The 163,720-nt window shown below is 63.7% G+C and carries 148 protein-coding genes and 1 tRNA gene (1 of these 149 running past the window's edge); 83 read left to right on the forward strand and 66 right to left on the reverse strand.

All coding sequences use genetic code 11. The annotated features are described in order from the left end of the window. On the reverse strand, positions 1-134 hold the 5' end (the start) of the coding sequence (locus ACYVNQ_RS08365; protein WP_460902032.1) for a DUF1345 domain-containing protein. The gene continues 517 nt to the left of window position 1, outside the view; 134 of the gene's 651 nt are visible here — the first part of the coding sequence; its start codon is at positions 132-134; its stop codon lies beyond the left edge, outside the window. Positions 135-935: 801 nt separating this feature from the next. Here ACYVNQ_RS08365 and ACYVNQ_RS08370 point away from each other — a divergent pair. Further along, positions 936-2,093, forward strand: coding sequence for a c-type cytochrome (locus ACYVNQ_RS08370; RefSeq protein WP_460902033.1), 1,158 nt, complete (start codon positions 936-938; stop codon positions 2,091-2,093). A gap of 206 nt (positions 2,094-2,299) precedes the next feature. Then, positions 2,300-3,037 carry a metallophosphoesterase gene (locus ACYVNQ_RS08375; RefSeq protein ID WP_460902165.1) on the forward strand — a complete coding sequence of 246 codons (738 nt, stop codon included), beginning with the start codon at positions 2,300-2,302 and terminating at the stop codon, positions 3,035-3,037. A gap of 203 nt (positions 3,038-3,240) precedes the next feature. Here the strand turns inward: ACYVNQ_RS08375 and ACYVNQ_RS08380 are convergent, their stop codons facing one another. From ACYVNQ_RS08380 to ACYVNQ_RS08395, 4 genes are read right to left on the reverse strand one after another with little or no spacing between them, the layout of a single operon-like run. After that, positions 3,241-4,023: an RES family NAD+ phosphorylase gene (locus ACYVNQ_RS08380; protein ID WP_460902034.1), complete on the reverse strand. Its 783-nt coding sequence runs from the start codon at positions 4,021-4,023 to the stop codon at positions 3,241-3,243. Beyond that, entirely contained in the window at positions 4,020-4,457 is a 438-nt protein-coding gene (locus tag ACYVNQ_RS08385) for an MbcA/ParS/Xre antitoxin family protein (RefSeq protein ID WP_460902035.1), read from the reverse strand. The genes ACYVNQ_RS08380 and ACYVNQ_RS08385 overlap by 4 nt, the downstream gene beginning before the upstream one ends. A gap of 52 nt (positions 4,458-4,509) precedes the next feature. Then, positions 4,510-5,226 carry a hypothetical protein gene (locus ACYVNQ_RS08390; RefSeq protein WP_460902036.1) on the reverse strand — a complete coding sequence of 239 codons (717 nt, stop codon included), beginning with the start codon at positions 5,224-5,226 and terminating at the stop codon, positions 4,510-4,512. A gap of 26 nt (positions 5,227-5,252) precedes the next feature. Beyond that, complete coding sequence (locus tag ACYVNQ_RS08395) at positions 5,253-6,047, reverse strand: SDR family NAD(P)-dependent oxidoreductase (RefSeq protein ID WP_460902037.1); 795 nt, start codon at positions 6,045-6,047, stop codon at positions 5,253-5,255. 228 nt (positions 6,048-6,275) lie between these two features. Between ACYVNQ_RS08395 and ACYVNQ_RS08400 the strand changes: the two genes are divergently transcribed. Both ACYVNQ_RS08400 and ACYVNQ_RS08405 read left to right on the forward strand, forming a co-directional pair. Beyond that, positions 6,276-8,117, forward strand: a complete 1,842-nt coding sequence (locus ACYVNQ_RS08400) for a CHAD domain-containing protein (RefSeq protein WP_460902038.1) — start codon at positions 6,276-6,278, stop codon at positions 8,115-8,117. Positions 8,118-8,212: 95 nt separating this feature from the next. Further along, positions 8,213-9,046, forward strand: coding sequence for a TOBE domain-containing protein (locus ACYVNQ_RS08405; RefSeq protein WP_460902039.1), 834 nt, complete (start codon positions 8,213-8,215; stop codon positions 9,044-9,046). An 83-nt stretch (positions 9,047-9,129) separates the two neighbouring features. Here ACYVNQ_RS08405 and ACYVNQ_RS08410 read toward each other — a convergent pair whose 3' ends face one another. From ACYVNQ_RS08410 to ACYVNQ_RS08425, 4 genes are all read right to left on the reverse strand, one after another. Next, complete coding sequence (locus tag ACYVNQ_RS08410) at positions 9,130-9,834, reverse strand: ATP-binding cassette domain-containing protein (RefSeq protein ID WP_460902040.1); 705 nt, start codon at positions 9,832-9,834, stop codon at positions 9,130-9,132. Position 9,835: 1 nt separating this feature from the next. Next, the gene (gene modB, locus ACYVNQ_RS08415; protein ID WP_460902041.1) at positions 9,836-10,510 is read right to left on the reverse strand and encodes a molybdate ABC transporter permease subunit; all 675 of its coding nucleotides are present in this window, start codon (positions 10,508-10,510) and stop codon (positions 9,836-9,838) included. A gap of 48 nt (positions 10,511-10,558) precedes the next feature. Further along, positions 10,559-11,335, reverse strand: coding sequence for a molybdate ABC transporter substrate-binding protein (gene modA, locus ACYVNQ_RS08420; protein ID WP_460902042.1), 777 nt, complete (start codon positions 11,333-11,335; stop codon positions 10,559-10,561). A gap of 107 nt (positions 11,336-11,442) precedes the next feature. Beyond that, entirely contained in the window at positions 11,443-12,156 is a 714-nt protein-coding gene (locus tag ACYVNQ_RS08425) for a phosphatase PAP2 family protein (protein ID WP_460902043.1), read from the reverse strand. Between the two features lie 308 nt (positions 12,157-12,464). Here ACYVNQ_RS08425 and ACYVNQ_RS08430 point away from each other — a divergent pair, with 308 nt between their 5' ends. Together ACYVNQ_RS08430 and ACYVNQ_RS08435 are read left to right on the forward strand one after the other, a co-directional pair. Continuing rightward, positions 12,465-13,619, forward strand: a complete 1,155-nt coding sequence (locus ACYVNQ_RS08430; protein WP_460902044.1) for an extracellular catalytic domain type 1 short-chain-length polyhydroxyalkanoate depolymerase — start codon at positions 12,465-12,467, stop codon at positions 13,617-13,619. Positions 13,620-13,734: 115 nt separating this feature from the next. Further along, positions 13,735-13,911 (forward strand): DUF3563 family protein, encoded by a 177-nt coding sequence (locus tag ACYVNQ_RS08435; RefSeq protein WP_460902045.1) that lies wholly within the window; start codon positions 13,735-13,737, stop codon positions 13,909-13,911. A gap of 92 nt (positions 13,912-14,003) precedes the next feature. Here the strand turns inward: ACYVNQ_RS08435 and ACYVNQ_RS08440 are convergent, their stop codons facing one another. The 6 genes from ACYVNQ_RS08440 to ACYVNQ_RS08465 form a co-directional block, all read right to left on the reverse strand. After that, positions 14,004-15,521: a cryptochrome/photolyase family protein gene (locus ACYVNQ_RS08440; protein ID WP_460902046.1), complete on the reverse strand. Its 1,518-nt coding sequence runs from the start codon at positions 15,519-15,521 to the stop codon at positions 14,004-14,006. Between the two features lie 231 nt (positions 15,522-15,752). Continuing rightward, the gene (locus ACYVNQ_RS08445) at positions 15,753-16,172 is read right to left on the reverse strand and encodes an organic hydroperoxide resistance protein (protein WP_460902047.1); all 420 of its coding nucleotides are present in this window, start codon (positions 16,170-16,172) and stop codon (positions 15,753-15,755) included. A gap of 154 nt (positions 16,173-16,326) precedes the next feature. Beyond that, on the reverse strand, positions 16,327-16,782 hold the full coding sequence (locus ACYVNQ_RS08450) for a MarR family winged helix-turn-helix transcriptional regulator (RefSeq protein ID WP_460902048.1): 456 nt from the start codon (positions 16,780-16,782) through the stop codon (positions 16,327-16,329). 252 nt (positions 16,783-17,034) lie between these two features. Further along, positions 17,035-17,835, reverse strand: coding sequence for a BPSS1780 family membrane protein (locus tag ACYVNQ_RS08455; RefSeq protein ID WP_460902049.1), 801 nt, complete (start codon positions 17,833-17,835; stop codon positions 17,035-17,037). Next, positions 17,826-18,821, reverse strand: coding sequence for a homoserine kinase (locus ACYVNQ_RS08460; RefSeq protein WP_460902050.1), 996 nt, complete (start codon positions 18,819-18,821; stop codon positions 17,826-17,828). The genes ACYVNQ_RS08455 and ACYVNQ_RS08460 overlap by 10 nt, the downstream gene beginning before the upstream one ends. Positions 18,822-18,987: 166 nt before the next feature. Continuing rightward, positions 18,988-19,392: a hypothetical protein gene (locus ACYVNQ_RS08465; RefSeq protein WP_460902051.1), complete on the reverse strand. Its 405-nt coding sequence runs from the start codon at positions 19,390-19,392 to the stop codon at positions 18,988-18,990. Positions 19,393-19,580: 188 nt separating this feature from the next. On the opposite strand from ACYVNQ_RS08465, the gene ACYVNQ_RS08470 reads away from it, so the two are divergent. Further along, positions 19,581-21,107 (forward strand): AMP nucleosidase, encoded by a 1,527-nt coding sequence (locus ACYVNQ_RS08470; protein ID WP_460902052.1) that lies wholly within the window; start codon positions 19,581-19,583, stop codon positions 21,105-21,107. A gap of 53 nt (positions 21,108-21,160) precedes the next feature. Here ACYVNQ_RS08470 and ACYVNQ_RS08475 read toward each other — a convergent pair whose 3' ends face one another. After that, the gene (locus ACYVNQ_RS08475; RefSeq protein ID WP_460902053.1) at positions 21,161-21,691 is read right to left on the reverse strand and encodes a chromate transporter; all 531 of its coding nucleotides are present in this window, start codon (positions 21,689-21,691) and stop codon (positions 21,161-21,163) included. Next, positions 21,688-22,317, reverse strand: a complete 630-nt coding sequence (locus tag ACYVNQ_RS08480) for a chromate transporter (RefSeq protein WP_460902054.1) — start codon at positions 22,315-22,317, stop codon at positions 21,688-21,690. The genes ACYVNQ_RS08475 and ACYVNQ_RS08480 overlap by 4 nt, the downstream gene beginning before the upstream one ends. 98 nt (positions 22,318-22,415) lie before the next feature. Here ACYVNQ_RS08480 and ACYVNQ_RS08485 point away from each other — a divergent pair, with 98 nt between their 5' ends. After that, positions 22,416-23,342, forward strand: coding sequence for a transcriptional regulator GcvA (locus ACYVNQ_RS08485; RefSeq protein WP_460902055.1), 927 nt, complete (start codon positions 22,416-22,418; stop codon positions 23,340-23,342). 109 nt (positions 23,343-23,451) lie between these two features. Here the strand turns inward: ACYVNQ_RS08485 and ACYVNQ_RS08490 are convergent, their stop codons facing one another. Continuing rightward, the gene (locus tag ACYVNQ_RS08490) at positions 23,452-24,198 is read right to left on the reverse strand and encodes an LOG family protein (protein WP_460902056.1); all 747 of its coding nucleotides are present in this window, start codon (positions 24,196-24,198) and stop codon (positions 23,452-23,454) included. Between the two features lie 154 nt (positions 24,199-24,352). On the opposite strand from ACYVNQ_RS08490, the gene polA reads away from it, so the two are divergent. From polA to ACYVNQ_RS08505, 3 genes are all read left to right on the forward strand, one after another. Continuing rightward, the gene (polA, locus tag ACYVNQ_RS08495; protein WP_460902166.1) at positions 24,353-27,013 is read left to right on the forward strand and encodes a DNA polymerase I; all 2,661 of its coding nucleotides are present in this window, start codon (positions 24,353-24,355) and stop codon (positions 27,011-27,013) included. Positions 27,014-27,137: 124 nt separating this feature from the next. Continuing rightward, positions 27,138-28,505, forward strand: coding sequence for an NAD(P)/FAD-dependent oxidoreductase (locus ACYVNQ_RS08500; protein WP_460902057.1), 1,368 nt, complete (start codon positions 27,138-27,140; stop codon positions 28,503-28,505). A gap of 242 nt (positions 28,506-28,747) precedes the next feature. Then, entirely contained in the window at positions 28,748-29,620 is an 873-nt protein-coding gene (locus ACYVNQ_RS08505) for a dienelactone hydrolase family protein (protein WP_460902058.1), read from the forward strand. A gap of 52 nt (positions 29,621-29,672) precedes the next feature. Here ACYVNQ_RS08505 and ACYVNQ_RS08510 read toward each other — a convergent pair whose 3' ends face one another. Next, the gene (locus ACYVNQ_RS08510) at positions 29,673-30,542 is read right to left on the reverse strand and encodes a sulfurtransferase (RefSeq protein ID WP_460902059.1); all 870 of its coding nucleotides are present in this window, start codon (positions 30,540-30,542) and stop codon (positions 29,673-29,675) included. Between the two features lie 130 nt (positions 30,543-30,672). Continuing rightward, positions 30,673-31,779: an aromatic ring-hydroxylating oxygenase subunit alpha gene (locus ACYVNQ_RS08515; protein ID WP_460902060.1), complete on the reverse strand. Its 1,107-nt coding sequence runs from the start codon at positions 31,777-31,779 to the stop codon at positions 30,673-30,675. A 332-nt stretch (positions 31,780-32,111) separates the two neighbouring features. Between ACYVNQ_RS08515 and ACYVNQ_RS08520 the strand changes: the two genes are divergently transcribed. The 4 genes from ACYVNQ_RS08520 (at position 32,112) to folE2 (ending at position 36,288) form a co-directional block, all read left to right on the forward strand. After that, on the forward strand, positions 32,112-32,408 hold the full coding sequence (locus ACYVNQ_RS08520; protein ID WP_460902061.1) for an exodeoxyribonuclease VII small subunit: 297 nt from the start codon (positions 32,112-32,114) through the stop codon (positions 32,406-32,408). Next, a complete protein-coding gene (locus ACYVNQ_RS08525) occupies positions 32,405-33,292 on the forward strand; it encodes a polyprenyl synthetase family protein (RefSeq protein WP_460902062.1) in 888 nt (295 codons plus the stop codon). Before ACYVNQ_RS08520 ends, ACYVNQ_RS08525 begins: the two co-directional genes overlap by 4 nt. A gap of 100 nt (positions 33,293-33,392) precedes the next feature. Further along, complete coding sequence (gene dxs, locus ACYVNQ_RS08530; RefSeq protein WP_460902063.1) at positions 33,393-35,297, forward strand: 1-deoxy-D-xylulose-5-phosphate synthase; 1,905 nt, start codon at positions 33,393-33,395, stop codon at positions 35,295-35,297. Between the two features lie 178 nt (positions 35,298-35,475). Beyond that, positions 35,476-36,288, forward strand: a complete 813-nt coding sequence (folE2, locus tag ACYVNQ_RS08535) for a GTP cyclohydrolase FolE2 (protein ID WP_460902064.1) — start codon at positions 35,476-35,478, stop codon at positions 36,286-36,288. A gap of 141 nt (positions 36,289-36,429) precedes the next feature. On the opposite strand, the gene tsaD is transcribed toward folE2, so the two are convergent. Continuing rightward, complete coding sequence (gene tsaD, locus ACYVNQ_RS08540; protein WP_460902065.1) at positions 36,430-37,455, reverse strand: tRNA (adenosine(37)-N6)-threonylcarbamoyltransferase complex transferase subunit TsaD; 1,026 nt, start codon at positions 37,453-37,455, stop codon at positions 36,430-36,432. A gap of 168 nt (positions 37,456-37,623) precedes the next feature. On the opposite strand from tsaD, the gene ACYVNQ_RS08545 reads away from it, so the two are divergent. From ACYVNQ_RS08545 to ACYVNQ_RS08570, 6 genes are all read left to right on the forward strand, one after another. Further along, positions 37,624-38,850 (forward strand): BaiN/RdsA family NAD(P)/FAD-dependent oxidoreductase, encoded by a 1,227-nt coding sequence (locus ACYVNQ_RS08545; RefSeq protein WP_460902066.1) that lies wholly within the window; start codon positions 37,624-37,626, stop codon positions 38,848-38,850. A 69-nt stretch (positions 38,851-38,919) separates the two neighbouring features. Continuing rightward, positions 38,920-39,132, forward strand: a complete 213-nt coding sequence (gene rpsU / locus ACYVNQ_RS08550) for a 30S ribosomal protein S21 (protein WP_158952615.1) — start codon at positions 38,920-38,922, stop codon at positions 39,130-39,132. Between the two features lie 208 nt (positions 39,133-39,340). Continuing rightward, the gene (locus ACYVNQ_RS08555) at positions 39,341-39,787 is read left to right on the forward strand and encodes a GatB/YqeY domain-containing protein (RefSeq protein ID WP_460902067.1); all 447 of its coding nucleotides are present in this window, start codon (positions 39,341-39,343) and stop codon (positions 39,785-39,787) included. Positions 39,788-39,897: 110 nt separating this feature from the next. After that, the gene (dnaG, locus tag ACYVNQ_RS08560) at positions 39,898-41,772 is read left to right on the forward strand and encodes a DNA primase (protein ID WP_460902068.1); all 1,875 of its coding nucleotides are present in this window, start codon (positions 39,898-39,900) and stop codon (positions 41,770-41,772) included. 82 nt (positions 41,773-41,854) lie between these two features. Beyond that, a complete protein-coding gene (rpoD, locus tag ACYVNQ_RS08565; RefSeq protein ID WP_460902069.1) occupies positions 41,855-44,254 on the forward strand; it encodes an RNA polymerase sigma factor RpoD in 2,400 nt (799 codons plus the stop codon). A 176-nt stretch (positions 44,255-44,430) separates the two neighbouring features. Further along, positions 44,431-44,518: transfer RNA gene (locus ACYVNQ_RS08570), tRNA-Ile, on the forward strand. 71 nt (positions 44,519-44,589) lie between these two features. On the opposite strand, the gene ACYVNQ_RS08575 is transcribed toward ACYVNQ_RS08570, so the two are convergent. Both ACYVNQ_RS08575 and ACYVNQ_RS08580 read right to left on the reverse strand, forming a co-directional pair. Further along, complete coding sequence (locus tag ACYVNQ_RS08575) at positions 44,590-45,801, reverse strand: tryptophan 7-halogenase (protein ID WP_460902070.1); 1,212 nt, start codon at positions 45,799-45,801, stop codon at positions 44,590-44,592. 9 nt (positions 45,802-45,810) lie between these two features. Next, complete coding sequence (locus ACYVNQ_RS08580) at positions 45,811-48,915, reverse strand: LodA/GoxA family CTQ-dependent oxidase (RefSeq protein ID WP_460902071.1); 3,105 nt, start codon at positions 48,913-48,915, stop codon at positions 45,811-45,813. 503 nt (positions 48,916-49,418) lie between these two features. Between ACYVNQ_RS08580 and motA the strand changes: the two genes are divergently transcribed. The 12 genes from motA to ACYVNQ_RS08640 all read left to right on the forward strand — a co-directional run bounded on the left by motA (position 49,419) and on the right by ACYVNQ_RS08640 (position 61,838). Further along, the gene (gene motA, locus ACYVNQ_RS08585) at positions 49,419-50,288 is read left to right on the forward strand and encodes a flagellar motor stator protein MotA (protein WP_460902072.1); all 870 of its coding nucleotides are present in this window, start codon (positions 49,419-49,421) and stop codon (positions 50,286-50,288) included. Positions 50,289-50,303: 15 nt separating this feature from the next. After that, positions 50,304-51,257 (forward strand): flagellar motor protein MotB, encoded by a 954-nt coding sequence (gene motB / locus ACYVNQ_RS08590; protein ID WP_460902073.1) that lies wholly within the window; start codon positions 50,304-50,306, stop codon positions 51,255-51,257. 204 nt (positions 51,258-51,461) lie between these two features. Beyond that, on the forward strand, positions 51,462-52,247 hold the full coding sequence (locus tag ACYVNQ_RS08595) for an FRG domain-containing protein (RefSeq protein WP_460902074.1): 786 nt from the start codon (positions 51,462-51,464) through the stop codon (positions 52,245-52,247). Between the two features lie 474 nt (positions 52,248-52,721). After that, the gene (locus tag ACYVNQ_RS08600) at positions 52,722-53,075 is read left to right on the forward strand and encodes a hypothetical protein (RefSeq protein ID WP_460902075.1); all 354 of its coding nucleotides are present in this window, start codon (positions 52,722-52,724) and stop codon (positions 53,073-53,075) included. 12 nt (positions 53,076-53,087) lie between these two features. After that, on the forward strand, positions 53,088-53,858 hold the full coding sequence (locus ACYVNQ_RS08605) for an SDR family NAD(P)-dependent oxidoreductase (RefSeq protein ID WP_460902076.1): 771 nt from the start codon (positions 53,088-53,090) through the stop codon (positions 53,856-53,858). A 105-nt stretch (positions 53,859-53,963) separates the two neighbouring features. After that, positions 53,964-55,103 (forward strand): substrate-binding protein, encoded by a 1,140-nt coding sequence (locus ACYVNQ_RS08610; RefSeq protein WP_460902167.1) that lies wholly within the window; start codon positions 53,964-53,966, stop codon positions 55,101-55,103. Between the two features lie 25 nt (positions 55,104-55,128). Then, a complete protein-coding gene (locus tag ACYVNQ_RS08615) occupies positions 55,129-55,962 on the forward strand; it encodes a branched-chain amino acid ABC transporter permease (RefSeq protein ID WP_460902168.1) in 834 nt (277 codons plus the stop codon). After that, positions 55,955-57,790 carry a branched-chain amino acid ABC transporter ATP-binding protein/permease gene (locus tag ACYVNQ_RS08620; RefSeq protein ID WP_460902077.1) on the forward strand — a complete coding sequence of 612 codons (1,836 nt, stop codon included), beginning with the start codon at positions 55,955-55,957 and terminating at the stop codon, positions 57,788-57,790. The genes ACYVNQ_RS08615 and ACYVNQ_RS08620 overlap by 8 nt, the downstream gene beginning before the upstream one ends. Then, a complete protein-coding gene (locus ACYVNQ_RS08625) occupies positions 57,787-58,497 on the forward strand; it encodes a branched-chain amino acid ABC transporter ATP-binding protein (RefSeq protein ID WP_460902078.1) in 711 nt (236 codons plus the stop codon). Before ACYVNQ_RS08620 ends, ACYVNQ_RS08625 begins: the two co-directional genes overlap by 4 nt. Before the next feature lie 19 nt (positions 58,498-58,516). Next, positions 58,517-59,569: a DUF1028 domain-containing protein gene (locus tag ACYVNQ_RS08630; RefSeq protein ID WP_460902079.1), complete on the forward strand. Its 1,053-nt coding sequence runs from the start codon at positions 58,517-58,519 to the stop codon at positions 59,567-59,569. Then, positions 59,566-60,963, forward strand: a complete 1,398-nt coding sequence (locus tag ACYVNQ_RS08635; protein WP_460902080.1) for an amidase — start codon at positions 59,566-59,568, stop codon at positions 60,961-60,963. Before ACYVNQ_RS08630 ends, ACYVNQ_RS08635 begins: the two co-directional genes overlap by 4 nt. After that, a complete protein-coding gene (locus ACYVNQ_RS08640; protein ID WP_460902081.1) occupies positions 60,960-61,838 on the forward strand; it encodes a nitrilase family protein in 879 nt (292 codons plus the stop codon). Before ACYVNQ_RS08635 ends, ACYVNQ_RS08640 begins: the two co-directional genes overlap by 4 nt. Positions 61,839-61,953: 115 nt before the next feature. Here the strand turns inward: ACYVNQ_RS08640 and ACYVNQ_RS08645 are convergent, their stop codons facing one another. After that, positions 61,954-62,262, reverse strand: a complete 309-nt coding sequence (locus ACYVNQ_RS08645; protein WP_460902169.1) for a pentapeptide repeat-containing protein — start codon at positions 62,260-62,262, stop codon at positions 61,954-61,956. A 101-nt stretch (positions 62,263-62,363) separates the two neighbouring features. Between ACYVNQ_RS08645 and ACYVNQ_RS08650 the strand changes: the two genes are divergently transcribed. Next, positions 62,364-63,149, forward strand: coding sequence for a DUF72 domain-containing protein (locus ACYVNQ_RS08650; RefSeq protein WP_460902170.1), 786 nt, complete (start codon positions 62,364-62,366; stop codon positions 63,147-63,149). Positions 63,150-63,160: 11 nt separating this feature from the next. Here ACYVNQ_RS08650 and ACYVNQ_RS08655 read toward each other — a convergent pair whose 3' ends face one another. After that, positions 63,161-63,580: a YkgJ family cysteine cluster protein gene (locus ACYVNQ_RS08655; RefSeq protein WP_460902082.1), complete on the reverse strand. Its 420-nt coding sequence runs from the start codon at positions 63,578-63,580 to the stop codon at positions 63,161-63,163. Positions 63,581-63,948: 368 nt separating this feature from the next. Here ACYVNQ_RS08655 and ACYVNQ_RS08660 point away from each other — a divergent pair, with 368 nt between their 5' ends. The 5 genes from ACYVNQ_RS08660 to ACYVNQ_RS08680 all read left to right on the forward strand — a co-directional run bounded on the left by ACYVNQ_RS08660 (position 63,949) and on the right by ACYVNQ_RS08680 (position 69,037). Further along, a complete protein-coding gene (locus ACYVNQ_RS08660; protein WP_460902083.1) occupies positions 63,949-64,296 on the forward strand; it encodes a hypothetical protein in 348 nt (115 codons plus the stop codon). A gap of 87 nt (positions 64,297-64,383) precedes the next feature. Then, entirely contained in the window at positions 64,384-65,625 is a 1,242-nt protein-coding gene (hpnI, locus tag ACYVNQ_RS08665) for a bacteriohopanetetrol glucosamine biosynthesis glycosyltransferase HpnI (protein ID WP_460902084.1), read from the forward strand. A gap of 57 nt (positions 65,626-65,682) precedes the next feature. Then, on the forward strand, positions 65,683-67,104 hold the full coding sequence (gene hpnJ / locus ACYVNQ_RS08670; RefSeq protein ID WP_460902085.1) for a hopanoid biosynthesis associated radical SAM protein HpnJ: 1,422 nt from the start codon (positions 65,683-65,685) through the stop codon (positions 67,102-67,104). 26 nt (positions 67,105-67,130) lie between these two features. Then, positions 67,131-67,961: a hopanoid biosynthesis-associated protein HpnK gene (gene hpnK / locus ACYVNQ_RS08675; RefSeq protein WP_460902171.1), complete on the forward strand. Its 831-nt coding sequence runs from the start codon at positions 67,131-67,133 to the stop codon at positions 67,959-67,961. Beyond that, positions 67,958-69,037 carry a lysylphosphatidylglycerol synthase domain-containing protein gene (locus ACYVNQ_RS08680; RefSeq protein WP_460902086.1) on the forward strand — a complete coding sequence of 360 codons (1,080 nt, stop codon included), beginning with the start codon at positions 67,958-67,960 and terminating at the stop codon, positions 69,035-69,037. The genes hpnK and ACYVNQ_RS08680 overlap by 4 nt, the downstream gene beginning before the upstream one ends. A 20-nt stretch (positions 69,038-69,057) precedes the next feature. Here the strand turns inward: ACYVNQ_RS08680 and ACYVNQ_RS08685 are convergent, their stop codons facing one another. The 3 genes from ACYVNQ_RS08685 to ACYVNQ_RS08695 all read right to left on the reverse strand — a co-directional run bounded on the left by ACYVNQ_RS08685 (position 69,058) and on the right by ACYVNQ_RS08695 (position 73,590). Continuing rightward, positions 69,058-70,197: a lipocalin-like domain-containing protein gene (locus ACYVNQ_RS08685; protein ID WP_460902087.1), complete on the reverse strand. Its 1,140-nt coding sequence runs from the start codon at positions 70,195-70,197 to the stop codon at positions 69,058-69,060. An 8-nt stretch (positions 70,198-70,205) separates the two neighbouring features. Further along, a complete protein-coding gene (locus ACYVNQ_RS08690) occupies positions 70,206-72,776 on the reverse strand; it encodes an FtsX-like permease family protein (protein WP_460902088.1) in 2,571 nt (856 codons plus the stop codon). Between the two features lie 124 nt (positions 72,777-72,900). Continuing rightward, positions 72,901-73,590 (reverse strand): ABC transporter ATP-binding protein, encoded by a 690-nt coding sequence (locus ACYVNQ_RS08695; RefSeq protein ID WP_460902089.1) that lies wholly within the window; start codon positions 73,588-73,590, stop codon positions 72,901-72,903. A gap of 316 nt (positions 73,591-73,906) precedes the next feature. On the opposite strand from ACYVNQ_RS08695, the gene ACYVNQ_RS08700 reads away from it, so the two are divergent. The 3 genes from ACYVNQ_RS08700 to ACYVNQ_RS08710 all read left to right on the forward strand — a co-directional run bounded on the left by ACYVNQ_RS08700 (position 73,907) and on the right by ACYVNQ_RS08710 (position 77,721). Further along, the gene (locus ACYVNQ_RS08700; RefSeq protein ID WP_460902090.1) at positions 73,907-74,293 is read left to right on the forward strand and encodes a DUF2784 domain-containing protein; all 387 of its coding nucleotides are present in this window, start codon (positions 73,907-73,909) and stop codon (positions 74,291-74,293) included. 154 nt (positions 74,294-74,447) lie between these two features. Further along, a complete protein-coding gene (locus ACYVNQ_RS08705; protein WP_460902091.1) occupies positions 74,448-75,959 on the forward strand; it encodes an aldehyde dehydrogenase family protein in 1,512 nt (503 codons plus the stop codon). A 583-nt stretch (positions 75,960-76,542) separates the two neighbouring features. Further along, positions 76,543-77,721, forward strand: a complete 1,179-nt coding sequence (locus ACYVNQ_RS08710; protein WP_460902092.1) for a porin — start codon at positions 76,543-76,545, stop codon at positions 77,719-77,721. Between the two features lie 153 nt (positions 77,722-77,874). On the opposite strand, the gene ACYVNQ_RS08715 is transcribed toward ACYVNQ_RS08710, so the two are convergent. Together ACYVNQ_RS08715 and ACYVNQ_RS08720 are read right to left on the reverse strand one after the other, a co-directional pair. Then, complete coding sequence (locus ACYVNQ_RS08715) at positions 77,875-78,285, reverse strand: DoxX family protein (protein ID WP_460902093.1); 411 nt, start codon at positions 78,283-78,285, stop codon at positions 77,875-77,877. Positions 78,286-78,329: 44 nt separating this feature from the next. Continuing rightward, positions 78,330-79,055, reverse strand: a complete 726-nt coding sequence (locus ACYVNQ_RS08720) for a pirin family protein (RefSeq protein ID WP_460902094.1) — start codon at positions 79,053-79,055, stop codon at positions 78,330-78,332. Between the two features lie 148 nt (positions 79,056-79,203). On the opposite strand from ACYVNQ_RS08720, the gene ACYVNQ_RS08725 reads away from it, so the two are divergent. From ACYVNQ_RS08725 to ACYVNQ_RS08740, 4 genes are all read left to right on the forward strand, one after another. Next, positions 79,204-80,094, forward strand: a complete 891-nt coding sequence (locus ACYVNQ_RS08725) for a LysR family transcriptional regulator (RefSeq protein ID WP_460902095.1) — start codon at positions 79,204-79,206, stop codon at positions 80,092-80,094. A gap of 319 nt (positions 80,095-80,413) precedes the next feature. Next, complete coding sequence (locus ACYVNQ_RS08730; RefSeq protein ID WP_460902096.1) at positions 80,414-80,617, forward strand: DUF3311 domain-containing protein; 204 nt, start codon at positions 80,414-80,416, stop codon at positions 80,615-80,617. Next, complete coding sequence (mctP, locus tag ACYVNQ_RS08735; RefSeq protein WP_460902097.1) at positions 80,614-82,089, forward strand: monocarboxylate uptake permease MctP; 1,476 nt, start codon at positions 80,614-80,616, stop codon at positions 82,087-82,089. Before ACYVNQ_RS08730 ends, mctP begins: the two co-directional genes overlap by 4 nt. A 181-nt stretch (positions 82,090-82,270) precedes the next feature. Then, entirely contained in the window at positions 82,271-84,811 is a 2,541-nt protein-coding gene (locus tag ACYVNQ_RS08740; RefSeq protein WP_460902098.1) for a penicillin-binding protein 1A, read from the forward strand. Positions 84,812-84,862: 51 nt separating this feature from the next. On the opposite strand, the gene ACYVNQ_RS08745 is transcribed toward ACYVNQ_RS08740, so the two are convergent. Next, the gene (locus tag ACYVNQ_RS08745) at positions 84,863-85,768 is read right to left on the reverse strand and encodes a DUF72 domain-containing protein (protein WP_460902099.1); all 906 of its coding nucleotides are present in this window, start codon (positions 85,766-85,768) and stop codon (positions 84,863-84,865) included. 186 nt (positions 85,769-85,954) lie between these two features. Between ACYVNQ_RS08745 and ACYVNQ_RS08750 the strand changes: the two genes are divergently transcribed. Together ACYVNQ_RS08750 and ACYVNQ_RS08755 are read left to right on the forward strand one after the other, a co-directional pair. Then, a complete protein-coding gene (locus tag ACYVNQ_RS08750) occupies positions 85,955-87,364 on the forward strand; it encodes a DUF2252 domain-containing protein (protein ID WP_460902100.1) in 1,410 nt (469 codons plus the stop codon). 90 nt (positions 87,365-87,454) lie between these two features. Further along, complete coding sequence (locus ACYVNQ_RS08755; RefSeq protein ID WP_460902101.1) at positions 87,455-87,706, forward strand: GlsB/YeaQ/YmgE family stress response membrane protein; 252 nt, start codon at positions 87,455-87,457, stop codon at positions 87,704-87,706. Between the two features lie 117 nt (positions 87,707-87,823). Here the strand turns inward: ACYVNQ_RS08755 and ACYVNQ_RS08760 are convergent, their stop codons facing one another. Next, a complete protein-coding gene (locus ACYVNQ_RS08760) occupies positions 87,824-88,747 on the reverse strand; it encodes a polysaccharide deacetylase family protein (RefSeq protein WP_460902102.1) in 924 nt (307 codons plus the stop codon). A 186-nt stretch (positions 88,748-88,933) separates the two neighbouring features. On the opposite strand from ACYVNQ_RS08760, the gene ACYVNQ_RS08765 reads away from it, so the two are divergent. The 7 genes from ACYVNQ_RS08765 (at position 88,934) to ACYVNQ_RS08795 (ending at position 94,465) form a co-directional block, all read left to right on the forward strand. Next, complete coding sequence (locus tag ACYVNQ_RS08765) at positions 88,934-89,734, forward strand: SDR family oxidoreductase (RefSeq protein WP_460902172.1); 801 nt, start codon at positions 88,934-88,936, stop codon at positions 89,732-89,734. A gap of 165 nt (positions 89,735-89,899) precedes the next feature. Next, complete coding sequence (locus tag ACYVNQ_RS08770; protein WP_460902173.1) at positions 89,900-90,064, forward strand: oxidoreductase-like domain-containing protein; 165 nt, start codon at positions 89,900-89,902, stop codon at positions 90,062-90,064. Beyond that, positions 90,061-90,921: an NAD-dependent protein deacetylase gene (locus ACYVNQ_RS08775; protein ID WP_460902103.1), complete on the forward strand. Its 861-nt coding sequence runs from the start codon at positions 90,061-90,063 to the stop codon at positions 90,919-90,921. The genes ACYVNQ_RS08770 and ACYVNQ_RS08775 overlap by 4 nt, the downstream gene beginning before the upstream one ends. 85 nt (positions 90,922-91,006) lie before the next feature. Further along, complete coding sequence (locus tag ACYVNQ_RS08780) at positions 91,007-91,612, forward strand: pyridoxamine 5'-phosphate oxidase family protein (RefSeq protein ID WP_460902174.1); 606 nt, start codon at positions 91,007-91,009, stop codon at positions 91,610-91,612. A gap of 18 nt (positions 91,613-91,630) precedes the next feature. Continuing rightward, positions 91,631-92,248, forward strand: coding sequence for a DUF938 domain-containing protein (locus tag ACYVNQ_RS08785; protein ID WP_460902104.1), 618 nt, complete (start codon positions 91,631-91,633; stop codon positions 92,246-92,248). A 251-nt stretch (positions 92,249-92,499) separates the two neighbouring features. Then, positions 92,500-93,912: an NADP-dependent phosphogluconate dehydrogenase gene (gene gndA / locus ACYVNQ_RS08790; protein ID WP_460902105.1), complete on the forward strand. Its 1,413-nt coding sequence runs from the start codon at positions 92,500-92,502 to the stop codon at positions 93,910-93,912. A gap of 268 nt (positions 93,913-94,180) precedes the next feature. After that, positions 94,181-94,465 carry a DUF4148 domain-containing protein gene (locus ACYVNQ_RS08795; protein WP_460902106.1) on the forward strand — a complete coding sequence of 95 codons (285 nt, stop codon included), beginning with the start codon at positions 94,181-94,183 and terminating at the stop codon, positions 94,463-94,465. A gap of 542 nt (positions 94,466-95,007) precedes the next feature. Here the strand turns inward: ACYVNQ_RS08795 and ACYVNQ_RS08800 are convergent. Beyond that, positions 95,008-95,748 (reverse strand): DUF2968 domain-containing protein, encoded by a 741-nt coding sequence (locus ACYVNQ_RS08800; protein ID WP_460902107.1) that lies wholly within the window; start codon positions 95,746-95,748, stop codon positions 95,008-95,010. Between the two features lie 150 nt (positions 95,749-95,898). Continuing rightward, positions 95,899-96,219, reverse strand: coding sequence for a hypothetical protein (locus ACYVNQ_RS08805; RefSeq protein ID WP_460902108.1), 321 nt, complete (start codon positions 96,217-96,219; stop codon positions 95,899-95,901). Positions 96,220-96,433: 214 nt separating this feature from the next. On the opposite strand from ACYVNQ_RS08805, the gene ACYVNQ_RS08810 reads away from it, so the two are divergent. The 3 genes from ACYVNQ_RS08810 to ltaE all read left to right on the forward strand — a co-directional run bounded on the left by ACYVNQ_RS08810 (position 96,434) and on the right by ltaE (position 99,077). Next, positions 96,434-96,745: a cupin domain-containing protein gene (locus ACYVNQ_RS08810; RefSeq protein WP_460902109.1), complete on the forward strand. Its 312-nt coding sequence runs from the start codon at positions 96,434-96,436 to the stop codon at positions 96,743-96,745. Between the two features lie 262 nt (positions 96,746-97,007). Beyond that, a complete protein-coding gene (locus tag ACYVNQ_RS08815; RefSeq protein WP_460902110.1) occupies positions 97,008-97,754 on the forward strand; it encodes a peptidoglycan DD-metalloendopeptidase family protein in 747 nt (248 codons plus the stop codon). A 318-nt stretch (positions 97,755-98,072) separates the two neighbouring features. Beyond that, positions 98,073-99,077 (forward strand): low-specificity L-threonine aldolase, encoded by a 1,005-nt coding sequence (gene ltaE, locus ACYVNQ_RS08820; RefSeq protein WP_460902111.1) that lies wholly within the window; start codon positions 98,073-98,075, stop codon positions 99,075-99,077. On the opposite strand, the gene ACYVNQ_RS08825 is transcribed toward ltaE, so the two are convergent. Together ACYVNQ_RS08825 and ACYVNQ_RS08830 are read right to left on the reverse strand one after the other, a co-directional pair. After that, positions 99,062-100,492 carry an MFS transporter gene (locus tag ACYVNQ_RS08825; protein ID WP_460902175.1) on the reverse strand — a complete coding sequence of 477 codons (1,431 nt, stop codon included), beginning with the start codon at positions 100,490-100,492 and terminating at the stop codon, positions 99,062-99,064. The genes ltaE and ACYVNQ_RS08825 overlap by 16 nt on opposite strands. Positions 100,493-100,803: 311 nt before the next feature. After that, on the reverse strand, positions 100,804-101,031 hold the full coding sequence (locus ACYVNQ_RS08830) for a hypothetical protein (RefSeq protein WP_460902112.1): 228 nt from the start codon (positions 101,029-101,031) through the stop codon (positions 100,804-100,806). Positions 101,032-101,394: 363 nt separating this feature from the next. Between ACYVNQ_RS08830 and ACYVNQ_RS08835 the strand changes: the two genes are divergently transcribed. Beyond that, the gene (locus ACYVNQ_RS08835) at positions 101,395-103,848 is read left to right on the forward strand and encodes a glycogen/starch/alpha-glucan phosphorylase (protein WP_460902113.1); all 2,454 of its coding nucleotides are present in this window, start codon (positions 101,395-101,397) and stop codon (positions 103,846-103,848) included. A 104-nt stretch (positions 103,849-103,952) separates the two neighbouring features. On the opposite strand, the gene ACYVNQ_RS08840 is transcribed toward ACYVNQ_RS08835, so the two are convergent. The 4 genes from ACYVNQ_RS08840 to ACYVNQ_RS08855 all read right to left on the reverse strand — a co-directional run bounded on the left by ACYVNQ_RS08840 (position 103,953) and on the right by ACYVNQ_RS08855 (position 107,527). Next, positions 103,953-104,969 (reverse strand): hypothetical protein, encoded by a 1,017-nt coding sequence (locus tag ACYVNQ_RS08840; RefSeq protein WP_460902114.1) that lies wholly within the window; start codon positions 104,967-104,969, stop codon positions 103,953-103,955. Between the two features lie 210 nt (positions 104,970-105,179). Then, entirely contained in the window at positions 105,180-105,431 is a 252-nt protein-coding gene (locus ACYVNQ_RS08845; RefSeq protein ID WP_460902115.1) for a hypothetical protein, read from the reverse strand. Positions 105,432-105,673: 242 nt separating this feature from the next. Next, on the reverse strand, positions 105,674-106,057 hold the full coding sequence (locus ACYVNQ_RS08850) for a DUF6232 family protein (protein ID WP_460902116.1): 384 nt from the start codon (positions 106,055-106,057) through the stop codon (positions 105,674-105,676). A gap of 216 nt (positions 106,058-106,273) precedes the next feature. Next, on the reverse strand, positions 106,274-107,527 hold the full coding sequence (locus tag ACYVNQ_RS08855; RefSeq protein ID WP_460902117.1) for an MFS transporter: 1,254 nt from the start codon (positions 107,525-107,527) through the stop codon (positions 106,274-106,276). 314 nt (positions 107,528-107,841) lie between these two features. On the opposite strand from ACYVNQ_RS08855, the gene ACYVNQ_RS08860 reads away from it, so the two are divergent. Continuing rightward, positions 107,842-108,735, forward strand: coding sequence for an ABC transporter substrate-binding protein (locus tag ACYVNQ_RS08860; RefSeq protein ID WP_460902118.1), 894 nt, complete (start codon positions 107,842-107,844; stop codon positions 108,733-108,735). A 78-nt stretch (positions 108,736-108,813) separates the two neighbouring features. Here ACYVNQ_RS08860 and ACYVNQ_RS08865 read toward each other — a convergent pair whose 3' ends face one another. After that, positions 108,814-109,725, reverse strand: coding sequence for a LysR family transcriptional regulator (locus ACYVNQ_RS08865; protein ID WP_460902119.1), 912 nt, complete (start codon positions 109,723-109,725; stop codon positions 108,814-108,816). Between the two features lie 197 nt (positions 109,726-109,922). Here ACYVNQ_RS08865 and ACYVNQ_RS08870 point away from each other — a divergent pair, with 197 nt between their 5' ends. Beyond that, positions 109,923-111,245: a serine hydrolase domain-containing protein gene (locus tag ACYVNQ_RS08870; RefSeq protein WP_460902120.1), complete on the forward strand. Its 1,323-nt coding sequence runs from the start codon at positions 109,923-109,925 to the stop codon at positions 111,243-111,245. Between the two features lie 99 nt (positions 111,246-111,344). On the opposite strand, the gene ACYVNQ_RS08875 is transcribed toward ACYVNQ_RS08870, so the two are convergent. The 4 genes from ACYVNQ_RS08875 to ACYVNQ_RS08890 form a co-directional block, all read right to left on the reverse strand. Next, positions 111,345-112,496, reverse strand: coding sequence for an ABC transporter substrate-binding protein (locus tag ACYVNQ_RS08875; protein WP_460902121.1), 1,152 nt, complete (start codon positions 112,494-112,496; stop codon positions 111,345-111,347). A gap of 73 nt (positions 112,497-112,569) precedes the next feature. Beyond that, on the reverse strand, positions 112,570-113,301 hold the full coding sequence (locus ACYVNQ_RS08880) for an ABC transporter ATP-binding protein (RefSeq protein WP_460902176.1): 732 nt from the start codon (positions 113,299-113,301) through the stop codon (positions 112,570-112,572). Continuing rightward, complete coding sequence (locus ACYVNQ_RS08885; protein WP_460902122.1) at positions 113,294-115,087, reverse strand: branched-chain amino acid ABC transporter ATP-binding protein/permease; 1,794 nt, start codon at positions 115,085-115,087, stop codon at positions 113,294-113,296. Before ACYVNQ_RS08885 ends, ACYVNQ_RS08880 begins: the two co-directional genes overlap by 8 nt. Further along, the gene (locus tag ACYVNQ_RS08890) at positions 115,084-115,965 is read right to left on the reverse strand and encodes a branched-chain amino acid ABC transporter permease (RefSeq protein ID WP_460902123.1); all 882 of its coding nucleotides are present in this window, start codon (positions 115,963-115,965) and stop codon (positions 115,084-115,086) included. The genes ACYVNQ_RS08885 and ACYVNQ_RS08890 overlap by 4 nt, the downstream gene beginning before the upstream one ends. A 263-nt stretch (positions 115,966-116,228) precedes the next feature. Here ACYVNQ_RS08890 and ACYVNQ_RS08895 point away from each other — a divergent pair, with 263 nt between their 5' ends. From ACYVNQ_RS08895 to ACYVNQ_RS08905, 3 genes are all read left to right on the forward strand, one after another. Then, a complete protein-coding gene (locus tag ACYVNQ_RS08895) occupies positions 116,229-117,035 on the forward strand; it encodes a FadR/GntR family transcriptional regulator (RefSeq protein ID WP_460902124.1) in 807 nt (268 codons plus the stop codon). Between the two features lie 172 nt (positions 117,036-117,207). Next, positions 117,208-117,459 carry a toxin HicA gene (locus tag ACYVNQ_RS08900; RefSeq protein WP_460902125.1) on the forward strand — a complete coding sequence of 84 codons (252 nt, stop codon included), beginning with the start codon at positions 117,208-117,210 and terminating at the stop codon, positions 117,457-117,459. Then, positions 117,449-117,772 carry a type II toxin-antitoxin system HicB family antitoxin gene (locus ACYVNQ_RS08905; RefSeq protein ID WP_460902126.1) on the forward strand — a complete coding sequence of 108 codons (324 nt, stop codon included), beginning with the start codon at positions 117,449-117,451 and terminating at the stop codon, positions 117,770-117,772. Before ACYVNQ_RS08900 ends, ACYVNQ_RS08905 begins: the two co-directional genes overlap by 11 nt. A 95-nt stretch (positions 117,773-117,867) precedes the next feature. Here the strand turns inward: ACYVNQ_RS08905 and ACYVNQ_RS08910 are convergent, their stop codons facing one another. The 10 genes from ACYVNQ_RS08910 to phnG all read right to left on the reverse strand — a co-directional run bounded on the left by ACYVNQ_RS08910 (position 117,868) and on the right by phnG (position 128,355). After that, positions 117,868-119,034, reverse strand: a complete 1,167-nt coding sequence (locus ACYVNQ_RS08910; protein ID WP_460902127.1) for a porin — start codon at positions 119,032-119,034, stop codon at positions 117,868-117,870. A gap of 311 nt (positions 119,035-119,345) precedes the next feature. Further along, positions 119,346-120,461, reverse strand: coding sequence for a succinylglutamate desuccinylase/aspartoacylase family protein (locus ACYVNQ_RS08915; RefSeq protein ID WP_460902128.1), 1,116 nt, complete (start codon positions 120,459-120,461; stop codon positions 119,346-119,348). A gap of 455 nt (positions 120,462-120,916) precedes the next feature. Beyond that, positions 120,917-121,699 (reverse strand): ABC transporter substrate-binding protein, encoded by a 783-nt coding sequence (locus tag ACYVNQ_RS08920; RefSeq protein ID WP_460902129.1) that lies wholly within the window; start codon positions 121,697-121,699, stop codon positions 120,917-120,919. Positions 121,700-122,382: 683 nt separating this feature from the next. Beyond that, positions 122,383-123,516 carry an alpha-D-ribose 1-methylphosphonate 5-triphosphate diphosphatase gene (locus ACYVNQ_RS08925; protein WP_460902130.1) on the reverse strand — a complete coding sequence of 378 codons (1,134 nt, stop codon included), beginning with the start codon at positions 123,514-123,516 and terminating at the stop codon, positions 122,383-122,385. Between the two features lie 26 nt (positions 123,517-123,542). Next, positions 123,543-124,319, reverse strand: a complete 777-nt coding sequence (phnL, locus tag ACYVNQ_RS08930) for a phosphonate C-P lyase system protein PhnL (RefSeq protein ID WP_460902131.1) — start codon at positions 124,317-124,319, stop codon at positions 123,543-123,545. An 8-nt stretch (positions 124,320-124,327) separates the two neighbouring features. Further along, positions 124,328-125,107, reverse strand: coding sequence for a phosphonate C-P lyase system protein PhnK (gene phnK, locus ACYVNQ_RS08935; protein ID WP_460902132.1), 780 nt, complete (start codon positions 125,105-125,107; stop codon positions 124,328-124,330). Continuing rightward, entirely contained in the window at positions 125,104-126,012 is a 909-nt protein-coding gene (locus tag ACYVNQ_RS08940) for an alpha-D-ribose 1-methylphosphonate 5-phosphate C-P-lyase PhnJ (protein ID WP_460902133.1), read from the reverse strand. Before ACYVNQ_RS08940 ends, phnK begins: the two co-directional genes overlap by 4 nt. Continuing rightward, entirely contained in the window at positions 126,009-127,259 is a 1,251-nt protein-coding gene (locus ACYVNQ_RS08945) for a carbon-phosphorus lyase complex subunit (protein ID WP_460902134.1), read from the reverse strand. Before ACYVNQ_RS08945 ends, ACYVNQ_RS08940 begins: the two co-directional genes overlap by 4 nt. Further along, positions 127,259-127,921 (reverse strand): phosphonate C-P lyase system protein PhnH, encoded by a 663-nt coding sequence (phnH, locus tag ACYVNQ_RS08950; protein ID WP_460902135.1) that lies wholly within the window; start codon positions 127,919-127,921, stop codon positions 127,259-127,261. The genes ACYVNQ_RS08945 and phnH overlap by 1 nt, the downstream gene beginning before the upstream one ends. Next, positions 127,921-128,355: a phosphonate C-P lyase system protein PhnG gene (gene phnG / locus ACYVNQ_RS08955; RefSeq protein WP_460902177.1), complete on the reverse strand. Its 435-nt coding sequence runs from the start codon at positions 128,353-128,355 to the stop codon at positions 127,921-127,923. Before phnG ends, phnH begins: the two co-directional genes overlap by 1 nt. A gap of 13 nt (positions 128,356-128,368) precedes the next feature. Here phnG and ACYVNQ_RS08960 point away from each other — a divergent pair, with 13 nt between their 5' ends. The 6 genes from ACYVNQ_RS08960 (at position 128,369) to ACYVNQ_RS08985 (ending at position 133,664) form a co-directional block, all read left to right on the forward strand. Beyond that, positions 128,369-128,596, forward strand: coding sequence for a hypothetical protein (locus ACYVNQ_RS08960; protein WP_460902179.1), 228 nt, complete (start codon positions 128,369-128,371; stop codon positions 128,594-128,596). Positions 128,597-128,617: 21 nt separating this feature from the next. Then, positions 128,618-129,370: a phosphonate metabolism transcriptional regulator PhnF gene (phnF, locus tag ACYVNQ_RS08965; protein WP_460902136.1), complete on the forward strand. Its 753-nt coding sequence runs from the start codon at positions 128,618-128,620 to the stop codon at positions 129,368-129,370. After that, complete coding sequence (locus ACYVNQ_RS08970; RefSeq protein ID WP_460902137.1) at positions 129,367-130,317, forward strand: DUF1045 domain-containing protein; 951 nt, start codon at positions 129,367-129,369, stop codon at positions 130,315-130,317. The genes phnF and ACYVNQ_RS08970 overlap by 4 nt, the downstream gene beginning before the upstream one ends. A gap of 5 nt (positions 130,318-130,322) precedes the next feature. Next, positions 130,323-130,868 carry a phosphonate metabolism protein/1,5-bisphosphokinase (PRPP-forming) PhnN gene (gene phnN, locus ACYVNQ_RS08975; protein ID WP_460902138.1) on the forward strand — a complete coding sequence of 182 codons (546 nt, stop codon included), beginning with the start codon at positions 130,323-130,325 and terminating at the stop codon, positions 130,866-130,868. A gap of 171 nt (positions 130,869-131,039) precedes the next feature. Next, complete coding sequence (locus ACYVNQ_RS08980) at positions 131,040-132,227, forward strand: M20 aminoacylase family protein (protein ID WP_460902139.1); 1,188 nt, start codon at positions 131,040-131,042, stop codon at positions 132,225-132,227. 132 nt (positions 132,228-132,359) lie between these two features. Next, positions 132,360-133,664 carry an MFS transporter gene (locus ACYVNQ_RS08985; protein ID WP_460902140.1) on the forward strand — a complete coding sequence of 435 codons (1,305 nt, stop codon included), beginning with the start codon at positions 132,360-132,362 and terminating at the stop codon, positions 133,662-133,664. Between the two features lie 47 nt (positions 133,665-133,711). Here ACYVNQ_RS08985 and ACYVNQ_RS08990 read toward each other — a convergent pair whose 3' ends face one another. Then, positions 133,712-134,542, reverse strand: a complete 831-nt coding sequence (locus ACYVNQ_RS08990; protein WP_460902141.1) for an IclR family transcriptional regulator — start codon at positions 134,540-134,542, stop codon at positions 133,712-133,714. A gap of 334 nt (positions 134,543-134,876) precedes the next feature. Between ACYVNQ_RS08990 and pcaF the strand changes: the two genes are divergently transcribed. After that, complete coding sequence (gene pcaF, locus ACYVNQ_RS08995) at positions 134,877-136,079, forward strand: 3-oxoadipyl-CoA thiolase (RefSeq protein WP_460902142.1); 1,203 nt, start codon at positions 134,877-134,879, stop codon at positions 136,077-136,079. A gap of 327 nt (positions 136,080-136,406) precedes the next feature. Further along, positions 136,407-136,988 (forward strand): hypothetical protein, encoded by a 582-nt coding sequence (locus ACYVNQ_RS09000; RefSeq protein ID WP_460902143.1) that lies wholly within the window; start codon positions 136,407-136,409, stop codon positions 136,986-136,988. 148 nt (positions 136,989-137,136) lie between these two features. On the opposite strand, the gene ACYVNQ_RS09005 is transcribed toward ACYVNQ_RS09000, so the two are convergent. From ACYVNQ_RS09005 to ACYVNQ_RS09015, 3 genes are all read right to left on the reverse strand, one after another. Continuing rightward, a complete protein-coding gene (locus tag ACYVNQ_RS09005) occupies positions 137,137-137,523 on the reverse strand; it encodes a DUF2917 domain-containing protein (protein ID WP_460902144.1) in 387 nt (128 codons plus the stop codon). A gap of 262 nt (positions 137,524-137,785) precedes the next feature. Beyond that, positions 137,786-139,138 carry an APC family permease gene (locus tag ACYVNQ_RS09010; RefSeq protein WP_460902145.1) on the reverse strand — a complete coding sequence of 451 codons (1,353 nt, stop codon included), beginning with the start codon at positions 139,136-139,138 and terminating at the stop codon, positions 137,786-137,788. After that, on the reverse strand, positions 139,135-139,461 hold the full coding sequence (locus ACYVNQ_RS09015; RefSeq protein WP_460902146.1) for a putative quinol monooxygenase: 327 nt from the start codon (positions 139,459-139,461) through the stop codon (positions 139,135-139,137). The genes ACYVNQ_RS09010 and ACYVNQ_RS09015 overlap by 4 nt, the downstream gene beginning before the upstream one ends. 149 nt (positions 139,462-139,610) lie before the next feature. Between ACYVNQ_RS09015 and ACYVNQ_RS09020 the strand changes: the two genes are divergently transcribed. Then, the gene (locus ACYVNQ_RS09020) at positions 139,611-140,591 is read left to right on the forward strand and encodes a helix-turn-helix transcriptional regulator (protein WP_460902147.1); all 981 of its coding nucleotides are present in this window, start codon (positions 139,611-139,613) and stop codon (positions 140,589-140,591) included. A gap of 241 nt (positions 140,592-140,832) precedes the next feature. After that, on the forward strand, positions 140,833-141,048 hold the full coding sequence (locus ACYVNQ_RS09025; RefSeq protein WP_460902148.1) for a hypothetical protein: 216 nt from the start codon (positions 140,833-140,835) through the stop codon (positions 141,046-141,048). Positions 141,049-141,112: 64 nt separating this feature from the next. Here ACYVNQ_RS09025 and ACYVNQ_RS09030 read toward each other — a convergent pair whose 3' ends face one another. Next, complete coding sequence (locus ACYVNQ_RS09030; RefSeq protein WP_460902149.1) at positions 141,113-143,074, reverse strand: sigma-54-dependent Fis family transcriptional regulator; 1,962 nt, start codon at positions 143,072-143,074, stop codon at positions 141,113-141,115. Positions 143,075-143,572: 498 nt separating this feature from the next. Between ACYVNQ_RS09030 and ACYVNQ_RS09035 the strand changes: the two genes are divergently transcribed. The 5 genes from ACYVNQ_RS09035 to lipA all read left to right on the forward strand — a co-directional run bounded on the left by ACYVNQ_RS09035 (position 143,573) and on the right by lipA (position 148,935). Continuing rightward, complete coding sequence (locus ACYVNQ_RS09035) at positions 143,573-144,628, forward strand: ATP-NAD kinase family protein (RefSeq protein ID WP_460902150.1); 1,056 nt, start codon at positions 143,573-143,575, stop codon at positions 144,626-144,628. Between the two features lie 128 nt (positions 144,629-144,756). Continuing rightward, positions 144,757-145,740 (forward strand): thiamine pyrophosphate-dependent dehydrogenase E1 component subunit alpha, encoded by a 984-nt coding sequence (locus tag ACYVNQ_RS09040; protein ID WP_460902151.1) that lies wholly within the window; start codon positions 144,757-144,759, stop codon positions 145,738-145,740. A 100-nt stretch (positions 145,741-145,840) separates the two neighbouring features. Beyond that, positions 145,841-146,845: an alpha-ketoacid dehydrogenase subunit beta gene (locus ACYVNQ_RS09045; protein ID WP_460902152.1), complete on the forward strand. Its 1,005-nt coding sequence runs from the start codon at positions 145,841-145,843 to the stop codon at positions 146,843-146,845. A 3-nt stretch (positions 146,846-146,848) separates the two neighbouring features. Next, positions 146,849-147,958, forward strand: coding sequence for an acetoin dehydrogenase dihydrolipoyllysine-residue acetyltransferase subunit (locus tag ACYVNQ_RS09050; RefSeq protein ID WP_460902153.1), 1,110 nt, complete (start codon positions 146,849-146,851; stop codon positions 147,956-147,958). Between the two features lie 2 nt (positions 147,959-147,960). Continuing rightward, positions 147,961-148,935, forward strand: coding sequence for a lipoyl synthase (gene lipA, locus ACYVNQ_RS09055; RefSeq protein WP_460902154.1), 975 nt, complete (start codon positions 147,961-147,963; stop codon positions 148,933-148,935). A 67-nt stretch (positions 148,936-149,002) separates the two neighbouring features. Here the strand turns inward: lipA and ACYVNQ_RS09060 are convergent, their stop codons facing one another. Together ACYVNQ_RS09060 and ACYVNQ_RS09065 are read right to left on the reverse strand one after the other, a co-directional pair. Then, positions 149,003-150,628: an AAA family ATPase gene (locus ACYVNQ_RS09060; RefSeq protein ID WP_460902155.1), complete on the reverse strand. Its 1,626-nt coding sequence runs from the start codon at positions 150,626-150,628 to the stop codon at positions 149,003-149,005. Positions 150,629-150,692: 64 nt separating this feature from the next. Next, positions 150,693-151,370: an alpha/beta hydrolase gene (locus tag ACYVNQ_RS09065; RefSeq protein ID WP_460902156.1), complete on the reverse strand. Its 678-nt coding sequence runs from the start codon at positions 151,368-151,370 to the stop codon at positions 150,693-150,695. A gap of 364 nt (positions 151,371-151,734) precedes the next feature. Between ACYVNQ_RS09065 and ACYVNQ_RS09070 the strand changes: the two genes are divergently transcribed. Together ACYVNQ_RS09070 and ACYVNQ_RS09075 are read left to right on the forward strand one after the other, a co-directional pair. Further along, positions 151,735-153,138 (forward strand): PhoPQ-activated protein PqaA family protein, encoded by a 1,404-nt coding sequence (locus tag ACYVNQ_RS09070; protein WP_460902157.1) that lies wholly within the window; start codon positions 151,735-151,737, stop codon positions 153,136-153,138. Between the two features lie 236 nt (positions 153,139-153,374). Next, complete coding sequence (locus ACYVNQ_RS09075; RefSeq protein WP_460902158.1) at positions 153,375-154,517, forward strand: porin; 1,143 nt, start codon at positions 153,375-153,377, stop codon at positions 154,515-154,517. 77 nt (positions 154,518-154,594) lie between these two features. Here the strand turns inward: ACYVNQ_RS09075 and ACYVNQ_RS09080 are convergent, their stop codons facing one another. Next, positions 154,595-155,710: an NADH:flavin oxidoreductase gene (locus ACYVNQ_RS09080; protein ID WP_460902178.1), complete on the reverse strand. Its 1,116-nt coding sequence runs from the start codon at positions 155,708-155,710 to the stop codon at positions 154,595-154,597. A gap of 115 nt (positions 155,711-155,825) precedes the next feature. On the opposite strand from ACYVNQ_RS09080, the gene ACYVNQ_RS09085 reads away from it, so the two are divergent. After that, positions 155,826-156,722: a LysR family transcriptional regulator gene (locus ACYVNQ_RS09085; RefSeq protein ID WP_460902159.1), complete on the forward strand. Its 897-nt coding sequence runs from the start codon at positions 155,826-155,828 to the stop codon at positions 156,720-156,722. A gap of 89 nt (positions 156,723-156,811) precedes the next feature. Here the strand turns inward: ACYVNQ_RS09085 and ACYVNQ_RS09090 are convergent, their stop codons facing one another. Beyond that, positions 156,812-158,566: a ShlB/FhaC/HecB family hemolysin secretion/activation protein gene (locus ACYVNQ_RS09090; protein ID WP_460902160.1), complete on the reverse strand. Its 1,755-nt coding sequence runs from the start codon at positions 158,564-158,566 to the stop codon at positions 156,812-156,814. Positions 158,567-159,033: 467 nt separating this feature from the next. Here ACYVNQ_RS09090 and ACYVNQ_RS09095 point away from each other — a divergent pair, with 467 nt between their 5' ends. After that, entirely contained in the window at positions 159,034-159,525 is a 492-nt protein-coding gene (locus ACYVNQ_RS09095) for a hypothetical protein (protein WP_460902161.1), read from the forward strand. 60 nt (positions 159,526-159,585) lie between these two features. Here ACYVNQ_RS09095 and ACYVNQ_RS09100 read toward each other — a convergent pair whose 3' ends face one another. Both ACYVNQ_RS09100 and ACYVNQ_RS09105 read right to left on the reverse strand, forming a co-directional pair. After that, positions 159,586-159,975 (reverse strand): hypothetical protein, encoded by a 390-nt coding sequence (locus ACYVNQ_RS09100; protein ID WP_460902162.1) that lies wholly within the window; start codon positions 159,973-159,975, stop codon positions 159,586-159,588. Between the two features lie 58 nt (positions 159,976-160,033). After that, the coding region (locus ACYVNQ_RS09105; protein WP_460902163.1) for a hemagglutinin repeat-containing protein at positions 160,034-163,720 on the reverse strand (3,687 nt) is incomplete at its 5' end.

Here is a 163,720-nt window from a genome sequence, read left to right on the forward strand (position 1 = left end):
GCGTCCCAGCCGATCAGCGCGCGTATCATCGGGCGCACGGGGGACGGCAGAAGCAGCAGCGAGACCAGCACGCCGGCGATGGCACCGGCGACCATGCGCGGCCGGTTGCGGAGCACTTGCGGATAGAGCGTCATTGTTGTCGTGTGGTTGAATAGGCAAGTGGTTCGTCGCGGCGCGGCGCCGCTGGTTCCGCATCGATGCGCGGTGCGCGAGGGTATCTGCGCAGCGGCGATTCTACCGCGCTGTGTGAGGCTTTTTAACCGGCGAGATTGTCGAACGGCGGCAGTGACGTTATATTCTGCGGCACAGCAGTTCAACCGCCTTGCGACGGCCTTTCAAACAAGGCCTGCAAGCGTGGCAACGATCAGAGACCGCAAGCTTATGCGGCGCGAGACCCGTTTGAAACACAAAGTTTGGGGCACAGACGGACCGGACAGGCGTGCAATCCACGCAGCGCAAGCAGCAGCGCATGGCGCCGGCCGATTATGAACTTCATCGGAGCCCCTATGACAGAAGCCCAATGTCGGAATGTGCGTGTGCGAATGCCACAAGCGATGCACGCGGCGCGTTTCGCAAACCGCCTGGCAGGATGGCCGGGCGTGGCTGCCTTGGTTGCCGTTTATGCGCGGGGCGCTCAATGCGCTCAGTGCGCGTTGCCGTTCAAACCCGTGAAAAACCGACAGGCCGTGCCGTCGGATTGCCGCGGCGCGCGGCTCTACAAGTCGAAGCAAGTTGCCTATGCGTGACTCAATCGGTGGGTCGTGCGCGTGCGCACGCGCAGCGCCTGAGTGCGCAAATCCGTCTGTTGCCGGCAATCGCACGATGCCCGGCACGCGATACGCGAATGGCATGCAGAGGGGGGCGCTGGCAGCGCTCGCATTGAAGTCTGCCAGCCCGTTGCCGCGCGAACAGTGAGCGAGGCCGACGGAGACACCATGACGAATTCGACGTCCCGGGCGCGGTCTGCCGTGCCCGGTGAAGCAGTGCGCGCCGCGCGCCTCGGGCAGCGGCACCGCATGATCAGCATGGCCACGCTGGCCGCGGTCTTTTCCGTGTTCGCGCTGTATATCGCGTGGCTCGAAGTGCAACGCATCGATGCGCAGCGTAGCGACGACGCGCCGCTTGCCGAGGTGGCGGCGCGCGGCCCTGGGCTGTCCGGCAGTGCAAGCGGCGCGGACCTCGTCAAACGCGGCGAATACCTCGCGCGGGCCGGCGATTGCATGGGCTGTCACACGGCTGACAAGAGCCGGCCGTTCGCGGGTGGGGTGGCGCTGAATACGCCGTTAGGCACGATCTATACGCCGAACCTCACGCCGGATGCCGAGACCGGCATCGGTCTGTGGAGCGACGACGATTTTCTGCGCGCCATGCACGAAGGCATCGGCAAGGCGGGCGAACGGCTGTTCCCGGCGTTTCCGTATACGGCGTATACGAAGCTCGCCGAGCGTGATGTGCTGGCAATCCGCGCGTATCTGAAAACGCTCGCGCCGATTCGTTATCAGCCGCCGCGCAACGGCCTTGCATTTCCATTCAATCAGCGCTGGCTGATGCCGTTCTGGAATCTGTTCAATTTCGACGAGGGCCGCTTCGTGCCCGACCCGAAACAGAGTCCGGAATGGAATCGCGGTGCGTATCTGGTGGAAGGGCTTGCACACTGCGGTCAATGCCATACGCCGCGCAATGCGACGCAGGGCCTGCAGACGCACGCACGCTTTAGCGGCGCGCAACAGAACGGCTGGCGGGCGTTCAACATCACGCCCGACCAGACGAGCGGCATCGGCAGCTGGAGCGTCGACGACGTGGTTGCCTATCTGGCAACCGGCAGCGCGCCTGACCGCGCGCATGCAGCCGGGCCGATGGCGCAGGTGGTGGCACAGAGCACGCAGTTTCTGAACCGCGAAGACCTGCGCTCGATTGCCGTCTATCTGCGTTCGCTGCCGCCGGTGCATGGCGGACTGCGCGCGCCGCGCGAGCGAAGCGCGTTGCACCAGAACGAAGTGCGAATGCCGTCATTTGGCAAGCAATTCGCTGACGGCCAGACTACGGTTCCGGTCGCGATTCCGGTCAACGGTGCAGCAAAGCCAGCCAACTAAGCGCAAGCGGAGCCTTCCTCTGCACAGGTCGCGCAATTACGCAAGAAACAATAACCGTAATTAATTTGGCGATAAGGAAAGCCCAGCATTATTTGCCGGTAGCATAGGGAGATGGCGTGCAACTCGGCGTCGCGCTGCGCGTCAAAAACTCTCGAACGATCGACACCGCGCATACGCCTGTGTGTCGTCGCACCTATCATCGTGAGATGGAGCCCAATCTGGTCACTACCGTTCAACATCACCCGGCGAACCGGGTCGGCCGGGACTTTGTCATCGGCGATCTGCACGGCTGCGTCGATGCGCTGCGTTATCTGCTGCGCGAGGTCGTGTTCGATCCGGCTCGTGACAGGCTTTTTTCGGTCGGCGATCTGGTCGACCGCGGGATGCAATCGGAAGCGGCACTCGCGCTGCTCGACAAGCCGTGGTTTTATGCCGTGCTCGGCAATCATGAAGATACGTTGTGCGGTGTGGCCGAAGGGCGGCTGCGCCGCAAGTGGTGGTACGACATCGGCGGCTCGTGGGGCGAGAGCTTGTCCGACGAAAGGCTGCGCGACTACGCGCACCGGTTGCGGCTGTTGCCGCTCGTACGCGTGATCGGCAGCGGCAGCGAACGCTTCAATATTCTGCATGCCGAGTTTTTCGGCACCGACGCCGATCTCGATCGCGGCGAATTTTCGAGCAGTGTGCGCCAGCGCATGCTGTGGGGACGCGACCTCGCGCTCGGCAATCACAAGCCGTCGAAGCAGCGCGATTTATCGATGACTTACTGCGGTCATACGCCGGTGCGCAAGGTCATGCAGCTTGGCGCGCAAGTATTTGTCGATACCGGCGCGTTTGGACCGGGCGGCAAACTGACGATCATCGAAGCGTTGACGGAACGCCGCTGGTCGGTCAGCGTGGATATTGCGCGCGCCGAAGGCGCGGCGGCGTTTGCGCTGCCTTGAGGCTGCGTTGGGGTTGCCTTGAGGTTGCCTTGAGCGGCGATTTTTGAATATTTTTTTAAGGCGGTTTTTGTGCAATGCGTGCGGGCAATCCGCGTGCAATCGTGGACAAAAATCGCGTTCAACCCATGTGCAATCTGCGCGCAGTCCGTGGACCCAATCCACGGCAGTGCGGTCTTCGCTTTAGCCGCGCTTGAGCGCGGCTGTCATCCCACCTGATTCAGTTCAAACACCACGTCGATTTCGCGGCCGTTCCAGTTGTATTCGAGGTACGCCGCGTGGTGGCAATCGCGCAAGAGCAGGGTTCTGAACGCAGCGAGGCATTCGCCGCCCGCATCGCGTACCGACGGGTACACAATGCCCGGTGCGCCCGCTGCGCGCACCGCGCGGCCGAGCGCCTGGCCGGCGCTGTAGTCGCTCGGCGACAGCACCGCGGGGTTAAACGCTGTGTACTCGGGCTGTGTCGGCTCGCTTGTCGCACGCTCCGCTGCGTGACTATCATCGCTGCCGCTGCCGCTGCCGCTGCCGCTGCGCAGATCCACCACTTCACCTTCTGCAAACGCCGTGTACAGCCGCATCTGCTGGCGCAGCGGCGGTTCTTGCGTGGCCGCGAGAAACAGCGCCGAGTGATAGCGCGTTTCGGCAATCGCCGTGGCGCGCGATTGCGCGCAGTAGAACACGCCGTAGCTGCCGTCCGAAAAGCGGCTGCCGAGCGGATTCAGATGCGTGAAGGCGGCCATGATCGGCCCCCAGCCGGGACCGAAGCGCCGTTCGTCGCGCGGTACCAGATCGAGATCGCCGACTTCGGTGCGCAGGCGGTCGTTGGTCATCGCTTCGAGCATGTACAGCGCTTCGAAGTCTTCGGGCGACGCGACGCGGTCGAACAGGTTCACGGCAGGAAAGCGCGTCGGCACGACCCGGTACGCCGGTGACCAGACCAGCGACGCCGTAGGCCAGCGCTTGTGCCACTGCAATTGCGGTTCCGTCACGCCCAGCCGCCTCGCATTGCGTCGAGATATTGGCGCACCGCGACCAGATCGCTGATGTTGCCTGCCAGCATGCGGTCCAACGCTCGGCCGCCGCCGAACGGCGGGGCGCTGTTGGGACGCTTGATCCACGCGTCTGCGGCGGCGGGTTGCGGCAGCAGGATCTGCAGTGCCTTGTAGATGCCGAGTAATAGCGACAGCCGCTCGAGCGTGTCGCGCGCAAGGCGCGCGGTTTCTGGCTCGGCTTTCCATTTGAAGAGGGTTGAGCGGCCCGGCGAGCCCAGCAGGGTGATCTGTTCGTCGACGCTCAGGTCCCAGTCCTGGGCAATTCTGAAGAACGCGCGTAAGCCCGCCGCCGACATGCTGGCGAGCGATGGCTCTGATTGACCGCGCCGCGGTGAACGTGCAGCGCCCGCGATATGGGCAGATGGGGACATGATGTGGTAGTCCTCCGATGAACTATGTAGAGATAATAGTCTACTTTTGGATTTATGCAAGCGGGCTAGATGACGGGCTTGCCACCGGTGCGGAATATTCCGATCTTGCGAAAGCGTTTGGCGCGCCGCCGTGCCGTGCGAGAATCGCCGTTTTTGTCGTGTGCAAGGGGACGAAAGTGGCGTTTTTGCGAACCGTGTTGCTGGTGGTGGTCGGGGTGATGAGCGGGTCCGCAGCCGCTGTTGCTGAATATAAGGAAGTGTGGAATCCGCCCGAGGCGAACGCGCATGCGGCGCATGGCAAGTCCGCGTCCGCTGGTGCGCCGGCGAAAAAACCGGCTGCGACGCAGCGCGCGGGAAAGACGAGCGTGCCGGTTGCCGGGACGTCCTCGAAGGCTGGCGCGAAGCGGCCGGCGACAAGTGCGGCGGCGAGCAGGCCGGCTGCGAAACAGGCTACGGCGACGTCGCATGCGACCAACAAGGGCTCCGCGCCGCGGACGGCTTCGGCAGTAAAACCCGCGAAGGCGAAGGCTACGACCGCGAAGGCCACGACTGCAAAAACGCTGGCGAAGACTTCCGTGGCAAAAACGGCGGCAGCCAGGTCGGTCGCGGCACAACCGGCGACGGTGGCGGCCGGCAGCAAGCGCGCCGAAGCCGCTAACTCGCTCACGCCGCCGCCGTCCACTGCCGCGCCGTCCGCCACCACGCCCACCTCGATGACCGCGCCCACGCCCACCATCGCCCCGCCGCGCGCATTGCCGCCGATCCTCAAGTAAGCATCACGCCGCGCGCCGCACCTCAGGCAATCGTATCGACGATGCCGCCGTCCACGCGCACGGCCGCACCGGTCGTCGCCGAAGCCTGCGGCGAACACAGATACACGACCAGATTCGCCACTTCTTCCGGTTGCGCTGCGCGCCGGATGATCGAGGTCCCACGGGTTGCCATGACGAATTCGGCGGCGGTCTGCTCGATCGACTTGTTTTGCTTTTGCGCGGATTCGCGCAGCATCTCGCGCAAGCCGTCCGTCATCGTCGGGCCGGGCAGCACCGAGTTGACCGTCACGCCAGTGCCCGCCGCGAACTTCGCGATGCCGCGCGCAATGCTCAGCTGCGAGGTCTTCGAGAAGCCGTATGCGAGCATGTCCGGCGGAATGTTCAACCCCGATTCCGACGACACGAACACGACCCGCCCCCACTTGCGGTCTATCATTCGTTGCAGATACGCGCGCGTCATGCGCACGCCGGACATCACGTTGATCTGGAAGTAGCGCTCCCACTCGTCGTCCTGCGTGCTGAGGATGTCGCTTGGGCCATACACACCGAGATTGTTGACGAGGATGTCCGCTTCGGGCACGGCGGCGATCAGTGCATCGCAACCGGCGCGCGTGCCGGCGTCCGCAGCACAACTGCGCAGCTTCGCGTCGGGCACGGTCTGGCGGATCTGCGCGCTGGCTGCGTCGATGGCATCCTGCTTGCGGCCGTTCAGCACGACTTCGGCGCCAGCCTCTGCAAGGCCAGTGGCGATCGTGAGGCCAAGGCCACCTGTCGACGCGGTAACGACTGCACGCTTGCCGGAGAGATCGAGTTTCACGGTTGCAACTCCTTTGAAAAGACGATGCGTTGGGTGATGGGGCGATACCGTCCCGGTTGGGGGCGACGTTCATTCTATGACCGCAGGCGGTGAGCTGCCGTCAAAGCCGTGCAATGCGGCGTGACGGTGCCGACTGCGCGCGTGTACCATCGAAAACGAACTTCGCGACGTTCTGCACTGTCCGTCACGTGTGCGGTGTGGCTGCCGCGCACCACGCCTGGAGCCTTCATGGATCGTGTGCTGGAAATCGTGCTGAATCTCCCTGAGCCGACGCTGCTTGTGTGGCTGGACCAGAAAGGGCAGCCGCACGAGCGCGGCGATGCGACGCTGGCGGAAACGCTCGATGCGCTGCACGGCTTTGAGCGTGCCGGCGATGCGGATGCAACTGATGCATCCTGCGCGCTGACCTGTTTCGATGGTGCCCGCAAGCTTGTGCGGGGCGGCTGGCGCGTAACTGCGGAGGTGTCGCGGCACCCGCAGCAGCAGCGGCGCGTGATCGCGATGCGTCGTACGACGCATGCGCCGGGGGTGACCGTGTGTGAGACCGCCTGCGACGTCGCGCTCGAAGAGCACGCACCGGTCGATGCGGCATTCGAGCATGCGCCGGCCGCGTTGGCGCATGCGCTTGCGCAGGTACGTGAGCTCAAGGCAGTCGCAACGCTTGAACGCCGGCGCTTACGTTGGCAACGGTACGCGCCGGATTCAGCGCATGCGATGGCCACAGTCGATATCGAACTGAACATCGCGCGTTGCGGCACAGAGGATGCCGCTGCAACGGGGACGCTGCGCGAATTGCGCGTCACTGTGCAGGTGGCGGAGCCTGTGGAGCAGGACGAAGATGTGCAAGCCGAAACGGTGCAACGTGCGGAAGGCGAGGGCACACAAGGCGCACAGGCGGCACGAGGTGGCAACGCGCCAGTCGCGCCAAATGTACAACACGCACAACACGCACAACACGCACAACACGCACAACACGCACAACACGCACAACACGCACAACACGCACAACACGCACAACACGCACAACACGCACAACACGCGTCGCCCACCCCCTTCGACACCGCCCTCGCCACGCTCTTCACCGTGGCGCACGAACTGGTCGCCGCGCTGCCGGCCTTTCCCGTGCTCGCCGATGCGATCGACCGCGTTTGCCGCACCGACGTCGAGCGCGAGCGCAAGCCGGTGCGCGCGCGGCCGATCGAGCTCGACGGCGTGCACACGCCACATCAGGCGCTGCAGGTGATCGGCTGCAATGTCGCGCAGCAGTGGTTCGGCAACGAGGCGGTGTTGCGCGATGAGCCGGATGTCGAGTTCGTTCATCAATTGCGGGTCGCGCAGCGGCGCCTGAAAACCGCGACGCGGATTTTTCCCGCATGGATCGATCGCGCGTGGAGCGCGCAGGTCGAGCCGCGCCTGAAATGGCTGAGCGATCTGCTCGGGCAAGCGCGCGACTGGGATGTGTTCACCGACGAAACGCTGCCCGGCCTCGCTCAGGCAGACGTCGACGCGCAAGCATGGAATGCGACGCGCGCCGCTGCCGACCAGCGGCGTCTCGAAGCGCGTTCGCAGGTGCAGCAGGCGTTGCGCTCGCCTGCCTACGCGGGGCTCGCGCTCGCGTGGCTTGCCTGGATGAGCGAGCTGGCGGTGCGCGGCGCGCCCGACCAGGCGCGCGGCCGTTCGCTGCGCAGCTATGTGAGAAAGCGCGTCGCAAAACACTATCAACGGGTGACGCGCGAGCCGAAGCTGACCGCGCTCGACGCAGCAGCGCGGCACAAGGTGCGGATTCACGCGAAGCGGCTGCGCTACATGCTGGAGTTTTTCGAGCCGCTGGCCTCGCACCGCACGCGCCGCGACGTGGCGAAGGTGCTGTCACGCATGCAGGGCGTGCTCGGCGCGGGCAATGACGCGGCTGTCGCGCTGCGGTTTCTCGAACAGCTGCAGGTTGAACCCTATCAGCTTGGTTTCGTGCGCGGCTGGTGCGAGGCGCTGAAGCGCCACACCGCACAGGAAGGCGAGCGCCTGCTCGGCACACTGCGCACGCCGAAGATCGTCAGCGGCAACGGCGGTTGATGGTGTGTGGCGGTGTCGCACGTCGCTCGCCGTGGCGCGATAATGCGCTAGCCTTTTAACCCTTTGCCTCTAAACCTCTCGCTGTACCCATATCCATGACCTCTACCGCCGACGACACTCCCCGCGCACCGCTCGAACTGGCCGGTTCGGTGTGGTTCAAGTCCGGTGCGCAGACGCTCGGCGGCGCGGCGCGGATCGCGCTGCTGGCGGCGATTCACGAGACCGGCTCGATCACCAGCGGCGCCAAGGCGGTCGGACTCAGTTACAAGGCCGCGTGGGACGCGATCGACACGATGAACAATCTCGCCGGCGAGCCGCTGGTGCGGCGTTCGACCGGCGGCAAGGGCGGTGGCGGCACGACGCTCACGCCGCGCGCGCTGTCGCTGATCGACACGTTTCGCGCAGTCGAGCGGGAACACTCGAAGTTTCTCGAGCGCGCCGGCGCGGCGATCGAAGGCTTTGCGGGCGACTGGGAACTGATTGGCCGCATCGGCATGAAGACCAGTGCGCGCAACCAGCTTTACGGCAAGATCGCGGCGCTGACGCGCGGCGCGGTGAACGATGAAGTCGCGCTGGCGCTGCCGGGCGGTCAGACGATCGTCGCGGTGGTCACGCGTGAGAGTACTGAGACGCTGGAGCTGGCTGTCGGTGCACCGGCGGTTGCGCTGATCAAGGCGTCGTGGGTGATCCTGCTTGCCGACGACAGTGGCGCACCGGTACGGCTATCGGCGCGCAACCAGTTGCGCGGCACGGTTTGCGCGGTGAAGCGCGGGGCGGTCAACGCGGAGGTGTCGGTAGCGCTCGATGCGACCACGGTCGTGACTGCGGTCGTCACCAATGACAGTGTCGACACGCTTGCGCTCGAGGAAGGGCAGCCGGTGATCGCTGCGTTCAAGGCTTCGAGTGTGATTCTTGGTGTGCGCGATTGAGCTAGGCGGTTGGGGCGTGAGATTCGAGGCGATGCGTACGCGGTGCGCGTGGCTGGCGCGCATCACGCATGGCGCCGCACGCTTCACAAAGCGCCGCGCGCCGCGTAGCCCGTAAACAGCTGCTGCTCGCGCACCCCGCCATCGTTCACCTGCACGACCTGGTCGCCGAACGCGGCGACATCGTCGGCATCGTGCGTGATCAGCAGCATCGGAATGTCGAGGCGCTGCTGCAGTTCCGATAACTCGCGGCGCATCCGCTCGCGCAGCCGGCCGTCGAGTGCGGAAAACGGCTCGTCCAGCAGCAACAGCCGCGGCTTGGCCACCAGCGCGCGGGCCAGCGCGACGCGCTGTTTCTGTCCGCCCGACAACTGCGCCGGATGATTGCCCGCCAGGCTCACCAGATCCAGCGCATTCAGCCAGTAATCGACGTCCGGGTGCGTCACATGCCGCCGCGGATTGAGCCAGCCTTCATGCAGCCCGAACGCGATGTTCTGCCGCACGTTCAGATGCGGGAACAGCGCGTAATCCTGAAACAGATACGCAAGCTTGCGCGCCTGCGGTTTCTGGTCGATGCCGCGCGCGCTGTCGAACAGCGTTTCGCCGGCCAACGCGATGACGCCTTCGTCGGGACGCAGCAAACCGGCGATCGCCTGCAGCGTCAGGCTCTTGCCCGCGCCCGACGGGCCGAACAGCACGACGCGTTTGGCCGTCGTGGTGAACGACACGTCCAGCGTGAAGCGGCGCTCGGCGCTGTGCAGCGTTTTGCGGATATCAACGGTGAGCGGCATGTCAGCGGGAAGTCATCAGCGAATGTTGCGGCACGAGGCGCCCGGCGAGCAGCAGCACCACGACGCAGGTCACCGACGTGACCAGCACGAGGAAGTTCGCGGTGCTGTCGTCGCCCGCCTGCACCGCGGCGTAGACCGCCACCGAAAGCGTCTGCGTGCGGCCCGGCAGGTTGCCCGCGATCATCAGCGTCGCGCCGAATTCGCCGAGCGCGCGCGCAAACGACAGCAGCGTGCCGGCCAGAATGCCGCGCGTCGCGAGCGGCAAGGTTACGCGAAAGAAAATCGCGGTCTCGCTGATACCGAGCGTGCGGGCGGCGCGTTCGAGTTGCGGGTCGACCGACTCGAACGCCGCGCGCGCCGATTTCAGCACCAGCGGAAAGGCCACGATCATCGATGCGATCACCGCGCCTTGCCACGTGAACACCAGCTGGATGCCGAGCCGGTCGAGCCATCCGCCGACCACGCCGCGCCGGCCGAGCAGCACCAGCAGGTAGTAGCCGAGCACGGTGGGCGGCATCACCAGCGGCAGCGTCAGCAGCGAATCGACGACGTCGCGTGCGCCCGAGCGCCAGCGCGCGAGCCCGAGGCCCGCCGCGACGCCGAACACGAGGTTCAGCGCAGTCGCCCAACCCGCTACTTTCAGCGATAGCAGCAGCGGTACCCAGGCGTGTTCCATGGCGGCTTCGGGGAAAGTGAGTCGGAAAGCTTGCAGGCGAGACGCGCGTTACTGTGCGCGGGCCGGTTTGAAGCCGTACTTCGCCAGCACCGCCTGACCGGCCGGCGATAACACGTACGAGATGAACGATTGCGCGTCCGCGGCGTGCTTGCTGCCTTCCACCTGGGCGATCGGATAGGTGATCGGCGTCTGCGTCGGCACGGTCAGCGCGACCTTCACCTGCTCCGGCATGATCGCCGCGTCGGTGCCGAATACGAAGCCCGCATCGACTTCGCCGCGCGATACGTAGTCGAGGCTCTGGCGCACGTTGCTGGCCAGCACGCCCTTCGCGCTGACTGCATCCCAAACGCCCGCGCTTTGCAGCGCGCCTTGCGTGTAGCGGCCGACCGGCACCGAAGCCGGATCGCCGTAGGCGACGCGCTTGACGCTCGCCGCGGTCAGGTCGTTGAGCGTGGTGGGCGCGAAATGGCTGTCGTTCGGCACGATCAGCACCAGCGAGTTCGCGGCGAAATCCTTGCGCGTGGCCGGCACGATCACCTTTTCGGCGGCTGCCTTGTCCATCGCCTTCTGGTCTGCGGAAGCGAACACATCGGCCGGTGCGCCCTTGACGATCTGCTGCATCAGCACGTCGGAGGCGCCGAAGTTGAACAGCAGTTTGGTGCCCGGATGCGCCTTCTCGTACGCGTCGCCGACTGCCTTGAACGCGTTGGTCAGACTCGCGGCGGCCGAGACGATCAGCTCGTCGGCGCGCGCCTGCGCGCAAACGGCAAACGACACGAGGGTAGCGACGAGCGCGTGCTTCGACAGGCGGCGGGACAGTGACATGAGCGGGTTTCCGGAAAGGGGGATGAAACGTTATCGTAATATATCCGGGGTTATAACGGTGCGTGCAATTGGTCTGTCAACGCTTGCTCGAGATCAGGCTTACGGATTCAGGCGCCCGGTATCTGCGGGGCCGCGAAGACGTCGGGAGTGCGCGTCACGGGCGTATGGAGCACACTGCTGCGTCTTTCGTGCGACGCTTTCCAGCGCGCCCGGACGAACGGCCGCACATGGCCGGATACCTTCAGCGCGATGTTCTCGACCCACAGATGCGTCGGTACGTGCACGTTGTGGAAAGCCGCGACCAGCACCACCAGGCTCATCGACACCGGCAATGCCGACAGCGCGCTGCGGCGCGGCGTTGCCTGCCACGCGATGCACACGAACAGCAGCGCGACGACGGCGCCCATCAGGCAGCCGGCAATCGCCTCTGACGGCGAATGCGCTTCGACCACCACCCGCGAGAAGCTGATCGCGATGCCGATGCAAAACCCCACCGCCAGACCTGCGATGCGCGCCTTTGCCCGTGCCGGCAGCAATACGAGGAAGCAGGCGACCGGGTAGACGGCCGTCGACATCATCGCGTGGCCGCTGAGGCCGGTGAAGTCCAGCGCGCGCACGCCGATGCCCCAGCCGAGAAAGGCCAGCTTGGTCAGCGTGACGATCGACGCGGCCGCGGCCACCAGCGCCACCCAGCCGAACGCAAGCCGCGTCGAATAGCCGAGCGCCAGCCATAGCGCGATGGCGAGCGTGAGCGGAAGGGTCACGCTTGCGCCACCGATGCTGCTGGTCAGGTACCAATAATGAAGCGGAAAGTCGGGCATGGTTACAGGGCAAACCAAAATCGGCACAAAACGAACGGGATGGAACCGGTGCGCGGCCCGCAGGCAAATTGTCGGGCCGCTGCCGCATTCGGCGAGCGCGTATTTTATAAGTATAAAAGCGCGATCTTTCTACTTATGTACGGCGACCGGCCCGCGCGACGCGGCAGCCGGCGCGGTCGTGCGCGGTTTTTCATGATCCGGCATCAAAAGTGATGACCGGCTATCAACATCGCAGCGGGATTGATGTTATTGTGCAATGCACAATCGCCCTCAGCTAAGCAAGCATCGACCCTTTTTGCGAGGTGTTCATGGCAAAAAGCCTGACAAAAATATGGCTTGGCGGCCTGAAGCGTCTGATCGCCATCCAGAAAGAACATACGCACGCCACCTTGAAGCGCAGCGCAACCCGGCCGCTCAAGGCGAAGGCCAAGCCGGCGCCCACTAGCGGCGTGCGCAAGGCCAAGGTGCGCGACCCGCTGCGCCCGGCGGCGCGCGAATCGCGCGTGCGGCCGCGTGCGGCGGCGTGGGCCTCCGGCTCGTGGACCCGCTCGTTTCACTCGGCGCCGGCGGCGCCGGGCCGGCTCGTCAATCATCTGCAGTACGGTTTGTATCTGCCGGCCGGCAAAACGCTGCAAGGCGCGCCGCTGGTCGTGATGCTGCACGGCTGCAGCCAGTCGATCGACGAATTCGCGGAAGGTACGCGGATGAATCTGCTGGCCGATCGCTTCGGCTTCGCGGTGGTGTATCCGGAGCAGTCGAAGCATGCCCATTCGCATCGCTGCTGGCATTGGTATGACACGTCCGATAGCGCGGGCGGCGCGGAAGCGCGAGCGGTGGTGTCGCTGGTCGATGCGCTGGTCGCGGAGCATGGCTTCGATGCCGAACGTGTCTATGTAGCCGGGCTGTCGGCCGGGGCCGGATTGACTGCGCTGCTCGCGCTGCAGTATCCGGATCGTTTTGCCGCGGTTGCGCTGCATTCCGGACCCGCTTTCGGCGAGGCGCATTCGGGCATCACCGCAATGGACGTAATGCGGCGCGGGGCACGGCGAGATCCGGTGCAACTGGTCGACAGCGTTGCCGACGTGGCGGCCTATCCGGGCATGCCCGCGATCATCCTGCAAGGCGAAACGGACCACGTCGTCGCGCCGGTGAATGCCGACCAGCTGGCGACGCAATTCCTGCGGCTGAACGGTCTGATCGACGCGAACGGCGCGCGCAAGGCGGGTGACGTCAAGGAAGAGCGCAAGGCGGCCGTGCTCACGCGCGACTACGTGCGCGGCGGGCGCCGTGTGGTGCGTCTGTGCCGCGTGCAAGGCCTCGGCCACGCGTGGAGCGGCGGCGACGAGGCGGTGCCGTTCCACTCGGCGAAGGGGCCCGACGCCACCAGCATGCTGTGGGAATTCTTCCGCTATCAACGCCGCGCACAGGCGGCGGACCCCGTCAGCAGGGCCGCAGCGCGGTAAATGCTCAAATTTCGGGGGCATTAAAGAAAAGCTGGCTTCGATCTAGGGTTTTCCCTTATAATCCGGACATTCGCTAAGGGTTATCCCTTAGTTCTATATGCCGAGGGTTTAAACCATGTACCTGCTGAGCCGCCTCCTGCTGTTGCTGACCAAGTCCGCCGACGAACACGAAAAAGAGCGCAGCGACGCTTACCTGAACGAAGCCACCGATCTGTACGATCTCGAATTCCGCATGCGCAAGCTCGATCGCGAAGCGCAACGCCGTCAGCCGGCGTGGATGAGCCAGCACTAAGCTGGTAACCGAAATATGCTGAAGCGGGCGATCCATGTGGGTCGTCCGCTTTTTTTCGTGCTTTTTTTGCGGTGTTTAATGTGCGACGCGCGTCAGTCGCGCCGCGCCTTCAGCAGGCCGAAGCGCGCCAGCGTCAACTCTCGCGCCTGTGCGTGATCGACGATCGGCCGCGGATAGTTTTCCCCTAACTTGACGCCCCATTCGGCCAATTGCTCGTCGCCGGCAAGCCACGGCGCGTGAATCCATTTCGCCGGCACTTTTTCCAGTTGCGGCAGGTAACGCTTGATAAAGCGGCCTTGCGGGTCGAATTTCTCCGACTGCGTGACCGGATTGAAAATGCGAAACCACGGCTGCGCATCGCAACCCGTCGATGCCGCCCATTGCCAGTTACCGTTGTTCGCCGAAAAATCGAAGTCGTTCAGCTGCTCGGCGAAGTAGCGTTCACCGAGGCGCCAGTCGATGCCGAGGTCCTTCACGAGGAAGCTGGCGGCCACCATCCGCAGGCGATTGTGCATATAGCCGGACTGGTTGATCTGCAGCATCGCCGCATCCACCAGCGGGTAGCCGGTGCGGGCTTCGCACCATGCGGCATACGCTGCATCGGCGTCGCGGCCTTTCTCCCAGCGCAGCGCCGCGAATTCCTCGCGAAACGGCGCGCCGCTCTCGAGGCGCGGATGATGCGCGAGGATCATAAAGAAGAAGTCTCGCCAGATCAGTTCCGACAGCCACGTCGCTGCGCCGCCGCCATCCGGTTGCAGCGACAGGTCGTGCGCGAGCCGCGCCAGTGCGCGGATCGACACGGTGCCGAAACGCTGATGAACCGACAGATAGCTCGCCCCCAGCGCGGCGGGAAAATTGCGGCGCTCGACGTAGCTGTCGATGCGAGTCAGGAAGTCTTCGAGCAACTGTTGCGCGCCGCTCATGCCGGGCGGCAGTTTCAGGTCGGCCAGGTTGCTTGGTGCGAAGCCGAGTTGCTCACAGCCCGGTAGCGCGTGGTCCAGCGATTTCGGCGGTGCCGCGAGGTGCTCGCCGTAGCGCTCGACCGGATAGGGCTTCAGGTCGAATGGCGTCAGCTGCTTCAGCCATGCGTTCTTGTATGGCGTGAAGACGCTGAACGGCTTGCCTTGGCCGGTCAGAACTTCGTCGCGCTCGAAGATCGCCTGATCCTTGAAGGTCAGCAGTTCGCGGCCTGCATCGCGTAGTTGTTCGGCAACCGCAGCGTCGCGCCGGATGGCTGACGGCTCGTAGTCGTGGTTGGCAAATACGGCTTCTACGTGCAGCTTTTCGGCAAGCTGGGGGATCGCGTTGCGCGGGTCGTCGTGCACGACGATCAGACCGCCGCCGCCTTCCCGGAGCGATTGATCCAGCTCGGCCAGCGACGCCAGAATGAAGTCGATGCGCCGGTCGGCTGGGGCACCGCGCACACCGCGCGCGCGGGCGCTGTCGACCAGCGGTTGCAGGATCGTCGTATCGAGCACGAACACGCACCACACCTGTTCGCAGTGTTTCAGTGCGTAGTACAGCGCGGCGTTGTCGCCGCTGCGCAGATCGCGGCGGAACCACATCAGACCTTTGTCGTAGTGGGCGTCGAGCTTGCGCGCTTGGGTCATGTCGATATCGATTGGTTGGTGAAGGGGTTTATCCAGAGTGCGCCACGCGGGCCGTGCACGACCGGCGAAGACAGCATCAGCCGGCCGGTAGTTTCGGGCAACTGCCGGTGCCCGACTGACCGTGCACGCAAAAACAGCGCCCGCTCCTGGCAGGAGCGGGCGCTGTTCGTACGACGGCCCGTGGTGCTTGCAGCGCTTTGCAGTACCTGCCGCGCCACCCGGCCAGCGAACTTACACCAGCTTCACGCGCACGTCGACATTGCCGCGCGTCGCGTTCGAGTACGGGCAAACCTGGTGAGCCGCATCCACGAGTTCTTGCGCTGCAGCCGCATCGAGGCCCGGCAGCGACACGCGCAGTTCGACGTCCAGCGCAAAGCCGCCGTTGTCGTTCGGGCCGACGCCGACGTCTGCCGTCACCTTCGTGTCGGCCGGCACGGCCTGCTTGCGCTGGCCGGCCACGAACTTCATCGCGCTCAGGAAACAGGCCGAATAGCCTGCCGCGAACAGCTGCTCCGGATTGGTGCCTGCGGCGCCATTGCCACCCAGTTCGCGCGGCGTGGTCAGCTTGACGTCGAGCGCGTTGTCCGACGAGATGGCGCGGCCGTCGCGGCCACCGGTGCTTGCTGCCGTTGCTTTGTAAAGTACGCTCATTTCACTTCTCCTTGGGTCGAATCCAGGTTGGTAAATGGTGCCGCGCGGTGCGGCGCTCGCCGTTGCTCCGGCAGTGCAGTAAAGATAGCGTACAAATCATTAGCGTGCAAATGAAATTTCGATGTCGAGGTCAGACACGCTTACCGCGTTTCTTTCAGGAACGTTCGAGATGCTCGTTAAGCGTGCCGCGCAACTGCATCAGGTCGTTGCGCAGGCGTACCAGAAACTCGGGCGTCTGCTGGGTCGCACAAAAGATTTCCGCAGGCACCTCGCGGGCCGCGCGCTTCAGCGATACGCCCGCCTTGCTCAGGCGGATGTAGACCAGCCGCTCGTCGTCGGTGCCGCGCGTTCGCTCGATGTAGCCTTGCGCTTCGAGACGCTTGAGCAGCGGCGTGACCGTGGCCGAGTCCAGATTCAGACGGCCGGCGATGTCTTTCACCGTCAGGTCGTCGCTTTCCCACAGCACGAGCATCGTCAGGTATTGAGGATAGGTCAAACCCAGTTCGTCGAGCAGCGGTTTGTAGGCCTTCGTCATCGCGAGCGACGTCGAATACAGCGCGAAGCAAAGCTGTTCGTCAAGTGTGAACGGGTACACAGGGCGCTGGGTCATGGGGCGTCTCGACGGTGGGTGCAGGCGAATCGGGCAAATCAGCGCAAATCAGGGTGACCGCGCTTGCGGTGCATCAAGCGAGCGTGCAAATCGCTTGCGTGCAAAGTATTGTGCCGCAACTCGCCGGCGCTGGCGAGCGGGCCCGCGACGCCGGCTTCGCGCGGTGAGTGTCCGCGCAAGGCCGAACGGCTAGCCAATTCGGCAAGCAGGTTCGGCTCGCCGTTCGGCTGGTTCAGCCGGCTGGGAAGGGAATCAGGCCGCGGGCGGGGCAGCGGGCTGCTCGGGCGCCGGCACGCCGAAGCAGCCGCGATACGTCGCGTAGAACGAACAATAGAGCATGGTCGTCACGAGGATCGAGGCCGGCATTAGCACCACCAGCGCAAGCTCGCCGGCGCCGAGCGCCTGCAGCAGCGTCGACAGGCCGAGCGATACGGTCAGCGCGACCGCGAACCACAGTGCGCCATACACGACGAACGCGCCGCGGTTGCGCCAGCAACTGACGATGCTGAAGAACATCGCCTTGACCGGCGGCACGTCGTGCCATGCGGACAGCACCGGCGAGAACCAGAACAGCATGGCCACCGGCACATAGAACGCGAGCGCGGTCAGCACCGCGAACGGGATATTGCTGGTCGCGATCGCATCTTGCTGCATTCCTTCGCCGCTCAGCATCAGGCGCAGCAGCACACCGCCGTCGGCGAGCGCGGAGCCCGCCAGCACCAGCGCCATCGCGACGATGTACAGCGCGCCCAGCAGCAACAGCCGCTTGGCGACGATCGAGCCGTATGAGCGGAAGCCGTCGACCAGAATGGTCGGAAACACCGGTTTGCCGGCGATCGTGTCGCGGCACGCGGCCATAAAGCCGACCGCGACGCCCGGTATCAGCACCAGCGGCAGCACGCCGCCGACCACCGGTACCAGCGAGATCAGCGTCATCGCCAGCAGATAGGAGAAGAACAGCGTCAGGAATGCGAGCGGGTTCTTGCGAAACAGCCAGATGCCTTGCCGGAACCAGACATAGCCGGTCTTCGCGGGAACTTCGATTAGTTGCATGAGGTATGGAAGCCAGGGAGTGCGACGCCTTGCAGGCGTTCGCGCAGAATACGCTCGAAATGGCCGGGGTCGTGTGGCTTGAGCAACTCGGCCGCACGCGGCATATGGAAATCATACAGGCGCGATACCCAGAAACGGTACGCACCCGCACGCAGCATGTCGCCCCAGTGGCGGGTTTCCTCGGGTGTGAACGGGCGTACGGTCTGGTAGGCGCGCAGCAGCGCATCGACGCGCGCCTGATCGAGCCGGCCGCTCGCCAGATCGACGCACCAGTCGTTGACGGTGACCGCGACGTCGAACAGCCACTTGTCGCAGCCGGCGAAATAGAAATCGAAAAAGCCGCCGAGGCGCACCTCGTGGCCGGTGTCGGGCGCGGCGTGCGCGAACAGCGCGTTGTCGCGGAACAGGTCGCAGTGGCACGGGCCGCCGGGCAGCGCCGCATAGTCGCTCGAGGCGAAGAACTGCTGCTGGTGCGTGAGCTCATCGGTCAGCAGCGCACGCTGGGCGGCGTCGACGAACGGCAGCAGGGCGGGCACCGTCTCTTGCCACCATGGCAGGCTGCGCAGGTTCGGCTGACCATGCGGAAAGTCGCGGCCCGCCAGGTGCATGCGCGCGAGCATCTGCCCGACTTCGACGCAATGCTCGACTTGCGGCGCGAGTTCCGGCGCGCCTTCGAGCTTCGTGACGATCGCCGCCGGCTTGCCGTGCAGCATGCCGAACAGCGCGCCGTCGTCGCGCGGCACCGGGTCCGGTACCGGCACGCGGTGCGCGGCCAGATGCCGCATCAGGTCGAGATAGAACGGCAGCTGCGCGGCGCTCAGTTTCTCGAAGATGGTCAGCACGTACTCGCCGCGCGTCGTGGTCAGGAAGAAGTTGCTGTTCTCGATACCGGACGTGATACCGCGAAACTCGACGACGTCGCCGAGATCGTAGTGGCGCAGCCATTGCGCGAGATGGGCTTCGGTGACAGGGGTGAAAACGGCCATGCGGAATACGTCGGATCGGGTTGGTCGGCTGGCGCGGTGAGGCGGCCAGTGGCGCGAATCGGGAATGACAGGCTGATGGGGCTGGTGCGTGGTTGCGCTCGCGCGGGGGCGTTGATGACGCGCGGCTCGTCCAGCAAAGTGGCGCGCCGCGCGCGGTGCGATCAGATCAGTAATGCAGGTTCCACGAAGGCAGGCGGGTGGTCGGGTGCGAGCTGTCGTGCACCTGCGGCGAGGTATCCAGCGGCGCGCTCATCTGGTAGCGCGTGCCGAAGTTCGAGCGCACGTCGATCTCGACCGGCTTGCCGCGATCGCGGTATTCGGTGATCTCGGTGCCATTGCCGCTGCGTTCGTAGAAGCTCGGCGTGCGCGGCACGTTGATCTCGACTTTCGAGCTGACTTCGGCGGCCGGGCGGTTGATTGCGTCCAGATCGGGCAAGCCGGCCCGTTCGTTGGCGGATTGCGGGGGCGGGGCGGGCTGCGCGTCCGCGGCTGACTGCGCGGGACCGGCGGCCAGCGCGGTGCCGCACACGGCAAAACTCAGCGCAACGACGACGGATAGAAGCGGCTTCATGGTGTTTCTCCGATAAGGTGGCGCAATTCTAGCAAATCCGGTCTTACGAACGGGCGTGTGCGCCTTATTTTGCGCCGCTTCAGCCGACTCTGCCCGGTGCGTTCGCACGAGCGCACTGCCGCTCTAGCGGGTGATCGGACCACGCGGGTTCCGTGGTAATGTCCTTTCATCAACTGAGGCACGCCAAAATGAACGACCAGACCAACCAGCGCCTGGTGCAAACGCCCACCAGCGCGTACAAGACCGAAGCATTCGATGACGCCGCCGCGGCCGTCACACACCTGTCAGCCATTTACGAAGCCAATACATCGTTCCTGCGCGACGCTTTCGCGCGCTATCGGCGCAACGAACCGTTCGCGCAACGCGTGCGCGCGTGCTATCCGTTCGTGCGGGTGCGTACCGAGGTCAACACGCAAATCGATTCGCGCCGCTCGTATGGTTTTGTCGCGGGGCCGGGCGTGTTCGAAACCACCGTGACACGGCCCGACCTGTTCGGCAACTACTATCGCGAACAGTTGCGTCTGCTGGCGAAGAACCATCATGTGGCGATCGAAGTCGGCGTATCGGACCAGCCGGTGCCGATTCACTTCGCGTTCGCCGAGGGCATTCACCTCGAAGGCGATCTCGACCGCGACCGTCTGCTGATGATGCGCGACGTGTTCGATACGCCCGATCTCGCACTGCTCGACGACCGCATCGTCAACGGCACGTATGAGCCGCTGCCCGGCGAGCCGCATCCGCTTGCGCTGTTCACGGGTGCGCGTGTCGACTTTTCGCTGCACCGGCTGCGCCACTACACGGCGACCTCGCCAACGCACTTCCAGAACTACGTGTTGTACACGAACTACCAGTTCTACATCGACGAGTTCGTGAAGCTCGGCCGCACGATGATGTCTCACACCGACGACGCCGAGGTGCGCGCATATCGCAGCGAGTACACATCGTTCGTCGAACCAGGCGACGTGGTCACGTACAACGCCAATCTCGGCGAAGAGCAGAGCGAAGGCACGGCGCCGCCGCGGCTGCCGCAGATGCCCGCTTATCACCTGAAGCGCGCCGATGGCGGCGGCATCACGATGGTCAATATCGGCGTCGGACCGTCGAATGCGAAGACCATCACCGACCATATCGCAGTGCTGCGCCCGCATGCGTGGATCATGCTCGGCCATTGCGCGGGCCTGCGCAACACGCAGCGCCTCGGCGACTACGTGCTCGCACACGGCTATGTGCGCGAGGATCACGTGCTCGACGACGATCTGCCGCTGTGGGTGCCGATTCCGGCGCTCGCCGAAGTGCAGGTCGCGCTGGAGCGCGCAGTGGCGCAGGTCACGCGGCTCGAAGGCGTGGAGCTCAAGCGCGTGATGCGCACCGGCACGGTGGCGAGCGTCGATAACCGCAACTGGGAGCTGCGCGATCATCGCGAGCCGGTGCAGCGGTTGTCGCAAAGCCGCGCGGTCGCGCTCGATATGGAAAGCGCGACGATCGCGGCGAATGGCTTCCGGTTTCGCGTGCCTTACGGCACGTTGTTGTGCGTGTCCGATAAACCGCTGCATGGCGAGTTGAAGCTGCCGGGCATGGCTGACCAGTTTTATCGCGCGCAGGTCGATCAGCATTTGCAGATCGGTGTGGCGGCGATGGAGCTGTTGCGTGCCGATGGACTGCATCGGCTGCATAGCCGCAAGTTGCGCAGCTTTGCGGAAGTGGCGTTCCAGTAAGTGGGAAGAGGGCGCCGCTACGTGTCGGCGGCGCTGCTCGCGGTCAGCGTCGGCTAAAAGAACCCAAGCCCGACCAACCCGATCACACTACCCGCGCCCAGCAGCCATAGCGGATGAATCCGCGTCGTAAATGCCAGCGCCGCGCACACGCCGGTGATGTTCCACGCGAGCCACGTCGTATCGGACGCCTGCGCGATCAGCACCGCACTTGCTGCCACCAGCCCCGCGGTCACCGGCGCCAGCCCCTTCTGCGCGATGGCTCGCCATGGCCGATCCTTGAAGCGATCCCATGCGTGCAGCGCGGCCACCGTCACCAGCGACGACGGCCCGAACTTCGCCAGCGACGTGACGAGCATGCCGGACCAGCCGGCCACATGCCAGCCGATCAGCGTGACGATCATCATGTTCGGCCCGGGGGCGGCCTGCGCGAGCGCGAACAGCGCACTGAACTCGCTGGCCGGCATCCAGTGATGCACGTCGACCACTTGCCGCTGCATCTCCGGCAAGATCGTGTTGCCGCCACCGAACGCGAGCAGCGACAGCTGCCCGAAGATCAGCGCGAGTACGACCAGCGTTGCGATCATCGGCGCGCTCCGGCTCTTCGCGCATGCAGTGACGCGAGCGCGATACTTGCTGGCGTCAGCACCAGCATGGTTGGCAGCAGCGGCACGCGCAGCACCGCAATCGCGATAAAGCCGAGCGCCGCGATGCCGGCCGCGAGCGGATCGCGCCGCAGCGGCAGCAGCATTTTCGCGGCCATCGCGATCAACAGGCCGGCAGCGGCGGCGGCGAGCCCGGCGAACAGATGCTGCACGCGCGGGTCGTTCTGCGTATGTTCGTAGAGCACACCGAGTGCGATCACCACCAGCGAAGGCCCGGCGATCAGCCCAAGGATGCCGGCCAGCGCGCCGCGCCAGCCGCGAAAGCGCATGCCGATCGCCACCGACAAATTGATTACGTTGCCGCCCGGCAGAAACTGGCATAGCCCGAGCAGATCGGTGAATTCCGTGCCGCTCAGCCAGCGGTGGCGCTCGACGACGGTGCGCCGCACCAGTGGCAGCGCGCCGCCGAACGAAGTCAGGCCGAGGCCGAGGAAACCTTTGAAGATCTCGCCGCAACTCGGCGTGGGTGGGGTGTCCGGCTGTACGGACGGGGCCGCGGGCGCGCAAGCCCGGGGAGCGGAAGCCGGAGGAGGAGAGTGTCGATTCATCGCGATGGCCCTTCGGTACAGGCTTCGCAGAGTAGCGCTGTTCGCGGGCGGTGCAAAACGATTTTTATGGAGCTTGCTTGTGACTTACAATCACAAGCATGAACCGCAAGCTGCCTCCCTTTCCCGCGCTGCGCGCGTTCGAAGCCGCGGCACGGCATAACAGTTTCAGTGCCGCGGGCGACGAGCTGCATGTGACGCACGGTGCAATCAGCCGCCAGGTCGCCGCGCTCGAGGCATGGGTCGGCCTGCAGGTGTTCGACCGCGTCGGCAAGCGCGTGCGGCTCACCGATGCCGGGCGCCGTTATCTGGCCACCGTGCAGATCGCCTTCGACAATATCGCGGTGGCCACCGAGCAGTTGCGCGATTCGGGTGTCGTGCATGTGCTGCGCGTCAATGCGCTGCCTACCTTCGCGATGAAGTGGTTGCTGCCGCGGCTCAGCCAGTTCCAGCGGATGGCGCCGAACGTCGAGTTGCGGCTTTCCACGTCGAATGCGCCGGTCGAGTCGATCGACAGTTTCGATGTGGCGGTCAGGCGTGGCCCGGCGCATTGGCCGAATTGCGTGAGCGGCCATTTTCTCGGCGAGATCGAATTGCCGGTGTGCAGCCCAGCGTTGTTGCAGCGTGCACCGATCCGTGTTGCCGATGATCTCGCGCGTCATGTGCTGCTGCATTCGGACACGCGTCCGGATGCGTGGCGTCAATGGCTCGCGGCGGCGGGCGCGAAGGCGAAGTGCCGCAAGAAGCAGTCGTTCGATCACTTCTATCTGGCGCTGCAGGCGGCGGTCGACGGTTTGGGTGTCGCGCTTGGGCCGGTGCCGCTGCTCGATGAAGAGCTTGCTTCGGGTCGTCTCGTGATGCCGCTCGAAGGGCCGCGCATCGATATGCTCGGCTATTGGTGGGTCGCGCGGCGCGAAGTGGCGCAGGCGCCGCTCGTGGTGCAGTTCTGCCGCTGGCTGGAGGCACAATCGATGCAGCAGGCAACGGAGCAATCGATACAACGACCCGCACCGGGCGCTGTGGCGTAAGCGCAAAGGCAAAACGCGAAGGCAGCGCAAAGACAAACGCCATCACGAATGCCAACACAAACGCAAAGGCAGCAAGCGCTGCCTTCACGTCCGCGATACAAACCCCACGCTACAGATAGAACATCCGGTCTTCGTCCGACTTCGCCTGTGCCTGCGGTTCTGGTTCCTCGCGTTCTTCATAGAATGCCAGCACCGCTTCAAGCACCTGATCGGGTTCGTCGATCACCTGCATCAGATCCATATCTTCCGGGTTGATCAAACCCATCGGCACCAGCGATTCGCGGAACCAGCCCAGCAAGCCCTTCCAGAACTCCGCGCCGACCAGAATGATCGGCACATGGCGCGACTTCTTGGTTTGAATCAAGGTCAGCACTTCAGCGAGTTCGTCGAGCGTGCCGAAGCCGCCGGGCATTACGATCACCGCGTCCGAGTTCTTCACGAAGGTCACCTTGCGCGTGAAGAAATGCCGGAAGCGCAGCGAGATATCCTGCCACTGGTTGCCCGATTGCTCGTGCGGCAATTCGATGTTCAGGCCCACCGAAGGTGCCTTGCCCGCATGCGCACCTTTGTTGGCCGCTTCCATGATGCCGGGGCCGCCGCCGGAGATCACCGCGAAGCCGGCATCCGACAGTTTGCGGGCGATCTGCATGGCGAGCTTGTAGTACGGCGAGTTCGGTTTCAGGCGCGCCGAACCATAGATGCTGACGGCCGGCCGGATCTCCGACAGGTACTCGGTCGCCTCGATAAACTCTGCCATAATCGTGAACATCTGCCACGACGCGCGCGCCTTCTTGGCCGTTGCGCGCTCTTGATCTGCGAGTGAACGCAGACTCGGAATCACTTTTCTCTTAGTCATAATGCCTGAAGAACGAGATCTTGAAGCTGGGGTAAAAACCGGCCCGCAAGCGCAACCGGCTGCGCAATCGAAACATGCCACCGGTCACGCGCTGGAAGGTAAGACCCTGCTATTGGTCGACGGTTCGAGTTATCTGTACCGGGCCTATCACGCGATGCCTGATCTGCGCGGTCCCGACGGTGCGCCGACGGGCGCGCTGTACGGCATCATCAACATGCTGCGCCGCATGCGCAAGGAAGTCACCGCAGAGTATAGCGCGTGCGTGTTCGATGCCAAGGGCAAGACGTTCCGCGACGACTGGTACCCGGAGTACAAGGCCAACCGGCCTTCGATGCCGGACGATCTGTCGCGCCAGATCGAGCCGATTCACGTCGCGGTGCGCTCGCTCGGCTGGCCGCTGTTGATGATCGAAGGCGTCGAAGCGGACGATGTGATCGGCACGCTCGCGAAAGAGGCGGAACGGCGCGGCATGAAGGTGATTGTCTCCACCGGTGACAAAGACCTGGCGCAGCTCGTCACAGACCATGTCAGCCTCATCAATACGATGACGAACGAGGTGCTCGACCGCGACGGCGTGATCGCCAAGTTCGGCGTGCCGCCTGAGCTGATCGTCGATTATCTGTCGTTGATCGGCGATACCGTCGACAACGTGCCGGGCGTCGAGAAGTGCGGGCCGAAGACGGCGGTCAAGTGGCTCGCGCAATTCGGGACGCTTGATGGCATCGTCGCACATGCAAACGAGATCAAAGGTGCGGTAGGAGACAATCTGCGCCGCGCGCTCGATTTCCTGCCGATGGCGCGCAAGCTCGTTACGGTGGATACCGCTTGCGATCTGACGCAGCACATTACGTCGTTTGAAGAAACACTGGTCACGCGCGAAGAAGCGCGCGATGAGTTGCGCGACGTGTTCGCGCGTCATGGCTTCAAGACGTGGCTGCGCGAAGTGGAGATCGCCGAGGTAGTCGAAGGTCCGGGCGCCGGCGAGACGCCTGCGCCGATGATCGACCTCGAACGTCACTACGACACCGTGCAGAGCTGGGAAAAGCTCGACGAGTGGCTCGCAAAGATCGATGCGGCCGAACTCACCGCATTCGATACCGAAACCACGTCGCTCGATCCGATGACGGCGCGCCTCGTCGGCATTTCGGTGTCGGTCGAGCCGGGCCGTGCTGCCTATATTCCGCTTGCGCATCGCGGCCCCGACATGCCCGTGCAACTGCCGTTCGACGAAGTGCTCGCGAAGCTCAAGCCATGGCTGGAAGACGCGAGCAAGAAGAAGGTCGGCCAGCATCTGAAGTACGACGAGCAGGTGCTCGCGAATTACGGCATTGCGATGCAAGGCGTCGAGCACGACACGCTGCTCGAATCGTATGTGGTCGAATCGCACCGCACGCACGACATGGACAGCCTCGCGCTGCGCCATCTCGGCCTGAAGACGATCAAATACGAAGACGTCGCGGGCAAGGGCGCGCAGCAGATCGGCTTCGACGAAGTCGCGCTCGACCAGGCAGCCGAATATGCCGCGGAAGATGCGGACATCACGCTGCGTCTGCATCAGGCGTTGTATCCGCAGGTCGCGGCAGATGCGGGCCTTGAATTCGTGTACCGTCAGATCGAACTGCCGACTGCGCGCGTGCTGCGCAAGATGGAGCGCAATGGCGTGCTGATCGACGCCGCGAAGCTGCAGGCGCAGAGCAATGAAATCGCGGTGCGGCTCATCGAGCTTGAAAAGGGCGCCTACGAACTCGCGGGCGGCGAATTCAATCTCGGTTCGCCCAAGCAGATCGGCCAGATTTTCTTCGAAAAACTGCAGTTGCCGGTGATCAAGAAAACGCCGAGCGGCGCGCCGTCCACCGACGAAGAAGTGCTGCAGAAACTCGCCGAAGATTATCCGCTGCCCAAGCTGCTGCTCGAACATCGCGGCTTGTCGAAGCTGAAGTCCACCTATACGGACAAGCTGCCGCGCATGGTCAACACAGAAACCGGCCGCGTGCATACGAACTACGCGCAGGCGGTGGCGGTGACCGGCCGGCTCGCGTCGAACGATCCGAACCTGCAGAACATTCCGGTGCGCACCGGCGAAGGCCGGCGCATCCGCGAGGCCTTTATCGCGCCGCCCGGCCACAAGATCGTCTCGGCCGACTACTCGCAGATCGAGCTGCGCATCATGGCGCACATCTCCGGCGACGAATCGCTGGTGCGTGCATTCGCGCAGGGCGAGGACATCCACCGCGCGACCGCCGCCGAGGTGTTCAGCGTGACGCCGATCGAAGTGTCGTCGGACCAGCGGCGTATCGCGAAGGTGATCAACTTCGGGCTGATCTACGGTATGAGCGCGTTTGGTCTCGCGGGCAACCTCGGCATTACGCGCGACGCGGCGAAGCTGTATATCGACCGCTATTTCGCGCGCTATCCGGGCGTCGCGCGCTATATGGACGAGACCCGCGCGAGCGCGAAACAGAAAGGTTACGTGGAAACCGTGTTCGGGCGCCGCCTGTGGCTGCCCGAAATCAACGGCGGCAACGGGCCGCGCCGTCAGGCGGCCGAGCGCGCGGCGATCAACGCGCCGATGCAAGGCACCGCGGCCGATCTGATCAAGCTGTCGATGATCGCCGTGCAGAACTGGCTCGACGACGCGCGCATCGGCACGAAGATGATCATGCAGGTGCACGACGAACTGATTCTCGAAGTACCTGATGCAGAGCTGTCCGAAGTGCGCAAGCGCCTGCCCGAGCTGATGTGCAATGTCGCGGCGCTGAACGTGCCGCTGATTGCCGAATGCGGCGTCGGCGCGAACTGGGACGAAGCGCACTGATGCGGCCGCAGCGCGTGCGACTTGCCGCGCGCTGCCAGACTCGCGACAATCGATGAAAGGCAGCCGCAAGCGTGTCGCGCTTGCGGCTGCGACGCCGAATTCATGTTTGATACGGAGAGTCTCGATGCATCGTATTGTCGTCGTTGGTGGGGGCGCCGGCGGGCTGGAGCTAGCCACGCGTCTCGGTGACCGCTACGGGTCGCGCAAGAGCAATGGCGCGGCGTCAGTCAGCGTTACGCTAGTCGATCGTTACTCCACGCATATCTGGAAGCCGCTGCTGCATGAAGTGGCCGCCGGCAGCATGGATCCGTTCACGCAGGAGCTGGCCTATGCCGCGCAGGCGCGCTGGCATGGCTTCGAATTCCAGCAGGGCGAGCTCGCGCATCTCGATCGCGCGAGCAGGCGCATCACGCTCGCGCCGGTGCCCGACGAAGACGGCGCCGAGATGCTGCCGCAACGTGAACTCGAGTACGACACGCTGGTGATCGCGATCGGCAGCACCACGCACTTTTTCGGCGTGCCGGGCGCGCTCGAATATTCGCTAGCACTCGATACGGTCGGCCAGGCGGAGCGCTTCCGCAAACGGCTGATCGCCGCGTGCGTGCGCGCCGAGCATCAGCAGCCCGAAGCGGCCAGTGTGGGCAGCGCGGGCGATGTTGCGCAGGGCGCGGTGGCCACGCGTGAGCCGCGCATTCAGGTGGCGATCGTCGGCGGCGGCGCGACCGGCGTCGAATTGTCCGCGGAGCTGCGCAATACCGCGCAGGTGCTGTCCGCGTATGGCCTGCACAAGCTCGATCCGCGTCACGACGTCGGCATCGTGCTGATCGAGGCCGGGCCGCGCATTTTGCCTGCGCTGCAGGAGCGCGTGTCGACCGCGACCGCCGAGTTGCTGGCCAAGCTCGGGGTGCGGCTGATGGTCGGCGAAACGGTGGCGGAAGTCGCACCCGGCGTGGTGCGCACCGCGAGCGGCAAGTCGGTGCGCGCCGATCTGACGGTATGGGCGGCCGGCATCAAGGCGCCGCGCGTGCTGAGCGAACTTGATGGCCTCGCCGTGAACCGGCTGGGTCAACTGGTGGTGCGTCGCACGCTGCAAACCGAAACCGACGACAACATCTTCGCGCTCGGCGATTGCGCCGCGTGCCAGTGGCCCGGTAACGAACGCAACGTGCCGCCGCGCGCACAGGCGGCGCACCAGCAGGCGAGCTTTCTGCTGAAGGCGGTCGCGGACCGGCTTGCCGGCCGGCCGCTGCAGGAGTTCACGTATCGCGACTTCGGCTCGCTGGTGTCGCTCGGGCATTTCAGCGCGGTCGGCAACCTGATGGGCGGCGTGATCGGCGGCAATATGCTGATCGAAGGGCTGTTCGCGCGCTTCATGTACATGTCGCTATACCGCTTGCATATCGCCGCGTTGCACGGCTATCCGCGCATGGTGCTCGATACGTTCGCGCACTGGCTGCATCGCACGACGATGCCGCGCGTGAAGCTGCATTGAGCGTGCGCAGAGTCTGCACGGAAGTTGCCCTGCATCATCTGCATTGAGGCTGCATCGGGCCCGCACCGAGGCGGCTTTGCATCTGCGCTGAAGCACACGCCACGCGCCTTCGCACCACCTTGCCGACACCGCTGCAACAGGATACGCGACAGGCGTATCCTGTTGCCTTTTCCGCCTCCCGCTCAATCATCGCCGGTTACTCTGTGGCTGTTCAATCTTGCCGTCCATTCAAGGAGCGCAGCATGCTGAATCCTGACGTCGACAGTCTGATCCCGCACGTCCCGTTCGATCGCCGCACGTTTATCAAGGCCGCTCTCGGCACCGGTTTCGCCGCTTCGGTGCTGCCGGTGTCCGCGCAAACCATTCATACCGACAGCGATGGCCTCGAGGCTGGCGAGGTCGGGATTCATTCGGGCGATACGCTGGTGCCCGCGTATCGCGCGCAGCCTAAGGGCAAGACGCATCTGCCGGTGATCATCGTCGTGCATGAGATTTTCGGCGTGCACGAGCATATCTCCGACGTGTGCCGGCGCTTCGCGAAGGCCGGCTATCTGGCGATCGCGCCAGACCTTTACACGCGTCAGGGCGATGCGGGTGCCTACACCAGCATGCAGCAATTGAACGAACAACTGGTCAGCAAGGTACCCGACGAGCAGGTGCTGCTCGATCTCGATGCGACCTACGCATGGGCCGGCGAGCACGGCGGCGATCTGAAGCGCGTGGGTATCACCGGCTTTTGCTGGGGCGGGCGGATCGCGTGGCTGTATGCGGAGCACAACCCGCGGCTGAAGGCCGGCGTGGCCTTTTATGGCCGTGTGGTCGGCAACCCGTCGCCGCTGCAACCGTCGAACCCGATCGATCACGTCAGCGAACTGAAAGTACCGATGCTCGGGCTCTACGGGCGGCAGGACCAGAGCATCCCGCAGGACACGCTTGAAAAGATGAAAGCGTTGATCGCGCAAGGTCCGCAGCCGGCGCGCGGCTCGCAGTTCGTCGTCTACGACGATGCGGGCCACGCGTTCTTTGCCGACTATCGGCCGAGCTATAAGAAGGCCGATGCCGAAGACGGCTGGCGTCGCACGCTAGCGTGGTTCAAGCAGCACGGCGTCGCTTGATCGCAGCGCGGGCGGGCGGCGGACGGTAAGGCTCAGTGAATGGCCGGCGTGTTCAGGGCTTGGCGCCCGTCGCGACCGGCCGCTTCGGATCCGAGCTCCATTCGCTCCACGAACCCGGGTAAAGTGCCGCGCCGTGCAGGCCGGCGATCTCCATCGCCAGCGCGTTATGGCAGGCGGTTACGCCTGAGCCGCATTGCAGCACCACCTGCTCGGCGGCCACGCCGGGCATTACCGCGTTGAACTCGTCGCGCAGCGTATGCGCGGACTTGAAGCGGCCGTCCGGTGCCAGGTTGTCTTTGAAGAAGCGATTGAGCGCGCCCGGAATGTGTCCGCCGACGCGGTCGAGCGTTTCGTTCTCGCCACGATAGCGGTCCGCGGCGCGCGCATCGAGCAGCACATGAACGTGCGTGTTCAGATTGCGTTCGACGGCCGGTGCGTCCATCGTGACCGCGAGCGGCGCACCTGCCTTGAAGTCGCCGCGCGCGGTTTGCGGCACGTCTTGTGTCAGCGGCTGGCCGGCCGCCTCCCACGCCTGCAGGCCGCCGTCGAGCAGTGCGACCGAGTCATGCCCCAGCCAGCGCAGCAGCCACCATAGACGCGCCGCATACATGCCGCCTTGCGCGTCGTACACGACCACCTGCTGGCCGTGCTTCAGGCCGAGCGCCGCCAGCCGGTCGACCAGCTGCTGGCGTTGCGGCAACGGATGACGCCCATTGCTGCCGGTCTTCGCGCCGGACAGGTCGCGATCGAGATGAAAATAATGCGCATGCGGCAGGTGGCCCGCCGCATAAGCCTTTTCGCCGGCTTCGGTATCGATCAGGTCGAAGCGGCAATCGGCGATGAACACGCTATCGGGCGCCGCAGCCAGCCGTTCGGCGAGATTGGCGGCGGCGATCAGCGTGGTGTAGTGGGTGTGAGGCATGGCGGCTCCTGAGGCAGACGGTGTCGGCTGCGCCGAACGATGCATTGAGTCTAGACAGTCTAAACAAAAAAGACGGGCCTAAGCCCGTCTTCGTATCGTTGCAAGGCGCCTGTCTGCGCGCGGCGTGCCGTCAGATCGTGCCGAGCTCGCGGCGCAGGAACTCATGGAAGTGCTGCATGCCGTCTTCCATCGGGCTTTGATACGGGCCGACCTGCGATTCGCCGCGCTGCATCAGCGCACGGCGGCCGGCGTCCATCCGCTCGGCGATCTCGTCGTCTTCGCGGGCTGTTTCCATATAGGCGGCGCGCTCGGCTTCGACGAAATCCCGCTCGAACAGCGCGATTTCTTCGGGGTAATAGAACTCGACGACGTTGGTGGTTTTTTGCGGGCCACGCGGGATCAACCACGACACCACGAGCACATGCGGATACCACTCGATCATGATGCCCGGGTAGTACACCATCCAGATCGCGCCGAATTCAGGGGGCTTGCCGTCGCGAAAGCGCAGGACTTCGTCGTGCCACTTGCGGTACGTCGGGCTGCCCGCGCGCGCGAGGCCGTTGTGCACGCCCACTGTTTGCACGCTGTACCAGTCGCCGAACTCCCACTTCAGGTCGTCGCAGTTGACGAAACTGCCGAGGCCCGGGTGGAACGGCACGACGTGGTAGTCCTCCAGATAGACCTCGATGAAGGTCTTCCAGTTGTAGTTGCACTCGTGGACTTCGACGCGATCGAACATGTAGTCGGCGAAGTCGAAGTGTTGCCGCGGGCCGAGCCGGGCGAGGTCTTTCGCGACGTTGCGCCCCTGTGCTTCGAACAGCAGCCCATGCCAGTTCTGTAGCGGCGAGTTGCCGAGGTTCAGGCAGGGGTTGTCTGCGAAGTGCGGCGCGCCGAGCAACTGGCCGTTCAGATCGTACGTCCAGCGATGCAGCGGGCAGACGATGTTCTCGGTCTGGCCGCGCCCGTTGAGCATGATCGCCTGGCGATGGCGGCACACGTTCGACAGCAGTTCGACTTGCGATTGCTGGTTGCGAACGAGCACACGCCCTTCGCTTTCGCTCGGCAAAGCAAAATAATTCCCTGCTTCGGGCACCATCAGTTCGTGCCCGACGTAGCGAGGACCTTTGTTGAAAAGGGTGTCGATTTCGCGCGTAAGAAGCGCTTCGTCAAAGTAAGCCGTGACTGGCAGCTGGCTATGAATAGCTCGCAGCTGCAATGCATTGCTCAGATTGGACATTCCCACTCCCGATTAGACGTGAAAGCAGTGAACAACCCAACCATCGATAGATTCGATTTAGGGAGCCCGCGATTATACCCGTTTCCCCCTCCAAGGGGACAGTAAGTGACTGATTTGGGTCAAAAATGTGGCGGAAGTTCGCACGCGCTGCAGATTTTCGCGGCGCGAAGCTTACGGTGAAGCGCCGCTTTACGCCCGGCCCGCCGTGCTTGCGGGCGGCCTGCGCGGCGCGCGGTGTGCCGATTGCGCAACGGCCCTGAAAGGGGTGGGCGGATCGGAAATGTCGCTTTTGCCGTAGAATGTCCGACTTGTTTTAATTTTGCGACGGATTCATGGCGAAGACCGCACCGAACGAGAACGCTGAAGCGTTGGCCGAGGGCGCCGGCGGCGCGCCGCTGCCCGATACGTATGAGGCAGCGCTCGCCGAACTGGAAGGACTGGTCGGACGGATGGAAGGCGGCAGCCTGAGCCTCGAGGAGTCGCTCACCGCGTATCGGCGCGGCGCGTCGCTCGTGGCATTTTGCCAGCAGCAGTTAGAAAAAGTTGAACAGCAGGTACGCGTTCTCGATGGCGAGACGTTGAAACCGCTCCCCACTACAGCCGCTGATAGCGGAGACGACGATCTATGACTTTCGAACAATGGATGCGCGCGGTGCTCGAGCGCGTCGAACACGCTCTCGAGCAGTATTTGCCGCCCGTATCGACCGCTCCGGCGCGCTTGCACGAGGCGATGCGCTATGCAGTGCTGGGCGGCGGCAAACGGGTCCGTCCATTGCTGTGCCATGCCGCGGGTGAGCTGACCGGCGCGCGGGCCGAAGCAGTCGAGGCGGCTTCGGCGGCGCTCGAGATGGTCCATGTGTACTCGCTGGTGCACGACGACATGCCGTGCATGGACGACGACGCACTGCGCCGCGGCAAGCCCACGGTACACGTTCAATACGACGAAGCGACGGCGCTGCTGGTAGGCGACGCGCTGCAATCGCAGGCGTTCGTCGCGATCACCGAGGCTGCGGGCACGCTTGCGCCGCTCCAGCAGGCATCGCTCACGCGCGAGCTGGCCCTTGCGATCGGCTCGCTCGGCATGGCCGGCGGCCAGGCGATCGACCTCGCGAGCGTCGGCCAGAAGCTCACGCGGCCGCAGCTCGAAACGATGCACCGGATGAAGACCGGCGCGCTGCTGCGTGCCGCGGTGCGCATGGGCGCGCTGGCCGGCGAAACGCCCGATGCGGCCGCGCTGCAGGCGCTCGATGCGTATGCGGCGGCGGTCGGCCTCGCGTTCCAGGTGGTCGACGACATCCTCGACGTAACCACCGATTCCGCGACGCTCGGCAAGACCGCGGGCAAAGATGCAAAGGACGGCAAACCGACCTATGTTTCGATCATCGGGCTGGATGCATCGCGTGAGCTCGCTGCGCAATTGCGCAGCGACGCGCATGCCGCGCTCGCGCCGTTTGGCGCACGCGCGCAGCGTCTTGCCGAACTTGCGGACCTGGTGGTGAACCGGGTCAGCTGAACAAGAAGCCAAAAAACAACGCGAAAGCCCGCCCCACGCGAGAGACCAAGGGGTAGCGCAGGCAGTGCGGGCGCGTAAGTTTTCCTTTCATGGAACGACGATGTACGACTTGCTGAAAACCATTGACGACCCGGCCGTGCTGCGCCGCCTCGATCGCCGCCAGTTGCAACCGCTCGCCGATGAGCTGCGGGCGTTCGTGATCGACAGCGTGTCTCAGACAGGCGGACATCTTTCGTCCAACCTCGGTACCGTCGAACTGACGATCGCGCTGCACTATGTGTTCGATACGCCGCGCGACCGCATCGTGTGGGACGTCGGCCACCAGACCTATCCGCACAAGATCCTGACCGGACGCCGCGACCAGATGCATTCGCTGCGGCAACTGGGCGGCATCTCGGGCTTTCCGCGCCGCTCGGAGTCGGAGTACGACACGTTCGGCACCGCGCATTCGAGCACGTCGATCTCGGCCGCGCTGGGCATGGCGATCGGCAGCAAGCTGCAAGGCGACGACCGCTTCGCGATCGCGGTGATCGGCGACGGCGCGATGACCGCCGGTATGGCGTTCGAGGCGATGAACAACGCCGGTGTCGCCGACGACGTGCCGCTGCTCGTGATCCTGAACGACAACGACATGTCGATCTCGCCGCCGGTCGGCGCGTTGAACCGCCACCTCGCGCGCCTGATGTCGGGCCGCTTCTATGCGGCCGCGCGGGCCGGTGTCGAACGCGTACTGCGCGTCGCGCCGCCGATGCTTGATCTCGCCCGCAAGCTCGAAGAGCACGCGAAGGGCATGATCGTGCCGGCCACGTTGTTCGAGGAGTTCGGCTTCAACTACATCGGGCCGATCGACGGCCACGATCTCGATTCGCTGATCCCGACGCTGCAGAACATCAAGGAACTGCGCGGTCCGCAGTTCCTGCACGTCGTGACCAAGAAGGGCCAGGGCTACAAGCTTGCCGAAGCGGATCCGGTGCTGTACCACGGGCCGGGCAAGTTCAATCCGGCTGAAGGCATCAAGCCGTCGACCGCGCCCAGCAAGAAGACCTATACGCAGGTGTTCGGCGAGTGGCTGTGCGATGCGGCCGAGCTCGATGCACGCGTGGTCGGCATCACGCCGGCGATGCGCGAAGGCTCGGGCATGGTCGAGTTCGAGAAGCGCTTCCCGGACCGCTACTACGACGTCGGCATCGCCGAGCAGCACGCGGTGACCTTCGCGGGCGGCCTCGCAGCCGAAGGCATGAAGCCGGTCGTCGCGATCTATTCGACGTTCCTGCAGCGCGGCTACGACCAGCTGATTCACGACGTCGCGTTGCAGAACCTGCCGGTGGTGTTCGCGATCGACCGCGCGGGCCTCGTCGGCGCGGACGGCGCGACCCACGCTGGAGCATATGATCTGGCGTTCCTGCGCTGTATCCCGAACATGACGGTGATGGCCGCTTCGGACGAAAACGAATGCCGCCAGATGCTGTACACCGCGCTGCAGCAGCCGAACCCGACGGCGGTGCGCTATCCGCGCGGCGCGGGCACCGGCGTGGCGACCGTCAAGCAGATGGCTGCGCTGCCGGTCGGCAAGGGTGAGATCCGCCGCGAATCGTCGCAGCCGGCAGGCAAGCGCATCGCGATTCTCGCGTTCGGCACGATGGTCGCACCGTCGCTGGCTGCAGCCGAGCAACTCGATGCCACCGTCGCCAACATGCGCTTCGTGAAGCCGGTCGACGAGGAACTGATCCGTCAGCTGGCCGAAACGCACGATGCGCTCGTCACCGTCGAAGAAGGCTGCGTGATGGGCGGCGCCGGCTCTGCGTGCGTCGAAGCCCTGCTCAGCAACGGGGTTATTCGCCCGGTACTACAATTGGGCCTCCCTGATCGCTTCATCGATCACGGCGATCCGGCCAAGCTGCTCGCAGAGTGCGGGCTCGATGGCGCGGGTATCGCAAGGTCGATTCGCGAGCGGTTTATCGATCACGTCGGCGCGGCCGGCAAATCGGTGATGCGGGTTGCCTGAGCGGTGGTGGGGCGTAGGTGCTACAAGTTGTCGCAGTTGTCCTGGCGGCGTGCACCCGGTCCTGCCGCGACAGACTCCAGATTGACCGGACGGGCGCGAGCCCGTCGCGAACCGCCGGCTTAGGCCGGCGGTTTCCATTGCGCGTGCGGTGTCGTGCGTGTCTCGTGAGGACAAGAAGATGAACCAGATGAACCCTGCCTTCGTGATGCCCGACGTGCAAGCCACGCCGGATACGCGGCAGATTCCGATCCAGCGGGTGGGCGTCAAGGCGGTGCGTCATCCATTGACGGTTCGCACGCAGGACGGCTCGGCGCAGCCGACCATCGGCATGTGGAACCTCGACGTGCATCTGCCGGCGGACCAGAAGGGCACGCATATGTCGCGCTTCGTCGCGCTGCTCGAAGAGCATCGCCATGTCGCGCTCGAGCCCGCGACGTTCCGCGCCATGCTGGCCGCGATGCTCGAGAAGCTCGAGGCACCGGCTGGCCGCATCGAAGTGAGCTTCCCGTATTTCGTGAACAAGACCGCGCCGGTGTCGGGCGTGCAGAGCTTGCTGGATTATGAAGTCACGTTGACCGGCGATACGCGCAACGGCGCGACGCGTCTGTTCCTGAAAGTGCTGGTGCCGGTGACGAGCCTGTGCCCGTGCTCGAAGAAGATCTCGCAGTACGGCGCGCATAATCAGCGCTCGCACGTGACGATCGATGCGGAGCTGGCCGGTGACGTGGCGGTTGAAGAGCTGATCCGGATGGCCGAAGAGGAAGCGTCGTGCGAGCTGTGGGGCTTGCTGAAGCGGCCGGATGAGAAGGCGGTGACGGAGCGCGCTTACGAGAATCCGAAGTTCGTCGAAGACCTCGTGCGCGATGTCGCGCAGCGGTTGAATGCCGATGAACGGGTTGTCGCTTATGTGCTCGAGGCGGAAAACTTCGAGTCGATCCATAACCACAGCGCGTATGCGTTGATCGAGAACGACAAGCGCGTGGCGCGGTAGTGGGGTTGAGCGGGGAGCGCAGCACGCTGCGCTGCTGCTAGATGTGCAACCGGCCGCTGGATGCGGCCGTTTTGTTATGCGCCTATGCGCGGTGCAGCGCCTTGTCTTGCCTCGCCTCGCAGCCCTCGAAAGCCTTCAGCTTCAGCGCGCGAGCGAAGCCAGATCCCAGCGCGGCTTAACCGTGAACGCATAGTCGCTGCCAGCCTGTGCCGGCCAGCGTTGCAACCGCAATGCGCCGGCTAGCGCGATCATTGCGCCGTTGTCCGTGCACAGCGAAAGGTCCGGATAGTGCACCGCGAACCCCCGCTTTTGCGCCGCAGCCGACAGCGCTTCACGCAACTGCTGGTTCGCACCGACACCGCCCGCCACCACCAGACGCTTGAGCTTCGTGCGCTTTAACGCGGCCAGCGATTTCGCCGCCAGCACTTCGACGGCCGCATCGACGAAACCGCGCGCCAGATCCGCCTTGCTCTGCTCGCAGACGTTCGAGCCGAGCTTTTTGGTCTGCGTGAGCACGGCGGTCTTGAGGCCGCTGAAGCTGAAATCGAGGTCGCCGGAATGCAGCATCGGGCGCGGCAACGTTATGGCGCCAGGCGTGCCGAACGCCGCAAGCCGCGACACTTCAGGGCCGCCCGGATAGCCGAGGCCGAGCAGCTTGGCGGTTTTGTCGAAGGCTTCGCCGGCTGCGTCGTCGAGCGTTTCGCCTAGCGTTTCGTAGATGCCCACGTCCGACACACGCATCAGTTGCGTATGGCCGCCGGACACCAGCAGCGCGACGAACGGAAACGGCGGCGGCTCGTCCACCAGCAGCGGCGACAGCAAATGCCCTTCGAGATGGTGGATGCCGATGGTCGGCTTGCCCCACGCCATCGCGAGGCCGTTCGCGATGCTCGCGCCGACCAGCAGCGCACCGGCGAGGCCGGGACCTTGCGTATAGGCGATCGCGTCGATGTCGGAACGCGCCGAGCCGGCACGCTCCAGCACTTCCTCCAGAAGCGGCAGCGCGCGCCGGATATGGTCGCGCGAGGCCAGCTCCGGCACCACGCCGCCGTACTCGCGGTGCATCGCGATCTGCGAATGCAGCGCGTGCGCGAGCAGGCCGCGCTCGGTGTCGTAGAGCGCGAGGCCGGTTTCGTCGCAGGAGCTTTCTATGCCGAGAACGAGCATCGATTGAGAGTGGCGCGGTTGGCTTGCGATTGGCTCGCGGTTAGACAAACATGCGAGCAATTGCCGCGCGGCCGCGCCGGGATTCCATCAAAAATTGAACCTCAAAGTATAGCAGCGCAAGCATAGGGCCGCCCGCCGGCCGTGGCCACCGCGGTTACAATGCGCGCCATGGAATCCTTCGACATCGCCGTGATCGGCGCGGGCGCGGCCGGCATGATGTGCGCGTCGGTGGCCGGGCAACTCGGGCGGCGCGTCGCGCTCATCGACCATGCGCCGCGGCTTGCCGAGAAAATCCGCATCTCAGGCGGCGGCCGCTGCAACTTCACGAATCTGTACGCGGGGCCGGGCAATTACCTGTCCGCGAATCCGCATTTTTGCCGCTCGGCGCTCGCCCGCTACACGCCACGTGACTTCATGGCGCTGCTCAAGCGCCATCGCGTTACGTGGCACGAGAAGCACAAAGGGCAGCTGTTTTGCGATCAGTCGAGCGATGCGGTCATCGATGTGCTGAAGCGCGAGTGCGATGCGGGCGGCGTCGCGTGGCGGCGGCCGCTGGTGGTCGAGCAGGTGAATCGCGCAGCGGACGGCGGTTTTATCCTCGGCACCCAGGCAGGCGAGATCGCGGCCCGCGCGCTGGTGGTGGCGACCGGTGGACTGTCCATCCCGAAAATCGGTGCGACCGATTTCGCTTATCGGCTCGCCAAGCAGTTCGGCCACAAGCTGATCGACACACGCCCGGCGCTGGTGCCGCTAACCTTCTCCGCAACCGACTGGGCACCGTTCGCCGCGCTGTCGGGCGCGTCGCTCGAAGTACATCTCGCGACCGGCGGCAAAAAGGCGGGCGGCGAATTCATCGAAGATCTGCTGCTCACGCACCGTGGGCTGTCCGGGCCGGCGGTACTGCAAATATCGAGCTACTGGCAGCCGGGCGACCCGATCCGCATCAATCTGTTAGGCGAGCGCGATGCGTCGGAAGCGCTGCTCGACGCCAAGGCCAGCAGTAAACGGCAGATCGCGAATCTGCTCGCGGAGTGGGTGCCGGCGCGGCTCGCGCATGTGTGGCTCGAAACCCATGGCGTATCCGCCGAAGCTCGTCTTGCCGATCTACCGGACAAGACGCTGCGCAAGATCGGCGAGGCGCTGTCGAGCTGGACGCTGGTGCCGAACGGCACCGAGGGCTATCGCAAGGCCGAAGTGACGCGCGGCGGTGTCGACACGCGCGAGCTGTCGTCCGCGACGATGATGAGTGCGCGCATGCCTGGACTCTACTTCATCGGCGAAGCGGTCGACGTGACGGGTTGGCTGGGTGGCTACAACTTCCAGTGGGCGTGGGCTTCCGGCGTCGCGGCGGGGCAGGCCGCGGCCGACTATGTGAATGCGATGCCAGGGGCTTGACGGATTGGTGCTTTTGTGGAGAAGCTCTGCTATACTTCCAACCCTTTGCCAAAGATCCGTTATTGAAAGATGACGACTATCCGCGTAAAAGAAAACGAGCCCTTCGAAGTCGCCATGCGCCGCTTCAAGCGCACGATCGAGAAGAACGGGTTGTTGACCGAACTTCGTGCGCGCGAATTTTACGAAAAGCCTACGTCCGAGCGCAAGCGCAAGAAGGCGGCCGCGGTGAAGCGGCACTTCAAACGGCTGCGCGGCCAGATGCTCCCAAAGAAGCTCTACTGATTCCGCAACGATTCGAGTACTGTCGAGTACTACCCGCGGGGCTTACGCATTCAGGCAAGGGCGGTTAGCGGGCGGCGAGGCGGCAATTATCGTGAATTGGCATAAGCCCGCTTGAGAAACCCGCGTTAAGCGGGTTTTTGTGTTGTGCGCATTGCCTGGCCTTGTCTGTTGACCTGGTCTGTTTAAATCCAACGTATGCAGGTGAACGATGAGTCTCAAGGTACAGATCAGCGACGACATGAAAGCCGCGATGCGCGCGCGTGAAACAGAGAAGCTGGGCACGATCCGGCTGCTGCTCGCGGCGATCAAGCAACGCGAGGTCGACGATCGTACCGAACTCGACGACGCGAGCGTGACGGCCGTCATCGACAAGATGATCAAGCAGCGCAAAGACTCGATCAGCCAGTTCGAGGCCGCTGGGCGCACGGATCTGGTCGAGAAGGAAAGCGCTGAGTTGGCAGTGTTGTCTGCCTATATGCCGGCGCAGTTGTCCGACGCGGAAATCGCCGCCGAAGTGCAGGCCGCGGTGGCACAAGTGGGCGCGGCAGGACCGCAGGACATGGGCAAGGTGATGGGCGTGCTGAAGCCGAAGCTGGCTGGCCGCGCCGATATGACCGCCGTGTCGGCGCAGGTCAAGGCCGCGCTTTCGAAGTAACGCGCGAGCCGGCGTCCGCGAAATAACGCCCCATTTCCGCCCGCGCGTTCTGCTCTGTACTGAGCGCGCGGCTGCTAATACCCGATGATTCTCAAGGCAGCGCGTCTTACGTGATTCCGCATTCGTTCCTGCAGGATCTGCTGAACCGCGTCGATATCGTCGACGTGGTCGGCAAGTACGTGCAGTTGAAGAAGGGCGGTGCGAATTTCATGGGGCTCTGTCCGTTCCACAACGAGAAGAGCCCCTCGTTCACGGTTAGCCCGACTAAGCAGTTCTATCACTGCTTCGGATGTGGGGCGCATGGCACTGCGATCGGTTTTCTGATGGAGCACGCCGGGGTGACGTTCCCGGAAGCGGTCAACGAACTCGCGCAATCGGTAGGCCTGAGCGTTCCGCACGAGTCCACCGGCCTGCGCGGCGGGGTGGGCGGCAGCGGCGAAGGCTATGCGCCGCCGGTATCGAAGGCGGTGACCACGGCGCTGTCGGACGTGATGCAGGTGGCGTGCGATTTCTACCGCAAGCAGCTGCGCGGCGCGCCAAATGCGATCCAGTACCTAAAGAAGCGCGGGCTGACAGGCGAGATCGCGCAACGTTTCGGTCTGGGTTATGCGCCGGATGGCTGGCAGAACCTCGAGACCGCATTTCCCGATTATCGGGACGACGCGCTGGTGGAATCGGGGCTCGTGATCGTCAGCGAGAAGGCGGACGCGCAGGGTCAGAACCGCCGTTATGACCGCTTCCGCGAACGGGTGATGTTCCCGATCCGCAGCGTGAAGGGGCAGGTGATCGGCTTCGGCGGCCGCGTGTTGGACGGAGGCGAACCTAAATATTTGAATTCGCCGGAAACGCCTCTATTTAGCAAGGGCAGCGAGCTTTACGGGCTGTTCGAAGCGCGGCTCGCGATTCGCGAGATGCACTACGTGCTGGTGGTGGAAGGGTATATGGATGTCGTCGCGCTGGCCCAGTTGGGGTTCCAGAACGCGGTGGCGACGCTGGGCACGGCCTGCACGCCGATTCATGTGCAGAAACTGCTGCGTCAGACGGACACGGTTATTTTCAGTTTCGATGGCGATGGCGCGGGCCGCCGGGCGGCACGCCGGGCGTTGGATGCATGCCTGCCGCACGCCGCGGACAACCGCACGATCCGCTTCCTGTTCTTGCCCACCGAGCACGATCCGGACAGCTATGTACGCGAGTTCGGCACCGATGCGTTTGCGACCGAGGTCAAGCGGGCGATGCCGCTGTCGCAGTTCATGCTGAACGAGGTATTGGCGGGCAAGGAGCTGGACCAGCCGGAAGGCCGCGCGCGTGCGCTGTTCGATGCGAAACCGTTGTTGCAGGCGCTGCCGGCCAATGCGTTGCGCGCGCAGATCATGCATATGTTCGCGGACCGGCTGGACGTGCCGTTCGAAGAGGTCGCGGCGCTTTGCGAGGTCGACGCGCGGATCGCGGCGGCTGCGCGCAGCGCGCCGCCGCGCAAAGACCGGCGCAGCGTGACCGGCATCGAACAGCGGGCGCTACGCAATCTGGTGATGCATCCGCGCATCGTCGGGACGCTTGATGAAGAGGCTGAACACGCCCTGCTGGCGGTCACCCGGCACGGCGAACTGTTTGAAGAGGTGACGACGCATGCGCGTGCATTGGGCGATGCAGCCGAGTTTCAGTTGCTGTCCGATTTGTTGCGCAACGGGGCGAATGCCCCCACCTTCGAGGAAATTTTTCGCGAAATTCTGGACTATGATGAAAACGTTCGGGATTTGCTGCTCAAGAATTCCGAAGATGCAGCCGTCGCCGAGGAGCGCCGTGAGCATGAACGGCTCGCGGGCGAAGAATTGAAGGCGGCGGTTCTGCAGATGCGCTACGACGCGTCGCGCGAACGTCTCGACCAGTTGGCGCGTCAATCCAGACATACCCCGGAAGAACTGGCGGAATTCAACGATCTGAGCCAACGGTGTGCTGATATGAAGCGCCAGCTCAGGTCGTAAAAACGGAAGGGCTGAAACGCAGGTGCTATAATAAAAGGTTTTCAGCGGGTTTATTTCCAGGCAAAGGCGAAAGGCGATTGCAATGGTAAAGACTACAGGCGGAAAAAAGGCGGCAGGCAAGGGCTCAGAGCAGCCAACCACCAAGGTGGCACAGGCCAGGTCCGCAGGTTCCGCCGGAACAACGTCTACCGACAGCGCCACGCCCGCCAGGAAAAGAGCCACGACTGTTTCGGCCGCGCGAGCGGCGCCGGTAACGGCGGCGAAAGCCGTTGCGCCGGTTGGGAAACAGCCGGGTTCTGCAGGCGCGAATGATGAAAGCGCAAGGGAAGCGGCTGCCGCGCAGGACGATGCGGTAGTGCGCGAAGCTCCAGTATCCACGGTTCAACCGGCTGTTGTCCACCAGCCGCGAGTCGAGACTACAGCCGGTACGGCGAACTCCATGACGAAAAAGCTGAACGAAGTATCCGTCGATGACGACGCAACCCAGAGCGAAGAGGCAGCAGCTCCCGTTCCGGGCAAAGGCGAAAAGGCCAAGGCACGCGACCGCCGCGCGAAGGAAAAAGCGCTGCTGAAAGATGCTTTCGCATCCACGCAGCCGGGCACCGCGGAAGAACTCGAAGAGCGTCGCTCGAAACTGCGCGCGCTGATCAAGCTCGGCAAGGAGCGCGGCTTCCTGACGTACGCCGAAATCAACGACCATCTCCCGGATAATTTCGCGGAAACGGAAGCGATCGAAGGCATCATCAGCACGTTCAACGACATGGGCGTGGCTGTGTACGAGCAGGCGCCCGATGCCGAAACGCTGCTGCTGAACGACAATGCGCCGGCCGCGTCGTCGGACGACGAAGTGGAAGAAGAAGCGGAAGTCGCGCTGTCCACCGTCGATTCCGAATTCGGCCGTACGACCGACCCGGTGCGGATGTACATGCGCGAAATGGGCACGGTCGAACTGCTGACGCGCGAAGGCGAAATCGAGATCGCCAAGCGTATCGAAGACGGCCTGAAGCACATGGTGATGGCCATCTCGGCGTGCCCGACCACGATCGCGGACATCCTCGCGATGGCTGAGCGCGTGGCGAACGACGAGATCCGCATCGACGAACTGGTCGACGGTCTGATCGACGAGAACGCGCAAGACGCCGATGGCTTCTCCGAACAGGAAGCCGAAGCGATCGAGAACGAAACCGAAGAAGCGGAAGAAGCCGAAGAAGAAGAGGAAGAAGACGACGACGGCGCGGCGCAGGCTACGGCCAATGCAGCGCAGCTCGAAGCGTTGAAACGCATGTCGCTCGAAAAGTTCGCGATGATCAGCGAATGGTTCGACAAGATGCGTCGCGCGTTCGAGAAGGAAGGCTACAAGTCGAAGTCGTACCTGAAGGCGCAGGAAACCATCCAGAACGAACTGATGTCGATCCGCTTCACCGCGCGTACGGTCGAGCGTCTGTGCGACACGTTGCGTGCGCAGGTGGACGAAGTGCGTCAGGTCGAGCGTCAGATCCTGCATACGGTGGTCGACAAGTGCGGCATGCCGCGTGCCGAGTTCATCGCGCGTTTCCCGGGCAGCGAGACCGACCTCGAATGGGCCGAGAAGATCGTCGCCGAAGGGCACGCGTACAGCGCGATCCTGACGCGTAACATCCCGGCGATCCGCGAACAGCAGCAGCGTCTGTTGGACCTGCAGGCGCGCGTGGTACTGCCGCTGAAGGACCTGAAGGAAACCAACCGTCAGATGGCGGCCGGCGAACTGAAGGCGCGTCAGGCCAAGCGCGAGATGACGGAAGCGAACTTGCGTCTGGTGATCTCGATCGCGAAGAAGTACACGAACCGCGGCCTGCAGTTCCTCGACCTGATCCAGGAAGGCAACATCGGCCTGATGAAAGCGGTGGACAAGTTCGAATATCGCCGCGGCTACAAGTTCTCGACGTACGCAACATGGTGGATCCGTCAGGCCATCACGCGCTCGATCGCGGACCAGGCGCGCACGATCCGGATTCCGGTTCACATGATCGAAACGATCAACAAGATGAACCGTATTTCGCGTCAGATTCTGCAGGAAACCGGCCTCGAGCCGGATCCGGCAACGCTGGCCGAAAAGATGGAAATGCCCGAGGACAAGATCCGCAAGATCATGAAGATCGCCAAGGAACCGATTTCGATGGAAACACCGATCGGCGACGACGACGACTCCCATCTCGGCGATTTCATCGAAGATACGAACACGGTCGCTCCGGCCGATGCCGCGCTGCACGCCAGCATGCGCGACGTCGTGAAGGACGTGCTCGATTCGTTGACGCCGCGCGAAGCGAAGGTGCTGCGTATGCGCTTCGGTATCGAGATGAGCACGGATCACACGCTGGAAGAAGTCGGCAAGCAGTTCGACGTGACGCGTGAGCGGATCCGTCAGATCGAGGCAAAGGCGCTGCGCAAGCTGCGTCACCCGAGCCGCTCGGACAAGCTGAAATCGTTCCTCGAAGGGAACTGATCAACTGATCGAGCGGGCGGGTTGCAACACTAACGTCGCTGGCTGACGTAGCGGATACGGGGCTTCAGACGTGTTTCGTGTAGTACGCGGAGCATGTCCGGAAGCCCCGATTTTCGTGTAGTATGTCGGCCATTCAGCGATCAGGCCCGGCCTTACGACCGGGTCTTTTCTTTCCTGGGCCGGACGCCGTGTTGGTTGCAGGCAGCGGACTCATAATCCGCCTCCGAAAGGACATCGTCGGTTCGAATCCGACCCGGCCCACCAAGGGTTTTGAGCCCATTCAAGATATCGATTCTGTGACGTCCGCACAGATCTTCTCATCGTTTTAGCGTCGCTCAGACGTCGACCGTGCGGTCGTGCAACGCGTTCGAAGATGCGACACGCGCGGCCCAGAACGCAGCGTCCGGCCAGCGCTGTTCCATCGCATAGAAGGCGCGAAGCTGCTCGCGATACACACGGTGAACATCAATCAGGTGCGCCACGTAGCGCGCTACCGCTGTGCTGTCGCCGTGGTCCGCTGCGATCACGGTACGCGCGGCCTGCAGGCCTGTATAAAGCGCGTTGGAAATTCCCTTCGACGATAGCGGATCGAACGCGAGCGCGGCGTCGCCGACGGCCATCCATCGGCTACCGCCGGCCTTATCCAATGCACGACTGCTCGCATCAGCGGCACGCGGCCTCGCGGCGCCGGGCTGGTAGCAATACTGGTTGCACAACGCATGCAGATTCGGTGCTCCGCGCAGCGCTTCCCATAGCGCGCTGCCATCGAGCAATGCATCGCGCCGTGCCGTCGCGCGATCGCACAGGAACGCAACGAGGCGCTCATTCGACGGCAGCAAAACGCTATACCACCAGCCATCCTCGACAGCCTCGACCCAACTGCGGCCATCCTGATCGCCAGGCGTTTGCGCTTGCAGGCGCAGATAAAACGCCAGCAGCCGATCGTAGCGCACCGATGCCGCGCCCAGCGAGCGCGCCAGACTGGCGGCGCGGCCGCTAGCGTCGATCAGCCAACGCGATTCGATCGGCTTGGGAGCGCCATCGGCAGGACACAAGGTCAACTGATGCGACGCGCGCGCCGCAGTCGCCACCTCAGTCACGACCGACGTATCCGTGGCTACCACGCGCACGCGGGCCGACTCGACCAGTTCCGCCCCCGCCGCGACGGCAGCCTCGCGCAATGAAGCATCGAAGCGTGCCCGGTCGAGCTGCAGACCCGAGCCGTGCAGCTGCGTAATGAAATCGTTGAAGTGCGGCGTTGCGGCGCCCCAGAACGCCACAGTTCCTGCGCTGGCACGATGTCCATCGCTGAGCAACCGCTCCAGCACACCGAGCTCGCGTAGCAATGCACGCGCCGAAGGCGGCAAACCCTCGCCGACGCGAAACCGCGCGCCTTCATGCGCATGCGCCGCGTCTCCGCCACCATTACCGCCCGCATCGACCAGCAACACCCGCCGCCCTTCACGCGCGAGCGCAATCGCGGTGGCGGCCCCTGCCGGGCCGCCACCTGCGATCACCACGTCATAGCTGCCTGCTGCCAACGCCACACCTGCTCCCTAGCCACGCGGCTTGCCACGCCGCACCGGCAGCGGCGCCGCGTGCGCCTCATCATGCGAAGCGAAGTTGCTTCCTTGAGGCAGCGCCCGCGCCTTCGGATGCCCCGCCGGCACCGTACCGACCGCCGCAGCAACAGCCACCGCCGCACGCAGCTCAACCTTCGGCTGCACGCCCGCACTGCTCGTGCTCGACTGATCCGCCGGCGCCACATCAGGCCCATACGAAGCCACCAGCATCACCGGCGGAAACTCCGGCTCGAGCCCCTTCGCCTCGCGCTGCTCCAATAGCCCCATCGAGCCGAAGATCCGCACCATCTCTTCCATCTGCCCCGCGGTCGTGCCATGCAGCGGCTTGTTCCAGCTGGTGCGATTCGCGAACGCATCGATACGACGCTCCATCGGCTGTTTCGGATCGACGACGATCGCATAGTCATCCGCGCTCAGCACATGGTTCGGCACACGCGCCGGCCAGAAAGTCGGCGCATACGGATCGTACGCAGTGTCGTAGCCCGCGCGGCAGAAAGCCGTATCGGCCTGCCACGGCAGTCCCATCCAGCGGTTGATGTCGCCCGGCGCCTGCGCATACAGCGGCCCCGCGAGCGACAACGTGACCGCCTGATCGAGCGTCGCGCCATAGTCCGGCACCGGCGTGCCGGCCGGCCGCACGCGAATCCGGAACGGTTTGTCGTACAGCGTCAGATGGCGCATCGGCCAGGTCATCTCGCAGCCCGGATGGAACGCATCGGCCAGACAGAAATCGAGCGCCGCGCGATCGAGCATTGCCGGCTGTTCGGCCAGCGGCACTTCGTCGATGCTGCGCGGCACCTTGCGCTGCGGGTCCCAGTCGGCGACGAACTCGCCGCTCGCCCAGCGCTGCAGGATTGCATACTGCGTCGCGCTGACCGACGCATTTTGCCGCGGGCTCTGGCCGGCCGGCACTTCCATCGCATCGCCATACAGCCACGGCCACGGCAACTGGTTGCCATCGGCGGGCTCGGGCGGACGGAAGCTGTTCACAATCTGGCGGCGCAGTTCGGCGTTCGGGTCGAAGCCGCCGTTTGCGGGCAGCTTCGCGAGCCGCGCGATCAATTCCGCATCGTCGAAATCGAAGCGTCCGCGATGTCCGAATGCCGCCGCGAAACCCTGATTGACCCACTGCAGGCCGGTCAGCCGATGCAGGATCGGATACACGTCGTGCGCAAACGAGATCGTCGCGAGCGGCTGCATCCAGCCTGCCTGGATATACAGGTCGTGCAGCAGGTCGTACAGCGTTCGCACGGCCTTCACGTTATTGCCGTAGTTCGGCGGCGCGGTCACGACCCACGCCGATTCGACCGGAATCGCGCGGCCTTCGATGTTGACCGTGGCGTTGACAGTGCCGTCGCAGGTGTCGTCGTACCAGTCGTCGGCGTTGATAAACGAGTTACCGTTGGCGGGATCGAAGATCGGCGCGTTGTTCGGCGAAGCCGACACACCATGGCCGCCGAGCACCAGCAGACGGCCGGCGGCGTCGGTGTGCAGCTCGCCGATCTTGACCGGCACGCCGGTAAAGTAGCCGGAACAGTTGACCGGCGCCGCATTACGGCCGGCGATGTGCTGCGGTCCCGCGTCGATCACCAGCGTCTCGCGCGCGGCCACTTTCGGATTGCGTTGCGGCAGCACGGTATCGGCGGCCTCGGGAATATCCATCGCGATCTGCCACTGGTACCAGGCGGCCTTGCTGTTAGCCAGATGCACGCTCCACGCGATCTCGGCCCAGTCCGAGGTCAGCTCGCGCACGACTTCGCCCGCCGAGTTGTAACCGTAGATGCGGAACTGCGCGGCCTCGCGCTTTAGCGCGCCTTGCGCGTCGCGATAAAAGCCCAACGGCGTTGCGGCCGGCTCGATCACTTGCGGCCCGATGTAGTACTCATGTTCGCTGTTGCCGACCCGCGCGAGGCCGATGGCCGGATGAATCGCGGCACGCACGATGCGGCTGTCCACGCCAGCCGGATAATCGATGCCGGGCGTATCGACGCCCGGCGCATACTGCGGCGGCCGAGGCTCGACCGGCTCACCGAGCGGCACGCCATTGACGTTGCGGCGATTCGCCGCGGACGCGCGATAAACCATCTTGCGTGCATCAGCGAGGCTGCCGACGGGTTGATGCGCGTGCAACGAATGCCACGTGTTGTAAGCGAGATTTTCTCCATACGCGGACTGGCCGCGCGCATCGAGATCCTGCTGCGGCAACTCGAGAATACCGACTTCGATCGGCGCACTGAGCTGTTCACTCCAGCGCACCGTGGCGGCATCGAGCGGCATTTGCTGATCGTCGGTGCGCAATTGCACCATGAAGCGAAAGCGCGCTGGCCCTTTACGCAGCCGCGCGTGAAGATCGGCGCGCAGATAAAACGGATCGTCGAAATCCGGCGCCGCGTCCGTGCCTGCCGCTTCGAGCGGCTCGAGTTTGTACTTCACGTAGTGCGACGGCCCGAACTTCGATGGCAGCACGCTCCAGTAATTCGTGGTCAGCACCGAATCAACCACCTTCTCCATGTCCTTCAGGATCTGCGCGGTGACCGGATGCGCGTGCAGATACTCGTCGCCTTTGCCATGCAGCGACTGGCAGGTGAATTCGCACATGTCCTTCGCGGTGTCGGTGAAGAACACGTCGTGGTTCTGCAGGATAAAGTCCTGCGTGCGCGCATGCTGATCGGGCTCGAGCAGCTTGGGCCCGTCGACGCCGAACAGCTTGATGCCGATCCCGGTGGTGCCTTTCAGATCGGCGGCGCCAGGTTGCACATCGGCGGAGAAGCGCACCCAGGCGGCATATTCGCTGGCTTGTCCGAATACGCCGACCTTCAGGTCGTGGCGCAGATCCGGCGCGACCACAAAGCGGCCATGCGCCACACCATGCAGGCGCAGGAACACGGGGCGCGTGGCGGGATCACGCCCGGCCGCCATGCCGCGCCCCTGAAAGTAATCGACAAACAACTGCTTGAGTCCGGCGATCGGATCGCTATCGCAGCAGCAGGGGGAAGGGGGGAGCGTCGGCGGCAACGTGATCGGCGTTTCTGCGCAGCCGGATGAAGCGGACGGGGACGACCCGGTGGGACTCGACATTGTGCGGCTCCTTATTCTGGTCATGCTTTTTGACGCAACGAATGGGGACTAACCGAACTACGCCTGCTGTTTCCGGGAGCGATTATTCAGCGATCCATCGGCGGCGTGCAAGGGAATTTCCGATGACAGTGCAGTAAAACGCTTCCTGCATATTTCGCATCCTTACGCATCAGTTACGGCACGCGGTAGTGTATGAATCAATCGGCATAACGATTTGCGAGATTTATTCCGTGATCCTGACTGGTTTGATTGTCGATGCGCGACAGAAGCCACACCGTTCAGGAAGACGTAATCGGCGGTGTTTACACATCAGTATCAATTACCGGCTAATCGCGCGCGCGGATCGCCTGCCTCCGTATAAACACCGGCATTTAGCGCTTAAGAACGCTGTGCCGTCGCCGTAAACCGGGATATCGCCCATATGGTTTAGCACGCGAATCCATCGGTAAAACCTGCATCAATACCGATGCAAGGCTTTCGCATTGCCGTTTCACGGAGGAAGTATGTTTGTTGCAATAGGCTGGGTCGTGGTCATCGGATCCGTGATTGGCAGTTTCGTCGGCGTGGGCGGGCATCTTCCCGCGCTGGTTCAGCCATTCGAATTGCTGTGCATTTTCGGTGCGGCGCTTGGCGCGTTTGTGGTTGGCAATCCAGTCGCGACGCTGAAGAAAACCTTAAAGAGCTTGCCCACCTGTTTTAAAGGCGGCCGCTATACGAAACAGCAATATCTCGAACTGATCGCATTGCTTTACGAGCTGCTGCAAAAGGCCCGCAAGGACGGCATGATGTCGCTCGAGGCCGACGTTGCCGCGCCGGAACAAAGCCCGCTGTTCCAGAAGTATTCGCACGTGCTCGAAGATCACCATCTGCTTGATTTCATCGTCGACTATCTGCGCATGATGTCCAGTGGCAACGTGAACGTGCTGGAAATGCAGGAGCTGATGGACGAAGAGCTCGCGACCCATCACGCCGAATCGTCGCTGGCTGCAAACGCGATCCAGAAGATGGCCGACGGCCTGCCGGCATTCGGTATCGTCGCGGCGGTGATGGGCGTCGTGCATACGATGGGCTCGGTCGGTGCGCCGCCCGCGGTGCTCGGCGAAATGATCGCCGGTGCGCTGGTCGGCACCTTCCTTGGCATTCTGCTCGCGTACGGTTTTGTCGGGCCGCTGGCCGATCTGCTCAACGCCAAGGCACGCGCACAGGCCAAACCGTTTCAATGCGTGAAGGCCGTGCTGCTTGCATCGTTGAGCGGCTATGCGCCGCCGGTTGCCGTCGAATTCGGCAGAAAGGTGCTGTTCACGATCGACCGTCCGAGCTTCCAGGAACTGGATGACGCGGTGCGTGCGACCAAAATGCCGAAGTCGGCCTGACGCGCGGGTGCTGCTATGGCCGAACGGGAAAGACAAGGCGCGCAAAAGAGCGAAAAGGCCGCGACGGTAGTGGTGCGCCGCTCGAAGCATCACGACGATCACGGCGGTCATCACGGTGGCGCATGGAAGATCGCCTATGCCGACTTCGTTACCGCGATGATGGCGTTCTTCCTGCTGATGTGGCTGCTCGGCTCGACGTCGAAATTCGAAAAGCAGGGCATCGAAGACTACTTCAACACACCGCTGTCGAGCATGCTGGGCGGTAAGGACGGCAACGGCGCGGCGCGTTCGAGCGTGATTCAGGGGGGAGGCCGCGAACTGGCGGACTCGCGGCCCGGCGAAGGCTCGCAGAGCCAGACGCAGCCGGCCGCGACGAAACCGGTGCCGGCGGCGAGTGCGACGTCGGACGCAACGCGGCTCGAGCAGATCAAATCGAAGCTGACTGCGCTGATCAATACGAACGTGACGCTGCGCGAGTTCAAGGATCAGATTCGCGTGTCGATCGTCAACGAAGGCTTGCGCATCGAGATCGTCGATACGTTGAAGCGGCCGATGTTCGCGACCGGCAGCTACCGCCTCGAAGATTACGCATTGGCGATCCTGACGCAGGTCGGCGCATCGCTGAACGACGTCGACAATCGCATCTCGATCGCGGGTCACACTGACGCGATGCCGTATTCGCAAGGGCCGGCCGGCTATTCGAACTGGGAACTGTCGGCGGAGCGCGCGAACGCGGCACGACGGGCGCTGGTGACGGGCGGCATGCACGCGGACAAGGTACTGCAGGTTCGCGGTCTGGCCGATGTGTTGCCGCTCGATCACGATGTCGTCGATGCGCCGACCAACCGGCGCATCAGCATCCTCGTGTTGAACAAGGCTGCCGAAGATGCGTTCTTCCACGATAGCAATCGCAGCGAGTTGAGCGGCGGCGTGCCGGCGGGTGGTTTGCCGGTGGGCAACGGGAGTTGAGCGCGATCGATCGCTGCGCATGAGCTTTCAATGCTTGCGCCGTTCGCGGCGAACGTGCCGCCCGGCACGTATATGGGACGAAACGCGCCGCACATCCGCGCTACGCAATAACGAAACAAATGCCTTCTATACTTGCTGTCGGCGCGCCCAGTGCGCGCCGTCTTGCAGTGAGGCCATTCGTTATTGAGGGAGGAGCGCGGCACGATGCAAACATCCGTCATCTCGAACTGGGGTTCATTTGTCGATCTGTGCTCGGAACTCGACGGCTGGGCTTTTCGCGGCCAGCAAGATGCGCGTTGGGATCTGCAAAGCTCGCTGTCGCGTTATCTGTTCGCCTACGTCGCAGACCGTTCCGAGTGGCAGGCGCGCGAAGCGCGTGCGATTCGCGTGTTCCGCCGCAAGGCGCACAACTATCTGGCCAACGCCGAGTTGCTGAACGACGACCTGCGCTGCCTGAGCCTGATGCAACATCACGGCGCGCCGACGCGGCTGCTCGATTTCACGAAGTCGCCCTTCGTCGCGGCTTTTTTCGCGTTGGAGCGCGCCACTGAGGAAGCGGCGATCTTCGCGTTGAACACGCCGACGCTATGGCGCAACAGCGCGCGCCCGAAGACGGCGCCGGCCTTGACGCGCGACGAGATCGACCCGCGCGTCAAAGGCAATCTCGACAAGTATTTCCTCGGCAGCGACAACGAAGTGATCTGGTTTGGCGAGCCATCCGAGATGGACGACCGGCTGATCGCGCAGTCGGGCACCTTTGTCGTGCCGGGCGTGATCGACCGGCCGCTGCATGAGATTCTCGACGGTTACGAAAGCGAAGCCGAATTGCTGCGCAAGATCGTGTTGCCGCCGTCGTTGCGCGCCGAGGCGATGCGCTGGCTGTACCGGATGAACATTACGAACGCGTCGTTGTTTCCGGGGTTGGACGGGCTGGCGAAATCGATCGCGGTGGAACTCGAGATGGTGTGGCCTAGCCTGGCGTTTCGTTAGGCTTGCGCGAGGCGCGAGCGTGGTGCGGCTCGATAGCGGTGCAGGTGCGCATCGAGCCGCGGCCAGAACATCTCCTTTGCGCACACGCACTCCATTCGCGATACGCACCCTGTGCGCGCCGCGCATTGCTGGTGCATTGCCGCACAGTGTGTGTGCGACGCGCTTTTATGCGCGATACCTGACAGGCCTACCAATCACACCCACCACGCGACACGCGCTGCGAGTGTTCAATATCCGAAACGCACTGCGACAGGCTTTCCGCGCAAAACAAGCGCCACTCGATCGCAATTGGCATAGCGATTGCTTTTAAGCCTGCGCCGACCCGTTGTGCACGGCGGGATCTGCGAACGCATTCCGTTGCGCGAGACAAAGGCGTCTCCCGCGACACCGGCCAACAAAGCCCGAACCCAGCTTGCCTGGTTTCGGGCTTTTTGCGTTCGCGTTTTTCTCATCGATGTCGGAGTGAACTGAATAATGACGATCGACATGACGCAGCCGTCGCTCGCCGGCCTCAAGCTTGCGGTCCGTAATGGCCGCAACTATGCTGACATGGTGCATTCGCGCCTGCGCGGGCGCACGCCGGGCGTGCTGTCGATCACATCGCTCAACCCGTACTACAGCAGCCATCATCCGCTGCGCGTCGAACCAACCCCGCGCCTCGGCGCGTACGCCGGCGAGCACCATGTACCGCTGCACAGCAAGCAGTGCTCGTTTCGCGACGTATTCCGTACCTTCCCGATCTTGAAGACGATGCACCGCCGCATCGCGTACCGCGCGCTGGGGGGCGGCCCGGTCGGCGCAATCAGCAAGAAGTTTCTGACACCTTGAGGAGACGAGAACATGGACTTGCAACTGAAGGGATTAAAAGCCGTCGTGACCGGCGGCACGCGCGGTATCGGTCTCGCGATTGCGCAGACCTTTGTCGATGAAGGCGCGGACGTGGCGATCTGTGCGCGCGACAGCGCGCTGGTCGAGCAGACCGTAGCCGCGCTGCAAAAGCGCGCCGCCAATGCAGTGCGCGTGACCGGCGCCGCGGTGAACGTCGCGGATCGCGAGGCCTTGCAGGCGTGGACGCGCGGCGCGGCCGAGACGTTCGGCGGCCTCGATATCGTGGTCGCGAACGTCAGCGCGCTGGCGATCGGCAACGACGAGCAGTCGTGGCGCAGCGAGTTCGAGACCGACATGATGGGCACGGTCAATCTGGTTGGCGCGGCGCTGCCGTTTCTCGAGGCGAGCAAGGCCGCGTCGATCGTCGCGATTTCGAGCGTCTCGGCACGCGAGATCGACTTTGCCGCGGGCCCGTACGGCACCTTCAAGGCGGCCGTTTTGCATTACGTACAGGGACTCGCGTTCCAGCTCGCGCCAAAGGGTATTCGCGCGAACGCGGTATCGCCGGGCAACACGTATTTCCCCGGCGGCGTGTGGGAGCACATCGAAAAGAACGACCCGAAGCTGTACGCCGATTCGCTGGCGCTGAATCCGATGGGCCGTATGGCGCGGCCTCAGGAAGTGGCCAATGCGGTGGTGTTCGTGTCGAGCCCCGCAGCGAGCTTTATCAGCGGCACCAACGTGGTGGTCGACGGTGCGTTGACGCGCGGCGTGCAGCTTTAAACACAGCAAACCCGCTTAAATCAAACCAATCCAACGAACAATCTGGAGAAAACGATGAAACAGGCATTCTTCGCTACGGGCGCGCGCGGCTGGCGCGGTGCGACCATGACGGCTGCATTGCTGGCCGCAGCCTTCACCAGCATCGGCGCGCTGGCGGCCGATCCGATCAGGATCGGTGTGCCGGTGGGCTTGAGCGGTGCGAACAGCGTGGTTGCGCCGTCGGTCGTGCAGTCGGCGCAACTGGCCGTCGAGGAGATCAACGCGAAGGGCGGCATCCTGGGCCGCCAGGTCGCGCTCGAAGTGGCGGACGACGGCAGCGGCGCAGCCGGTGCGCAAAAAGCCTTCGATTCGCTGATCTTCGACAAGAAGGTCAACGCGCTGATCTCGATGGAAACCAGCGCCGCACGCAACGCCGGCCTGCCGATCGTCACGCGCGGCAAGACGCCGTTTATCTACACGTCGTTTTATGAAGGCCGTTCGTGCAACCGCTACATGTACGTCGACGCATGGGTGCCCGACCAGCAGGTCGCGCCGATCGTCGATTACTTCATGAAGCAGAAGAACGCGAAAACCTTCTTCCTGATCGGCAGCGATTATGCATTCGGCCGCGGCATGCTCGACTTCACGAAGAGCTACATCGAGAAGCATGGCGGCAAGGTGGTCGGCAACGAATACCTGCCGATGGACGGCTCCGACTGGACGCCGATCATCAGCAAGCTGCAGGCCGCCAAACCCGACGCGGTGATCACGTCGACTGCAGGCGGTGCGCCGAACGTCACGCTGACCAAGCAGTTGCGCGCAGCGGGCGTGAAGCTGCCGTACGGCAATCTGGCGGTCGACGAAGGCACCGCGAAAAGCATGGGCGCGGACGCGGAAGGCATCTACATCTCCGGTTCGTACGTGACCAACATCGATACGCCGGCCAACAAGCAGTTTCTCGCCGCGATGCAAAAGCGCTTCGGCGCCGACCTGAAGACGCCGAACGACCTGTCGGTGCCGCAGTACGAAGCGATCTATCTGTACAAGGCCGCTGTCGAAAAAGCCGGCACGACCGATTCGGCCAAGGTGATTCCGATGCTCGCGCAGGTGTCGTTCGACGGTCCGCGCGGCACGATCAAGATGGACAAGCAACGCCATACGCCGCTCACGATGTATCTGGGCCAGGTGCAGGCGGACGGCTCGGTGAAGGTGATCGAATCGTTCAAGAACGTCGACCCGGGCGAGCAGTGCCCGTCGTTGAAGTAAGCGGTAGGGAGGCGGTACTGCGATGCTGAACCTCGGGCTCGATGTCGTCACTACGGCGGCGATCTTGTTCATCGTATCGACCGGGCTGTTGCTCGTGTTCGGCGTGATGAAGATCATCAACTTCTCGCACGGTGCGTTTCTGACCACCGGCGGCTATGCAAGCGTGATCGTCACGCAGGCGGGGCTCAGCTGGTGGTGGGGCATACCGTGCGCGCTGGCAATCGGTTTCGTGCTCGGCATGGCGGTCGAGCGCTTTATCGTGCGACCGCTGTATGCGCGGCCGCTCGACGCGATTCTTGCGACCTGGGGGCTCGGCATCATCGTCGGTCAGATCATCACGCTGATATTCGGGCGTGGTGTGCAGATGGTGGCGAGCCCGGTGACCGGCGCGCTGGCATTGCACGGTGCGCAGTATTCGGCGTACCGGCTGATCCTGGTCGGCGTCGCACTCGTCATCGCGCTCGCGCTCGGCTGGCTGCTGAACGGCACGCGTCTCGGTCTGCAGACGCGCGCGGTGATCATGAACGAAGCGCTTGCGCGCGGCCTTGGCATCAGCAGCACGCGGGTGCGCTTCATGACGTTCTGTACCGGCGCGGCGCTCGCGTCGCTGGCGGGCTGTCTGATTACACCGCTCGCCAGTGTCGATCCGAACATGGGTGTGCCGTGGATTGTCGGCGCCTTCATGCTGGTGCTGGTGGCGGGGTCGTCGCTGGTGAATCTGGCGTTGGCGAGCGCCGTGCTGGGCGGCGCGCAGGTGCTGGTCAGCACGTTTATCAATCCGGTGCTCGGCGGCCTGACGATCGCGGTGCTGGCCGCACTGCTGTTGCGTATTCGTCCGGAGGGCTTCGCGCGTGGCTGAACCTGTTTCTACGATGACGCTAAAGAGTGGCGTCGCGTCCGCGTGGCGCACGCCGGTAGTGGTTGGCGTGGCCGCGCTGGCGGTGCTCGCGGTCGGCAGCATGGTGCTGCCGACCTTTCTGGTCAACAACCTGATCCGCGCGTTCCTGTATGCGGCGCTGGCGCTGACCGTCGATCTGCTGTGGGGCTACACCGGCATTCTGACCTTCGGGCAGTCGGCGTTCTTTGGCATCGGCGCGTATGCGGCCGGGCTGGTGTTCACGCATGCGGGCTTCTCGCTGCCGCTCGCAGCCGGTGCGCTCGCCGCGGGGCTGGTCTGCGCGTGGCTGGTGTCGCGTGCAATCGGCTGGCTCGCGTTTTATCACGGCGCATCGCCGCTGTATGCGTCGGTGGTTACGCTGGTGTTGCCGATCGTGCTGGTGCAGGGTATTTACTCCGGCGGCGAATTCACCGGTTCGAGCAGCGGGCTGTCGGGATTCGACAGCTTCGACGTGCCGCTCGAAGCGTGGTTCTTTATCGCCGGTGCATTCTTGACAGTAGTGGCGGTCATCGCGTGGCTGTTCGTGCGCAGCGATGCCGGCCGCCTGCTGGTGGCGATCCGCGAGAACGAGTCGCGCTGCGAGTACCTGGGCATCGACGTGTCGCGCTACAAGGCGCGGCTGATGGATGTCTGCGCCTTGGTTGCGGCTGCTGCTGGCTTTCTGTTCGCCTGCGTGCAGATGGTCGTCGCACCGGAATACGCGGGTTTCGTGTTCGGCACCGAACTCGTGATCTGGGTCGCGCTCGGCGGCCGCGGCTCGCTGCTCGGACCGATCGTCGGCGCATTGCTGATCGACGTCGGCAGTGCGTATCTGAGCGGCAATCTGCCGTATATCTGGACGCTGCTGGTCGGCATCGCATTCGTGGTCGTGATCGTCGCGATGCCGCGTGGGCTCGCGCCGCTTGCGGCCAACGCGCTGCGCCGTGCAGTGCCGCGCAAGCGGCGCATCGCTCCGGTTGCGGTCAGTTTCGTCGCCGCGCCGGCGCGCGAACGCGAACGTGACGACGCGCAGTCGCCGTTGCCGTCGCTGTCGTTGCGCGACGTGCAGAAGCATTTCGGCAGCCTGAAGGTGCTCGACGGCATCAGCTTCGACGCGCATGCCGGCGAACTGCTGAGCCTGATCGGCCCGAACGGCGCAGGCAAGAGCACGCTGATGCGTTGCATCGCCGATGGCGCACAACGCTCGGGCGGCACCGTCGAAATCGGCGGCGCGGAGATTCGCAAGCTTGCGCCATACGATTGCGTGGCGCTCGGTGTTGGCCGCAAGTTTCAGACGGCCACGGTGTTCGAATCGCTGAGCGTGGCCGAAGCATTGCGCATCGCGCGTTACCGGCTCGCACCGCCAGCGAAATGGCAGCGCGACACGATACTCGAACTGCCGCAGCCGGCCCTCGATGTGTTGCGTCTCACGGGCCTCGACAAGATTCCTGAGCGCGAATGCCGCTATCTGTCGCACGGGCAGAAACAGGCTCTCGAACTGGCGATGGTGCTCGCGCTCGAACCGCGCACGATCCTGCTCGACGAACCCACCGCGGGCCTGACCAAACAGGAGCGCACGCAGATCGGCGCAATCTTCGTCGCGCTGGCGACGCGCTACCGGATGTGCCTGCTGCTCGTCGAGCACGATCTCGACTTCGTGCGCGAGATCAGCTCGCGCATCATCGTGCTGCATCAGGGGCGCATCGTGATGGACGGCGGCGTCGACGAGGTGGTCAATTCGGAGCTGGTGCGCGCCGTGTATGCGGGCGAATCGCACAGCGACGCGGCAAGCACGGAGGGGGGCGCATGAACGCGCAGGCTGCAGTGAAAATCGATGCGCTGCAAAGCGGTTACGGCGAAGCGATGGTGTTGAAGGGCATCGACCTGACGCTCGCGCGCGGCGAAGCCGTCGCGCTGCTCGGCAAGAACGGCATGGGCAAGTCGACGCTGCTGAAAACCTTGATGGGCTACATCCGTCCAAAGAGCGGCGACATCACGCTGTTCGGCGAGCGTAGTGCAGGCTTGCCGCCGAACCGCATCGCACGCCGCGACGTTGCGTATATTCCGCAGGAACAGGCGCTGTTTCAGGACCTGAGCGTCGAAGAAAACCTGAAGCTCGCACTCGAACGGGATCGCGATTTCAAGCCTTCTTTTGCACGCATCGACGACCTGTTTCCGTTTTTGAAGGATCGTTTGCGGCAGAAAGCCGGTACCTTGTCGGGCGGCGAACAGAAGATGCTGCTGGTGGCGCGCGCGTTGATCCGCCGGCCCAGGCTGATCCTGATCGACGAGATTACCGAAGGCATGCAGCCTTCGGTAATCGAACGGCTCACCGGCATTCTGCAGCGCGAACGCGACAGCGCGGGCACCTCGCTGTTGCTGGTCGAACAGCATGTGCGTTTCGCGTTCGCGGTGGCCAATCGCTATGCAGTGCTCGATCTCGGCGAAATTCCGGCTGCGGGATCGACTACCGATCCTTCCGCACAGGCTACTGTCGCGCGATATCTGTCGCTGTAGGCAAACGAGGGAATCCGTCATGACTTTTTCCATCGTCGCGCGCTGTGCGCAAACCGGCGCGTTAGGCGTGGCTGTGAGCACTGCGGTGCCTGCGGTGGGTGCGATGTGCATCTACATACGCCCGGGCGTCGGCGCAGTATCGACGCAATCGTGGGTCAATCCGTATCTCGCGTTGCATGCACTCGAGCGGCTCGAGCAGGGTGGCACCGCGCAACACGCGCTTGACGATGTGTTACGCAGCGACCCGGCCGCGGCGTTGCGGCAGATCGGTATCGTCGACGGCGCCGGGCACGCGGCGGTGTGGACCGGGCCGCAATGCACCGGGTGGGCCGGCCAGCGCAGCGGCGCGGCGTACACGATCCAGGGCAACATGCTGACCGGCGCGGCCACGCTCGATGCGATGCAGGCCGCGTATGAAACGAGCGATAGTTGTGCGCTCGAGGAGCGGCTGATGCGCGCGCTCGAAGCCGGCCAGGCGGCGGGCGGCGACAAGCGCGGCCGACAGTCGGCGGCACTCAAGGTGATGCGCGACGAAGCCTATGCGAGCGTCGACTTGCGCGTCGATGAACATCCGGATCCGGTTGCGGAATTGCGGCGCGTATTCGAAGTGGCGCGGCTGCAGGTCGCACCGTTCATCGCCGGCATGCCGACACGCGACGACCCGGGCCGCTCGCCGCCGCCGGAAGTCGCGCAGATGTTGCTTGCATCGCCTGCCCAGCGTCCTGGGGCGCAACTGCAAGCGCAAGTGCTCGCCGGTTACGCGCCAGGCAGCGACGGCGCGCCAGGTCATAACGAAGCAGTGGCGCAACCCGGCAACGAGCAGCAGGACGCACGCGTGCTGTCCCGTTGGCTCGGCGCGGAGTTTGCCACGCAGCGGGTCGCGCACAACCTTGCGGTCTATCGTTCGATCTTCGAAGAGATCAGCAAGCTGCGCACGCTCGATCTTGCCGCGCAGCATCCCGCTATCGTGTTCGACCTCGCGCGCGCCTATGGCCGCAGCGATAGCGCAGTGCAGGGCGCCAATCAACCAGGCGCGGACGCGCTCAACACCGGCCGCACGGAGTCTCGATGAACGACGATCTGACCGCACTGGCCGCTCGCATTGCCGCCGGCGATCAATCTCCGGTGGATGTGCTGCAAACGCTGCACGAGCGCATCGCCGCACACGACGAACAGATTCTCGCATTCGAATGCCTGAACCCTGACGCACAGGCGCAAGCCGCGCAATGTGCGGACCAGCTCGCGCGCGGCATTCGCCGTGGGCCGCTGCATGGCGTGCCGATCGCGATCAAGGACAACTACCTGACCGCCGAGATGCCGACCACGGCGGGCAGCCACGCGCCCGGCTACACGTTCGCGCGTGAAGACTCGGCGGCGGTCGCGCGATTGCGGGCCGCCGGCGCGGTGCTGATCGGCAAAACCCGTACGCACGAATTCGCGTGGGGCACTGAAACACCGCCGACCCGCAATCCATGGGACCTGTCGCGCATTCCCGGTGGTTCGAGCGGCGGCTCGGGCGCTGCGCTTGCCGCGGGGTTCGCGTATGGTGCGCTCGGTTCCGATACCGGCGGCTCGATCCGCATTCCGGCCAGCCTGTGCGGCGTGGTCGGACTCAAGCCGAGCTTCGGCCGCATAAGCCGCGTCGGCATCGTGCCGCACAGCTGGTCGCTCGATCATGCGGGGCCGCTCGCGCTGTCGGTGCGCGATGCCGCGTTGCTGCTGAACGTGCTGGCCGGCTTCGATGCACGCGACCCCGGCAGTGCCGACGTACCGGTGCCGGATTTCACCGCGCAGCTGAGCGCAGGCGTCGCGGGCTTGCGTATCGGTGTGTGCCGCAATCACTTCTTCGGCGCGAATGAAGCGGACGTCGAAGCACGCGTCGAACAGGCGATCGCGGATCTCGCCGCGCTTGGCGCAACCATCGTCGAGTTCGAGGTGCCGAATCTGCAATACGGTCTCGGCGCAATCTACGCGATCGAGCTCGCTTCGTCGAGCGCGTATCACGACCTCGGCTTGCAGCGTGGCGCGAGCGAAGCGATGGCCGACGACGTGCGTACGCTGGTCGAAATCGGCCGGCTCGTGACGGCAGCCGATTATCTGAAAGCCGAGCAGTTGCGCACGCTTCTGATCGACGATTTCAAGGCGGTGTTTGCGGGCGTCGATGTGATCGTGACGCCGGCGTCGCCTGTCACTGCATGGCAGCGTGGCCAGGCCAGCGTGGTGACTGGCGGCCTCGAAGAGAGCCCGCTGGCGGCGTCGTGGCGGCTTACCTATCCGTTCAACCTGACTGGCTTGCCGGCGCTGTCGCTGCCGTGCGGCTTCGACACGCGTGGCTTGCCGGTCGGCTTGCAGATTGCGGGCAAGCCGTTCGATGAAGCGACCGTGCTGCGTGTCGCGCAGGCTTATGAAAACATCCACCGGTGGCACGAACGACGCGCGCCGGTGCCACGGAGCGAGACACCATGAGCGCAGGGAACGAGAGCCGCGTCAAGCTGACGGGCAAGGCGACGTGCAGCGTCGCATGTATCCAGATGCAGCCGGAGGTGGGCGCGAAAGCACGCAACGTCGCACATGCGACCGAGCTGATCATGCAGGCGCATGCGCGCGGTGCGCAACTGATCGTGCTGCCCGAGCTGTGCAATTCGGGCTACGTGTTCGAATCGCGCGAAGAAGCATTTGCGCTCGCGGAGCCGTTCGATGGCGGTGCGACGATCGAAGCCTGGGCGGCGCTGGCCGCGCGTCTGAACGTGACGCTTGTTGCGGGCTATGCGGAGCGTGCCGGCGACGTGCTGTACAACGCTGCCGCGGTGATCGGGCCGCAGCGTGTGTTGGGCAACTACCGCAAGCTGCATCTGTGGGGCGACGAGAATCTTTTCTTCGAGCCGGGCGATCTTGGCGTGCCGGTGTTCGACACGCCGTTCGGGCGCGTTGCGTGCGCGATCTGCTATGACATCTGGTTCCCCGAAGTGTTTCGTCTGGCTTCGGGCGGTGGTGCGGACCTGTTGTGCGTGCCGACCAACTGGGTGCCGATGCCCGGGCAGCCCGCGCATCTGCCGGTGATGGCGAACCTGCTGGCGATGAGCGGTGCGCATTCGAACGGGTTGTGCGTGGCCGCTGCAGACCGTGTGGGCAATGAACGGGGGCAACCGTTTCTTGGCTGCAGCGTGATTGTGGATGCGTGTGGCTGGCCGGTTGCGGGACCTGCCAGCGCGACCGACGAGGAGATCCTGATGGCGGAGTTGAACCTTGGCGATGCGCGCCGGAACCGGCAGTTGAACACGTTCAATCATGTGCTGCGTGACCGGCGGCCGGCGGTGTATCGGCCGATTGCGCAAGATTGAGGGTGGGGGCGGGTCGGCAACCGGCTCGATTCTCTGATGACGCGTGTTTTCCCGCTGCTGCACGCCGGTGCAATTCGCTACACTTGAGCGAATCGCACCCATGGGGAGACAGCAATCATGGCAACACGCAAGATGGCAGGCGCGAAGACGGCGTCGGTGAAGACGGCATCGGTGAAGAAGCCGGGCGCTGCGAAGACGCCTGCTGTGAAGACCTCTGCGACAAAGACCTCTGCAGCGAAGACCCCCGCAGCGAAGACCCCTGCAGCGAAGACCCCTGCAGCGAAGACCCCTGCAGCGAAGACCCCTGCAGCGAAGACCCCTGCAGCGAAGACCCCTGCAGCGAAGACCCCTGCGGCAAAGACTCCTGCGGCGAAGACCCCCGCAGCGAAGACCCCCGCAGCCAAGACCACAACTCCCCCCGCACCAGCCAAGTCGCCCAAAACAGCCCACCCCAAGCCTACACACAACCCGCCACACGACACCCCAACCGCCGCGCGCACCACCCGAACCAGCACCGCAGGCGAGATCCGCATCGGCATCGGCGGCTGGACCTTCGAGCCGTGGCGCGGCGTGTTCTATCCCGAAGGTCTGACGCAAAAGCGCGAACTCGAATACGCCAGCCGCCAGCTGACGTCGATCGAGATCAACGGCACGTTCTACGGTTCGCAAAAGCCCGAATCGTTTGCAAAGTGGCACGACGAAACGCCGGACGATTTCGTATTCGCGCTAAAGGCGCCGCGTTTTGCCACGCATCGCCGCGTACTCGCGGAAGCTGGCGAATCGATCGAGCGCTTCGTCGCAAGCGGTATCCTCGAACTGCGCGACAAGCTAGGTCCGATCAACTGGCAGTTCGCCCCCACCAAGCAATTCGATGCGCAAGACTTCGACGCGTTTCTCGCGTTATTACCGCAACAGGCAGGCGGCCGCGCACTGCGGCACGCTGTCGAGGTGCGGCACGAAAGCTTTCGCAATCCAGAATTCGTTGCGCTCGCACGCAAACATCGCGTGGCCATCGTGATGGCGGGCGACTCGAAGTACCTGCAGATCGCCGACGTGACCGCGCCGTTCGTCTACGCGCGCATCATGGGCACTTCCGATGCTCATAAGCAAGGCTACGACGCCGCCGCACTCGGCAGATGGACGGCGCATGCCCGGACGTGGGCGGCAGGCGGCACGCCCGCTGGGCTCGAAACAGTTGGAGAGAACCCGGCGGCGCACGAAGCGCGCGACGTGTTTCTATACGTGATCAGCGGCCACAAGGTGCATAACCCGGCGGCCGGCGTTGCGCTGATCGAACGCCTGAAACGTTAGACGTAGCTGGCCTACACCAGCAGTACGTCTAACAGCGGCAAGCCGGCCTTGCTGCGCAGGCGCTGGCAATCCGGGTTAGGCAAACCGTCGTCGTTCCACACGCGAAACTCACGGCATGGCGTCGGTCGCTGCTCATAGATGCCGCAGTGCACGCCGGCCTGCCCGACTTCGCCGCGTAGGGCGATGCAGCGGCCATGACCTGCTTCGGTACCCTTCATGCACACGATGAACGCGTTGACGCGGCTCACCAGTTCGTCGGGCACGGTGCCGCCGGGCGCGCTGGCCATCTCGCCCATATACATCGACACGCGGAAATGCTGGCAGCACGCACCGCAGGACAAGCAGGGGTTGGCATCGTCGTCGGCCATATCCGCGAATACACGGTTGTCGGTCTGGATTTCGAGCAATTGAATCGACTTGTGGTGCGGCATTCCTCTACACCGTTCCTTGAGCAAAACGCGGGCTGCCCAAGCTTAGTATTTCCAGTGTCGCCACCGCATAAGATTCGCGTAAAAACATGCGGCGAAAAATCTAAACGCGAAGCAAACAAGCGTCTGAGCGAGGCGTCGCAGGTTCCGCTACACGTGCTGCCACAGGTCTTGCCGCATGTCTGTTCCGGCAAAACGCCCGCCTTATCCAGAACGCTTAATCTTCCCTTCAGGTTTGGCCGCTAGCATGACTCGATCATGTGCGGTGCCGCTGCGATGCGCGAAAAAGAGCGCAGTGTGCGACCGTCAACGTAACGCAATAAAGCAGAAAGAGAATCGTCACGTCTCGCGCTTCGCATTCTGCAAGGACCATGAAACAAACCACGATCCAGATGCTGCGTGCTCATTTGATGGCCGCTTCGCTATGCGCGGTGTGCATCGAATTCGGCATGGCGATCGCACATCTGTGCGGCGTCGCGGATCAACGCTTTCAGAATGCTTCTTTCAAGCTCGCGGGCCTGGTGTTCATCGCGGGCTGCGTGGCTGTCGTGCGCTGCATTGCGCAACTCGCCTTCGATGCAGCGGAGAAGCACCACTACGCTACGCGAGCGGGGCCACGCTGCGAAATCGTGCGTGTTTCGGTAAGCTGCCCGTGGCTAGCGCTAGTGGTGCTTCATCTGCGCTTCACATGCAAACCTTACGCTTTCGTGGATCGGTAAACACGAGGCTATTTCGATGTTTGTCATATCAACAATGATGCTCCGTGCGATTACCGATACACGGCGATTCATACAGGCGTCATGCCAATGACCACGCATTGGACTGCCTGTGCGCAGTGGCTACTCATGGCGATCTGCTGGAGCGCGATGCTCTATGCAGCGTTTGCGTCCGGCCTGATGCGCCAGCGCAATTCGGCCGAACGCAAGCGCCGCGCGCAACGTGCGCCGGCCCGCCCGCTGCCCGGCGCGATCAGCATCCTGAAGCCGCTGTGCGGCGCGGAGCCGCGCCTCTACGAAAACCTGGCAAGCTTCTGCGAGCAGACCCATCCCTGCTTTCAGTTGCTGTTCGGCGTATCGTCGCCGCACGATCCTGCGATCGCGATCGTCGAACGCTTGCAGGCCGCTTACCCGCATTGCGATATCGATCTCGTGATCGATGCGCGCGTACATGGCAGCAATCTGAAAGTCAGTAACCTGATCAATCTGGCCGAACGCGCGCGCTACGACCTGCTTGTGATTGCCGACAGCGACATCGCCGTCGAACCCGATTATCTGCAGCGCGTCTGTGCACCGCTCGCCGATCCGCGAGTCGGCGTAGTGACCTGCCTGTATCGTGCAAGCGGCGTCGCCGGCTTCTGGTCGCGGGTCGGCGCGCTGTTCGTCAACGAATGGTTTCTGCCTTCGGTACTGGTTGCGCACGCGTCGGGTTCGCGCAAGTTCGGCTTCGGCGCGACGCTCGCGCTGTGGCTCGCGACGTTCGAACAGATCGGCGGTTTCGAGTCGCTAAAGAACTGCCTTGCGGACGATTACCGGCTGACCGAACAGGTGCGCCGCCTCGGCCTGCAGACCGTGCTGTCCGATGTGGTCGTCGCCACCGACGTGATCGAAACCGGCTTTGCCGCGCTCTGGCAGCGCGAAACGCGCTGGCTGCGCACGATCCGCTCGGTCAACCCGGTGGGCTTCGCGTTCCTGTTTGTTACGTTCACGTCGCCGTGGATCGTGCTGGGCGCCCGTCTTGGGGAATCCTTTCGTGCGGATGCGGGATCTGCGACGGCTGCGGCGACGATGTCGGCCGTCGCGCTGATCGGCGTGGCGGCGCGTGTGTTGATGCATGCCAATAGCTCGCACAGTCTGCGTGCTTTCTGGCGCGATCTTCCGCTGCTGCCGCTACGCGATGCATTGCTGTCGCTGCAGTGGCTGGCTAGCGGTTTCGGCTCGTATGTGATCTGGCGCGGCGCGCGCGTGCCCGTCGCGCTCGATGCCGGGCAAGCCGACGCAGCCGAACTCGACGCCACTACCGATGTGCTTGAAGTTTCCGATGGCAGATAAAGCGCGATCCATGCGTACATACCTGAAAAACCCGATTAAACGCAGGTCGGAGTGAAGATGAAAACATTGTTCTTGCAAGCGCCGTCGTATGACGGCTTCGATGGCGGCGCCGGTTCGCGCTACCAGGCCAAGCGTGAGATCCGTTCGTTCTGGTACCCGACGTGGCTCGCGCAGCCGGCCGCGCTGGTGCCGGATAGCCGCGTGCTGGATGCCCCAGCCGATGGCCTGTCGGTGCAGGCGGCGCTCGACATTGCGCAGCAATACGAACTGGTCGTCATTCACACCAGCACGCCGTCGTTTCCGACCGATGCGCTGTTCGCGCAAGACCTGAAGGCGCGCAAGCCGAACGTGCTGATCGGCATGGTCGGCGCGAAGGTCGCAGTCGATCCGCACAACTCGCTGACTGCCAGCGAAGCGATCGATTTCGTGTGCCGCGAGGAATTCGATTTCACCTGCAAGGAAGTGGCCGAAGGCAAGCCATTCGCGCAGATTCAGGGCTTGAGCTATCGCGCGCCGGACGGCTCGATCGAACACAACGAAGCGCGGCCGATTCTCGAAGATATGGACGCGCTGCCGTTCGTCGCGCCGGTTTATCAGCGCGACCTGAAGATCGACAATTATTTCATCGGCTATCTGAAGCATCCGTACGTGTCGATCTACACCGGCCGCGGTTGCCGTTCGCGCTGCACGTTCTGCCTGTGGCCGCAAACGGTAGGCGGCCATCGCTACCGCACGCGCTCGGTCGACAACGTGCTGGAAGAGGTGAAGTGGATTCGCGACAACATGCCGGAAGTAAAGGAGATCATGTTCGACGACGATACCTTCACCGACTTCAAGCCGCGCGTCGAAGAAATCGCACGCGGTCTCGGCAAGCTGGGTGTCACGTGGTCGTGCAATGCGAAGGCGAACGTGCCGTATTCGACGCTGAAAATCATGAAGGAAAACGGCCTGCGCCTGCTGCTGGTCGGTTACGAATCCGGCGACGACCAGATCCTGCTGAACATCAAGAAGGGCCTGCGCACCGACATCGCGCGGCGCTTTAGCGAAGACTGCCGCAAGCTTGGCATCAAGATTCACGGTACCTTTATTCTCGGCCTGCCCGGCGAGACCAAAGAGACGATCGAGAAGACCATCACCTACGCGAAAGACATCAACCCGCATACGATCCAGGTATCGCTTGCTGCGCCGTATCCCGGCACGACGCTGTACAAGCAGGCAGTCGATAACGGCTGGCTTGAAGAGAACAAGGTGATCAACCTCGTCAGCAAGGAAGGCGTGCAACTGGCCGCAATCGGCTATCCGCACCTGTCGCGCGAGGAGATTTATCACGACCTCGAGCGCTTCTATAAGCAGTTTTATTTCCGGCCGGCGAAGATCTGGGAAATCGTCAGCGAGATGCTGCTGAGCTGGGACATGATGAAGCGGCGTCTGCGCGAAGGGGTTGAGTTCTTCCGCTTCCTGAGGGCGCACGAGGCGTGAGCAGCGTGCTGGTCACGCCGCAGCAGATGAACCGCGCGCTGATCTTCACCGCCGACGATTTCGGCCTGCATGAACGCGTCAACGATGCGGTCGAGCGCGCGCATCTGCATGGCGTTCTGACCGCGGCGAGCCTGATGGTCGGCGCACCGGCCGCGTGCGATGCGATCGACCGCGCGCGGCGCTTGCCGGAGTTGCGCGTCGGCCTGCATCTGGTGCTCGCCGATGGCGAGTCGACGCTGCCGCACCAGGCGATTCCCGCGCTGGTCGATGCCGACGGCCGTTTCGGCGACCGGATGGTGCGCGACGGCTTTCGTTTTTTCTTTCTGCCCTATGTGCGCGAGCAACTCGCGCAGGAAATCCGCGCGCAATTCGAGGCGTTTCGCCGCACCGGTCTCGTGCTCGACCATGTGAATACGCACAAGCATTTCCATCTGCACCCGACCGTGCTGTCGATGATTCTCGAGATCGGCCGCGACTACGGCATGCGTGCGATGCGGCTGCCCTACGAAGCCGATTCGCCGGCATGGATCAAGCCGTGGATGGCAAACGTACGCGCGCGGTTAAAGCGCGCGGGCGTTGCGCATAACGACTACGTGGTCGGCATCGCGCAAACCGGCCGCATGGATGAGGCGGTGCTGCTCGATACAATCGCGCGTCTGCCGGACGGCGTCGGCGAGATTTATTGCCATCCGGCGACGCCGGGTGAAGGCGTGCTTACCGAAGGGATGCGCACCTACCGCCATGCCGATGAACTGGATGCGCTGCTGTCGCCGCGCGTCGCGTCGGCGTTGCGTGCGGCGGGGGCGCGGCGCGGTGGCTTTTGCGACGTGTTTGCGCGAGGCACAGTGCTGTCATGAAGTGGCTGCGCTGGCTGGGCCTGCCGGTCGGCATCGCGATTCTGGTGGCGATGACGCTCAACGTGAAGCTTGGCGACGCGCTGCAGATGATCGGGCAGGCCGGTTTTGCACTGCTGCTGCTGATTCCGCTGCATGCGTTGCCATTGCTGCTCGATGCGCGGGGTTGGCATGTACTGCTCGGGCGGCGCGCTTCGCTGGTTTTTTTATGGTGGGTCGCGACGGTGCGCGAAGCGGTGAACCGGCTGCTGCCGGTGGCGGGCATCGGCGGCGAAGTGGTCGGCATTCGTCTTGCACAATGGCGTGTGCCGGACAGCAGCGGCGTGGCTGCTTCGGTGATCGTCGAGGTGGTCGTGACGCTCGCCGTGCAGTATGTGTTCTCTGCTATCGGCGTGGTGTTGATCGTTGCCTCGGCGCAAAGCGGCGACGCATGGATGGCGATCGTGCTCGGCCTCGTGCTGGCGCTGCCGGTACCGGTGACCTTGATCGTGCTGATGCGGCGTGGCGGCGTGTTCGCGACCGTCGAGCGCTTCGCGAAGCGGCTGTTCGGCACATCGCACCCGGTGTTGCAGCGGATCGACGGCGAGCGGCTCGATGCCGATATCAACGCGCTGATGCTGCGCACCGGCATGCTACTGCGCGTGTTCTCGTGGCAGCTCGCGGGCTACGTGGCCGGCGCGCTGGAGACCTGGATTGCGCTTGCGCTGCTGCGGCATCCGGTGTCGGTGGGCGGCGCTGTCGCGATCGAGGCGATCACGCAGGCGGTGCGGCATGTGGCGTTCTTCGTGCCGGCCGGGCTCGGCGTGCAGGAAGCAGCGGTCGTGCTGCTCGCGCGGCTGTTCGGCGTCGACCACAATGCGGCGTTGTCGCTGGCGTTTATCAAGCGGATGCGCGAAGTGAGCTTCGGCTGTCTGGCACTGATCTCTTGGCAGTGTGCGGAGTTGTGGCGACGCGTGGGTGAAAAGCGCGTGGGCGAACATTGCATTGATGACAGCGGTGTCAATGAACACCGCGTGGCTTCTGTGCGTGCCGCTGCGACGCGCGTGGAGACCGCGACAGCGGTGACGCCCGAGCGTTGAGCAACGGGACCGCGCCACTACTAAAACTCCAGCTTCTCCACGTACCCCGTCAACTCGAGATAACCGCGCCCGATTTTCTGCGCCGCGCTGCGGCCATCGCTCGCCGGCCGTGCCACCGTCACCGCGCCTTCCCAATACACCGCACCGGTGCTCGCGCGGCTGTCCACTTCCTGATCGTCGAACAGCGGCGTCAGCACCAGCTGCAAGCCGCCCGCATCGACGCGCATCGCCACCGGATAGCGTGCATCCGTATGCGGCGAGCGCCACCAGCGCAGCGGCGTAAAGCTCACTTCGTGCTGCGCGAGTTCGCGCGTCGCACCGTGCGCATCGCGCAGCGTGCCGCCGCCCCAAAACGTATGGCCGGCCTTGTCGCGAATGCGGATGGCCATCAGCGCGCTGCCGTCGTCGAGATTGAGGCCGACCCAGTCCCAGCCTACCGCCTGTTCGGCAAGCAAGGCCGACGACCACTCATGGTCGAGCCACGCGCTGCCGCTGATCGGCTCCGGCTTGCCGCCTGCGCGGCGGTTGCGCGTCAGCGTGCCTGCCACGCGCAGTGCGGGTTCGCTGTAGTAGAAGCTCGCCTGATCAGGCAGCGGGCCTTTGCGGCTCACGCCTTGCGTGCCGTTTAGCAGTACGGGCTGGGTAGCCTGCATCGTGAACGCGAACGCGAAGTCTGCGGCGGCGATCTCCACGCGATAGACGCTGCCGCCGTTTGCTGCCGCGGTACGTCGCAATGCCCAGTCGCCCAGATGCACGTCGGTGTCGGCTTCGCTCGCGTCGGCCAGACCGAAACCGCTGCGCGCCGAACGCTGGTCGAGTTGCACCGCGCCCGCGCGCGGATCGCTGAGGGCGACGTTGGCGAACAGCAGCTGGCGCGGCGCGAACGGGCTCGGGTTCGCTTCGTCCAGGTCCGGGCGCGAGCGGAAAAACGTCACCTGAAAGCCGAGCTCGGCGCCATCGGCGGTATGGAGCCAGCCGGTCGCGTACCACCACTCGGTGCGAAACGGCAGGTGTGCGCCGAAGTCGCGCGGAAACACCAGCGGATGGCCGCTCGTGACGGGCGGATAGTCCGGATGGTTTGTGCCGGCCGCGCGTGCGGGCCACGGCAACGCGAATGGCGCGAGTGCAACCGGCAGCGTGAGGAAGTAGCGTCGTTTCATCGTATGCGTCACCAGTCGTCGCGCACGGCGCGCACCGCATCGACCGACAGCGCCGAGCGGGCGCTCCACAGCGCGGTCAGCGCGGCGGCAGCGACCACCGCGGCAGCCAGTACGGCGCACAGCGCCCATGGCATATGCAGGCTCATGGTCCAGTGAAACGACTGCGGATTCACCACGAACACCAGCACCGCCGCAATCACCACGCCGAGCGTGAGCCCCGCCACGACGCCGAGCAAGGCGACCAGCGCGCCCTCGAGCACCAGCATCGCGCCGATCTGGCCGCGCGTGACGCCCAGATGGCGCAGCACGCCGAACTCGCGGGTGCGCGCGAGCGCCTGCGAGCCGAAGCTCGCACCGATGCCGAACAGGCCGATCAGCACCGCGACCGCTTCGAGCAGGTAAGTGACCGCGAAGCTGCGGTCGAAAATCTTCAGGCTTGCGGCGCGAATCTCTCCGGGTTCGGAGAACGCGAGCCGCGCGCCGCCCGGCAGACGCTCGCGGATGCGGGCGATCGCTTGTGCGGGCGTGACTTGCGGGGCAAGCCATAGCGCGGCGTCGGTGGCGCGCGTGTCGCCGGCCAGCTTGCGGTATTGCGCCGCGTCGATCGCTACCGCTCCGAACTGGCGCGCGTAGTCGCGCCAGATGCCGGCCACCGTGAAGGCGACCTGTTTCCCGCCTACCGGCAGCGTGATCCGGCCGCCGACGTGCAGACGGTATAGATCGGCCATCGCTTCGCTGACCCACACCGGCGGCGGCTCGCCGTCGCGCGGCACGAGCGCCGAGCCGGCCAGTGGCAGGCGCGCGCCCGGATCGTTAGGGTCGATCGGCCGCGCGAGCAGCGCCACCGGCGGCAGACGCGCATCGAGCGAGATTTGCGTGGCGCGCAGAAACTCCGCGCGTGCGATGCCGGGTGTCGTGGCGATCATCTGCTGCTCGGCCTCGGACAGAAAGCCGCTGTCGCCGGCGGGCGCCGCGCGCAGATAGAGCGGCGCGGGCAGGATCAGCTGCAGCCAGTCGTCGACGGCGATCCGGAAGCTCGACACCATGATCGCCATCGCCATCATCAGGCTGAAGCTGGTGACGATGCCGGACAGGCCGATCGCCGCGCGTCCCGGCGCATGCGCCAGCTGCGCGAGCGCGAGCTGCGGCACGGCGCGCCGCGCAACCGGTAGCGCATCGAACACGGTGCGCGCGACGAACGGCATCGCCATCACGCCGCCGATCAGCAGCAGCGCCACGGCTACGTAGCCGAATAGCGGCAGGCCGTTGACCGGCGGCAACTGGGTGGCCGCGATGCCGAGGGCCAGCGCGAGCGCCGCGCCGATCAGCGAGCGGGCACGGTTCAGACGTTTGAGCGGGGTTTCCTCGTCGCCGGCCTTGAGTGCCTGAGCGGGCCGCGCATGCGCCGCTTCGAAGGCCGGCGCGGCGCTGCCGAGTACCGCGGCCGCCACGCCGAGTACGAAGAACAGGGCGGTGCTGGCCGCATCGAAATGGACCTGCGGCCGCACGCCATCGAAGTAGCCGCCGCCCAGATCGCCGCCGGCGAAATGCAGGACCGCCGCCGCGACCGCGTAGCCGAGCGCGAGGCCGATGCCCGCGCCGAGCACGCCTTGCACGGCGCCTTCGGTGACCACCAGCCCGAGCACGCCGCGGCGCGTGAGCCCGAGCGCGCGCAGCAGCGCGAATTGCGTGCGCCGCCGCAGCACGGCGAGCGCCTCGATCGTGAACACGAGGAACGCGCCGGTGAAGAGCGCCACCAGCGCCAGCACGTTCAGGTTCGCCCGATACGCGCGCGACAGCTGCGAGGTGCGGCGCGTATTGTCGTGCGGCGAGACCGCGGCGACGCCTGCCGGCAGCAGCGGGGCGAGCGTGCGCACGAACGCATCGGCATCGACGCCGGGCCGCAGCTTCAGGTCGATCCGCTGCAATGTGCCGAGGCGCTGCAGCTGCCATTGCGCGGCGCCGATATCGAGTACGCCGACGCGCACGCTGGTGCCGGACGCGGGCAGCGTGCCGGCGACGCGCAATACGACGCTTTGCAGGCCGGCCTGTACGGTCAGCGTATCGCCGACCTTCAGGCCGCTCCACGCGAGCGCAGCGGGCGACAGGAAGACCGTGTCGGGCGCGAGCAGGTCGAGCCGGCCGGTTTGCGGATCGTCGACGCGTCCGACCAGATCCCGCGTCACGCGGCTGGCGTGGAAGACGTCGACGCCGAGCAGCTTTAACGGCTCGGTTTGTCCGGACACGCGCGCGTCGACTTCGACTACGGGGCTCGCGGTCGCGACTTCGGTCAGGCGCGCGATACGCGGATACAACGCCTCGTCGAAACCGGCGCGCGGGCCGCGGATTTCCAGATCGGCGTCGCCCATCAGCGAATTGACGGTCGAGGCCAGTTCGGTGAGCGCTGCGTGGTTGATCAGCTGCACCGCGTAGCCCATCGCGACGCCGGCGGCGATGGCCAGCACTGCCACGGCGGCGCGCAACGGATGGCTGCGCGCTTCGCTGCCGAGTAGTACGGCGGCCAGCGCGATGGCGCGTCGCCAGGTGGAGGCGGGGGGCGGGGGCGCGGCGGTTGTCATGATGGGTGCGGCGCGGTTTGGAGAGCGGCGCGCATTGTGGGTGTCGCGGACGTCGCGGTCATTGTCTGCATCGCAGCCATCGCAGGTCCGGTTGTCAGCGCGGTAGTCGACATCGTCGCGGCGCTCATAGCGTGCGCTCGAGCGGCGGCACGTACGGCGCGAGACCTTCGGGCGTCAGCCGCAGCACGCGGTCCGCGCTCGCCGCCGCGGCGGCCGAGTGCGTGACGAGCAACACCGCGGCGCGCGCCGTGCGGGTCGTCTCGCGCAGCAGCTGCAACACGCGTTCGGCGCTGTCGTGATCGAGATTGCCGGTCGGTTCGTCGGCCAGCAGCAGCGCCGGCCGGTGCACCAGCGCGCGCGCCAGCGCGATGCGCTGCAGTTCCCCGCCGGACAGCTCGCGCGGCAGCGTCTGTGCGCGCGCCGCGAGGCCCACCGAAGCGAGCGCCGCGGCGACCCGCGTTTGCACGTCGGCCGCTGCGACGCCGTTGAGCAACAGCGGCAAGCCGACGTTTTGCGCAGCGCTCAGATTCGGCAGCACATGGAAAGCCTGGAACACGAAACCCATCCGCGCGCGGCGCAGCAGCGTTGCGCCGTCGTCGTCGAGGCTCGCGAGGTCGCGGCCCTCGAATACGATCTGGCCGCCGTCGGCGCGGTCGAGGCCGGCCGCGAGATTGAGCAGCGTCGATTTGCCGGTGCCCGATTCGCCCATGATCGCGACGCATTCGCCCTCGCGCAGTTCAAGGTTCACGCCGGTGAACAGGTTGCGCGGCGGATGGCCCGGGTAGCTCTTCGATACGTTGGACAGGGTCAGCATGCGGATTCGCTCGGACAGCCTTGCTTGGGTGGTTCGTACGGCATCGAGTTGCGCGGCAGACATCGCCGGACCAGAATGACCGGGCCGGTGCGGTGTGCTGCGGGCCGAGGTCGTTGCCGATTTGCGGCGCGCGGCGATCGCGCAAAAAGTCCGCACGCCTTGCTGCGTCGAAAGGATCATACGGCATGGCTGAAAGCGTCGCAGCGTCCGCGATCTTTTGTGGAACCAGCGGACGCACACGTCGCGGCGCAATCAGATCGCATGCCCTTCAACATGACGCACCACCTGTGACGACACGAGCGGCATTGGGCGAGACATGAGTACAACCACGAACTGGCTGGCAGACGGAGTACTCGTCGTGCATGCGGCGCTGGTGCTGTTCATCGTCGGCGGGTTGATGGCGATCTGGCTGGGCGCGTGGTTGCATTGGCGCTGGGTGCATCACCGCATTTTTCGCAGCGTGCATCTGTGCGCGATCGTGGTGGTGGCGGTGCTCGCGCTTGCCGGCGTCGCCTGTCCGCTGACCGTACTCGAAGATGCGCTGCGCAACGAGCAGGGCGCGACGCAGGGGTTCGTGCAGCGCTGGGTGGGGCGCTTGCTGTACTACCGGTTGCCCCTATGGGTGTTCACGCTTGCCTATGCGGCGTTCGCAGCGCTGGTGTTGCTGACGTGGCGGCTGGTGCCGCCGCGGCGGCGTTTGTAAGCACGGCATCACGCATGTAGCGGGGCATGTGGTGCGCGGAGATTCTGCGTGCGCGCAAAACCTCGCCGCTTCTTTCGTGTGTCTTGCGGATGGAATGTTTATGCAGTGCTGCGCGTACTACATACGTCCAACCAGCAAAGCACGGAGGATCGACATGAGTGAAGCATCGACGCCAGGCGCGTCACAACAAGACGACCTGTCTGAACAGGTCACGGGTTGTCTGCCGAAGTCCAGCGGATTGTATTGGGGTGGCCAATGGCATACGTCGGCGAACGCGGCCACGCTGACTTCAATCAATCCATCCACCGGCGAAACGCTGCGCGAAGTATCGTGCGCCGGCCCGGACGAGGTGGCCGCCGCGGTGCGCGCGGCCAATCAGGCGCGCCGCAGCTGGGCCGCCACGCCGCCACTCGAACGCGCGCGCTGCCTGCGCGAAACCGCGCAACGCGTACGCGCGCATGCCGACGAACTCGCGCTGATCGACGCGGCAGACTGCGGCAACCCGGTGAAGGCGATGCGCGTCGACGCGCAGATCGCCGCGACCCAGCTCGAATATTTCGCGGGCCTTGTGCTCGAGATCAAAGGCGAAACGCTACCGACCGCGAACGGCGCGCTGAACTACACGTTGCGCGAACCGGTTGGTGTCGTCGCGCGGATTTTTCCTTTCAACCATCCGTTCATGTTCGCGGCCGCCAAGATGGCCGCGCCGCTCGCCGCGGGTAACACCGTAGTGATGAAACCGCCTGAGCAGGCACCGCTGTCGACGATCCGGCTGATGGAACTGCTCGAAGACGTGTTCCCGCCCGGCGTGCTCAACTGCGTCGCGGGCGGCCGCGACACCGGCGCCGCGCTGGCGAGCGACCCGGGCGTGCATGCGATCGGCCTCGTCGGCAGTGTGCAGGCGGGCAAGGCGGTGCTGCGCGCGGCAGCCGACACGATGAAGCCCGCGCTGCTCGAGCTGGGCGGCAAGAACGCGATGATCGTGTATCCGGATGCGGACTTCGACAAGGCCGTCGCCGGTGCGATCAAGGGCATGAATTTCGCTTGGTGCGGCCAGTCGTGCGGCTCGACGAGCCGGCTGTTCGTGCACGAATCGCTGCATGACCGCTTTGTCGATGCGTTGCTCGCGCAATTATCCGTGGCCTACCGCCCGGGCATCGCGACCGACCTGCGCACGACAATGGGCGCGCTCGCCAGCCGCGCGCAGTACGAGCGCTCGCTGCACTACATCGAGCGCGGCCGCGCCGAGGGTGCAACGCTTGCATACGGCGGCAAGCATCCTGACGATCCGAAGCTGGCAGCGGGCTTCTTCGTCGAGCCGACGGTGTTCGTCGACGTGCGTCCGGAAATGGCGATCGCGCGCGAGGAAATCTTCGGTCCGGTGCTGTCGGTGCTGAGCTGGCGCGATGAGCGCGACATGCTCGCCGCGGTCAACGGGCTCGATCTCGGCCTGACCGGTGCGGTGTGGACGCAAAACCTGAACACCGCGCACCGTGTGGCGGCCGCGCTCGAAGCGGGCTACGTGTGGGTCAACGACACGTCGACGCACATTACCGGCGCGCCGTTCGGCGGCTACAAACAGTCGGGGATGGGGCGTGAGGAGTCGAAGGACGAACTGCTGCAGTTCACCAAGGTGAAGAACGTCAACGTGGTGCTGGCGGGCTGAGCAAGAGGTGGAGTCGCACGCGTCGCGCCGGTTGGCGACGCGTGAATTAAATCGGGCGACACCAATCCTTCAAATAGCCTTTAAAGACCATTTAAAGAGCATGCGCTTCTGCTTACATAAGAGGCGAATCGTATCGCTTAAAAAGCGTTTTGCAGCGAAGCTGTCAGGCTTTATTCAGCTTCTATCGCCACGGCCCTGAAAAGAAAAAAGCGCGGCCTAAGCCGCGCAATGCGTGGATATCCGCTGTCTACGGATACTGTGAAGCGCTTGCACTTTATCTGCTTCGATTTTCAGCGGCTATTCGACGGCCGAAATTACTTATTCTGTTTTTCGCAAGAATGCACGCCACAGCGCGTTAGCATCGTAAGATTTGTCCGTTTTCGCCTGGACAGTCGCCGATGTCTCCAGAAAATACCGCCATTGTTGCGAATCCCGTGAAAATCTTTTGTTGAACATCGAATAATGCTCGTTTTGCACGTGTCGCATCAGCGAGACGCGCTTTTTTGGCATTTTTTACAGCGAGTTCTTGCGCAGGTAGTCTCCGCTTCGCGTCCACCAAACTAAAAGCGCAAGGAGCAGATAAATGAAACGCAGTACCTCCCTTTCGGTCATCTCATTGGCAACGCTCGCATGTGCTGGAGCCGCTCACGCGCAAAGCAGCGTTACGCTTTACGGCACGATCGATACGTCGATCACCTATGTGCACAACGCCGCCGGCAATCAGAATCTGTGGGCGCTCGGCAATAGCAGCGCGGGTAACCTGTCGGGCACGCGCTGGGGTATCAAGGGCACCGAAGATCTGGGCGGCGGTCTCGCGGCGATCTTCCAGTTGGAAAACGGTTTTGATCCGAGCACCGGCAAGCTCGGCCAGGGCGGCCGCCTGTTCGGTCGTCAGGCTTATGTCGGCGTGACCAGCAACCAGTTCGGTACCGTGACGCTTGGCCGTCAGTACGATCCGCTGATCGACCTGGTGCAAGGCATCACCGAAGACAACTACTTCGGCAGCGCGTTCGCAACGGCGGGCGACGTCGACAACTACGACAACAGCTTCCGCGTCAGCAACGCGGTGAAGTATGCGTCGCCGGTGTGGAACGGTCTGCAATTCGAAACGATGTACGCGTTCGGCGGCGTGGCCGGCACGGTCGGCTCGCAGCAGTCGTACGCGGCGGCAGTGGCGTACACGAACGGTGGCCTCGCAGTCGCGGGCGGCTACTTCTACGCATCGAACAGCCCGGCTTCTGCCGGCGCGCGTAGCGTGACGCCGGGTGCCGGCTTCACCAGCACGTCGGACGGCACGTTCGACGGCCCGATCAATCTCGGCTACGACACGGCTCACTCGCTCGCGATCGGACGTATTGCCGGCCAGTACACGATCGGACCGTTCACGGTCGGCGCGGGCTACAGCAACGCGCAATATCGCCGCGACGCGAGCTCGGCGTTCGCCAACGACGAGAAGTTCAATACGGGGCAGGGCTTCTTCAACTGGCAGGCTTCGCCGGCGATGCTGCTTGGCGTCGGCTATAGCTACACGAAGTCGACTGGCGATACGTCGGCGACCTATCACCAGGTGTCGATCGGCGCGGACTACTCGCTGTCCAAGCGCACCGACGTGTACATGACCGCTGCGTATCAGCACGCAAGCGGCGAAACCGGCAACGGTACCGGCGGCTCGGTCGCGGCGCAGGCATCGATCGGTTCGTATGGCTATGCGGGCACCAGCACGCAGGAGATGGTCAACCTGGGTCTGCGTCACAAGTTCTAAGCATCGGGCTTGAGTGCCGCGTACGGATCGATACGTACGTGGCATCGCAACTCGACGCAACGCAACTCGATGCAACACGCAAAAAAATGGGGCAGCCGTCTGGCTGCCCCATTTGCTTTCAACACGCACTCCACGTGCGGCGCAAAACGTGGCTCAGCTTCGATCGATCGAGTAACGCCCCGGCCCGGTCACGGCCAGCAACAGCAGCCCGCCGATGATGCTGATGTTCTTGTAGAAGTTGACCATGTTCACGTACTGCTCCATGCCGGTCTGCGTCCAGTAGTGGTGGCCGATCAGCGCCGTGCCCAGCGTGTATAGCGCAAGCAGCAGCGCGAGCGGCCGCGTGAACACGCCGACCACGATCGCGAGGCCCACGACCAGTTCCATCACCACCGCGATGGCCGCAGCCACCACCGGCACCGGCGCGCCGGTGGTCGCCATATACGCTTCGGTTGCGGAGAAGCCGGTCAGCTTGGTCCAGCCGAACATCACGAACAGCACCATCAGCAGCACACGGGCCACTAGCAGGATCGTGTCGCGGCGTGAGTCGATCAAAGTCTTCATTTGTTATGCCTCGTTGAACGCGTTCAGGTTGCGCCGCGGGCCGCTCAGGACCACAGCTCCGATACTTCGTTATTACGCAGGTCGAACACCAGTACTTCCGCGTCGTCGCCTTCGCTGAATGCAAGCGAGCGCTCGTTACGAATCCGCGCACCGTCGCCTTCGCCAAGACGCACACCGTTTACCGTCACCGAGCCGCGCGCGACATGCACATACGCAAAGCGGTCAGCAGCCAGTTCGACGCTGGCGGTTTCAGCGCCATCGAGCAAACCTGCATAAACGCGTGCGTCCTGGCGCAGCTGCAGCGAACCTTCGGTGCCTTCCGGCGACATCACGAGCCGCAGCGCGCCGCGCTTTTGCTCCGCGCTGAAGTGCTGCTGCTGATAGCGCGGCGTCGCGCCCTTCACCGACGGTGCAATCCAGATTTGCAGGAAGTGCACCGGGTCGCTCGCCGACGGATTGAATTCGCTATGCGCGACGCCGGTGCCGGCGCTCATCACCTGAATGTCGCCGGGCACGATCACCGAGCCGGTGCCCATCGAATCCTTGTGCTCGAGCTGTCCTTCCAGCACGTACGAAAAGATTTCCATGTCGCGATGCGGGTGCTTGCCGAAGCCGCGGCCCGGTGCGACCCGGTCGTCGTTGATCACGAGCAGGTCGGAGAAGCCGACTTGCTGCGCATCGTAGTAATTCGCAAACGAGAACGTGTGACGCGAGCTGAGCCAGCCATGTTCTGCGCGGCCGCGTTCGCTGGCGTGTCTGATTTCGATCATGTCCATTCTCCGGTGAGGTTGGCGTCGGCTGCGAAAGATTCGTTTGCCTGACGCGTTGAATGGAAGTTTAGGTCAATTCGAGAGGCTATAATCGCCGTCAAATGCGAATGACTGTCCTATCCATGTTGACAATCGAGGTGACGGGACCATGCAGCTCGACGACCTGAAAATCTTCGTCGCGACCGTCGACGCGCGCAATTTCACGGCCGCAGCCGAGCGTCTGCAGCTGTCCAAGCAGTTTGTAAGCCGCCGCGTGATGGCGCTCGAAGCGAGCCTCGACGTGCGTTTGCTGGTGCGCAATACGCGCAAGCTCGCTGTCACCGATCTCGGCTACGAGTTCTACGAGCGCGCGAGTCGCATCCTCGCGGAGCTCGCCGACGCCGAACAGGCGATGTCGTCGCGGCGCGCCTATCCGCGCGGGCTGTTGCGCGTCAGCGCGCCGCTGTCGTTCGGCATGGTTCATCTATCGCCGCTGGTGGGCGCGTTTCTGAGTTCGAACCCCGAGGTGCGCATCGATATCGAACTGAGCGACCGCGTGGTCGACGTGGTCGGCGAGGGCTACGACATGGCGCTGCGCATCGGCACGCTGGCCGATTCGACGCTGATCGCGCAAAAGCTTGCCGAGGTGCGCATGGTTGCGTGCTGCAGCCCGGTGTATCGCGATACGCGTCGCCTGCCGATGACGCCTGCGGACCTCGCGCGCCATCCGTGTCTGCTATATGGAGAAGAAGGGCGCAGTGGGTGGCGTTTCGAAGTGGAGGGCACGGTGCACAGCATCGAGGTGCACGGGCCGCTGCGCGCGAACAACGGCGAGGTGCTGCGCGATGCGGCGATGGCCGGCATCGGGATCGCGCTGCTGCCGGAATTCATCGTTGCCGACGCGCTGGCGAATGGGCGTCTGATCGAAGTGCTCGCGCCGTTCGTATCGCCGCCGTTGACGTTGTACGCGGTATATCCGCAGCATCGGCAAAGTTCGGTGACGATCCGTGCATTCACACAGTTTCTGCGCGAGCGTTTCGCGCAAACCCCTGATGCATGATGCTGCGCGCGCAGCTGAAAGCGCCTGGCTCTTCTGATCGTTGCTGAAGAAGCAAAATGCATCGTGCGGTGCGCGTGTGTCCGCGTTGCAACGCCACCTGCCAGGCAACGTACAAAGCTGCCGTAGCCGGACAAACCCGGGACAAACCACAGATACATGACAACGCGAAGATTCTCGCGCAGGCGCAGCCATTTTTGACGAATTACTGGATAATGCGCGTACTTTGCGCAAGTGTAAGGCGGCTCATTTGAGACCAAGCGGGCGAATCGGGCTGCCGCGCAGAGTTCTGTCAATCCAATACATACCAAGAGGGACAACCGTGGAACCAACAGATTCGAACCGGGCCGGCCGTTCATGGCTCTGGCTCATTTTGCTGCTCCCCTTCATCGCGCTGCTGTGGCTGCCTTTCTATAACGACACGCGCCCATCGTTCGCCGGATTTCCATTTTTCTACTGGTATCAGTTTCTGTGGGTTCCGCTCACGTCGCTGCTGATCTACATCGTTTATCGGGGCATCAAGTGAGCGATCTGAATCCCGTCAATCCGGTCGCGATGACCGTCTTCATCGCTTTCTTCCTGCTGGTTACCGTAGTGGGCTTTCTCGCGTCGCGCTGGAAGGCCGGCGATCTGACCCAGTTGCATGAGTGGGGTCTGGGTGGCCGCCAGTTCGGTACGGTCATCTCGTGGTTCCTCGTCGGCGGCGATTTCTATACCGCCTATACCGTGATCGCGGTGCCGGCGCTGGTGTATTCGGTGGGGGCGTACGGCTTCTTCGCGCTGCCTTATACGATCATCGTGTATCCGTTCGTGTTCGCGGTGATGCCGAAGCTGTGGAAGGTTGCGCATGCAAAGAACCACATCACGGCAGCCGACTACGTGCATGGCGAATACGGCGGCAAGTGGTTCCCGGCAGCCGTCGCGCTGACCGGTATCGTCGCGACGATGCCGTATATCGCGCTGCAGCTGGTCGGTATGCAGGTGGTGATCAAGGGGCTTGGTGTGAGCGGCGAACTGCCGCTGATCGTCGCGTTCGTGATTCTCGCGCTCTATACGTACACCAGCGGCTTGCGCGCGCCGGCGATGATCGCGTTCGTCAAGGACATCATGATCTACATCGTCGTGATCGCGGCGGTGTGGCTGATTCCGTCGAAACTCGGCGGCTACGCGCATGTGTTCGATGCGGCGGATCAGTACTTCAAGGCGAAGGGCGGCGCGACCGGCATCATTTTGAAGCCGTCGCAGTTCACCGCGTATGCATCGCTCGCGCTCGGCTCGGCGCTCGCGGCGTTCATGTATCCGCATACGATGACCGGCGTGCTGTCGTCGTCGTCGGCTGCGACGGTGCGCAAGAACGCGATCTTCCTGCCGGCGTACACGCTGCTGCTCGGTTTGATCGCACTGCTCGGTTATATGGCGATTGCCGCCGGCGTGCACGTGAAGTCCGCTTCGGACGTCGTGCCGACCCTGCTCGGTACGCTGTTCCCGTCGTGGTTCGTCGGCTTCTCGGCGGCGGCGATTGCAATCAGCGCGCTGGTGCCGGCTGCGATCATGTCGATCGGCGCCGCGAACCTGTTCACGCGCAACCTGTGGCGTCCGCTGGTATCGCCGAATATGGCCGGTGCACAGGAAGCGTCGACGGCGAAGATCGTTTCGCTGGTGGTGAAGTTCGGTGCGCTGCTGTTCATCGTGTTCCTGCCGACGCAGTATGCGATCGACCTGCAGCTGCTCGGCGGCGTGTGGATCCTGCAGATTTTCCCGGCTATCGTGTTCTCGCTGTACACGCGGCGCCTGAATACGCCGGGGCTGTTCCTGGGCTGGCTGGTCGGTATCGTGCTTGGCACCAGCCTCGCGATCGAAATGGGCCTGAAGCCGGTGTTCACGCTGCACGTCGGTGACGCGAGCTGGCCGATTTATATCGGGCTGATCGCGCTGGCGGCGAATGTCGTCGTGACGTTCGTCGTGTCGGCTGTGACGCCTAAGCGCGCTGCTGCTTAAAGCCGTGCATCGCACACCAGGTTGTCGATACGCCGGCGCGTAGCCGGTTTGTCGAGCGGGTTCGAAACAGCCGCCCTCGGGCGGCTGTTTTCATTTGCGCGCGCAGCGTGTGCGCACAAAAAGCCTTCATCCGGCTGTCGGTTTGGTACGATGCAGCCTTTTCACTCCGTGGTATGTCAGTGTGAAACGCCCGATCGTGCCCTTCGTCCGCGCATTCCGCGAATTGTTCGCAACGGCGAGCGCTCTGCTCAAACCCATCGCCGTCGAAGCGCTCGAGCGCGTCCGCCATCCGACGCGGCGCGGCATCATCCGCACGCTCGTCGCGATACCTGCGCTGTTCCTGCTGTATGTGCTGGTGCTGATTCCGTTCACGCCCGGCATCGGCGATATCCGCAAGGCGAAAGTGGAGCAGCCGGCTCGCGTGTTCTCCGCGGACGGCAAGCTGCTTGCAGAATTCAAGCCGGCGAACCGCGTATGGGTCAAGCTGTCCGATATCTCGCCGCATGTGGTCGACGCGCTGATTTCCACCGAAGACCATCGCTTCTACGAACACCACGGCATCGATCTGAAACGCACGGCGTCTGCTGCGTTGCATACGTTTTCCGGCAACCGTCAGGGCGGCTCGACGATCACGCAGCAGCTCGCACGCAATCTTTACCCTGATGACATCGGCCGCGCGCCGACGCTCACGCGCAAGCTGAAAGAAGCGATCACCGCATTCAAGATCGAAGCGGTTTATACCAAGGCCGAAATTCTCGAAACCTATCTGAACACGGTGCCGTTCCTGTACAACGCGTACGGCATCGAAATGGCGGCGCGCACCTACTTCGATAAATCCGCGCACGATCTGACCGTGCTCGAAAGCGCGACGCTGATCGGCATGCTGAAGGGCAACAGCTACTACAACCCGGTGCTCAATCCGGACCGCGCGCTGCAGCGTCGCAATATCGTGCTCGCGCAGATGGTCAAGTATCAGCGCCTCACCACCGCTTCGTATCAGACGCTGCAGCGCCGCGCGCTGAGTGTCGACTTCGAGCGGCAAACCGAGCCGCCGGGCCCGGCGCCGCACTTCTCGCAGCAATTGCGCAAATGGCTGATCGAATGGGCCGATAACCACGACTACAACATCTATTCGGATGGCCTGGTGGTGCGCACGACGATCGATTCGCGGCTGCAGACGATGGCGACCCAGGCCGTGATCTGGCAGGGCAATCAGCTGCAGGGCATCGCCAATTCGGTGTGGGGTACGCGCGGCGCGTGCAGCGCGCATAAGGATGTGTTCAACGCGCTGGTGCGCGAAACCGCGCAATATCGCACGGCGAAGCAGTCCGGCGTGGCCGATGCGGATGCGCTGCAGCAGCTCGAATCGGATAAGCGTTTCATGCAGCAGCTGTGCGACGCCAAGACGCGTGTGCAGGCCGGCTTCGTGGCCATCGATCCGCGCAATGGGCAGATCCGCGCGTGGGTCGGCAGCCGCGACTTCAGCGACGATCCGTACGACCACGTGCAGCAGGCGCGGCGCCAGCCGGGTTCGACGTTCAAGCCGTTCGTGTACGGCGCGGCGTTCGAGCAGGGCGCGAAGCCTGACGACACCTTCGTCGATCAGCCGGTAGCGATCACACTGACTGGCGGCGAGATCTGGAAGCCCGAGGACGATACGCCGCCAAGCGGCAAGCCGGTCACGCTGCGCGATGCGCTCGCATATTCGAAGAACCGCATCACCGCGCAGTTGATGGAACAGGTCGGGCCGGCGCGCGTCGCGCGGCTTGCGCGCGAGATGGGCGTGCGCGATAGCCCGCTCGATGCGGTGCCGTCGCTGGCGCTCGGCACGAGCCCAGTGTCGCTGAAAGAGATGGTGTCGGCGTACAGCACGATTGCCGCGCGCGGCGCATATATCGCGCCGATGCTGGTCACGCGTATCGAAGATCGTGATGGCAACGTGCTGGCGGAATTTCAGCCCGCGCCGCCGCAGCAGGCGCTGCCTGCCGGCGCTGCGCAGACGCTGCTCGATGTGATGCGCGATGTGGTGGATCGCGGCACCGGCTCGAGCATCCGCAGCCGCTTCGGGATTCGCGGCGACGTGGCCGGCAAGACCGGTACGACCCAGGACGATGCAGATGGCTGGTTCATTTTGATGCATCCGCAACTGGTGGCGGGGGCGTGGGTTGGGTTCAACGACAGCCGCATCACGCTGCGCAGCGACTACTGGGGGCAGGGCGCGCACAGTGCGCTGCCGATCGTCGGCGATTTCTTCCAGCGGGCGCAGCGTTCGCGGTTAGTGGATGGGCGCGCGAAATTTGTCGAGGAGCCGCAGACGGGGTTCTTCGATGCGTTGCGTACGAAGCTTCAGGCCTGGCGCGACGCGCTGTTTGGGGCGAAGTCTGATGGGGTGCCGGCGCCGGCATCGGGGAAGAAAGTCGTGCGTACGTCGCGGCATGCTGCGCCTGCGGTGGTATCTGCAGCGGCGCCGGCACCGCAGGCCGTTGAACCAGGCGACGTGGAGCCGCCGCAAATTTTCGCGCCTGATGGCCGGGCTGCTGCGCAGCCGCCGTTGCTTGCACCGCCGGGTGCCCAGGATGGGGCGGCAGCGGCAGCCAGTGCGGGGGCTGCGGTTGGCGGGCAGGCTGCGCCGGTGCCGCCGATCATCGGCGCGCCGGGCGGTGTTGGCGACTCAGGCGCGCCGTCTGTCGCGGCCAGTTCAGCGACAGCGCCTGCACAGTAACAGGCGGGTAGCGCTGTGCAGCGAGCGGGCGGCGCCGCCCCCCGCAACCCATCACCCCTCGCGCTCCTCGTCCACCTGATTCAGCAGACGGATCATCGTCGCCGCATTGCGTTGCGCAGCATCTTCGTAGCAATTGTTGAACACCACATCCGTGCGGTCCACCCGGCGCGCGATCTCGCGAATCGGGATCGTCAGCGTTTCGAGTTCTTCATCGCTGTAGTCGTAGTTGAAACGTCCGGCCGCCGTCGTGCTGCCACTCCACGTCTGAGCATTACGTCCATGCAGCCGCACGATCGACAACCGCGGTGAAGTCGCTTCCCACACCGTATGCGCGCGTGTCGTCACGTCAGGCGCATCCATCACCACATGCACCAGCCCACGCTCACGCTCAAACGCGAGCGTCGCTTGACGGTGCCGCTCGTCGAACCAGCTCGGATGGCGGAATTCGAACGCAGTCAGATACGGCGCCATGCGGTCCGCGCAATGCGCGATGTGAGCCCGGTCGCGCGGCGTCGAGCCGATCCATGGTGCGAACTGGAACAGCACCGCGCCGAGCTTGCCGGCCGCGCGCAGCGGCTCCAGTGCTTCGAAAAAGCGCCGCCACAACTCGTCGGCAAGTTCGGGCGGAAGGTCGCGATAGTAGAGATTCTTCTTGCCGGTTTGCGGCAATGCCTGCTGGATATCGGATGGGAAAAAGCGCGGTTCCGTCTGGTGCCCCGTGAAGAGCCGGAACGCCTTCATGTTGAAGGTGAATCCGGCAGGCGTGCGTTCGGCCCACAACACGCTGTTCGATGCACTCGGCATCGCGTAGTACGACGCATCGACTTCGACCATCGGAAAGTTGGCGGCGTAAAAGCGCAGCCGCGCTTCCGCGCTGGTGCAGCCCTTCGGATAAAACCGCCCGGACTTCAGCAGCGATGCATCCGTCCACGACGCGGTACCTACTGCGATCGACATGATGTTGATCTCCATGCATTGCTGTTGCATCGTAACCCAGGGCGGCCGCCGCAAATGTCTGCCAACCGGCGCTGGATTGCCCGGTTATGCTGCCGCAGCGGCGATTGTTGCTAGAATTTCACTGGCTATCCGCTGCAGACTCGCTGAAAATCCGCTTGAACAACGATCGACAACAACGGAGCGCGCATGAAGAGCAGCACCCTTGCGGAACGCGAAGCAGCGGGTCGGGCGGCGCGTGAGCATTCGAAACGCTCGAGCCATCGGGTGGTCGGCGAATTGCATCGCGACCCGCTCGAACTGCTGGCGCTAAGCAGCGAAGGCCGCGTCGAGCGGCTGGTGCCGCTGCGCTACGGCCGCATGATGGCTTCGCCCTTCGCCTTCCTGCGCGGCAGCGCGATCCTGCAGGCGCACGATCTCGGCCGTTTGCCGCATACCGAACTGATCCAGCCGATCTGCGGCGATTGCCACCTGATGAACTTCGGCGGCTTCGCCACGCCGGAGCGGCAACTGATCTTCGATCTGAACGATTTCGACGAAGTGGCGCCGGGCCCGTTCGAATGGGACCTGAAGCGCCTCGTGGCGAGCTTTGTGGTGGCCGCGCGCGATCTGCGCTTTAGCCGCGGCGCGGCGCGCGACATGGCGATGGCCGCGGTGCTGCAATACCGCGACCGGATGGCGCAGTATGCCGAGTGCGGCGCGCTCGAGCTGTGGTACGAGCGCATCACGTTCGACCGCATGATCGATGCGGCGCTGACGCCCGAAGGCCGGCGCCGGATTCGCCGCGGCATGGAAAAGGCCGCGACCCGCACGCACGAGAGCATGCTCGACAAGATCGCCGAGCGTGTCGGCGACCACTACGAGTTGCGCGACATGCCGCCGGGCCTGTTCCACGTGCATGGCGCGAACACGCTGTTCTCTCCTGACGACGACTGGTTCAAGACCCGCGACTGGCACAAGCTGATGGACGGCATGTACGGCGAATATCAGAAGTCGCTGGCGCCGGACCGGCGCGCGCTGCTCGCGCAGTTCGTGCCGCAGGATCTCGCCTTCAAGGTGGTGGGCGTGGGCAGTGTCGGCACGCGCTGCCTCGTGCTGCTCGCGATGGATACGCTCGGCAAACCGCTGTTCCTGCAGTTGAAGGAAGCGAGCCGCTCGGTGGTGGCGCGCTATTTCAAGTCGCCGGCGCCGCAGCATGAGGGCGAGCGCGTGGTGCGCGGCCAGCAGTTGCTGCAGGCGGCCAGCGACATGTTCCTTGGCTGGGCGAGCGGCCCGCATGGCCGCCAGTTCTATGTGCGCCAGTTGCGCGATATGAAGCTGTCGGCCAACCTCGAACTGGTCGACACCGAATTGCTGACCGGTTATGCGCGCATCTGCGGCTGGGCGCTCGCCCGTGCGCATGCAAAAGCGGGTGGCAAGGCGATCGAGATTAGCGCGTACATTGGCGGCAGCGACCAGTTCGCCGAGGCGCTGGCCGACTATGCGGCCACGTATGCGGACCAGGTCGAGCGCGACTATGACGTATTTCTCGCCGCCTGCCGCAGCGGCAAGCTCGAAGCGCGCACCGACGAAGACCTTGCAGCCGATTTCCGCGTGTGAATCCGCGCCTGAGTGCGGATGTGAAGCGCGATAGGGGCACTCTGTGCCGTTTGGCCACGACGCGTGGCATCACTGACCTGGGAGGTGCATATGCTTTCGTTCATCGGTACGATTATCGTCGGCCTGGTTGTCGGTTTGATCGCGCGCGCGCTCAAACCCGGCGACGACAAGATGGGCATCATCATGACCATCCTGCTCGGTATTGCGGGTTCGCTGATCGCAGGTTATGTCGGGCACGCGCTCGGCTGGTATCAGCCGGGGCAGGCGGCGGGGTGGATCGCGTCGATCATCGGCGCGATCGTGCTGCTGGTGATTTACGGGTTGATCAGAAGGCGTGTCTGAGGGTTGTTGCTGTCGACGCTGTGGTGGGCGTGGCGGATGGCACCCTCGCCGGTGCCGTCCGCGCATTGAAGCGTGACGTGTGAGGCGGCCGGCGTAAGCAGGCGCCGCTTCGCCGCTTTATCGCGTTTGCGCCGACACGCGCTGCACCGAACGCGCGCCGGCTTCCGCTGGCTTCGTCTGCTCGCGCGCTTCGCGCAGCGTCACGAACCGCAAGCCGCGCGCATGCGCGGCTTCCAGCACGCGCGGCAGCACCGCGACGATGGCCGGCTCGCCGCTCGCGGTGCGGGCCGCATTGCCGTCGTGCAGCAGCAGGATGTCGCGTGCCGCAAGGCCGTCGAGCAGGCGCTGGGCGACGCGCTCCGGGTCGCGCTCGCGGGTGTCGAAACCACGTCGCGTCCATGCGGCGAGACGCAGATCGAGTTTTTGCAGCACCGGTTCCAGAAACAGATTGCGCAAGCCGGCCGGCGCGCGGAAAAACACCGGCCGCTCGCCGGTCAGTTCCGTTAGCGTGCGTTGTGCGGCGGCGATTTCGCGCGTCAGCGCGCCCGGCAGCGTGACGGAAAACGTGTGTATGTGCACCTGCGAATGGTTTTCCACCGCATGGCCGCGCGCCGCGATCTCGCGGGTTAGCGCCGGATAGCGTTGCGCGCGCGCGCCGATGCAGAAAAACGTCGCGCGCACGTGGTAGCGGTCGAGCAGGTCGAGCACGTGTGGCGTGACCAGCGGGTCCGGGCCGTCGTCGATCGTCAGCGCGAGCGCGTCCGCGTTGCGCGCGGTGTCGGGCAACTGCGTCCAGTTCGGGCCGAGCAGCGACGAGCGCGGCCACAGGCCGAGCACCGTAATGGCGAGGTGATTCGCGAACATCGCGGCGAGCCACCACAGCCATGCGGAGGGCCTGAGCAGCGCGGCAGCGGCAAGCGCGACGTGCCACGCGGCGGTACCGGTTACCAGTGCGGAATAGCGTGCGCGAGGCCAGCGGCGCGCGGCCGGATTGCCGGCTGGCGCGGCCGCGCGGCTGCGCGCGGGTTTCGATTCAGTCATCATGCTTCCTCTGCGGACTCCTCGATTGGCGGAAAGCTAATCGTCAAAAAAGGTGAGGACGCAACGCTAAACGATACCATCCTTGTGTTGCATCATGCATAGAGCAGCGCATGCGCATGCGGCGCGCGGGGTTGGCGATAACCGTCGCAAAACGATCAATGGAGGTGCCGGGTGGCTGAACAGGACGTGCAACAGGTACAAGCGGACCACACACAAGCGGCCGCGCAGACAACGCTCGCGCGCAAGGTCGCGCTGGTGACCGGCGCCGGCAGCGGCATCGGCCGTGCGACGGCGCGCAAGCTGCTCGAACATGGCTACAGCGTGGTGCTGACCGGCCGCCGGCAGGAGCTGCTGGACGAACTGGCCGACGAAGCACGCACGCGCGGCACCGAGGCATTCGCGCAGGCTTGCGACGTGGCCGACCCGGACAGCGTCGCCGCGCTGTTCGACGCGATCCGGCTGCGCTATGGCCGGATCGACGTGCTGTTCAACAACGCGGGCCGCGGTGCGCCGGCTGTCGAGATCGATGCGCTCGATATCGCCGACTGGCGCGCGGTGGTCGATACCAATCTGACCGGCGTGTTTCTATGCACGCGTGCCGCGTTCGCGATGATGAAGGCGCAGTTGCCGCGCGGCGGACGCATTATCAACAACGGCTCGATCTCCGCGCATGCGCCGCGGCCGTACAGCATTGCGTACACGGCGACCAAACATGCGATCACCGGGTTGACCAAATCGGTGTCGCTCGATGGCCGCCCGTACGATATCGTGTGCGGACAGATCGACATCGGCAATGCGGCAACCGAGATGGCCGCGCGCATGGCCAAAGGCGTGCCGCAGGCAAACGGCGAGATCGCGATCGAACCGCTGATGGATGTCGAGCACGTCGCCGATGCGGTACTGCATATGGCGAACCTGCCGTTGTCGGCGAACGTGCAGTTCATGACGATCATGGCAAGCAAGATGCCGTTCGTCGGGCGAGGTTGAGCGGCGAGGGCGGGGCGCCTGGATGGCGCGATCCCTTATACTGGGTGCCTTCGCCCCGCTCAAGCCGACCGATACGTGCGCCACGCTCCATGTCACTCACGTAACGAATCACGCGACGCATCAGGCCGCGAGGCGTGCCGCGCGCTCGACCACGACGTGCGGCCCGTGCCGCCCACGCCGCCGGCCGCCGACGACTGCTGCCGCAGCGGCTGCGACCCGTGCGTGTTCGATCTGTACAACGACGAACTCGAAGGCTATCGCAGTGCATTGGCCGAGTGGGAGGCTCGCCACGGCGCGCAAGCTCGCAAACCTCGACGGGCCGCCCGATGACCTTGCTCGCCACACCTGCCCAGACTGAATCGCAGGCGCTCGATGCGCTGCACGAATTCGTTACGCGTTATCCACGTCTTTTCGTGCTGACCGGCGCGGGCATCAGCGCCGACTCCGGCATTCCCGGCTATCGCGACGACAACGGCGAATGGAAGCGTTCGCCGCCGATCACGCTGCAGGAGTTTCTCGGCTCGGACGCGTCGCGGCGGCGCTATTGGGCGCGCAGCACGGTGGGCTGGCCAGTGGTTGCAAAGGCACAGCCGAATGCCGCGCATTTCGCATTGGCGCGCCTCGAAGCGGCTGGCTATGTCGATACGCTGGTCACGCAGAATGTCGATGGTTTGCATCAGCGCGCGGGCAGCAGCGACGTGATCGAACTGCACGGCAGTATCGCCGAGGCGGTTTGTCTCGCCTGTGGGATGCAGCACACGCGCGCATCGGTGCAGCAGACGCTCGAAGCGGACAACCCCGAGTTGCTGCACGCAAGCGCGGAGCCCGCAGCCGATGGCGATGCGCATCTCGAATGGCATGCGCTCGATACGTTCCGCATTCCGGCTTGCACGCGCTGTGGTGGGATGCTCAAGCCGTCGGTGGTGTTCTTCGGCGAAAATGTGCCGCGTGTGCGGGTCGAGACGGCGATGCACGCGCTTGAAGCGGCCGACGCACTGCTGGTGGTCGGCTCGTCGTTGATGGTTTATTCGGGGTACCGCTTTTGCGTGCATGCGAACAAGCTCGGCAAACCGATTGCGGCGATCAATCTTGGACGCACGCGTGCCGACCCGCTGCTGTCGCTGAAAGTCGCCGCGCCTTGCGGCGAAGTGCTGACTGCGCTGGCTGCGCGTTTTGATATCCGTTGATACTCATTGAGGCCGCAACATGCAGCTTGATACCTTGAGCGCCCCCGTTCCCGCTTGCGCGCCGAGCGAGACCGATCCGATGCCGGTGCTGACCACCTTCGAAGAACTCGAAGCGATATACGGCCAGCCGCACCAGCGCTCGGTGCGCAAGGAACTGCCGTTCATCAACGAAGACTACCGCGCGTTCATCGAAAACGCGCCGCTGGTCGTGCTTGCAACGGCCGGCCCGGAAGGTCTCGACTGCTCGCCGCGCGGCGATGCGCCGGGCTTCGTGCGTATCGTCGACGAGCGCACGCTGGCAATTCCGGATCGCGTCGGCAATAACCGCATCGATAGTTTGCGCAACGTCATCGTCAATCCGCATGTCGGGCTGCTGTTCATCGTGCCGGGCGTCGGCGAGACCTTGCGTGTCAACGGGCGCGGCCGCATCAGCGCGCAGCCCGAACTGCTCGAGCGCTTCGCGGTGAACGACAAGTGGCCGCGCACCGTGCTGCTGGTCGACGTGGATGCGGTCTACTACCACTGCTCGAAGGCGCTGGTGCGCTCGCAACTGTGGGATGCGTCGCGCCACGTCGAGCGCGCGCGGCTGCCGAGCGCGGGCGAGATCCATCGGCGTATCAATGGCGCAAGCTTCGACGTAGAAGCGTACGATCGCGATCTCGCCGAACGTTTGCGCACCAGCCTCTATTGAACCTGTGAGCCCCTCTCGATGACCCAACCTGCCAACCCCGATTTGCGCGAGCGCTCGCCTTCGGCCGAGCGCAATCGCGAACCGATCCTTGCGGTACTGCAGCACGTGCTGCCGCGCGTCGGCACGGTGCTCGAAATCGCCAGCGGCACCGGGCAGCACACGCTGCACTTCGCTGCGGCGCTCGGCGCGCTCGACTGGCAACCAAGCGATCCGGAAGCGGCCGCGCGTGCGTCGATCGGCGCGTGGATCGCGCATGCCGGTCTGACGAATGTGCGCGCGCCGCTCGATATCGACGTGCGTCGTCAGCCGTGGGGCATCGACGCTGCCGACGCGATGGTGTGCATCAATATGGTCCATATTTCGCCGTGGGCTGCGTCGCAAGCGCTGTTCGACGGCGCGCGCCGGATTTTGCCGAGTGGCGGCGTGTTGTATCTGTATGGGCCGTACCGGCGCGGTGGTGCGCATACCGCACCGAGCAACGAAATGTTCGATCAGCAATTGCGCAGCCGCAATCCGGAATGGGGCGTGCGCGATATGGAAGCCGTGCAGCAGCTCGGCGATGCCGCGGGCTTGACGTGCGATGAGCCGCTTGCGATGCCCGCGAACAATTTCAGTCTCGTGTTCCGGAAACGTTGAGCGAAGTGCTGGGTCTGAAGGGGCGGCGAGCGGCGCGTGGCGTATAGCGAGCCGCTCAGGCGAGGCGAGCCGGCGCACCGCCGCGTACGTCATACAGCGGCGCGTCCGGCCCGCTGCAAGCGCCCGCCGGTTCGTGCCGCACACGGTATACATGCGGTGTCGCGGCATTTCTTTTATTCTTTCATCCTCGACGCCGCGTCGTTGCAGCGGTCTCTCGCGGCATCCGTCACTCACGAATCTGGAGAACTCAGATGGGCAAACAGGCAATCGGCGTAGTGGGGCTAGCGGTCATGGGCCGCAATCTGGCGCTCAACATCGAAAGCCGCGGTCACGCGGTCTCCGTGTTCAATCGAACCCGCGAAAAAACCGATGAGCTGATGGCCGAGTATCCAGACCGCAAGCTGGTGCCGACCTACACGATGGAAGAGTTCGTCGACTCGCTGGAAAAACCGCGCCGCATTCTGATGATGGTGAAGGCCGGCGCCGGCACCGATGCAACCATCGCCGCATTGAAGCCGCTGCTGGAAGCCGGCGACATTCTGATCGACGGCGGCAATACGCACTTCACCGATACGATCCGCCGCAATCAGGAACTGGCGAAATCCGGGCTGCATTTCATCGGCACCGGCGTCTCGGGCGGCGAAGAGGGCGCGCTGAAGGGCCCGTCGATCATGCCGGGCGGCCAGCGCGACGCGTACGATCTGGTCGCGCCGATCCTCACCGAAATCGCCGCCAAGGCGCCGGACGACGGCGAACCGTGCGTTGCGTACATGGGCCCGGACGGCGCGGGCCACTTCGTGAAAATGGTGCACAACGGCATCGAATACGGCGACATGCAGCTGATCGCCGAGAGCTACGCGGTGTTGAAGCAGGTGCTCGGACTGTCGAACAAGGAACTCGGCGGCGTCTACACCGAATGGAACAAGGGCGAGCTCGATAGTTACCTGATCGAGATCACGTCGAAGATCTTCAGCAAGAAGGATGACGAGACCGGCAAGGATCTGGTCGACATCATTCTTGACCGCGCGGCGCAAAAGGGCACCGGCAAGTGGACGAGCCAGAATGCGCTCGATCTCGGCGTGCCGCTGCCGCTGATTACCGAATCGGTGTTTGCGCGCGTGCTGTCGTCGCTGAAGGATCAGCGCGTGGCGGCGAGCAAGGTGCTCGCGGGGCCGGCGGTCAAGCCGTTCAGCGGCGATCGCGACGCGTTTGTCGAAGCGGTGCGCCGCGCGTTGTACTTCAGCAAGGTGATTTCGTACGCGCAGGGCTTCGCGCAACTGCGCGCGGCCTCCGACGAGTACAAATGGGATCTCGACTACGGCACGATCGCGAAGATCTTCCGCGCGGGCTGCATCATCCGCGCGCGCTTCCTGCAGAAAATCACCGACGCCTATACGAAGGACAAGGCGCTCGCCAACCTGTTGCTGGATCCGTACTTTCGCGATATCGCGGCGAACTACCAGGGGGCGCTGCGCGACGTGGTGACCGCCGCGGTTGCGGCCGGCGTGCCCGTGCCGACGTTCTCGTCGGCGATTGCCTACTTCGACGGCTACCGGTCTGAACGGCTGCCGGCAAACCTCGTGCAGGCGCAGCGCGACTTCTTCGGTGCGCACACGTTCGAGCGGATCGACAAGAGCGGCAGCTTCCACGCGAACTGGTCTTGAGCGACGGGCCTTCGGGCCCTTTTTCGCGGTTTACGAAAATGCGGCGGTGCCTGCCCGGGGCATCGCCGCATTTCCCTTTCGATTATTACATCCCACATTATAAGATATTGAAATCTGATGTAAGAAAAACCGATTATTGCGGAATCTGAAATGGTGTTTCGCGGTGATAGGTATTTACCCTAATGGGGTATTTCCGTAGACTTCAATCAACGCATCGGACATCGGTCCGGCGAAAAACCCAAAAAAGAAAGTCTCGGAGGTAGTAACCATGAAAACGCTGATTCCTGCACTGCTGGTCGCCACGCTACTCGCCGCTCCGGTGGCTTCGTTCGCACAAGCTTCCCAATCGAACCAGCCGTTGACGCGCGCTCAAGTGCGCCAGGATCTGGTCGATCTGGAAAAGGCTGGTTACGACCCGCTGGCCGACCGTCAGGAATATCCGCGCAACATTCAGCGCGCTGAAGCCCGCCTCGCCGCGCAAAAGGCGCAGGGCGACACCGGCTACGGTGCGCAAGCTGCTGGCTCGTCGCAGGCAGGCAGCGCAGCTCAGTAAGTAATACGGCTTGCCCGGCGTCCCCCTGTCGCCGGTCGAACTGTAGGCAGTGAGGGGTGTGACCGTAGTACCGTGCCGTCGTGTAATTGGGCGGCCTGCAGTAGAAGCAGTAGCGAAGCATGCAGTAGCGCAGTTGATGTCAGGCAGTACGAGAGTGGCGTTAGTTAGTGCGTTGTTGATGTGCAGTTGTTGCGAAGTTTGTTTAGTTTGTTGCGAGTCTGTTGGTAAGGCAGTACGAAAGCACGCAGTGGCAGTAAAGCATCACGCAGTACGGCATCACGCAGTTCAGCAGCAAGCAGTTCAGGTTAGGGCAGTACCGAAGCACGCAGCACCGCAGTATGTAGTACGGCAGTCCGCAGCATCGGAAGTACGCAGTAGGGTAGTGAGCAGTACCGAAGCGTAGTAGGCAATACCGAAGGATGCAGTGCGTAGTACGGCAGTACGCAGTAACGTAGTTGCGGTAAAGCAGTGACGAAAAAAACGCCGGCAAGAAGTCTTCGCCGGCGTTTTTTCTTTGGTGCAGCGAATGCGTGCTGCGTCCGCTATTGATGCGTCAGGTGCGGAATGCCGTCGTGCGCGGCGAGATCGAGTTGATGGGTCTGGCGCTGCACCTTGTTCAATTGAGCCTGTGCAGCAGCGCGCTGCGCCTCGAGTTGCGCGACTTCCCGGCGCACCTGGTGCTGGCGCGTCGTGACGGCCTGCTCTTGCGTGGTCGAGCGCTGCAGTGCCTTGCGTAGCCGCTCGGCTTGTACTTCAGCTTGCGCGATCAGTTTGGTCAGCTGTTCGTTCTGTGCGTCGAGTTGCAGGCGGCGTACCTGTCCGTCCGACAATCGTGTGGCTTGCAATTCGAACTGATGGAAGATTGCCTGCGCGGCATCGAGCTCCTGCGCTTTCAACGCTCGCCACGGCGTGCCGTCGTGGTACAGCACAATGTAATACTTCAACTCCTTCGCGTGGAATAGCAGGCTCGCAGAATATTCGAACGTGCGAAACGCGCGCAACGGCGTCAGCGCTTCCTGAGCCATCAGCAGTTCGACTTCCGCCGGATCGGAGAACTGCGCGGCGCGCCCGCCCGACTGTGACGGTACCGCGTGCACCGGGTGCAGCGTGGCCACGGGGCGCACCGGGCGCGCGACGGGCTGGGCCGGCGGGTCGCTAGAATCGGATGATGCGTCTCGCGCGGTTTCGTCAGTGGCCGGCCCGGACGGGTCTTGATCGATACGCACCAGATGCGCGATGCCGTTGGCAGGCGCCGTGCGGCGCCGGTTCAGCAGAGTTTTCACGTCAGCAACTCCTGATCGATGCGCTGAAGTTCCCCGGCATCAACGCGCTACACAATGCATTTTCGGGTTTGCAAAGTTCATGCGGTGAGCTAACTATCTGGTTCGAGCCGCAACGTCAGTAGACTTTCCCTGGCGGCTCCGCGCGGCTGGTTAGTGCAACGTGCGCCGCGGGCGCGCAATCTCGTCGAACAATGCGTGGCTCGGCTCGAGTGCGAAGAGCCACGATTCGTCGTAGCCGCTCAAGGTGTCGAGCGCGTCGCGCAGACGTTGCACTGCGAGTGCCGGAATCTCCACCGTGGGCTGCACTCCGCTCGACAGCCTCGCGATGCTTGCCAACTGAACCAGCGCGTCTGCCGCTTCGGCGACGTCGTTGGCGAAGACCAGGTGCGTGTTCAACAATTCGACGAGACCCGGCGACGCGGCAACATCATCGATATTGAACTGCACAGCCAGAAACATGGCTTTGTTCATGCTGAACTCCTCATGGACAGGACACCGCGGAGGCCCGCTCGCCCGCTGTGCACGGCGACAGTCAAATCCCAGTATAGGCGAGCAGCGTATCCAGGCAATGGTCGCACGAATGTGCGCACAGCGGGGGTATGCGGCTTGCGCGGCGGGCTGCCCGATATAATGACGCAGCTAGCAAACGTAACCCGACTGCGCTCACCTCACTGCGTACGTTCCCATGAAAATTATCCGCAGCAGGAGCTTTACCGCCGGGCGCCCGTGGGGCGCGCTCGATATCGCCAACATGCGCGGTGTCACGACGCGTCTGCATTGGACCGATCAGCCATACAAGTGGCATATCAACAATGGCGAAGAAGTATTCGCGGTGCTTGATGGCCGTGTCGAGATGCATTACCGCGAAAACGGTGTCGAGCACGCGGTGATCCTCGAAACCGGCGATGTGTTCCATGCATCGATTGGTACCGAACATGTTGCGCATCCACTGGGTGAGGCGCGCATTCTAGTCGTCGAAACCGAAGGCAGCGTATAGCGCCAATCGCTTTGTAATGCCAACCAAGCACGCACGAAGCTTGCAAGGTACGTGCGGCGGCGCGCGTGACTCGGACACGCAATGGGCGGCATAATGATTCGATCACCGCTTTACAGTCGGTTCGCAGCTGGCCGGGTTGGTTAATTGTTGCGCACTGTTTCAACAAGCCGTCACAGTCCCCGCGGGTTGGCGCCGATCGATGGGCCTTATGGAGCCCGGACACGCGCCGACCCTGCTTGTTCCCCGCGTCGAGGATCGCAAGATGACAGGTAAGTGGCATACCGCACACACGCAGGCTTTAATTTCCCTTTCGTTGGTGACGATGCTTGGCGCATGTGCGTTCACGCCGCCGTGGGAGTCTTCGTCGACGGGACAGACGGCGCGCACTTCGATGGGCGGCGCGGCATCCACCGGCGTTCCGGCCGGTTTCTATCGCGTCAACCCGGGCGATACGCTGCAAAGCATTGCCGGCGCGTTCGGGCAGCGTCCGCAAGACGTCGCCGCATGGAACGGCCTGATCACCGGCTCGCCGGTAACCTCCGGGCAGGTGCTGCGCGTCTCGCCGCCGGTGCTTGCGCAACAGGGCGGCGCGGTGCCGCCGGGCGCCGCGCCGATTGCGCCGGCTTCGCCCACCACGGCTGCGCAGCCCGGCTTGCTCGCATGGCCGCTGCGCGGCCCGATCCTGAAGAGCTTCGTGCCGGGCAAGACCAACGGCATCGTGATCGGCGCGCGCGCGGGCGAGACGGTGCGGGCGGCGGCCGCGGGGCGCGTGGTCTACGCGGGCACCGGCATTCAGGCTTATGGACCGCTCGTCATCATCAAACATAGCGATTCGCTGATCACCGCCTATGGGCAGAACGGCAAGCTGCTCGTGCAGGAGGGCGAGGCGGTCACGCAGGGACAGCCGGTCGGCGAGGTCGGCACGGATGGCAATGGCGTGGCGGGGATCCAGTTCGAGGTACGCAAGGACGGGCATCCGGCCGACCCGCTGGCGTGGTTGCCGCGCTGAACGCGGTTTGACGACGGTGCCGGCCCCGCCGTGCCGGCGCTGACGGCACCGGCATGGCATGGCACGGCATGGCACGGTGCGGCACGACATCGACATCGGTACTGGCAACCGGCACTGGCATCGGTACGGCATCGGCATTGGCACGGCATCGGCACGGCATCGGCATTGGCATCGGCACGGCACGGCATCAGCACAGCATCCGCACCCACATAGCCCCCTCGTTTATTGCGCCTCTCCCAGAGTTGATACACTCGCGCATTCAGCTCCGCGCGTGACATTTCGCGCGCCGCGTTCCCGCCATCCTTACAGGAAATGCTCATGATCGATTTGCGCAGCGACACCGTTACCCGTCCGTCGAAAGCCATGCTCGCCGCGATGGCGTCCGCCGAAACCGGCGATGACGTCTGGGGCGACGATCCGACCGTGCTGCGTCTGCAAGCCGAGGTGGCCGCGCGGGCCGGCAAGGAAGCGGGCCTGTTCTTCCCGAGCGGCACGCAAAGCAACCTTGCCGCGCTGATGGCGCATTGCGCGCGCGGCGACGAATACATCGTGGGCCAGGCGGCGCACACGTACAAATACGAAGGCGGCGGCGCCGCGGTGCTCGGCAGCATCCAGCCGCAGCCGCTCGAGAACGCCGCCGACGGCTCGTTGCCGCTCGACAAGATCGCCGCGGCGATCAAGCCGATCGACAATCACTTCGCGCGCACGCGTTTGCTGGCGCTGGAAAACACGATCGGCGGCAAGGTGCTGCCGGCCAGCTACGTAGCCGAAGCAACCGCTCTGGCACGCGAGCGCGGCCTGTCGACGCATCTGGACGGCGCGCGCGTGTGCAATGCCGCGGTCGCATCGCAGCAGCCGATCGCGACGCTGTGCGCGCCGTTCGATACGGTATCGATCTGCTTTTCGAAAGGGCTTGGCGCGCCGGTGGGGTCAGTGCTGGTCGGCAGCAATGCGCTGGTCGAAGTCGCCCATCGCTGGCGCAAGGTGCTCGGCGGCGGCATGCGCCAGGCCGGGGTGCTGGCGGCGGCTTGCCTCTATGCGCTCGAGCACAACGTCGGGCGGCTTGCCGAAGATCACGACAACGCCGCCTATCTGGCAGCCGGCCTCGCACAGATCGACGCGCTGAAGGTGCAACCGCACGCCACCAACATGGTGTTCGCGCAGATTCCGCAGCAACATTGCGCGCCGCTCGAGGCGTACCTGAAGGAGCGCGGCATCCTCACGCAGATGCTTTACGCGTCGCGCTTCGTCACGCACATGGACGTGTCGCGCGCCGATATCGATACGTTCGTTGCCGCAGTGAAGGGCTACTTCGTGCGCTGAGCGGCGGCTTGATCAGACGCGGCGGGTGCCTCGGCAGGGCTCGCCGCGGCATGCATGACGCCACCGTCGTGCGGGTTGCCGCGATGCGACGGCGCAAACATCCGCAGCCCGCTGACAATGCTGGCCGCGCCGGCGAACACCGCGCCGGTGGCGAGCGCCAAAGTCGGCCCATGACGGCCGGCAATGCCAAAGCTCAGCGCGACTAACGCCGCGCCGGTGGTCTGGCCGAGCAGCCGCGCGGTCGCGATGATGCCGCTTGCGCCGCCGCTGCGCTCGCGTGGCGCGCTCGCCATGATCGCCTTCAGATTGGGCGACTGGAAAAAACCGAAGCCCGCGCCGCATATCGACATGCGCAGCGTGATCGCGAGCACCGACGGGTGCGGCGGCAGCAGCGCGAGCGACACCATGCCCACGCACAGCACGGCGAGGCCGATGCCGCCCAGCAGCCCAGGCGGATAACGATCGGACAGGCGGCCCGCGAACGGCGCCGCGAGCGCGACGACGACCGACCACGGTGTCATCAGAAAGCCGGTTTCCACCTGGCTGCGCTGCAAGATCGTTTCGAAATAAAACGGCAGCGACACGAACGCGAGCCCTTGCGCCGCGAACGAGCAGACCGCAGTCGCGGCTGACAGCGTAAACACAGGGCGTTTAAACAGATCGACCGGCAGCATCGGCGCCGGGTGTCCTGCTTCGCGACGCACCATCAGAAAGCCGAACACCAGCGCGACCGCCGCGGCCACCAGCGTGATATGCGCCGGCGCGCGCTGCGAGGCTTCCGCGAGCGCAAAAATCAGCGATGCGAACATCACGACATTGAGGACGGCCGCGATCCGGTCGAAATGATGCTTGCCGCGCACCGTGTCCGGCAGGAACGGCACCGCGAACGAAATCGCCATGATGCCGAGCGGCACGTTCACCGCGAATAGCCACGGCCACGACGCGAACGACAGAATCAGCGAGGCGACCGTCGGCCCCGCGGCAAACGATGCGCCCACCACCAGCGCGTTGAGCCCAAGCCCGCGACCGAGGCGATGCGGTGGGTAGAGGCTTTGAATCAGCGCTGAATTGACGCCCATGATCGCGGCGGCGCCGACGCCTTGCACGATGCGCGAGATGGCCAGCAGCGTAAGGGTGGGCGACAGTGCGCAGGCGAGCGACGACGCAGTGAAGAGCGCAATCCCGCTGATATAGATGCGCCGATGGCCGAGGATGTCGCCGAGCGCGGCGAGCGGCAGCAGCGTCGACACCATCGCCAACTGGTATGCATTGATGATCCAGACCGACGCCGCTGGCTTCGCGCCCAGATCCGCGCCGATCGACGGTAACGCGGTATTGGCGATGGCCGTATCGATCGACGCGAGCGCGACGGACAGCATGATCGCCGCGAGTGCGAAGCGGCGGCCGGCTGACATCTGTTCATCGTCGGCGTTGAGGGCGGCGGGGGTAGGCGGGTTTTCGGACAAAACTGACTCTGCTTGATTGACGGGCGGGAATGCGACGGCGCGAAAAAATGCGCTAAATACGCAATTGTTGCAGACGCTAAAAAATCTTGCTGACGCATGTGCAGCAGGACGCATCGCACCGGGATGCGATGCAAGGTAGTTGTAGGCGAAGCGACGCGGGCATCGTCGTCGGCGGTCATCTGTCTCAATCCGCCATAACGCAACTAACTGTCTGCTCCGCCCAGCGTCCCCCATCGCCTGTCCGGCCATCCACCGCGCGTTCAGCTGAGGGACGCCAGCAAGATGGACAGCTTGCGAATATGCGTCTTAAATGCCTCAGTCGTCTCCTGGCCGAGCCGCTCGCCCAGATGAGGTGCCTCAGCCATCTCGACCTGTTGCTGGAACTCGTCGGCGATCCTGCGGCGGGCGTCGGGCGGCATCGAGCGAATCAGCGACACCAGCAGCAACTCCTGCGCATGGATGATTCCCAGCGTAGCTTGCGCGTTCATGTGGACCTCCGTCGCATTCACGACACGATGGGCAGGACGCCCGCGAAAGCGGCTTTGTCGCCGCTTTGCCTCGTGGCCATTCCATACTAGTGCAAGGCAGTTGCAGGCTTGCACCGCAGCCGTGCGTGCAAGCAGGGCGCGGCCGCTCGTGTGCGAGGCTCGGCACCGGTGCGCACAAGGTCCGCATCGCCGTACGCCGTCGCGACAGGCGCGGCATGGTCATTGCGTGGTTGAGCCGTCGCGGGTGACAGGACACAGCAAAATGTCCTACTCTGCTTATTCGTCCACCAGACCGGCGCGCACTATCTGCGTCCATACGGCCAGCGATCAGGCGCGCGTCGCGTCGTTTTCCCGGAGGCTTCGATGACAGCGGTGGATCTGGAATTCGAACAGCTGAACAGCACGGTCGATGCGCTACGGCGCTCGATTTCGAATCGCATGATGTACGGCGTCGGCAAGGACGCTGTGACGGCAAGACCGCAAGACTGGCTGCATGCCGCCGCGTTGGCGGTGCGCGACCGGCTCGTCACGCGCTGGATGAAAACCACGCGCGAGCAGTACGAACAGGACGTCAAACGCGTCTACTACCTGTCGATGGAATTTCTGATCGGGCGCACGTTCACCAACGCGCTGCTCGCACTCGGCATCTACGAGCCGATGAAGGAAGCGCTCGCGGGTCTCGGCGTCGACATGGAAGCGCTGACCGATCTCGAGCCCGATGCGGCGCTCGGCAACGGCGGCCTCGGGCGTCTTGCCGCGTGCTTTCTCGACTCGATGGCGACGCTCGGCGTGCCGGGCTTCGGCTACGGCATTCGCTACGAATACGGGATGTTCCGGCAGCAAATAGTCGACGGCGAGCAGGTTGAGGCGCCCGATTACTGGCTGCGCGCCGGCAACCCATGGGAGTTTCCGCGCCCGGAAGTGCAGTACATCGTGCACTTTGGCGGCCGCACCGTGCAGCGCAACGACCGCATCGAGTGGATCGAAACCCAGCATGTGAACGCAATGGCGTACGACACCGTGATCCCCGGTTTCGCCACCAACGCGACCAACACGCTGCGTCTGTGGTCGGCGCGCGCGACCGAGGAGCTCGACCTCTCCGCATTCAACCAGGGCGATTATCGGCGCGCCGTGGATGCGAAGAACATGTCGGAGAACGTATCGCGCCTGCTGTATCCGGACGATTCGACCTCGGCCGGCCGCGAGCTGCGGCTGCGCCAGGAATACTTTTTCGTGTCGGCGACGATGCAGGATCTGATTCGCCGATATCTGCGCACGCACAGCACGTTTGGCCGTTTCCCGGAAAAGGTCGCGGTGCACCTGAACGACACGCACCCGGTGCTGGCGATTCCCGAACTGATGCGGTTGCTGGTGGACGTGCATCACGTGCCGTGGGACAAGGCATGGAGCGACGTGCAGCAGGTGTTCTCCTACACCAACCACACGCTGATGCCCGAAGCGCTCGAAACATGGGACGTCGAGACGCTCGCGCGTCTGCTGCCGCGCCACCTCGAGATCATCTTCGAGATCAACGCGGTGTTCCTGAAGCGCGTCAGCGAGCAATCGGGTCACGACGTCGACATGATCCGCCGCATTTCGCTGGTCGACGAGTATGGCCAGCGCCGCGTGCGAATGGCGCATCTGGCGATCGTGGCGAGCCAGAAGGTGAACGGCGTGTCGAAGCTGCATTCGCAACTGATGACGCGCGATATCTTCGCGGACTTCGCGCGCATGTACCCGGAGCGCTTCACCAACGTCACCAACGGCGTGACGCCGCGGCGTTGGCTGGCTCAGGCGAGTCCGTCGATGTCGGCGCTGATCGACCGGCAGATCGGCCCGCGCTGGCGGCGCGACCTGTTCGAACTGGCGAAGCTGCGCGACCTGAAAAACGACACGGCCTTCGTCGATGCGTTTCGCGAAGCGAAGCGGCAGAACAAGCTACGTCTCGTGCAACGTCTCGCGCATCACACCAAGATGCCGTTCGATCCGAACGCGCTGTTCGACTTGCAGGTCAAGCGGATTCACGAATACAAGCGGCAACTGCTGAACGTGCTGCACGTCATCGTGCGTTACAACCGGATTCGCGAGGAACCGCAGCGCGACTGGGTGCCGCGCGTGGTGATGTTCGCGGGCAAGGCGGCATCCGCATACCGGATGGCGAAGACGATCATCAAGCTGATCGGCGACGTTGGCGAGAAGGTCAATAACGATCCGCTGATCGGCGACCGTCTGAAGGTGGTGTTCGTGCCGAACTACGGCGTGAGCGTGGCCGAGATGATCATTCCGGCGGCGGACCTGTCGGAGCAGATTTCGATGGCCGGCACCGAGGCGTCGGGCACCGGCAACATGAAGCTGGCGCTAAACGGCGCGCTGACGATCGGTACGCTCGACGGCGCGAACATCGAGATCTGCGATGCGGTGGGCCGCGACAATATCTTCATCTTCGGCCACACCGCGGATCAGGTCGACACGCTGCGTGCGACCGGATACCGGCCGCGCCAGCTGTACGAAGAGAACCCGGAACTGCGCGTCGCGCTCGACCAGATTCGTACCGGGTTCTTCTCGCCTGATGACCCGCTGCGCTTCTCCGATATCTTCCACACGCTGGTCGATTGGGGCGATCACTATATGGTGCTCGCCGACTTCGCCGCGTTTGAGCAGGCCCAGGAAGAAGTGGACCGGCGCTTCGTCGACCAGCGCGGCTGGACGGCCAGTGCGATCGAAAACGTGGCCGGCATGGGGCAGTTTTCGTCGGACCGTACGATCGCCGAGTATGCGCGCGATATCTGGCATGTGAAGTCGCTCGATCTGGAGTAACGCACGAAGTCGTGCCGTGCGGCGTGCGTGCCGCACGGCGGCTTTGCGCGCACGTGTTGCCGCTAGCCATCAGCCGTTAGTCATCAACCTTTAGCCATCAGCCCTTAGCTGCCAATCGCTTCCACGTCGCGTGCCGCACGAATCCCCAATTGCGCGTTCGTAAAGTCGAACAGCAAGTCGATATTCTGCAGCGCCATCAACCCGATCACGATACGGTTCGCGCCAGGCTGCGTTTTCGCAATCACGACCTGCGCGCCATCGAAGCGGTGCCGCCATGGGCCGACACCGAGCAGCACGTCGTAGTTGCCTTGCTTGAGCACCTGGTTGGTATCGGCGTCGCCGACCCAGTCGGGCGCCTTGTCGGTTTCGATGCGGACCATGCCCATGCCGCCCGTTGCGAACACAACCGGTGCGCAAAAACGCATCTTGTCGGCCACCTGCACGCAGCCGGTCGGCCATTGCATCGAGCGGTCGGCCTGCGCGGCAAGCGGCAGCATCGTGAAGCCGGTGGCCACCGCATTCGACGGGCTCAGCAACAGATACGGCCGCTGCAGATCCGCATGCACGATGTAGCGCTCGCCGATATGCGCCGGCAGTGCGCGCAACGGCTGCGTGCAACAGGTGTCGCCAGGCGCGTCCGCGGCCGCACCGAGCAGGCCGGAAAAGGCCCAACCCAGTTCGCCGGTATACCCATCGCTCGCCACGCAGCGTTTGGCGCCCGGCATGCAATGCACGTCGTCGACGGCCTGCGCGGCGAGTTCGACCGGCCGCGTACCGGCCACGCTGAACGGCAGCGTGACCACCGCACCGGACGCCTGTGCGCCGGTCGCGAAGCTGAGTGAAGTGCGTGAACCCGCGACCGGATAGTCGGTGCGCGGCAAGGTCGACCTCAGCACGCGCAGCCCGCGCGTACCGGTATCGAACATCAGATAGACCGCTTTGCCGTCCACTTGCGCGGGAACGCCCAGGCGCGCGTGGCCGAGATCGCTGCGCTCGACGTGGAGCGGCACCAGCATGCCGTCGCGGCCCTGGTTGATCAGCGTTGCGCTAGCCGCTGGCGGCGTGGGTGTCGAAATCGGCGCCGAGCAGCCGGCGCACAGACACGCGAACCAGACGGACAAAGCGAACGCACCCACAGCGCGCACAGTGCGGGACAGGGAAAGAGAAACAGGCATGGGGCACCTTACAGTTACGCGTGCCCCATCCATGACGCAGTTTGTCACGCGCAGCGTGACGCACTGCGCTTGCGGCACCGGCGTGAGGAACGCGAAATGACGAAGAGCGCAAACTCTACGCGCCGGCTTCCCCGCACCTGCAAAAAAATGTAAAGCTCAGGCGTTCTGCAAACGCTTGATGGTGGTGGCGCGCACCCGGCCGACGGTAGCCTGATCGAGCGAGCCGGTGAGGGCGCCGATCACGTCATCGACGGTCCGGGACATCACTTCGACGCGAAAGCTGATGCGCTCGTGACGCTTGTCGATGGTCATCACGTACAGGCGCAGGTCTTCGCCGAGCGCGCGGTGCAGCGCGCGGCGGCCGGCCGCGGATGAGGTGCCCGGCACCGTGACGTCGATCGTGACCATCGAGGCGGGTGCCTGGCTGGTAGCGTCGGTGCTGCGAAACACGCGCGGGGACGGACGTGCGCTAGTGGTGGCGACAGGGTGGTGCATCATCGATATGCCGTCGCGGAGTTTTTGACGGCACGGCTGTTAGGACCCGTTCACTCTAGCCGTGCAGGTCTTAAACGAGTGCAAAAGCGCACGGCGAGGGGGTTAATTTTTTGTAAACGGTTTTTATACGGCAGCCGTGCTACGGGGCGGTGCGACTAGGCTTTGGGCGCCGCGTCGAGCGCGCCGCGCAGCGTCTGCGCGACACGTTCGACGAACTCGAGATCGGGGCTCGACAACGCTTCGCGCTCGGCGCCGCTGGCCTCTACCAGCAGGCGATGCGTGACGTCCTGGCTAATCCACGTGAGCCAGCCGACCACGATCAGCATCACCCCGCACACGATGCCTGCCGACGACGCGAACACGCCGCCGACTATTGCGCCTACTGCACCCAGCACGGAGATGGCCACCGGTACCGGCTTGCGCTTCGGCACGGTGAGCACGCGCACGCCGCTGACTTCTCGCAGCGGAAAGACCTGGCCGCCGGCGGATAGGGCATTGCGCGTCACTGAGACGCCGCGTTCATTGAAAGGAAGATCCATCGATTCCTGGAGGAAAGCGAAGACCGCCGCGAGATGCGGTCTTCAGATGACTGACATTACGGAATGTGCGGCTGGCTGCAGCGCGCGTATGTTCGTGCGTTCGCAGCGGAAGTCCCAACGCTCGAATAGGGGGAATTTTATTCCTAAATTTTGCGCGGGCTTCAAAATCGCGTCTGGGGGCGATCGCGAGTCGCACTGACCCGGCCCGGGCGTAGGCTATTCAGCGGAAACCCGTTCAGCGACCTGTGCGAGATCGCGCCCGCGCGTCTCCGGCAACAACAGCGCCGCCGTCACCACAAGCAGATAAGCCGCGCATGCACACAGCCCCATTGCGGCACCCAGTTCGAGCTTGGCGCTCAGTACGCCCACCATCGCCGGCATGATCGCGCCGATCGCCCGCCCCGCATTGCCGCACAGCCCTTGCGCCGAGCCGCGGATGCGCGTGGGAAACAACTCCGCGATATACGCGCCGGTACCCGCAGCGGTACCCGATTGCAGTGTGCCCAGCACGAACCCGAGCACAAGCGTAACCGGAAGCGTAATCGGTGCGAGCGTGTAGGTCGCCACCGCAATCGCTTGCAGACACGCGATCACGACAAACGTGCGGCGGCGTCCAAAGCGATCCGCCATCCAGCCATTGAGAAACGCACCAGCGAACGAGCCGAGAATGTTAATCGCGAGGTACCCGCCGACATTCGCAATCGACAGATGCAGCACCAGCTTCAGATAGGCCGGCAGCCACGTGATCATTACGTAGTTGCCGCCGTAGATGCCGAACGTGAGCAGGATCGCCTTGCAGGTGGTCGCGCGCACGGGCCGCTCGAACACGGCCCAGATGCCCGGACGATCCGCTGCATGCGCGCGGCGGTTCTGCGCAAACAACGGGGCTTCTTCGATGTTTCGGCGGATCCACAGCACTAGCAGCGTTGGCAAGATGCCCACTGCAAACAGCACACGCCACGCAAGCCCCGGTGCAAGCGAACTGAACAGCACGGTGGACAGCAGCACGGCCACGCCATATCCGATCGCCCATCCTGCCTGCAACGAACCCACCGCGCGTCCGCGCACCTGCGGCCGAATCGTCTCGCTGATCAGCACAGCGCCCACCGCCCATTCGCCGCCAAAGCCGAGCCCTTGAAGACCGCGCGTGATCATCAGTTGCCAGAACGAATTCGTTAGCGCCGACAGCAGCGTGAATGCCGAGAACCACAGAATGGTGATTTGCAGCACACGCACACGGCCATAGCGATCCGCGAGAATACCGGCGATCCATCCGCCAAGCGACGCCATGATCAATACCGTCGTGCCGAGTATGCCCGCTTCGCCGCGCGTCATGCCCCACAGCGCGATCAGCGTGGGAATCGCGAGTGCGTACATCTGCGTGTCCATCGCATCGAGACCCCAACCGGAAAAGCAGGCCCAATACGTGCGCTTTTCCGGTTTCGACAATTCGGTGTACCACTTGAACATGCGTGTTTTCCCCGTGGGGCTCTCAGGTGTGTAAGTTCTATCTGTTAGAACTTTGAATCGTTGAACGGAACGTCGATGCTATTGCGCGTCGCCAGCAAGTGTCAATCTGCGCTGCTGTGCATTTGAATGAATTGCATCGGTGATCAGAGATCGTCGATCGGCTTGCGATTTTTGCCATGCGTGTGAAACATACAAAGTGCCGACAGTCCCGGGGCCAATGCATCGACTGCCGTGATCATATTGAAGCTCATCGAATTTCATGACAAAGTGTCGCCACCATTGCGGATTTGCCGGAACAACAGAAGAACAACTCCATGCAAGCCTTAACCTTCGCCAGGATCGGCCGCTTGCTGCGGCCGCGTGCAGCGACCGCCATCGCAGCCGTTGCAACGATCGCGATATGCACCGCGTGTGCGCCCATCGATCGTGCGCAAACAGCAAGCCCCGCGACACACACGGCAGCAGACACCGGCACGCCCGACCCCGCGATCGTCGCTGCGCTCGCACCCACCGGTACGCTGCGCGCGTCGATCAATCTCGGCAATCCGGTGCTTGCGAGCCTCGATCCTGCAAGCGGCCGTCCGGTCGGCGTCTCTGTCGATATCGCGAACGAACTCGCACGCCGTCTGCATGTACCGGTCGATCTGGTGGTGTCGAAGTCTGCCGGCGATTCCGTGATCAAGGTCGACAACCAGCAGGCCGACGTCGGCTTCTTCGCGATCGATCCGAAGCGCGGCGACGGCATTCGCTTCACGGATCCCTACGTGCTGATCGAAGGCTTCTATCTGGTGCGCAACGACTCGCCGATCCGAACCAACGCGCAGGTCGATCAGGCCGGCAACACCGTCGCAGTCGGCAAGGGCAGCGCGTACGACCTGTTTCTGTCGCGTGAATTGCATCAGGCGACGATCGTGCGCGTGCCGACTTCGCCTGCGGTGGTTCAGGCCTTCGTCGATCAGCATCTGACGGTTGCGGCAGGCGTCAAACAGCAACTCGAACGCGATGCCGCCAAAACCGGCGGCCTGCGGATTCTCGACCAGCGATTCATGGTGATCCGCCAGGCGATGGGTGTACCGAAGAGCCGCGGCACGTTGGCCGCACAATATCTGACGAGTTTCGTGCTGCAACTGCGCAATTCGGGCTTCGTGTCGCATTCGCTGGCCGCGCATCACATCGACGAAGCGGTTGTGCCGGCTGACGGCGAATAAGCCTATATACGGCGGCGTTTATCGCTTCCGCAGCGGCACCGCTTCTTGTCCCGCGCCATCGAAGCGGGCGGGCGCCCGTCAACGCGGTGCAAGCCCAACGATAAAATCGAGGAAAGCCCTCGTCTTGGCCGGCATGTAGTGCCGCGACGGATGGTACGCATATAGCGGATAACGCTCGTCCGGCCAGTCGGGAAACAGATCGATCAATCGCCCTTCCGCAATCAGATGCTCGGCGCCAAGCACCAGCATCTGCGCGATCCCCGAGCCGGCGAGGCAAGCGTTGAGTAGCGCGCCAGGGTCGTTGACGGTCAGGCGCCCGTGCGTGGCCACCACGACGTGTTTGCGCTTGCGATGAAACTCCCACGGAAACGGTTTGCCGGTCTCGGCGTCGCGGAATTCCAGGCATCGGTGCGCCGGACCTTCGAGATCTTGCGGACGCAGCGGCCGTCCCCAACGCGCCACATAGGCCGGCGCGGCTACCGTCACCACGCCGGTATCGAGCACCTTGCGCGCGACCAGCGTCGATGGCTTCGGTTTGCCGAAGCGCAGCGCGACATCGAAGCCCTCGGTAACCAGATCGCCCAGACTATCTCTCGCGATGAACTCGATTTCTAGTTCGGGATGCGCATCCATGAACTGGTCGAGCCGCGTGCCGAGCATCACCCGATAGCAGACCGGATCCAGATTCACTCTGAGTTTGCCGTGCGCAGCCGATGCGCCGCGCCTCGCGGAAGCCGCGGCTTCCTCGAGCCCCTCGAGATGCGGCATGACCTGCTCGTAGAAGCGGCGGCCTTCTTCGGTCAGCGATAGTGAGCGCGTGGTGCGATCGAACAGCCGGATCTGCAAGCGCTTTTCGAGCCTCGCAATCGCGCGGCTCACGCCCGGCGGCGAGATGCCAACGCGTTCCGCGGCCGCTGCGAAGCTGCCGCCATCGACAATCGCAGCCAGCACACCGATGCCGCTGGAAAGGTTCTCGAGTTTCGCGTTCATGGTCGTATGAGTGGGGTTTGAGCCGGCCCCTTGCAGGCTGAGCCCTGCCGGCAATGATGTCTGATTCGTAACCTGATGTCACTTACCTAGTGCTATTCGAGTCATTTTGTTTCCACCGGCTTTTACCGAGAATTCGTTTCACCGAGGCAAGCCGCCGTGCTGCATTGCCTGCTCAATTCACCGCTCTGGAGAAACGAATGACTACTCGACTGAATCGCCGCGACCTGCTGAAAAGCGCTGCGAGTTTCGCGGCCGCCACGACCTTGGGCGCGTTTGCGGACCGCGAAGCAAACGCAGCGGCACCACAAGCAGCGCAAACCCCGCCGCACAAGCCGACGCCTCGCCACTCACAATACGCGTCGATCGACCGATGCCTGCAGCGCGCAGTCGACAACGGTGTCGCCGCCGGCGTCGTCGCGATGGGTGCAACACCACGCGAACTCGTCTACGAAGGGTCGGCCGGCATCGCGGACGCCCACACCGGCGCGCCGATCGGCCCAGACTCGGTGTTCTGGCTCGCGTCGATGACCAAGGCGATTACCGCAACCGCATGCATGCAGCTCATCGAACAGGGCAAGCTGCAACTTGAGCAACCGGCGGCCGAAATCCTGCCGCAACTGAAGTCGCCGCAGATTCTCAACGGCTTCGACGCGTCGGGTCATCCGATCCTGCGGCCGGCGCAAAAGGCCATCACGGTGCGCCATTTGCTCACGCATACGTCCGGCTATTCGTACAGCATCTGGAGCGAGCAGCTCACGCGCTACGAGAAGGTCACCGGTATGCCGGACATCGGTTATTCATTGAATGGTGCGTTCGCGGCGCCGCTCGAATTCGAGCCGGGCGAGCGGTGGCAATACGGCATCAGCATGGACTGGGTCGGAAAGCTGGTGGAAGCCGCAAGCGACCAGTCGCTGGAAGTGTATTTTCGCGAGCACATCTTCGAACCGCTCGGCATGCACGATAGCGGTTTTCTGATCGGCAGCGCGCAGAAGCGGCGCGTGGCGACCCTGCATCACCGTCAGGCAGACGGTTCGCTGCTGCCTGAACCGTTCGAGATGAATCAGCGTCCGGAGTTTTTCATGGGCGGCGGCGGATTGTTCAGTACGCCGCGCAATTACATGGCGTTCCTGCAGATGTTGTTGAACGGCGGTACGTATCGCGGTGAGCATGTGCTGCGCCAGGATACCGTCGCAACGATGTTCGCCAATCACATCGGCGATCTGCGCGTCACGCGCATGGAGACAGCGCAGCCGACATGGTCGAACAGCTTTGACCAGTTTCCGGGACAGCCACACCACTGGGGTTTGTCGTTCGATATCAACGATCAACCGGGGCCGCACGGACGCAGCGCGGGCAGCGCGAGCTGGGCCGGGCTGCTGAACACGTACTTCTGGATAGACCCGGTCAAGCATGTGGCCGGCGCGCTATTCACGCAGACCTTGCCGTTCTACGACGCACGCGTCGTCGATCTGTACGGTCAATTCGAAGAGCAGCTTTACGGCGGATTGCGCGGCGTCTGATCGGGGGCGGCACTACGCGGGCACAGCCGAAATACAAAGCGCTAGACTGCATTCGCAGTCCAGCGCTTTGCCTGAAGTCAATCAACCGCGTGCGTTGGCTTACTGCGTGGCGAAATCGATATGCTTGACGAACACGATCTTGCCGCCATCGTTCTTGACGATGTTGTAGCCGTGCAGGCCATCGCCGTTCGGATCGAACGTGTAGATACCTTCCACGCCCTTATAACCCTTCACCGAACGCAGCGCTTTCGCGATGTCGTCAGGCTTGGTGCTGTTTGCGGTTTTGATCGCGAGCGCGAGCAGGTTCACCGAGTCATACGCCCATGCCGAGTAGAAGTCCGGCTCGACCTTGTACGCCGCGCGATACTTTTGCGCATACGCCTGCGCTTCCGGGCTCGAATCCGGCGAGAAATCCGCGATCGAATACGAACCGTACAGCGCGTCGCCTGCAAGTTTCATCGCCGTAGCGGTCGATACCGAAGGCGAACCGATCCACGCGGCCTTTACGCCCAACTGGCGCAATTGCTTGCCGAAGATCGCGACGTCAGTCGAATTGGCGATATACGTGGCGACGATATCCGCACCCGAGTTCTTCACAGCCAGCACGATCGGCGTGAAGTCCTGCGAGTTGCTGGTGAAGCCTTGTACCACCACCGGCGTGATGCCGGCGGCCTTCAGCGCTTCGGTCAGGTTTTTCTCGCCACCGTTGCCAAACGCATCGGTCGAATGCACGATCGCCCACTTCTTCAGCTTCAGCGCGTTGACGCCGTAGTCGGCAATCACTTTTGCCGAATAGCCGTCGTTCGGACGCGCGCGGAAGATCCACGGGTTGTTCGCATGCGTGAGGCCGACGTCGGTGCCGCCCACCATGATCGGCAGCTTCGCGCGCATCACCGTCGGCGAGATCGCCTGGATTTGCGTGCTGCGCACCGTCGCGATCAACGCGGACAGATTGCCTGAGCTGGTCAGCTTCGAGATCGCCAGCACCGAGCCCGGGTTGGTGCTCTGGTTGTCTTCGTTGCGAACTTCGAGCTGATGGCCGAGTACACCGCCGGCCTTGTTGATTTCATCGAGCGCGAGCTTCGCGCCGTTGGCCTGATAGATGCCGGCTTCGGAGCTCGGACCGGTGCTCTCGGTCATCATGCCGAACGTGACCGGATCGGCTGCGAGTGCGGACGATGCGAAGGCGATTGCAGCGGTAGCGGCGGCAACCGTGGTGGCCGCGGCCAACCAGGGCGATGTTGTTTTCATTACGTGTCTCCAGACGTTTCAGACCTGATGGCCCGAGGTGATGATCAAACAATCGAATCTGCTGCGTTTCTTGCTAGCTGGCTGGTGCGTGCGCCTTGCCGCCCAGATAGGCTGCGCGCACCTCTTCGTTATTGAGCAATTCGGCGGGCGTGCCTTCGACCAGCACGCGGCCGGTAGATAGCACGTAGCCGCGATCGGCCACCGACAGCGCCATGTTCGCGTTCTGCTCGACCAGCAGCACGGTGGTGCCGTGTTCGCGGATCGCGCGAATCGTCGCGAACAGCTGTTGCACGATAATCGGCGCAAGCCCGAGCGAAGGCTCGTCGAGCAACAACAGCTTCGGCTTCGACATCAAACCGCGCGCCACGGCCAGCATCTGCTGCTGGCCGCCGGACAGGCTCCAGCCGAGCGCGCTGGACAGTCGCTTCAGATCGGGGAAGATCGCGTACATCTCGTCGACTTCCGCTTCGAGCACGCGCTTGCTGAGGCGCCCGCGCGGCGACGAACCGATCATGATGTTTTCCTTGACCGTCAGCCCCGGAAAAATGCGGCGCCCTTCGGGCACGTGCGCGATCCCCATGCGCACGATCTTCTCCGGCGACGCCCGCTCGATCGCTACGCCGTTGAAGCGGATTTCACCGCGCGTCGGCGGCACGAGGCCGGAAATATTGCGTAGCGTCGTGCTCTTGCCCGCGCCGTTCGCGCCGAGCAGCGCAACGATTTCGCCCTGTTCGACGTGTACCGACACACCGGCTAACGCCTGCACATGGCCGTAGTGGCTCTCGATGTTATTCAGTTCAAGCAGCGGCATCAGCGGTCTCCCCGAGGTAGGCGGCGACGACGTCCGGGTGGCGCATCACATAGCCCGGTTCGCCTTCCGCGATCTTCTTGCCGAAGTTCAGCACCGTGATCGTGTCCGACACCTGTTCGATCAGGCTGATGTCGTGCTCGATCAGGAAGATCGTCATGCCATGGCCCTTCAGGCGTTTCAGCAGTTCGCCGAGGTTTTTCTTTTCGGTCAGGTTCAGGCCCGCGGCCGGCTCGTCGAGCAGCAGGAAGCTCGGGTAACCGGCCAGCGCGCGCGCAATCTCGACTAGCCGCTGGTGCCCGTACGGCAGATTCTTGACAGTCATGTGCATCTGCTCGGCCATGCCGACGAATTTCAGCGCCGACAGCGCGCGTTCCTGCAATGCCGCGCGGCTCGTGCCGACCGGATTGTTGGCGCGCTGCGCGCCGACCATCACGTTTTCCACCACCGACATCGACGCAAACAGCCGGATGTTCTGGAAGGTGCGGCCGATGCCGAGCGCGGCGCGTTCGTGCGGCTTCATCGCGGTGATATCGACGCCGCCAAATTTCAGCGTACCGCTGGTCGGCTTGTAGATACCGTTGAGCACATTCAGCGTGGTGGTCTTGCCGGAACCGTTCGGGCCGATCAGCGTATGCACGGTGCCGCGCGCCACTTCGACGGAGATACCGTCGACCGCCTTCACACCGCCGAAATGCTTGGCGACGTTGTCAAGAATCAGGATCGGCGCCGGATCGGTGAGCGGCACGTCGAGCTGCAGCGGCGCAATGCTGTCGACGTCGACGGTATCGGTCTTGCGCAGACCGTCGAAGCGACCGCGCACGATGCCCCAGATGCCGGCGGGCAGGAACACCATGATCAGGATCACCGCGAGGCCGTACACCGCGAGGTAGATGTCCTTCAAAAAGCGCAGCCATTCCGGCAGCACGATCAGCAGGCCCGTGCCGAACACACCGCCGAAGGCGGAGTCGACGCCGCCGAGCAGCGTCATCGTCAGGAATTCGATCGAGCGCGCGAAGTTGAAGTTGTCCGGGCTGATGTACGCGAAGCCCGCCGCATAGAACGCGCCGCCGACCCCGGCCAGCGCCGCGCTCAACGTGAACGCGATCACCTTCACGCGCAGCGTGTCGACACCGGTCACTTCAGCGGCCAGCGCGTTTTCGCGCACCGCACGCATCGCGCGGCCGGTGCGGGTTTGCGGCAGCCACCAGACAAAGGCGATTGCGGCATACAGGAACACGAGGCACAGCACCAGGTAGAAGCGATCGTCGGCAAACTGGAAGCCGAAAATCGACGGCCGCCCGATGCCGGCCACGCCATCCGGCCCTTGCGTGACGCTCGCCCAGTTCACCAGCACCAGATCGAAAATCTGCTGGAAGCTGATCGTGATCATCGCCAGATAGTGGCCGCCCAGACGCAGCGTGGTCAGGCCGAGCACGAAGCCGGCGATGGTCGCAAGCCCGATACCGAGCAGCAGCGTGAGCCAGAAATTCAGGCCGAGCACGACGGTGCCGATACCCACCGCATACGCGCCAAGCCCGAAGAAGGTGGCCTGCGCGAGATTGATCTGGCCGGCGTAACCGAGCACGATCGTCATGCCGAGCACGGCGATCGCATAGGTCGCGGCCTGCATGAAAATGTTCAGTACGTATGGCGTAAGCGACAGCACAAACGGCACGCAGGCGATGGCGACAGCCACCACGGCCAGCAGAACCTTGCCGAACGAAATACGGTTGCCGCGCGTGTGACGCGCGGGCCCGGTGGAGGCGGGGACGCGGTTCATGCCTTCTCCGAAATCTTTTCGCCGAAGATGCCTTGCGGTCTTAGCAGCAGGAACAGGAACAGCAGCAGGAACGCGAACGCATCCTTGTAGGCCACCGAGATGTACTGCGCGCCGAAGCTCTCGACCACGCCGAGCAGCAGGCCGCCGATGATCGCGCCGGTGATGTCGCCGAAGCCGCCGATAATCGCCGCGGCAAACGCCTTCAGCGCGATGATCGAGCCCATGCCGATCGACACGAACAGGATCGGCGACACCAGCGCGCCGGCGAGGCCGCCGAGCACCGCGCTATAGAAGAACGTGAACGCGATCATGCCCGCCACCGGAATGCCGACGAGGCGCGCCATGTCCTTGTCCTGCGAGGTGGCCTGCAGCTTCTTGCCGAGCATCGTGCGTTCGAACAGGAAGTACTGGAACGTCACCGCGAGCGCGGTGAACGCGAGGATCGACAGATACTGCGTGTCCATGAACACGCCGCCCACTTCGATGCCGGGCTTGTCGAACAGCCGGTTCATCGCGCGCGGCTGCGGGCCGAAGATGTACAGCGCCGCGTTCTGCATGAAGATCGACGCGCCGAGCGTGCTGATGATCACGGGCAGATACGAGCGGTGCCGCAGCGGGTAATAGACGCCGAGCGCGAAGATCACGCCCAGCACGCCGAGCACCACCAGCGCGAGCACGAACGCGAGCCAGTAAGGCAAACCGCTGCTGAGAAAAGCGACCATCGCGAAGCCGCCGGCCATCGCAAAGTCGCCTTGCGCGAAATTGACGACGTTGGTGGCTCTGACGATCAGCACGAAACCCAGTGCGACCAGTGCGTAGATCGAGCCGAGTGCGAGTCCGGCAAACAGCACCTGGACGTTGTTGACCACGAAGCTCATCGCTTCCATCTCCTCTTTGTGCCGGCACGTGCGTGGTGGCTGCGCGGAATGCGCCGGCGCCAAGGCAACCGCGAACGGCTGCCTGTGTCTCCCCTGTGGCGAAGGCGGGCGGCCGGTGCTGGGGCACCAGACGCGCTCCTACTATGTGACTACATGTATAAAATCTGTATAGCGGATGGTATAAAGCTGTTCCAAAGCTGTCAACCGAAAATGGATTTGCGTACAATGGGCCGCATGGTCGAATTTCTTGAAAGGATCGATGGATGAGCCCGGCTTCATCCCGCAGCGCAGCCAGAAGCGAGCAGAGCGGCGTCTCGTTTGATTCGGGCACGCTCGGCGAACGGGTGGCGGAAAAGCTGCTGTCCAAAATCCGCGGCGACGGCCTCGCGCCGGGTACGCGGCTGCCGTCCGAGCACGCAATGGCGCTGCATTTCGGCGTGAGCCGCACGGTGATGCGCGAGGCGATCGCGTTGCTGAAGGCCGATGGCTTGCTGACCACGCGCAAGGGCAGTGGCGCGTTCGTCGGGCACACCGGCGGCCCGCATGCGGGGATGATGGATCCATTGACCGAGCAGTCGGTGCAGTCGCTGCTGAACCTCACCGAAGTGCGGCGCGGGCTCGAAGCCGAGATTGCCGCGCTCGCGGCAGTGCGTCGTACGCCGGGGCAGCTCGCGGAGATCGAGCACGCGTTACGGCATGTCGAAGACGCGATGCGCGCCGGCGGCGACGGTGTCGAGGAAGACGTGCAGTTTCATCTGCGCATCGCCGAGGCGACCGGCAATCCGTACTGGGTGAGCTTCATCGAGATGTTCGCGCAGCAGATCCGGCTCGCGGTGAAGGTGACGCGCGCGAATGAAGCGCGGCGCCTCGACTTCATGAACCAGGTCACCGAAGAGCACGAGAAGATCGTGGCGGCGATCGCCGTGGGCGATCCCGAGCGCGCACGTGCCGCGGCCGGCGACCATATGCTGTGCGTCGCGGAACGCGTGCGCCAGGCCGACCGCGATTTCTGGGCCGGCAGCGGCGGTGCATTGGCGCGCGATCTGGTGCGCAACTTCAGCGACAGCTAGCGCGCTGTGCGGCGCGATGCGCTGCTTCTGTATCTCTCTCCTCTCTTTCACAACGCGTGTATGCACACGTGGGCTTAGCCATTTCGATCGCTCGCCGGCGACGACGCTCGGTTGCTAAATGGTGCCAATAGTGGCACCATTTGATCCGAGTGCAACAACACGCTGTCGTCTCATGAACCAAAAGACTCTTGAACAAATGCGCCGTGAACCCGCTAACGTGAAGTTCACAGCGCCGCTCAAAGTCTGCGAGGAACTCTTCGGCAAGCCACGGCAATCCGGCACCAGCCACGCGGTCTTCAAGACTCCATGGCCTGGAGACCCTCGTGTCAATATTCAGAATGACAAGGGCAAGGCTAAGGCGTATCAGGTCCGCCAGGTATTGCTGGCTATCGAAAAGCTGAAGGAGAAGGAAAGTGCCTGCTGATCACTACACGTACCGGGTTACATGGTCGCCGGAAGATAGCGAACACGTTGGTCTGTGCGCTGAGTTTCCATCGCTGTCATGGCTAGACCGCTCGCCGGACGCGGCGTTGAAGGGTATCCGCGCGCTGGTGGCCGATACTGTCGCCGATATGAAAAAGAATGGCGAGGCGATTCCAGATCCACTCGCGGAGAAGCGCTATAGCGGCGAGTTCCGTGTGCGTATCCCGCCCGAGCAGCATCGGGCACTCGCGATCAAGGCTGCGGAGCAGGGTGTAAGCCTCAACCGGCTTGTTAGCATGAAGCTCGCAGCCTAGGCCGCTCGCAATAAAAAAGCGCCCCACAGGGCGCTTTTTCACACGCAGACGCAGACCCAGCCCCGCACAACGCGGCGCCGGTCCACTCTCCAGCTTTAGAACTTGTGGCGCATACCCACGCGGAACGCCAGTTGGTTCTGCGAGTTCGAGCCCGAGTTGCCGAAGAACGACGTGCTGTCGCCGATCTGCGCTTGCAGGTTCGTTGCGCCGACCTTGCCGCTTGCGTCCTGGTACACCACGAGGCCGTACACGTCGGTGCGCTTGCTGAGTGCGTAGTCGACGACACCGTTGACCTGGTTCCAGTGGCCGTTAGCCGCGCCCGACAGGTGCATGTACGTGTAGCCAGCCGCCAGCGACAGCGCTTGCGTCAGGGCCCACTTGCCGCCCGCTTCATACGCGGTGTAGATGCTCGAACCGAGCGAGATTGGCTCGAAACGCGTGTTGGTGTACAACGCCCACACCGTCGCCGGGCCGAACGTGTAGCGGCCGCCCACGCCGAACGTGCGCAGATCCTTGACCGTCGAAGCAACGTTGGTCGCCGTCGAGCCGGCGCTGAAGTTCGCCAGCGAAACCGGGAAGGCCGGCGACGACAGCTGCGGGAACTTGATGTCCGTGTACGCTGCGCCGATGCCAGCGCCGCCGAACGCGTAGTTCAGGCCGAAGCTGTACGTGCGCGACGAACCCGTCGTGGTGCCGACCGTCGGCGCGCCGCCGAACGAGCCTGCCTGGTTCGAGAAGCCGTACAACGCGCCGAACGTCACGCCGTAGAAGCTGGCGCTGCTGAACTTCACCGAGTTGTTGATACGGCTCGACGTCAGCTGGTCGACGTCGTTGATGTGGTACGCGTAGTTGCCGGCGACCGTGTTGCTACCCGTCGAGTAGTTGCCGAGCACGTCGGTCGACAGCGAGTACTGGCGGCCGAACGTCACTGCGCCGACGTTGTCCTTCGACAGACCGACATACGCTTGACGGCCGAACAGTGCGCCGCCCTGGCCCAGCGTGCCGTTGCCGCTGTTGAAACCGTTTTCGAGCACGAAGATTGCCTTCAGGCCGCCACCCAGGTCTTCCGAACCGCGCAGGCCCCAACGGCTACCCTGTGCCACACCGTCGTCGTACTTGAAGATCTTTTGCGAGTTAGCGCCGCTGTGGTTCGCGTAGCTGATACCTGCGTCGATGATCCCGTACAGCGTCACGCTGCTTTGTGCGTGAGCAGCCCCGGCGAAGGTTGCGAGCAGCGCGGTGGTCAGTACTTTCTTGTTCAAGGAATTCTCCGAATTTAGTAAGGAATGCGGGCGACATTCGCCTTGCTCTACGGCAGGGTCGCGCGTCGGTCGCAAATTTACGGGGATGCGGAGAATCCAATATGACAGTTGCGTTATTCAGCAACTATGTAGTGCAAATGCTACATAACGCTTCGCGATATCGGAAAGATGTGCAGGCCTTTACATCAGCTTTTCATAAAGCGGTTGTAGGTCGGCTGTATGCAGAGATACTTCGCATGATGTGTCTGCCGCGGCAGCCAGGTCGAATCGCGCCCAATCAGGCCGACCCGGCTGCCAGCGGTCCTGTTACCTCAAGCCGACAGCAACGAGCCGCTGCGGATCGCCTTCGCGCCGGCCACGCGGGCGACTTCCATCCCCGCGGTAGCGAAGCGCGACACGTGCCGCGCGTACATCACGCCGGCCACGCTGCTCTTTAGCGTCGTGACCTGATCGGTCAGCGGATCGATGATGTCGGCGATTTCCTTGCCGGCGTCGACCCATTTGCCCACTTCCGCGCGGAACACCACCACGCCGCTGACCGGTGTGACGATCGGCTCGGTGCCCGCCAGCGGCGTAGCGGCGAACTCCAGCGGCGGCATCGGCGCGGCCTTGCCGTCGATCACGCCGCGATGTGTCAGGTACTCGATGATGCCTTGCGCGTCGTGTTCGGCGAGCTCGTACGACACGTCGCGCTGGCTACGCAATTCGACCGTCACCGAAATCGAGCCGTTCGGAATCGGATAGCGGCCGCCGAAGCGCGTGCGCAGATCGGACCAGCAGAAGCTGTGAATCTCGTCGAACGGATTGCCGACCGAATCGAGCGCGAGCAGCGATGCCTTGGCATCCAGATAGCGCGACAGCGGTTCGACGTCGGCCCACAGGTCCGGGTTCGTGTACAGGTGCAGCGCGGCTTCCCAGTCGCAGTGCAGGTCGAGCACGATGTCGGCGTCGTACGACAGCAACTGCAGCGCGAGGCGCTGCGATTCGAGCTCGGTGCGCGGCTTTTGCGCGTTGAGCGCTTCGCGCATCGTCGCGCGGATCGCGACGCGATTGCGCTCGATGTCGCCGGTCAGGCGCTCTTCGACGAGCGGTTCGACCAGCGCGGCGAGGTTATAGAAGTTGCGGTTGAAGTTCTGCGCGGTGTTGCTCTCGAAGCGGCCCGCGAGCAGCCCGAGCATGAACTGGTTCAGGCCGATCGGATTCGCCACCGGTACCACCACGACCTCGCCGCGCAGCTTGCCGGCGGTTTCGAGTTCGGCGAGCTTGCGGCGCAGCGCCCACGACACCAGCATGCCGGGCAGTTCGTCGGCATGCAGCGATGACTGGATGTAGACCTTCTGTGCCCCGCCGGGGCCGTAGTGGAAGCTCGTCAGATTGCGCGCGGTGCCGAGCGACGGGGAAATCAGCGGATGAGTCCTGGTTTGCATGATGTGGGGGGCGCGGCCGGGTGTGAGCGCCGCGCTATGTGGTTGATTGCAGTGTAAAAACGGTGATGAACGGGTTGCGCGCGCGGTTGCGTACGACACAGCGTGCGGTGCCGCGCGCAACGCTGTGCGCGGCTCGCTCGCGCGGCGCACAGCGGCGCACAAGCTGGGCGAATTGCTCGATCTTAGCCGATCCGCGTTGCCGCGCCCATGCCGCGGTGGTTTGCCTGTGCTGGCGGCCTTAAAAGGCGGCCTTAACTGGCGGCTCTAAGGCAACGCTAAAGGCCGCACGAAACGGGCCATGAAGCGGCCCGTGAAGCGGCCCGTGAAGCGCGCGACTAAAGCACAGCTAAACGCACCGCTAAACAGTAGCCTCAAAACAAAAGCGGGCTTCGCACCCGGCGAAGCCCGCTTTTCAACCTGCATCGGCGGCGCGTCGAATTGCGCCGCCGCGTGGATCAGCCGCCGTACACGTCGAAGTCGAAGTACTTCTTCTCGATCTTCTTGTAGGTGCCGTCCTTGATGATGTCGGCGATAGCCTTGTCGACCTTCGTCTTCAGGTCGGCGTCTTCCTTGCGCATGCCGATGCCGGCGCCTTCGCCAAGGATCTTCTTGTCTTCCAGATCCTTGCCGACGAACTGGAAGCCCGCGCCGCGCGGCGTCTTCAGGAAGCCGATTTCAGCTTGCACGGCGTCTTGCAGCGCTGCGTCGAGGCGGCCCGAGATCAGGTCGGCGTAGACCTGGTCCTGGTTCTGGTACGGCACGACCTTGGCGCCCTTCGGCTCCCAGTAGGTCTTCGCGTAGGTTTCCTGGATCGTGCCCTGTTCGACGCCGACCGTCTTGCCGGCGAGCGATTCAGGCGTCGGCAGCAGGTTCGAGCCTTTCTTCGCGACGAGGCGCGTCGGCGTGTTGAACAGCTTCGACGAGAAGGCGATCTGTTCCGCGCGTTGCGGCGTCATCGACATCGACGACAGCACGCCGTCGAACTTCTTCGCCTTCAGGGCCGGGATCATGCCGTCGAAGTCGTTCTCGACCCACACGCACTTTGCCTTCAGGCGATTGCAGATTTCGTTGCCGAGGTCGATGTCGAAACCGACCAGCTTGCCGTCGGAGCCCTTCGATTCAAACGGCGGATAGCTGGCGTCGACGCCGAAACGGATCGTCGTCCAGTCTTTGGCGTGTGCGCCGATCGAAACGGTGGCGAGCAGGGCAACCGTCAAAGCCGCTAGCAGTTTTTTCACTGAGATACTCCCGGAGTGGTTCTTAAATGGTCGCGCAGATGGATTGTGCTATGCGACATTGCCCGGCGCGGGTCGCGGCGGGCTGGTTATTCGGCTGCCGGCAGGGCCGCCAGCAGCGCGCGCCAAGCTTACCAGTCCAAAAATATTACGGACCTGGTAAAAGACCGGATGGCGCGCCAGGCAAAGCGCTGCCGCGCCTGGCCGCAAACTGCGGGCCGGCGGGGTGTGAAAGGTAAACGACAGTTCAGCGGAAGCCCGGAGCCGGGCGGCAGGGCCGCTGCGCGGCGCGATGCCGCGTGGGTTTTTTGTTGCGTTGCGGTAGGACGCCGAGGTAGGGCGCCGTGGGCAGTGCAATTTTTGCGCAAGCGTGTGACCGGCTGACGACAGCGGTAGCGCACGCTGCCGGCGGCCGATCGATGCGCCAGCGCGGCGCCGGCAGGCTGATGAGCGAGCCTGCCGCCGGCAGAGCGACGCGCCTGCGCGCTTCCGGCACGTCGACGCGCCAGTTGAGCCGGCAGAGCGACGCGCTGGCGTTGAGCCGGAAGCCGACGGCTGGCGCGCCGCCAGCGGATCATCGTGCGCCCGTCACAAGCCGCATGATGTGCGGCAAGCAGCAATACCGCCCGATTGGTTCCGTGCAGAAGCGAGAGTCGACGCGCCAGCCGCTGTGCTGCGCGCTGCCGTTAGACCACCCGCTCGCCAGCCCGGTACGTCGAGCGCGGCACCGGCAGCGCGTCCATCATCGTCACACGCACGAAGTCGGCGCGCAGGCCGGGTGCGATCACGCCGCGATCGTGCAGGCCGGCTTTCTTCGCCGGTTCCGCAGAAACCGTCGCGATCGCGCGCGGCAGTGTCCAGCCCGCTTTTTCGACCAGATCGAAGGCCGCGGTCATCAGGCTCGACGGCACGTAATCGGACGACAGGATGTCGAGCAGACCCGCCTGCGCGAGTTCGAGCGCCGACACGTTGCCCGAGTGCGAGCCGCCGCGCACCACGTTCGGCGCGCCCATGATGGTCGCAATGCCGTGCCGGTGCGCGGCTTCGGCGGCGAGGCGCGTGGTTGGGAATTCGGCCAGCACCACACCTTCGGCGGCAGCCTGTTCGACGTGTTCGACGAGCGTGTCGTCGTGGCTCGCCACCGGCACCTGCAGTTCCTTGCAACGCGCGATGATCGCGCGGCGGTGCGCATCCGCGTAACGCTGCTGTTCGGCGGCGAGCTCGTTCAAGGTGCTTTCGGCTTCTTCGTCGGAAAGCTTGCCGTGGCGCTCGGTAAACTTGCGCCACTGCTCGCGGTCGTGCCATTGCCGCTGGCCCGGCGTGTGGTCCATCACCGAAGCGAGCCGCAGCATCGGATGCGCGGAAAGCGAATCGAACACTTCGATCACGTCGCCGGTGGCGATTTCGCAGCGCAGATGCAAAAAGTGATCGGCGCGCAGCAGCTTGCGCTCGGAAAAGCGCGTCAGCGCTTCCGCGCAGCGTGTCTGGATGCCGCGCTCGCGCGGGCCATTGTTCTTGCGCGAGCCGATTGCGAGCGCGTCGAACACGGTGGTGATGCCGGCAGCGGCCACCTGCGCGTCGTGAATCACGAACGCGGCGTCGGTGTTCCAGTGCACGCCGGGGCGCGGCGCGAGGTGTTTCTCGAGATTGTCGGTGTGCAGCTCGATCAGGCCGGGCAGCAGGTAATCGCCGTCCCAGTCCTGGGATTCTTTTGCCGACGTCGTGCCGCGCGAAATATCGCGGATCACGCCGTCTTCGATCAATACAACGCCGTTGAATTCTTCATCCCGCGTAACGACGCGGGCGTTCCTGATCAACATCGTAATGCTCCGGTTGAGATTGGATGTCAGTGTAGGGTGGCCGTGTGACGCAGCGGTGGAGTCAGCTCGAGGCGGCGCGTGGCGACGCGCGCGCGGGTGTCTTCGTCGTGGAAGATGCCGACGATCGCCGCGCCGCGCAGGCGCGCTTCGACGATCAGATCGGCCACCACGTCGCGGTTTTCCGCATCGAGCGATGCGGTCGGCTCGTCGAGCAACAGCACCGGATGCTCGGCGATCAGCCCGCGCGCGATGTTCACGCGCTGCTGTTCGCCGCCGGAAAAGGTGGCGGGCGCCAGCGACCAGAGCCGCTGCGGCACGTTGAGGCGCGCGAGCAGTGCGGCCGCGCGCTCGCGCGCTTCGGCTTCGGGCACGCCGCGTGTGACCAGCGGCTCGGCCACCAGCGTGAGCGTCGGTACGCGCGGAATCACGCGCAGAAACTGGCTCACGTAGCCGACCACGCTGCGCCGCAGATGCAGTACGTCGTGCGGCGGTGCGCCGCTGATCGCGCGATGGCGCATCTCGTGCGCGTCGTCGCGCACCAGGATCGTGCCCTCGCTAGCGAGATAGTTGCCGTACAGGCAGCGCAGCAGCGTGCTCTTGCCGGCGCCCGACGGGCCGACCAGCACCACGCATTCGCCGCGTTCGACGTCGAGCGAGACGCCGTCGAGCGCGTCGATCTGCACGCCGCCCTGGCCGTGCAAAGTGAAGGTCTTCGCTACGCCGACCGCGCGCAGCATCAACGCCGGATGGTCGGCGAAGCCGCGTGCGAAATCAGGCGCGGCGTGGGATTCGGTAATGGACATCGATGACCTCAAACCGGCAGAACCGAGGAAACCAGCGTTTGCGTGTACGGATGCTGCGGATCGTCGAGCACCTGATCGGTCAGGCCCGCTTCGACCACTTCGCCGCCTTGCATCACCATCAGCCGGTGCGCGAGCAGCCGCGCCACGCCGATGTCGTGCGTGACGATCAGCACCGACAGATGCAATGTCGCCGTCAGCGAGCGCAGCAGGTCGAGCAGGCGCGCCTGTACCGACACGTCGAGGCCGGCGGTCGGCTCGTCCATGAACACGAGACGCGGCCCGGTGACCAGATTGCGCGCGATCTGCAGGCGCTGCTGCATGCCGCCCGAAAACGCGGCAGGCAATTCGTCGATTCGCGTAGCGTCGAGCTCGACACGCTCCATCCATTGCGTGGCGGTGGCGCGGATTTGCCCGTAGTGCCGTGCGCCGACTGCCATCAGCGGCTCGCCGATGTTGGCGCCGGCCGATACGCCCGTGCGCAGCCCTTCGCGCGGATTCTGCTGAACAAAGCCCCATTCGGTGCGCATCAGCAGACGCCGGCGCGGCTCGGACAGCGCGCGCAGATCGAGGCGGTCGCGATTCGCCGACGTGTAATGCAGCGTGCCGCTATCGGCTTCGGTGCGCAGCGCGAGCGTGTTCAGCAGCGTCGTCTTGCCCGAGCCGGATTCGCCGACGATGCACAGCACCTCGCCAGGATACAGGTCGAAGCTTACGTTGCGGCAACCGTTGCGACCGCCGAATTGTTTGGTCAGCGCGCGGGCGCTCAAAAGCGGCGTGGGTGCCGTCATGCCTGTTCTCCCGCCTCGTTCGCACCGGCCTGCCCGGCGCGGCGCTCGTGGCAATAATCGCTATCGGAGCAGACGAACATCCGCTTGCCGCTGTCGTCGACGATCATCTCGTCGAGGAAGCTGTTCGTCGAGCCGCACAGCGCGCACGCGTGATCCCAGCTCTGCACTTCGAACGGATGGTCGTCGAAATCGAGGCTGCGTACCGGCGTGTACGGCGGGATCGCGTGGATACGCCGTTCGCGGCCCGCGCCGAACAGCTGCAGCGCGGGGTTCATATGCATCTTCGGGTTGTCGTACTTCGGAATCGGCGACGGCGACGCGAGGTAGCGGTTGTTGACGATCACCGGGTAATCGTAGGTGGTCGCGATGCTGCCGTGATGCACGATGTCTTCGTACAGTTTCACGCTGATCAGGCCATAGTCGGCCAGCGCGTGCAGCTTGCGGCTTTCGGCGACGCGCGGCTCGAGGCGGAACAGCGGCTCCGGGTTCGGTACCTGGTAGACGAGAATCTGCTTGTCGGTGAGCGGCGTTTCCGGAATCCGGTGACGGGTCTGCACGATGCTCGCTTCGACCGTGCGGCGCGTGGTTTTCACGCCGGCCGTGCGGGCAAAGAAGCGGCGAATGTTGACCGCATTGGTGGTTTCGTCGGAACCCTGGTCGATCACTTTCAGCGTGTCGTCGCGGCCGATGATCGATGCGGTCACCTGGATGCCGCCGGTGCCCCAGCCGAACGGCAGCGGCATTTCGCGCGCGGCGAACGGCACCTGGTAACCGGGCACCGCGACGGCTTTCAGCAGCGCGCGGCGGATCATCCGCTTGGTCTGCTCGTCGAGGTACGCGAAGTTGTAGCCTTCGGCGGCGCTGTCGTAGTCGGGCGCCGCGGCTGCGGTGTCTCGCGCGTTCATGCGGCTTGCTCCTGTGCGGCGTGCGGGGTGCTTGCGATTGTGTCGCCGGGCTGGCCTGCGGCGGCGCGTGCATTCGATGCGGCGTTGTCGCTGTGCGCGTCATTGCGTTGATCGGCTGCGGCCGATGCCGACGATACCGCGGCGGCCGCATGCTTCGCGCGCAGTTTGCGCACCAGTTCGAGTTCGGACTGGAAGTCGACGTAGTGCGGCAACTTCAGATGCTGCACGAAGCCCGACGCTTCGACGTTGTCGCTGTGCGACAGCATGAATTCGACGTCCTGGGTCGGCGAGCGCAGCGTTTCGCCAAGCTCTTCGGCGCGCAGTGCGCGGTCGACCAGCGCCATCGCCATCGCCTTGCGTTCGCTGTGGCCGAATGCGAGGCCGTAGCCCTGCGTGAACGACGGCGGCGCTTCGCCGCTGCCGGCAAACTGGTTGATCATCTGGCATTCGGTGATGTCGATGTCGCCGATCTCGACGGCTTCGCCCAGTTCGTCCAGTTCCATTTCGACCGCGATGCTGCCGAAGCGGATCTCGCCGGCGAACGGGTGCGAGTGCGCATAGCCGCGCTGCGTCGCATAGCCCATCGCCAGCAAAAAGCCTTCGTCGCCGCGTGCGAGATTCTGCAGGCGCGTGGCGCGGCTTGCGGGAAAGGCCAGCGGTTCGCGCGACAGGTCGCCGGGTTCCGGCGCGTCGGGCGTGATGCTTTCCTGCTCGATCAGGCCTTCCTTGTTCAGCAGCGCGACTACGCGCGGCATCGGCTCGGCCGCTTTAGTGGTGCTGGCCGTATGGGTGGCGCCTGCTACCGCTTGCGCCATCGCATCGCCGCGCGCCGCATCGCCGTCGGCCAGCAGCGCGAAATCGAGCAGACGCTGCGTGTAGTCGTAAGTCGGGCCGAGCAGCTGGCCGCCGGGCACATCTTTGAAGGTCGCGGAAATACGGCGCTCGGCGTGAATCGCCTCGGTTTTCAGCGGCGCTGTGTAGCCGAAGCGCGGCAGCGTGGTGCGATACGCGCGCAGCAGAAAGATCGCCTCGACGAGGTCGCCGGCTGCCTGCTTGATGGCCAGCGCAGCGAGGTCTTCGTCGTACACCGAACCTTCGGTCATCACACGCGCGACCGCGAGACGCAGCTGTTCGCGAATCTGCGCGACGCTCAGTTCGGCCAGGCGCGGGTCGCCGCGCCGTTCCTTGTCGAGCAGACGCCACGATGCCTCGATCGCGCGTTCGCCCCCTTTGACGGCAACGTACATTAGTTGAGCTCCACTTGAGTGGTGCGCGGCAGACCCAGCACGTCGTCGCCGCACACGAAATAGCAATCGATGCCGCACGGAAAGAGCGGCGCCAGCTCCGCGCGTTCGCGCCAGAAGCGCTCAGGCAGGCCGACCGGCGCGATGCTTTGCGTATGCTCGATGCCGGGGCCGCGCAGCGTCAGCGGTGCGCCGCCTTGCAGCGCTTCGACGCGGATCAGCAGCGTGGCAGCGTGCTCCGGTGCGTCGGGTTCGCCGATCGCGAAGGCTTCGAGTGCGGGCAATGCCTGGGCATCGTGCAGATACGCGAATGCAGCGCGCTGCGGTTCGTCGACGAGCGGCGCGCCGGTGTGAAAGCGCAGCGCCGCGGCGAGCTGCGCGTCGTGTTGCGCGAGCCAGACCGGGGTCGAAAAATCGCACAACGTGAGCAGTGCCGCGTAGGCCGCGCGGGCCGCTGCCGGGCGCGGTACGGCTGCGGCGGAGGCATCCGGCAGCACGCCTGCCAGTGTCTGGATCGTGCCCGGCCGCGCCAGCGTATCGAGCAGCGTGCGGAACACGGCCTGCGTGTCGTGTACCGGATCGGCGAAACCTGGGGCGAGTGTGGCGAGGGAGAGCGGCGCTTCGTTGAGAGACTGCTTCGGTGCCGGGTTGGTCTGTGTGTTCATCAGTCGCCTCGCACCATCGTGAAGAATTCGACCCGCGTGTCGGCGGTATCTTGCCGGCGCGCTTCGCGCGCGGCCGCGATGCGTGCGGCGAGCGGTTCGATCAGTTGCGCGTGCAACTGCTCGGTGTGCTGCGGTAGTTGCAGCAGCGCGTCTGCAATAGCAGCGAGTTCGGCGCGGCGGCGGTCGCGGCCCAGATGGCACGCGACGCCGACCGGTGCTGCGGCAGCCGGTTCGCGCAGCCGCAGCGTGGCGCGCGTGACGGTTGCTTCGCCGAGATTGAAGGCGTCGCCGGTGCCGCCGACGCGGCCGCGGACCATTGCCAGACCGGTTTCGGGCGCGCGCAGCCAGTCGTACGCGGGCAGCGCGGCGCCGTGCAGCGCGTGTTGCAGTGCGGCTTCGAGCTCGGCGCGCGGGGTGCGGGCCAGCACGGCCATCCATGCACGCCGCATGGCTGAAGCTGGCGCAGAAGATGCCTTGGACGATGCATTTGATGATGCATCAGGGGCGGGGAGATCGCTCATCGCAGGTTCCGTGGTGTCGATGTCCGGTTATTTGAGCATCTATTCATCTAAACGTCTAGACGTTTGTGGATACAATGCCGTTCTGACAGGGCAGCGTGATGTTTTCATATTTTCATCACGGCCGGCACAATACAATTGGGAGCTCCATATTTGAAACGAGGGGAATGACAGCACCATGACATCGAACGACGACGCGATACCCGGCACGTTGCTCGAGCGCGGCGGCGGCGTCGCCGTATGGCGGCAGATCGAACAGATACTCTCGGCGGAGATCGCGGCCAGCGGCTTCGGCGAGGAAGGACGCTTGCCGAGCGAAGCGGAACTGGCGCGGCGCTTCGACGTCAATCGCCACACCATCCGCCGCGCGATGCTCGGGCTCGCCGCGCTTGGCCTCGTCAGCGTCGAGCAGGGGCGCGGCACCTTCGTGCAGCCGGGCGCGATCGACTATACGATCGGGCGCCGCACGCGCTTTACCGAGAACCTGCGGCAGCAGCAGTCGGCAGGCGTGCTGTTGGCGTCGGCCCGGGTGAAGGCTGAGCCGAACGTCGCGAAGGCGCTGGGCTTGCGTGGAGGAGTGTCGGTGTATCGGCTCGATACGCTGCACGAAGCGAATGGCGTGCCGTTGACCTACGCGCGCAGCTGGTATCCGGCCGCGCGCTTCGTCGATCTGCCCGACGTGCTCGAACGCACCAGCGGCATGACGCGCGCGCTCGCCGAATTCGGCGTGACGGACTACCTGCGCAAGTGGAGCCGGATCGGCAGCGTGCTGCCAGATGCGGATGTCGCGCGGCGTCTGAATATCAACCGGCAGCAGCCGGTCCTATGGGTCGAGAATGTCGACGTCGATACCGAAGGCACGCCGATCAAATACGGCTTTACGCACTTCGCGGCGGATCGGGTTCAATTGCTGGTGGAGAACGACATATGAGCAAGGCTTATGTCGATGATGTAACGACTGTTCCGGTGAGCTGGTCGCAACACGCGCGCTTTGCGATTTACTATGCGCCGTCGCGTGCGTCCGAATGGTGGGCGGCGGGGTCGGCGTGGCTCGGGCGCGATGCGGAGCGTGAGGACGAGTTTGAGGCTGTTGAAAAGCCGTCCGCCGCTGCGTATCCTGGCGATGAAGGTCCGGTGGATGGGGGCCTTGCCGCTGCTGCGTATTCTGGCAATGAACAGCCTGCCGATGGGAACCTCACCGAAGAACAACGCGCTGACGAATATCGCGTCGCGGAACACCGTATCGCGGAACGCCGCGCAGGCGAAGCGCCGCCCTACGAAGCGCATGCGCCCCATCCGCAACTGTCGGGCGCGCTCGCCGATCTGACCGCCGCGCCGCGCCGCTACGGCTGGCACGGCACGCTGGTTGCTCCATTCCGGTTGGCGGACGGCGTGCGTCCCGACGACCTGCTTGGTGCAGTGCAGCGCTGGGCGCGCACCCGCAGCGGTTTCGCGTTGCCGGTCGATGTTACGTTGCTCGGCGATTTCGTCGCGTTGCGGCCCGCCTCGGACGAAGGCGACGCCTTGATGCGCGGCCTCGCCGCCGATGCGATGCGCACCTTCGCACCGCTGCGCGCGGCGCCCACGGCGGCGGAGCTCGAGCGGCGTCTGGCCGGCGGACGGCTCACGGAACGGCAGCGCGCGCTGCTCGTCGAATGGGGCTATCCGTACGTGTTCGACGAATTTCGCTTTCACATGACGCTGTCGAACTCGCTGGCCTCGGCGCACGACTGCGTGGCGATGGTGGACTGGTGGCAGCGCGAGGCTGAGCGCCTCGGACCGCTGCCGGTGCAAAGCGTGGCGCTGTTCGTCGAACCGGCGCCGGGCGAGCCGTTCGTGCTGTGGCGGCGGCTAGCGTTTAGAACAGCGGAGGCATAACGCGCATGCAGGGTCGATTGATCTATGTGATGGGGCCATCGGGGGCGGGCAAGGATTCGCTGTTGCACTTCGCCCGCGATCATGTCCGCGGTGATTCGGTGGTGTTCGCGCATCGTTACATCACGCGTAGCGCGGGCGGCGGCGAAAACCATATCGCGCTGACACCGGAAGAGTTCGACGCGCGTTCCGCGCTTGGCCTGTTCGCACTCGAATGGGCCAGCCATGCGCTGCGCTATGGGATCGGTATCGAACTCGATGCGTGGTTGATGCGCGGTTGCACGGTGGTCGTCAACGGGTCGCGCCAGCATCTCGAGAATGCGCTCGAGCGCTACCCGCAGATGGAAGTCGTGCACGTCGAGGCGCAGCCGCATATTCTCGCGGCGCGTCTGGGCGCACGGGCGCGTGAATCCGCGGAGCAGGTCGCGGCGCGGCTTGCGCGGCATGCGCCGTTCGCGCTGCCGGACGGCACGCAGCTTACGCGCATCGACAATTCCGGCGCGCTGGAAGTAGCGGGGCATCTGCTGGTGCGAGTGGTGCGCGGCGTGGCCTGAGCGTGCGCCGTGTGCTGCGCGCGACGTTTCAGGCAATACGCATCGGGTCATCCGCTGCGCTAACATCGGGGCTTTTGCAGCAACTCACGCTGCCTTTCAACTGAAAGGCGCCGACTCCGGCCAGGCATTCGCGCCGCGCATTCGGCGCCGCTCGACCCGGAGCCTGTGCCGATGAACGATACCCGCTATGCCGAGATCGCCGATCTCGAACCCGCCGCCGCAGACCTGCGCGAGATCCGCCACCAGATTCACCACCATCCCGAACTCGCGTACGAAGAAGTGCAGACCGCTGAGCTGGTCGCGAGCAAGCTCGAGGCGTGGGGTTGGCAGGTCACGCGCGGTGTCGGCCGCACGGGTGTGGTGGGCACGCTGAAGGTGGGCAGCGGCACGCGCAGCATCGGCATTCGCGCGGATATGGATGCGCTGCCGATCATCGAGCAGACCGGCTTGCCGTACGCAAGCGGCACGCACGGCAAGATGCATGCATGCGGCCACGACGGGCACACCACCATGCTGCTCGGCGCCGCGCAACATCTGGCCGCGACGCGGCGCTTCTCCGGCACGGTGCATCTGTACTTCCAGCCGGCCGAGGAAAGCGGCATCGACAGCGGCGCGATGGCGATGATCAAGGACGGCCTGTTCGAACGCTTTCCGTGCGATGCGGTATTCGGTGTGCATAACCATCCGGGCGCCGAGCCGGGTACCTTCCTGTTCCGCAAAGGGCCGTTCATGTCGGCCGGCGACAAGGCGACCATCACGATCGAAGGCGTGGGCGGCCACGCGGCGCGCCCGCATATGACCGTCGACCCGGTGGTGATTGCGGCGAGCATCGTGATGGCGTTGCAGACGGTGGTTGCGCGCAATGTCGATCCGTCGCAGCCGGCGGTGGTGACGGTCGGCTCGATGCATGCCGGCACCGTCAACAATGTGATTCCGGCTAGCGCGAAGCTCGAACTGAGCGTGCGTTCGTTTAGCCCGGAAGTGCGCGCGCTGCTGAAGCGACGCATCACCGAACTGGCCGAAGGGCAGGCCGCGAGCTATGGCGGCACGGCGAAGGTCGACTACATCGAAGGCTATCCGGTCGTGATCAACTCGGATGCGCAGACCGATTTCGCGATCGAGGTGGCGCGCGAACTGGTCGGTGACGACAACGTCGTCGCACATGCGGACATCCTGATGGGTAGCGAAGACTTCTCGTTCATGCTGCAAAAGCGGCCGGGCACGTTCCTGCGGTTGGGCAACGGCGTCGGCGAAGACGGCTGCATGGTGCACAACCCGCACTACGATTTCAACGACCGCAATCTGCCGATCGGCGCGGCGTACTGGACGCGGCTCGTCGAGCGGTATCTGGGGCTTTAGGATTCGACGGGCGGTGGCGCGGAGATCGCGCGAACGGAGCCGGCGTAGTACGCACCTCACGCGCCGCGCGACACATCAGCAGCCAGCAACAAGACAATCTCAAGCACCACCGGCCAACGGGAGGTCTGCACGATGAGCACCGCCACGCAACAGGCGACGCAACCCACGCAAGCGCAAAACGCGGCAGCAGGCCGTGGCGCGATCGCCGCCGCGGTGATCGGCAACTGGCTCGAGTTCTTCGACTTCACCGTGTACGGCTTTTTCGCGGTGATCATCGGCAAGCTGTTTTTCCCTTCGACTGATGCGACGGTGTCGCTGCTGCTGTCGGTCGCCACGTTTGCGGCGGGTTTTTTTACGCGGCCGCTCGGCAGCGTGTTACTCGGCGTCTATGCGGACCGCAAGGGCCGCAAGTCCGCACTCAATCTGACGATCACGCTGATGGCCGCCAGCACCGGTCTGATCGCGATTGTGCCGACGTACGCGCAGATCGGCATTGCGGCGCCCTTGCTGGTGGTGTTTGCGCGCCTCGTGCAGGGCTTCTCGCAGGGCGGTGAGTTCGGCGCGGCGACCTCAGCGCTGCTCGAAAATGGCGCGAGCGAGCGACGTGGTGCGCGCACCAGCTGGCAACTGGCTACGCAAGGCGCTGCCGCGTTGAGCGGCTCGGGTATCGCGGCGCTGCTGTCGGCGACGTTGTCGAGCCAGTCGCTGGAAAGCTGGGGCTGGCGCGTACCGTTCGCGCTCGGCGTGCTGATCGCGCCGGTTGGGTTGTATCTGCGGCGGCGTCTTGCGGATCAGCCGCCGGCGCAAGCGCACGGTATCGAGCGTGGCGTGCTGCACGAGCTATTCACGCAGCACGTGCGCACGCTGGTGCTGCTCACGCTGACGGTGATGGGCGGCACCGTCACGACCTACATCCTGACTTTCTACATGCCGACCTATGCGATTCACACGCTTGGGTTGCCGATGTCGCTATCGATGCTGGTCGGCGTCGCGGCCGGCTTCGTGATGTTCGTCACGTGCCCGCTGTTCGGCATGCTGTCGGATCGCATCGCGAGCCGCAAGCTGCCGATCCAGCTCGGCCGCGCGGTGCTGGTCGTGCTGCTGTGGCCGGCCTTCATGCTGATCAACCGCTTTCCGACGCTGCCCGTGATCATGTCGCTGACCGCGTTGATGCTGGTGTTCTATTCGATGGGCTCTGCGACCGGCTTCGCACTGATGTGCGAATCGTTTCCGCGGCGCGTGCGTGCGACCGGCATTTCGATTGCGTATGCGGTGAGCGTCTGTGTGTTCGGTGGCACCGCGCCGCTCGTTGCGACGTGGCTGATTCGCGTGACCGGCAGCAAGCTTGCGCCGGCCGGCTACGTGGGCGCGTGTGTGATCGTGTCGCTGGTGGCGGTGTCGTTGCTGCGGGAGACGGCGGGGCAGCCGGTCGATTGACCGCGGGTTTGATGCGCACGACGCGCTGCATGCCGTGGCGCGCTACCTCACCCGCGCAGCGCCACCATCTCCGACACGCTTTGCGCCGCATGCTGCAGCGGCTCGAGAAACGCCTTCACCATCTGCTTCGCAGACGCGCGCTGCGCATTGCCGCTGATATTCATCGCCGCGATCACGCGCCCTTGCCGGTTGCGAATCGGCGCGGACAGCGAAATCAGGCCGCCCTCCAGTTCCTGATCGACGATCGCCCATCCCTGACGGCGCACCTGCGCGATCGCGCTCTTCAGTTCCTGCTTGTCGGTGACGGTGCGCGACGTGTAAGCCCTGATATTCGATGCTTCGAGCGTCGCGTCGAGTTGCGCATCGTCGAGCGCCGACAACAGCACGCGGCCCATCGACGTGCACCACGCCGGCAAACGGCTGCCGATCGACAGATTGATGGTCATGATCTTGTGCGTCGGCACACGTAGCACATAGACGATCTCGGTACGATCGAGCACAGCCGCCGAGCAGCTCTCGTGTACCTGCGCGGACAGGTTTTCCATCACCGGTTCGGCGACGTTCCAGAACGGCATCGACGTCAGATACGCGAAGCCGAGGTCGAGAATGCGCGGCGTGAGCCGGAACAGGCGGCCGTCCGCCTCGACGTAGCCGAGCGTTTGCAGCGTCAGCAAAATGCGCCGTGCGCCGGCGCGCGTGAGGCCGGTGGCCGCTGCGACGTCGGTCAGCGTTTGCGCGGGCCGCTCCGCATTGAACGCGCGGATCACCGCGAGCCCGCGTGCGAACGACTGCACATAGGAATCGCCCGGCTTGTCGGGCTGCTCCGCGTCGGCGGCGGCTGCTGCAGCGGCCGGTGACGCTTGAGTGACTTTGCTCATGAGCGGATGGCGTGCGGAAATGACATGCGGCGGTGCGCAAAGCCGTGACGATAGCGCAAGCCCTGCAATTCGCCAACCTCGCGGCGCGCGCCTTGCGGGACGCGGACGAGGCGTCACGGAACGAGTACTGCGTTGCCGGTAGCATGCTTGACATGCTTTCCGGCGCACGCCTATTATGGCATCAATTGTTCGATACCTGACCTTTTGTTCGTATAAAGAACAAAACGGCAAGCCAGGCTGGACGATCGAACCGGGCGAATCCCGGTAGAAAGTCCGTTTCGAATCCCTCTCGGCGCGCTCACGCGGCGCCGTCATCGCATCGATGGAGATATAGATGACTGAAGCTTTCCTGTGCGACGCGATTCGCACGCCGATTGGCCGCTACGCCGGTTCGCTGTCGCAAGTGCGCGCGGACGACCTGGGCGCAGTGCCGTTGAAGGCGCTGATGGAGCGCAATAAAAACGTCGACTGGAACGCAGTCGACGACGTGATCTACGGCTGTGCCAACCAGGCCGGCGAAGACAACCGCAACGTCGCGCGCATGTCGCTGCTGCTGGCGGGGCTGCCGCAGGGGGTGCCGGGTTCGACGGTCAACCGCCTGTGTGGCTCGGGCATGGATGCGGTCGGGATTGCCGCGCGCGCGCTCAAGGCCGGCGAGGCTGGGTTGATGGTGGCGGGCGGCGTCGAGAGCATGAGCCGCGCACCGTTCGTGATGGGCAAGGCAACCGCGGCGTTCGCACGCCAGGCCGAAATCTTCGATACGACGATCGGCTGGCGTTTCGTGAACCCGCTGATGAAGCAGATGTACGGCGTCGATTCGATGCCGGAGACCGGCGAGAACGTCGCGCAGGAATTCAACGTGAGCCGTGCCGACCAGGACGCGTTTGCGCTGCGCAGCCAGTTCAATGCCGCGCGCGCGCAGCGTGACGGCACGCTGGCGCAGGAAATCACGCCGGTTACGATCGCGCAGAAGAAGGGCGACCCGGTGGTCGTGTCGCGCGACGAGCATCCGCGCGAAACCAGCCTCGAAGCGCTGGCCAAACTGAAGGGCGTGGTGCGTGCGGACGGTACGGTGACGGCCGGCAACGCTTCGGGTGTGAACGACGGCGCGGCGGCGCTGTTGCTGGCCAATGAGGAAACCGCCAAACGCTTCGGCCTGACGCTGCGCGCTCGCGTGCTTGGCGTCGCCACCGCCGGCGTCGCGCCGCGCGTGATGGGTATCGGCCCGGCGCCTGCCACGCAGAAGCTGCTCGCACGTCTTGGCATGAAGATCGACCAGTTCGACGTGATCGAGTTGAACGAAGCGTTCGCGTCGCAAGGCCTCGCGGTGCTGCGCACGCTCGGCGTGGCCGACGACGATCCGCGTGTCAATCCGAACGGCGGCGCGATCGCGCTCGGCCACCCGCTTGGCATGAGCGGCGCGCGTCTGGTGACCACCGCGATGTATCAGCTGCAGCGCACGCAAGGCCGCTTCGCGCTGTGCACGATGTGTATCGGTGTCGGTCAGGGCATTGCGATCGTGATCGAGCGCGTCTGATCCGATTGGCCGCGGACGCATCGAGCGCCCGTAATGAATAACCGCGGCGTGCCTGGCCGCGGCTTCTAAATTTTACGGTTCTCCTGAACGCCGGCAGTGCCGCTCGTTGTCATCGAGCCGCGCCTGCCGGCGTTTTTACATCCGCCACGATTCATCGCGCATCGAAAACCTTTACACAATGTGATGGATATCAACCGCGATCGCCGTAATGGCAGGTTATGATTCGCTTTCGTCGGGATGACGAAGTTATTTCGATGCGGTGACCATGCATAAAAATGATCGCACTGTATTCGGCAATAACTGAAAACACCTTCACAGGAGAACCAGATGAAAACAGCCATGGCAGCCGCATTGCTCGCGGCCGCATGCGTAATGCAACCGGCGTGGGCACAAGACGCGCTGGCGAGTTCCGCGCAAGGTGTCATCAGCGCCGTCGAACCGGTACATATTCAGGCGAAGATCGTCGGCATCGATGCCGCGGCGCGCACGGTCACGCTGCAAGGCCCGGCCGGCCGCACGGCAATCGTGCTGGTCAGCGACCAGGTGGCCGACTTCAGCAAGCTGAAAGTGGGCGATAACGTCGACGTGCTGTACAAGAACGCGCTGCTGGTAACGGCTGAAAAGGTGCAGGGGGCCGACAAGGGCATTCGCGCGCGGGTGGAGACCCAGGTCTACCAGCCGGCATCGGGCGGTTACGATACGGCGCGCCAGATCGAGGTGCTTGCCACCGTGCAGAAGATCAACCTGAAAAAGCGCAACGTCACGCTGCGTGGCGCTTATCAGACGCAAACCCTCGACGTCGGTCCGGACGTCGATCTGAAGAGCCTGAAAGTGGGCGACACGGTTCACGCGGTATTTGTATCGGCAGCCGCGGTGAAGGTCACGCCTGCCGGAGCTGCCATGCAATAACGCTGTCACGCAGCAATGCGTGTGCAGTGACATCGCGCGTGCGTGAAAGGCGCGCGCAACCCACCGTACCGCTGTGACATAACGTGCAGCGGTGCGGTTGGTTCAACGCCGGACCGGCGCCGCAAAGCCGGCGAAGGCTTCGGCAACTTCAGCGCGAATGCGGCGCATAGATATCCGGATTCAACACTGACAAACGCGCGAGCCAACGTCTCACGATACCGCGCCGTGCATGCGGATAAGTGGTCAACACAAGGCGCGCGGCAATCTCGCCGTCGGTGCTGATCCATACACGTTCGCCGCGTTTCAATTGCAGCGGCTGGCCGGGCTGCAGCCAGTGGTCGTATGGCGAAGCCGCGCGGGTGAGCCACACGCGCTCGCGCAGCACGCATAGCTCGCCGTTGGCTTCGATACGCCACGATAGTGTCGCGCCGGGTTGTACTTCGAAATGCAGGCTTACTTTCGGCAACTTCTCATCGCACGGTCGCGACAGGCTGTGCGGCACGTGCTGATCGAACTGCGGACTTGGCTGGTCCATCATGCGCTCCATCGTTTGAGCCGGGAAACGTGGAAGCCGCACGCACAAAACAAAAAGGCCCCAACCGGTTCCGGCGGGGCCTTGGGATCTTGTTTTGCAGGTCGAAACTGCTAACGCATCAACACTCCCACTGCCCCATTGGTAATGGCTCGATTGCGCCACATATGGGCGATCGCAATGGCAGCGGCGGTGGAGATGAGCGTAAGCATGCGGCTGAGTTTGTCTGCTGCGCCACGGCTTGTCAACCAGATTTGTTGCGGTGTCATCGAAAATTTGTTTCGCCATTCGTGCATGAAGAAGCATGGCGAGGTGCGGCAACTTTGTCGCTGCTCGCGCGGCGCCACTGCAGATACAGCAGTGCACCCGCTGCGATGGCAAGCGGCCATAGCAGATACCACCCCGTCACGATGCAAAGCACAGCTACCGCAACCACGGCGACGAAGGCCGCGCGGCGTGCCCAACTGCGGCGCGGAAGCAGACGCAGCGCAGCGGTCGTACCGAGCGCGTAGACCACCACGAACGAGCCGGTCGTCGCGAGCACCAGCGAACGTGCTTCGATCTTTGCAAGCACGACTGAACCTAACATCGCGAGAGCAAGCAAGGCCACCAGCAGCAGACTGCGGCGCGGCACGCCGCCTGCGCGGCTGCCCTGCGCGAGCCAGCCGGGCAACGCACCGTCGCGGCTGAGCGCGGCGCCGAGCTGTGCCGCGCCGGCGAAATAGGCGTTCATCGTGCCGAGTGTCAGCAGCAGGGCGGCCACGGCCGCGAGCAACTGAGTCTTGCCGCCGAGGCCGATCACGAGCAACTCGGCGAGCGGCGCGTGGGTGCGGCCGGCCGCGGGCCCGAGCACCAGCACGCTCGCGCCGGCCACTGCCAGATACAGCACGCCGACTACGCCTACCGCGATGCCGGTGGCAAGCGGCAGGTCGTGCGCCGGCCGGCGAAATTCGGCGGCGAGATGGGTGATCGCTTCCCAGCCTGCGAAACTCCACACGAGCAACGCGGCAGCAGGGCCGATGGCCAGCCAGCCGTGCGGTGCGAACGGATGCAGATTTTCCGCACGCGCGTGCGGCGCCGAAACGAAAACCGCCGCAAGCAGCAGCGCAACGAGCAGGCCCGCCAACACCAGTTGCAGACGCCCGGATACCGTGACGCCGAACGCGTTGGTGACGGTGACCACCACGATCAACGCGGCCGCCGTGCCGACGATCGTGGTCTGGCCACCGCCAAGCGCGGCCGCAACATAGGCGCCGCCGAACATTGCCGCAGCCGGCGCGCCGGCCGGCACTGCGAAATAAAAGCACCAGCCGACCACCGCCGCGGCGCGTGGCCCAAATGCGTACCGCACGTAGGTCGCCACGCCGCCTGCATCGGGATAGCGTGCGCCGAGCGCGGCGAAGGTCGCGGCGAGCGGCGCGGACAGCACGACCAGCGCGGCCCACGCGACCAGTGAGGCTGGGCCGGCAAGCTCGGCTGCCAGCGCGGGCAACGCGATGACGCCGGTGCCGAGCACCGCGCCGATATACAGCGCTGTGCCTTGTGTCACGGTCAGGCGGCCCGAGGCAGCGTGCGTCGCCGCCGCATGCGTTGCCGGCGTGGCGCGCGCCGGGTTCATATGCTGAGCTCCCGGCCGCTGCGCTGGTCGGCGCGTAGCGCGTGCCAGATCGTGATGTCGCGCGGTTTGACCAGCAGTTCGGGCAGCGCCGCGTGCCACGCCTGACGGTAAGGATGATTGATCTGTTCTGCGAGCACGTCCTGATGGTCTTCCCACGTTTCGTAGAGCATCAGCCGGTGCGGGCTGTCCGGATCGCGATGCAGCACGGCGTGATGGAAGTTGGGCTCGTCGCGCATGGCATCGAGCACGCCGTCGAGCAGCGTCATGAAGCGCTCGAGCTGTGCCGGCACGACCTGAAAACGAACGACATACGTGACCGGCATGCGATGCCTCCTTCAATGAACGAGATCGGATAATGCGGTTCGGTGCCTTGCCTGGCGGTTGTGCGACGCTGTCTTTTCTATCCACCGTTATACTCGCCAATACCTGACACCCGCTGTCATGAATTTGCGAATTGATACGGAGATTGCCCTTGCGCCCGAGCCGGCTGGTGTCGATGCTGCTGATGCTGCAGGTCAAAGGCCGCGTGACGGCCGAGGCGCTGGCGCAGGAATTCGACGTGTCGGTGCGCACCGTTTATCGCGACATCGACCAGCTGAGCGCGGCTGGTGTGCCCGTCTATGCCGAGCGCGGCCCGGGGGGCGGCTTTGCGCTGCTCGACGGCTATCGTGCGCGGCTCACCGGCATCACCAGGGCGGAGGCGGAGACGCTGTCGATTGCGGGCCTGCCGGACGCCGCGTCGGAGCTGGGTCTGGCCGGGCAATTGCGCGCAGCGCAGCTGAAGCTCGTTACTGCGTTGCCGGACGCCGCGCCGGATGCGTCGCCAATCGGCTCACGATTGCATATCGACCCGGTGGGCTGGTACCGGCGCGCGGCGCAGGTGCCGCATTTGACACTGCTGGCCAGCGCGGTATGGGAGCAGCGCCGCATCGCGATGGACTACCGCAGTGTCGAGTGGCTCAACGGCGACGACCCCACCCCGCAACGCGAGCGCATCCGCGATCCGCTCGGGCTCGTGCTGAAGGCCGGCGACTGGTATCTGGTGGCACGCGCCCGCACGCAGATGCGCACCTACAAGGTGGCGAATATCGCGCATCTGACGGTGCTCGAGCAAAGCTTCGAGCGGCCGGCTGGTTTCGATCTGCGAAGCGAATGGGCAACCGCCGTAGCGTCGTTCGAGCGTAGCCTGTTGAAGCACGTTGCTCGGCTGCGGTTGTCGCCCGAGGGCGTCACGCGCCTGGCGCTGCTCGGCGCGGCCGCGACCGAACAGGCAACCAGCGAGCCACCGGATAGCGACGGCTGGCAGGAAGTTACGCTGCCGGTCGAGCGGCTCGATTACACGGCGCAGCAACTGCTCGGTTTTGCCGGACATGTCGAGGTGCTGGAGCCGGCCGAATTGCGCGCGAAACTGCGTGGTCTTGCGCAGCAGATTGCGACGCTAAATGCCGGGTAATCCGGCCGGCGATCTGGCGATGCGGCCGCGTGCAAACACGTTATGTGCGGCCAGTTTAAGCTTCCCGAGACATCTCGCGCACTTGCGCCGCACACCTCTACGGCCGTCCGAACCGGCATTTCCTGCCAACGTGCGAACGAATCAGGCCAACCTGCATAAACGGCCATCCGCGTACCCCAGAGCTCCTGTAATGTCGCAACCATGATGCTGCGTAAGCAGTTGGAACATGGTGGAGATGGACATGGAAATTCTTCTTGTGGCGGTTGTGGCGGTCGGCTTCGGTGCTTACTCGACGTGGTTGCTGGCGACTTCGATATCGGAACGGGTACTGATGCGCAGCGCGCGTTACGGCCGCTATGCAGACCTTGGCGACGAGCCGCAAGAACTCGCACCGGTGCCGCAGCGCGCGGCCGGCAAGCGCCGCATCGATCAGGTGTCGCCGCTGAACTCGCGGTAAGTCAAAGCGCGGCGGTTCTGCGCAACAGCGTGGTTTTTGCGCGTTCCGACGCGCACTGCGCACGCTAGCCGCGATGCGGCCCGACGATGCCGAGCTTTGCGATACGCCGGTACAACGTCGCACGCGACATGCCGAGTTCCACAGCGGCCGCGTTCGGATGCCAGTGATGTCGCGTGAGCGCATCGACGATGCGGGCCCGTTCATCGCCGTCGACGGCGAGCGCCGGCAATGCACGCTCGCCGGGTGCGAGCGTCGCGGCGATGTCAGGCGACAGATGACGCAACTCGACACGCGTGCCATCGCAAACGGCACACGCATAGCGCAGCACATTGCGCAGTTGCCGGATATTGCCGGGCCACGCGAAGTTGCATAGCCGTTCGGCAAGACGCGCATCGAGCGTCAGCACGTGGCCCGCGCCTTGTGCTTCCTCGTCGAACACCGCGTGTACGACGTCGAGAATGTCGGCGCGTTCGCGCAGCGGTGGAATCTGCAAGGTCGCTCCGCTCAACCGATAGAACAGGTCCTCGCGAAATGTGCCTTCTGCAACCATCTGCGAAAGTGCGCGATGCGTCGCGCAGATCACGTCGAGATCCACGCGTACGGGCGTATCGCCGCCGAGCGGCACGACTTCGCCTTCGGCGAGCACACGCAGCAGCCGCGTTTGCAAAGTGAGCGGCATATCGCCGATTTCGTCGAGGAATAGCGTGCCGCCATGCGCAAGGGCGATCTTGCCGCGGGCACCGCGGCTGCGTGCGCCGGTAAACGCGCCGGGTGCATAGCCGAACAGCTCGCTTTCGATCAACGCTTCGGGAATCGCGCCGCAGTTGACTGCAACGAACGGACGGTTGCGTCGCGCGAGCGCATCGTGCAGCGCGTGCGCGAATACTTCCTTGCCGACACCGGTCTCGCCGAGAATCAGAATCGGCAGGCGTTTTCCGGCTACGCGCAGTGCCACTTCGGCGGTGCGTGCGACATGGGCGTCGCGGCTGCGCAAAAAGCGGCCGAGTGTACCGACGCCACTGCCTCCGCTCGCCTCATCGTGATCGCGTTGGCTGTGCGGCATGCCCGCCTGCGCATGAGCGCCCGCACCCGACGTATGCGCTACGCGCTGCATCGGCGCACGAATCCGCGCATACAGCAGCGCACCGGTCGCACGCAGCCGCAGCGGCACGATCGTATCGGTGCGCGCGACATCATGTAGATGCAGCGCAGACGTGTCGAAGATTTCGTCGACATGGCGTGGCGCATTGAGGCCCGCAATACATTCCTGAGCCTTGCGATTCGAGGCCGCGATATTGCCGCATGCGTCGAACGCGAGCAGCACCTCGGGCTGTGCTTCGACGAAGTTGCGGCTCTGATGGCCGAACAGCACCCAATGATGCGCAGTCTGGTTCAGGAAATAGCCGTCCTCGATCAACGCTGCGCTTTGCCGCACCAACTGAAATACCAGCTTCTGGCTGTCGCGGTTATCCGGCGACTGCACCGCGGACGCATCGAGCACGCCGATCAGTTCGCCGGTCGGTGCGAAGATCGGTGACGCGCTGCAGGTCAGCGTCGTAAACGCCGCGCGGAAATGATCGGTCTTGTGCACGGTGATCGGCGCAAGATCGGTCAACACGTTCGCGACACCGCAGGTGCCTTCTTCGCGCTCCGACCAGCACGAACCGATATAAAGCCCTGCATGCTTGAAATCGCTGCGCCGGTCGCGGTCGATCCGATAGTCGATCGTCACGCCGTGCGCGTCAGTCAGCATCACGCAGTAATCGGCGACGCGAATCATCTCGTGCAGACGCGCGAGGCACTGGCCCGACGCGCGCAGGAATGCTTCCTCCTTGCCCTGCACCTCGCGTAATTCCGCAGACGTAAGCACGCGCGGCCCGATCACCGAGCCCGGGTCGAGCCGGTATTGCTCGAACGAGCGCTGCCACGACGATACGAGCCGCTGCGAATCGGCCGGCGCGGGTAGCCGGCCTTCGATGGCGCCGCGCACACGATCGATGTGCTTCGCTTGCGGAACGTAGGGCATCGTCGGCTCCTTCCAAGCGGCGCGCGCTGAGATGGGACTTTCTTGTAGCACATCTCGTCGCGGCGATATACCTTGCGCCGCAACACGCGAGACGCTTGAGACGAACGTCTCAGAGTCGGTGAGACAGTCGCGCCGTTTTGCGAATGCCCGGCTTAACAAGGCCGCAGGCGCGACCGCGATGCGCGGAGAATGGTCTGCACTGCGTATCCGGCGCTGCACGTGAGACGGTTTCACGTTCGTGCGGTGCGTCATGTTGCACGTACCGCCATCGTCGCCATCTCGCGCGTGATGTTGAATGCCTTGATGCGGGCGGGCCGCAGCGTATTGCACAACCTCGAGCACGTTTTGGCATAGGCCTTGCAGTAATGCGTCAGGCGTCCGAACGCCACCGCGATTCGCACATTTGCGTCGCATGCGGATAACGCGTGCGCGCATCAAGCGAACAAGAACGCGCTGCATCGACAACGTGCATACCGCGCATACAGAAGGAGACACGTCTTGCCATCGCCCATCACCGTCGGCGTGATCGCGAACCCTGCATCCGGCCGCGACATTCGCCGGCTCACCACGCATGCGTCCGTGTTTCCGACCGCCGAGAAAGCGAACATGGTGGTGCGTCTGCTCGCGGGCCTCGGCATGCTCGGTCGCGGCCGCGTGCTGACGCTGCGCGACAAGACCGGTGTCGCCGCGCTGCTGTGCCGCGCGCTCGATACACATGCAGCGCTCGGTTGCCCCGAGCGCTGGCCCGAAGTCGAATTCCTCGATCTGCCGATCACCGACAGCGCCGCCGATACGCACATCGGCGTCGCGCACATGGTGCGGGCGGGCGTCGATCTGATCGCGGTGCTGGGCGGTGACGGCACGCATCGCGCGGTGGCCGCGCATTGCGGCGACGTGCCGCTGCTGACGCTTTCCACCGGCACCAACAACGCGTTTCCCGAAATGCGCGAAGCCACTATCGCAGGCCTCGCCGGCGCGCTGGTCGCGGCCGGCGTCGTGCCGCCGGATGTCGCGCTGACGCGCAACAAGCGGCTCGTGGTGCGCTGCGTCGCCGGGCCGAATCGCGGGCGCGAAGAGCTTGCGCTGGTCGACGTTTGCGTCAGCCGCCAGCGCTTTATCGGCGCGCGTGCGGTGTCGGAGCCGGGCGATATCGAAGCATTGTTCCTGACCTTCGCGCCGCCTGACGGCATCGGGCTGTCGTCGATCGGCGGCGCGTGGGCACCGGTCGAACGCAGCGCATCGCATGGCTTGCATCTGACCTTCGCGCTCGACGGCGAAGCGGGCGTGCCGATCTTCGCGCCGATCGCACCTGGCCGCGTCGAGCAGGTCACGATGCGCACCTGCGAGCGCCTGGAAGTTGGCGACTGGTTACCGCTCGACGCGGGGCACGGCACGCTCGCGTTCGACGGCGAACGTGAAATCGAAATTGAGCGCGACGACCGCTATGAGATCGCGCTGGACTGGGCCGGGCCGTTGACGGTCGACGTGGGCCGCACGCTGCGTTTTGCGGCGTCGCGGCAGCTGATGCGCGAGATGGCCGCGCATCGCGGGTGACGGAAGTCTGGGTACGCTGTGTGTGCAGTGCAGATGCATGCACGCGTGCCGCCATCCATCGCAGTTTGACGTCGCAGTGGCCATATTCGGTATTGCATAGCGATCGACATTACTCAAGGAGACACACCATGTCCGTATCGGATCAGTTGAGCAAGGAGCAACTGCTGGAGGCGTATCGGCTGATGCGCACGATTCGCGAGTTCGAAGAGCGGCTGCATGTCGAGTTCGCGACTGGCGAGATTCCCGGTTTCGTGCACCTGTATGCGGGCGAAGAGGCGTCTGCGGTCGGCACGATGCTGCATCTGAGCGACGTCGACTATGTGGCGACCACGCACCGCGGCCATGGGCACTGCATCGCAAAAGGCGTCGACGTGCGCGGCATGATGGCCGAAATCTACGGCCGTATCACCGGCGTATGCCGCGGCAAGGGCGGTTCGATGCATATCGCCGACCTGTCGAAGGGGATGCTCGGCGCCAATGGCATCGTCGGCGCGGGCGGCCCGCTGGTATGCGGCGCGGCGCTCGCGGCCAAGTTCAAGAAGACCGGCGGCGTCGGCGTGTGCTTTTTCGGCGATGGCGCATCGAATCAGGGCGTGATTTTCGAATCGATGAACCTCGCGTCGATCTGGCGGTTGCCGGCGGTTTTTATCGCGGAGAACAACGGTTATGCAGAATCGACTGGGTCGTCGTGGGCGGTCGCCGCGGACAACATCGCCGATCGTGCGAGCGGCTTCGGCATGCCGGGTGTGATCGTCGATGGCCTGGATTTTTTTGCGGCACATGAAGCAGTGGGTGAAGCGATCGAGCGCGCACGTGGCGGCGGTGGGCCGACGCTGGTTGAGATGAAACTGTCGCGCTATTTCGGCCACTTCGAAGGCGATGCGCAAACCTATCGCGCGGCCGGCGAAGTGCAGAAATTGCGCGACGAAAAAGATTGCCTGAAGCGTTTCGAAGAACGTGTGGTGCGTGCAGAGATGCTTAACACGGCGCAACTGCGCGAAGTCGATGCGAAAGTGAAACAGCTGATCGACGCTGCGGTACGCGAAGCGAAAGCGGCGCCGCTGCCGAAGGCCGAAGACCTGTTGACGGACGTGTACGTGTCGTACCCGTAGTGCGCTGCAGCTTCGCAAATAGCGGAAACAGCAGGCACACACAACACGAGCAACGAGCCAACGCGATCGAAACCGGTCGAGCACGATTCAGGAGACGGACATGGCACGGAAAATTTCATACTCTCAGGCGATCAACGAAGCGTTGAGCCAGGAGATGGCGCGCGACGAAAGCGTCATCGTGATGGGCGAAGACAATGCGGGCGGCGAGGGAACGCCCGGCGAGCACGATGCATGGGGCGGCGTGCTGGGCGTGACGAAAGGGCTGTATCACAAGTATCCGGGGCGCGTGCTCGACACGCCGCTGTCGGAAGGCGGCTTTATCGGCGCGGCGGTGGGTGCGGCTGCGTGTGGCATGCGGCCGGTGGCGGAGTTGATGTTCATCGACTTCATGGGCGTGTGCTTCGATCAGATCTTCAATCAGGCTGCGAAATTCCGCTATATGTTCGGCGGCAAGGCGGTCACGCCGGTGGTAATTCGCACCATGCAGGGCGCAGGCCTGCGCGCAGCCGCACAACACTCGCAGATGCTGACGTCGCTGTTCACGCACGTGCCGGGGCTCAAAGTGGTGTGCCCGTCTACGCCATACGATGCAAAAGGCCTGATGATCCAGGCGATCCGCGACAACGACCCAGTGATTTTCTGCGAGCACAAGCTGCTGTACGGACGCGAAGGCGAGGTGCCCGAAGAGTCATACGCGATTCCGTTCGGCGAAGCGAGCGTGGTACGTGAAGGCGACGACGTGACGATCGTCACGTACGGCCGTATGGTGCACTTCGCCACCGATGCCGCCGACAAGCTCGCGAAAAACGGCGTTCATGTGGAGATCATCGATTTGCGCACCACGTCGCCGCTCGATGAAGACACGATCCTCGAAAGCGTCGAGCGTACTGGCCGTCTTGTGGCGGTCGACGAAGCGAACCCGCGCTGCTCGATTGCGACCGACATCGCGGCACTGGTCGCACAGAAAGCGTTCCATGCGCTGAAGGCGCCGATCGAAATGGTCACCGCACCGCATACGCCCACGCCGTTCTCCGGCGTGCTGGAGGACCTGTATATCCCGTCTGCGGACCAGATTGCTGCGGCCGTGATGAAAGCAAGGAGCTAGGCAATGCCGATTCACATGATCACGATGCCCAAATGGGGCCTGTCGATGGAGCAAGGGCAGGTGAACGGCTGGCTGAAAGCGCCAGGCGACAAGGTGAGCCGCGGCGACGAACTGCTCGACGTCGAGACCGACAAGATTGCGTCGGGCGTCGAGTGTGCGTTCGACGGCACGCTGCGCCGGCAGATCGCGCAGGAGGGCGACACGCTGCCGGTCGGTGCGCTGCTCGCCGTGGTGGCCGATGAAGCGACGCCGGATGCGCAGATCGACGAGGCGGTCGCGGTATTCCAGCGCGACTTCGTGCCGGCCGCCGCCGCGGATGCCGACGCCGGGCCGCAGCCGGAGAAGACGCAGATCGGCGGCCGCACGGTGCGTTACCTGAAGATCGGCGACGGCGGCACGCCTGCGGTGCTGATTCACGGCTTTGGCGGCGACCTGAATGCGTGGATGTTCAATCACGCGGATCTGGCCGCGCATCGTGCGGTGTGGGCGCTCGATCTGCCGGGCCATGGCGAATCCGGCAAGGCAGTCGAGAGCGGCAGCAGCGACGAACTGGCCGACGCCGTGCTCGCCTTTCTCGACGACAAAGGCATCGAGCGCGCGCATCTGGTCGGCCATTCGATGGGCAGTCTCGTCGCGATGACGGTCGCGGCGAAGGTGCCCGGGCGCGTCGCTTCGCTCGCGCTGATCAGCGGCGCGGGGCTCGGCGACGAGATCAACCGCGAGTACATCGAGGGCTTTGTCGCGGGCAGCAACCGCAACCAGCTGAAGCCGCACATGCTGAAGCTGTTCGCGGATCCGGCGCTGGTCACGCGGCAGATGATCGAAGACATCGTCAAGTACAAGCGGCTCGAAGGCGTGCCTGAGGCGTTGCAGAAGATCGCGGCGCACGCGTTCGCGGGTGGTTTGCAGCAGCGTTCATACCGCGACCGCCTCGGCACGCTGCCGCGCGCACTGGTGATCTGGGGCAAGCAGGATCAGATCATTCCGGCGCGGCATGCGGAAGGTTTGCCAGGGGATATCCGCGTGCATGTGCTGGAAGGCAAAGGCCATATGGTGCACATGGAGGCGGCGGGTGAAGTGAACCGGCTGTTGAACGACTTCTTCGGAGCGTGACGATGGTAGCCGTGACGCACCCGCAACCTGAAGTTCACGCCAGCGTCACGGCGCTTGGCCAGCAGGGCTTGCGCAGCCGCGACAAGCTGGCGCGGATTCCCGTGAAGATCGTATCGCCCGCGCCGGCGGACGTGCTGCACAAACCGCCGTGGTTGCGCGCGCAACCGATGATGAGCGAAACCGTGGCCGGTATGGCGGCGATCTTGCGCGAGCACCGGCTGCATTCGGTGTGCGAGGAGGCGATGTGCCCGAATATCGGCGAATGCTTCGCGCAGCGTACTGCGACCTTCATGATCATGGGTGGCATTTGCACGCGGCGCTGTGCGTTTTGTGACGTTGCGCATGGGCGGCCAGAAGCGCTCGACGCTGCGGAACCGGAGCGACTTGCCGATGCAGTGGCGGCATTGGGCCTGCGTTATGTGGTGATTACGTCGGTGGATCGCGACGATTTGCGCGACGGCGGCGCAGCGCATTTCGCGCGTTGCGTGGCGGCGCTGCGTGAGCGTGTGCCTGACATTCGCGTTGAACTGCTGACGCCGGATTTTCGCGGACGCGTCGAGCGGGCGCTCGATGCGTTGTCGCATGCGTGGCCTGATGTGTTCAATCACAATGTCGAAACGGTGCCTTCGTTGTATCGTGCCGCGCGCGCCGGGGCTAGTTATGAAGGCTCGCTGGAACTGCTCGCGCGCGTCAGGCAGGCACAGCCGCTGATGTTGACCAAATCGGGGTTGATGGTCGGGCTAGGCGAAACCGATGCGGAACTGCTCGCAACAATGCGCGATATTCGCGCGCATCACGTCGACGTATTGACGATCGGCCAGTATCTGGCGCCCTCGAAGTTTCATATGCCGGTGCGTCGTTACGTGGAGCCGGAAACTTTCGATGCGTGGCGCGCTGCGGGAATGAAGCTCGGCTTCAAGGAAGTGGTGGCGGGGCCGCTGGTGCGTTCATCGTATCACGCGGACCAGGTAGGCTGAAAATCGCAAAGGTGCAGCATGTCGACGGCGGCGTTGCGCCGCGCGTCGCCATGCTACGCGGCGTTGCCTACGCCCGATGCCCGCGAAACGTCGCACACAACGCGAACACGTCCATACTCGGCGGAATCTGCTTCGCCTTGCAGTAACGTGCTGCAAGCTTCAGCAGTTCCTTGATATCGCGGCCGCTCGCGTTCGGATACGCGTCGGTCAGCTTGCCGATCAGTTCATCGTCGAGCGGTGTGCCGAACTGGTCGGCGAGCAATCGCCACAGGCGCGTCGCGTCGTCGTGAGTCGGCGTGTCGTAGTGGATCGTCGCGATACAGCGCGACAGGATCGCGTCGTCGACGTCGCCGATCCGGTTGGTGGTCATGAACATCAGGCCGTTGAAGTACTCGAGCGTACGCAGAAACTCCGCGACAATCGCATTGTGTTCGAGGTCGTTGTCGCGGCGGCGAATGTACACATCGGCTTCGTCGAGCAACAGGATCGCGTCCCAGCGCATCGCGCGGCGCAGCACGCCGGTGAGCGTCGCGCCGACCGACGCGGCAGACGTGCCCAACTGCCCCGAATGCACGCGATATAGCGGCTTGCCGACCACCTCTGCGTAGATTTCTGCGGTCAAGGTCTTGCCGAGCCCAGGCGAGCCCTGACACAGAATCGTCGTGCCGCCAGATTTGCCCGGCACGAAGTCCTGCACGAACAGATTCATGTTCGACGTCAGGATGTCGATCAGATCGCGATGCGACTCCGGCAGCACCAGCTTGTCGCGCAACTCGGGCTGGTAGCGATACTCGGTCATGTGCTGCACGTGCACCCAGATGTTGCGATGCCACTCCAGATGAAACAGATGCACGTAGCAATGCAACGGCACGCTGTCGAAGCCGTTTTCGACATCCGCGCCGCGCCAGAAGCTTGCGTCGCAGGTCATTTCGAAGCGGCGCTCGAGACGCTCCTCGTCGTTCACGCATTTCGCGCCCGCGCCGTCGACGATACGCGTGACATCCGCGGTTCCTTTCGCATCGAAGCTGAACGCCGCTTTCGTCGCGACAAACTGTGCGCCGAAGCGCCGCTGGAACTTCAGAAAGCGCTGCGCGTGCTGCTCGTATTCGCGCTTGAATTCCGCGCATTCCTTGTAAAAGCCGAATTCGGAAAGCAGGTCGGGAATCGTGCGGTTGACGATATCGTCGCGCGTGAACATCAGCGACGTCGTCATGCCGGAGCGACGCTTCGCATAGTCGGTGAGCTCCGAATTGGCCGACTGCATGGTATTGGCCAGCATGTCGACGATCACGTACGACATGCCCTGCTCGGGCTCTACGTGGCGCATCCGGTACACCAGCCACGGCAACAGCGTGCCGTCCTTGTTGCGGCGATACAGCCAGCCGTCGATCGCATCGCGCGACAGATACGCGATCAGGCCGCCAACCAGTTTATCGATCGATGGAATCACGCGTGCTTGCGGCGCGTTGTAGATGTTGTCGAGCGCGAGCATCTGGAACATCAGCGCCCGGTCGTTCTGGCTCTTGCTCAACATGTACAGCGTGTCCAGCGACTTCGCGTCGAACAGCGCGCTCGACACGACCATATTGCCGTGACACACGCCATGCGCCTCGAGCCTTCTGGCGAGCGGCGAGCCGGTATCGATCATCCCCAGCAGCGGATGAATCAGCGATTCCGGAATTTCGAAGTCCATCGACTGCACTCCTCGTCGTTGTAATGGGCGCTGCGACGCAATGTCGTCACGTCGCCAGCTTGCTTCATTTCAGAAAAAATTCGATGGCCGCCTCGACGACCGGCGGATGAATCACATGCAGGCCTTCGAACTCGACGTATTGCACGTCGTAGCCGGCCGATTTCAGCTTGGTGGCGTTCGCGCGGCCGCTGGTCTCGATCGGCAATTGTTCGTCGGCGAGGCCGTGTGCGATGAAGACCTTCGGCGTGCCTTCCTGCATGAAGATCGACATGAAGCCGCCGGAGAATGCGATGACGTGGCTGGCGATATCGCCGTTGGTTACGCCGATCGATAGTGCATAGCTCGCGCCGTCGGAAAAACCGGCGAACGCGACGCGGCCTGGTTCGATGCGAAAACGCGATGCGACTGCGGTCAGTGCTTGCTGCAGCCGTTCGAGGTCGGGCCCGTTGCCGCCGATCACCAGATCCCACGTCGGGAAAGTCGAGTGCGGCGCGAGGACCAGGAATTTGTGTTGTGTCGCGTGCGCCTCGATAAAGGGCAGCACCTTTTCTGGGAAGCCGCCCGCGCCATGGAACATCACGAAGAGCGGCACGGCGGTCTGTTCGGGCAGATCGGGCGGCACGAACAGGATCGCATCGCGTTCCTCGACGAGACCCAGGCGGTTGCGGCCCGGCGGCAAAGGGGCCTTGTCGGGCGCGGGATGCGTGTACGAAAGACGGCCGAGCAACGATGGATCGAACATGGCTGAGGGGGCACGAAATTAGCTTGATATATGATATATCAGAGATTGGCATAGAGCGCATCTAGTGGAATCGCGGGGGCGATACGGGAGAAAAGGTGAGAACACCGGGCGGCTATGGCCGTCCCTTTTGTTTTGTGCGCAGACGGACGTGCCGTCCGCGTCGCAGAGACAGAGTCGGAGCATGCGCAGACAGGCGCGAGCAACAGCGGAATAAGCATCGCGTGATGCCTGTTACAAAAAAGTTTGCGTGCTCGTGCGTGGGGGCGGTCAGTCACGCGGGCAACGTATTCGTTTGAGGCGGGCGCAGTGTATCGTCGCTTGAAATGCGCGTTGCCCTGCCTCTCATATCAATCCGGCTCTATCAATGAACGACGATCCAAGCGGATTCGAACACGCGATCGCAACATACCGGGAAGCGATCGAGCGCGAGCCGCTGCACTATGTGCGTCAAACCATCGACCTCGTATCAGGCGTCGAACGGCGGGCATATCTGCTGCATTCGCAAAACTGGTCGCCGCAGCAACGGGTACAACCGGCTGTGTGGCATCACGATGTGGCGATTTATATTCCACGCGAAGCGAAACGCGAGCGTGCGTTGCTGATCGCGAACAATGGCGACCGGCACGACAGCGGGAACGACAGCGGCCCGGTTCGTGCAGAACATTTCACGCCCGAGACGCTCGCGGCTATCGCTGCACAAACGCGTACCGTGGTCGTATCGATCAGCGACGTGCCGAACCAGTCGCTCACTTTCGCCGACGACGCACGCGCGCGTTCCAAAGACGATCTCGTCGCGCATAGCTGGGCGCTCTTCTTGGAAGATCCTGCGACGCGGACCACTTTGCCGCTCAGCGTGCCGATGGTCGCGGCGATTTCGCGCGCGATGTCCTTGGCCGAATGCGAACTGGCATCGCTGGATATCGCGCGATTTATCGTTGCCGGCATATCGAAGCGGGCGTGGGCAAGCTGGCTGGCCGCGTTAGCGGATACGAGAATCGACGGAATCTGCGCTATTGCTAGCGATATTCTCGATACGCGGCGTGTGTTGATGCACACCTGGCGTTCCTATGGCGAGGCATGGCCTGCCGCTTTTCAGCCTTACTACGCCGAGCGCATAGACGAACGACTCGATAGCGAAGCGTTCGCCGCGCTATTGCGGATCATCGACCCGCTGCAGTATCTCGACACCCGCTACGGGCCGCGCCTGCAGATTCCCAAATGCATCGTCAATGCGAGCGGGGACGATTTGTTCACGCCGGACAACGCAGGTCTCTACTTCGACAGGCTGCCAGGCAGCAAGATGTTGCGGATGGTGCCTAACGCGGCGCATCACGACATCGGACCATTGTCGATCAGTTCGTTGACGACCTTCGTCGCGAGGTTGCAGAACGCAACGGCATTGCCGGAGATCGAGTCATCGCTGTGCGATACGGCGCGTGATACGTCGATTCGGTTCAGTTCGTCGGAACAGGCGCAAAGCGTGGTTTTATGGCACGCCGTCAACCCATACGTGCGTGACTTCCGGCGCGCAAGCGGCATCGACTACACGGCGACGCCGCTCGAGCCGCCCCGTGCGAACGCCGCACTTGAGGTGCCGGTGCATCGTCCGGATGCGGGCTGGAGCGCCTCGTTCATCGAGCTTGTCTACGCAGACGGCCTGGTTGCAACGACCCAAACATACATACTCGGCCAGCAGATGTACCCCACGCCGTTCGATCGGACGTCGTCCGGCGCTTGCCAGACGTTGCCGGGTCGCGGATCGCAGTGAGCGAGTGGCGCATGGCCGGTGATGCAAACAGCCACTTGAGCATGCGATTTCGACAAAACAAGGCTTGTTTATAGCGTAGGTCGATGATTGAAAGATATTTTACGTTTCACCTGCGCGCTGTTCGATTCATACTCCCGTTGCAACAACGGGCGGTTGTATCGCTGTCGATACAGCGCATGGATAGCACATGGGGTTCTGCTATTTCGAATCCCGCAAAATCAAGCAAGAGGGGATAAATGAAACGGAGTCACTTTTCCTTGGCCTGCCTGGGCCTGTTCGCTGCACCGTTCGCGCATGCTCAAAGCTCGGTAACGCTGTATGGTCTGCTCGACGTGGGTCTTCAATACACCAATAACGCAGGCACTGGATCGCTGATTCGTCAGACGAGCGGCAACATCAACGGCAGCCGCTTCGGGCTGCGCGGCAACGAAGATCTCGGCGGCGGGCTTGCCGCGATCTTCGTGCTCGAAGGAGGGGTCACCCTCAATAACGGCAAATCTGCGCAGGACGGCCGGTTGTTCGGTCGGCAAGCGTATGTTGGCCTCGCCAGCAAAGAGTACGGTACGGTGTCGCTCGGTCGTCAATACGACGCGTTCACCGACACGCTGATTCCGCTGTCGGCAACCTCGATCAACTTCGGCGATACCGCGTTTGCCCACCCGTTCGACAACGACGAAATGATTCACTCGTTTCGTTTGAGCAATACGGCGAAGTACGCGAGCCCGGTCTATCGCGGCTTGAAATTCGAGGCACAGTACGCGTTCTCGAACAGCACCGACTTTGCGGTGAACCGCGGGTATAGCGTTGGATTGGGCTATAGCATTGGTCACTTGAGTGCCGGCGTTGGCTACTTCCAGCTTAACGGCACGAAGGGCACGACGATCAACAGCCCTGGTACGCTCGATATCAACGAATCGCAGGCGAACAACACGGCCGGGTTCGTGCTCGGCGCCGATGTTCAGCGGATCGTTGGCGCGGGCGTCAACTATGAGATCGGTAAGGGCAAGGTTGGTTTTGTCTATACCCATAGCGAGTTTCAGGGCTCGACGTCATTCGGCTCGCAGGGCGGCACGGTGCGCTTCGATAACTACGAGCTCAACGGCAAGTACCTGGTGATGCCGCAGCTTAGCGTGGGTGTCGAATATACCTTCACCAATGGCCACGTGACCAACTCGTCGACGTTTGGGTCGTCGCCGAAGTGGAACCAGCTTGGCGTGCAGACCGTGTACAACCTGTCCAAGCGCACCGATGTCTATGTGGAAGGCGTCTATCAGCATGTGAGCGGCCATAACTTCACCGCGTTCATCTACAACTCGGGCGGCGCTTCGTCGACGGGCAATCAGGTGGTCGGCATGATGGGGATGCGGACTCGCTTCTAGCGGGTTCACTGTCGCGGCGGCGGACTGTTTGGGCTGAGCGAACGTCCGCCGCCGGCCGGTAGTTACGATCAACGCCTTTAGGCATCCAGCGGCAGGTCCAGCTCTTCATCCTTGATGCTGGCAATGGGGTGAAGAATCGCTCCGTCGAACGTTTTGGGTTGGCGCCTGCTCCCGATAAGCTTCGGCAGATCCGGGTTCGCCAGCGCGCCGCGTCCTACGGTGATGATGTCTGCGCCTGCCGCCAGCACGCTCTCCATGCGTTCTGCGGTATGGAGGCCGCCATTCGCAACGAGCGTCACGTTCGGTGCGTAGCGGCGTGCCAGTGTGACGAGACTATCGCGTGTGCCTTCGAAAGCGGGCTGCCACGCTTCGTGCTCGGTCACGTGAATGAAGTCGGCACCAGCATCGGCGAGCGTGCCGAAGATCACTTCAGCGTCCGCTTCTCCATGTTGCCACTTCGACGCGAAATCGTTGACCTTGCCTTGTGAAATCCGGATGCCCACCGGAGCGGCGTGACCAATGCTGAGTTTGACCGCCTTTACGACGTCGGCGAGCAACTGGACGCGCGCAGCAGTGTCGCCGCCCCAGCGGTCGGCTCTATCGTTGGTCTCAGCTGTCAGAAACTGATCGAGCAGGTAACCGTTGGCGCCATGAATTTCCACGCCGTTGAATCCAGCGATCGTGACGGCTCGGTGCGCCGCATCGACGAAACCTCGAACGGCTTCATCGATTTCGGTGTCGGTGATCTGTTTCGGTTGCGGGTAGGGGCCATCGCCGAAGTAGAAGCGCATCTGTTCGCCTTTCGGGCGAATGGCCGAGGCGCCGACCGTATGCGCCCGGTAAACGTTGCCCTGGCTCAATGCACCGGCATGCATCAGTTGTGCGACTACGCGTGCGCCGTGCGCCTGCATGGCGCGATTGAAAGCGCTCCATGCTTGCGCCTGTTCGTCGTCTGCCAAACCGGGTTGGAACCGGTATCCTTGAGAGAAGGCTTTGTCGGTGTAAATCCCTTCGGTTGTGACCAGACCGAAACCACCTTTCGCGAAACGCAGGTAGTAGTCGAACATGGTTTTCGTCGGGAGCCCATACTCGCTGGCGGTGATACGCGTCATCGGAGCGACCGCGATGCGGTTGCGCACGGCGATGCCGTTGTGATTGTAAGGCGAGAGCATCGGGAAAGTAGTGTCGGTCATTTTGCAGTCCGTTTCGCTGAGCTTCGTTGAGAAAGTTTCTGCATGGTAGGCGTCGCAAGGCGGCGCGAACAGGCAACGAAACGTGAAGCCGCCATCACACTTCTGGATATAAACCATGCTTCTTCCCGACGTTCGAACCTTCCTCGCGGTCGCGTCGGCGGGCAGTCTGTCCGCTGCGGCGCGCCAGCTGGATGTGGTGCCGATGCAGGTGTCGCGGCGGATAGCGGCGCTTGAAGAGGATCTTGGTGTGCGGTTGTTCCACCGTACGACGCGATCTCTGACGCTGACCGCGGAGGGCGAGGCATTTGTGCCTTACGCTCAAGTGATTGTGGACGCGGAGTCGGGGGCGCGCGCGGAGCTGAGCCCGTTGCCGAAGACTGCGTCAGGGGTGCTGCGTATGACGGCGCCGAGTGGATTTGGTCAGTCGATTGTCGTGCCGATGTTGTCGCGGTTGTTGGAGGCTAATCCGGAACTGCGTATCGATCTCGATCTTTCGGACCGGCAGGTGGATATCGTGGGGCAGGGGCTTGATCTCGCGTTGCGCATTGCGCCGTTGGAAGATTCGGAGCTGGTTGCGAAGAAGATTGCGGCGAACCCGCGGTTGATTTGTGCTGCGCCGGCGTATCTGAAGAAGCATGGGCGGCCGACGACGGTTGCTGAACTGGACGACCATCATTGCGTCAGGCTGTGCTCGGTGCGGCGTTGGCCGCTTTTTGTCGATGGTGTGATGACGCGCAGGCGGGTGGAGGCTTATGTCACGACCACCTCTGTTGAAGCGGCACGTACTGCTGCTGTGGAAGGGCTCGGGCTTGCGATGTTGACGTATTGGGATGTGTTCCGCCAACTGGCGGATAAGTCGCTGGTGCAGATTGAACTGCAGGATGCGGGGATGGAGCAGCTTTCGGTTTGGGCGGTGATTCCGAGCAGGCGGTATGTGCCTAGCAGGGTTAATGTGTTTCTGGGGGCGCTGGAGAGTGAGGTTGTGCGGTTGGGTAAGGAGTATGGGCGGTAAAGCAGTCTCTCGTCTCGGATTGGCGCGTTCCACTTTTTATGTGCCTGCATTGCAATGGCTGCGATGCAGGCGCGTTGACAAGCTTTGCTTCAGAACTGCGCAGTAAGCCGGAACGCGACGGTCACGCGTGCGGTTGGAAATCCTGATGGTTTGTAGAGCGGAGTTCCTGCGGACAGGTCGTAGGACAGACCGACGTACTTCGCCGGCATGCCACCGCGAATGCCGATGACGGCGCCTGCCAATTGGGTGCCTGTCAGAAAGGCTGTGTTGGGTCCGAAGACGCGGCCATAGTCGATTCCTGCGTATAGCGTTTGTCCTGTGTTGAAGACAGGCCATTGCAGTTCGTTGCGCCAATAAAGGCCTTTTTCGGCTGCGAGCATCGTGTTGCCGTCGAAACCGCGGACGGTGTAGCGGCTGCCGATTGACAGGTCGTCCAGATAGAACAGCACGTCGTCCGTGAACTGGCCGTGGACGGTGGTGACGTAGCGGAGGTTCTGCGTCGCGATTGAGAACGGGATCGACAGGTTCGCATCGAGCACGGCCATGTGATAGCGGTAGGTGGGACCGGCTACGTAGGGATCGGGTGTTGCGCCGAAACCGCCGATGCCCTGGCGGTATGCGAGTGTGCCGTCGAACTGCGATGCGCCAAAGTAGTGACGGTCGGTCAGACCCACTTCGATGAACGTGTTGTTGCGGTTTTGGGTTGGGATCGTTGTGTCGTTGATGAAGCTTGCGCCGAAGCGTTTTGATAGCTGCACGTAGCCGCTCAGCACGTCGCTTCGGCTGCGGATTAGCACGCGTGAGAGTCGCAGCGCAGCGGTTTGCGCGTTGCCGCTGGAGACGAAGGTTTGATTCACACCGGCGATGTTCTGGTAGTACGTGTTTGTGTAGCCGGATAGCGTTGCGGTCCAGTAGCCCCATGGGATCGAGTAGGAACCGTTGAAGCCGTGCGAGCCTAATGTTTTATTGCCGAATGACAGGTCCTGGTTGGCGCCGACTGTGAAGAGATCGTTTAGGCCTAAAGGGTTGTCGATGCCGAGGGCGATGTTGCCTTGCCACTTGCCTGTGGCATCTGTGCCGGCGTTGTCGATTGAGGCGGTGAAGCTCCAGGGTTTTGTGCGTGCGACCGAGATGACGATGTCGCTTTCGCCGGGGGTGTCGGTTGGTTCGATCTTCATGGCGACGTCTTGCGACGCGACGCGCTTCATTTGCTCGAGGCCTTGATCGAGATCGTGGGCGTTAAGTAGGGCGCCTTCGTTTGTTGGGAAGGCGGATTTCAATGTGCCGCGTGTGTGTGGATCGGCGAAGCGGAGTTGCCGTACGCGGCCCGGGGCGAGCGTTAGGGTGAGGGTGTGCGTGGATAAGTCTTGCAGTGGGACTAATACGCGCGTGGTGATGTAGCCGCGGCTTATGATCAGTTGCTGCAGGTTTTGTGCGAGCGTGCTGACGCCGGTTTTGCCGATGCATTGGCCTTTGTAATGGTCTAGCCATTCGCGGGCGAATGTGAAGGGGTCTAGGCGCAGGGTTGATTTGCGCTTGCTGCTAGCTTCGTTGGGTGGCGTTGCGCGTTCTGCGAGGTTGAAGGCCTCGATGGCGAAGCAAGGGGTTTCCTTGGGCAGTGGCGGGTGGCCGTCGATGTAGGGGACGGTCGAGCGCACTCCGCGAGCCTGAACCGTGGCTTCGCGTTGCTCGGATTCTCGTTGTTGCTGTTGCTGCTGATTCTGCTCGGCGTTGGCGCGCGCGGCGGCTGCTTTTTCGGCCGGCGTTGGTGCGAGTTGGGCGTGGGACGCGAGTGTTACCAGGGCTGTGAACGGCAGGGCCGTTAGCCTCTTTTTGATGTTCATTTCTTAAATCCATTCGTGAGACTGTGTTTTGCATGCGACATTGCTTGTTCGAAATCTAATTTTTAGTGGCCTTTGAGAAAGTGGAGTTAACCTAATTGTGCGTACTTTGGCCAGCCGCAATATTGTTAATCAGACTACTGCCTTCGTTAATAACAAGTGCTGCAAACGGATGCTGGCTAATTACTTCTCCGGAATTTGAGGGATGACATTTGCAAACACATGGTTGCCTGTATTCAGCTGGATAATTTTCTAGATGCCACCGGCCTTCGACGAGAAGGCCAAGAACCAAGGTGCTACGGCCCTCATCGGATACCGAGGCGGCAGGGAGCGATTGAAGCTCGATAACAATGTCATCAGTTCTTGAACCATAGCCCAATCTCTTCGGCGCGTTAGAAAGCACCCTGGCTCTTCGTAAAGATTCAGGAAGCACCCTAACGAGGTAAATGGCAATACCAAGAGGCAGAAGGATGAAAATGAATATCATGGCTCTACTTTCACTGAGCCTAAACGCCATGCGCGAGATTCCGGCAATGACCATTGCCCAAAAGGTCGCACCGGCTGCAGCCGCTCCTCCAACAACTAGATATGTATGGGAGGCTGGATACAGACGTCGCCAGTTCATTTCTCTTTCCAGGCATGTCGCGCGTCATCGATCACTGCCCGCTTTTCGAGCCCGCGCCAAACAAGGGAATGTCATGCGTCGTTCTGCAAGGTGCAACCTGCAACTGCCAACTGAAGCGATCAGTCAAATGATCATTGCGATGAGGTACGCGCGCCCAAGTGTGAATGCACCGGCGAGGACAATGCTAATAAGCGCACCTTTTACGCTGAGCGCGGCGGGATCGCAATATACAAACCACGCAAATAGCAGTGGTATCAATATCAGAGTTGATTTGAGTCAATATAAAAATTTTCATAAAACGTTTCCTTGGCTGTTTGTCCGAAAGCTAAAAATGTGACAAACAATGAAAGGAGTGTAATGACTATTGCGCCTACTTCAATTGTCATCTTCGAACTGTCTATTTGCAAAAATATTTTGTTCCTGAATTAAATTCGGCGCTGACTGAGTAAACATCCTTCTCTACTCCGTTATAGTAAGCTTTGGTGATTTTTCGAGAAATTGACATCTTTATTTCATTTTTGCACATGATGTATGTCTGAGTGGTATTTTCAACGGAAACCCATTTTTTGGCGATAAGGGAGTCCTTCAACATCATTGTTTTTCTTTCTCCCCATGTCGATGCATCAATATTGTATAAGGCAAGTGCAGCGCCAGTTTTGGAATTTTCATGCTTAAATAAAATAATCCCATTTTTAAACATGAAATCAAGTTCTGAAATCATTTCTTCTAGCTTTAAATTGGTCGTTGTAGCGGAGGGGGTTCGCGTGATAGCCAAAATGGTCAACACGAGCCATATCGTGGTCAGGATCCATATTTTTTTAGAGGATACTCTCATATTCAGTAAATTATTGCTTTTTTAACGGATTTGGAATTTGGTCGGAATAGCCGAACGCGGCGTTGCCATCAACGTTGGGAGCCTTTGTTAATCCACCAAATCCCACTCCGAACTCAAATGCGGTTGACCCACCAATGCTGTGATTGACGCCTAGACACACACCGAAGGCACAGCCACTTGCACCCGTGGACTTACCATAGAGAAATTCATCAGTGAGTTTCCCCTTATCTGACGAGTTCTGGCCGACGTTGTCAGTTATAACTCCTGCCGTAACGACCCCTCCCGCAACGCGCGACGCGGCAATGGTTCCGCTGTAGTAGATGTTACCGTTGTGCGTGTTAATGGTCAGTCCACCGCCCGGGCCGGCACCGTATTGAATAGTCACATAGTCGATCGCGCCCGGACGTTGTGCTGCCATTCCCGCTGCCCACAATTTCTGGTCGGCTTGCGCGTTATCTAAGGTGTATTGGAACAAGCTGCTGGCCGCTGTTTGTCGCACCATTCCGCCATAGCCAGCCGTCGTGAATGAAGTTCCGTTGTAGCTATTTAGCTGTGCTTGTTCGGCGGTGAAGCTCCTGCCTTCTGTTTCCAACGCCGAATACTTCGCGTAATCGGCTGTTCCCAGCGTGTATTCAGCTGCGCAATGAACCAGCGCACATCCGGCCGCTTCTAGACGATGTTCCTTGTCAGCGTCTCCGTTGGCCAGGATTTTGATCGCCTTCTTTTCATCCGGGTGGAACTGCCGATTGAAGCGGTCGACGTTATAGCCTGAGACCGATCCTGCGTTGCCCGCGATCGCGCCGCCTGCATTGGTGGCAATCGCATTGGCGACGATGTTGCCGAGTGCTTCGTTCAGGTCTGAACTGGCTGTTGGATGCGAACCGGCAATTGCGCTACTCACGTCGTTCAGCTTGCCTGCAGCAAGCGATGCGATGGCGGCGCCTGCTGCGCCACCCAAGGCGTTGCCACCAGCCAGACCGGTCACGAGTGCCGCTCCTGCCATCTGCATATCTGCGCGTGCGGTGCCGCCTTCCTTCCACGCGTTCATGCCTTCCTGATCGCCTGCGGCTTTGGCTTCATCGTATTTCGACTGGGCGAAGTCGCCGATGCGGCGCGAGACCGCTTCACCTGCCGCGCTCGCTGCGGCCATCATGTCCGCCTGCCGGTCGAGCAGGTTGTTCAGGTCGGGCAGCCTTGCGACCGTGCCGTTGGTGTCCGACGTGTCGCGGCTCAGGCTCGCGATGTCCTGCTTCTGGTTTGCGGTATCCGTAACGCTGATCGTGCCGGCGCTGATTGCGCTGCGCGTGGTCGCGCTGTCGCTGCCACTGTCGCTCTGGCTGAGCATTGGTGCGGCGCCACCCGTGCCTTTGCCGGATGTATTGCCGTGGGTGCTGTAGTTGCCGCCACCGTCACCCATCGTTCCACCCGCGCTGAAGCCGCCCGAATGCGCGCTGTATTCGGAATGGTTCTGGATGTCGGAGAAGGTGAGCGTGGCCGTCGACAGGCTGTTCCTTGATGCATCCGCGTCGCTCGCGATGAGACCGCCCTTCAGGTCCGTGTTGCCTGCAACCGTGATGCTGAAACCACCGTCACCCGCCTGGATACCTGCCTGTTCATTCACGCCCGCATAGCTGCCGTTTGCCTTGCCGCTGCTGTGACTGAAGCTTGCGCTACCGCCGCCCTGGCTGATGCTGAAACCGCCACCGGTGCTTTCCTGCTTCGCACGGCTCGTCATCGTGTCCTGCACGCTGGCGATGTTCAGGTTGCCGCCGACGTCCATGCTGACCTGCCGGGCAGTCACGTTTGCGCCAATCAGGCTGGTGTCGCCGCCAGAAATGATCGTGGCAGTGTTCGCAGCGTTGATATGCGTGCTGTTCTGCGTGGCCAGATCGCTGTTGGCATCGCCGTGTGCCTTCGCCATCGATGCACTGATACCGAAACCCTGCGTACCGTAGGACACGCCTACGCTCGCGCTGCTGGACTGGTTGGAACTGCGCGTGGTGTCCGTATCGGTCGTGTTGACCAGATTGACCTGGTTTTTGGCGGCGAGGATCACGTCGTTCGCGGTGATGCTCGACCCCGCGATCGTCACGTTGCCCGTTCCGGGCACGCCGGAGCCCGTTGCCACGAAGGCGGCCGTGCCGCCCGCCGACACATTCGTGCCCCGGTTTGTCATGCTGTCCTCGCTGGACGTGCTTTTGCTGTGGCTGCTGCCATAGCTCAGCTCGATCTTTGCATCGGGTTTCTGTCCGCTGGCGAGGCTGTTCATAGCACCACCTGCTGCGCGCACCGAATCGTACGCGCCGCTTGCCGCCGCCATGCCGTGCAGGGCGGCCGCTCGACCGTCCTGGCTGCGGCTGGCGTCGCGCGCCTGGTCGACGGTGTTCGAGATCGCATCGAGCACCGGTGCCTTTACTGCCAGTGTGAAACCGCTCTTGCTGACTTCCTGCGTCTCGTCGCGGTGCGCCGTGCCGGTGGCGGCGTCGATTGTCACGTTCGCGCCGGTTCCCGCGATGTCCTTCGCCGCAACCAGATCGCTGCCGGTGACGTGCAGGTCGCCACCGGCCGTCAGCCTTACGCTGCCGTCTGTGCTGCCGATCAGGCTGCTGTTCTGTACCAGCGAACGCTCGTGCGTCGTGTTCTTTGCATCCGTCGTGCCATACGAGATGCCGACACCGCCCGAGTTGCCCAGACCGCTCCTGATGTCTTCGTGGAAGTGGCTGGTGTCCGCGCTGTCCTGCGTGGTGGTGACCGTCAGGCTGTTCGCTGCGGCCAGGTTCACGTCGTTCGTCGCCGCGACCGTTGAACCGGCGACCGTCATGTCGTGACCGGCGAGCGCCGTTACCGTGTCGCCCGATACGGTCGAGCCGTTCGCGATGAGCTGGTGCGAACCCGTTGTATCCGTCACCTTCTGTTTCGACAGGAACCCCGAGCTATTCGAGTGCGACCAGGTTTGAGAGTCGTGCGTTTCGCTCACGCTGCCGATCGTGATGTCGCCGGTCGAGACGAGGGTGATGCTGCCGGCGTTATCCGCATTCGTCGAGATGTTCGAGCCGAGAATCGACAGCGAGCCATTGCCGGACTGGCCGGCCGCCAGGATCAGGTTGCCGCCTGCGCTCACGCTCGATGCATTCACCGCCTCGTCGTAGCTCGACGACTTGCTCTGGGCGAGCTTGCCGCCCATCGACTGTCCGCTGTACGTATGTGTGTCCATCGACGCCGTCACCGTCAGGTCGTGGCCTGCGGCCATTGCGGTATCGCCACCGGAGGCAATGGTCGAACCGGTCAGTGTGGTATCGCGCCCGGAGACAGTCGTCACGTCACCGCCTGCGACGATCGCGCTGCCCAGCTGCTGCTGGATCTGGTCGCGGTGACCGTTCTGGCCGCCGTGCGAGCTGACCTCATGTCCGCCGGCCAGCGTCGTCGTATTCAGGTTCAGGTCGCGGCCAGCCGCAATCGCTGTATTGCCACCACTCTGGATTGACGCGCCCGTGAGCGTCACATCCCGGCCCGCCAGCACGGTTGCGTTACCGGTCGACGAGATCACGCCCATTGCGTCAATGCCGGTACCGCTCACGCGTCCGGTGAGGCCATTCGATCCGAACGTTTTTGACAGGCCATAGGTCTGCGTCTCGTTGATCACGTCGCGTCCGGCCTGCACGAGCACCTCGCTGCCGCCGATCCGGCCGCCCGTATT

It is taken from the genome of Paraburkholderia jirisanensis, assembly GCF_054782355.1.

What these genes read in the sequence shown, in the direction of transcription:
- ACYVNQ_RS08745 (WP_460902099.1), bottom strand. Translation starts at nt 85,768, where the DNA reads ATGTCGATCGCAGTAGGTACCGCGTCGTGGACGGATGCATCGCTGCTG.
- ACYVNQ_RS08405 (WP_460902039.1), top strand. Translation starts at nt 8,213, where the DNA reads ATGACCTCTACCGCCGACGACACTCCCCGCGCACCGCTCGAACTGGCC.
- ACYVNQ_RS08725 (WP_460902095.1), top strand. Translation starts at nt 79,204, where the DNA reads ATGCAGCTCGACGACCTGAAAATCTTCGTCGCGACCGTCGACGCGCGC.
- ACYVNQ_RS09090 (WP_460902160.1), bottom strand. Translation starts at nt 158,566, where the DNA reads ATGAACATCAAAAAGAGGCTAACGGCCCTGCCGTTCACAGCCCTGGTA.
- ACYVNQ_RS08435 (WP_460902045.1), top strand. Translation starts at nt 13,735, where the DNA reads ATGTACCTGCTGAGCCGCCTCCTGCTGTTGCTGACCAAGTCCGCCGAC.
- ACYVNQ_RS08610 (WP_460902167.1), top strand. Translation starts at nt 53,964, where the DNA reads ATGACGGCTGCATTGCTGGCCGCAGCCTTCACCAGCATCGGCGCGCTG.
- ACYVNQ_RS08400 (WP_460902038.1), top strand. Translation starts at nt 6,276, where the DNA reads ATGGATCGTGTGCTGGAAATCGTGCTGAATCTCCCTGAGCCGACGCTG.
- ACYVNQ_RS09030 (WP_460902149.1), bottom strand. Translation starts at nt 143,074, where the DNA reads ATGCCCTACGTTCCGCAAGCGAAGCACATCGATCGTGTGCGCGGCGCC.
- ACYVNQ_RS08475 (WP_460902053.1), bottom strand. Translation starts at nt 21,691, where the DNA reads ATGATCGCAACGCTGGTCGTACTCGCGCTGATCTTCGGGCAGCTGTCG.
- pcaF (WP_460902142.1), top strand. Translation starts at nt 134,877, where the DNA reads ATGACTGAAGCTTTCCTGTGCGACGCGATTCGCACGCCGATTGGCCGC.
- ACYVNQ_RS09070 (WP_460902157.1), top strand. Translation starts at nt 151,735, where the DNA reads ATGAACGACGATCCAAGCGGATTCGAACACGCGATCGCAACATACCGG.
- ACYVNQ_RS08480 (WP_460902054.1), bottom strand. Translation starts at nt 22,317, where the DNA reads ATGAATCGACACTCTCCTCCTCCGGCTTCCGCTCCCCGGGCTTGCGCG.
- ACYVNQ_RS08505 (WP_460902058.1), top strand. Translation starts at nt 28,748, where the DNA reads ATGCTGAATCCTGACGTCGACAGTCTGATCCCGCACGTCCCGTTCGAT.
- motA (WP_460902072.1), top strand. Translation starts at nt 49,419, where the DNA reads ATGTTTGTTGCAATAGGCTGGGTCGTGGTCATCGGATCCGTGATTGGC.
- ACYVNQ_RS08500 (WP_460902057.1), top strand. Translation starts at nt 27,138, where the DNA reads ATGCATCGTATTGTCGTCGTTGGTGGGGGCGCCGGCGGGCTGGAGCTA.
- ACYVNQ_RS08755 (WP_460902101.1), top strand. Translation starts at nt 87,455, where the DNA reads ATGCTTTCGTTCATCGGTACGATTATCGTCGGCCTGGTTGTCGGTTTG.
- ACYVNQ_RS08685 (WP_460902087.1), bottom strand. Translation starts at nt 70,197, where the DNA reads ATGAAACGACGCTACTTCCTCACGCTGCCGGTTGCACTCGCGCCATTC.
- lipA (WP_460902154.1), top strand. Translation starts at nt 147,961, where the DNA reads ATGGTAGCCGTGACGCACCCGCAACCTGAAGTTCACGCCAGCGTCACG.
- ACYVNQ_RS08555 (WP_460902067.1), top strand. Translation starts at nt 39,341, where the DNA reads ATGAGTCTCAAGGTACAGATCAGCGACGACATGAAAGCCGCGATGCGC.
- ACYVNQ_RS09000 (WP_460902143.1), top strand. Translation starts at nt 136,407, where the DNA reads ATGAAAACAGCCATGGCAGCCGCATTGCTCGCGGCCGCATGCGTAATG.
- ACYVNQ_RS08465 (WP_460902051.1), bottom strand. Translation starts at nt 19,392, where the DNA reads ATGAAGCCGCTTCTATCCGTCGTCGTTGCGCTGAGTTTTGCCGTGTGC.
- ACYVNQ_RS08515 (WP_460902060.1), bottom strand. Translation starts at nt 31,779, where the DNA reads ATGTCCAATCTGAGCAATGCATTGCAGCTGCGAGCTATTCATAGCCAG.
- ACYVNQ_RS08990 (WP_460902141.1), bottom strand. Translation starts at nt 134,542, where the DNA reads ATGAGCAAAGTCACTCAAGCGTCACCGGCCGCTGCAGCAGCCGCCGCC.
- ACYVNQ_RS08655 (WP_460902082.1), bottom strand. Translation starts at nt 63,580, where the DNA reads ATGCCGCACCACAAGTCGATTCAATTGCTCGAAATCCAGACCGACAAC.
- ACYVNQ_RS09025 (WP_460902148.1), top strand. Translation starts at nt 140,833, where the DNA reads ATGGAAATTCTTCTTGTGGCGGTTGTGGCGGTCGGCTTCGGTGCTTAC.
- phnF (WP_460902136.1), top strand. Translation starts at nt 128,618, where the DNA reads ATGACATCGAACGACGACGCGATACCCGGCACGTTGCTCGAGCGCGGC.
- ACYVNQ_RS08605 (WP_460902076.1), top strand. Translation starts at nt 53,088, where the DNA reads ATGGACTTGCAACTGAAGGGATTAAAAGCCGTCGTGACCGGCGGCACG.
- rpsU (WP_158952615.1), top strand. Translation starts at nt 38,920, where the DNA reads ATGACGACTATCCGCGTAAAAGAAAACGAGCCCTTCGAAGTCGCCATG.
- ACYVNQ_RS09050 (WP_460902153.1), top strand. Translation starts at nt 146,849, where the DNA reads ATGCCGATTCACATGATCACGATGCCCAAATGGGGCCTGTCGATGGAG.
- rpoD (WP_460902069.1), top strand. Translation starts at nt 41,855, where the DNA reads ATGGTAAAGACTACAGGCGGAAAAAAGGCGGCAGGCAAGGGCTCAGAG.
- ACYVNQ_RS09010 (WP_460902145.1), bottom strand. Translation starts at nt 139,138, where the DNA reads ATGAACCCGGCGCGCGCCACGCCGGCAACGCATGCGGCGGCGACGCAC.
- ACYVNQ_RS08640 (WP_460902081.1), top strand. Translation starts at nt 60,960, where the DNA reads ATGAGCGCAGGGAACGAGAGCCGCGTCAAGCTGACGGGCAAGGCGACG.
- ACYVNQ_RS08825 (WP_460902175.1), bottom strand. Translation starts at nt 100,492, where the DNA reads ATGTCAGCCGGCCGCCGCTTCGCACTCGCGGCGATCATGCTGTCCGTC.
- ACYVNQ_RS09040 (WP_460902151.1), top strand. Translation starts at nt 144,757, where the DNA reads ATGTCCGTATCGGATCAGTTGAGCAAGGAGCAACTGCTGGAGGCGTAT.
- phnH (WP_460902135.1), bottom strand. Translation starts at nt 127,921, where the DNA reads ATGAACACACAGACCAACCCGGCACCGAAGCAGTCTCTCAACGAAGCG.
- ltaE (WP_460902111.1), top strand. Translation starts at nt 98,073, where the DNA reads ATGATCGATTTGCGCAGCGACACCGTTACCCGTCCGTCGAAAGCCATG.
- ACYVNQ_RS08485 (WP_460902055.1), top strand. Translation starts at nt 22,416, where the DNA reads ATGAACCGCAAGCTGCCTCCCTTTCCCGCGCTGCGCGCGTTCGAAGCC.
- ACYVNQ_RS08915 (WP_460902128.1), bottom strand. Translation starts at nt 120,461, where the DNA reads ATGCAAACCAGGACTCATCCGCTGATTTCCCCGTCGCTCGGCACCGCG.
- ACYVNQ_RS08760 (WP_460902102.1), bottom strand. Translation starts at nt 88,747, where the DNA reads ATGACTGAATCGAAACCCGCGCGCAGCCGCGCGGCCGCGCCAGCCGGC.
- ACYVNQ_RS08510 (WP_460902059.1), bottom strand. Translation starts at nt 30,542, where the DNA reads ATGCCTCACACCCACTACACCACGCTGATCGCCGCCGCCAATCTCGCC.
- phnG (WP_460902177.1), bottom strand. Translation starts at nt 128,355, where the DNA reads ATGGCCGTGCTGGCCCGCACCCCGCGCGCCGAGCTCGAAGCCGCACTG.
- ACYVNQ_RS08815 (WP_460902110.1), top strand. Translation starts at nt 97,008, where the DNA reads ATGACAGGTAAGTGGCATACCGCACACACGCAGGCTTTAATTTCCCTT.
- ACYVNQ_RS09085 (WP_460902159.1), top strand. Translation starts at nt 155,826, where the DNA reads ATGCTTCTTCCCGACGTTCGAACCTTCCTCGCGGTCGCGTCGGCGGGC.
- polA (WP_460902166.1), top strand. Translation starts at nt 24,353, where the DNA reads ATGCCTGATCTGCGCGGTCCCGACGGTGCGCCGACGGGCGCGCTGTAC.
- ACYVNQ_RS08635 (WP_460902080.1), top strand. Translation starts at nt 59,566, where the DNA reads ATGAACGACGATCTGACCGCACTGGCCGCTCGCATTGCCGCCGGCGAT.
- ACYVNQ_RS08830 (WP_460902112.1), bottom strand. Translation starts at nt 101,031, where the DNA reads ATGAACGCGCAAGCTACGCTGGGAATCATCCATGCGCAGGAGTTGCTG.
- ACYVNQ_RS08895 (WP_460902124.1), top strand. Translation starts at nt 116,229, where the DNA reads ATGAGCCCGGCTTCATCCCGCAGCGCAGCCAGAAGCGAGCAGAGCGGC.
- ACYVNQ_RS09015 (WP_460902146.1), bottom strand. Translation starts at nt 139,461, where the DNA reads ATGCCGGTCACGTATGTCGTTCGTTTTCAGGTCGTGCCGGCACAGCTC.
- ACYVNQ_RS08440 (WP_460902046.1), bottom strand. Translation starts at nt 15,521, where the DNA reads ATGACCCAAGCGCGCAAGCTCGACGCCCACTACGACAAAGGTCTGATG.
- ACYVNQ_RS08625 (WP_460902078.1), top strand. Translation starts at nt 57,787, where the DNA reads ATGAACGCGCAGGCTGCAGTGAAAATCGATGCGCTGCAAAGCGGTTAC.
- ACYVNQ_RS08450 (WP_460902048.1), bottom strand. Translation starts at nt 16,782, where the DNA reads ATGACCCAGCGCCCTGTGTACCCGTTCACACTTGACGAACAGCTTTGC.
- ACYVNQ_RS08875 (WP_460902121.1), bottom strand. Translation starts at nt 112,496, where the DNA reads ATGAAAACAACATCGCCCTGGTTGGCCGCGGCCACCACGGTTGCCGCC.
- ACYVNQ_RS08370 (WP_460902033.1), top strand. Translation starts at nt 936, where the DNA reads ATGACGAATTCGACGTCCCGGGCGCGGTCTGCCGTGCCCGGTGAAGCA.
- dxs (WP_460902063.1), top strand. Translation starts at nt 33,393, where the DNA reads ATGTACGACTTGCTGAAAACCATTGACGACCCGGCCGTGCTGCGCCGC.
- ACYVNQ_RS09080 (WP_460902178.1), bottom strand. Translation starts at nt 155,710, where the DNA reads ATGACCGACACTACTTTCCCGATGCTCTCGCCTTACAATCACAACGGC.
- ACYVNQ_RS08845 (WP_460902115.1), bottom strand. Translation starts at nt 105,431, where the DNA reads ATGGTCACGATCGACGTCACGGTGCCGGGCACCTCATCCGCGGCCGGC.
- phnL (WP_460902131.1), bottom strand. Translation starts at nt 124,319, where the DNA reads ATGTCCATTACCGAATCCCACGCCGCGCCTGATTTCGCACGCGGCTTC.
- ACYVNQ_RS08980 (WP_460902139.1), top strand. Translation starts at nt 131,040, where the DNA reads ATGAACGATACCCGCTATGCCGAGATCGCCGATCTCGAACCCGCCGCC.
- ACYVNQ_RS08855 (WP_460902117.1), bottom strand. Translation starts at nt 107,527, where the DNA reads ATGTTCAAGTGGTACACCGAATTGTCGAAACCGGAAAAGCGCACGTAT.
- tsaD (WP_460902065.1), bottom strand. Translation starts at nt 37,455, where the DNA reads ATGCTCGTTCTCGGCATAGAAAGCTCCTGCGACGAAACCGGCCTCGCG.
- ACYVNQ_RS08720 (WP_460902094.1), bottom strand. Translation starts at nt 79,055, where the DNA reads ATGATCGAAATCAGACACGCCAGCGAACGCGGCCGCGCAGAACATGGC.
- hpnI (WP_460902084.1), top strand. Translation starts at nt 64,384, where the DNA reads ATGACCACGCATTGGACTGCCTGTGCGCAGTGGCTACTCATGGCGATC.
- ACYVNQ_RS09095 (WP_460902161.1), top strand. Translation starts at nt 159,034, where the DNA reads ATGAAAATGAATATCATGGCTCTACTTTCACTGAGCCTAAACGCCATG.
- ACYVNQ_RS08455 (WP_460902049.1), bottom strand. Translation starts at nt 17,835, where the DNA reads ATGCAACTAATCGAAGTTCCCGCGAAGACCGGCTATGTCTGGTTCCGG.
- ACYVNQ_RS08865 (WP_460902119.1), bottom strand. Translation starts at nt 109,725, where the DNA reads ATGAACGCGAAACTCGAGAACCTTTCCAGCGGCATCGGTGTGCTGGCT.
- ACYVNQ_RS08490 (WP_460902056.1), bottom strand. Translation starts at nt 24,198, where the DNA reads ATGACTAAGAGAAAAGTGATTCCGAGTCTGCGTTCACTCGCAGATCAA.
- ACYVNQ_RS08445 (WP_460902047.1), bottom strand. Translation starts at nt 16,172, where the DNA reads ATGAGCGTACTTTACAAAGCAACGGCAGCAAGCACCGGTGGCCGCGAC.
- ACYVNQ_RS08660 (WP_460902083.1), top strand. Translation starts at nt 63,949, where the DNA reads ATGAAACAAACCACGATCCAGATGCTGCGTGCTCATTTGATGGCCGCT.
- ACYVNQ_RS08785 (WP_460902104.1), top strand. Translation starts at nt 91,631, where the DNA reads ATGACCCAACCTGCCAACCCCGATTTGCGCGAGCGCTCGCCTTCGGCC.
- ACYVNQ_RS08470 (WP_460902052.1), top strand. Translation starts at nt 19,581, where the DNA reads ATGAACGACCAGACCAACCAGCGCCTGGTGCAAACGCCCACCAGCGCG.
- ACYVNQ_RS08810 (WP_460902109.1), top strand. Translation starts at nt 96,434, where the DNA reads ATGAAAATTATCCGCAGCAGGAGCTTTACCGCCGGGCGCCCGTGGGGC.
- ACYVNQ_RS08425 (WP_460902043.1), bottom strand. Translation starts at nt 12,156, where the DNA reads ATGCCCGACTTTCCGCTTCATTATTGGTACCTGACCAGCAGCATCGGT.
- ACYVNQ_RS08600 (WP_460902075.1), top strand. Translation starts at nt 52,722, where the DNA reads ATGACGATCGACATGACGCAGCCGTCGCTCGCCGGCCTCAAGCTTGCG.
- ACYVNQ_RS08900 (WP_460902125.1), top strand. Translation starts at nt 117,208, where the DNA reads ATGAACCAAAAGACTCTTGAACAAATGCGCCGTGAACCCGCTAACGTG.
- ACYVNQ_RS08805 (WP_460902108.1), bottom strand. Translation starts at nt 96,219, where the DNA reads ATGAACAAAGCCATGTTTCTGGCTGTGCAGTTCAATATCGATGATGTT.
- ACYVNQ_RS08925 (WP_460902130.1), bottom strand. Translation starts at nt 123,516, where the DNA reads ATGTTGATCAGGAACGCCCGCGTCGTTACGCGGGATGAAGAATTCAAC.
- ACYVNQ_RS09065 (WP_460902156.1), bottom strand. Translation starts at nt 151,370, where the DNA reads ATGTTCGATCCATCGTTGCTCGGCCGTCTTTCGTACACGCATCCCGCG.
- ACYVNQ_RS08715 (WP_460902093.1), bottom strand. Translation starts at nt 78,285, where the DNA reads ATGAAGACTTTGATCGACTCACGCCGCGACACGATCCTGCTAGTGGCC.
- ACYVNQ_RS08630 (WP_460902079.1), top strand. Translation starts at nt 58,517, where the DNA reads ATGACTTTTTCCATCGTCGCGCGCTGTGCGCAAACCGGCGCGTTAGGC.
- ACYVNQ_RS08885 (WP_460902122.1), bottom strand. Translation starts at nt 115,087, where the DNA reads ATGAACCGCGTCCCCGCCTCCACCGGGCCCGCGCGTCACACGCGCGGC.
- modB (WP_460902041.1), bottom strand. Translation starts at nt 10,510, where the DNA reads ATGGAACACGCCTGGGTACCGCTGCTGCTATCGCTGAAAGTAGCGGGT.
- ACYVNQ_RS08430 (WP_460902044.1), top strand. Translation starts at nt 12,465, where the DNA reads ATGGCAAAAAGCCTGACAAAAATATGGCTTGGCGGCCTGAAGCGTCTG.
- ACYVNQ_RS09075 (WP_460902158.1), top strand. Translation starts at nt 153,375, where the DNA reads ATGAAACGGAGTCACTTTTCCTTGGCCTGCCTGGGCCTGTTCGCTGCA.
- ACYVNQ_RS08960 (WP_460902179.1), top strand. Translation starts at nt 128,369, where the DNA reads ATGGCTGAAGCTGGCGCAGAAGATGCCTTGGACGATGCATTTGATGAT.
- ACYVNQ_RS08860 (WP_460902118.1), top strand. Translation starts at nt 107,842, where the DNA reads ATGCAAGCCTTAACCTTCGCCAGGATCGGCCGCTTGCTGCGGCCGCGT.
- ACYVNQ_RS08705 (WP_460902091.1), top strand. Translation starts at nt 74,448, where the DNA reads ATGAGTGAAGCATCGACGCCAGGCGCGTCACAACAAGACGACCTGTCT.
- ACYVNQ_RS08945 (WP_460902134.1), bottom strand. Translation starts at nt 127,259, where the DNA reads ATGTACGTTGCCGTCAAAGGGGGCGAACGCGCGATCGAGGCATCGTGG.
- ACYVNQ_RS08680 (WP_460902086.1), top strand. Translation starts at nt 67,958, where the DNA reads ATGAAGTGGCTGCGCTGGCTGGGCCTGCCGGTCGGCATCGCGATTCTG.
- ACYVNQ_RS08460 (WP_460902050.1), bottom strand. Translation starts at nt 18,821, where the DNA reads ATGGCCGTTTTCACCCCTGTCACCGAAGCCCATCTCGCGCAATGGCTG.
- ACYVNQ_RS08850 (WP_460902116.1), bottom strand. Translation starts at nt 106,057, where the DNA reads ATGGATCTTCCTTTCAATGAACGCGGCGTCTCAGTGACGCGCAATGCC.
- phnN (WP_460902138.1), top strand. Translation starts at nt 130,323, where the DNA reads ATGCAGGGTCGATTGATCTATGTGATGGGGCCATCGGGGGCGGGCAAG.
- ACYVNQ_RS08700 (WP_460902090.1), top strand. Translation starts at nt 73,907, where the DNA reads ATGAGTACAACCACGAACTGGCTGGCAGACGGAGTACTCGTCGTGCAT.
- ACYVNQ_RS08750 (WP_460902100.1), top strand. Translation starts at nt 85,955, where the DNA reads ATGAAGAGCAGCACCCTTGCGGAACGCGAAGCAGCGGGTCGGGCGGCG.
- ACYVNQ_RS08835 (WP_460902113.1), top strand. Translation starts at nt 101,395, where the DNA reads ATGACAGCGGTGGATCTGGAATTCGAACAGCTGAACAGCACGGTCGAT.
- ACYVNQ_RS08690 (WP_460902088.1), bottom strand. Translation starts at nt 72,776, where the DNA reads ATGACAACCGCCGCGCCCCCGCCCCCCGCCTCCACCTGGCGACGCGCC.
- hpnK (WP_460902171.1), top strand. Translation starts at nt 67,131, where the DNA reads ATGAACCGCGCGCTGATCTTCACCGCCGACGATTTCGGCCTGCATGAA.
- ACYVNQ_RS08410 (WP_460902040.1), bottom strand. Translation starts at nt 9,834, where the DNA reads ATGCCGCTCACCGTTGATATCCGCAAAACGCTGCACAGCGCCGAGCGC.
- ACYVNQ_RS08870 (WP_460902120.1), top strand. Translation starts at nt 109,923, where the DNA reads ATGACTACTCGACTGAATCGCCGCGACCTGCTGAAAAGCGCTGCGAGT.
- modA (WP_460902042.1), bottom strand. Translation starts at nt 11,335, where the DNA reads ATGTCACTGTCCCGCCGCCTGTCGAAGCACGCGCTCGTCGCTACCCTC.
- ACYVNQ_RS08985 (WP_460902140.1), top strand. Translation starts at nt 132,360, where the DNA reads ATGAGCACCGCCACGCAACAGGCGACGCAACCCACGCAAGCGCAAAAC.
- folE2 (WP_460902064.1), top strand. Translation starts at nt 35,476, where the DNA reads ATGAACCAGATGAACCCTGCCTTCGTGATGCCCGACGTGCAAGCCACG.
- ACYVNQ_RS09005 (WP_460902144.1), bottom strand. Translation starts at nt 137,523, where the DNA reads ATGGACCAGCCAAGTCCGCAGTTCGATCAGCACGTGCCGCACAGCCTG.
- ACYVNQ_RS08520 (WP_460902061.1), top strand. Translation starts at nt 32,112, where the DNA reads ATGGCGAAGACCGCACCGAACGAGAACGCTGAAGCGTTGGCCGAGGGC.
- ACYVNQ_RS08385 (WP_460902035.1), bottom strand. Translation starts at nt 4,457, where the DNA reads ATGTCCCCATCTGCCCATATCGCGGGCGCTGCACGTTCACCGCGGCGC.
- ACYVNQ_RS08940 (WP_460902133.1), bottom strand. Translation starts at nt 126,012, where the DNA reads ATGAACGCGCGAGACACCGCAGCCGCGGCGCCCGACTACGACAGCGCC.
- ACYVNQ_RS08595 (WP_460902074.1), top strand. Translation starts at nt 51,462, where the DNA reads ATGCAAACATCCGTCATCTCGAACTGGGGTTCATTTGTCGATCTGTGC.
- ACYVNQ_RS08545 (WP_460902066.1), top strand. Translation starts at nt 37,624, where the DNA reads ATGGAATCCTTCGACATCGCCGTGATCGGCGCGGGCGCGGCCGGCATG.
- ACYVNQ_RS08580 (WP_460902071.1), bottom strand. Translation starts at nt 48,915, where the DNA reads ATGTCGAGTCCCACCGGGTCGTCCCCGTCCGCTTCATCCGGCTGCGCA.
- gndA (WP_460902105.1), top strand. Translation starts at nt 92,500, where the DNA reads ATGGGCAAACAGGCAATCGGCGTAGTGGGGCTAGCGGTCATGGGCCGC.
- ACYVNQ_RS09060 (WP_460902155.1), bottom strand. Translation starts at nt 150,628, where the DNA reads ATGGACTTCGAAATTCCGGAATCGCTGATTCATCCGCTGCTGGGGATG.
- motB (WP_460902073.1), top strand. Translation starts at nt 50,304, where the DNA reads ATGGCCGAACGGGAAAGACAAGGCGCGCAAAAGAGCGAAAAGGCCGCG.
- ACYVNQ_RS08710 (WP_460902092.1), top strand. Translation starts at nt 76,543, where the DNA reads ATGAAACGCAGTACCTCCCTTTCGGTCATCTCATTGGCAACGCTCGCA.
- ACYVNQ_RS08525 (WP_460902062.1), top strand. Translation starts at nt 32,405, where the DNA reads ATGACTTTCGAACAATGGATGCGCGCGGTGCTCGAGCGCGTCGAACAC.
- ACYVNQ_RS08775 (WP_460902103.1), top strand. Translation starts at nt 90,061, where the DNA reads ATGACCTTGCTCGCCACACCTGCCCAGACTGAATCGCAGGCGCTCGAT.
- ACYVNQ_RS08375 (WP_460902165.1), top strand. Translation starts at nt 2,300, where the DNA reads ATGGAGCCCAATCTGGTCACTACCGTTCAACATCACCCGGCGAACCGG.
- ACYVNQ_RS08970 (WP_460902137.1), top strand. Translation starts at nt 129,367, where the DNA reads ATGAGCAAGGCTTATGTCGATGATGTAACGACTGTTCCGGTGAGCTGG.
- hpnJ (WP_460902085.1), top strand. Translation starts at nt 65,683, where the DNA reads ATGAAAACATTGTTCTTGCAAGCGCCGTCGTATGACGGCTTCGATGGC.
- phnK (WP_460902132.1), bottom strand. Translation starts at nt 125,107, where the DNA reads ATGACGGCACCCACGCCGCTTTTGAGCGCCCGCGCGCTGACCAAACAA.
- ACYVNQ_RS08795 (WP_460902106.1), top strand. Translation starts at nt 94,181, where the DNA reads ATGAAAACGCTGATTCCTGCACTGCTGGTCGCCACGCTACTCGCCGCT.
- ACYVNQ_RS08695 (WP_460902089.1), bottom strand. Translation starts at nt 73,590, where the DNA reads ATGCTGACCCTGTCCAACGTATCGAAGAGCTACCCGGGCCATCCGCCG.
- ACYVNQ_RS08890 (WP_460902123.1), bottom strand. Translation starts at nt 115,965, where the DNA reads ATGAGCTTCGTGGTCAACAACGTCCAGGTGCTGTTTGCCGGACTCGCA.
- ACYVNQ_RS09045 (WP_460902152.1), top strand. Translation starts at nt 145,841, where the DNA reads ATGGCACGGAAAATTTCATACTCTCAGGCGATCAACGAAGCGTTGAGC.